The following is a 222,261-nucleotide window of genomic DNA, read 5'->3' as shown; positions in this document are numbered from 1 at the left end:
GTGTAGTTGCGGGCCGCCGGCCCGCAACTCGCTCACCGCAAAAACGTGGGCGAAAAAAGCCGGACGCTCCTTCGCTTCGCTCGGTCGCGTCCGGTACTCACACGGGGACCACTAACGCAGAGTGCGCAGATCGAATCCACGGTCGCGAACCGCGCGCCTGCGGCGCGCGGATGATTTGTGCCTACTGGTAATCCACGTCGCCTTCGCCCTCGCCGATCCACGCCCCGCGGTCCGGTTCCCGCGATTCGAGCGGGTCGATGTCCTTGTACCAGGGGACGTTCTTGAGGTCCTCCTTGTTGTAGGCGAACTCGTCTTTGGTGTCGGCGACGAACTCGAAGTTCTGGGTCAGGATGATCGCGTCGGTCGGGCAGACCTCCTCACACAGCCGGCAGTAGATGCACTGCCCGATGTGGAGGTTGTACTGCTCGCCGTTGCGCTGCTCGTCGGTGACGATCTGGATCGTGTCGTTCGGGCAGACGTTCTCGCACTGCCGACACCAGATACACCGCTCCTGGCTGAACTTGTGGACCCCCCTGAACCGCGGGGAGACCTCCGGCTCGTCTTCCGGGTACTCGACGGTGAACGTCTTGCCGTCGAGTGCGTGTTTCATCGTCGTTGCCATCGATTTCAGTATCCCTATCATGATGTCCTCCTTATGCGATCGCTCCCACGATCACCGCAGTCAGCACCAGATTGGCGAAGGAGAGCACGAGCATCCCCTTCCAGCCGATCTGGATGAGCTGGTCGATCCGTACCCGGGGCAGCGCCGACCGCGCCCACTGGGTGAACAGGAACACCGCCCAGATCTTGATCAGGAACCACACGAAGCCTGGCAGCAGCGGTCCCGCGGGGCCACCGAGGAACAGCGTCGTCGCGATGGCGCCGCCGAGGAAGATGTGGACGAACTCCCCCAGGTAGACGAGCACGAAGTAGACCGAGGAGTACTCGGTCTGGTAGCCGGCGACGATCTCCGTCGGCGCCTCCGGGATGTCGAAGGGGTTGCGCCCGACCTCCGCGAGGTTCGCGATCATGAAGAGAACGAACGCGAAGGGGTTGACGAAGGCGAACCACGAGGGGATCGTGATGGGGCCGAGCGTGAAGAGTGCGCTCTGCTGGGCGGCGACGATCTCCGACATCTGGAGCGTGCCGGTGAAGATGACCACCGACGCGCCCGTCAGCACGAGCGGGATCTCGTAGGCGAGATTCTGTGCGACCGCGCGCAGCCCGCCCAGAAACGAGTACTTGTTGTTCGACGCGTAGCCGGCCATCAACAGCCCCAGCGACGCCATCGACGCGACCGCGAAGACGAAGGCGAGCCCGATGTCGGGGTCGGCGAGCTGGAGCCCGCTCCCCATCGGGATGACCGCAAAGCCCAGAAGCGCCGAAGAGGCGATCAGAAGCGGCGCGAAGTCCCAGGCCGGGCGGTCGACGCCCTCCGGCACCACGAGCTCCTTCGCGAGCAGTCGGACGGCGTCGGCGACGATGATCAACAGTCCCGCGGGGCCAACGCGGTTGACCGCGATCCGGTCGGTGAACTTCGCGGTGATCTTCCGTTTCGCCCACGGGCCCGCGACCGCGGTGTTCGCGAGCATGATCGTCCCGATGAGCGCGGCGCCGATGAACGCCGCGAGCACCTCGCCGGCGAGGCCGCCGATGGGCAACAGCCCGTTGATCGTCTCCGGCAGCGTCATCTATCCACCTCACCCAGCACGATATCGAGGCTGCCCAGCGCGGCGATCATGTCGGGGATGTACTCCCCTTCGGACATCACCGGCAGCGTCTGGAGATTGCAAAAGCAGGGGCTGCGGATCTTGAACCGGGCGGGCTTGTCGGTCCCGTCCGAGCGCATGTAGATCCCCAGCTCCCCCTTCGCGGCCTCGACGGCCCGGTAGATCTCCGTGTCGGGGTCGGGCTTGAGCGTGCGGGGGACGTTGGACTGGATCTCGCGTTCGTCCTCGGGCCAGTCCTCGAGCAGGTCGACACACTGCTCGATGATCCGGGCCGACTCCTCCATCTCCCGGAGCCGCACCGAGGCCCGCGCGAAGTTGTCACAGCCGTCGTCGGTGACGACGTTCCAGTCGAGCTGGTCGTAGTAGCCGTAGGGGTCGTCCCGGCGCAGGTCGTAGTCGATCCCCGACCCGCGCGCCACTGGCCCGGTCGCGCCGTAGGATTTCGCCTCCTCCGGCGGGAGAATGCCCGTGTCGACCACGCGCATCTGGAACAGCTCGTTGGAGGTGAGGAGGTTGTGATACTCCTCGAGCCGGGAGGGCCACTCGTCGAGGAAATCGCGCACCATCTCGAAGTACTCCTCGCGGGGCTCGGGCAGGTCCCAGGCCACCCCGCCCAGCCGGAGGTAGTTGAACATCAGCCGCTGACCGGTGAGCTCCTCCAGCAGGTTCTGGAGGACCTCGCGGTCCCGGATGGCGTACATGAAGATGGCCGTGAAGTCGCCGTAGATGTCCAGCGCGAAGGTGCCGATCGCCAGCAGGTGGGCGGCGATCCGGCACATCTCCGCGGACATCGTCCGGATGACCTGGGCGTACTCCGGAACGTCGAGGTCCGCCAGGTCCTCGGCGGCGCGGGCGTAGGCCCACTCGTTGAGGATGCCGGCCGAGATGTAGTCCCACCGGTCGGGGTAGGGCATGATCTGGTGGCGGTAGGTCGACTGCTGGCACATCTGCTCCTCGCAGCGGTGGAGATAGCCCACGTCCGGGTCGACGTCGGCGACCTGCTCGCCGTCGAGCGTCGTCTTGATGTGGAGCACGCCGTGGGTGGCGGGGTGGTGGGGTCCGATGTTGATGAACATCGTGTCCGACTCCTCGGGCACCTCCGTCCGCTCCTCGACGGGGTTGGCGTGCTCGCGCAGCGGGACGATCTGTGGCTTGTCCTGGTTGTAGTCCTGGGAGAGGGGGTGGCCCTGCCAGGTCTCGGGCAGGAGGATCCGCCGGGGGTCGGGGTGACCCTCGTAATCGACCCCGACGAGGTCGAAAGCCTCCCGTTCCTGCCAGTTGGCGGTGTCGAACACGCCCGCGGCGGACTCGCTCGTCGGGTCGTCGCGGGTCGTCGGCACCACCACGGACAGCTCCTGGGTCGGGTCGTCGTACTTCTTGAGGTGGTAGATCGACTCGTAGCGGTCCTGGTAATCCTGTGCGGTGACACAGGAGAGGTGGTCGAAGCCCGCCTCCTGTTTCAGCGTCGAGAGGGTGTCCTCGACCTCGTCCGGTCGGACGACGAACCCCTCGGCGTTGACGTGTTCCTCCCGGTCGAGCACGCGCTCGCCGAGCAGGTCCGCGAGCTCGTCGTAGTCGAGGTCGCCCTCGGCCGTTACCCCCGCGTCCGGTTGCTGTGGTTCTTCGAGACTCATGTTATGGCGAGTTGGCCCAGTTGTACCGCATCACGAGGTCGTCCTCGTCGACCTGGTCGGCCAGCTTGGTCACCAGCTCGTCCTGCTCCAGGTCCCCGAACTGCTCCAGCTCGTACGGCTTGACCGTCACCGGCGCGGTCTCGCCGTTGGCGATCCGCTCCTGGAGTTTGGCGATCCCGTAGATCAGCGCCTCGGGGCGGGGCGGACAGCCGGGAACGTGGATGTCGACCGGGATGACCTCCTCGACGCCCTTGATGACGTTGTACCCCTCCTGGAACGGGCCACCCGAGATGGTACACGAGCCCATCGAGACGACGAACTTGGGCTCGGGCATCTGGTCGTAGACCCGCTTCATCCGGGGGGCGAACTTCGAGACGATCGTCCCGGGGACGATGATCACGTCGGCCTGCCGCGGCGACGCGCGGGGGACGCCCGCACCGAAGCGGTCGAGGTCGTGTTTGACCGCGTAGGTGTGCATCATCTCGATGGAACAGCAGGCGATCCCGAAGAGCAGCATGAACATCGAGGACCCCCGAACCCAGTTCATGAACTTGTCGAACTTGGTGAGGATGAAGGGGGTCGACCCGAAGGCCTCCCGGAGCTTCGAGTTGAAGCGGCTGTCGACGCCCTCGCCCATCCGTGCCTCCTGTGTGCTCTGTGCCTGGTCCAGCGTGTCGTGGAGTTCGTTTTTGCTCATGATCCCTCGGTCCGTTCGATGCGCTGGTCGTCAGCCCGCTCGCTGCGGACCCACTCGACAGCGCCGTTGCGCCACGCCCACGCGAGCCCGACGACGAGGATCCCGATAAACGCGAGCATCGGGACCAGCGCCCTGAACAGCCCCGCCTGACTCACGGCGTCGCTGTAGATGACTGTCCACGGGAAGATCAGGACGGTCTCGATGTCGAAGACGACGAACAGCAGGGCGACCATGTAGTACTGGATGTTGAACTTGATCGACCTGCTGGAGCCCGTCGGGATCTCGCCGCTCTCGTAGGTAGCGCGCTTCCCCTGTTCCGGGACGCTCGGCCGCAACAGCCACGATATCAGCATCATACTCAGCGGGATGATGATGGCGACTGCGGCGAGTGCCCCGATGGCGATCCATGCGTTTGTCATACCGGTGGCTCCTATCGTCCGCTTCTTTGGAGTGCCCCCATATAAGGATTCATTTCCGCCCCGTAGAACGACCGACGGCGCACAAAAAGGTCGACCCGGCCGGCCGGAACTGGCCGGGTGTCCACCCGTGCGAGGGTGCTCGCCGGGCCGAGCGGGCCGCGAGCGCGGTGTCTCGGGCCGGGCGCGCGGCCAGCACCCCACCACGACCGCACCGACGGTGTCCGCTCACCCGTCCCGTTCGCGAAAGCCCGGCGTCCCGAGTTCGTGCAGGTCCCGCGAGACCGTTCCCACGCCCTCGCGCAGCCCCTCGTGATACGCCACGAGCCGCTCGCGCAGCTCCTCGTGCTCGCGCGCGAGGACCTGGACGGCCGACAGCGCCGCGTTGAACGACTTCCCCGCGTCGACCGCGACCAGCGGCGCCCCCTGTGGCATCCCGATCACCGAGTCGACGGACTTCTCCTGGACCGGGACGCCGACGACGGGCAGCGGGTAGGCGATGGAGGCGGTCATGTTCGGCAGGTCCGCCGACTTCCCTCCGGCACCGGCGATTATGACGTCGAGCCCGCGGGCCTCGGCCGTCTCCGCGTAGGCGTACATCAGGTCCGGCGTCCGGTGGGCCGAGACCACGAACGTCTCGAAGGTGAAGCGTGCCTCCGGCGGGTCCCCGTAGTCGGTCTGCTCCGCGAAGCCGAGGTGCTCGGTCAGCACGTCGTAGGCACCGGGCCTACCCTCCTCGGAGCCGGCCATCACGTCCAGGTCCGAGTCCGAACCCATGATGACGCCTATCTCGGGCGTCCCGGCGTCCGGGCGGTCCATCGCCGCCTGCTCGTGGAGCTGGTCGACCAGCGACTGCACGGCGTCGGTCATGCACGACGGTGGGGCGGTCGCGCCCGTAAGCGTTCCCCCGTCTCTCCCCGAAAACATATCCTTCGGGGTCGTAACCGTGCGCGTATGAGTGCAGGCCCTCCAGCCGACGAGAGTGACGGGGACCCGCCGGCCGGCGAGCGAGCGGAGTGGGACCCGCAGTTCCCGTGGGAGCGGGCCGGCGGGTGGCTGAGAGCGACCGACCGGGGGCGGTTCGTGGCCTACAGCGTGGCGCTGTTCGCCCTTCTCGTCCTCGCGTTCGGTCTCCCGGGCGCGCTCCAGTCCGTGCTCGGGGAGACTCGCGGGTTCGCGGAGGGGCCGACGGTCGCCCTCTCGCCGACGCAGGTCGCCCTCAACGCCCTGTTCGAGGTCGTCGTGCTGTCGCCGGTGGTGGCGACGCTCGCGGGGGTCGTGGCAGCCCTCCGCCTGGACGGGCCGTCGCTGTCCGTGGGCGCGACGGGCGGCGCCGGCGCCGCCGCAGGCTTCGGCGTCCCCCTCGTGGCGCTGCTCGTCCTGCGCGCGCTCACCGGCGCCCCCCTCGACCCGCGGAACTTCGGCGGCATCGGCGTCCTGTACCCGCTCACGGTGGGCGTCGGGGCGGTCCTGGGTGGCGCCGGCGCCGCGTACCTCACGAACCGGCTCGTCCCGTAGCCCGGGCTACGCCTCGAAGGTCAGCCCGTCCCGGACTGTCCGCACGGCCTCCAGCAGCGCCGTCGGGTCGCTGTCCCCGCCGGCCGCGGGGAGCGTGAGGTGACCCATCTTCCGGAGCCGGTAGACCTCCCGCTTGCCGTACCAGTGCAGCGCGAGCCGCTGGCGGGCGAGCGCGTCGTCGACCCCCCGGAGCGTCGCGGGCTGGCGCTCGTCCACGTCGCCCAGAACGTTCGCGCTGGCGGTTGGGACGCGGCGCTCGGTCGTCCCCAGCGGCCGGCCGGTGACGGCGCGGACGTGTTGCTCGAACTGGGAGGTGTGACAGCCCTCGATAGTCCAGTGCCCGGAGTTGTGTGGCCGGGGCGCGATCTCGTTGAGCAGCACCTCCCCGTCGGCCGTCTCGAAGAGTTCGATCCCGTAGACGCCCCGCCCCTCCATGACGTCGAGGACGTCCCGGGCGACCTCGCGGGCGCGCTCCCGGACCTGCTCGGAGGCGCGAGCGGGCGAGACGGTCTCCCGGAGGATCTCCTCGCGGTGGACCGTCTCGGTGACGGGGAAGGTGTCGCGCTCCCCCTCGCCGAGACAGCCCATGACCGCCAGCTCGCGCTCGAAGTCGACGAACGCCTCGACCATCGCCGGGCCGTCGATGGCCTCGAACGCCTCGGCGACCCCCCCGGGGGATTCGACGGGGACGTTCCCCCGGCCGTCGTAGCCGCCCTCGCGTGCCTTGAGCATCGCCGGGTACCCCAGGTCGTCGAGGGCCTCGCGGAGCTCCGTCTCGGTGTCGACCGCCCGGAACTCCGGGACCGGGACGCCGGCCTCCTGCAGGCGGCGCTTCTGGACGAGCTTGTCCTGAATGACCCGCAGCGTGTCGGGGGCGGGGTGGACCGGCGTCCCCGTCGCCTCGGACACCCGCTCCATGGCGTCGGGGTCCGCGAGTTCGATCTCGAAGGTGAGGTAGTCCGCGCGCTCGGCGAGCTCGCGGATGGCCGCCTCGTCGTCGAAGTCGCCGACGACCTGGTCGCGGACGACCGGCGTGGCCGGGCAGTCCGGCGTCGGGTCCGACACCACGACCTCGACGCCGAGCGGGCCGGCCGCCTCCCCGAGCATCCGTCCGAGCTGTCCGCCGCCGACCACACCCAGGACGGGCCCGGGCGACCCCAGTGACATACCGCCCGGTTCCGGACCGACCCGCTTAAGCGTCACGCGTCGGGACCAGGTGCGGTGAGTCGGGAGGCTACTGCTCGACCCGTTCCCGGAGTTCGTCCAGTTCTGCCTGGAGTCTGTCGATGGCGTCAGTGGCCTCCTGTCTGGCGTCCTCGCTCATCTCCGATGTCGTGGTTCGCAGCGTCTCGAGGCCGGCTTCGAGCTCGTCGATCGTCTCGTTCGCTTCGTCGCGAACCCCTTCGCTCAGCCCCTTCGACCCCTCGATGGTCTCGTCCAGCTCCGCTTTCGTTTGGCGCTGTAGGCTGTCGAGCTGGCTATCCAGCGCGTCGATCGAGCTTTGCACGTCGGTCCGGAGTTGCTCGCCGGTCTCCTGTGATGCGTCGATCGCCTCGTTGACTGCCTGACGAACGCGGTCGAGGCCCTGTTCGAGTCGCTGGAATACGTCCGTTTCTTTACTCATGGTATGAATTTCTCTCTCAGAAACAATAAGTCGACCGGCCCCTGCGACTTGCTCGGGCCGGGCTGCCTTCCCGGCGTCCGAGTGGGCGTCCGGGTCGTTTAGGAGGCTCTGAACCCCCCGGGCGCCCGGCCGTCGGCACTCACTCCTGCCAGTCCTCGTGGACGAGGACGGTGACCTCCGAGCCGTAGGCGCGGATCCGGTAGACCGAGCGCTCGTACTGGGCGGCGAAGTCGGCGTCGAGGTCGTCGAGTTGCCCCTCCTTGGCGAGGACCATCGGCGGCGGGCCGTTCTCGCCGGTCAGCAGTTCGGCGGTCGACGTCGGGTTCACCACGTCGGGCTGCTGGGTCTCGCAGGTGACCGTCGCCTCGGCGGAGACCATGTACCAGTTCAGCGGGAGCGTCTCCGGCCAGTTCGTACAGATGGGGCGGAAGGCGAGCGGGTAGCGGTCCTCGCCGGCCTCCCGGACGAAGGAGTTCTCCGCCGCCTCGCTGTAGACCACCAGGTCGGGACCGTCCCCGTTCCCGGCGGCGACGGCCGCGAGCCGGTCGGCCACCGGGCCCAGGTCGTCGGCCGGCTGGGCGTACTGGACGAGGACGTTCTCCCGCTCGGTCGGCTCCCCGTAGACCGAGCCGAGGCCGACGGCACCCACCTGCAGCGTCGTCAGGAGGAGCAGTCCGGCGACCACCCCCGTGACCACGGTGTCACGGTCGGCGTAGAACCGCCCCCCGCGGACGACGAGCCCGGCCGAGACCAGCAGGACCGCGAGCGCGCCGACGTGTAGCCAGGTCGCGTCGAGGACCGGGTTCGCCGGCGGGACGGGGATCCCGGCCGCGAAGAGCCTCACGACCCCGTAGGCGAAGACGAGCGCCGGCCCGGCGAACAGCGCGGCGCTGACCGGGTCGCCGCGGGGCGCCGCCGCCCTCCCCCACCGGTAGACCCTCGCGACCCCGACCGCGGCCGGTACCGAGAGCGGGACGACGGTGTGGACGACGATCCACGCCCCGAAGACGTCGGTCCCCAGGGGGTAGCCGACGATCGATGCCAGCCCGGCGTAGCCGGCGAGCATCACGATGTTGCGCGAGCGGGGGCTGGCGTACCGTTCGTACAGGAAGCCGAACAGCGCGAAAACGCCGACCGCGGTCGCGTTGAGCAGGATCACCTCCAGGTACTGGCCAAAGAAGGAGGCGAAGGTGTCGAGAAACGAATCGCTGCCGGCGGCCGCTCCCCGGCCGAACCAGCTGACGTACTCCCACCCGGCGTAGGAGAGCACGTCGACGGCGTAGCCCGGGAACGCGAGCGGCCGGCCGAGGGCCTCCCACAGCCCCGTCCCCACGGTGACCTGGCCCGGCGGCACCTCGCCGAGGTAGATGCCCGCGAGCCCGTCACCGCGGGGGGCGAAGAGGAAGACGACGACCGCGACAAAGACGAGCGCGGCGCCGGCGAAGTGGGCGGCGGTGCGGAGATACCGCCGGGCGCTCGCACGCGGGGTCCGCAGCCGCGAGCGAAGCGCCGACGCCCCGTCCAGCGGCACCAGCAGGAGGCCGACGATGAGGTGTCCCAGCCGGCCGACCCGGGAGTTCCGGACCCGCTCCAGTCCGGTGCGGTAGGTGTGCGGGCGGTGGAGGCCGACGTCGAGGAGCAACGCGGCGGCGCCGACCCAGGTCAGCACGTAGATGACGGCGTTCTCCTTGGAGGCGAAGCCCAGCGCAGCGAGCGCCCCGAAGGCGTAGAGATACCGGACCCTGCGGGTGTCGTAGTAGCGGACCAGCACCCCCAGCCCCGCGAACATGAAGGTCGCCACCAAGATGTCGCTGCGCATGAACCGCGAGTAGTACAGCACCACGGAGTTGGCGGCGAGAAAGAGGGCCATCGCCACCACCTCGTCGCGGTCGAGGTGCTCGCGGAAGAGGTAGGCCGTCGCCGGGAGGGCGGCGCCGACGAGCGCGACCGGCAGCCGGACCGCGAAGTCGGTCGCGCCAAGCGCCGAGACGAGCACCTGGTCGACGTGCTGGACCAGCGGGCCGTGGACGATGGGGCGGTAGGCGAAGTGGCCGAACTCGTCGTAGTGGACGACCCAGTGGGCGACGCGGGCCTCGTCCCAGTGGGCCGTCCGGGCGCCGAGGAAGACCAGCCGTGCGAGGGCGGCGAGGACGACGGCGGCGACGATGACCTGCCACAGCTTCACCCGGCCGGCCGCCGTCAGCACGCGCTCAAGGGCGTGGGCCGACTCGTCGGCCGGGGGAACTTCGGACGGCGTCTCGTCTCCCGCGGTGTCGGTGGAGGGGTCCCCGTCGGAGGCGGGGGCGTCAGGGGCGGGCGCGTCGTCCTTGCGACGCTCCATACCCGCCCACGCGGGGCGGGTGGATAGAATCCTTGTGGTTTCAGCCGGGAGCGACAGGGGGTGGCGGGTCCGGGCGACGGACGAGCGGCTCGCGCAAACGGCAGGCCTTTTATCGCCCGGGACTGCCGGAGAGGTATGGTGCGCCTCGGACTGGTCGTCGCCGCGTACGACAAGAGCGGGGAGTCGGTCGTCGAGCGGATGGCCGAGCACGCCCGCGAGGCCGCGGCGGAGCGCGGCGCGACCCTCGCCGCGGAGCTCACGGTGCCGGGCTCCTACGACACGCCGCTGGCGGCCGACCGGCTGGCCCGCCGCGAGGACATCGACGCCGTCGTCGTCCTCGGCGCCGTCGTCACCGGCGACACCGACCACGACCAGGTGATCGCCGCGGCGGCCGCCCAGGGGCTGACCGACGTCAGTCTCGACCGCGACACGCCCGTCATGTGCGGGATCCTCGGGCCCGGCATGAGCCGGGCCGAGGCCGAAGAGCGGGTCCCCAAGGGCGGCGAGGTCGTCGAGAGCGCCATCGAGACCGTCGAGGAACTCGACCGCAGTCCCGTGGCCGAACCGGTATCCGACCACGATCCGACAGCCGACACCGACCACGACCCATGAACTTCGACTTCGCAGACCGCGTCGAGCGCGTATCGCCGAGTGCGACCCTCGCCATCAGCAACAAGGCGAGCGCACTCGAAGCAGAGGGCGTCGACGTCGTCGACCTCAGCGTCGGCGAACCCGACTTCGACACCCCACAGAACATCAAGGACGCCGCCGAGCGGGCCCTGGAGGACGGCAAGACCGGCTACACCACCTCCCAGGGGATCCCGCAGCTCCGGGAGGCCATCGCCGACAAGCTCGCCGGCGACGGGCTGGACTTCTACGGCCCCGAGAACGTGATGGTCACGCCGGGGGGCAAGCAGGCTCTCTACGAGGTCTTCCAGACCATCGTCGACGACGGCGACGAGGTGGTGCTGCTGGACCCGGCGTGGGTCTCCTACGAGGCGATGGCGAAACTCGCCGGCGGCCGGCTGACCCGGGTGGACACCGCCCAGTACGACTTCCGGCTCGAGGACGCGCTGGGCGACCTCACGGATGCGGTCACCGACGACACCGAGCTACTGGTCGTGAACTCCCCGGCGAACCCGACGGGCGCGGTCTACTCCGAGACCGCCCTCGAGGGCGTCCGCGACGTCGCCGTCAAACACGACGTGACTGTCATCTCCGACGAGATCTACAAGGAGATCACCTACGACGGCGCGGCCGCCACGAGTCTCGGGACCTTCGCCGGCATGCAGGACCGCACGGTGACGCTCAACGGCTTCTCGAAGGCCTACGCGATGACCGGCTGGCGGCTGGGCTACTTCGCGGCCCCCGAGGAGGTCGTCGACCAGGCCGGGAAGGTCCACAGCCACTCCGTCTCCTGTGCTGTCAACTTCGTCCAGCACGCCGGGGTCGAGGCCCTGGAGAACACCGACGACGCCGTCGTGGAGATGCGCGACGCCTTCGCCGAGCGGCGGGACATGCTCATCGACCTGCTCCGGAACCACGGCGTCACCGTCCCCGAGCCCCAGGGGGCCTTCTACATGATGCCCGCCGTCGCCGACGACGACCAGGCCTGGTGCGAGCAGGCCATCGAGGACGCCCACGTCGCCACCGTCCCCGGCAGCGCCTTCGGCTCGCCGGGCTACGCGCGGATCTCCTACGCCAACAGCAAGGACCGCCTGCGTGAGGCCGTCGCCCGGCTGGACGACGAGGGGCTGCTGTAGCCCTAACTGAGTTGGGAGTAGCGCTTTGTTGGCGGGACGGTTACCAGTTGTGAATGGCTCAATCCCGTCCCTCCTCGCTGACACACGACGAGAGCCGGCGCCGGCTGTACCGGATCATCGAGGACCCGGAGCTGTCGCTGGCCGAAAAGCGGGAGGGCGTGCTCGAACTCGGGACCGACTACCTCGGGGTGGACCTCGGGTTCGTCTCGTCGGTGGACCTCGTGGCCGGCACGTTCGAGGTGACGGCGAGCACCGACGACAGGGTCCTGCAGGAGGGCGCGAGCTTCCCGCTGTCGCGGACCTACTGCCGGAAGTGTATCGAGGCGGACTCGGCGCTTGCGGTCTCCGACGCGCTCGAGGAGGGGTGGAAGGAGGACCCGGCCTACGCCGAACACGGGCTGGGCTGTTATCTGGGGACGCCGCTGCGGGTCGACGGCGAGGTGGTCGGGACGCTGTGTTTCGCCGACGAGCGCACCCGTGAGCCGGCGTTTACCCCCACGGAGCGTGCGTTCGTCGAACTCGCCGCGCAGGTGTACGGCCGCGAGCGCGAGACCGCCGAGTACGAGCGGGAGCTGGAGCGCCGCGAGCGCGACCTCGACCGCCGCCAGCAGGCGCTGGAGCGCAGCGAGCGCAAGTACGAGTCCCTGGTCGAGGAGGCGCCGGACGCGGTCTTCCTCGCCGAGGCGGAGACCGGGACCATCGTCGAGGCCAACGAGGCCGCGGCGGAGCTGACCGGCTACACGGAGGGCGGGCTCGTCGGGCGGGGCATGGAGGTGTTCAACCCCGCCGAGGACCCGGCGTACTGGGAACAGTTCCAGCACTCCCTGGACGCCGACGGAAGTATCACCCGCCACGAGGACGGCACGCCGGTCCGGATCGAGCGGGCCGACGGGACGACGGTCCCCGTCGAGATAAGCGCCAGCTACCTCGAGCTGGACGGGCGGACCTACGTCCAGGGGATCGCCCGGGACATCAGCGACCGCCGCGAGCGCGAGGAGGAACTCCGCCTGAAAGACCGGGCCATCGACGCGGCGCCGGTCGGGGTCACCATCGCCGACGCCGGCGGCGACAACGGGCTCGTCTACGCCAACGGGCAGTTCCAGGAGATGACCGGCTACGGCTGGGACGAACTGGCGGGGGAGAACTGCCGGAAGCTCCAGGGCCCGGGGACCGACCGGACGCCGGTCGACGGGATCCGGGCGGCGCTCTCCGCCGAAGAGCCCGTCCACACGGAACTGCTGAACTACCGCAAGGACGGGACGCCGTTCTGGAACGAACTCCTGATCGCGCCTGTGGAAGACGGGCGCGGGGAGACCACCCACTTCGTCGGCTTCCAGCGCGACGTGACCGACCGCAAGCGCAAGGAGCGCCTGATCCAGGTGCTCAACCGCGTGTTGCGTCACAACCTCCGTAACGGAATGAGTGTCGTGCTCGCGCGCGCCCAGCACCTCCGCGAGGAACTCGACGGGGCGGCGGTCGACGGCGCCGCGGACCTCGATGCCATCACCGGCCGCGCGAAAAGTCTGGTCGAACTCGGCCGGAAGGCGAACACCATCAGCGGCGCCGTCGGGACCGAGGGCGAGGCCTCGGCGACCGACGTCGTCCCGGTCGTCGAGAGCGTCGCCAGCGAACTCCGCAGGGACCACCCCGACAGCGACGTGTCGGTGACCGCGCCCGGGAGCCAGCGGGTCGTCGCTCCGGGTGCGCTCCGGGCAGCGCTTTCCGAACTCGGCGACAACGCGGCCGAACACGCCGGACCGGGGGCGACCGTCGACATCGACGTCGACTCCGCCGGGGACGGGCGGGTCGCGGTCCGGGTCAGCGACGACGGTCCGGGGCTCCCGGCCGAGGAGCGGGAGATGCTCGAACGCGGGTTCGAGACGCCGCTGGAACACAGCAGCGGCCTCGGACTCTGGTTCGTCAACTGGGTCGTCACTGGCGCCGGCGGCGAGGTCAGCGCCCGCGTCGAGGACGGCACCACCGTCACCGTGATGCTCCGGGACGGGTCAGGGGACGGAGATAGCGACCGCAACGGCAGGCAGGCCGCCTTCGGGGAGTGAGCGGCGGTCTACTCGTCGAACGGCGAAGCGGGCTCGAGCCCGAGCTCCGTGACCCGCTCGCGGAGGAACTCCGCCCGCGGCCCCAGTTCCCCGGGCGCGTGGGCGTCGGTCCCGACCGTCACCCCGACATCGCGGTCCAAAAGCGCCTCGAGAAATTCCTCGGAGGGGTGGACCACGCCGATGTCCTGGAGCGCGCGCCCGGCGTTGAGTTCGGGAACCGTCCGGGAGTCGGCGAGGGCGTCGGCGACCCGGCGGTAGTGGTCGACCGTCGACCGCCCCCGGAGCGAGTCGGTCCGCTCGATCAGGTCGGGGTGGGCGGCGATGGCGAAGAGTTCCGACTCCACGAGGTCGACGAGCGCGTCGTAGTAGTCGTCGACGAAGGCCTCGAGTTCGCCCTCGTCCATGTCGGCGAACTCACCCTCCCACTGGACGAACGTGTCGTCGACGGAGTGGACGCTGCCGATAGCGTAGTCGAAGCCCGCCTCCGCGAGGAAGTCGGCGATCTCCTCCTCGCCGCGGGGGTCGTAGTCCATCTCGACGGCGTCGTAGACGTCGATGTCGCGGCCCTCGTCGAGGTACTCGATGGCCTCCCGGCGGCGCTCGTGGGTGGCGTCGAGGGTGAACCCAACCGTGTTCCGGGAGCGGCGCTGGCGTTCGCTGACCGGGAGCATGCAGTGGTCGGCGATGCCCACGCCGTCGAGCCCCGCCTCCTCGGCGGCGGCGGTCATCCGGAACAGGAAGGCGCCGTCGGAGTAGTTGGAGTGGACGTGGTAGTCCCGCATCAGTCGTCCCCCCGTTCGGTGGGCTGGGAGGCGGGCCGGTCACCGGAGTCGGCGTGGCCACGCTCCTGTAGCACGCGCTCGATGATCACGCCTGTCGAGAGGAGTTCTTCCTCGCCGGCCTCCCGACCGGACGCGCGGACGACCTCGCAGTCCAGCCCGCGGTCGGCGAGCGCCGCCGCGATGGCGTCCTCGTCGTGGTGCTGGTCGTGGCCGAGGACGATCACCGACGGGTCGATGTCGGCGATGGGGACGAAGTAGTCATCGGGATGGCCCAGCCGGGCCTCGTCGACGGCCCCCAGAGCACCGACCATCTCGACGCGCTGGCGGTCGGGGATCACGGGGGGTGTCTTGTGGGTGACGTTCTCCCCGCGGGCGACGATGACGTGTAGCTCGTCGGCCATGTCGGCGGCCTCCCGGAGGTAGTGGACGTGGCCGGGGTGGAGGATGTCGAAGGTCCCCTGGGCGACGGCGCGGTCGGTCATCGGCTCACCGCCCCCCGCGGGGGTCGACATCGAGGTCCTCCTCCCGGAGCTGCCGGTCGATGTCCGCCTGGGTGAAATCGAAGAACTCCTCCTCGGGGAGCGGGACGTCGAGCACCGGCAGGTCGACCGGCTGGCCCTCCCGGTCGTAGGCCTGCCAGTCGTCGGGGCCGTAGGGCGCTCCGAGGATGATGTGGACGCGGTTGCGCCCGAAGGTTCCGAGGTCGGCGTCGCTGGGCCGGAGCACCCCGTTGGGGTGGGAGTGGATCGAGCCCGCCGCGCGGGTGTCGTTCGGTACCATGTTCGTGTCGACAGTGGCGCTGACGGGGTTGGTCTCGGTGCCGGGGATGACCAGCACCTCCGTCAGCACGGTTCCCGACTCCTCCAGCCCGAGGTTCGAGGCGGCCTCGCCGCGGAGCAGCCCCATGTACTCGTCCGGGTGGGCGTCGCGGGCGGCCTCGCGGGCGAACTCGAGTGCCTCCTCGGCGATGCCGAGGACCTCACCCGAGCGAAACAGTCCCATGTTCCCCGCTGGGTGCGCGCTCCTTCTAAGCGTTCCGGAGTGTGCGGCACCGCTCCCGCCCGGGCCGGCGGGTCGGCCGGGAGTGGAGACCGAAGGGTAGAAACCCCGCTCGTTACGTCTAGCCGGTATGTCCCAAGCAGACGGCACCGGCGACGGTGCCACCGTCGTCTACGACCTCGCGTCGGGCTGTACCGTCTCCGACGTCGAGGAGGGAGCGCACTACCACGCGACCGTCAACGGCGTGGTCGACTACGGCGTCTTCGTCGACCTCTCCGAGGAAGTGTCCGGGCTCGTCCACGCCTCGAACCTCGTCGGCGACTACGAGGTCGGCGACGAACTCATCGTCGAACTGGCGACGATCCACGAGGACGGCGACCTGGGTTTCGAGGAGGTGCGGGTCACGGGCTACGAGACCCGCACCGTCGGCCGCGGCGACCGGCTGACGATGGCCGAACTCGAAGACGCGGTCGGCGGGGTCGGCCACATCGAGGGGCGGGTCGTCCAGGCCAAACAGACCGGCGGCCCCACCATCTTCCAGGTCCGCGACGAGACGGGGACCACGCCGTGTGCGGCCTTCGAGGAGGCCGGCGTGCGCGCCTACCCCGAGGTCGGTGTCGGCGACGTCGTCCGCGCGACCGGCGCGGTCGAGACCCGCGACGGCCACTCCCAGCTCGAGGTCGGCGACCTCGCCGTCCTGGAGGGGGCGGCCGCGGCCGACGTCGAGGACCGGCTCGAGGCCGCCACCGCCGAACTCGCTGCGCCGGCGGACGTCGACCCGCTGGTCGACTGGCCCGCGCTCGGCAAGCTCTACGACGACCTCCGGGAGGTCGCCCGCCTGCTCCGGGAGACCGTTCTCGAGGGACGGCCGATCCGGATGCGCCACCACGCCGACGGCGACGGCCTCTGTGCCAGCGCCCCCCTCCAGCACGCCCTGGAGCGGTTCATCGCCGAGACCCACGCCGACCCCGAGGCACCCCGGCACCTGCTCAAACGCCTGCCCAGCAAGGCGCCGTTCTACGAGATGGAGGACGTCACCCGCGACCTGAACTTCGCGCTGGAGGACCGCAAGCGCCACGGCCAGAAGCTGCCGCTCCTGTTGATGCTCGACAACGGCTCGACGGAGGAGGACACCCCGGCCTACCGGAATCTCGCCCACTACGACATCCCGGTCGTGGTCGTCGACCACCACCACCCCGACCCCGGGGCCGTCGAGGGACTCGTGGAGAAACACGTCAACCCCTACCTCCACGACGAGGACTACGCGGTGACCACGGGGATGCTCTGTGTGGAGCTGGCGCGGATGATCGCCCCCGAGATCACCGAGGACGTGCGCCACGTCCCCGCCGTCGCGGGGCTGGCCGACCGCTCGGAGGGGGAGGGGATGGCCGACTACCTCGACCTCGCCCGGGAGGCCGGCTACGACGAGGACCGCCTGCAGGACATCGGTGAGGCGCTCGATTACGCGACCTTCTGGCTGCGCTATGACGACGGTCGCGAACTGATCTACGACGTCCTCGACGTGAACTGCGACGACCCCGAGCGCCACGCCGACCTCGTCGACCTGCTCGCCGAGCGCGCCGAGCAGGACGTCGACACCCAGCTGGGCGTGGCGATGGAACACGTCACCCACGAGACCCTCGAGAACGGCGCCCACCTCTACCGGGTCGACGTGGAGGAACACGCACGCCGCTTTACCTACCCCGCGCCGGGCAAGACCACCGGCAAGGTCCACGACCGGAAGGTCGCCGAGACCGGCGACCCCGTCATCACGATCGGCTTCGGGCCGGACTTCGCGGTCCTCCGGAGCGACGGCGTCCGGCTCGACATCCCGGAGATGGTCGCCGAACTCAAAGAGGAGGTCGAGGGCGGCGGCGTCAGCGGCGGCGGCCACCTCGTCGTCGGCTCGATCAAGTTCGTGAAGGGGATGCGCGAGGAGGTCATCGAGGCGCTGGTCGGGAAGATGGCCGAGGCCGAACTCGACGAGGAACTCGGGAGTTCGGCAGCCGTTGCCGACGACTGAGTACTACGCGAACTCGATCCGGCGGGCCCGCCAGGCGGCGGCCAGGGCGGCAACCAGACACGCGACCGCGACGCCGGCCGGCAGCGTCCACCGGCCGCCCCGCCAGTCGGCCCGGAACACCCGCCGGAAGTACCGCGCGGGCTCCTCGCCCTCCAGGACGACTGCCACCTCCCGGTTCCGCCGCGCGGAGTAGTTGTTCCAGTTCAGGCTGCCGACCACGACGCGGTCGCCGTCGACGACCACCCCCTTGGCGTGGATCTTTTCGTAGCGGCCCCGCGGGGCCGCGACCCGTGCCTCGAGGTCCAGCCCCTCCTCGCGCGCCCGTCGGTTCAGGTAGGTGGTGATGTTGCGGTTGTCCTCGCGGACGTACCAGGCGCCGCTGAGCAGGACCCGCACCGTCGCGCCGCGGCGGGCAGCGTCGAGGGTGGCCCGCAGGAACGGCTGGCGGCGGCCGCCGACCGACACCTGCTCGACCCGGACGGATTCGGTGGCGTTCGCGACGAGGCCGACGACCGCCCGCTCGGCGTTGTCGGGCGCGACGAGTAGGCGCGCGCCCTCGACCCGGACCCGCCGCGGGTCGAACCGTCGCGGGTAGCTCCCGTTGGCCGGTGCGCCCCCGGCCGTGGTCGTCAGGTTCGGCTTCGCCTCCTGCCAGGGGACGGCGTCCTGCCAGCCGGCGTCGGCCCGGAAGGTGTCGACGAGCCCGCGCACGACGGCGGGCTGGCCGGTCACGACGCCCCACCCGCGGCTGCCGTGGCCGCCCGTGCCGGCGGCTTTCCAGTTCTCGGTCGTCACGAGCGCGTGGTCGTCGACGACGGCGTACTTCGCGTGGTGGAAGGCGTACCGGGCCCGCGGGCCGTCGAGCACGCGCACCTCCGCGCCCGCGGCGGCGAGGCGGTCCAGCCGGCGGGCCATCCGGGCGGACATCCCCCCGACCGGTCCGCCGTCGACGAGCACCCGGACGGTGACGTTCCGGCGGACGGCCGTAACCAGCGCCTCCGTCGCCGCCCGCGAGGAGAAGGTGTAGCCCGCGAGCAGCACCCGCCGGTCGGCCGCCCGGAGCCGGGAGACGGCGAGGGTCGGTGCGTCCGGCAACACGAACGCCCGCGCCCGGCCGGGGCCGGCGCCGACGACCGGGCGGTGCGTCGCGCCGAGCGGGCGCCACTCGCCGGACGCGTCGACCACCTCGGCCGCGGGGGCATTCGTGTACGAGAGGGTATCGACCGTCCGGTTGCCGCGCTGCAGCCGGAGCGTCTCGCCGGAATTCGAGAGCGCGAGCTCACCGGGGAGAGGGCGTGCGGACCGGCCGGTCAGGCGCTCGGTCGCGTTCGGAGCCGTCGAGAGGGTGACACGGCCGCTCGCGGTCCCGTTCAGCGCGACAGCGCCCTCGCCGTCGTCGAGACTGAAGCCGTCGAGGCCGGTTCCCGGCGGAACGGAGAGGACGACGAATTCCCCGCGGTCCCCGTCCGCGACGGGGTTCGGGTAGACCGCGTCGATCCCGGGAGTGGAAGGACCGTCTTCGGCGGACCGTGGACCGTCTTCAGGGGCCGGCGAGTCCGGTTCCGGTCCGTCGACGGTCGCGGCTACCGGATCCGCGGCTGCCGGCGGAGAGAGCCAGAGCCACGCGACCGCGAGGGCACAGACGGCCGCGGCCGCGAGCGCGAGGGTACGGACGGGGGGGACTGGCGGACGGCGCACGCGGGGTCTGGCCCCGCCTTCCGATAAAAGGGTACGCCCGAGGCGGAGACGAGGACCGGGAGAGTCAGACGCCGGCGGCCTTCTCGGCCTCGGCCTGGACGATGTAGGAGCGGTCGTCGGTGTACCCGGCGGCCACCTCGAGCGCGCGCTCGGTGCCGACCTGATTGAGCGCCCAGGCGGCGCTGGCCCGGACCTCGTCGGCGTCGTCGTCGGCGAGCACGTCCGCGAGCGGGTCGATGGCACGCGTGTCGCCGATCTGACCGAGAGCGCGGGCCGCCGCCGAGCGGATGTCGGCGCTGTCAGCGACGAGGCGGTCGGCGACCGCCTGGGTGGAATCGGTGTTTCCGATCGCGCCCAGCGCCCGCAGCGTCACGAGTTCGAGTTTGACGTCGCCACCGCCGAGGAAATCCTCCAGGGTCTCGCAGGCCCGCTCGTCGCCGATCCGGCCGAGAATGCGGACGGCCTGGTGGTCGCGGCGCTCGGCGCGCTCGTGGACCGCCTCGAAGGCCTCTTTCGGGGCGATGTGCTCGAGCGCGTCGAGGATGTTCTCCTCCATGAAGTCGGACTCGAAGGTCTCCAGCGCCAGCAGGATCGGCTCGACCTCGCCGGCCTTCTCGTAGAGTTTGACCGCGTTCCACTCCGGGGGGTAGTCCTTCCGGTTCTCCGGGTCGAGCACGTCGTAAAAGCCCTGCGCGTCGAGCTGTTCGCGGACGGTGAGGTCGCTCCAGACCTCCGCGGCCTCCAGGTCGGACTCGAGAGTCTCGGCGGCCTCCAGAAGCCCCTCGATGGTCTCCGCGTCCTCGTCGGGGTCCAGGTCCAGCCCGGCGACGGTCTCCCGGGCGGCGGCGAGGTCCTCGGCGACCTCCTCCGGGGTCTCCCCTTCGGCCGCGAGCTCCAGGCCCGCGGCCTCGTTCGCGGCCTCGAGGAAGGTCCCAACGGCAGCGACCGCCGCGTCCTCGCCGTCCTCGGTCCACTCCGAGCCGGTCAGCGTCCCCTCTGCGTCCTCGAGGATGGCCGTTACGTCCTCGAGGTAGGGGCCACGCGCTTCCTCCAGGTCGTCGCGGAGCTCCGACAGGCGCCCCTCGATGCGTTCTGCCGGGCTCTCTTCGTCCTCGTCGTCGGGCTCGGGGAGGTCGGCCTCCTCGAGTGCGGCCTCGACGGCGTCGAGTTGCTCCTCGACCGCGTCCAGGTCCGCCTCGGTCTCGGCCGCCTCCAGCGCCTCGGCAGCCTCGTCGAGCCGGGCGTCCATGGCGTCGGCGTCGAGCGCCGGCGTCTCGGCGTCCTCCCCGTCGGGCTCCGAGTCGTCGGCCCCGGCCTCGTCGGTGTCCTCGCTCATACGTCCATCTGCGACAGGTCCGGGTGTAAGCGTTACTGTTCGGGATCGAGGCGCCTTTTACCGCTCGGCCCGACTTTAGGGTATGAAGCGACGGACCCTCCTGGCAAGCCTCGGAGGCGCCGCAAGCGCCGGGCTCGCGGGGTGTCTCGGCGGGTCGGAGGCACTCGCCGACAACGAGATCGGGATGTCCACCCGGGCGTTCAAGCCGATGAGCAAGACCGTCGAGACCGGGACGACGGTGCGCTGGCGCAACACCGACCGCGGGGTGCACACGGTCACTGCCTACGGGGACGACATTCCCGAAGAGGCCGAGTACTTTGCCACGGGCGGGTTCGACTCCGAGCAGGCGGCCAAGAACGCGTGGTACAACAGCACGGACGGCGGACTCGACCCCGAGGAGACCTTCGAGTACACCTTCGAGGTCCCCGGCGAGTACGACTACTACTGCATCCCCCACGAGGCCGCCGGGATGGTCGGGACGGTCGTCGTCGAATGAGCTGTCGCTGTGGGACGGCTGTCGGTCGTAGCAGCTGTCCGGGGAGCTACCGGTCGGCCTCGGCCAGCCAGCGGACCACCTCGTCGTAGGACATCTCCCGGTCCAGCCCGTCGTGTTCGAGCATCGCCTCGTGGAGCCGCTCGAGGGTACGCTCGCTGAGGTCGACGGTTACGCTCGCCTCGCTCACCGTCTCCAGGTCGACGGCGCAGTCGGCGTCGGCCGTGATGTCCACCGCCGCGTCGGTTCCCCGGCCGAGGAGATTGACCACCTCCCGGTCCTCGTCGTACCGGACGTACGACCGTTCGACGAGCTCCGGGATGTGTCGCCGGCTGAGTTCGCGCTCGATTGCCTCGAGCTCCTCCTCCGGGGCGGCCACGGAGCCGTCGTGCTCCTGGGCCGCCACCGCCGTGGCGATGTCGCGGACCGACATCGATACGTGGCGCTGCAGCTGTCGCAGCGCTATCTCCTGATACGGGTGCGGACAGTCCCGCGGTGCGTGTGGGTCGCCTGGCATGTGTACTCCCCCTTCGCCCGGCACGGTCGCCCCGCCGGGCACGCAGGCTATCATACGACCGGATACTCAAAATACCCCGCCCTAGGTACCTAGGTCCGGGCGTCCGAAGACAGCGGTTCCCTCGACGAGCGCGCCGACCAGCCGGCCGTGAGCCTTCCGGACGTGCTGGTGGAGGGTCGGCGCGGAGACCTCCAGCGCGTCAGCGAGGTCCTCGGCGGTGGTGCCGCGTGGCCAGTCGTAGTAGCCGGCGTGGTAGGCGGCGCTGACGACCTCCTGCTGGCGGTCGGTAAGACGGTCCCAGACCCGGGGTTCGTCGGCCCGAACGGAGAGCTGCTCGCCGGTTCCGTCGCGCTCGCGGTCGCGCTTGGAGACGACCTCGAAGGCAGGGCAGGTCGCGGTGACGGCGTCGGCGACGGTGGCGGTATCGGCCCCGTGGGCGAAGTCGGCGACGACCGTCGTCCCCGCCGGCGAGAACCGGCCGCGGCGGACTGCTCCCCCGTGGTCGATGAGCACGGCGAAGGGGCACCTGCCGGTGTGACGACACTGGACGCGGTCGGCCTCCCCGTTCCCGAGTGCGCGCGCGAACTCGACGCCGTCGACCCCCGCGAGCGCCTCCGCGACGGCCTCGCCGTCTGCTCCCTCGACCCCCAGGTGAAACAGCGACGTCTCCTCGCCGACGCGGGCGATGTCCTTCAGCTCGAGAGTGCACTCCTGAGCCGTGGCCACCTGCGCGAAGGGCGTGGTCGGCGGCGTCTCGTCGAACCGGAGTTCGACCGTCCGGTCGCCCCGGAGCAGCCGGCGGTTCTCGATGGCGGTGACCGCCTGGCCGACCCGCCGGCCGAGCCCCGAGAGGACCGACCGTTCCCGGTCGGTGACGGCCTCGGGGTCGGCGTGCTCGACGGCCAGCACCCCGTGTGTGGTCGACCGGTAGGTCAGCGGGACGACCACGACCGACCGGCGCCGGGCGTCCCCGTCGGCGTCCGCAGCCGCGTCTCCGTTCTCCCCCCCGCCGCCCGTGCCGGCCTCCCCGGCGTGGTCGACGACCTGTGTCTCGCCCGTCCGGACCGCCCGGGCGACCGGGTCCTCGCCGTCGGGAGTCGAATCGACCCAGTCATCGGGTAGGCCCGCGGCCGCCCGCGGGCGCTGCCGCCTCCCGTCGGCGTGTGCGTCGCCGACCCAGGCCCCGGTGTAGGCCGCCGACTCCGCCAGGCGCTCGCAGAGCTCGGACTCCAGCTGTGCCCGGGTCGCGGCCCCGGTCAGCGTCTCGGTCAGCGGCTGGACGCTCGCCACGACCGTCTCCAGGCGCGCCAGCTTGTCCCGCTCGCGCCGGAGCTGGCGCTGGCGCTCCATCCGCTCGGTGATGTCGCGCGCGACCGCCATCCCGGCGACGACCTCGCCGGCCTCGTCGCGGACCGGCAGGGTCCGGACGTGGTAGTGCAGGCCCCGGTAGCTCTGGTCGAAACTGTTCTCGACGCCCTCGAGCGCCTCGCGGTAGTAGTGGGCCAGCTCGTCGGCCACCCGGTCGGGGAGGAGGTCGTGAGGGGTCGCCCCCTCGAAATCCTCGGGTGCCGGGTCGAGCGGGTTCAGACCCGCGCCGCCGGCCAGCGTGTACCGCAGGTCCTCGTCGAACAGGAAGACCGCACCGTCCGGGAAGTTGTTCACGAGCGTCTCGTACCGGCTGTTGGCCCGCTCGAGCTCGCGCTCCCGTTCCTTCCGGTCGGTGACGTCGCGGGTCACGCCGTAGACGGCGACCGGGTCGCCGTCGTCGTCGGTCTCGACGCGCCCGCGGGCGGCGTGCCAGCGGACCTCGCCGCCGCGCTCGACGCGGAACTCAGTCCCGTACTCCCCCGCCGTCGCGGTCGCCTCGGCGACCGCTCCCCGGACTGTGTCGCGGTCCTCGGGGTGGACCTGTGCGATGAAATCCTGAAAGGTCCCGACAGCGTCACCGTACAGTCCCGCGGAATCGGGGTAGTAGGTGACCTCGTCGGTCCCGACATCGCGGTTCCAGACGACCGCGTCGGTCGCCTCCAGAGCGAGCTCCATCCGGTCGCGCACCGCCCGGAGTTCCGTCTCGCGCTCCACCCGGTCGGTGACGTCACGGAAGATGTTGAGCGTGCTCCCGTCGTCGGCGAAGCGGACGATCCGGGCCTCGAAGACCCGCGGTTCCTCGAATGGCGCCTCGACCTCGAACTCGTGTTCGGTCTGTCGGCCTTCGCCAGCCGCGAGGTCGCTGTAGACCCCCTGCCACTCCTCGACTGTCTCGCGGGAGACGGCCCCCTCCTCCACCAGCACCGACGGCAACGCGCCGACAATCGTCTCGCGGTCCAGGTCCGTCGCCTCGAGGAACGCGTCGTTGACGAGCGTGAAGCGCCCGTCGCCCCCGACGGCGAACATCGGGTCGGTGGCCGCGTTGACCAGCGTCTCGTACCGTTCGAGCTCCCGCTCGCGGACCTTCCGGTCGGTGACGTCGCGGGCCACGCCGGCGATGCCGTCGAAGGCTCCCTCCCGTCCACGCAGCACCGAGAAGTGAAAGGAGACGTCGAGGAGGCTCCCGTCACGGTGCTTGCAGGTCGCGTCGACCGTGAGACTCCCCAGGTCGGGGTTCTCCCGGAGCCGGTCGACCACCTCCCGCGCGCGCTCGAACTCCCCCGAGACCGAGAAGGTCCGGGCGTGTTCGCCGACCAGCTCCGCCGGCTCGTAGCCCAGCATCGCCGCGAAGGAGTCGTTACAGAAGTCGATGGTTCCGGTCTCGTCGAGGGTGTACAGCCCGTCCTGAGCCCCCTCGACCAGCGACTCGAAGGTCCCCAGCCGGTCGACCAGGTCGACGTGTCCGGTCACCTCCCTGACCACCTCCAGCCGGCGCCGTTCGGCGAGCCCGTCCGGCCTGTGTGTCTCCAGCCGGTAGTGGCGGGTCTCCCCGTCGACGGGGAAGCTGAGATACCGGGCGAGTCCGCTCGCCTCGCGCTCGACGTACCGCCGTGCGCCGGGGATACCCCCGACGGCGGCCGCCAGCCGTTCGTCGAAGCCGCCCGCCCCGTCACCGGCGTCGCCGCCGTTACCGTCGCCACCGTCGCTGCCCCCGGCAGCCTCGCTGGTGGCGTCGCTCTCGGCTTCGGGGGTAGGTCCCTCGGCCGCGTCGGAACCCGGGAGGACCGTCCCGAGGGGCGCACTCGCCCACTCGACGGTCCCGTCCGGGGCGACGAGGTAGTACGCGGACGCGTCCCCGAGCGGCCCGTCCGTGCGGTCGAGGGCCGGCGCGAGCGCACTGTCTCCCGGGTCGGCGCCGGTCACGAGGCTGCGGACGCGCTCGCAGTAGAACCGGCGTCTCGACTCGTCGCCACCCTTCTCGACGACCGTGTCCGCGGCCTCGAGCAGCGGGCTCGGAACCCCGCCGAGGTCGTCCACGTAGAGCGCGACCGGGGCGCGGTGTGCCACCAGCCGGTCGGGGTCGACGCCGCTCGCTCCGTCGACCAGCAGACAGTCGGCGTCGGGCTCCTCGTCGGGGTCACCGGCGACGACCTCGACCGGCCGGTCGAGGACGGACCGGAGCGTCTCCACGACCCCGTCGGCGTCGGCCGGCCCGACGCGGAGCAGCGTCAGTTCGGCCGCGGTGGCAGGGCGAGCACTCTCGCTCATCCCCGCTCACCCTCCGGCGTCCGCCGGACGGGCGCCAGGGGTGGCGGCGTCGCTCCGTGCCTACAGAAAGCTCGTGGTCGGCGTACAGACAGGGTCGCGTGAACGGTAACCATACCCCCGGCTGTCGGCGCCGGGGCTTGAATGTGGCGGGTAGCCGTGGCCTACTCCTCGACGTCGACGCTGGTCTCCTCCTCGGCAGCGACCTCCTCCGGCCGGGCCTCGAGCGTCGCCTTCGCCACCTCGACGCGGCGCAGCGGGTAGACCGTCTTCGCCTCGTTGTAGATGGCCGAGGACAGCCGTCCCTCGACGATGCTGTCGAGCAGGTCCTCGAAGGTGCGCTCGGCGCCGGCCTCCTCGACGAGGTCGATCATCGTCCGGCGGATCGCCTTCTTCTGGGAGGCGTCGGCCTGCTTTGTCGTGAGCGCGACGGGCTGGACCTGGACGCGGTAGTCGTCGGTCGTCAGCACCGTGATGTAGGCCTCGACCTTCGAGGAGCCCCGCCGCACCAGGCTGCGCAGGTAGTCCCGGGTGAGTTCGTGTTTGACGAACTCCGTGTAGGCGCTGTCGCTGGCCACCTCCGTGATCTTGAACTCCAGTTTGGTGTTGTTCTCGCTGGCGTCGTTGCGGATGTCGCCGAGGGTGGTCTCGATGGTCCGCCCGAGCACCTTGTCCGGCTCGTCCGCGACTGTCTCGCCGAGCTCGGCCCGGTCGAACTGCTCCGGGGCGAGCACGTCGTACCACTGCTTCTGTTGCTGCTGTCGGGATACTGATCGTTCGCTCATGTGTCGTGTGGGTTCGTGTCCGCTGTCTCGGTCGTGTCTGTTGTCTCGGTGAGCTGTGCTGCCGTCCGGAGGTTCACCACGTAGTCGTCGACGGTGGCCCGCAGGCCGCCCGTACGCTCCCGTTCGACCGTCGTCACGACCGTCCCGTCCTCGACGGCAGTGTGGATCCGGTCGGTGTTGTCCGGCCGGACCGCTCGCGCGATGGCGGTGGCCGCGGCCTCGCTGCCGTGCTCGGTGCGGAGTTCGACCCGTCTCATAGCGCCTCCCTGAACGCGACGGCGAACTCGGTCGTGTCAGCCCGGAACCGCGCCCGGGCTGCCCGCGGCGTGCCGGCCGCGGTCCCGCCGACGGCCTCCGCCGCCGCCGCGGTGACGCGGCCGGCGTCGACCCCGTCGGCCGCGTGTGCCGCCGCCCGGCCGTCCGCGACCGCGAGGACGACCGGTTCGGGCGACCTGAACTCCGCGAGCAGGCGGGCGACGGTCCCCAGCGGCGGGTCGTGGTCGGGGTCGCCGGGCTCGCACTGCGCGACGAACACCCCGTCGTACCGGGCTGTCGTCGCCGCCACGAGCGTCGCGTGTGCCCGCCGGCCGTGGACGCGCCACGCCTCGATGGCGGCCTCGCGGTCGCCCGCGCCGGCCGCCAGCGCGACGCCTAGCCCCGGCCGCGTCCGGGCGAGCGCGTCGAGTACGTCCGCGTAGCCGCCGGCAGTCCGGAAGGGGCCGCCGGCGTGGGGGCGCAACAGGCGTTCGACCGCCGTCGCGCCCCTGGGTGTCGACTCCTCTGCGACCGCGAGCGCGACGAGCGATGCGCGCTTGCGCCGTGTGTCCTCATCGGTCCCGCTGTCGGCGGCGTCGAGGACGGCGGCTGCGGCCTCCCGGTCGCCCGAGAAGGAGCCGTGGGCGAGTGCCGTGTGTGCCAGCCCGTCGACCGGGTCGGCCGTCGGCACCGCCAGCCCGGGACGTCGCTCGGTGTCGGCGGCCTCGAGAGGGACGCCGCCCGGTTCTGCGCCGGCGGCGACCGTCCCTGCGAGCGCGAGCCACGGGTCCGCCCCGCCCAGCGCGTCGGCGACCGCGAAGGCGAGCCGGCTGACCGGGGCGTCGGTCACGGCGACGTCGCCGGTCTCGAGCCCGAGTCCGACCGTGCAGTCGGCTCCGGTCGCCCGCTCGGCGTCGGCCGGGAAGGCGGCGACGGTGGCCTGGTACGGCCCCTCGACCGCGCGAGCGAGCAGGCCCGCAGCCGCCAGCGCGTCGCCCGTGGGTGCGGCGACCAGCCGGAGGAAGTCAGCGCCCCGGAGCCGCGCAGCGACGTCGCTGGCGGCGGGGGCGGACGCATCCGGCCGGTCGGTCGTCGACATGTGGCTCCTTACAGGATGTCCTTGGCGGTGTCGTAGCTGTAGGTGAACTCCTCGTCGACCTCGTCGCCGCGGTAGTAGTCGACCAGGCGGCGGATCTTCGACTCGGTGTTCTGGAGCGCGCGCTTGTTCTGGTGGTCGGTCGGGTTCTCGTCCATGTGCTCGCGCAGGCGGACGGCCCGCTCCATCAGATTGCGCAGGTCCTCGGGGTACTCGGGGTCGGCGTCGTGCTCCTCGAGGATCTCGGTGAGTTTCTTGTCGGTCGCGAGCTTGACGTCGGGGACGGGCGTGCCGTCGACCCCTTCGTCGCGGAGTTTCAGCCCGATCTCCGAGGGGCTGTGTCCCTGCTCGGCCAGTTCGACGACGCGCTCCTCGACTGCGTCGGCGTCGACGTCGCTCCACTCCGGCGGGTCGTCTGCCGCGGGCCGGTCGGACCCGGAGGAACCGCGGCGTCGTGAGTGCATTCGTGCCATGGTTGGGTTGGAACTACGGACCGCTGGCGTTGCGCCTGGTGGCGCGGACACCACCGCAATCCCAAGCTCCGCGAGGCGGTGAAGCCGCCTCGGTCAAAACGAACGGCGGAGCCGTGAGCTGCCCAAGCGGACAGCGTGTCAGATTTGCGGCCGTGTGTTCCCACCGGAGACTGTCGACTCGCGGTGAAAACAGTTTCCATCCGCGAGAGGCGCACCGAAAGCGGGTCGCTGGCACTCGTATTGGCCAGAATAGGTAGTCTTAGCGGCTTTCCAGTCTGTTTTCGTATTTGATGCTGTGGCCACACGATTTATGTTCTGATACCAAGTAGTCACACCGAATGCGGAGTTTACCAGCCGGATCCGGCGCACGCGAGGGGGGGCGCGGGCAGTCGTCGGTCATCGGCGTGGTGCTCATCCTCGCGCTGGTCATCGCGAGCATGACCGTCATCGCGACCGTCGGCGGGCTCGCGCTGCTGGACACCGAGGACGAGCTCTCGGTCTCGCGGGCGGAGAAGGTGATGACCCAGTTCGACTCCCAGAGTGCGCTGGTCGCGCTGGGCGAGACCAACGCCCGCCAGACACAGCTCGCCTCGGGCAACGCCGGCGAGTACACCCTCGACGAGGACGCCGGCTGGATGCGGATCTCGATCAGGAATACGAGCGCGAACGCGACGGGCGAGCCGACGAAGATACTAAACAGCAGTTCGCTGGGCGCAATGGTCTACGAGACTGATGGGGTCCGGATCGCATACCAGGGCGGCGGCGTCTGGAAGAAGGGCGAGGGCGAAGCGGTCATGGTATCGCCGCCGGAGTTCCACTACCGGGGCCAGACGCTCACGCTACCGGTAGTCAACGTGACCGGCGACGACCAGGTGAGCGGAAAGGTGAACGTCCGACAGGGAGGGATCTCGCAGGAATATCCGAACGAGACGTTCGTCAATCCCGTTCCGGCGGAGCGGGAAGTCGTCGTGACGGTCAAAAGTGAGTACTACCGTGGCTGGGGCACGTACTTCGAACGGCGGACGGACGGCAACGTCAGCTACGACGACGCGAACCAGACGGCAGCGATCACGCTGACGGTCCCGATCGAGGAGAGTTTCGATAACGCGGTCGCAACGACCGACAACAACGGTATAAACATGAGCGGCAATTCGCAGATCGATGGACCGACCGAGACGGGCGTCAGTAACCCCTCGGCAAGCGGTCGCATCGAGACGCGGATCGATACTTACGATGACGGCGCGTGCGGAACGTTCAGCAACTGCACGAAGCTCGTTGACGGAAACGCGAGCACCATCGACAACGGGGTCAAGTACGTCGACGGCGACATCTCGTTCGGGAGTAGTACAGTCTTCGACACCTACGACGGCGACATCGACATCGTCGTCAACGGAAGCGTTACGTTCGACGGAAGTGGTGGACCAGGCACCGAAGACCACGAAATCAATGCGAGCGGGGACGTAACTATCTACGCCAAGGGCGACTTGAACATCAACGGGAATGCAGGAGTCAACACCAACGGCAGCCCAAGCGACCTACTCACCCTTCTGCACTCTGATGCCGACATTGCTGCTGCGTCGGGGACACCGCAGTATACTGGGGCGATCTACGCGCCGAACAGTAAATTCGAGATCAACGGCGGTGGCGCCTGCGGAGCAAGCGGAGGCGGCCCACCGGAGGGGGTCGGTCCACCGGAGAACGGCGGTCCGCCGGGCGAGGAAGATGGTAGCGAAGATGACGACGATGATAGCGGCAACAGCAAGTGTGACGGGAATGTCGTCGGTCCTGTGGTTGTCGAAAAAGCAGACCTCCAGGGTAATGCGAAAATCAAGTACGACGGAAATGTCGATTTCCGCGTGAAGTTCGAGGAGCCGGCGGCGATCACGTACCTACACGTCTCCGAAACGAAAATAACGGTCAGTGACGGTTAGCGCGTCAGCGAGACGGATATCTTGGTCTTCGCCAGCGAGAAGACGTCTGGACTTCCTCCGGGGATGCTCGGGTCGTCCGGGTCTCCTGCAGGGAGCAACTGACAGTGGACGGTACTGTTTCCCGGGTCCGTGATAGGGCAGGCAACCTGTTGCCGACTACTCAAAGCGGTCTGCCACGCACGCCAGTGTGTCGAAGTCACGTTGACCCAGATGTCATCGTACGTGGTGTTCCGTTCGAGCAGGCGACGGTTCTGAGGTTGAGTCGTCGCACGGACAAGCGCGGTCGAACCCGACACGGCAGTGGTCCCCTGTGACCTCACCTGCGGAAACGTAAGCAGAACCCGGTCCGTGGTGGTGACAAACGGTGGTTCGCGCAACACCGCACCTGAGCCGTTAGGACCCGACAACGAGAAGACCGCACCGCTGTCGTAGACGAGTCGCCGGTCGCCCCCACCACGGTAGATGACGGAGTTGGTATACAGCGGCGAGGCCCTTTCCCGGTCACTCCCGTTATACCAACTCACGTTGAACCGTGTCGTTTCCTGTGCGACCAGCTGTGCGCTGCCGAGCTGGATCTCCGTGCTCCGGCTGGGCGCGCCCTCGCGGTAAATGTCTCCCATGTTGTCCGCGAGCAGGTCGAACGCGCGCTTTGCGTTCTCGATCTGCTCGGCCTCGCGGGCGTCCTGAAGCACCGATACCCCGCTGACCGAGACGACCCCGACCGTCGTGATCACGAGGCTGATGACCAGCACGTAGCCGACCACCTCGCTGACGCTGCGGTCGTCGGCGGCGAGCGAACGGTTACGAGTCATCGAGTCTAATTTCCTCCGTATCGGAATCGTAGACCACCGCCACCGAGCCGCTCCCGACCGTCGAGTCGGCGAGGTCTGTTCGGTTCGATATCGGGATCGAGACCGAGACGTCCGCCCCGTCGGCGGTCAACACCAGCGTCGGTTCCTGTGCGGCCTCGAGTTCGACCTGGTAGCGCTCACCGACCGCGGCAGTAGGGATAGAACGGTTGATCCGGGCAGTCGTTACGCCGTCGCCGGCGGCGGCCATCCGGTCGACGCGCTCGACGTCGGCCGCGAGTCGCTGGCCGACCACGGAGAGTTCGTTCCGGACGACGCTCTCCTGTTCGCCCTCGACGAAGTTCCCGCCGGCGATCAACAGCCCCGTCACGAGCACCGCCGAGATGGCGATCGCCAGCACGTAGTTCAGGGTGATCGAGGCCGCCCGCTCGTCCTCAATCATCGGGCTCACCCGGCGCGACCCGGATATCGGTCTCGTAGACGAGATTTGCCGTCCGGTAGGTGTACTCGACGGTCGCCGAGTAGAGGACGTTTTCTTGAGTGGGGGCATCCCCGATGTCCGAGGTTGTGTCGACGGTGAGGGAGTAGGTTCCCCTGATGTCGCCGCTATTGTCAAACTGAATGTCGTACGTTTCGAATCCGTCGGTTCCACCGCTGACGTTCCGCGCGAACACGAGCGCATCGCAGGGTTCCCCCGCGAAGAGCCCGGCAGTAACATTGATTTTGAGGTCTTCAGAGGATGGTTCGGGTGCCGTACAGGTCGTTGAGAAGCTGTCGGGGCCGTCGGTGTACGTGACTGTGAGGTTGAGCGTACTGCTCTCCTCAGCGAGTGCGAGTCGCCACGTGTCGTCCGACGACGTGTCCGTGAGGTTAACCGTGAACGGATCGTCGTCGGGGTCGTCTAGCTCGTCGGTATCGCTGACATAGATGTCGAACTGTCGTGCGTTATCCACGCTCTCGGCAACAGTCCAATTACCCGTACCGCTGGTGTTCGTGAAGTCTCCAGCAGTATCTTGAAACACCCGCTTCCCGTCGGTCTCCCCCACGTACGCATAGTCGACAGCACGACCGGCCACCGACTGCTGGTAGGCGGACGCGTTGCTGAGGTCCCGCACCGCGGCGCTGAATTCAGTTTCTATCTTACTCCTGTCGTCGCTGTAGTTCGCATTCGCGTGTTCCAGCAGGTCCCCGACCATCTGCTCGGCCTGCTGGCGCTGCTGCAAGGCGTCGCCACCCCCGGCGGTGTCGCCGCGGGTGGCGAGATTCTGGGTGAAGATGGCCCCGTTGATGACCACCGAGAGGGCGACGAACGCGACCGCGAGCGCGAAGGCAGTCACCAGGATGATCTGGGCGCGGTCCCTGTCAGGGCTGGTCTCGCTGCCGGTCCCGGGACTGCCGGGAGGGCTCAGACCCGCCACACGACCACCTCCACGCGAACGACGTTATACAGATCCGAATCGTAGGTGTCGGGGATGTAGAAGTCGGTGTTGTCGTCACCGATCCGGGCGTTGCTGTCCGGCTTGCCCTGAGCAGTGTAGAGGTGGTCGCTGTCGTCAAGCACCGTCGTCCACGATGCCGAGACCGCATTGTCGGAGGGGACTCCGTTGTAGATGAACCGCTGTGTGTCGGTCCCGCTTTGCGTTCTGTACTCGAAGTTGACGTTGTAGGCGATGCCCTGGGAGGTGAACGTCCGGTTCAGCATCTGCGCGAAGGTGACATTCGGGCGCGTCCCCTCGTAATAGCGGTTGTCGCCGTCCGTACCGTGGAATCTTCCGTTCTCACCCACATCCGGGTTCCAGTACAGCACCGCCGGCTTGAGTGTCCCGTTCTCGGCGGCCGCCGCGAGCAGTCCCTGTGCGCGCTCCTGTTGCTGGTTCTCGATGTGCTGGCTGGAGGTGCTCGCCGAGAGGGGCGTCACGGCCGTCGACTGCAGCGCGAAGAGCACGCTCGTCAACAGCAGGAGTGCGCCGATGACCGCCTCCAGGGTGTGGGCCTGCCCGCGGTCGCCGCCACCGGCGGATTCACGGGGCGGGAGTCGGCGCATCTACCACACCTCTACGACCAGGATGGCGTCCCGGCCGGCCAGCGAGACCGCCCGCCGGGCGGTGATGGTCGAGTCCTCGCCCGTCGGGTCGGGGCCGGCGGCGAGGGCGACGTCGCCGGTCCCGGTGTCACAGTCCGACAGCGCGACCAGCCGGCGGTCGTCCTCGTCCCAGCACAGCGTCCCCGGCGTGTCCGTGTCGGTGGGCGGGCCGGTGACGTTGCCAACGACGGTGACGTTGAGACTCTTCCTGTCCGGGACGCCGACCCGGTCGTTCAGCGAGTCGTTCTCGTAAGCGCAGTCGGCGGGGACGGAGCCGCCGTTCAGCGAGTCGAAGAAGGCCCGCGTGCAGAAGGTGTCCAGCACGTAGGGGTCGGCCGGCGAACCCAGCAGGTCAGCCGAGAGTTCGTCGGCCACCCGGTTCGTCGTGACGGTGTCGTCCTGCGGGTTCCCCGTGAAGGGGGTGACCGCACTGGAGACAAAGAGGAAGACGAACCCGACGACGCCGACGAAGATGACGGCACCGACGGCGAAGTCGAGGGTGGTCTGTCCTCTCATAGCTGGCTCGGCGGGTGCGGACACCGGTGATACCTCGCGTGTGGGCAGGACACGGCGGACAGTCCGTTCGGTGGAGAGTCGGGAAAGACGTACTTATCGGTTACGGCGGGGTTATCAGCGCGAATACTGGCGTCTGCGGCGAAGCGCGCGGTCCGCCACGCGAGCCGGTAAGCCGTTCCAAACCGGTCCGGCCGCGCCGGCGGCGGTCAGGCGCGGCGCTCGAACAGCTCGCGGACGGTCTCCTCGACGCCCCGCTCGGGCGCCCAGCCGAGTCGCTCGCGAGCGCGGGTCGTGTCGACGGGGAAGTCGCTGACCAGCGTCTCCCCGCCGCCGCGGGGGTTCTCGACCAGTTCGACCGACGGGTCGTAGCCGTGTTCGACCGCCACGTCGCGGACCAGTTCGGCGATGGACTCGACGCTCGGGTCCTCGTCGCTGGCGACCTCGTACTTCTCGACGCCGGTCTCGCCGGCCTCGAGCTGGTCGAGCAGGCGCTCGCCGGCGTGAACGTACGACCGCGCAACGTCCTCGACGTGGATGAAGTTACGCGACTGGGTGCCCGGCTCGTAGACCGTCAGCGTCTCGCCCGCGAGCGCGCGCTCGACGAAGAAGTTGATCACCGTCCCCTTCGAGACGCGCTGGCTGCCGACCTCGTGGTCGCCGTAGAGGTTGGAGATCATCAGCAGGTGCGCGGGGAAGGCGCCAGCCGCGAAGTCCTCGATGGCGCGCTCGCTGAGCAGCTTGGTCCGGCCGTACCAGTTCATCGGGTCCCGCGGATGGTCGACGGTGATCGGGAACTCGTGGGGGTCGCCGAGGACGGCCATGCTGAAGGGAAAGACCATGGCCGCCCCGGTCTGCCGGCAGTGATAGGCGACGTCGTTGGTCGCCTGGACGTTGACCTCGTGGGCGCGCCCGGGGTTGTCCTCGCAGTCGTCGACGCCGCTCACTGCCGCGAGATGCATCACGATGTCGGCGCCCGCGAGGGCGTCGGTCAGGTCCCCGCGCTGGCGGATGTCGACGTACTCGACGTCGACGTCGCCGACCCGGCGGACGGTCCCCCGGTAGAAGTTGTCCAGCGCGGTCACCTCCCACTCCGGATGGGTCTCCTGCAACTGGGCGACCACGCGGCTGCCGATGTAGCCCGCCGCGCCGGTGACGGCGACGCGGACCGGTGATTCCGTGGACTCGGTCATATGCTCCCGGTCGGCACGGGCATACTAACACCCCGCGATTTGCCGACCGACGCGGAACGGTTTCCGTGAACTGTGACAGCGAAACGGATATTGGGTACAAACACCCATACGCAACTATGAGCAAGAACATCTCCATCTCCGACGAGGTGTACCGGAAGCTGAAACAGGAAAAAGGTGACCGCAGTTTCAGCGAGGTCATCGAAGACCGGATCGAGAGCGGTGGAACACTCGCCGACGTGGCCGGTCAGGGTATCTTCGACGCTGACACGTACGAGCGGATGAAAGACGATATCGGGGAACTGAGCGAGGGAACGGTAGAGCGAGTCGAGGATGAAACTCGTTGACACCTCGGTCGTCGTCGACATCGACCGGGGGGAGGCCGGTCGACGGGTCGAAACGCTCGACGACGAGGGGAGACACGCTATCAGTACGGTCACACTCACAGAGCTCCGTCTCGGAGTGAACAGGCAGTACGACCACGGCAGTGAGAGATATCGGGAGGCGACCGAGGACCTCGAGCGACTTCTCTCGCGGTTCGAACTCGTCGACGTGGACAGAGCGGTCGCGACGACGGCGGCAGACATCATTGCTGACCTTCAGGAACGGGGTCTGCCGCTCGACAACCTCCACGATATCTACATTGCGGCGACGGCACGAACCCGGCAGTTGGCCGTACTGACCGCGAATACGGACCACTTCGAGCGGATCGGAGATGTGAACGTTGTCGACTGGACGGCGTACTGACCGACGAGTAGCAGTCAGTCGCCTTTCCTGAACCGCTCGGCCAGGTCCCGGACGCCCGCCTCCAGCGTCCACTCGGGGGCGAAGCCGGTCTCCCCGAGCCGGTCGAAGTCGACGTGGTACGAGGGGCCCGGGTGTTCGTCCTCCAGGTAGGTGATGTCGACATCCCCGACGGCCTCGCGGACGACGTCGGCCACCTCCGAGATGCGGTAGTTTTGCCCGTTGGCACCGACGTTGTAGACCCGCTGTTGCCAGTCGTCGGGGTTGCGGAGGGCGTGGGCGTAGGCGCGGGCGGCGTCGGCCACGTGGATGAAGGGGCGCCAGTTCGAGCCGTCGCCGTAGACCGTCAGCGGCCGGCCGGTCAGCGCCCGGAAGACGAAGTAGTTGACCACGAGGTTGAACCGCACCCCCGGCGCGTAGCCGTAGTTGGTGCTCATCCGGAGGGCGGTGCCGGACATGCCGTGCTCCTCGCAGTACTCCGCGAGCACCTCCTCGGCGCGCAGTTTCGACTCGGCGTAGGGGTTGATCGGGTCCGGGTCGACGGTCTCGTCCAGGTCGGTGCTGACTGCCCGGCCGTAGACGTTACACGAGGAGGCGAAGACGACGTGCTCGACATCCAGTTTGCCCGCCGCCCGGAGCACGTTCTCGGTGCCCTCGAGGTTGGTCGCGAAGGTCTCCTCGCGGCGGTCGTGGGTGCTCGCCGCGCCGGTGATGGCCGCCAGGTGGACCACCCGGTCGACCCCCCGCATCGCGCTCTCGACGTCGCCGTACTCCCGGACGTCCGCGCGGTGGAAGTCCAGGTCGCCGTTCAGCAAGTCAAGGAAGGCCCGCGGCGACCCCGAGGAGAGGTCGTCCAGCGCGACGACGCGGTCGACGTCGGGGGCGTCCTGCAGGCACCCGAGCAGGCGGCTGCCGATGTACCCGCAGGCCCCGGTGACCAGGACGTCCATCCTACTCCGTGTCCTCCAGCACGCCCGGCAGGAACCGGTCCTCGTGGGCCGCGATGGTGTCGGCGTACCGGGTGAGCGTCCCGAAGATGTCCTCGACGCCCTCCTCGAAGGTCTGGGCCTGGCCGCCGACCACGTCGAGATAGCGGTCGTTTTCGATCTCCATCTTGTGGGTCTCGTCCTCGTCGCGGGGGTTCTCGAAGTGCTCGACCGCCACGTCCAGGCCGTGGTCGGCACCGACCTCGGCGATGGTCTCGGCTACCTCGACGATGCTGATGGCGCGGGTGACCTGGTTGTAGACCGTCAGGTCCTCGGGCCGCTCCGCCGGGTCGGCGAGGGCGAGCCGCGCCAGCCCCTCGACGGCGTCTTCGAGGCCGATGAAGGGCTTGCGCTGCTCGCCCTTGCCGTACACTGTCACGGGGTAGCCGGCGACGGCCTGGGCACAGAAGCGGTGGGCGACCGTCCCGAAGTAGTAGTCGAAGTCAAAGCGGGTCTTCAGGCGGTCGTCCGCGCGGGTCTCCTCGGTCTCGGTGCCGTAGGTGATGGCGGTCCGGACGTCCGAGATGGGCAGGTCGAACTGCCCCGCGGCGAGCCGGAGGTTGGCGGCGTCGTGGCTCTTCGACTGGTGGTACCACGACCCCCCCATCGCCGGGAAGGGGATCTCGTCGCGCTCGCCCCGGTGCTCCATCGTCGCGCCGCCCTCGGGGATCGGGAACTCGGGGGCGCCGTAGACGCCCGTGGTGGTGGTCTCGATGAAGTGGGTGTCCGTCAGGTCGTGCTCGTGCAGGCCGAAGACGAGGTTTCGGGTGGCCTGCATGTTGTTGTGCTGGGTGTAGTTGGCCCGCTCGCCGTTGATCTGGGAGTAAGGCGCGGAGGGCTGGGCGGCGGCGTGGACGACCGCCGTCGGGTCGTGGACCTCGAGCAGTTCGTCGACGAACGCGCGGTCGGCCAGGTCCCCCTCGACCGCCGAGAGGTTCGAGAGCCCGTGGACCTCGCGGGCCGCGGCCAGCCGCTCCTCCAGGTTCGCGACGGGGGTGGCGCTCGTGGCGCCGACCTCGGCGACCCACTCGCGGCGGGCGCCGTTATCGACGATGAGGACGCGCTGGTCGGTTCGACCGGCGATACGCAGGGCGGTCGGCCACCCGATGTAGCCGTCGCCGCCAGTGACGATGATAGCCATAGTTACTCACTCGGCGAGTAAACGGCCACCGATAAGTGTCTTTGGGGATCGGCCCGGCAGTAGTCCGGCGTGAAGCGAGCGAGCGGAACCGGCAGGGAGCTCAACGCAGCGCGTACTGCTCGCTGCCGACGTAGTTCAGGAGGCCGCCGCCGGCGACGGCGCTCAGGTCCGACAGCCAGAACGGCAGCGCGAACAGGTGCAACCCCGTCATGAGCGTCCCGATGTAGACGACGTACCCGACGGCGTAGACCCCGAGGTACCGGCCAAAGCGCCGGAGGAGGTCCCCGGGGCGCCCGAAGGTCACCAGCCAGTTCAGCAGGAACGTCCAGCCGATGGTCGCGAGGAAGGCGACGGTTCCCGCCACCAGCGGCGCCGTCGGGCCCGCGAGCCACAGGAACAGCGCGACGTTGAGCACCGCGCCCGTGAGCCCGACCGCGCCGAATTCGACGACCCGAACCGCGCGCTCGGCCGGACACAGCCGCGTGACACCGAGCGTCCGCAGGGCCGCCGCGAGCGTCGTCTCGAGTCTTGCAAGTAGCTGTGTGGACATGAGTGGGTCCGGACAAGGAGCGGTCCGTGTGTCGGGATCCGGCGGCTCGAGGCTGAAAAACCCGGCGGCTGCAGGGTCCGCGGCGAGGGGGAACGGGGCGGAGTCGCCAGCAGTGTCGGGGGCGAACCCAGCGGATCAGAACTCGCCCAGGGAAGCCTGGTCGCGGGCGGCCAGGACGTCCCGGCTGGTCTGCCAGCTCTCCCGGGCGCAGGCCGGCAGGGAGCCGTGTTCGTCGACGTAGCTCCGGAGGAAGGCGCGGGTGGTCGGGTCGCTGGGGTAGCCGCTGCCGACGTCGCCGTACGCCGCAGTCAGGTCGGCGACGTAGGCCTCGCGGGCGGACTTGGCGACGATGCTCGCCGCGCCCACGATGGCGTGGGCCTCGTCGGCGCCGTGCTCGGCACGGACGGCGGGCGGGGCCCGGTTCTCCACGCGGCGCTCGAACCGGACGGCGTTGGTGTCGCCGGCGTCGACGACCGTCTCGTCGTCGGGCGCGGCCGCGTCCGCGAGCGCCTCCGCGTGGGCGGCGACGGTCAGTTCGTTCATGTCCGTGTCGGGGTCGTCGATCCGCTCGACGGTGACCTCGGCGACGGCGACCGTGTCGGCAGCCTCCCGGATCGCACTGGCCAGCCGTTCGCGGCGCTGGGCGGGGATCCCCTTCGAGTCGCCGACACCCTCGGGAAGGTCGGCAGGGTCGGCCCGGACCGCCGCCGCGAACATCGAGCCCAGTACCGGCCCCTTCCCGGCCTCGTCGACGCCGACGCGCATGACTGGCGGTCAGGCGCGGGCGAAAAAAGCCTTGCGAGCGGGCGTCTGCCGGCCGGCTGCCGGCCGTCAGACGGCACGGCTGTCCGGCCGGCTCGCCCCCTCCGCTCAGACGAAAAACGCCTCGTCCTCGAAGGGTTCGTCCTCGCCCTCGACGGCGAGCACGTCCAGCGCGGTCACGGTCACCTCGATGCCCAGCAGGGTGGCGAGGCTTGGTTCGGTCCGGCCCTCGTCGCCGTGGGCGAGTTCCTTCACGTACAGCCCTCCTTCGCCGTGGACCTCGAGGGTCGCACCGTGCCCGCCCGCGTCGAGGTCGCCGTCGATGGCGTAGACTTCCCGCGTCCGGGTCTTGGAGGCACGCCGGTGGTCGACGCGCTGGGGGGTGTCCTGGCTGATGGTCGCGCCGTCGAGGTCCCGGAGCGCCCCCTCGAAGCTGGCGCGGTCAACGGGGACGTCGAAGGTCACCTCCAGCCGGTAGGTCTTGCTCGCGGGGTGTTCCTTGACGCGCTCGACCATCCGGTGAGTCGCGAGCCGGAGCCCCTCGACCTCCACCTTCCCGTCGGCGAAGTCATTAATATCGGCCTCGAGTTTTTCGGTGTCCACATCCCGGCGTCGGGGTTCGTCGACCTCGATGACGAAGGGGCGTCCGGTACCGAGCATCAGCGCGTCGACGTCCTCGCGGCCCGCGCCGTGGAAGGTGGCGTCGGCCCCGTCCATGGCCTCCCGGACGACCGGCGCCGTCAGCTGTTCGACGCTCTCGTCGTAGCGGTAGCCCGTCCCGTCACAGCCCGGACAGACTTCGTCGCGCTGGCGGCCGGTGCCGTTACAGTCCCGGCAGGGCCACTCGGTCTGCGGGATGTCCCGCTCGAGTTTGCGGTAGCGGCCGTAGACGAAGGCGGAGTTGACCTGGACCTCGACCTCGTCGGTCGCGAGGTCGCAGGTGAGCATGACGTGGGGACGCTCGAAGTCCACTTCCGTGTCCGTCTCGGCACCGAAGCGCTTGCCGACCTCGCGGTTGAACTCCGATTTGAGGAGTTCGCCGGCTTCGGGGTCCAGGCCGACGTCCTCCCGGAGGAGGCGGTCGTTCTCCTCGACCAGCGGCGGGACGCGAGCGCCCACCTGGTAGGTGTCGAAGTCGTAACCCTGGACCGCTGCGGCGGCGGTCTCGGCCCACCAGTCGTAGCGCTCGCACTCGCCCTCGCAGACCCAGCACTCCTCGTCGGGGTCGAAGTCGGCGTCGTCAGCGAGCGCGACGGCGACCCGGAGCCCCCGGCCCCGCTCGCGGTTGGTGAGCCCGAAACTCCGGTCGGCGACCAGCCGGCCCAGGCAGGGGTCACAGACCGGCCCTGTCGCCAGCGCGTCGCGTGCGACCGACAGTACGTCCATACCGTCGGTGGGTGCGGGCCGGACAACACCCTTTCGAAGGCAGCGCCCGGTTCGAGAAGGAGTGGGCAGCTAAGCGAGTTCGATTGTGACCATCTCGAAAGCCCCTGCCGTCTCGGCTCCCGGGACTCGCTGCGCTCCTCGGCCTTCGGCCTGCGGTGCTTACTTTGTCCGGGTTCGCCGAGACGGCAGCCCCTTTCAGTCCCACCCGCACCGGCCGGTTGGCCAGCCGTCGGAGGTGGGCTTTTGAGGTGTCCTCGACTGGTGTGGGTTCCATCCTCTTCTCATCTGAGCAATACCGCTCGAGACAGCCAGCCCCCGACAGCCACCAACGCTTATTGACGCTGCCGGTGAATGTCGCGTATGCTCCACAGCCAGGGCCCGCTTCTCACACTCGACGTCGAGGACCGCTCGACAGCCGAGACCGACATCGAGGACGAACAGCGCCGCTACATCGGCGGCCGGGGGCTGGGGACCCGGCTGGCCCACGAGCGGGTCCCCTTCGACGCCGACCCGCTGGGGGCCGACAACCGGCTGTACTTCACGACGGGGCCGCTGCAGGTCTCGAACATGAGCTTCACCGGCCGGATGAGCTGCACCGGCGTCTCGCCGCTGACCGACGGCCTGCTCTCCTCGAACGCCGGGGGGTTCATGTCGCGGCACTTCGCCGGCACGGGTTACGGCGCGGTCGAGGTCGCGGGCGCGAGCGACGACCTCCTCGCGGTGCACGTCCGCGACGACGGCGTCACCTTCGAGGAAGTCCCCGACCTCGCCGGCGCCACGGTACCGGAAACCACCGCCTACCTCGAAGAGGAACACGACATCAGTCCGGACCAGACCGCCGTGGTGGGGCCGGCCGGCGAGAACGAGGTGCGCTTTGCATCCATCATGACCACCGAGGACCGCGCGTTCGGCCGGGGCGGGCTGGGCGCGGCGCTGGGCGCGAAGGGGGTAAAGGCGCTGACCTTTGGAGGGGACTCCGCCCCGGAGATCGAGGTCTCGGCGACCCAGCAGGACATCCATCGGGAGGCCGCCACCGACGACCACATCATGAAACGGCAGGGGACGGTGTCGGTGATGGACCTGGCAAACGAGATGAACGGCCTCCCGACCCGCTACTTCGCCGACCAGCAGTTCGAGGGCGTCGAGGGGATCAACGGCGCGGCCGTCGAGTCCAAGAAGTACAAGAAGGGGACCTGCTCGGCGTGTGCCTTCGCCTGCAAGCTGCCGACCAGAGACGAGGAGGCCGGCGTCGAGACCGAGGGGCCGGAGTTCGAGGTGGCGATGGCCTTCGGCTCCAACTCCGGGGTCGACGACATCGTCGAGGTGATGAAGTCCAACGAGCAGTGTGACAACTACGGGCTGGACTCCATCTCCGCCGGCAACACGGTCGCGGCCTACCTCGCCAGCGAAGACGAGTTCGGCAACGACGAGCTGGTCCACGACCTCGTGGAGAAGATCGCCCGCCGGGAGGGGGTCGGCGACCTGCTCGCGGAAGGGATCGACCGCGCCCACGAGGAACTCGGCGTCGAGAACTGGTCGGTCAAGGGGATGGACTTCGCGGCCCACGAGGGCCGGGTACTCAACGGCCAGGGGCTCTCCTATGCGGTCTCGAACCGCGGCGCCGACCACATGTACGCGACCTTCTACTCCGTGGAGTACCCACTGGTGCCTGCCGACCAGGCGCTGGACCCGGAGGGCACCCTCGGGAAGGCCGAGCGGCTGGCCCACCGCGAGAACCTGATGGCGCTGAACGACTCCGGCGTCGTCTGCAAGTTCTCCCGGGATTACATGAGTCCGGAGCGCTACGCCGACCTCTTCGAGGCCGACTTCGAGGACCTGCTCGACGTGGGCCGGCGCACCGTCACCCTGGAGCGACACTTCAACAACCAGCGCGGCTTCGACCGCGCCGAGGACCAGGGCCTGCCCTACGACCTGCCCGACTTCGAGCAGGCACTCGACGAGTACTACGACCAGCGGGGCTGGGAGGACGGCGTCGTTCCCGATGCTGCACTGCCCGACGACGTGAGCGCAAGCAGCGGGAGCCAGGCGGCCGGCGACTGACGGAGCCCGACCGGTCGCTGGCGGCCTGCTACCGGTAACTGTCCGCCCTGCCCAACCGACGCCAGCGAACCGACCCGTTTTTGCACCCGGGGAGCACCGCCCTGCACATGGAGTGGCTGGTCGCGCTGGTCGTCGGCCTCGTGCAGGGGTTGCTGGAGTGGGTTCCCGTCTCCAGCGAGGGCGCTGTCGCGCTCGCGCTCACCGCGCTCGACGCCGCCCCCGACACCGCGACCCGCTTCGCGCTGGTGTTGCACACCGGCACCGCGCTGGCGGCGACGGTCTACTACCGGGGGACGCTCCTCGACCTGCTCCGGCGGCTCCCCGGGTGGCGTCCCGGGTCGGCGTGGACCGAGACCGCCGACCTCTCCTTCTACGTGCTGGCGACGCTCGCCTCCGGAGTGACCGGGGGTGCGGGCTACGCAGTCCTGCGGGAGGTGACAGACGCCGTCGCCGGAGGTGCCTTCGTCGCGCTCATCGGCGCCCTGCTGTTGGGGACTGGCGTCCTGATGTACACCGCCGAGTCCCGCTCCCGGGAGTTCCGCGAGCGGCCGGGGCCGCTCGACGCGGTGCTCGTCGGGGCGCTGCAGGGGCTCGCGGTCCTGCCAGGCGTCTCTCGGTCGGGGACGACCGTGAGCGCGCTCCTGTTGCGTGGCCACGACGGCCCCGACTCCCTGGAGCTGTCCTTCGTGCTCTCGATCCCCGCCGCGATGGGGGCAGGCGCCATCGCCGTCGCCGACACCGGGTTCGCGGTCGCGCCCGCGAACGCGGCGCTGGCGCTCGCGGTCAGTGCGGTCGTCGGCTACCTCACCGTGGACGCACTGACGCGGCTGGTCGCGCGGGTCGCCTTCTGGCGGGTCTGCATCGGATTCGGCGCGCTCGCGGTGGTCGGCGGCGGCCTGCTGATCGTCTGAGTGGTAGGTTATCTAATTCTGACTATTTCTGTGACAATAGCCCGCAAGCAAGTAGATGCAACATTTGATGCAACTGTGGTGTTTATGATCCCTTCGGGTACATAGCTGCCCGTTGCAATGCACGCTCGACGAGCGACAGCGGCGCAGGGGGGAACGCCGTGAGACGCCGACAGCTCCTCACGGCGCTCGGGGTGGCCGCGATGCCGACCGTGGCCGGCTGTTCGAGCCCGTCGAGTACCCCCACGGACAGCGCGACAGAGACACAGACCGAAACGGAAACCGAGACCATGCAACCGACGGCGACCCCACAGCAGCAGGCGGATGGACCGATCGACCCGCGGTTTGGCTACATCGGCACCGGCGACGACTCGCCGCCGGTGGAGCCGGACCACACGGTCGAACTCCTGATCCGGGAACGCGAGAACGTCCCGATCCCGGAGTTCTACTTCGAGCCGGCCGGGCTGGCCGTCGACGTCGGTGACACCGTCCGGTTCAACCTCGCGACGCCACACCACAACGTCAACGCCTACCACCCGGCCTTCGGCTACACCCAGCGGGTACCCGAGGATGCCCCGCCCTACTCCTCGCCGATCCTCGGCGTCGGCGAGTACTGGATGTACACCTTCCGGACCGAGGGCGTCCACAACATCATGTGCGCGCCCCACGAGCTGTTCGGGATGGTCGGCAGCATCGTCGTCGGGTCGGCGACCGGCCCGGCCGCGAACCCCGTCGGCGAGGCACCCGCGCCCACGGAGGCGTCCCGCCCGCCGGAGTTCACCGCCGGGCTCGTGCTCAGCGACCCCGCCATGGCTCCCGAGAACATCGTCGACCAGGGGAGCGTCTCCTGGGACGACCTCGCACCCGAGAGCAAGCGGCCCCTGCTCAGGCCCGTCGAGCAGGGCTGACGGTCGCTCGGCCGTCCGGCAGCCGCCGGGTTTCATCCTCGACCGTCCGGCGGCCGTCGCGATGCGGGCGTCCCGGAACCGGGACAGCCGAAACCGACTTATCCCTCGCCCAACAACTGTGGTATGCACCGCCAGGGTGCGCTGTGGGGGCGCCTTGCCGTCTCCCGCCGTTTTATAATAGGATCTTACCCACCAGAAGCATCGACCGTCGAGATATGTGCGGGCCGTAATGGGATAGTACGGTCGCATAAGGCCCTGCTACGGCCGTGAACGGTCCTCGTGGCTTATATCAACCCCGCTCATAGCGACTGTTGCCGCCTTCCGGGCGGCCACCCCCTCACCCGTGCCTCTGCCCTTTGGGGACGACTGGAACACCGGACACCGGACCCCACATCGCTCGTCTTTCGCTTATACCGAGCGCGTCGAGCGGCCGCGCCGTCACCGGACCGCGTGACGCCGGCGGGGTTCCCAGGAGCGACCGTCCCCAGTACTGCGATCCCCAGAAGCTTGATACCGGCAGACCGACACGTCTGAGTATGAGCGTTCGGACGGCGGTCGTGCTGGCGGCCGGCGAGGGAACGCGGCTCCGCCCGCTGACGCGGAACCGCCCCAAGCCGATGCTGCCGGCGGCGAACCGCCCCATCCTCGAACACGTCTGTGACGCCCTGATCGACGCCGGGGTCGACCGGCTGGTCTTCGTCGTCGGCTACCGCCGCGAGCGCGTCCAGGAACACTTCGGACCCTCCTACCGCGGAGTCCCCATCGAGTACGTCGTCCAGGACAAACAGCTGGGCAGCGGGCACGCCCTCCTGCAGGCCCGGGAGGCCGTCGACGGGGCCCTGCTGGTCGTCAACGGCGACCGGCTGATCGCCGCCGAGTCGGTCGCCGCGGTCCGGGACGCCTTCGCCGAGGACGACGCCCGCGCGGCGCTGGCGGTCATCGAGCGCGCCGACGCGAGCCAGTACGGCGCGGTCCGGCTGCGGGGCCGGGACATCGAGGAGATCGTCGAGAAGCCCGACAGCGACGCGTTCCGGCTGATCAACGCCGGGATATACGCCTTCGACGCCTCGGTGTTCGAGGCCATCGAGGCCACCCCGCGGGAGGACGGCGAACTCGCCCTGACCGACACCATCGCCCGGCTGGTCGACGGCGAGCGGGTCCGCGGGGTGCGGACCGGGGGGCTGTGGGTCGACGCCACCTACCCCTGGGACCTGCTCGAAGTGGCGAGCGAGGTGCTCGCGCGCGGCCGGGTGTCCGGCCCCGACCGGACCGACGGCGGCCTCGAGCGCGCGGGGAGTGTCCAGGAGCGCGCCGACGGCGTCTGGGTCGACCCGAGCGCGCGGGTCGCGGAGGCGGCGACGCTGCGGCCCCCGGTCGTGGTCGGGCCGGACTGCGAACTCGCGGCGGGCGCGGTCGTCGGCCCGGACGTCGCGCTGGGCCGGAACGTCACCGTCGGCGCGAACGCCACCGTCGAGCGCGCAGTCCTCGATGCCGACACCCGGGTCGGGGCGGGGTCGACGCTGCTCGACGCGGTCACCGGCCAGAGCGTCCGGCTCGGTGCCGTCACGGCCATCCCCGGGGGACCGGGTGACGTCCGCGTCGGCCGCGAGGTTCACGAGGACCAGCGGCTGGGCGCGGTGCTGGCCGACCGGGTACGGGCGCGCGGTGGCGTGAGTTTCGCGCCGGGGACGCTGGTGGGGCCGGAGGCGACCGTCGGCACGGGCGCCCACGTCGACGGGACCGTCCCCGGCGGCGCGGAGGTGGTCCGCTGATGTGCGGGATCATCGGCTGTGTCGGCCGGGAGGACACGCTGGACACGCTGGTCCACGGCCTGAGCAAGCTGGAGTACCGCGGCTACGACTCCGCCGGCGTCGCACTCTCCGAGGCGGGTGACGACGAGGCCGACGGGAGCGCCGAGAGCGAGGGGAGCCTCGACGTCGTCAAGTGCGCGGGGAAGATCGACGACCTCCGGACCGCCTTGGAGGGCCGGGAGACGTCGGGGCCGGTTGGCGTGGGCCACACCCGCTGGAGCACCCACGGACCGCCGACCGACGCCAACGCCCACCCCCACGTCGACTGCACGGGGCAGGTCGCGGTCGTCCACAACGGGATCATCGAGAACTACCAGGCCCTGCGGGACGAGCTCTCGACGGCCGGCCACGAGTTCCGGTCGGATACGGACACCGAGGTCGTCCCCCACCTCGTCGAGGCGGGGCTGCGCGAGGGACTCGACATGGAGGAAGCGGTCCGGGAGGCTATCGCCCGCCTGGAGGGGAGCTACGCCATCGCAGTGGTCGTCGCGGGCGAGGAGACCGTCTTCGCCGCCCGCAACGACTCGCCGCTCGTGTTGGGGGTCGACGACGACGCCACCTACCTGGCGAGTGACGTCCCCGCCTTCCGTGATTTCACCGACCGCGTCGTCTACCTGGCCGACGGGGAGTTCGCCCGGCTGGACGCCGCGGGCTGGACAGTCACCGACGCCGCGGGCGAGGTCGTCGACAAGGACGTCGAGACGGTCGACTGGGACCCCGAGGAGACCGGCAAGAGCGGCTACGACCACTTCATGCTCAAGGAGATCCACGAGCAACCGCGGGCGCTCCGGCAGTGTCTCCGCGGCCGGGTCGACGAACTCGGCGGCGCCGTGGACATCGGGGACCTGGGCGACCTCTCGCCGACCGGCGTCCAGTTCGTCGCCGCCGGCACCTCCTACCACGCCGCGCTGTACGCCGCCCGCCTGTTCAGGGAGGCCGGCGTGCCCGCCCAGGCCTTCCTCGCCAGCGAGTACGCCACCGGCGTCCCGCCGATCGGGGACGCGCTCGTGGTGGGGGTGACCCAGAGCGGCGAGACCGCCGACACCCTCTCGGCGATGCGGGAGGCCAGCCGCCGCGGCGCGCGCACGCTCGCCGTGACCAACACCGTCGGCTCGACCGCCGCCCGCGAGGCCGACCACACGCTGTACATCCGGGCCGGCCCGGAGATCGGGGTGGCGGCGACCAAGACCTTCGCCTCCCAGCTGGCGGCGCTGAACCTGCTCTCGCTGGCGACCGCCGAGTCCGGCGGCCGGGACGTGGTGGCCGCGCTCCGGGACCTGCCCGGGGACGTCCAGACGCTGCTGGACGACTCCGGCGCGGCGGAGGTCGCCGCCGAGTTCGTCGACGCCGGCGCCTACTTCTTCATCGGCCGGGGGTACCACTACCCGGTCGCGCTCGAGGGCGCGCTGAAGATGAAGGAGATCACCTACAAACACGCAGAGGGCTTCGCCGCGGGCGAGCTCAAACACGGCCCGCTGGCGCTTGTGACCGAGGACACGCCCGTCTTCGCGGTCGTCACCGGCGACGACGAACTCGCCACCAAGACCGTCGGCAACGTCAAGGAGGTCGAGGCCCGCGACGCCCCCGTCGTCGCCGTGACCGACGGCCAGAGCGACGTGGAACGGTACGCCGACCACGTCCTCGAACTCCCCGAGACCCACCGCCGGGCCGCGAGTGTGCTCGCGAACGTCCAGCTGCAGCTGGTCTCGTATCACGTCGCGAACGAACTCGGGCGGTCGATCGACAAGCCCCGCAATCTCGCGAAGAGTGTGACCGTGGAGTGAGCGGCCGCGAAGGCTGAGACGAGCACGCTGCGACAGGTCGTAGAAACGTTTACTAAGTTTCGAGAGAAACCTATGGATATGCCGACAGCGGTCAAGGTGGAGGAAGGTGCGAAGTCCCGTCTCGAGGAGCTCCAGGCGGAGATCCGGCTACGAACGGGACGGAAGGTGACACAGCAGGAGCTGCTCACACGGCTCATCGACGATGCATACGAGTCCCGCGACGCAGTCATCGACTCGTTCAGGGAATCGATGGTGCCTCTCTCGGAGGATGAGAAGGAGGCAATGCGTCGTGGGCGGTTTGCGTCCGGTACCGAGACTGACGAAGAAGATATCGACGATATCCTGTACGGATGACTGTTCTGGTCGACACGGGCGTACTCTATGCCGACCACGACACCGACGCGGCGAGACACGGGGCTGCGAGCGATGCACTCGACGTAGTCTACGACGGACAACTCGGCCTTCCGTACGTGAGCGACTACATCTACGATGAGGCAGTCACACTGACGCTCACGCGCAGTGAGTCGTTCGGGGCGGCGAAGCGGCTTGGCGAGCGGCTCCGCGGTGCCGACCCGTACCCACAGACTTTCGAGTTGCTCCGGGTGTCGGCCGCTGCCTTCGCCGACGCTGTCGATGTCTTCGAGCAGTACGACGACCAGCGGTTGAGTTTTACCGACGCAACGAGCATAGCGCTCGCCCGTCGCCGTGGGGTCGACCAGATACTGAGCTTTGACGACGATTTTGACGGGCTCATTTCCCGGGTTCCCCCAGCGGAGCTTTGAGGAGAGCCGGAGAGGAGAGTTTGTCCGGGGCACAGCTATTAGGAGCCGACATGCCGTAAGGAGCGTATGGGCCGGCTACGCGCACTCGGCTACAGCGGTGCGGTCTCGCTCGCAGTGTTCGTCTACCTCGCGCTGCCGACGCTGCGGGAGCTGTACGGCCCGGTCGTGAACGTCCCCATCTACGCGCTGGTCGCGCTCGTGGCCGGCGGGGCCACGTGGGCGGTGCTGACCGACTCCGGGGAGTCGCGGGAGCGCCGGCCGGCGGTCGACGTGGGTGGCGATGGGGAGGAGAGCGAGGACGTCGATGAGGAGCTGGCCCGGCTTCGCGAGGACCTGTAGGACGTGACGTGTCGGCAGGTCTTAGTGGGTGGTCAATCGAGAGGGTGTTATGCCGGTCATCGACGAGAATGGCGACCTCTTCGGCGTCGTCAACGCCGTCGACGCACTCGCGGTCGCCCTCGTGGTCCTCGTGCTCGCTGGCGGCGTCGTGGTCCTGACAGGGGCCAGTGGGGGCGCCGACAGTGGCACGCTCACCCAGTCAGTCACAGTCCAGACAACCGTCGATGTCCCCACTGAGGTCGCAGCACTGGAGACGGGGCCCGTCGCGAACGAGCAAGTCGCGGCTATCGAGCGCGTCGAACGGGTGGGCACGGCCGAGAACGCGAGCAGCGGCAACGCGACCTACGAACTTGACGTCCAGCTCGTGGTCGGGGCGACCGAAGACGGCGTGACGACGTTCGCGGGCGAGCGGCTGTTCATCGGCCGGTCAGTGACACTGGACCTGGAAACCGTCACTGTCTCAGGCGTCGTGACGGCCGCCCGCGAGCCCGAGCGCGTGGAGTCGGTCCCGACGCCAACACCGACGCCCACGCCTGAGCCGACGACGGCGGCACCATCGACGAAGACACCCACGCGAACAGCCACACCACCCACACAGACGACTACACCTGAGCCGACGACGACCCGGGTCGTGACCGTCGAGACGACCGTCGATGCCGGGAAAGTCGACACAATCACCGAGGGTCCGGTCATGGGCCGCGACATCGTCGCCGTCCACGACCGGGCGGTCGTTTCTGAGACCGAGACGACAACTACTCTCCGTCTGCAGGTCGAACTCGAAGTCGTCGAGGAGGACGGGACAGTGTACTTCCGAGGGGTCGCCGTCGAACCCGGAACGCGGCTTCGACTCGACCTCGGTGAAGCGAGGATCGCGGGGACGGTGATCGCCCTCTGAACCGAGCCCGCGATCCCAGGTTGACCCGGGTTACCGGTCGTTTCGGAATATCTCGACCAATCTTCCGTCGGTGAAACTCCCCTCGGACGCGGAACCGACCATCGGCTCGCCCCGAAGCGAGGATATCCGTTGGGAAAGCGTGAAAAGACAAGTACGTGATTGGAGTATAATAACAAACCACAAGCGTGAGTCAGTCTCAATCGTGAGCCGCGGAGACTCCACCACAGTTCAGAGATCACCGGAGGGGAATGCCACGTGTTAAACGAGGAGCCTTCCAGTCCATGGGCTTACTGAGAGTCTCGAGAGCCGGTCTCGGGCTGGGATTCGGAATCTTGGTCCGAAGTCGACGGCGCATCCGGTGGCTCCGGTGGAGCGAGCGCACGCCCGAACGCCTGCCCTATCCGAGTGGCCGCGAGCGCGCTCGCGACTCCTGCAGCTCTGTCAGCGAGCCGACGTAGTCCTGAAGCGCGGTAGGAACGACCGAGCGGAACCGCTATGCGGTCGAGGACTGCGATGAGCGGGCCGACGGTGTAGGTCTCGCGTAAGTCGATGACGATGACGTCTGGGTCCGGCTCCTTCGTGAGCCAGCGGTACAGGAAAGAGTGACGCCCCCAGCGTTTGAGCGTCCGAAGAGCCTGAGTAGTGCGGGCATGAGCGGCAGCACGGCTCAGAATAGAAGGAGCCGCGAGAGTCCGTGACGTGTCAGCGGCCGCCGCGAGGGTGGTCCGGAGCCGCGACTCGGCAAGTGCCGTCCGGAATCGGCGACGGATACTCGCGAGAGAGGAGTCCGAGGTAGACATGGCTCAGCGCATCTCGATGACAGTCCCGCTCACGATAGTCGTCCCCAGGTCGAGCTGAACCTGCCGACCGACGTAGAGACGGTCCTCGGCGAAGGTCGGTAGCCCATCGGCGTTCTCGGTGACGGCGAGAGTGACTGTCAGCCGGAGGCGGTCGTTCCCGCCGCCGGAGGCGATAGCCTTGTTCTCGACGGCGACGATATCGCTGGTCTCGACCGAGCCTTCCTCAATAGCGTCAATGACATAACCCGGTTGCTGGCCGACGTCGACGACGACGGTTCTGGTCGGTGTCTCGTCGCTGCTCCCGCCGCCAGTCAGGAGCGCCACGCCGGCGACGACGACCGCGAGGACGAACAGCACGACGAGCGCGTCGATGATGTTGACCGTCCCGAACAGCCGCCCCTCGTCGTCGATGATCGGCATCTCTCGTCCGGGGAGTGCGGGGGGACCCGTATAGTGGTTGTGTTACGTCTGGCACGCGACTGCGCGTCTGCTGTCCGAGTCCTGGAGACGCGTGCAGGGGGGGGGGCGGCAGGAGGACGTAATCCCTATAACCTGGGTGAGCGAGACTGTGGTCGTGAAGCTGCGCACGCGGGTGCTGCTCGCGGTCGCGCTGGTCGGGCTGGTGTTCGCGATGGGCGTCCACTACGACAGCGCCGACGAGGAGCACTGGCCGTACCCCGACGCCGACCGGCTGGCCGCCGAGTACGACCGGTACGTCGGCGAGCGGGCGCTCCTGTTCGGCACCGTCGAGTCGGTCGCCGACGGAACCGCACGCCTGAGTGTGGAGCACGCGACCGGGTCGTTCCCGCTGACGGTCCGGGCGTTCGACGCGGACGTCGAACCGGGAGGGGTGGTGCAGGTGCTCGGCCAGCTAGAATCCGACCGGACGATGACCGCCGAGGCGGTCGCGGTCGTCAACCCCTCGGGGTCATCGCTGGTCTACAAGTACGGCACCTCGCTGGTCGGGGCGGCGCTGGTGCTGGTCGTGTTCTTCCGGTACTGGCGAGTCGACTGGGGGTCGCTCACACTGGAGGCCCGCGAGGATGGCTGACCTGCTGACGCACGTACTGGCTGCCTACGTGCTGTTGACCGTGGCCGGGTGGCGGGTCGGGTGGCTGGAGCCGCGGTGGGTCGTCGTCGGGATGGGCGGGGCTGCGATCCCGGACCTCGTGAAAGTCGAGCGACTGGTCGACGAGGGCGTGGTCCAGTCGGCGCTGGGGGTTCCCTTCGAGTACGACCCGGTCAGCTCGCTGGCCGGCGTGCTGGTGGTCGCAGGCGCGACCACGCTATTCTTCGGGCAGGCACGCCGGCGGGTGTACGGGCTGCTCGTGGCCGGCGGGCTCTCGTCGCTGGTGCTCGACGGGCTGCGGGTGTACGTCGACGGCTCCTCGAGTTTCTGGCTGTACCCGCTCTGGTGGCGCCCGCCGACGCCGAATCTGTACGTGACCGCGGACGCGCGCGTGGCCGTGGTCGCGGTGGCAGTGAGTATCGGTGTGTTTGTCGTGGACAGATACGTCGTGGCGGACTGACGACACGCGCAGCTACTCCCCCGGGAGAGCGCAGTGTGCCGGCCGCCACGGGCCCCGTCGGTTCCGGCCGGTAAACTGCCGCCCGCAGGGTGAGCCGTGCCGTCGCGGTCACGCGGGGGACCGGCTCCGTCACGGGAAGATGCTCTCGGGCAGGTACGCCGTCACCGTCCAGTTCGGTTCGTCGACGACCTCGCTTATCTTCAGGTCCACCGCCGCCGAGCAGAGGATGTACGCCTCCCCGCGGGTCAGGTCGCGGTGGTCGTGGATGTGGTCGATCATGTGCCGGGTGGCCTTCTTCGTCGCCTCCATCAGGTCGTCGTCGATGCCCGTCGTCGCGTACATCGGCTCGTCCTCGCCGGTGGGAGTGAAGGGCCCGGAGGTCTCCAGTTGGGGTTGCTCGATGTCCATGTCCGTCCGGACGTCAAAGCGGGCGGTGACGAACATCGGCGCCTCGATGCCGGTCACGCAGACCTCGCCGTCGCCCTGCGAGGCGTGACAGTCGCCGGTCGAGAACAGCGCCCCCTCGTTTTTCACCGGGAAGTAGACCGTCGACCCCGCGGTCATGTGTTTGACGTCCATGTTCCCGCCGACGTCACGCGGCGGGAGCGTGTCGTGCTCGCCGTCTTCCGCGGGCGCGACGCCGGCGATCCCCGGGAACATGTCCAGGGGCACCTCGATCCCGTTGACGAAGTGAGCCACACCGTCCGCCAGGTCCCAGACGTGGAGGCCGGCGTCGGGAAAGTCCTCGGGGAGCAGCCCCAGTCCCATCTCGCCGGGCATGAACCCGGTAAAGCCCCAGCCCTTGTGCTCGAAGTCGAGCAACTCGACCGCGAGCACGTCGCCGGGGTCGGCGCCCTCGACCGCGACCGGCCCGGTCAGCGGGTGCACCGGGTCGAAACTCGCCGCCGCGAGGTCCTCGGCCGTCGAGTCCGGTCCGACCTGGCCGTCGAGCGCGTCCCGGCACTCGAAGCGGACGACCTCGCCGGGCTCGACAGTGAGAAGCGGGTCGAGGCTGTTGTCCCAGACGTGGTGGACGTTCTCGTCGGCGTCGCTCAGCTCGTGGTCGACCGTGTAGGTGTTCGACGACATGCCGCCCGAACTTTGTGCTACAGTGATATGAAAGTGTAGGCGCCAGTAGTTCGAACCAGTGTGTGGCAGGGGAGGCTGGACGAAAAAAGACCAAAATTATACAGGATTGTGGCCGGAACCGGGATGCCGTATGTTTACGCTTGGCATCGATATCGGGGGGACCTTCACCGACTTCACGCTGGTCGACCAGCGGGAGGGGGAGGTCACCATCGACAAAGAGCCGACAACGCCGGAGAACCCCGCCGAGGGGGCGCTGACCGGCACCCGTCGCATTCTCGACGAGAACGGAGTGGAGTTCGGCGACCTCGGGACGGTGATCCACGGAACGACACTCGTCTCGAATACTCTCATCGAAGGAACCGGAGCGACCACGGGACTTCTCACGACGGAGGGGGTCCGTGACGTGCTGAAGCTGCGGCGCGGGTCGCGCTACGACATGTTCGACTGGGGGATGGCGTACCCCGACCCGCTCGTCCCCCGCCAGCGCCGGCTCGAGCTCGACGAGCGGCTGAACGACGACGGCGAGGTCGTCGAGCCCCTCGACCGGCGGGAGGTCCGCGAACGGGCACGGGAACTCGTCGAGGACCACGGCGTGGACTCGGTCGCGGTCTCGCTGCTCCACGCCTACGAGTCCCCACAGCACGAGCAGCTCGTCGCCGAGGTTCTCGAGGAGGAGTATCCGGAGCTGAACGTATCACTCTCCTCGGAGGTCGTCCCCGTCATCAGGGAGTACGAACGCACGTCGACGACGGCGATCAACGCGTACGTCGCGCCCGTCGTCGAGGAGTACCTCGACTTCCTGCGGACCGAACTCCGCGACGAGGGGTTCACCGGCGAAGTGTACATGATGACCTCGTCGGGGGGGATCGTCGACGTCAGTACCGCGAAGGCGGAGCCGATCCGGCTCGTCGAATCCGGGCCCGCTGCCGGAGTTCTCGCCTCCCGCATCTTCGGCCAGGACCACGGCAACGACGACGTCTTCTCGTTCGACATGGGCGGGACCACCGCGAAGGGGTCGATCATCGAGGACGCCGACGTCCGGATGAAATACCGGACGGACGTGGCCCGCGAACACCGGTTCAAGGAGGGCAGCGGGTACGACCTCGTGTCGCCGCTGATCGACCTGACCGAGATCGGCGCGGGCGGTGGCTCTATCGCGTCGGTCAACGACGTCGGCCTCGTCGAAGTCGGTCCCGAGTCGGCCGGCTCGGACCCCGGGCCGGTCTGTTACAACCAGGGCGGCGAGCGACCGACAGTCACCGACGCGTCGCTGCTGCTCGGCTATCTCAACCCCGAGACCTTCTACGGTGGGCGAATGGACCTGGCGACGGAGCAGACCCGCTCGGTCTTCGAGGCGGAACTGGCGGACCCGCTTGACGTCTCGGTCACCGAGGCCGCGTGGCAGGTGTTCGAGGTCGTCAACGAGAACATGGTCACGGCGTTCCGGGAGTACGCCGCCTCGCGCGGGATCGACACGCGCGGCCTCTCGATGACCGCGCTCGGGGGAGCCGGGCCCGCACACGCGTTCAGAGTCGCCCGCAAGCTCGACATCGAGGACGTCGTCTGTCCGTACGGGGCGGGAGTCGGTTCCTCGATCGGACTGACCGAAGCCCCGCGCATGTACGAGGCGAGCGCGACCAGCCAGGCCGTCCTGTCGACGCTGTCGGCGGAGGACTTCCAGCGCCAGTTCGAGCCGCTGTACGAGGAAGCCGCCGACGTTCTCGCCCGTGCGGACATCCAGCCGGCCGAGGCGGACGTCCACCTCAGCCTCGACATGCGCCACGTCGACCAGGGACACGAGATCAAGGTCCCGCTCGACGGCCACGCCATCGAGGACGTGACCACCGAGGCCGTCAGGGAGGCGTTCGAACGGGCCTACCGCGAGACGTTCAACCGGGAAACACTCGACTTCCCGGTCGAGGTGCTCACCTACCGGCTCGAACTCAGCGAGGCCGACCACGACGCGGAGGCAGCGGAGTTCGCGGCTCCGGCGGGCGACGTCGAGGACCCCGACCCCCGCGAGGTGTACTTCGGTTCCGGGGTCGGCCGCGTCGAGACCGACGCCTACCGGTGGGAGAACCTGGAGGCCGGCCGGACGCTCGAGGGGCCGCTCGTCGTCGAGGCCGACCAGACGACCGTCGTCGCCGACCCCGAATCGACTGTGGAAGTGGCCGACAACTACGACATCACGATCACCCTACAATGACCGAGACACACGACTCGAGTTCCCGGGAGGTCGGCGGACTCGAGACGAAGGTGCTGTGGAACCGGCTCCAGGCAACCGCGGACGAGATGTACGACGCGGCCGAGCGACTCGCCTTCTCTTTCTCCATCCGGGAGGGGGCAGACGCCTCGACTGCAGTCATGACCGCAGAGGGGGACGCGATCGGCCTCTCGGACCAGTCGGTGCCCGTCCTTTCCGGGGCGCTGTCCCGGACGACCAAGATCATCCTCGACGAGTACTTCCCGCCCGAGACGCTGGAACCCGGCGACACGATCATCACCAACGACCCGTGGGTCGGCGGCGGTCACCTCTCCGATTTCGTCGTTCTCAACCCCGTCTTCCACGGCGGCGACCTCGCGGGGATCGTCGGCGCCCTCGGGCACACGGACGACGTCGGCGGCAACCGCGGCGGCTGGTCGACCGACGCCGAGCAGGTCTACGAGGAGGGGATCCTCGTCCCGCCGACGAAACTCTACGAGGCCGGCACACGGAACGAGGCGATCGACGAGATCATCCGGAGTAACGTCCGGATCCCCCACCAGGCACTCGGCGACCTCGAGGCGCTGCGGTCGGGGAACACGCTGGGCGAGGAACGCCTCCGGGAGACGGTCGAGGACTACGACCGCGAGACCTTCGACCGGGTGGCAGCGGAGGTCATCGACCGCTCGGAGCGCGCGCTCCGTGACGAACTCGCGGCGCTGCCGGACGGTACCTACGAGAACAGTAAGGAGTTCGAGGTCGCGGACCACGAGATCACGATCCAGGTGGCCGTGACCGTCGACGGCGACGAACTCGTCGTCGACTTCGCCGGGACTTCCGACCAGATCGACGCCGGGATCAACTGCCCGTTCGGTAACATCGTCTCGGTCACCGAGTACATCGTCAAGTGCATGCTCGTGCCGGACCTGCCGAACGCGGAGGGCTTTTTCCACCCGATCGAGGTGACGGCGCCCGAGGGCTCCATCCTCAACTGCGACCGGCCCAAGGCCACGATGGGTCGTCACATCACCTACTCGCGTGCCGAGGACGTCCTGATCCACGCGCTCGGGCAGGTCATCCCCGAGGAGGCGCTCTCGGAGATGGCCGGGATCCAGCTCGCGCCGTTCTCGGGCGAGGACGAGACCGGCCAGGAGTTCGTCGCCATCGGCGGGACCGCGGGCGGCATGCCCCCCGGCGCGGACCACGACGGGATCCCGGGCGTCTACTTCCCGTACAACGGCCAGAGCACCCCGATCGAGATGTTCGAACGCTACAGCCCGCTCCGGTGGGAGGAGACGGCGCTGGTCCCGGACACGGAAGGGGCCGGCGAGTACCGCTCCGGGCCGGCGACGCGCACGTCCTACTCCAACCCGACGGACCGGCCAGCCTACTTCGCGCTCACGTCGGGCCGGGCGGACCGCGACCCCGCGGGGTTCCGCGGCGGGCAGCACGGCAAGCGCGCGACCGTCGAATCCTCCGTCGACGACAAGGAGGTGCCCCCGAACGGGCCCGGCGTGCTGGCGCCGGGCGAGACGCTGACGCTCGTGTCGGCGACGCCCGGCGGCTACGGGGACCCCGGGAACCGCGACCCCGAGCGCGTCGCGGCCGACCTCGAGAAGGGGATCATAAGCGAGGAACGCGCCCGCGACGTGTACGGGTACGACCCCGAGACGGAGGCCGAGTAGCGGCATGGAGTTCGGTGGGTTCACCGCGACCGACACGGTCAGCGAGGCGGTCGAGTACGCACGCTCGCTGGAGGCGTGGGGATGGGACGCGCTGTGGGCGATCGACTCCCAGCAGCTCTACACGGACCTCTACGTCACCCTCACCGCGTGCGCGGAGGCGACGGACGACCTGACGCTCGCGCCCGGGATCACGAACCCGAAAAGCCGCCACCCCTCGGTGACGGCCAACGCGGTCGCCTCGCTCGACCAGGTCGCCGGCGGGCGCGTCCTGCTGGGGATCGGCGCCGGCGACAGCGGTGTCTACTCGGTCGGGAAAGAGCCCGCCGACGTCGACCAACTCCACGAGTCCGCCGCGAAGATCCAGCGGCTGCTCCGGGGCGAGGAAATCGAGTTCAACGGCGAGCCGTTCCAGCTCGCGCCGCGACGGCGCGACGTCGACGTGTACGTGGCCGCGGAGGGGCCGGTGACGCTGCGCATGGCCGGTCAGGTCGCCGACGGCGTCATCTTCGGCGGTGGGCCGAAGCCGGCGGTCGTGGAGGAGCTCGGGCTGGCGAACATCCGCGAGGGTGCCGCCAGAAGCGGCCGCTCGCTCGACGACATCGAGATAGTCACGCTCACCCCCACCTGCGTCGCCGACACGCGGGCCCGGGCGGTCGAGAAACTGAAGCCGGTCATCGAGCCGATCGCGTACCACAACTTCACCTTCTCTGTCGAGGAGGCGCCACAGGAGATCCGGGACGACCTCGAGACGCTCGTCCGGCGCCACGACATGCAGGAACACGGCGACGAGGAGGCCGACGCGCTGGCGGAGATCGGCGACGGGGTCTGGGAGTATCTGGGTGACCGGTTCGCGGTCGCGGGGCCGCCCGACCGGTGTCGGGACCGGTTGCAGCGGCTTCGGGACCTCGGCGTCGACCACGCGATGTGTCTGTTCCCGCCGGACCCCCACGAGGAGACCGAACGCTTCCACAGGACGGTGCTCGAACCCGGCGAGCTCGGGCCGTAAGCGGTCGCCCCGGGCGTCTCGTCGCGGGCGTCCCGTCGCCCCCGGACCGAGCAGCCCGGGGACGGGAGTGGGTCCGTGACAGTCGCTCCCGGCTCGGCGGTGTGCCGCGTGGCATCCGCATATGCGAGTGGCAGTATCCGCGTGTAGAGGGCGGGCCTCCGTCAGTCGTCGACTTCGGTCTTGACGACAGTCACCGGTCTGGCGGTCAGCCGGAGGACGCGGTCGGTCACGCTGCCCAGCAGGGAGCGGTACTCCTCCGCCCGTCGCTTCGTCCCGAGGACGACCAGGTCCACGTCGCGTTCCTCGGCGTAGTCGACGATCGTCTCGGCGGGCTGGCCGGTCTCCATGGCGTCGACGAACTCGACGCCGGCGTCGGCCGCATCGCTCCCGACCCGCGAGAGCGTCTCCTCCCCGCGTTCCGCCAGGCCGTGTTCCGGCCCCTCGGCCTCGTCGACGTACTCGTCGCCACTGTAGGCGGTCACGACGTCCTCGTCGACGACGTAGAGGGCGTGGAGAGTGGCGCCGGTGGCCTCCGCGAGCGCGAGCGCGTGGGATTCCGCCTCCTCGGAGGCGACTGTGCCGTCCGTCGAGAGCAGGATCCGGTCGTACATCGGGTCGGATTTCGATGGAAGCGTGGATAAAGCTGTTCTCCGGCGCCGGGCCGCGATGATGCGGTGTTTGTTGCCGGTACGTGCGTTGGGGTTACGGCGACCTCAGACGTGGGGCAGTCGGAGTGTCCGTGGCGAAACGACGGGGAGCGTTCGGTGGGCCCGGCTCGCGACGCGTCGCTGATAGACGTAAATGTCGCTTTATAAGGAGGGTGTTTATTCCCGAAGCGATTACCCACTCGCAGTGACTTCAGAGCGCCTGACACGGCGGACGATGCTTCGAGCGAGCGGTGCGACAGTTGCCGGTCTGTCTGCCGGGTTGGCGGGCTGTCTCGGTTCGTCCAGCGCGAGCCCGGATTCGCTCACGCTCGGAACGCTCAACGTGTTCCCGATGATGCAGTACTTCGTCATCGACCGGCAGGGATGGTACGACGACCTGGGGCCGGCCGTCGAGGTGAAGACGTTCGGCGGCGGGCCACCGCTGGTCCAGGCGTACGCCTCCGGGGACCTGGACCTGGCCTACGTCGGCATCAGTCCGGGGATGGTCGCGGTCGCGAACGGCGTCCGGTCGAAGGTCGTCGCCGCGAACGTCGTCGAGCCGAACGTGATGGTCGGCAGCGCCGAGTGGCGACGGTACTGGAACCGACACGGTTCCGACGCCTTCGAGCGGTTCCGCCAGGACAAGGGCCGGAAGCCGCGGTTCGCGACGCTGCCCGCGGGGTCGACGCCGGACGTGTTCCTGCGGTTCTGGCTCACCGAGCGGCTCGGGCTCGACCTCGACGTCGTCGAGATCGCCGGCCAAAGCCCGAGCGCCCTCCAGTCGACGCTCGCCTCGGGCCAGGCCGACGCCGGCAGCGCCATCGAGCCGATCCCGACACAGCTCCAGACCAATCCGGAGAGTGACATGGAGCCGTTCCTGTACGCGGACGAGATCATGCCGGGACAGCCGGGAGCGGTCCTCCAGCCGTCGCAGTCGCTGGTGGACGACCAACCCGACCTGGTCCGAGAGCTCGTGGACGTCCACGTCCGCGCGACCGAGTTCATCCACGAGAACCGCGAGGAAGCAGCGAGAATGGCGAGCGAGGTGGTCGGGACCGACGTGCTCCCCGAAGCGGTCGCTCTCCGGGCGATCAACTCGCCGGCGTCGAACTTCATCTCCAACCCCCACCGGATCGTGGATAAGTCGCTCGTGTACAACGACTTCCACCAGCAACTCGGGTCGGTGGACAGGGACCTCACGGAGAGCGACGTGTTCGACCACTCCTTCTACGAACAGGTGAGTGATGGCGAGTAGCACGGACACCGAAACCGACACCGACGTCGGCGGACTGGGGTACCCGGCCAGCGGCCGATTTGGCTTGGAGGACTGGCGCACGCTCGCCCTGCAACTCGGGGCGCTCGCCGCGTTCGTCTTCGTCTGGTGGGGGGCCGCGCTGCTCACGCCGCGCACGTTGCTTCCCCGCCCGCCGGCCGTCGCCGCCGTCCTGGTCTCGGACCTCGCCTCCGGGCTGGTGTTCGAGCTCACGGTCCAGAGTCTGCGCCACTACATCCCGGGGTTGTTCGTCGGGTCTGCACTCGGGATGGCCGTCGGTATCACCGTCGGGTGGTCGAAGACCGCCGAAAACACGGTCGGCACCGTCGCGAGCGTCCTCCGCCCGGTGCCGCCGCTGGCGTGGATCCCCTTCGCCATCATCTGGTTCGGGCTCAACGACCAGGGAGCAGCCTTCATCATCGCCATCGTCGCGTTCTGGATCAACTACTACAACGCCGAAGGGGGCGTCAACAGCGTCGACGACCAGTTGCTCGAGGTGGCGCAGTCGCTCGGCACCAAATCCGACCTCGGGCTCGTGCGAAAGGTCGTCGTTCCATCGGCGATGCCGGAACTGTTCACCGGGTTCCGCACCGCGGCCGGCCAGGCGTGGATGGTCGTGGTCGCCGCCGAACTGCTCGGCGTCCCCGGCATCGGACAGCACCTGTGGGACGCTGCGAACTTCCTGCGGATGGAGGTCGTGATCGCCTACATGCTCGTGATCGGCGTCCTGTTCCTGCTCTCGGACCGTGCGATCAAGACTGTCGAGCGCCGGGCGCTCGCGTGGCGGTGACCGACCGTGAGTGAGATGTCATCATCCGACGACGGGACAGCCGGGTCGGACTTCGACGGCCCACAGGTCGCCGTCGACAGCGTGTCCAAGACCTACCGGAGCGAGAGCGGGCCGGTCGAGGCGCTCAGCGACATCTCCTTCGACGTCGAGCGTGGCGCCTTCGTCTCTATTGTCGGCCCGTCCGGCTCGGGGAAGTCGACCTGTTTCCGGATTATCGCCGGCCTGGAGTCGGCAACGTCGGGGGAAGCGCGCGTCGATGGGTCCCCGGTCACCGGACCGGGACCCGACCGCGGGATGGTCTTTCAGGACGACGCGCTGTTCCCGTGGCGGACCGTCGCGGGAAACGTCAGGTACGGCCTCGAGGAGGTGGGGGCGCCTGCCGGCACGAGCAAACGGGACCGGGTCGAGTACTGTCTCGACCTCGTGGGGCTTGCCGAGAAGGCCGATGCGTATCCGCGCGAGCTGTCGGGCGGGCAGCGCCAGCGCGTCGGCATCGCACGCGCGCTCGCAGTCGACCCGCCGATCCTCCTCATGGACGAACCGTTCGCCTCGGTCGACGCACGGACGAAGACGACGCTCCACAGCGAACTGCTCGACATCTGGAGCGAGACCCGAAAGACCGTCCTGTTCGTCACACACGACATCGAGGAAGCGGTCTACCTCTCGGACCGGGTCGTCGTCCTCTCCGAGGGACCCGGGACTGTCCTGGACGAGGTCACCGTCGACATCGCCCGGCCGCGCGACCGGACCGCGGATGCTTTCACTGACGTGAAGGCCGAGATACTCGGGTACTTCGAGTAGCTGTCCTCGGGCCCCGGCGTGTCGGTCCGGGGCTGGGAAACTGGTGCCGTCTCCGCGTCCGAGTCCCCGATCCCGAGGTCGCCGTTTCTCGGATAGTACAGGACAGCAACGACTCAGTGCCGGTCACCCCGGGTCGTCACCCGGAACGCGCCTCGAACGTCTGCAGGGTCTTCGCGTAGTTGTCAGAAGCACAGTACCACCCCTGTCGATCATCGCATCAACCACGGTCCGTGTGTCGCCGACGCCGATCGCCCGCTGCTTCACGAGCCTCAGGAGAAGCTTTGAGAGGAGATGACCGCCGCCCTCGACGGTGCCCGGCCCGGGTGGGACGAGTTGAACGGTCTTACTCGTCGGACTCAGTATCGCCAGACAGGGCGCGGTATGCGAGATAGCCGATACCGGTCAGCGCACTCAACGCGCCAAACCCGGGACTGCCTCCCCCGGCGGTACTCGCCGCCTCGTCGCTGGACCTGCTCCGGGTCGACGGCACGCTCGTACTGTCGGCTGTTTCGGCTGCCGTTTCGGTGACAGTGGCCTCGTCACGGGGAAACGGAGTAGGGCTCGACCCGGCAGTGGTGGTCTTCCCATCGGGCGTCTGGCCGTCCAGCCCTGGAGGGCCCAGCGGGTTCTCGGATGTCTGGCTGTCCAGCCCTGGAGGGCCCAGCGGGTTCTCGGGTGTCTGGCTGTCCGAACCTGGCGGGTCGAACGGGCCCTCGCTGTCGTCCGGGTCGGGGATGGTTACCGTCATCGTCCTGTGGACCGCGTTCACGTTCTCGCCAGTGGCGCGCACCCCGACGGCGTAGACACCTCCCGCACGAGCGCTCGCCGTCGTGTCGACTGTTTCCGACTTGTCCGGCTCGAGGCTGCCCAGGCGAAGGCGGTCCTCGGCCGCAGTCACGCCATCGGGCGGATGAAACGAGAGCGTGACCCCGGTCGCGGTCCGGTCGCCGGCGTTCGTGACTGTGGTCGAGACGGAAACGGTCCCGGGAGCGGTGTCAGCGTCCCCGATAGAGACTCCCCGGATCGCGAGGCTCGGCGGAACCGTAGATGCACCGATCACCTCGTCGGCGTCCGCCGAGGAAGATTCCGCAGCCCGTTCGGCGAGCACCAGTTCCTCGATGGCTGCCTCGGCCGTTGCAACCGTCTCCTCGAGCTGGCCGTTGTCCCGGAGAGCCTCGTGTGACTCTGCGAGCGTCGATACCGTGAGCAAGACGATCGACCTGGTGATGCGCGTGCCACCGCCAACCCGGACCGCATCGCTCAACGCAGTGGCATCCGCGACGGAGTGTGATTCCGCGCTGGCTAACAGCGTACGGGCTCTGGTTGCCCGGCCCACGTCGTCCTCGCGTCGGTTCGCGTACTCGGCTTGTAGTTCGTCTCCGAGCGCCTGTGCCTCGTCAAACGCCCCCTCCGAGACCGCGGCCGAGAGCGCGTCGAGCAACTGGAGGATGCGGTCGCTCACACAACACCACCCCACCGCCGCTCGGCTGCGTCGAGGCGGTCGGTGATCCTGTCGACATCCGGCACCGCGGCAGCGATGTCGTCCAGCCCGACCGGGTCGCCCCGTGTGACGCCGACAACTCCACGGGCGTTGGCGGTCATCATCAGCCGGATCGAAAGTTCACCGACGAAGGTCCCGATCAGTCGAACAGTCGCCACAGCGAGTCCCGCCTTCGCCAGAAGCGTCGAGAGCGTCCCGACGACCCGCCAGAGCGGGGCGCCATCTTCAGCGGCGCTGAACAGGTCGTACACGTTCGTCGCGATGCCGAGGAAGTCCAGCCGGTTTTCCAGTTCCGTGAGAAACGTGTCGGTCGTCGCCGCGATGCGGTCGACCTGACGACGCGCTTGCGTCGTTGCCGTCCGGGCACCGGCGAGAGTCCCTGCCAGCCCCTGAGACTCGACTGTCTCGGCGCTCAGCTCGGCGTCGAGATGGGACAGACTCCGCTCGGCGTTCGTCAGTTCGTCGAGGAGCCCCGTCGACAGTCCGTAGGTTGGGTCGCCGGTCCCGAGTAGCGACATCCCGTCACCGGTTTCGATCGTCTGCTGGAGCGACAGGTTGGACACAGTCGCCGCGACCGAGTCGGACAGGGCGTCGGTGAACTCGTCGGGACCGTCGAACCGTCCCTCCGCGAGACCCGAGTACACCTGCTGTGCGGTGTCCCTGATCTCTGCCAGCACCCCGGACTGCCGGGCAGCGGAGAAGACCACCGAGACCAGTTCCCCGAGCACCTCATCGATATCGTCGATGACCAGCCTGTCTGCCGGGCCAAGGTTACTGTACGCTGAATCGTCGAGGAGGCGTTTGATACTCATCGTCATCATCAGAAGCGAGACACCCAGCTGTATCCCGAAGCTGGTCGTCCGGACGGCGATCTGCTCCCCGTTTATTGTCTCGGCTTCGCCAGTTTTCTCGAGCAGTCTGAGCGTCACCCGTTCGCCGAGTTCGTGGCGCCGGATCGCCTCCTTCGGGACGTCCACGTCGGTGAAGGTTCCGGCACGGACCTCCTCGCGAAAGGTAGCGAGCATCCGCTCGACGTCGTCTGCTTCCGAGAAGTGGATGGCAGCGCTATCTATCTCGCGTGCGACCCCGCGCTTCCGCTCGATTGCCGGTTCGAGTGCGTCAAGTCGGCGTTCTTCCGAGGATTCGGTCGAGAACTTGGCCGCCCACGCACCACCGGTTTCGTCGCTGTCGTAGTTGTTGTCGGCATTGGAGAACACGGATTTGAAGCCGGCCACGAGAACGTCGCCTCCGCTGTCACGCAAGGCGTCGTTGATCCCGCGGGACTGGTCGTTCGGGTACACGTTACTCCAAGAAACCTCGCCCTGGGCGTCAATTTCGAGCAGCCACGGTCTGACTGGCAGACCGAGCAGGGAACAACAGACCACGTACCGGTCGCTGTCGAGCCGGACGATGCTGGTGGGAACAGCCTCCGAACTGGGACGCCCAGCAACGGCGGGGTCGTAGCTTTGCTGCCACGCCCTTCGTCCGGCACCGGTTATCGCTGTGAGGACCGGCGTTCCCCCGTAGGTCTCGGGGTCACCGGAGACCGAACTCGCGAGATACCGGTGCTGGTCGCTCTCGGTGAGTGCAATGTCGTACACGTCGTGCGAGCCGGACAGACTATGTGACCACTGTGTGTCCCCGCGCTCGTCGAGTTTGACGACGACCGGGGTGGAGTTCTCGCCCCCGTCGGACCGGTACCCGATGAGAACGTACGTGCCGTCGGCTTCCCGGCGTATTTTGCTGACCTGGCTCAAGTCAGCGAAGGTTTGCTCTGCCTCGAACTCGCCGCCGGAGGAGAACCTGAGTACCGTGCCGGTTCGTTCGCCCTCTTCGGACTGGCGGAGTCCGGTCACGACGAAGACGCCGCCGTTTGGGGCGGGTTCGACGGATACGCGTCTGACATCCCGGTACGTCCCGTGAGTCCGGTTCCACCTGATCGACCCGTCGTCGTCGAACCCGACCAGAGAGAGTCCCATACTGTCCTCCGAATACGACCGGCCAGCGGCGATGAAGGCACCGTCCTCTCCCGGCGTGGGAACGGCAGAGAAAAGCTGCGCGTCATCGATGGTCCGTCGAGCGCGTATCTCCCCTCGTGGCGTGAGGACAGCGATGAGACCGTTCGGTCGGTTTTCGTCTCTCTCCTGGGCCCACCCGACGACCGCAGAACGTTGCGTATCGGCGTCGTATGCGACCCCGTACGCTGACCCGGTGTTCCGGTCCGGCGGCCGTATCTCGCGTGTCCAATCGAGGACGAACGGGTCAGATTGTGCAGCCCGGACGGCACCCACGCTGGAGAGTGCGCCACCCGCCACCACCCCCGCACCGATCGTCTTCAGAAGCGACCGGCGATAGATTACCCCCTCATGTCGCATGACCTGCCATTGCGAGTTACTTTGTATATATATGCCGGTTGTACAGAGCGGTATTCGAGGCCTAATTCCTCAGGTGTCGGGTACGTTACCCGGAGGACCAGCCCCCGGTGGCCGCATCCACTCGTCCCCCGCGGCTCTTCGCCCCGAGCGCGTCGTCGAAAAGGCCCGTCTGCTCAGGGAGGCGATGGTCGACGAAGAGAGATCAGCACTCCTGAAGCGGAGGCTCGAGGGCGGCGAGTGCCGCACGGAGTTCGACGACGAGCTACCGGATTGTGCCGACATCAATGGCGTCGAGATCGGGCTCGTCGAACTCAAGCGCTTTCGCAACGGCTTCAGGAAGCTCCGGGCGCGGTGCCGATTCGTGCCGTTCGATTTTCTCGGTTTTGCGCGTGTTTTCGTAGAGGGCGCGGGCAACCGGGAGCCCACGGAGATACTTGTAGTCGTGGAAAACCCCGACGCCTCACTCGGTGAACCCGTAGAACTGTGCCGGGAGATCACGTTTTGTCTCGCTCGGTTCGCACGTATAGCGTGTGAGGAACTCGGCAAGCAGTGTCGCTTCGTACGTGTTGGCCAGCCGCACTCCGTCATTTCGTTCCACGAGGTGTTCGTCCTCAAGATCACTGACGACCTCCGATGTCCAACTTTGACTCTTGTCGATCGCATCGGCTAACTCGCCAACGGCGTGGGAGCGGTCACTTAAACAGTCGACAACTCGTAGTGCTGCTTCCCTCAGTAATTCCGAGTCTACTGATGTGTTTAAAAAGATATTGGTGAGATTGGAATCGCTGTGTGCCCTACTTCGCCATGCCTGTGATTATCATACCCTGACCAATTTTAATACAATTGCCACGATATCCCATATTGACGTCCGAAACAACCCACGTAAACGGAGAGTTCCCCAGCATGGTCAATACTCGCCTCAAACCGCGGCGTGCTCGTTCTCGCTTAGCCACGGGCCGCGTGTTTGGCGAGTACCTACACGCCCAGCGCGCGGAGAGACTGGTCGGCATTCGCTGGGACTGCGTCGACCTCAATTACGAGAGTTCGACGCAATCCGGCGATCGCCGGACCCTCTCACCCGCATAACCCGACCCCCACGCGGACTACCCGTCAGGGGCTGGGGAACACGGGATTGTCGCCTGTCTTCATCCAGTAGCTCATCCGCTCCCAAGCGTCACGCGAGAGTGCTGGATAAGGCTCGCGGCAGTTTGGTCTGCGTTCGTTCCTGATAGTGGAACGAACGGGCGGTTTCGTGCGCGCTGAGCGCACTAGGAGCCGCTGGTACGCACCCCCGCAGCGTTAGCTGCGGCTACGTCGAGCCCCGGAGTCTCCGCTGGCGAGGGACGCCGGACTTTGGATCCGGAGGTCGCCGGTTCGATTCCGGCCGGGGCGACTGCATGCCGACGTGTTGTAATCCGGCGATCATACGGTCCTGTCACGGCCGTGATCCGGGTTCAAATCCCGGCGTCGGCGTGGATGCGTGGCGTGGCCACGTGGGGATACCCATCGAGGTAGGCACACTCCGCTGGGTCGATCTTCCCGGATCGGTCCAGCGGTGACGGGCCCAGCAGGGTCTGCAACCTACATGGCCCGGTGTGGTATTCCCGAGATTCTTCGAAGTAAGCCCCCGTGAAGAGACGTGCAATCGCGACTGCTCGGTCGCGGTTGCACAGTCGGAACCAGTCGCACAGATAGACAACCAACTGCCGAAAGCTCGGCAGTCCTCGTGAGCCGATAGTCCAGCGGACGACGATCTGTGCTTTGGGCGCACAGGACCGAAGTTCGAATCCTCACGGCGACATTTCTCCCCGTGGTCTAGCGGCGACGACACCTCTTTGTAGAGGAGGAGACGCACGTTCGAGTCGTGCCGGGGAGACTGCGGGACGGTGGAAGAGCCAGGCATTCACACTCTTGCCGAGTTTTCACCGGAGATCCGGTGCGACGGTGAGAGTTCCTTCGTCTCAACTTTAATGAGAACACGCAGGTTCGAATCCTGCCCGTCCCTCTGGCCGATGATCCCATCCGGGTGAGGCCAGCGCTCCAGTGGAGTAGGGGCCAAACTCACGACCCTCTCACGGTCGAGCCCCCGGTTCAAATCCGGGTTGGAGCATCCTCCCACGGTCCGACTTCTCCGGCCTCATTTTACCAGGAGATGGACGGCGCTGGGAGTGTGAGGTATTCCATGAGCATCATTCGATTCCAAGAAGAGTTCGACCACGTTGAAACGCCAACGAAGGGATCGCCGGTGTACGTGTACTGTACTGGCCCCGGTTGTCAGTACGTCATCGGCAAGTGGGATCAGTCCACTGAGAGACCTGCAAACCCTGCGGAATGGGACGGACGGGTGATGATACCCGCCCGGACCGTCACGGAGCTCGTGTGTCGGTTACTCCAGCGGGCAGACTACTACGACGTGGAAAGCATTCAGGACGCACTGGAGTCATATCACACCGACTGGATGGATGGCTTGTAAGATCGTAGACGCACCCGCAACCGAGTGTTTCGAGCGGCTACTTCGGGATAGGGTAGTGGTAGCCCGCGAGGTCCATATCCCCGATATCTAGGTTTGACTCCTGGTCCCGCAGTGGGGGGCAGTCCAGTGGAGTGGACACGCCGTTGACATCGGCGAGACCGCAGGTCCGAATCCTGCTCCGCCAACCAGTGGGCCCGGAGCCTATGAGGACAGGCAAGCGGCTTTTAACCGCAGGATAGCGGGTTCGAATCCCGTCGGGCCCTTCGGAATCGCTCCGCGATTCCTCGTTCCGAACGTAGGTTGCAAACACGTCGTGTTTGCTCACTCTCGTCGGGCCCTCTCGATGCCTGGGAGACCCTTCTGGTGGGGGTGCCGGGCTGTTACCCCGGTCGCGGGAGGTTCGAGTCCTTCCCCAGGCGCTCGGAACCAATTGCAACGATGCTCCCGGAGTCTCCGTTGGCGAGGGACGCCAGTTTTTCAAACTGGAGGCCAGGGGTTCGATTCCCCTCGGGAGCACTCGGGGACTGGCAGTGGATAGTTCCTCTCTGCGTCGCACCATCGAGGTGCAGACGTGAGCCTGTGATGCTATCACCGTCAGTTCCCCCAGCGTGTGGTCGTCGAGGCGGGGCGTTCCTTCAGCCCGCAAGGCACACCGGGAGTCATAGCCCGTCGCACCGCCAGTTTCCCGACCGCACGTGGCGGCCGTCGAGTCGGGGCGTTCCTTCGCCAGGAACTCGCAGGTTCAAATCCTGTCGGTGGCACCGTCCATCGATAATATCCCGGACAAAGAGAGCACGAGGGTGCTCTCGACACCGGTCCCGCCCCGACAGTTTTCCGGTCGCCATCACTCATCTCGTGGCCGTCGAGTTGGAGTCATCCTTCGCCTCAGGAGCCGGAAGTCCGGGTTCGAATCCCGGCGGTGGAATCCCACTGTTCCACCGTAGTGTAACCAGGTAGCACGCTGTTCCGGCTCCAGCGGTTTCCCGGCCACGTCTTTGTCTCCGTAGCTCAGGCAGGACAGAGCACCGGCCTTCGAAGCCGAGTGTCGCACGTTCGAATCGTGCCGGAGACGTTCGCTGCTTGCACTACCTGTGAGCAGCACCGGTATCGGAGTCGCCTGTTGCGGCTCCGAGTGATAGCATGGAATTCAACAAGCCAAAGCAAACGGTCGCAGAGGCGACGCGCACCACCAACTACGAGGGTGGAGAAGCGTTCGAGCCTGCCGACCCACGACTCGCACTGTACAAGCGCACGATCAACCAGCTGCTGGAGGGCTCGTTCTACGAGTCCGACGACGAACAGTTAGCTGCCGTCGTCCGGCGGTTCGACGCCGCAGCTGCCGACAATTCGGAGTTCGTCCTGCAGCTCGCGGCGTACGCACGGCAGGATCTCTACCTACGTGACATTCCGCAGGTACTGCTCGTGCTTGCAGCGAACGACGACCGATTCAAAGACAACTCTGACAGGTCGCTCATCCGCGAGTGGGCGCCAGCGATCATCCGGCGGATGGACGAGACCGCGACCGCACTCGCAGTCCATGACCAGTTGTTCGGTGGTACGGCCCCGTGGCCGCTCCGGCGCGGCATCGAAGACGCGCTCGTCACGATGGCGGATGCGTATGCCCTCGGAAAGTACGAGCTGTCGCGGCGCGAGGTAACGCTGTACGACGTGTTCAACCGTGTCCATCCCGAGCCGATCGACGACGACCAAGAGGTGCTATTCGAGCGGTTCATGCGCGGTGATCTGGACGACTATCCCGACGTCGAACCGTTACCGTCGCCCAACACGTGGGAGACGGTTATCTCCGAGCACGGCAACACCCGGGAGGCATGGGAGACGCTCATCGAAGACGACGAGTACACGCTGCCGATCTTCGCGTCAATCCGGAACCTCCGGAACATGCTCGAAGCCGGCGTCGACGAGGATATTGTTGTAGGGCACCTCGACCTGGAAGCAGTCCGGTACGCGCCGCTGTACCCGTTCCGGTATTACCAGGCGTACACCGCGCTTCAGGAATCGGATGTACAGGCACCGATGGTCGAGCGATGGCTGGAGGACGCGATCGACGTCGCTGTCGGGAAGGTGCCTGACGGCCTCGGGCAGACGTTCGTCGCCGTGGATCTCTCGGGATCAATGGATCAGCCGCTGTCACGGAACAGTACACTCCGACTGAAGGAAGTCGGCGCGCTGTTCGGCGCGATCCTGGCCGAACAAGGTGCACGGGTCGGTGGGTTCGGTGACAATTTCCGGACCGTGTCGATGCACCCTGAGACACCGGTGCTGCAGCGCCAACAGACAGTACTCGGTATCGATGAGGAGGTCGGGGATTCTACGAACGGCTGGAAGGCACTGGAATTCCTTCGGGAACGAAAGACAACTGTCGAGCGGATCGTCATCTTCACGGACATGCAGATTTGGGACAGCACACCCTTCGTCGCCCGTGACGACCGAACGGTCAAAGCAGAATTCGACGCCTACCGCGATGCAGTCGCGTCAGAGACCGCATTGTATCTCGTAGATCTTGCGTCCTATGGCGATCTCGTTACGCCAGAAGGCTACGAGAACGTCTACAACGTCTCTGGCTGGTCGGAGAACGTCCTGACGTTCATCGAGCACGCTGAGGACCCGATGCAGGTTATCGATGAAATTGAAGCGGTTGAGCCAGCGTGACATTCTCCGTCCCGTGAGCGGCGCGGTTCTCTCGCTAAATCAAGATAGTGCCGTCCGTTTCTCTTTCTCCAATATGCGTGAGTGGTGTAGTCCGGAATCACGCGGTCGTGCCAAGACCGAGACGGACGTTCGAATCGTCCCTCGCGCACTCGGAGCAGAGCTCGTGGGATCAGCCCGCGTGACGCTCCCCACCAGAGGTGACACGATGGTACTCACCAACGACGACGATCCCGTAGCGACGACGACTGCTGTCGTGACGATCCGCATTCCGTGCGGGGCAGAGGGTGACCTCGTTACCGACGCCGAGAAGCGCCTCTCGCAAGCCACAGGTACCGCCGAGGTCACAATCGACGAGTTGTACAGCATCGAGCCGAAGCTCTCGGCGACGGTTGTTACCGTCGGCGCGACCATGGAATTCGATCTTCCACTGACCGATACCGAGGCCCGGGAGCGCCTCGCTGTTGTTCCGGGTCTCGGGTCGATCGATCACATCCGGTGAGGTGTCTTCGGGCAGAAGGGTGATTCGACCAATCGCCGTGTTGGAGCCCCCACCGATTATGTACGTCTCGCCAGTAGCTACGGATATGAACCAGCAGTGGGCAGAGTTTTCGGCGGCTCTTGAATCGAGTGAGCCGGACCGTGTCAACGAGGTGATCGACGATATCAAAGAGATGAGCATAGAGGAACGGAGCGAGCTTTTCGACGTGTGCTTCGAGGAGTTGACTTGGCTGTATACAGCGACTGCTGACGGGTATGTCCGCCAGTCCGTCGTCCGCGTCGCGGACCAGCTCGTACCGGGGATTGTGGCGGTGGCTGCCCTCAATAACGAGGACCGGTCGATAGGCGCAGAGGAGGCGGGCATTCGAAACCAGACTGACGCCCTCTGTGGGTTCCTGCTGGAGGCCATCACCGACGGCGACGGACGCGTCAGGCAGTCGGCCAAGCGAGCCCTCAAAGACGTCTTTCGAACGTACGATTCGCTCAACGACGAGGACACTGTTGAGGCACTCGCACGCGAATTAGAGAGTATGGCAGACGAGCATTCGGGAAAACAGCGGGAGCATCTCCTCGAAGCCAAAGAGGACGCCGAATTCGCACTTCAGTCGTCGCTCGGGCGGGTCATCAACGAATTCCACGAGGAGTTCGGGGAGTCGCTACGGTCTGAGGAGTGAGGGGTGCAACCCGGACCTCTCTTCGGCGGGAAGGTTGAGAGTATGTAATATGCTATACGCCAGTTATGATTCAGGGCGGGGCATCGTCTCGATCTCGCGGATACGCGCGGTTTTTTCGACGGCCTGGTACTGGCGTTGCCAGGCATCCTCCGGAAACAGGCCGTTCCGGTCGAATAAGTCACGCGCCGCGTCGGTAAGTTCGTAGAACTTGTACGGGTAGTCCCGGAGTCGGTTGCCGGCCTCGAAGGCCCGTTCCTGGACGACGCCGACATCTACCAGCTCCTGTAAGTGTCGGCGGATCGCGTCCTCACTGAGCGGTGGGTTCATGTAGTCGAGTTCCTCAACGCTCGGCATCCCCTCGGGGTGCCCAACGATGTCCGCGAGGATATCGGCGCGCTTCTTGTCTGTCGCCTTTTGCAACGCGCGCCACGCATCAAGCCCCTCAGTCCCGCCGGTCCCCGCCTTGCTAGATACGTCCCCATCGTCTATCTCCGGCTTCATATTATCCCCTTCGCGGGTCAGCATCATAAACTATTCGCAGCTCAGCACAGGTAGTACCACAACTAATTCCACAGTGGTTAGACTGAGACACCACAATTGATATACTCAGCGGTACCATGCCAATTCGATGCGTAGCGGCGACGGTCTGTTCGAGCGAGGTGGTGGTGACGAGATTCCGGATGAAGATGAGATTCTGGAGGGGCTGACAGAGATTCAGCTCACACCGAGTGAGCACCAGCGCGTCAAAGACATTCTCAACGGTGACCTACTGGATGACCTCAAGAGTCACGAGCGGCGGTATCTAGTGGCCGGTGCGGGTGGTGATACGGGTGCCGCCTCGCGGCGGCAACTCGTCTACGAACGCCTCGACGGGCGGACGGGTCCACCGGCCGTCGCCGCACAACTCGAGGATTTCGGGCTCCCACCCGAGGAGATCCGGCTGTGGACCCGCGTCTTCGACATTCTCTGTGGGATGGCTACCCATATCGTCGCGGTGGTCGAAGACTTCGACGGCGGCTACGTCTGGGAACTTGGCCTGCTGTTCGCACCATTGTACCGGGAGAAGGCGTGGGTGCTGAAACGTCGCTACCCGGACGATGACACTGAACGCGAAAAATACGATAACGGGATGGGTGCCTCTCACGTCGAACTCCTCCTTACAGGTTCACAGGCCTACGAATGGGTCGACACTGACGATTTGCGCGATGTCGTTGACGAAATCCCCTAACCTGCCCTCCCAGCGAAAGAATGGTCAAAACTCCGGATGGGTAGCTCAGATCCGACAAGCGACCAGCTGACGGTTTCACCGGGTGTGATGGCGGATCCAAACACGGCGATATCGCCCGCAAGTAGCGTTGTATGGGAGGATAGCGCCCCGATCTAGGCCAGGGCCAGCGAGACGAGTGGAACAGTGACAGACGCGGAAAACCGCCAGACTGCGTCCAGATGCCAGCAACTCCAGATGACATCAGCGTATCGAATAGAGGGAGGGGCACGCGTCCGAGCGAATCCAAACACGGTCGCCGTCTTGCGATTTCCGGTTAGAAGGGGAGCGGCCAGCGAAGTAAAGACATCACCGCGGTTGCCGAACCAGCCGAAATCACCGCCCAGCGGCGTGCATTCGCCGGGTCATCGACACCACTGTCGCACCCCACCTGGGTACCTAGCTCCGATTCCAAACTCCGAATTCCCACTACTTGCGGGCGCTACTGCCGTGTTTGGATCGCAGACGGCTATCGCTACGGCCCGGGGAGCCCCGCTCGACGGCGCTCAACCGATTACCCCGAGTTTGGATCTTCATCTACCAATTCCCGGAGCTTCTCGACTGAGTAAATATCCGTCAGGCCGGGCTCGTCGAACTTGAACTGGGGAAGGGGCGTCGTCTGTGCGTAGGTTTTCCCCAACCGAGGGTCACCCTCCACGGGGTCGTACAGCGCATCCACGAGGTTGTGGCCATCGGCCTGGGTCATGACGACCCAGATGGCCTCCGCAACGTCACAGGCAGCCATCTTGTCGAAGTCTTCCAGGACGGCCCGACGGTGGTCGTGATTCAAACGCTCGACCTCGACAGCGACCACGACCTCGCCATCCGCGTCAACGCCAGCGATATCGAGGCGGCGCTTGGTCCCGTCAACCGTCACCTCGTGATAGGGTGAGACTTCTGTGACGGGGGAGTCTCCGTCCTCGACGTAGGCTCGCTGGAGGTGGCGTTCACCGAGAGCGATGCCCAGAACGTGCTCGCTGGATTCCTCGAGGTCACCCGCGCCGTGACCGTATTCGACACCCTCCCGATAGGACTCACCGATGACCTCACGGCCATCGGGCGCCACCGAATATAGGCGGTGGGGATGGTCCGAATCGTGGCGCAGTAATCCCGAATCGACGAGTTCGTCGACAGCGGCAGTGTCGATGCCGACGTACTCCTGGAGACGGATCATGCTGTCCCAGACGATGTCGTACTCGTAGGGGTCGTAACGACGCTGCTGGGCGTTGTAGACGGCCTGGAGGAAAAGCAGTTGACGGAGGTGCCACTCGCTGGCCTGGACCTCCTCCGGTGTGAGTTTCAGGTTGAATCGACAGATCGGGATATCGTCGGGGTCGACTCCAGCCAGGTCGTGACAGCAGTTGACCGCGTCGGCGATGCCCTCGACCGTTGGGTCGTAGCGATTGTTACAGCGCCCACACCGCAGCGCGTGCGGGCCCTCATCGTAGCTGATCGGGTCCGGAAGACGCTCGGTGTACGGGAGGAGTGAATCGAGACGCGGGTGGGCAGCACCTCCGGCCGCATCGGTATCGGCATCCGTATCCGCATTTGAGGAGGCCTCCGCGGCCGAGTTGTCGGCGTCCCCGTCCACGCCACCGGACATGAACGCGCTGGCCTCGACCTCGGGTTCGCCGTCGGTCTCGCCGAAATCGGTGCCGAGGTCGTTGTGAGCGGTACCGTGCTGGTTGCGCGTGTACTCACGGACAGCTTCGGCGGCACGGTCGAGGCGCAACTCGGTTGCCCGGGAAAGCGGGGCTGCGCTGGCCGGGTGGCCACGCGGGGCGGGGAGCGAACGCCCGAGGAAGGGACGGGGCGTCGCCTCGCCGAAACCTGCACCCGGCCGGACGAGCCACTCACCGCGACGCATCGCACCCAAGCGACGGCGGACCTCTGGGACGCGCATCGTATCCGTAGCGAGGACGTCGGCCAGACCATCGGCCGTGCTGACGTTGCCGACCACCCAGGTTGCCGTCTCGTTGAGGAGTTCGCGATAGGTGTCGTCCTCGGGATCCGCGGATTCCAGCTGGGCGGGATACTGGACGCCGAGTGCGAGCGAGAGCCCGAACGAACGCCCCTGGGCGAGCAGCGTCCCCACGATGGACGTCGCGGCGACGTCCTTGGCGTCGTCGAGATAGAGATTCACCTGTGGAGGGGAAGCAGTGGTCGCCGTCGCCTCAGAGCGCGCTCGCAGTGCCGTCCACAGCGAGGAGAGAATGCCCAGAGTGAGCGCCTGTTTGGCCTGGGCTTCCATCCCCCCGAAGTCGAAAAGCACCACTTTGTTCTCATCAACCAGGTCGCCGAACGCTAACCGGCCGGCATCGTCGTCTTCGTCAGTCGTCTCGAACAACGGAGCGACTCGGGCGTCAGTCGCGATCGTCTCGAGGCGGTTACTGGCCCCGCTCATCACCCGACGGAACATTTTCGGGTCGCCATCCAGCAACGCATCGAAGTACGACGTGAGTTCCGGGTCGGTGACTGGTGGCGGCATCTCGCGTTGCCGCGTGCGTTGCAGGGCATCGCCAAGGTCGTCCAGGGAGACAGTCACCTCGCCGTGGACCGGGTCGTACAGTGCCCGCAGGTGATTGCGAACCGCTTTGGCGGACTCCTGGGCCTCGGCGTAGCTGTCGGCGTGCATCAGACTGGCGAGGACCTCCTCGAAGTGGCCGGCCAGCCGCGACCGGACTTCCTCGAGCGGGAGCCCGGCTTCCAGTAATGGTGTCCCGTCCAGCACCGAGAGCGCTGGCAGTGTCTCGGTCAGGTCGAAATAGAGAACATCCTCTAAGTCACCGTAGGCCGCGTAGTGCGCTCGCAGGTAATTCTGAGCCATCCCGTCGCCCTTGTAGTCGAAGAGAATCTCCGGGCCATCGGTCGCGGGCACGTTCGAGAGCATCGCCGTCAGCATCTGAACGGATTTCCCCGAGCCCGTGTCACCCGTGACGACCGTGTGTCTGGACTGCAGGTCGGGCGGGAGACAGAGTGGGTCACCGGTGGGACGGCGGTCGTCAGTGAGGGGCATACAGAGCAACTGTCCGGGTGGCTCGTAGCGACTCAGTTGAGTCGGCGGCGGGAGGGTGAGCGCGGTGCGCTCGGTCGGGCGGATAGCGAGTGCCCGCTGACCGGTGCTGGTCAGGCCCGCGCCATCGAGCAGACAGAATCCCGGCAGTTCTGTGGGGTCGACGACGAGGCCGGGGCTACCGGTAAGTCCCGGGCGGAGCCTGGTGAATCGTTGGTCGTAGGTCGGACTCGGGCACTCGCGGGCACAGAGGCGCTCGTAGACGGTCTGGCCGGCACCGTCGTCAGTGTCGGAGTCCTTGGCCACATCGCGAACGATCCCCTGTACGGCGTGTGTCGGCCCGCTCAGCGCCTCCAGTACAGTGGCAAGTTCGTGGGCAGTGTGATTCGCGTCGGCCGGGTCATCCCGGGTAAGGATAGCCGCGCGGGCAGCGACGCACAGCGAGCGCGTGGGGTTCCGGCGCTGGATGCTGGCGATGCGCCGTTTGTCGGACTCGGGTGGGTCGTAGGTCCGGGTGCCCTCGGGATCCCGGGGTGCGACGGCTTCGAGGATGCGGTCGCCTCTCGTTGCCTGCCCCGTCTGGAGGTCCTGAATGTACGTGTCGGCAGCTGTCGTCCAATTTGGGTGGGCCCGACAGACGACCTGGAAGAGTGCCGGCGTAGACGCGGCACAGAGCGTCTCGACGAGTGTCGCGAGTGGGTTGGTGTGATCCTCAGTATTGGTAGTGGCTGTACTGCGGCGCTGGTGGTCGGTGGTGTCGGTGGCGCGACCGCGGAAGGTCTCGGCAGGCGTGAGGCCGGTCTGCCAGTCGCGTGTGCGCTCGGTCTTACCGACGTAGGTGACACCGGCGACAGCGGGAGTCGTGTCGGGGAGAGGATGGTCAGCGGGTGGTGTCTCTGTGATCGTGTCTGGACCAGTACTACGACTGGGTGAGCACTGTGCTTCGAGCCGGCGGGGATGTGTCTCGATGCGCTTCAGTTCGTAGCTCGTCGGGAAGGCCCGTCGGAGAATCCGCTCGACAGCATCGAGGCTCTTCGGGTTACCTGTCCCGACGAGATACCGGACGCTGGTGTCCTCGCGGCCATCGGCGACCAGCAGCCACTCAACAACCGGGTCGTCCGTGTCGCCGAACAGTCGCTCCCGGACGCCGGTGGAGCGGGCGTTCCGAAGGTGGCTCTGGAGCTGTTCCATCGCCCGGACGGCAGCCGATGGATCGACGGCGGCCTCCGAGGGCCGGACCTCGATGTAAGGCCGGTCTTCGAAGCTCGCGTCGGTATTGTCGACCGTGTCCGGGAGAAGCGCATCCGCGGGAGCCTCTACAGGGTCGGCAGCGTTCGGTGTCTCGTCGGGGTTGGCTGGTCGGTTGTCTGTCTTCCCGGGGAGCAGTTGTGAGACGCGCGGGCGCTTCACGGCCGCTCACTCGACGTGTCCGTCAGAGTCTGCTCGGCAGCGAGGCGTCGTTTGAAAGCCGAGTCGGGATGGCTGGGTGGGGCGTGGGCAACACTGCCTGTCGTCGGGCGACCGGTCTGCATACAGACTTCTCCTCTCGGTGGGAGGTCAAATACGCTCTGGCCGGTACCGGGTAACGAGGTGATTCGACACCAGGAGACACGTCAACCGGTACACGACAAATTGGCAGGAAGAAATCAGGAGTAACACCGAGAGTTCGAGCGCCTTGTTTTACTCTCGGAGATCGTTGACGTAGCCCGAGACACATTCACCCGGACAGCGGTGGTGTTACTCAGAGATCGATTCAAGCTTCTGTACGATCTTCGTGTAGATCTCGAGCGCACAGTACCATCCCTCGTCGATCATCGCATCGATGATAGTTCGTGCATCGTCACCACCAATTGCGCCTTGTTTCGTCCACTTCATGACGAGAAAGGCTGTACCCCGAGTAGTGAGTTCCTCAGCGGCAGCAACATCACGCCCATAGGTCTCGTCCATCACGGCAGTCCCGTCGTGGGCGTCGGCATAAGCCAGGACAGCGACGTCAGCATCACTGAGATTGGTGTTCCCCTGGAGACGCGAATACAGTGGCGTTGTCTCCGCTGCGACGACCTCGAAGCAGTCCGCGTCGACTTGACGCTCAATCCGACGAGCGTCCGGGTAACCTTCTTCGAGACCGGTAGCGACGACTTCATCGTATACACGTTCGGGGATGGCACATGACGCCTCGAGGTGAGCGACAAGTCCGAGTCGCTGGATTTTCGCGAGATAAATGAGCGGTGTCGCGTCGAAGACCCACATTCACAGCGCCTCAAGGTCGGCGTTGAGGTGGTCGTCTGCAACCCAGGTGATATTCCGCTCTTTCGCGAGTTGGGCGAAGTCCCAGACGGACATCCCAGCCAGCTCAGCCGCCTTGCTGAACGTGATCGAGCCAGCCGCAAGCTTGTCGAGGGCCTGTTCGCGGCGCCATTCGTCGAGCCCCTCTGAAAGAAGTTTGCGAACAGCCGTGCTCCGGTCGAGATTTTCCTCCTCGAGATACGCTTCGAGTTCAGCCTCTAACTCGTCGGGCACGCGTGCCGAGATCGTTCCCATACTGTGTACATTGTATGCAACGCATACAAGCCTGTCGACGCCTCGACCGATGTCTACGGTGTCCAACAACGACCGTAGCCCCTACTCGCTCCAGAGGGTGGCGATTCGGTCTTCGATGTCTTCGAGGGCAAGCGCAACGACGTCACGGTGGTCGTCTGGCCACGATGCGTCCTGGCCGGGCGTCGGGGCAGTGGGCGGGGGATGGAAGTGATCCCGTGTGTTGTGCGGATTCGGGTGCCGGTCCCATCGGCACTCCCAGGCGTGGTCCGCGTGCTGCTCTCGGTAGTGAAGTTTGAAGTCGTCGTTCCTGTACCAGCGAACCGTCGACGAGGCACAGTCGACGGTTGCTGGATAATACGATGGGGCAAAGACGACGCGGAGTTCCAGATGACCGCTTGTATCCGTGACAGTCGCTCGAGAGACCTGCCTCGTCGCTTGGAACCGCGTCTGGAGGAATTCGAGGATTGGGCGAGATGGGGGCAGGGCTCCCTCCATCGCCTGTCGGTGGCACCATCGAGCGGGCTACCCGGATGCCTGTTCGCGCTCGTCACCCATGCGTTGCTGGCGGGCGCGCTCGTAACGGTCACGTTCCTCGCGGGCGGTCGCCCAGTCGGCGAGGTCGCTGTACACGTCGTCGATGGTCCGCTCATCGCTGCCCTCCGCGGTGGCGACGGCGTCGACTGCGGCCGGTGACGCGGCGTCGTACGTCGACTCGTATTCGGTGATGCGCGTCGTCAACTCACGAACGCGATCCTGCAGGTCCTCGACGGAATGGTCGGCTGCCAGCTGGTTGATGCGTCGCCACTCGAAATACGCGTCGTTCCGTTCGTAGGTGGCCGGATGGCCATCGTGTCTGGTGACGATCCCCAGGTCCTCGAACCAGCCAAGGTACTTCCGGGCGGTCTTGGGGTCACAGTCGGTGATGTCGGCGATCGCGCTCGCCGTCGTCGGCTCGCGGATCTGCAGGATAGTGCCATAGATACGTTGTTCGGCGTCGTCGCTGGCGAACGCGTCCTCGAATGAGGGTGGCCCATCGCCAGCATCTATCTCAGACATACTTTGGATTGCGGGGTAAAAGATATAATTCTTACTTCGAGGAATAGTTTCTTGTCTAGCGCAAGTGTTGTGTACCGGCTGGTTGGCTTCAAGCGGGCATCAATCCATAGGCAACTACGTACAACAGCAGATATAAAAAGGAGTATTTTTGGGAGTTCTCGGCTTGATAGCGGCTAAGCACCTCGGATTCGTAGCCTGATGTGCGATGGCTACGGATCAGACGCCGACGGTCGGTGACGAAACCGTCGCCGGCCAGAGCGCGGTGGTCGCCAGCCCATCCGACGCGCTTCCTACGGCTACACTCGTGGGTTTCCGCGCTGCCACCGCTATGAAGGAAGTGTCGACCAGACTGTCTTTCCAGCAGAGAGCGAACACTCGACAGACGAGTAGTAGCCCTGGCCTGTTTGTCTGACCTCATCAACACCAAGGTCACGCCGGAGCTGCATCCCTCTCTACGGCCCCTCGAAGCGGAAGTCGGATATCGATTTCGTCGTAAGGGACGACAGGTCGCTTCGCGCGTCCTTCGTTGAGGAACTCCACGACACCGTACTCTTCGAGCCGTTCCAGATTCTCCGACACCTGCTTAATGTCCCGATCTACGAGACGGGCGGCCTCGCGGATGCTTGCGGGCTCTTCTTGCGCTATTGCTTGGAGTAGGTCGATCGCACGTGGCGTGAAGACCTGGGCGAGCTGGTCGGTTGTCTCAAAGCTCAGGCGACGAGGTGAGTCCTCGTCGCGGGTGTTATCACCGAGCGCTTGCTCGAACGCGTCAGAAGTGCGCTGCTTGACAGCGCCGATCGATTCAACGGTCACGATGAGCGTGTTCTGCGTCATAGTTTTCTGTTTTCCTGTGGTGGCTCCCTCTTAGTCCCGGAACTGTTCGATCTCGTCCCAGAACCGCTCTTGGACGGCATCGTAGCCAGGGAATTCGTAGTCTTCGTCAATCCCATTAGGCGTGTGTCGCTCGTGCACGCCGTGAGAGTTGTCGTACCGAATTAGCGTCTTCCCGCCTTCAGTACCGTAATGAAGACGGTACTTGACGCCGTCCGGAAACTTCTCTGAATCCGGCACAGCCAGCACGCGGACACGGAGAGCGGTACCATCCTCAAAGCGCCGTTCCGTATCTTCCAACACGCGCACGTCCTCATCGGGTGCCATCGACAACTGATGTTACCCACCACATCATAATGAGTGTTGTGGTGTGTAACATCATATGTGGCAGAGAGCGATTGGTGAGATTCCGCCGAAACGTCTATCGGTAAGACAGGAGTATTACGTTCATATGTCTGAAGCGGCTACGGACGACGACGGCGAGAACGACATCGCCACGGTCAACTTCAAAGTCACCGAGTCGTTCCTCAAACAGATCGACGACACGTGGCAGGGACGCGGGTTCAACAGTCGAAGCGAATTCATCCGGTACACGCTTCGGGACGCCGTCGAGTTCCCAACGTTCGACCGCGACGAACTCGTCGCCCTGCTTGAAGCCGAGGAAGACGTCCGTGAAGGGCGAACGACGAGTGCCGAAGAGGCCCGCGAGCGGTTCGGCACGAGCGATGAGTGACGACGGGTGGACGTGGGAACTCTCCTCGACAGCCGAAGACGACCTCGACGGACTGTCCCCCGCCAACCAAGACCGGATACTCGACAAGCTCGACGAAATCGTCTCCTCGCCGTGGCGCGACCCGCCGGACTATAATTCTTACTTCGAAGAATAGTTTCTTGTCTAGCGCAGGTGTTGTGTACCGACTGGTTGGCTTCGAGAGGGGTACCAAGTCATAGCGGGCCGAAACCCGTATCCCTGGAGTGAACTACCCCGCCCTACTCAGCAACGCTTCGCGTTGCTTCCTTGAGGGCGGGGCTTCCTGCTTCTACGACGCGACTTGCATCCACGACGATGGACGATGAATCGCCACCGTCAGTAGACACAGCGGTCGCAGCCTCCACAGGCGTTAACGAATCGCTCTGCGATTCGTTCGCACACCAGAAATCTTCAATTTCTGGGGACGTTGCTTCGGAGTGAACCACTCCTAGTTTGTCGAGTCCCCTGTTGAGGACGTTGAGAGCCGCGTTCCAATCTCTATCAAGTTCGAACCCACACGTCGGGCACGAATGCTCGCGCGCCCACAACGGCTTGCGCGCTTCAACGCCACACGACGCGCATTCCTTGGTCGTCCCGCGCGGGTCAACCTGCACGACGTGACATCCGTTCTTCTCACCGTGATGTTCGAGAATCGTGATGAAGTCGCGCCAGCCAACCTCGGCCTTGTTCCGCGCGTTCTCCGAGGATTCGAGCATCCCTTTCACGTTGAGGTTTTCGACGAACACGGCGTCGTACTCCGTGGTGTAGAAGTGCGCGAGTTTGTGCTTGAAGTCGTGCTTCTTGTTCGACATCTGCGCGTGAACCTTCGCTACACATCGTCGTTGTTTCTCCCAGTTGTTCGACTCATATTCCTTCCGCGAGAGCGAGCGTTGCTCGCGTTCGAGCCGTTCTCGCTCGTCGGACAAGTCAAGTCTCCCGACGGAACGTCCATCCGAGTCGTGGATGAAGCTAACGGCGTCCGTCTCTAACTCGAGTTGATCGGCAATCGTCGCTGCCTTCCACGCACGATCGTCATTCTTGTCGAGGAACATCACGATCCGCTCGGTGTCATTCCGTTCCTCGAATTCGTCGGCGTCAGCGTTCTCGAACTCCTCGATATCGATAGTACCGCTCGACATAGACTAGTGTTGGGGCTGTTGGAAAATAGTTGTTTGATTGTTTGTTGCTGTGGACTGGGGCATTTCCGTACAATGTTAAGTCACGCCCCGCGCGCCTTGCCACCCTCCGCGTGCGCACCTCGTTCGGAAAAGGAGATAGGGGTAGTTCACTCCGGGTGGCCGAGCTCCCCACGTCGTTCGCGATGCATGATCCCACCAGCGAACCGGCGAAGTTTCGAGACAAGTTCGCCTTCGTTCTCGTAGGTTTCGACCCGCAGATCCCATCTGACTGGCGCCGACCGGATCATCGCACTCGTCACGTCATCTTCGTGGACGAAAAGCAACCGTTCGCCGTGTGTGTCCGCGATATTTTCGAGGATGCTGCCGGCTTCTTCTCCGACGCCAAAGTTGTGCCCGAGAAAGGGGACAACGAACGCGGTTGCATTGCTACACCGTGCGTACTTGATACTCTGTGTCACGGCATCCACATCGTCTGTATCGATATCAACGTCCAGCGCAAGAAACGCGTTCACTCCTGGCTCGGTGCGAAGCTTGCCTTGGATCCGTCGCAAGAGTGCTTTCGCGGCATTCACGTCATCTTTATTCTTGAACAGCTGGCGTAATGGACCGGGTAAATCCTCAACATCGATCCCACGACGTTCCTCCTCACTGAGCACATAATTGAGATTGAACGACTTGTACGGCCCCATCAGGTAGAACAGAAACCGGTCATATTTCACGTGCCCGAGCCGGTCGGCGATCCTCTCGCGTGTGATGCCAGTTGTCATAGGCAGCTATAGTTGACAGTAGTATATAAAAAATGGTATTTTTGAGACTTCTCGGCTTGATAACGACTAAGCATCTCGGACTCGTAGTTTGACGTACGATGGCGACGGATCACACGCGGACAGTCGGTGACGATGCCCCAGACGATCCGGCAGACTTGCTGCCCAAAGAGAGCGTTCTCAGCCTCGATGAGTACCTCGCAATGCACGCCGCTGTCGGGCACCGGACCCGCTACGAGGTCCTCTACCGACTCGTCCACAGCGGCGAGCTGAGCCCGAAAGAACTTGAGAACGCGATCGGGATCGACGACAGCACACTCCACTACCACCTCAACGAGCTCGTCGATGTCGGCCTCATCGAGAAGCGCCAGCGGACAGAGCGCGGACAGGACGGGCTGTACACCTATTACCGGGCGACAGTGTTCGGGGAAGTGGTGCTCACCGACGGTGTCGATGAGCTAATCCGCGGTGAGCAATCCTTCGAAGCGTTGTACGACAGTACAAGCGGGCGAACTAGCGAGAGAGAGTAGCCGCGTCACCCGACAGCTGTTGCCGCAAGTGGTGAACTCACGGTTGTAAACTACCCCACCCTACTCCCTCAGCGCATACGCACCTCGGTCCTTGAGGGAGGGGCTTTGATGTGGACTCCCGGCACTCAGTCGCCAGCAATAGGCCGGTGACTCTCGCCGTTCAACGTCCCACCATTCACACGCACGTCTACTGGTGCGTCTCCGCTCCCCGACGTGGGCGAGGACCGGAGTCTATGTGTTCGCTTCCGGGCGTACCGTAGCCCGATGTTCTTCGCGCCGTTGTAGTCCGCGTTCACCTCATACCCGCACTTCTGGCACTCGAAGCGTTCGCCGTGGCGGTTGTCCTCGTGCGTGAACCCACAGTCCGTCCGAGAACAGCGTTGGGACGTGTGGGCAGGTTCAACTTGCTCCACGGAGATACTCCGTTCAGGTGCTTTATAGGAGACGTACTCGAACAGGCGTCGGAACGCCCATATGTGGTGCCAGTTCGCGTGTGGAAGTCGCTCGCGTATGTCGGTCAAGTCCTCGAACGCGATTACGTCGCAGTCGTGTTCGACGGCTTCCGTGACGAGTTCGTTGGCGACGGTGTGGATGTACTGTTTGCACCATGCTTCTTCGCGTTTGCCGAGTCGAAGCAAGGCGTTATGAGACGCTTGTGTCCCGCACTGTTGCATCTCACCTCGTCGTTTTTCGAACTCGCGGCACCAGTGATCGTAGTCGTCTCCTTGCCAGAAGCGTCCTGTTGAGGAGACGGCAAGGCTGGTGACGCCGAGGTCGATACCGAGGACCGTCTGGTCGGGGTGCCCGGTATCTGCCGACCCCTCTGCGTCGTCGCCGTCCGACTCACACCGCCGCGTCGAGATGTGAAGGTAAAACTCGTCGGTTGCTGCGTCGTATCGAAGCGTACTCTCACGGAACTCGTAGTCTTCGGAGAGTACGTACTGTTCGTATGGTGTTGGACTGTCTGCCGGGAGAACGAACGAGGGTTCGACCCGGCCTTCAACGGTTGCCAGCGACACCTTGTTGCGGAAGAATGTCGCGCTCCGCGTGTCGTAGTCCAGCGTTTCGGCGGTGAACGTGGGACAAGAGACGCGCTGTCCCTTCTTCCAGCGGCCGACACACGCTTTGACGGCTTCGACGGCGCGGCGAATCGCGGCTTGGACGAGTTGTGCCTGTAGGTCCGTCTCCTCTCGAAGTTCGGGGTAGAGCGCGTCTCGAACCTGCCGTTTGTTGGTCTTGCACTCGGTGTAGGAGGTGTTGGACCAGCAGTAGTCGGCGGTTCGCTTCGCGCAGTACAGGTATTGGTCAGCGGTTCGGTGGAGTGCGTCGCGTTGCTCGTCGGAAACAGCGAGTTTCACGACGGCGGTTCGACGCACGTCCATGACTTCAGAGAAGTGGCGACGGTACTTACACGTTCGGGAGTCGGTCGGTCGTAGTATGCCGGTTGTGTCGTGCCATGTCGGCTTCCTCTCCGGCCTACTCGCTCCCTCCGCTACGCTTCGGTCGCTCCTTGAGGCCGGAGGCTCCACCTTGAATTACCTAAAATTTAGGCGCTAATGCCCCGTCCTCAAGGAGCAACGCAGGGAGCGAAGCGACCGAGTAGCGCAGTAGGACGGGGATACAGCGCCGTCATCGTCTCACATACACTCCGCAACGACCGGCCCACAGGCCAACCGGCACGTTTATCAATCCCGACAATGTATCTACATCGTACATGGAACGGTTCACAATCAACGGCCACGAAGTTGTGGACGGCGACGTGAAAGCCACCGGCAACGGCGCTCACGTCTACGTCCCGAAACGCTGGCGTGGTGCGGACGTGAAAGTCGTCCGTACTTCTGACCCCGACGACGAATAGATGAACTACAACTACAGGTATCGGCTAAACCCGTCTGACAACCTCCGCGAGCGATTAGCGTGGACTGTCGATACCTGTAGGCAGGTCTACAACCATTTCCTCCACCGCCTCAACCGCCACGACGACACTTCATCGTACTCCGAGCAGAAGCGCCTGCCGGACCTGAAAAACTGGTGGACCGACCTGCGAGACGTTCACTCGAAGGTGTTGCAGAAAGTCGTCCAGCGGTTGTACGACAACCTCTCGACACTCAAAGGCCGGAAGCAGAACGGCTACAGCGTCGGGGAGTTGAAGTGGAAAGCACCGGGAGAGTACCAATCGTTCACCTACAGTCAGTCCGGCTTCAAACTCAAAAACACGAGTGGTCGGACTCGACTCTGGCTCTCGAAGATTGGTGACATTCCCATCACGTTCCACCGCGACCTGCCCGACGACGCCACCATCAAGACCGTCACGGTCAAACGCGAACCCACCGGCAACTGGTACGCCATCCTCGGCGTCGAAACGCCCAACGACCCACCCGAGAAGCCCGACGAAGTGACTGACGCAGTTGGCATCGACGTTGGTATCCTGAAATACGTCCACGATAGCGACGGGACCGCTGTCGAGTCGCCGGACTTCTCCGAGGAACGCGAGCGGTTGGAACGCGCTCAACGTAATCTCTCGCGGAAGGAACACGGCTCGAACAACTGGGAGGAACAACGCAAGACGGTCGCTCGACGCCACGCCGACCTGAAGCGCAAGCGACGTGACTTCCTGCACAAACTCTCGGCGTACTACGCCCGTGAGTACGACCTTGTGGCGGTCGAGGACTTGGACGCGAAGGGACTGGTCGAACTTCCGGGCAACTCTCGGAACCGCGCCGGGGCCTCATGGGGGACGTTCCTGCGAATGCTCGAATACAAGTGTGAGCGGGAAGGAACGCACTTCGTCGCCGTGGACCCCCGAGGCACGACCAAAGGGTGCGCGTCATGTGGCGTCGAGACGGACAAACCGTTGTGGGTACGCGAGCATTCGTGTCCGTCGTGTGGGTTTGAGGCGGACAGAGACGCGAATGCGTCGTGGAACATTCTTTCTCGCGGTCTCGAACAGGTAGGGACGGGCTGTCCCGAATCAACGCCTGTGGAGACTGCGCTCCCTACGGACACCGATTCGGTGTCTGCAAAGCGCGTCGTGGAAGCAGGAAGCCCCACCCTCAAGGAGCGAACCGCGTCAGCGGTGAGCGAGTAGGGTGGGGAGGAAGTCACGCTGAACCACGCTACAGGCGGAGCAGACCGAGTGGCTCGGGGTCGTTCGAAAATCGAAGATTTTCGTGATGACGAGAGACCGTCGGTCTCTCGAACCACTTGACCCGAGGCGATCCACCTAACGGCCCGCCCCGCGCGCTGCCTCCAGCCGTTGCGGCACTCGGCACCGACCGTTCCGGGCGGGCTTCCGCTCCAGTAGGTGCGGGTCCTGCCGGGCATCCGGTTTGCCGCCAGCGGGTAAGCGAGCCGGGACCTGCGCTCCAGTAGGTGCTCGGAACGCGGGCACGCTTACTCCGCTGGCCGTTTGCGCCGGGCGGAGCCCGGCAGACGCACTCCGTTCGTCTGCCGGGCCCTGCCTCGCTTCGCTCGGCAGGGCGGCGCGCGGTGCTGGTTGGTGGGTCTCTCGAGTGCGCTCTCGCTCGCGCCCGGGAGGCGCTCGCGAAGGCGCGAGCGAGAGCGCGGAGACGAGTCTGTCGGTCGATGTCGTCGGAAAACCGCGATGTAGCAGCATCGCGGTGGTGGCGCGTGCGCGCCTTCGGAATCAGGCAGATTCCAATGTCTAGTAACAACACACGTGGCAAGGTCGTTTCGGTTGACGAACAGGCGTTCGAACAAGTGGGACGTGCGGCGGTCGATGCGGATGGGATGGCGGTTGTCGAGGAGACGCCGGCGTTCGAGGCGGGGGTCGAACAGGAGGTCCAGGCAAAGGTGGATGCGAATCACCCGGACGGGATCGCGGACACGAGCGAGGCACGGATTCACGGCGTCACCCTCGAACAGGAAGAGCGTATCAGGGCACGGGAGGCTGAATTGGAGCGGATCAGTGCACAGGCCGAACTGGGGACACAGGAGGGACGTGAGCAGCGGACACGGGCGGTGGCAGCGCGGGGGAGCGTCAGGCGGCGGACAAAGTTCCAGAAGCGGGCGGCAAGCGTGGACCCGTGGGCAGACCCGGAGCGCGAGGACCCCCGGGCGGGGCTCACCCAGAGGGAACTGGCGGCGGTGAACAGGCAGTCGATGCGGCTGGCGGAACGACTGGATGGCTGGTCGCGGGCAGCCATCGGACGGCGGCTGGGTGAAGCCGTGGCTGACAGACAGGAGTTGTCGAGTGCGGTCATCGAGGTGTTCGAGGCCCTGGAGACAGCCCCAGGGCAGGTGGTTCCCATCGGGAAGCTCGAGGACGTCAATCGCAAAGAGGTGAGCATCGAAGGTCAAATAGAGGTGCTCTGGGACAGTGACTCACCAGCCATCGCTCAAGTTGGCCTCATCGCGGACGAGAGTGGGCAAACCAAGGTGACGATTTGGGAGAAATCGAATGCCCCGTGGATCGAAGAAGGCGAACAGGTGCGCATCCACGGAGCGGCGAGAAATTGGTACGAAGGGCGCGTCTCACTAGCCGTCACTGGGTGGTCGACCCTGCATTTCCCGGAGCGCGGTCACCGGTGGGAATAGCCAGTCGTCGCAGCCCTCTTTTTTGCTACATGCCGGACCGACCCAGACCCCACCGCCCCACCCTCCGCTCCGTGCTCGCTACGCTGCGCGCGCAGCCACGACCTTGGGTGTCGGTCTGACATTTATAATAGAAAACGGGAGAAGGTGTGCGCGACCGGGCGTGTTTGTCTGACCCCTGGAGGGGTGCGGGCGCACCAGCACTCGGAGTTACGCATGGAAATCGAAGGAGACTACACATGCGACACCTGCGGGGAATCGTTCGAGACGAACGTTGGGAGCGCAGGCCATGTAGCAGGTCACAAGCAGTCAATCTCACCAGACCAAATAAAACCAGATTCACCTACGGCTCAGGACGCGGGGCTGACTCGTAGCGCTCGATTTCGGTAGTCTTCTCGACCCGGTCGTAGATATCCTGAAGCGTCCCCTCAGCGCGCAGGAGCTTGTGCTCCTGGAGGAATCGACGCCCCTCCTCGCTGATCCCATAGAACGTGTACGGCAGATCGTTCTGCCGGTGGCCCTCGGGGAGTTCGACCTTCTCGACAATACCGGCGTCAACGAGGCGCTGCAAATGCTGGCGGATCGTCGTTTGACTCCGGCTCGGATTGACATAGTCCAGTTCCTTCAGCGTCGGCAATCCGGACGGGTGCCCGAGAATGTCCTGGACGAGCGAAAACCGAGTCTCCTGAGTGACGACGTTGAGTCGCTCGCGGACGGTGTCAAGATCGCTCGTGGCCTCATCAGGGGTACTCATCGGCTTATCTTCGTGGCGGCCAGGGGAAAGTGTTTCATCCAAATACGAATTGGTCTAAAGCGGTACGCTGACCGTTTCGGTTGACGCATTCAAATTAGTGGAAAAGAATCCCATCACATGAGCGAGAATTCGATTACTGTCGAAGATATTGCCGAGCGTGCCGAGGCGCACCTCCACGAGACCTCGCTCACCCCTGAGGAGTACGAGGCGCTGAAGCAGAGTGTCGCCGAACTATCTTGAGAGAATCCCGCCGTTCACGGCGGGCGATGACATCTCACGGGATGGGAGCGCCTGTGACAGCGCCGCGACCCCCACCGAGTAGAGCCAACCACGGCAGATGACGCTCGGAGAGGTCGGGTCGGAACCCTCTGCCGGCAGTTAGCCGGTATTCCCATGCAGGGAAGCCGCGCCGTTTACGGCGCGGAGGATGTCACGTCGCGGCCTTCGAGGTTCCAACCCGCACTCGGAGGAAACCGGTGGCACACCGGGGAACGCTCGGTTCCACGCCCCAATTTCGTTGGTTAAGCCTGCTCGTCTCCGTCGTCCGTGGCAGTCGCAAGGCTAAAGCAGACCAATGTGTATACTCTATGTAGGAAACGCAGGTATGAGTGCCATAAAACAATCGCAAAATATACGCCAGGGCCTCTCGACTCGAGAAAGTCGACTCCTTGCACGACTCGCTGGCGCGGGTCACCAGATCATCTCCATCGACGACATCGAGACGACGCTGGAGGTCCCCCCAAACACCGCCCGCGAGATTGCCTCCCGGCTCACCGAGAAGGGCTGGCTCGACCGGCTCTTCCCGGGCACATATCTCATCATTCCACTCACTGCCGGCGGGGCAGCCGTGTACACAACCCACGAGTACCTCATCGCGGCCCACGTCGCCGAGCCGATGTATATCGGCTACTACAGCGCCCTCAGCCACCACGGGCTGACTGAACAGGTCCCCCGGACAGTGTACGTCGTCACGCCGACCCGAGCGCAAAGCCGAGAGATCCACGGCGTCCCGTACCGCGTCACGACAATCACCGAGCGGAAATTCTTCGGCTTTGAGCCGACATCGATCGAGGGCACGACCGTGCAGATCAGCGACCTGGAGAAGACGCTGGTCGACTGTGCGGACCACCCCGAGTTCTGTGGTGGCCTTCGGGAACTCGCACCCGCGATGCGCACCGCCGACGAACGGGGTTGCGACTGGGTCACTGTCGGCGAGTACCTCAAACGCCTCGATAACGGCGCTGCGACCAAACGGATCGTCTACCTCGCCGAACAGCTCGGCATCGACCTCCCCGCCCGCAAGGAACTCGTCGCCTCGTTCACAAGTGGCTACTCGCTGCTGGACCCCACGCGGCCCGACACCGGATCGACCGACAGCACGTATCGCCTCCGGATCAACGTCGAACCAGCCATGCTGGAGCCGACGGAGTCCTGATCGCGGTGATCAGTCAGGACCGGCTCCGGATTCTCGCTCGCGAGCTGGGCGTTCGGCAAGGATACGCCGAAAAGAACTACGTCAATTCGTGGCTCCTCTGGGGCATCTTCACGAGCGACTACGGGGACAACCTCCTGTTCAAAGGCGGAACCGCGCTGTCCAAACTGTATTTCCCGCAGTCGTGGCGATTCTCGGAGGACCTCGACTTTGGCGTCGAAGGGGAGTACCAGGGGTCCAAACAAGAGCTCCGAACGGTCCTCGATGCGATTGCCGACCGCTCTGGCATCGAATTCGAGATTCGAGAGCACCACGAATCCCAGCAGGACCACTACCCGACCCACTATGTCGACATCAGCATTCAGTACCGGGCCGTCCTCAACCACCCCAACACGACCAGCATCGACGTGATGGTCGACGAGCACGTCTCTTTCGACCCTGTTCAGCGCACTCACGCGTACGAAGACGTGCCCGAATTCGACCTTCAGGCGTACAGCGTCGAGGAGATCTTCGCCGAAAAGCTCCGAGCGCTCTACCAGCGCGGAGCCGCCCGTGACTACTATGACCTCTATCAGCTGCTCGAAACCGATTCGGTCAACATCAACTTTGCCGACGTGGGGCCCGCCTTCGACGCGAAGTGCAAACACGATGGGCTCACCGGTGATCTGAACGACGGACTCCCAGACGAGCAACAAGAGACGATCCGCTACCAGTGGGAGACCACGCTGCCGGATCTGACCGGTGATCCGCCGGCGTTCGAGATGGTCTGGGAACAGTTGGACACGGCGATCTCCCAACAGGGATCGTCGTAGGCAACGGCCGATATCGGTATAGGTGACCGATAGGTTCACATCCGGGTTTCTGGCAATTAACCAACAATTCTGGAGATCTGGCCGACAAGTTGGTTAAGTTTTTGAGCGCCCGCTGAGGGCGGAGGCGCATTTCAGCCTCGCGGAATCAGCCCCCAGAGGGGCGGGGCTCACCAGCCCTGGATACCGATGCTCAATCCCACACACCCACTCTCAGGACTAGAATGGACGCCACGCATACTCAAACGCGCCCAGTACGAGGCGCTACAGTTCTCACTCATCGAAGGCGATATCCGCGTCCGAAATGCGAGCCACGCGGACCCAACAGCCCACGAGTACCGGATCCGTGTCACAGACGGCCAGCCTGTCGCCTGTACGTGTCCGTTCGATACCCGCTCGTCACACGCGTGCAAACACCGCGTCGGAGTCGCGATCCGGCCTTCGATCCTCCAGGCGGCTGTACTGATGCAGACACTCGGCGACACACGATCGCGCCTTGACCGAAGCTGACGTGGTGGCGATACTCGACTCACTGACAGTGCGGCGTCTCCGCAGTAGGGTTTCTCACCCCCAGAGGGGTGCGGGGCAGTCCACACGGGCGCCTCGTGCAACCAATGTCGTTTCGAGCACCATATGTGAACGGCTACGACGAATCGAGCGGGAAGACAATCACGGCAACGGAGTGCCCCGAGTGTCCGGGCGAGCTCGCGACCGAAGGCGGCGAGACTGCCTGTAGGGACTGTGGACTCGTCGTCGACCAGTACCGGATCGACCACGGCCCCGAGCGGCGTGGCTTCGACGACCCGGGCGAATCCACGGAGCGGACGGGCGCCCCACTCACGCTGGCCAGGCACGACCGCGGGCTCAGTACGACGATCGGTTACAAGCGCGACGGGAAGGGCAACAGCCTCTCCGGTGCGAAACGGCGTCGGGTCAATCGGTGGCGGCGCGAACACAAGCGAGGCATGTACCAGAGCAAGGCTGAGCGGAATCTCGCACACGCCTGCGGCGAGCTTTCGCGACTAACGAGCGCGCTCGACCTCCCGAACGCGAGCCGGGAGAAGGCTGCAGCCATTTACCGGGAGGCACAGGACAGGGATCTCATCCAAGGAAGAGCCATCGAAACCATGGCGGCGGGCAGCCTGTACGCGGCCTGTCGGGTGCGGGGTCATCCCCGGACGGCCGCAGAGGTCGCTGCGGTCGCTGCGTGCGACCGGGCCAAGGTCGAACTCGGCTACGGTGTCCTGAACAGAGAACTCGGTCTGGAGACAACGATCGTCAGGCCACAAGAGTACATCCCAGCACTGGCCTCACAGTGTGGGGTCGCTGACCGCGTCCAGCACCGGGCACTCGAGCTTGCACACCTCGCCGAGAGGACGGGCATCGCCAACGGGCGCGGCCCGACTGGCGTCGCGGCTGCCTGTCTGTATCTTGCCGGACGGGAATACGAGGCCGAGTACACCCAGGCTGAACTCGCCGAGGCGGCAGATGTCTCGACGGCGACGATCAGAGAGCGGTTCCGGGAACTTCGCGAGCAGTCCTCGTAGGCAGCTCAGATCCCCGGTTTGCTGTCGCTGTCGGAGAGAGTCAGGTGAATCGAGGGCATCGGTCAGTCTTCCCAGAATGCCGCAATCCGGTCGTCGAGTCTAGTTAGCACAGTGGTCAAAACGCTTCGCCAGTCGCTGGAATATTCTTCATCTACTCCGGGAGTGGCTGCATCTGGGGGCGGGTGGAAGTGCTCGCGTGTATTGTGGTCGTTCGGGTGTCGGTCCCATCGGCACTCCCACGAGCCGCCAGTTCCGTATTGTTCGGAGTAGTGAATGCTGAAATCGTCAGTTTCGAACCATCGGATCCGGAGATATGCCCGCTCCACACCGCTGGGGAAGTAGCCAAGATCGTAGTCAGCCACGACGGCACTCGGCGCGTACGGGGGGCGGGAGTGGACATCGCTGAAGTGCTCGCTCCGGACAAGATGGGCAGCGATCCGGTCAACGAGTGCTGCGTCAACCGGGCCTCGGCCAGTGGGAGTGCCCGGATCGTTAGACATCGACGAGGTCAGGCTTGTCCCCGAGAGAGGGATGGTCACGACGCGCCGCGTCAAGTACTCGGGCTCTTCGTTCGAGTGTTTCCCACTCGGAGAGTGCCTCCCAGGCTTCCTCAGTCGGTATCTCTTGACTTGCTTCGACGAGCGAGACAGAATTGGGGCTGTCCGTATCGAACTGTTCTCGATACGCCTCGATCTGCTCAAATGTGTCTGAAAGTGCGTCGACGATCTCTTCGTCGGTGTATTCCTGGCGGATACGCTCAACGCGTCGCCACTCGAAGTACGTGTCGTTGCGCTCGTATTGCACGGGGCGACCACCGTGACGTCTGACAAGCCCCATCTCGTCGAACCATTCAAGATAATCCCGTGCTGTTTCGGTATCACAATCGGCAAGCTCGGCGATTTCTGCGACTTTTGTTGGGTCCCGTATCCCCGTGATCACATCGAGGAGTCGTTCGCGGACAGGCCCCTCAGTGAAGAGCGCCCCGGGAGGCTCCAGTTCGTCAAGGTCAGGCGCCTGCTCATCGCCTGCATATGCGTCGTCGGGAATATCTGTGAGATCCATGTATGGTGGAGTCGTAGTATCAACTACGCTCTCCGGGCGATATAGTTCTGTTGTGTGCTGAGTTATTTCTGAATAGGCGATTCAGGATGCGGACCGTGCGACACGTTCAGCCGGGCTGAGGGTCTTCTGAGGGGTCTCTCTCGGCGACCGATGACGGGGCTGTGTCAGGGAGCTAGGTTCCGTCGTGGAGGTACTCGACCCGCTCAGCAATCCAGTCGAGAACGCCGAACAGCACACCACCGAGGGGTGAGTGCTGAGCAGCGCGTCCGGTCCAGTCTGGTCTCGTCTCCCGGGCAACGCCCGATGATCGCTGTCAGGGTGGGAGGTGGCGGTCGTAGACATTACGCCGGTGACCGACCGCCTCGACAACGAGGACATCGTTGTCCCGATCCCAAGTGATGAGCGCTCGGTAGTCGCCCGCTCGGAGTTTGTAGTACGGATACCCGGAAAGCGGGTCAAGTCGATGTTCCGTCCAATCCTTGGCCTCGGCGAGTTTCTTCAGGATGCGCTCACGGGTTTCCTGCTCGAGTTGTGCGAGATGCTCGTCTGCTTGCGGCGTAATCTCAACATCAGTCATGGCGGCCTACTCGTCGAGATCGACGTCGTAGTCCTCGGCGACGGCGTCCAGCGACCGGGTGTCGCCGCGCTCGCGCTGCTGGCGACTCACCCCCAGGTCCTCAAGTGTCTCCTCTGACAGCGTCGCGGGCGGGTTCACCCAGTCACGAAGTGCATCACGAATCGCCTCCGACTTGCTCGAGTAGCCACGGCGTTCCCACTCCTCGTCAAGCTGCTCAAGGAGCGCCTGTGGAACACGAACATTAATTTTCTCCATCCGGTCATTGCTCGCGTCCGTCTCGGTGCTCATAGTGTGTGATACACTGGTACTACAGAAAAGCCTTCCTCCCACTAGTGAACTACCCCACCCTGCTCGCTCACGGTTGACGCCGTTCGCTTCTTCAACTGAACTGCTCGACGTGGAAATGGCGTGGCAGTTGCCAGAACGATGATGAGGCGACACCACTGACCCTGTTGAGCCCTTCATTCGGTTAAGAATTTCCAGTAGCCTGGCAACCGTGCTGCCGTTCAGACTCACCCCGAAAGGGTGGACTGCCGTCGTTGTATGCATGTGCCAGCGTCAGACTGTATCCCGGACGCTCCGACTTGCGCAGCCACAGCCAACGACACGCCGACCGCCTCCGCAGTTTGTGGGCGCCCGCGAGGGGTGCGGGCGCACTCGTGCCCGTGAAACATCGATGAGTGATCCAGAACAAACCTGCGTCTTCGCAGGTGTCGACGGACGGACAGACACAGAACTGCCACAGTGGTTCGCACAGCGCGTCGAGCGCGACGAGGTGGTCTCCTTCGCGGAGGCGATCCGGAGCCTTCCACAAGCCACACAGACGACGGTGGCCTACCGAAATCCCTACACGGAAGAATGGGTCTCCACAGAGCGATTCAACGCCGTCGTCGAACCAGGGCGGCTTCGTGAACAGGGAGGTGAGGAGAGTCAGGCAGACCCGCTCTTTCACGTCCCCACGGACAGCTATTCGATTATCAACCCGATCGACGTCTACGGGCCGCTGGAAGAGGTGCTACGGGAGGCGACCATCGACGATACGGTCCTCGGTGAGGTTGCTTTCGGTGAGATACGGCAGTACCGTGGCGGGGGCGAGGTTCACATGGACCTGATGTTCGACGGGCTGTCGGTCGAACTCCCCGAGCGTGATTCACCGATCACGATGGGTGTCACGTCGGGATACGACTTCTTCGGCGGACATGCGGTCTATGTCGAGGGGTTCGCCCGTGATACCCGGTGTGCGAACTCCATCCGCCAGTTGACTGACCGGGAGACGGTCAAACACGTGGGCGACGTAGGTGACTTTGAGGGCTGGTGGGAGGAGCGTCTGAGTCAGCTGGGGCTGGTCGCCGACGACCTGCTGGCGTTCATCGAGGACGCGGGTGAGATCACGGTCACGTTCACCGACGTGCCCTTCGACGTCACGGAGTTCTACGAGCTGTTGGAGTTTCCCTCCTACCTCGCAGCGCAGGCCGCGAGCGATGCGCGCTCGAACGCGGCGGACCCCTTCGAGATCGACATGTGGACGCTGCATTCGGGCGCGACGTACGCACTGACTCACGTCTTCCGCGGGAAGGAGGGCTCGTCGTTGGACGGGTACGTCCGGACGGCGAATGACATTCTCTTCAATCCCGAGGCGACAGTCGAGTGCGTGGAGCAGACCTACGAGCAGCGGGCGGAGGCAGAGACTGGCAGGGAGGGACAGACCGGCATAGCGAGTCAGGCGGCACTGGCACAGATCGAGCGGGTCAGTCAGGATGTCCGGGCAAAGGCCGACCAGTTTGAGGAGCGCGAGGCAGCTCTTCGCGAGCGCTTCGCGCAGGTAGGCGAGTAGGAGGACTGTACCTGACTCGGTAGGATGGCCTTTCCAGCATTAGTGGTTTTTTCTCATATTGCAAGTAGTCGGTATTGATTCATTAGCTAATTAGCCAGTAGCGATTTGTATAGGTCCCAGTCTCTCTCAACCCGGAGTATGTCGCGACAACCCTCCGATGACGATGATGACGAGTCGCCCGCAGATAGCGAACAATCCTTGCCGTCACTCGACGACCAACTCACCGAGCTCTCTGAGAATCTTGCTCCGGGAGGCTCCGAACTGCTCGAAGAATTGGGGCCGTATTCGATCTATGAGAATGCGTCCTCCCGAATGATGACGATGCCTGTCGGCGCAGAGGGCTTTGGCCCTGTCTCCTGGGTGCAGCAATTCTACGTCGACGGCGAACAACCGATGCTCATCGTCCTCCCCTTGGATCGCTGAGAAGGGATTTTTGAGGAGCTCTGCTGAAAGGGACAATGTGTAGATCGACCGCTCGCCAGATCGAGTACAGGAGGCACGCGAACGCGAAGTAGAAGCCGAACTCACACTGCCACAGTTGCTGGCCCAGTAGTTGACTCACTTTTCATAAGAGATTTTTTCGCCCACAAACACACATCCACTGAGTTTGTTTCCGCGTTGACGCGAGTTACGTGACGTGCTCGATTGTAATCTCCGCGAGATTGTACTCGGACGGGGAGAAGTCGGCAAAGCCAGCGTCATTCGTGAGGAGGACCGGGTCGCGGTCGCGATGCTTGAACGTCAGTACCAGAATGGGGATATCCTTCGCTTGCAGGCCAGTAATTCGGGCGAGCAATTGAGTGTGAGTGGCCGAGCGGCGGTGATCGAGTAGGGCGTCGGCCCCATCCCGACTAGAGGGCGCCTCGATGAGGCCAGTCATGCGGGTGAGTCGGGTGAGAAATAGCGTTTTCATCTCGTCGCGCTGCTGGGGCGTCAGTCCCGGCGTCCGGTCAAACGCATCGAGCGCTTCCTGAACCATGTAGGCGTTGATTGCCGAAACGGTCTTACCGCGTTCGATCTCGTCGAGGAGGCGTTCAGCCCGGGCATTCGTGCTGAGAGTGCCAAACACCCAGAGATTGGTATCCAGCAGGATCACGCCTGCTCACTGTACTCGTCAGCAGTCGATTCGCGCGCTGTCTCGACGGCGTCTGCCAACTCGGCGTGGTCGACGTGCTGCTGGAGGTCAGCGAGTCGGGCGTGGAGGTCCTCGTCGGAGAGAGAATCCTGTTCGGCTTGCGCTAAGAACTGTTCGAGGCGAAGCGCCGAGATTGCGGGTTCGCGGTTCAAGTCCCTGAGGTGGCTGCGGACTGCTTCTTTGATGAACTCGCTTTTATTGGTGTAGACGCCGGTCTCCTCGAGGAACCGTTCAAGCTCGGTATCGAGTTCTTGGGGGAACTTCACGCTGACATTCGCGTACTTCATGGTAATACGATAGTACTACTGCAGCAAAAATGTATGGCTCAGGCTGGTTCTGGAGAGACTGCTCTTGGACCGCTCACACCATATGCATTGAGAGCGTCAGTCGCAACTTCGGCTGGCCCCAGAATCTTTCACGCTGCATATGTGTGCCACCGCATCGTACCCGGGAAAGCGTTCAGAGTCGCATTGCGATTCCGAGGCCGTTCCTTCGGAGTGTCTCACTCCCAGTTCCGAGAGTGGTAGCACAGCACTTACCATACCGTGCGGAGCGACCACCAGCTCACGGAAGTCTGGGTGACGGTGGGTCCCAGGAGGAAGATACAAGTCATTATCGCAATAATCATTATTTAGAGTATGACCTTCTACGACCGGGGAGACGAACTCGATGGGCTCGAAACGGCGTTCGAGTCACAGGGCCACGACCTCTACGTCGTCTACGGGCGACGTCGCGTCGGGAAAACCGAACTTACCAAGGAATTTTGTGGGGATCGGCCACATATCTACTTCCTGGCTGCCCAGGAGACTGAACACCGACAGCGCGAGAAGTTCGTCGAGAAAGTTGCCGAGTACTTCGACGACCGTGTTCCACGCATCGACGGCTGGGACGACGCCTTCGACTACCTCGGCGAAAAGCTCGCGACCGAACAACTCGTCGTCGCTATCGACGAATTTCCCTACCTAGTGGAGGAAAACGATTCGATTCCATCATATCTCCAATCATTCGTCGATAAGCAACTTCAGGGGACGGACTCGATCCTTATACTGTGTGGGTCCAGCGTGAGTACGATGGAATCCGAGGTGCTCGGTCACGAAAGCCCGTTGTACGGCCGTCGCACGGGACAGATCGATGTGCAGCCGTTTGCCTTCCAGCAGGCCCGTGACGTCATCGCATACGACCTTGAGGAAGCAATTCGGTCGTATGCCGTCACCGGTGGCACCCCGATGTATCTCACCCTCTTCGACTACGAACTCCCTCTCAAGAAGAACATCCAGGCACAGATTCTCTCGCCGACGGCCGTCCTCTACAACGAACCGGAGTTCCTGCTCCGCACTGAACTCCGGAGCCCCGCACGGTACATGAGTATTCTCGAGGCAATCGCAACGGGGCACACGACGCCCAACGAAATCTCGGGAGCGACCAGTATCGACGCCGGCCCGCTGTCGAAGTACCTTCAGACCCTTCGGCGCCTCCGGCTTATCGGCCGCGAGGTCCCCGTAACCGCGTCAGCCAAGCAATCCAAACGGTCGCGGTATCAAGTCGCCGACGAGTTCCTCCGATTTTGGTTTCGGTTCGTCGAACCCAATCGTTCCAGTATCGAAGAGGCGCCCGCTGTCGTCTACGAGGGAACGATCGAGCCGAACCTCCCCGACCACGTTGCAACGACGTTCGAGGATGTCTGTCAGGAGGCTATATGGGAAAAGATTCGACATGGCGAACTCGGGCCATATTCCGAGGTCGGGCGGTGGTGGTACGGGGAAGACGAGATCGACATCGTCGGGCTCGCCCCGGATGCTGACCGGATTCTGTTTGCTGAATGCAAGTGGACAAGTGAGCCAGTCGGTCACGCGCTCGTGTCACAGCTACGCGAGAAAGCTGAGCGGGTTCGTTGGGGACCAGACGCACGAGACGAAGAATTCGCGCTGTTCTCGAAGAGTGGATTCGTTGACGGACTGGCTGACGACGTAAGCGACAGCTGGTCACTGCTTGGACTGAACGAGATGGACGTCATCCTCTAGTTCGGGGTATGTTCTTTCTACAAGCGTGGCAGACCGAGTGCCTGGAGGTCGTACGGAAATCGGGGATTTCCGTGAGGACGAGAATCTCAGATTCTCGAACCACTTGACTCCGAGGCGGCTCACGAGGTTTCGAGCACTCTAGAGAACTCTAGATTTGCTAGCCGTTTATCGCAGGTGGTCAGGGTAGGGCAAGTGATGGCTAACGATGTGTTACGGTTGGTTCACCTGGAGACTATCGCAGCAAATGCGGTACGTATCCTCCAACAACACGCGCTAACGGTCGCGTTGGTCGGCACGCTTCTTGCCTTCAGTACGGATCCAGTCGCCGCGCAGTCAGGTGGATCCGGGCCGGGGACTGCGTTCTGTCAGACAGAAATGGCCGGGACGATCCAGAACCTCTTCACGATCATCCAGTTCGGCGGTCCGCTCGTCGGTGGGGTACTTGCGTTGGGTGCTACGGTCGCGATGCCCGTCGTGCGGCGGTCGGACCGCAAGAAGGACTTGCGGTCCGTCCAGATGCAGGGGTTGCTCTGGGGAGTGATCGTCGCCCCGCTCGGGACGGAGATCGTCCAGTTCATCCTCAACAACGTCGTCGTCGGAGGCACCAGCTGTGGGTTCTGAGGCACACAGGAAGTGGGGACCTGAACTCAGCTTGCTGCTCGTGGTCGGCGTCGTGGCTGTGCTGTTTGCTGCGACATTGGTCGGGACGACGGCCGCACATCCACCCAACAGTACCGACCACAACGTCTCCAACGAGAGTTTCCACGGGCTGTGGTCGAACGACGAGGACAAGGTCGGGAGCGATGCAACGATCCCCGACGGGTCGGACCGTGAACAACTCGCGACCGGGACAGACATCCCGTACGATTCCCCACCGGCAGCCGTCGAGAAATGGAATCGTGGCGACCATCGGGAGTTTCCCGGGACGGACGCCTCGGTGTCGATCCACCCACCGAATGCGACGCTAACTGACGAGCGCTTCATCAAGGACGCGTACGCGGATATCTTCGCCATCCAGCCGTCGACACGGGCTAGGATCTCTCCCAACAAGACGCCATTCTACGTCGCATCCAACGGGACGCTCCGCGGTGTCGTGGACTATCGGGTGGCGGTTCCGGAGACTAGTATTTCCGGTGACCGACAGACGGTGTGGTCACTGAGTGACCACCGTGTCGAGAGTACGATGCTCTTCGTTGATGGTGTCCCCGAGACACGAAACCAAGGCAACCACACACCAACACTCGCCTATGACCTGAGTAATAATACAGGCTCAGACCACCGACTGACACTCCGAGCAACGGTGTCAGCAGAGGTAGAGCGACGGATCAAGCGCTGTACTACTCGAAACGAGACTGGTGAGTGTGAAGACTGGGATACCACCTCAACAGAGATCATCACAGACCAGGCGACAGTCGCTGCCTCCCAACGAGTAACCGAATACGAATTGAAAGTCTCTGGATTCGTCGGACGGTATCCAAACGGGGACTTAGGTCTCGCCGTCTACAAGAACCAGCCCTGGCTTGGATTCCGCATTCCTGAGGGGGAAGTTCGCGGGGTCTGGCGGTTCTATTCAGCTCGTGATACGGAGTGGGATCAACTGGTCCACAGCAGGAGTGAGGGGAATCAAACGGCACACTCCCCAGCTCATCCACTCCAGCTCAACGCCTATCCAATTGAGACCGGCCCGACGGCTGTTCCGGTGCGCAACGTCACGATCCTCGGATCGTACGGCGAGACAGTCAGGCCACCCACACTGCCTGAAAACGTCCGATTGGATCTGATGGAAGAACCGTATACAGCTAGTTACGGGATCGCCGCCCGTGTAGCGACATCAAAACCGCTGGATGTCGTCCAGGCTGGTGGGCTGGTGCGCGGCGTAACAGTTACTCGGTCAACGGACGCATTCTCTCAAATCCCCATCCGCCAGAGCAACCTAACGCTGCAGGTTCTCAACGAGACAGAGGAGACGGTCACGGTTCGTGCCCATTTCCGGGACGGTCAGACAGGAACACCGATCGCGACCGTTCCGCGAAGCGGCTGGCTGGTCGTCAACGGCGAACGGGTGAACACCACCGTTACCGGCACCGTCACAGTAACGGTCAATAGACCGCTCGGTGGGGTCTCGGCGCGGTACGAGCCCGGAGATTGGTGGCTCGAATCAGTGGGCTACACCGCATCCACAGATACAGTCGTCCTGCAGGGCGGTGCGCTGGCGTTGATATCACGGCTCTTCGCCATACTCATCCCAGTCGTGCTGTTCCTGCTGGCGGTCTACCTCATCGACCGAATCACTAGCCGGAACATTTGGCCACCCTGGAGGGGGCTGTGAGGAGAGTTTTCCCACAACGGTGCAGACAAGGGGTCACTCGCGCCGTCATCGCGCTCGCTGGGACCGTCGCCGTCGTAGCCCAGCTTGCAGGGATAGGAGAGACACTCCACGGCGACCGTTTGCTCGTCCACAGTGGGCTCGGGGATATCATCACCGGCGCGATTCAAGAGGTGCTCCGGATCCTCTTCAGCCCGATCCGCAGCGTTATCGAAGAGCACGGTGATGCGGTCCTCCAGACGGTCGTCGGGACGCCCAATCCGGATGCCGTCTTTCGTGCCCCGACGAACGACGCGTGGCCAGCGATTTACGAGTACTACTGGCAGACGACGTTCCCGCTGAGCCTGACGCTGTTCGGGCTCGTTATCGGCGTCGTCATCTTCCTCGAGTCGACCAGCCACCTCTTCAGCGGGTACCACCGGTCGAAGCTGAAAAAGCGAGCCTTTGCCGGGCTGCTGGGGCTCCTGTCGTGGTGGTGGATCGCCGCGATCTCCCTGCGGTTCATGGACACCCTCGCGGGATTTCTCGTGCCCGCAGTCGCGGACATCACGGTCTTCCAGACGCTCTCGTTTTCGAGTATGGGCGTCCTCGGGACGGTCATCGCTCTGACGGCGAATTTCGTCCTGTTCATCCTCATCGGGTTGATCTATCTGGCTCGCCAGCTCACGCTGTATCTTTTCGTCCTGTTGATGCCGCTGTTGATCGTGTTCTGGATTCCGGGCATCGGCCCGTTCCGGCTGGCTTCGGGTTTCATGAAGAAGCTCGCGGGATTCTACGTCCCCTTTCTGTTCATGACGATTCCCGTGGCGCTACTGTTCCGGTTGGGCGACCTCCTCGGCACCAGTGTCGGGCCATCGGCCGGTGGATTCGGGGCGTGGCTGACCGCATTGATTATCCCGTTGCTGGCGGTCCTCTCGCCGTTCATCCTGTTCTGGCAGGCGGGGGCACTGTTCTTCATGGCCGACCGGACGTCCAGGTATATGTCCGCACAGCGTGCCCAGGGACGAGCCGCGGGCGGTCGCCAGCGAATCCAAACGGGACGCCAGGGCGGACAGAACTTCAGCCGAGGGCTACGGAACGAGCCAGCGGCGACAACAGGCGGCCAGTACGTCATCGACTCTGGCGATTCGCGGGCCCACGCGACCGGCCAGCGTCTTCGGTCGGCCGGCACGCGGGTCCGCAACGTGCTCGGTCCTGAGACGGGTGGGTCAGGGGGGGGTGGCAACGGGGGTGGCGGCAGCGTCGACAGTGGTAGTGACGATGGGAGCAACAGCGGTGCTGGGAGCGATGGAGTTCGCCAGCGTAGCCGTGATCCACTACGCGACCCCCGGACCGAGCCGTCTCGCAAGTCGACCGACAGCGATGATTCGCAGTCTGATACCCGATGAGTAGCACACAAGACCCATCCAAGCGGGTGCCGAAAGCGCTGGGGACCGACACACAACTGCTCGGGACGTACTCACTGACCGACCTAGCCGTCGCGGGGATACCTGGGGCACTGGTAATCCTGGTGACGCAGGTACTCGTGCCGCCCTCGCTGACGGTCGCTGGGATTGCCGTCTCGTCACTGACTATCCCACTCGCGGCCATTGCAATCGCCGTCGGCGCAGTCTTCGTCTACCTCACGCCAGGCTACGTCACGAGCCTGGAGTGGCTACGTATGTTCGTGGGCTATCACCGCAGCCAGACCGAACTGGCCCACGAGGACGCCAAGGCATACACGAAGGTCGAGCGGCTGTACCCCGAACACGAGGCCATCGAGCGGACCGATGGGACCGTCGTCGGTGCCGTCCAGGTATCGCCGCCGACGATGGCGCTTGCGACCGACGAAGAGTGGCGCCAGACGAGCGAGGCGTTCGCCGACTTCGTCAACACGACTCTGGAGTTCCCCATCGAGATCTTCTCGACGACGCAATCGTTTCCCACCGAAGAGTACGTCGGGCGCTACGAGGAGCGGTTGGGCGACCCCGACGTGGTCGGGAACGCACAGTTGCAGGGGCTCATCAGCGAGTACGTGGCGTGGTACGAACAGGAGCTGGCCGACCGGCAGATGACCATCCGGGATCACTACGTTCTGGTCCCAGTGAGTCCAGACGAGGTGCGTTACGAGCGGGCGAGTCTGCTCGACCGCCTCACCGGAGTGCCAGTGCTTGGGTTCGTCGTCGACATCTGGACGGCGCCCACGGCTGCCGAGGAACGGGCCGCGATGCTGGCGGAGTTGACTGACCGACGCGAGCGCGTCGCTCAGGGCGTACGCAACATCCAGGGCTGTGGCACACAGCGCGTTCCCGCGACAGCCCTCGCACAACTCGTCGCCGAGTACTGGACTGGGACTGACCTCGTCTATGGGACGCCAGACGACGTCCTCCGCACGACTTCAATGATTCAATGATTCGGGACTTACTCCCCGGGAGGGGCACGACCGAGAATGGTACAGACCCGGAAGACCCTGATTCGAGCGCGGAACACGAGGATGAGGATAATGTACAGGGGGAGTCCGGGGACAGAGGGGCAGCGTCGACAGACGCGACGCTGAACGTCGACTACGAAGCGACCGGGACATCACTCGGTGAGGTTCCCGACATCCACAAGACGATCGTCTCGCCCTCGGGGCTCACAGAGCAAGCCAGTGCGGTCCAGACCGAGGGTGGCTGGGCACAGACCGTCTGGGTCGGGGAGTTCCCTGACGCGCCTGCTGATGGCTTTCTGGAGCCACTGTATGCTGCGGCGGAGACACGAGAGACGGACATCAGCATCCACATCGACCCGCGGGACACGCAGGCGACGCTGAACTCCCTCGAGAACAAGATCGAGGACTTGGAGGCCGACAACGAGTACCTCCAGGAGAAACACCGGGCGAGTGCCCGGGGTGTCCAGCGCGACCTCGAGGACCACCAGGAGATGTACGACGTCCTCCGGAACACTGCGATGCAAGCCTTCGACGTCTCGATGTATCTGACTGTCCGCGGCGATACGAAAGAGGAGCTTGCCACCGATGCCGTGGCCACGACCGGGCGCCAGGCACCGACCAACCTGACACCGATCGTTCCGCGGCTGGCACAGTTGCAGGCCTTTACAGCCGCGAGTCCGGTGGCGTGTGACGAGTGTACCGAGACACTCAACAGTCAGACGCCGATGCTCGGTGGGGCCGTAGGTGCGATGTTTCCCTTCGTGGCTGGAGCCTTCGCCGAGCCCGGTATCGAGTACGGGACCTACGCGTTGAACGCGAGTCCACTCATCCTCGACCGCTTCGAGCGGGACACGGGGTACTGTGCGATGGTTATCGGGCGCCTGGGTGCGGGGAAGTCGTTCGCGACGAAATTGCGGTTATTGCGCCGAGCGATGTTCGACGAGGAGACGCTCATCATCATGCTCGACCCGATGCGGGGGTTCGCGAGCGTGGCCGAAGCGCTCGGTGCCGAGCGTGTCACCGTCGGTGGCCGCCGGGGATTGAATCCTCTGGAGATCCAGCCGACACCCGAGGACGTGCTCGGAGCGGTGAAGGACATCGACCCGTGGGGCGAGCAGATCACCTGGGTGATGACCTTCTTCGGGACGTTTTTCGACCACGTGGCAGACCACTCTCTCGGCGAGCGCAGTCAGACGCTGCGGCGGGCTGTGCAAGAAGCGTATGACTCTCGCGGGATCACCCGCGACCCGTCGACGCATGGTCGGGAATCGCCGACCATCCAGGACGTGATTGCTGTGCTGGAGGGAATGGCCGACGAGCCGGAATCCTATGGCTACGTCACTGACGGCGAGCAGACGGCTGTCCGGCGGGATGCCCAATCGTTGCTGAAGGATTTGCGGCCGTCCTTCCGTGAGGATGGTGAGTTGGCCAACCTCGCGAAACAATCCGAGTTCGAGCTCTCCTCAAAAGCCCTCTACCTGGACTTGCATCAAGAGGAGGGTGCCCAGGGGCGGGCGGAGACGAGTCTCATGATGCAGGTGTTGTTCAACAGTGTCTACGAGCGCGCCAAACAGACCGAGAAGAAGGTCGTCTTCTGTATTGACGAAGCCCACTATCTGATGAACGACGCCGTCTCGCTGGACTTCCTGGAGACGGCCGTCCGGCACAGCCGGCATTTCGAGTTGAGTCTGGAGTTCATCACCCAGACCGGTGGGGAATTCACGCTGACGCCGGAAGCACAGACGATCGCCAATCTCTGTTCGGTGACGGTGTTGCATCGGGTCAACGAGGAGGGCGAGAAAATTGGCCAGTGGTTCGACCTGAACGACCGGCAAGTGGATTGGGTGAAGACAGCGAAGCCCGGCAAGGAAGAGGAGGGGTACTCAGAGGCGTTGGTCGGGATCGACCAGGAGGGGTGGTTCCCGGTGAGAGTTCGGGCGAGTGATGCCGAGGCGCGAGTAATCGACGGGCAGGGTCAGAATCGGGCAGGGGCGTCTTCGGAGGCATTGGATGGTGGGAAGGACGAGGAGTCGACTGACAGCCTTGATCAGGGAAGCAGACGGAACGGAGCCGCGACTGGCTCGCGTAGAGTGAACCGCAGACGGTAGTGACGGTGTACCGCGGGGGTGGGGGACACACACCTCGGGCCGAGTGAAAGCTCTGAAAGGTCGCTCTACACGGTGTTGGATGGCTCTAAGCTGCATTTATAACCCAAATTTGGCCACTGAGACACCCCAGATACCGAGTGAAAGTGGAGGAGGCCAACTTCCCCACAGACGAGCAAACGACCTGGATTAATGCCGAGCTTCCATGCTCTCGGGGAGCAGTTCGTCGCTTCGCGATTTCGTCAACTACCGGGGGCGAGTTGGGGAGGCCTCGCAGATCCCTACTCTTCACCCCGATTCTGTGTGCACTCGTGGGCGTGGATACGCTCGGGAAGACCTGCACACCCACAGACGGGACACTCCATGAGTGGCGTTGGGGTCTCGATATCGACGAGTTCGAGGATCGCCTGGAAATGCCGGGATGCATCCGGGTCGACAGCCCGGGTCAGCCCCGCGGCTGCATGTTGAGCGATGCGCTCGTCGGCGCTCATCAGTGGTCCTCCGGGAAATCCTTCGCTCCCGTAATGTAGCACTGTGCACACGGGAACGCGCCTGGGAGGGCTGCACACTCGTCACACGATGCTTCCGCAGCGATGCGCTTTTGTCCGCTGGATTGCGTACCTGACATTGGTCTTCCTTGGATCAGAAGACCAGCCTGCGTGATCCTACCACGCGGGCACTTTCCCGATGGAAGCGCTCCTGAGAGACTGGGCTTCTGTATATTGTCCCACGAAGGCCACATACTTAGTATTGTCCTTCGAAGGCCAAATTCATAAGTATCGAGGAGCCGAAACGGGTCCTAACACATGCCCCGCACACCAGAGACGACACCAGACGATGTCCTCGCCGTCTTCGAGGAGAGCGAGGATCTTGTTTTGACTGCCAGTGAAATTGGAGAGCTACTCGATGTTTCACGTCGAACCGCACTCAGGAAACTCGAAACCTTGGAGGAGCAGGACAGGGTCAAGCGGAAAGACGTCGGGGCCCGAGCGGTCGTCTGGTGGGTCGTCGGAGACACCTGAAACCACCGTTTCCGCTGCTATTGGACTTCCTGATTTCCCGGCCAAGACGCCCTCGTGGACAAGATAGCTTCGGAAACAGTGGGGTGTGGAGTGGCGGTCTTGCCGACGAGAGTGTCGAACTGAGCAGCCCTCGCTTGGAGCGCATCTCGTCTCCCACCCGTGGACGAAAAGAGAGTACAGTTCGTCTGTTCACCTCCAGTGCGTGAGGTGGCTTCTGTGCAGAGTGAGGGAGAGTACATTTCGTCTGTTGACCCAGGCACGCAACGCCGCTCGTTGTTCGAACGAGAGAGAGTACAGTTCGTCTGTTCACCTCCAGTGCGTGAGGTGGCTTCTGTGCAGAGTGAGGGAGAGTACATTTCGTCTGTTGACCCAGGCACGCAACGCCGCTCGTTGTTTGAACGAGAGAGAGTACAGTTCGTCTGTTACCCCAGTCGGTGAGAGGCCTGTGACTCCAACGACAGTCGGTGTACTTCGTCTGCATCACCGAACCGGCGATCGAACGAGCCTGAGAAAAAGAGAGGACATTTCGTCTGTCGAGCCGCCATAGACGGACCGCTCTCGGTTGTGTCGTACCAGAATCCGAACACAGATGCTCACGAGGAGAGGAGATTTCGTCTGTCCGCAATCTGAATACGACCTAGAGACGGGCTCTACTCGGAGTTATTGGCAACGTCTTCGAACGGCGAATAACAAACGAAACAGACGTACTGGCCAGCCGCGACAGATCCGATTCGGAATATCAGAAATACATAAAGAGAGTGGTAATTGAGCGGAATGCCAACGGAACGTAACGAATCGGAATACACAGACATTAATCGTCGCGTTTATCATAAGCCGTAGACGTAAAGGTTCAGAAGGAACCTATTTCAGCGAATGACAACTGTAGTGCTTGGACTGGACGGGGCGGCTTTCGAGTTGATACAGGAGTGGACTGATTCCGGACACTTACCAAATCTGCGGAGGCTTATTTCGGAAGGTGCAGCGATGGACATGCAAAGCTGGCTTCCACCAGTGACCTGTCCAAACTGGCGGTGTTATGCCAGTGGAATCAATCCCGGAAAGCTCGGGGTATTCTGGTGGGAGCGAGTCAACAGAGAGGAACATTCTATCGAGTCAATTAATTCGTCCGAACAGTTCGACGGCGGCGAGTACTGGGACCTGCTTGACGGAAAGGTATCCATTATAAACTTCCCAACAGGATCGCCGCCTTCCAAGGTGAACGGAGAGTTCATCGCTGGAGGTCCGGGCAGCGAACAGTCGGGATACACGCATCCTACGGAGCTAGAGGATCAACTCCGCATCAATTATGACTACCAAGTACACCCCGAACTGTTATCACAATTATCAAAATACGATCAAAAAAACGGCTGTATCGACGAGATTAACCGCCTGATCAAGCAGCGGTTCCAGGTGCTTGAGGATCGACTTAAATCTGGCGAGTATACCCTGATCCACGCAACGGTATTCTACATTAATGTTCTGCATCATTTCTACTGGGACCGTGAGGTTGTCCGCAGCGCATGGGAGATAATTGATGAACATATCGGGACACTGCTGGACAACGAAGAACTGGACCACTTATTCGTAATGTCGGACCACGGATCTAACCGGATCGAAATCGAATTTAACATCAACACATGGCTCGAAGAAGAGGGATACTTAGTTCGACAGACAGGGGCGAGTGACGTGATGAAGCGACTCGGGATAACCCGAGACCGTATCCGTCCTCTTTTGAATCGGTTCCGTATTGAGTGGCTGTTACGGCGGATCGTCCCGTCTGAGGTTCAAGACCTCTTGCCGGATTCTGAGGGGCGGGTCAAGCGAAGTGCTAAGGGGCAGCTGATCGACTGGGGAGAATCTACTGCAATAGCTAGCGGACAGGGACCGCTGTATGTAATCGCGGATTCTCCATCGAAACGACAAAGTGTGCAAGAGGATCTCATTGAGAAACTCGATAGGCTTCGAGATCCCCAGGGGAATCTCGTGATTAAACAGGCACTGCAGGCCGAGTCCGTCTACAAAGGACCCTACACCAGCGATGGGCCGGACATTCTATTGAACCAATCTACAAACGTCCATATTAACGGTGGTATCGGCGTAGATCAGGTGTTCGGAAGGCCCAAGACATGGACAGGTGAAAACAAAGATACAGGACTATTTATTGCATATGGGCCAGAAATCAACCCAGAAGTAGAACTTGATGACCTCCGTATAACCGACCTCGCACCGACATTGTTGAAATTTCACGACGCGTCAATTCCTAAAGCCATGGATGGCAAGCCACGACATGAACTCTTCTCCGAGGAGGCAGAAATGCATTCACGCAAGTCACGAGTCAAGGACATCAAGTGGGTTGAAGCAGACACTGGAACCACCCGCAACACCAACGGGGCCGTCTACAAAAGATTGTCCGACCTCGGATACGTTAATGAATGAGTGACGAATCGTCTGGTGCGCTGGTCGTGTCACTCGACACTGAGCTAGTATGGGGCATGTTTGACACAGGGCCAGTGGATCCGGTACGATACGCCGGAACGCGGAGTGTCATCCGTAACCTTCTCGATCTCTTCGACCGGTATCAGATTCCTGTTACGTGGGCTCTTGTAACACATCTCCTGATAGACTGCCGTGGTTCGGAGCCAAACGAGCAGTCATACTCGGACTCCTGCGAACGAGACAATCGGAACGTTGCCCTCCCGTGTCAACAAGAGATGGATCCGGAGTTGTGGTACGAGCCACGGGTTCTCAATTGGCTCGAAAACGCGAGGATGGACCATGACATCGGCTCACACACACACACGCATCTGGTTTTCAGTGAATCGACGCGGGAAGATGCTCGTGTTGATATAGAGCAGTCGATGGCTGTAGCAAAGCGATATAATATCGACCTGTCATCATTCGTCTACCCGCGAAACGAAATTGATCATCAAGATCTGCTCAGTGATGTCGGATTTGAGGTGTACAGAGGCATCAACAGCCGCTGGCACGAGAGATTGCAGATGCCAACGACACTGCGAAAGGGCGCACGGTTTGCCGAAGAAACAATACAATGGACACCTCCAACGGTCCTCCCGCGTACGGAATCAGGATTGGTCGAAGTGCCTGGATCACAGGTATTCAGACCGTATCATGGTGGGTGGCAATATACTCCGGTACATTCTCAGCGCACCCGGGCAATTGCCGGGCTTAACCGGGCGGCCCAAACGGGACGAATCTTTCACCTCTGGTTCCACCCGTTCAATTTCGCTCGTAACTCTGGGCAGCTCTTGAACGCGCTCGAAGCGACCCTCGCTCACGCAGAGCACTTGAGAGATGATGACCGTCTCGACGTCCTCACGATGCGGCAAGTGGCTGAAGCGTACAGAAACGGACGGTGGGAAAGACAGGCGAGTCTATGACACGTGTGCTCCACCTCATTACCAGATTCCTCGACGGTGGTGCCGAAACCACCGTTGAACATCAGATAGAGGGCTTGCTTGAGACTGGCTCCGATTACGAACTGCACCTGGGGGTCGGTCGCGAGCATGATGCAGAGAGAATGAGGGTGATGGAGGAAATGGGCGTCCAGACTCATGTCTTCGATCACATCAGACATTATTCGTTAGTTCATACTATTCCAGCGGTCGTGCAGGTTGCTCAGTTCCTACGAGAACAACAAGTGGACCTACTCCACACCCACAGTACGGAAGCAGGCGTGATCGGCCGGTGGGCGTCACTACTTGCCAGAACACCGGTCACTATTCATGAGATACACGGAGATCCCATCGCCGCCGATCGTCAAACCTTGTTGAACGCGTTCATCTGGATTGTGGAACGACTGTCCGCTCCGTTGGCAACAACGCTCATCGTGAAGTCAGAACGAATCCAGGAGTTGTTCTTAAGAAGGGGGATCGGTACACAGGATCAATACGAGTTGATCTACCACGGCGTAAACATTGAGGAATTCAGTACTGCGTCGCCGGCACCGCTTCCCGAATCCACTAGCCAACTACGACTGTTGTTTGTCGGTCGGCTACAGAGTGGTAAAGGGCTGTTTGATCTTCTCAATTCCTTCGAAATGTTGGTAGGCCGGTATGACGTTGACCTACTGATCGCCGGAGACGGGCCTCTGGCACCTGATCTCAAGCGAGAGGTCAAGCGGAAGAGCATGGATGCCACAATCCATTTTCTTGGCTATCGCGACGACGTACCGCGTCTGCTGGCGGCGGCAGACGTGCTTGTACTACCGTCTTATAGAGAAGGTACGCCACGCGTGATTTCGGAAGCGCTCATCTCCGGCGTTCCGGTCGTCTCTACTCGGGTTGCGGGGATACCAGAGCAAGTTACGGATGGTGAGTCTGGTTTCCTTATTAAACCCGGGGACGTGGACGGTTTAGTTGGGGCGCTCGACAAGTTACTCGGATCGCCAGAGTTGCGCCACCAGATGGCGCGCAGCTGTCGATCCGAGGCGACGCGATTCACGATCGATCGCGAAAAAAAAGAAATTGTCCGACTCTACGAACGACTACTCGCATAAGAGCGGAAAAGAATCGATTATTGACAAAACACTACGCATCACGACCGGACCAAAGAGGGGACCACTTCTCCGGAATTAGATGATAGACGAAAGCATCTCCTGGAATCGTTTTCTGGTGAACTGGCGCAAGTGTTCTTTTGTCTCCTGATCGTCAGGATGTCTGCCTGAAAGAGCTCTTTTTAGAGTCGATACGCAATCTGAGGTGGTATTAAATCGGAATTTAGAATCGGGGACGACTTCACGTTGCCCACCAGAGTCATGTACGACAGGAATACAGCCGTGGTTGAGTCCCTCAACCGTTGCAATACCAAAGCGCTCATTTTGCATCGTGTGAAAAAAGATCCCGCTGCGGTCGAGGATATCGTACAGATCCCTGTCTGAGATGTCAGTTAGCAAATTCACATTATCCAGCGCATGGTCTGAGATGTATTGTTCGCAGCGTTCGTAATATGACTCCGAAGATACGGACCCAACGATCCTGAAGCGGGTTTCGGGAAAACGACTGGCTATACGGAGTTGGAACAGTTGACGTTTGTTCGGATGGAAGGACCCAACCGAGACCACGCCATCTCCCATAAATCCTGAAAATTTGACCGATTCAATAGCTGGTGGGTACAAGACACGAGCACTAGATGAATCAAACGCTTGCCTAATATGCTGTAGCGTGTACTCTGAGTTGGCGAACACCTCCCCCTGAGGTCTCGGAGTTCCCAGGCGAGATAGTACCCTCATAGGAGCAGAGGCGAATTTATATAGTAGCTTCTTCCGCCGCGGGTCAATCAGTGGGTTTCGAGAGTTAGGAAAGTGGATGTAATGGATGTATCTAGGCTCTTCCGGTAGAAACCGAACACAGTTGTTTGAATTGAACACGAGATCATATTTCGAGAGGGAATTCCGAACGACCAGGTTCAGGAAAGGTTGTTGATAAATCGTCCCTGGAATACTTGAGCCGCGGTGAATTATCGTATTCAGATTCGCCTGGTTTAGGTCATAATGAGTTAAAAAGCGACGGATCTTATCGGTTTTGCTTAGGGTATGGATATCCACAGAGCGTGCATGATCAGTCAGCAAGTCAAGAGTTGCCGCGAGGACCTTGCTACGACCGCCGATGCCAACCGAATTCTGGAGTATCGCTATGTACATTAAATGCTATCGGACTGAGACCATCCCAATCAGGCGAAATACCACGGCGATCCTGTCGCGCCTGATACAAAATTCGTTCATTCGAGATAGCCAAGCTCCTTAAGACGATCCTCGGGAACGGTGAAAGATTCGTTCCCGTCTACTGGGGTGCGTGATTCTTCAATTTCATTCAGGTACCCTACGGCCGCTTCCTTGTCGAAACTGGGTGTTCCGTACACCCGATCATGTGCGAGGTAAGCAGAGAGGTATTCAATAAGGTTCCGTCTTGCGTACTGGCGCCAAGGCAATCGGAGCAGTCGCTTCATCGCAAGTAAGAGCTGTTTCGTATTCCCTGACTCACAAAATACGTAGCCCCCGTTAGAATCCCAGGCTCCAGTTGCTCCAAACCGCACCGTCGTGGATGAGAGCTTCTTTGTACTCTTATGAAAAGTCACTCCGTGTTCGGCGGGGGGCTGCTGTGTTAGGTTGCGACCCGCCATCGGGATTACGGACTCAACGTCAGATCCAAGAAAATCGAGAATCGTCGGTGCGAGATCAACGTGTCGAACCACCCTCTTCCGAACGATTTCTGTGGTTATCTCTGGATGCATGAACACAGCAGGGACGTAGACGTGGTTAGGGTGAATGGGTAGTGAGTGTGCCAACATCCCCTTTTCACCGAGGAGTTCGCCATGATCACTCACGTAGATCACCAACGTATCCTCCAACAGACCACGCTCCCGTAGGAGTTCAACGCGATTGAAGAACCAATCAACATCCTCGGCTACTGCCTCATCATACTCGCGTTTGAATTGTGACCTATCGGCTTGGCCCCGTGACTCAAAATATTCTTTCGCAGTCAGGTCGCGATTGTATGGGGCGTGTCCCCCTGGACCGCGTTCAAGAACAAAAAAGGGCTGGTCGACTTGCTCAAGCGCTTCCGGTCCGGATAGTGTCGTATCGAGAGTGTCGACTATCGGGCTTTTCGAGTCGCCTGAGTCAAATCTAACGTTGTTAATCGTATTTAGAAACCGCGTTTCCACATCATCCATTTGGAGAAGATTAACCACTTCCTCGGAAATTCGGTCGCCGAAATCTTCCACTCTGTGCTGAGGAAGATAGGTTCCGGATACAATGCTCGCTATGCTTGTGGGTGAGTGAATCCCAGACGCGATTGATTTGACTGCAAGGCCAGCATTCAACAAGTCATCAGGCATGGAGTCCCACCGTACAGCGTCACCGATGTAGAGATAGACGCTATTAACCTGCTTACCACGTAAATCCGCGATGGGCATAGATTTGAGTGCGTTTGGTCCGGATTTCAGTGTTGTGGTTTTTGAAGTGAGGCACGTCGCGATTATCATTCTGGATTGATAAGCTTGACATGAGCCAGTAGCAACAAATACAACAGATTGTTGATTGGAATTGCAGTACGGAGGCACTAGTCTGCGCTATTGGACTTGCGGGAACCGTTGGTCTCACTTTTTGACAGTTTATTCAAGATTTTAGAGCCAAAATTCAGATGTTTCAGCCGGCAAGATCTTTGCCGGGTGGAGCGCACACCGTGGGGCTGGCGGTACAACACTTTTGATATATGTTATTTAATTTATAATTCGGAAGGAGAGGGCTTGGTCACATCCGCTTCCCCCGATTCGGTCTCACGATTAGAATGGCGCTATCCTGCTGCTGTTTTCAGATTCAATGTTAGACGCCGGAATGTTTCAGTGTATATCGAGGATTCCACCCTATTATAAGCCTCCGGTGAATCACGCATAGTAAGATGGACGCAAGGGGATTTATTTTGAAGAGCAGAACACCGTCAAATTATCTCCTGCCCATGGCGATTTTTGCGATCCCCTTTGGGTCCATATCCGTTGAAACTGGCTTGGCGAACCTTTCGGCCCCCAACATACTAATAGTACTCACGTTCGTGGCTTTCGGTTGTGTTGAATATCGAAGAAAATCGATAGGATTGACAAAGCCACAGGTCGCCGTCATAGCGCTTTTAATTTTGCTTTTATTCCAACAAAGTGTTAGTACGCTCATCCACTCTGGTTCCCCCCGGCGGGTAGTGACTTTCGGAGGATATCTTCTATTCACGATCGCAATCTTTCTGTACGTTGATTCTGAACGAGACTTGCACTCGCTGCTACACGCAGCGTTCCTGTCGGCGGTGTTAATCAGCATCCTTACGATAATTCATATTGTTGTTTTATATCCAAACGGCTTCCCTTTCGGTGATAAATATAGGGGAGCGCGGGCCGTTGCCGGGATCACTATCCCGTTCCAGAGGTCTTTGGGCGTTGATATGACATATGGAGCGTTTGGGATGTATGTGATGGTGGCCACGCCGTACTATGCCTACATTGGGCTCAAAAAAAGAGCCAAAGGCTGTCTGCTCGGTGTCGCTACGGTGCTATTTGCCGTTTTGTTAAGCCAATCAAGAAGCACATGGGCAGTTGCAGGGGTGGCGACAGCGATCGTTATTCTAGGCTACCTGATCAGAAGGCGCAAAGCGTATTTTAGGGAGATGGGAATCGCAGCAGGTGTGATCGGCATTTTTTTAAGTCCTTTGGTAGTACAAATCTTGATTAAAATCCGACCTGACACATTTTTCTCTAGGATTTCCCAATATCGCAGCGGTGTAGAGATTGCCAAGTCGTTCCCGGTTTTCGGAGTGGGTTTCGGGAACCTCAGACAATTCTATCAAGGCCCCCACGACATTCATAATGGATTCGTGAACTTGACCGCGCGAACCGGAATTCCATCACTCCTGCTGGTTTTGGGAATTTGGGTAATCGTATTGATGTTTCTCCTGCGAGGGATGCATGTATCAGACAAAAGGTATGCGATCGCCATTGCTTTATTTGCCAGTATCTGTGCGGTCTTCGTCGAATCCAATTTCCAACCTGGATTCACGAAGACTACGTGGGTTGTTCTGGCACTCGCTCTCTCAACGGATCAATTGCAATCAAATCAGACGCAAAACTCAATGCCGACTAGTGGATAGGTTTGGTCCGGGGAATTACACAATACAGACTGAGAATTCGGAGAGACAGTCTGATATCTTGAAACTTGTTCATAAAAGTGAGGGAGGATTAGTCTAAAGCCCTCCGGTATCCTTCGTATAGTTGTTCCGCTGCATGGTCCCAAGTTCGTTGCCTCTCCTGTTTAGCATTCGTTGTAATGGTTTCATAAAGCTCCTCATCCGAGAACAGGCAATTGATTGCTTCCGCGGCTGAGGACGCCGTCCGGCTGACAAGCAAGCCAGTTTTTTCATCATCAATGATTTCGGGAATTCCACCTGCTGAAGTGGCGACCACTGGAGTCCCGATCTCTTGAGCCTCCAGTACAACCCGAGGAATTCCTTCTGACTCCGAGAGAAGGGCCAGCACATCGGCGGCGGCAAGGTGATTCAGCGTTTCACGGTGGTCAAGGCGGCCCGCAATCGTGACACACTCTTTAATCACCCTCTCATTACAGGACCGTCGTAGATTCTCCATCTCTGGGCCATCTCCAATAAGGGTCAACCGCGCACTGACACCTTGTTCATGTAGGTGTTCAAGAGTGTCGAGTAACAAGAACACGCCTTTCTCTTCTCTTATTGAGCCAACATGGATGAGATGCAACATATCATTCCCTTTCCGACCAGTTGATTCATAGTTGCTGACATACTCTGGATTAACGACTGGAAGCCTGATGATCCGTCTCTCTGGGATACCGTTTTTAATAAGTATACTGTCAATGTTTGGTGCACAACTGAACCAGACCGGTGTGGGTCCCAGCTTGATTAGCCACGGGCGGAATGCTTCGTCTCGGCAATCGTTGATCAGTGGAACTCTGGAAACGGCAGCGACGGCTGACAGAGCGAGTACTGAGAATGAGGAGGCATGGGCGTGAATGATTTGGATAGATTCTGTTGTGACCAAGTACAGGCAGACGATAGCCAAAACAAACATTTCAAGGACGACCCGGAGATACCGCGGAAGCAGATCCGTTCTAGGTAGAAGTCGATAGATGGTAACATTATCTTCTTCCTGGATAATTGTCTCCCCCTTCTCATATTTCGTGACTACGAAGAATCGTATTTGTTCGTCAGTGGTACGGACTATGTTAGAATAGAAGACGGCAGCACCACCCCGTGAGGGAGGGTATTTCGGCGTGAACAAAAGTACCCTCTCCACCTGTCGGTCATTATCAGTATTCATATATGCAATTTCGGCTTCTTATTATTAAAATACATACTTTAATCTGACCCCAACACCTGGAGTACATTTTTGATTTTTGTCTCCCAGGACACTTATATGCGCTTGTTTTTGTGCACTCGTATTATATTATTTATTAGGATGACATACCGCGGTGTACAGATTTATCCGGGACAGCTTTCCACCTGCTTTCTTGAATTTTCCTTCGGTAATGAGTTGCGGGATGCTGTCACTAGTAAACCTGGGTTCGGAAGAGGAGTAGGTGATCTCGAAGCCAGAATCTACGAGTAGCTGTTCAATTTCGGATGTGCTGAAATGATGAGGGTGGGGTGTGTCAATTAACCTCAAGTTCTGTCTGATGAATCCGGGAAGGTCAAACGTGTTTACTACTAAGAGAAATCGGCCTTTGTCTTTGATAACATTCGCGATTTCCTGCAGCACTGCTCGTGGCTTCTGAGTATGATCTAGCACATTGTTTGATATAACTGTGTCAAAACTGGCCTCGGGAAATGGCAGGGCTTCACCAGCGCCTGTGATATTGGACGCTCGGCTCCCAGTCAAGTCAATATCACTAATTGCGTACAAGGGATCAACAGCGACCTGTATGCGAGGTTGTTCCACCGTATGGATTATGCCAGTCCCGGCTCCAACGGCCAAGACGGACTCATCTTCAATCGACTCAATCGTACTATTCCAGAATTCCTTGAAATACGCTTCAGCGTGGTGTGGATCACGGAAACCAGAATGGTGAGTCTCGTGATTTGCCTCTGCTTGTTGTGCCTTCGCCCACCGAGGAGTGTCAACCATAGTGTGGAAACCAGCCACTGGGTATTAAACCTCATCGGGTCTGTTTCCGAAAGTTCTCATAAAAGGAGTCAGGTTTGTGTCTGGGGTCAAGCTTGGCGTAGACGAAATTCGGGCCTAACTTCTCTTGTGCAAGTAACTGTTCGAATTCGGTAGGTGTTGCATCATCTACGGGAATCCGCTCTATGAGAACGGGCGTGCGCGGGTCAAAACAGCGGATCTCGCCGGGGAGGAATCCGGTTGTGGAACTTATTGACCTGAAGCCAGCTTCCTTGGCGATGCTAATTGCAGTCTGAGAAATGTGGTCTTCTTGCCCGTATGGATAAGCGAAGTGATCAACAGGCGTTTCAAGTTCCCGCTCAAGCTCATTCTTGCAACCGATGATTTCATCAACGAGATTGTCACAACTCAGCTCAGAGAGGTCGGGATGAGTCCGAGTATGCGCACCAATCTCATGATTCTCTGCAAGTACTCTGGCTTGCCGCCAACTCATATAATCTGAGGTTCCAAGCCACTGTGTTGTTAAAAAGAACACTCCACTGAGGCCCTTCGAATCCAAAATCCGTGCAGCGTTTTTTACCTGCGTTTCGTCCCCGTCGTCAAAAGTGAATACTACCGAAGACTCAGGAAACCCGTCAGAAACGAGTTCGGAGAGTGTACGGACGGTGTACTCGGACTCTTCCACCAACTTCACGTGGGATTCAAACCGATCAACGCTAATCGAAAACGGGCGGTCCGGGTTGCCAACAGCATGATAGTTGAGAACAAGCGGACCACTTCGAAGGAACGGTGAAACAAGTGGACTCACAGCCGACATGATTCGCTTTGCCATCTGCTTGGTTCGAGTCACAAATATCCAAGTTTTCTGAGGTGCTCCTCGGTAGCGTTGTCGTATTCTGGAGCGGTTTCACCGAGATTAACACCCTCTTCGTGTATATTTTTCAAATCGTTCTTGATTCGTACGATGTCATCGGGGTCGTTACCGGTCACCACAGGATATCGGCTACCGTCGTAATCTACACGGGTACCGTCTCTTATCCCGGTGATGCGGTAATTGAGTGATCCTGGTCCTGCGGTGTGTTTCCCGTTTTCATCCGGTGGCACTGGTCGCACCCCAAATTGGTCGTCATATACGAATTCGGTGAGGGATAGCTGTGACCTGGATTGAGTTAGCAGATTCGTGCCACGGAACCCACCGGTATCACGGCCAAGGGCAGCTAGCGTGGTCTTCGGTAACGACCTGAGATTCACTGTTTCATTTCGCACCTGGCCGTTGCTTTCGGGAGAGAAAACAAGGAGGGGGACGTGAATCCTCCGATCTTCAAATTCAGTATCCCGCCTAAATCCGTGACCGTGGTCTGCAGTGACTATTACCAACGTGTCGCGTTCAAGCATATCTCTAACGAGTGGCGCGACTTTACGATCGAGGTCCCAAACTGCCGCTTTATATAATGCATACATGTCCTCAGCTGTGTATTCAGTGTCTGACTGGTATTTTTCGTATACCTCTCTCCCTCGGACCCCGATAGGTAACTCATCACGTGACCAGTCTGGCGCGAATCTCGCCACAGCCTCATCACTAGCAGTCAACGGAGGATGTACGTCCATGTAATTAGCTACGGCAAACGCATCATCATCGCTGTCAACAACCGAGTCATACAGGTACTCGTTGATGTCATTAGCATAGTTTCCGGCTGCTCCCCAGTGATCACGAGTCTTGTACTGGATTCCATTGAGTAGTGACCTAATTGGTGTGCCGTTCGCTATGAGGAAGTCAAAGTACTTTTTTATTCCATTTTTATTCAGGTCGAACTCCATCGGATTTGTTCCAGCAGAAAATGTTGGGCTCCAAATCCCGAGACGTTCGGTATCATCAAATTCCTCATCAAGACCATTAAATAGGAATTGATTTGACGATATCAGATGGGTGTAGTGAGATTCAGAGAGTTCCGAAACAATAGTCGGGCCGTTGAAATCGAAGTACGGATGAGCTTCGTGCATCCCGGTTTTCGAAGGCAACTCGCTGGTAAAAAATGACCCGTGAGATGACGGACTCGTTGGGCCGGGCGCATACGCTCTCGCAAAGATTTTAGCATTGTCACCAGCCAATTCAGCAAGTCTAGGCATGGTATTCGGACCGTCTTTATGAAACGGTGTTGCTTCGAAAGAAAGTGAGTCAAAAATCATCCAGACGACGTCCATGTTTTTAGTCATATTATCTTGTACGGTGGCCTAGCGTGACATGGGTGAAGCCAACGGTTGGCAGATCGGAATGAACAATTGGAAGTGGATAAATATCTGGCTATCATCTCAAGATGGGTGGTCAGGTCTGGTACAGATGATCATAACGTTTTCCATCTTATTGATGTCATCGGTAGTAACCGCTCTAGCTCCTTTTTTATCCCCCCTATGATAGGCTATTGGTTTGCACTCGTAATCATTGGATTTCAGTATTGACAATATTTCCTGGATACTCCCCCCATACGAGCGGATTTTCGGCGGATGAAGTTCGAGAAACAATTTTTTCGGATATCCTGCTTCAAATACCGCCTTAGATCCTTTCAGCGCGTTATATTCAAAACCTTCTATATCTATTTTCATAATGTCAGGGTATGCATTATTTTTAGTGTATTCGTCCAAACTAATGGTTTCGACAGAACAGGTTTGTACCGTGTTCTCATCTTTATTGATCGATGCAAACCCTACATCGCCTGAGTAACCCAGTTTCTCACCGGTCACATGAGAAATAGCTTTGTGGTTGAGAATCGCATCAGTGCCGTTTCTGGCGAGACTTTTTTGAATCGCATTTAAGTACTGAGAATCAAGCTCAAATGCGTGTACCTTCCCCTCTTTACATATTTCACTCGCGAAAATTGTATAATAGCCTACCAGTGCGCCGATATCATAAAAAACAGTATCCGGCCCAAGCGAATCTATCAATTCTTTCGTTATCTCTGGTTCGTGTAATGTTCCGTCTAAATATCTCGGATAAAACCAGTCTTTAGAAACGAGGGTAGTCGTGTCGAATATTACATTGGTGCTGTTACATTCTAATTCCAAGCTGTCTTTCCTCTCAGCCTTTTTGATTTTCAGATAACGCTCTATTCGATTATCTAATTTCTTTATCAAAGCACGAGTACCATCATTCCTCTGAACCTGATAGGCGGATGAGATTAGTTCTGAAAGAGAACTAGCCATCGTATCACGTGTTCTTTAGTAGGATAAGGTCCGGCATCACTGTTCCGGTCTTCCATACGGATGGGGACCAAATTGAGTAAAATTATAATCATATATGCTGTGGTTAATGTTACTTGATTGGTATATTATGGACGAGTAGTAGAGTCATGATGCATGAGAGGATTAGGTTAGTCAGTATCGAGCCGAAGCAGTTGCGACAGCAACTGCGAGGGTGACCGGCGCGAAAGCAGCCAGGCAACTGAGCGTTGCACTTCTCGACAATGCAGGCTTCACTTTCTATGAAATCAAAGAGTCACCGGTGTTCCTGCACGAACTGGCTACAATTGGCTGGAGGAGTCGCCGAGCGGGAGATGACTCCACTCAGCGACGCTCTCGAGCCCGGTCACCCATCACAGCCACCCGCTGAACAATAAAAAGAACTAACGGCGAAGCGTGCAGCGTCGCCGGCAGATACCACCTGCGACAATCCAACCTGGTCACTCACGCTTGTTCGCCCACGCATCGTCACCCATGGTTGCGTGTTCATATGCGCATGTTTACCGTCTCAATGGCCGGGCTGTCCCGCCAGACAGCCAACTGTATCACTACAGATCCGATCCCGCAAATAAAACATCCAACTGTAGTCAATTAAGAAACCGACGCTGAAGGCAGCCGACAATACGATTGGGGTAATTGAGCTTCCTACGAAAGTGGTTACAACGGCTCAGAAACCGGCGAGGTTCTGGAGGATTCCTAATAGAAACTGCGGTTTCGCGCGGACGAGAAGCAATCAGTATGCTCGGTGCCATCACTGACGCTGGCAAGCACTTTGCCGTGCTGACGCCCAGCTCATTCGCTACCGGGGTCAGGAGCACTCCCTACGAGTATTCCGCACCGCTTCGGTGAGAAGTTCTTGATCTTCTTAGACAACGCACCGTATTTCATCACAAGGGATCTCAAGAAGCAGGCCGCCTCCGACAACCTGCTTGTTGAATACCCATCCTCCTATGCACCCGAAGTATCCAACAGAGTCTGTTGGCGCCAGGCGAAAGCAGCGCGAAAGAGCTATTATTCAATATTGTTGACAATACGGAACACCTCCTCACAGCAATGAACCCGAAACTCACGGCGGCAGAGGTGTATCACTGCTTATACTAATCTCTGTGACGCACTGTCTAGTTCTGGATGACCTCAGCTGGCGTTGTTCCATCAAGCGCTTGGTTTGGTCGTTCGTGGTTGTAGTGGTATCTGAAGCGTCGTAACCATTGTTTCGCCCTGGATTGACTGTCCCTCCAGAAGGCGTGAAGGCGGTCGATTCGCATGGTCACAGTTTGGAACCACTTTTCGATGTGGTTCCGCATTCGATAGTCAAGCCGACCGCTCAAATCGTGACGTGACAGGGCAGTCAAATAGCCACCAGCATCGACGAGAAACACTGAATCGGCAACATCGTGTTTCTCGGTGAGTCGATGCAGGAACGCCGCCGCGGGGTCAGTCCCGGGGTGGCTGAGTGCGTCGACTTCGAGCAGTAGTTTTGACTCGATGTCGACAGCGGCGTAGAGCCACTTCTTTTCGCCGCCAACCTCGATCTGTTTCTCGTCGACCGCGACCCGCGACGGCGTCGCCGTCGGCGGGTCGCTCTGTGCTTCAGACAGTGTATGCACCCAATTCCAGACCGCACCGTGAGAGCGGTCGACACCCAACAATTCTAAGATTGCCACCGTCTCCCTGATCAACAGCCCCAACGAGTGGAGACGCACCCCAAATCGCCGGGCGGGTGTCGGCGTGCGCTCGTTCTCCCAAACGTCTTGACTGTCCTCATCTAACGTCTCGCTGAGGAGGTCTACGAGTTGCATGGACACTTCTCGCTACGGCCTCCTCGCTTCTCAAACTCTCTCAACTAGACAGTGCCCCCTGTGAGTTAATGTTAGTCATCTGGTCCCTAAGTTTTGGAATTCAGAAGAGGACATAACACACGCGCACTCACATAGCAAAACGGTTTTGTTGTCAGGTACTAAATCTACGCAATCAGTAGCAGTACTATTGTCTATGTCTGATTTTACTTTGGAACCGGTGATAATCCTGACAACTGTGAGACCAAATCCCTCAACAGGGAGCCGTCCTGAAAAACTCGCATATCGATGTTCTAAACTGATTGAAGCAGGGTATCGGCCTATCGTGGTAAGTCACGCATTGTCGTACCATAGTGAGCGGGTAGCGATCGGTGGTGGTGAGGTACAATACCATGGGCCCAAAATAAGAAAGGATTATGGCCGACCAGACTCAGCTATAGACGAAGATAGACCAGGTAACAGGTCAACGCTCACGGATAGCCTTTCGTCCGTTGCGGGCCTTATCGACAAACTTTCACCAATCGATCCGATATTAAAATTCGCTCCTACGACCTATCATAAATTAAAGAAAATTCTCAAATCAGAAAACCCGTCAGCCTTAGTTACACAAACGTACCCCTTCACAACCAACGTATTGGGTTATGTTTTGTCTAAGGAGATTGAAACCCTATCATGGATAATAGAGTATCGAGACCCTTGGCTGAATAATCCGATCTATTTTCCCGAAGGGCCTAATACTATAAATAAGATTTTAGAGAAGCGTTGTATCAACCAATGTGACAGGCTTACGTACTACGAGGGGTTACAAATCCCCGAAAGTTACTTTGAGGATAAATATCCCGAACTGAAGTCAAAAATCACTAGCTTAGGATACATGGGATTTGATGAAAAAAAGGCAAAATATACAGAACCGAAACAATTCAGTAAATTTACTCTTACGTACGCTGGAACGCTTCACACTGAAGGATATGATATCAGTTCCTTTCTTAAGGGCCTATCAGAATTTATTGTTGGGAATAATATTTCTTCTGACTCATTTCAAGTCATATTCTTGGGAGATTCCCCCCGGAGTAGGGAGCACAAACAAATCTTAGACGATTATATCGTGTCCCCAGGTTGGGTAGAAGTCAGCGAAGCTCTATCTTATGTAATGGGATCCGACTTTGCTATATACCTCAATGCAACCCGTCCAAGGGATCAATACAACATATCGCAAAAGATGTGGGACTACGTCGGCTGCCAGACTCCAATTTTCTGCCTAAGTCGGCCAGGATGGGCTAGTTACGAGTTTGTGAATAGCAAGGGAATCGGGATCTGTGTCGACCTTGAGAACAAAAGTAGCATAGTGCAAGGACTCAGCGAGGCGTACAAAACTGACGGTCTCCAAGTGCCGGATAGTCTTGCTCAAGAGTTCACAAGGGCCCAAAGCGAGGGTAGGTTCGTGGAAGCACTGGGCGAGGCGATTAATCGAAGAGAGCGGGTTCATGAATAACTTTATAGGTAATTCAGACTACATCTGTGCCGGCAGTACTATCCGTCAATTCGTGTTTGAGTTTTATCTCTACGTGTTATATGGAAAGCTGAGGCATCGCTCACCGCGGGTTTCACCAGCATGTCTGAACCCAATTAAGGATAAATAGACATCGTAGACGAATATTCAGTTACTCTGTGACTGAATATTGTATAGTTCAGCGTACTGGCCATCAGTTTCAATGAGTTCTTCATGACGGCCAGCCTCAATTATTTTTCCATCATCGACAGTATAAATTCGATCTGCATTCATGACTGTGGACAGCCGATGGGCAATTCCGACAATTGCGTAATCTCGGTCCATGTTTTCGATAGATTTCTGCACATCTTTCTCAAGACCCGAATCAAGATCACTCGTCGCTTCGTCAAGAACCAGTACATCAGCCTCTTTCAGCAATGCTCGTGCCAAGGCCACACGTTGTCGTTGACCGCCAGACAAACGTACCCCATCGTCGCCTAGTTGGGTGTCGTAGCCATCGGGCAGATCCTGGGAAAATTCATCAACATGTGCAATACGTGCTGCCTCATCCAATTCGTCCCGCGACACATCCCGATTTCCGATGGTGAGGTTATATCGGAGGGTGTCGTTGAAAATAAACGGATTTTGCCGGACAACCGCAATCTGGGACCGCCACTCGTTAATATCCATCTCGTGTATCGAGCGAGCGTTCGCTCGAATGTTCCCCGTATCTGGCTCGTACAGGCGCGTTAGTAGTGACACAATGGTTGATTTCCCTGCACCAGACGGACCCACGAAACCGATAAAATCACCTTTTTCGAACTTGAACGAAATGCCCGCCAGAGCCTCGTCATCCTGTCCTTGGTACGAGAATCGCACATCGTCAAACTCGACCGACTCCACCGATTCGGGAACCGGTTCTCGATCCACGTCTAGTTCTTGATTCCGCTCAAGTTCGTCAATGAACTGCTGTGTCCGGACCAAGTGCGGGAGGGTATTTTCGATTTGGTATAACTTCGAGTTGAGAGCACTCGCTTTCGGACCGAGTCTGAACATCGCGAACAGGAAAACACCGAGCGACCCCAGTGACATGTTCATGAAAGCTATAGCCAAGTAGATCAAAGCAAATACCGAGATTGCTGTAAGAAGGCTATAAAAACTCTTGATTGCCTCTTGGTTCCGACGGAGTTTGATACTTGATTTAGCGAACTGACCAACTGCATCCAAAAAGTCACTAAAGAGTTCGCTCTGCAGTCCGAACAGTTTGGTATCCCGGATACCCTGAGTGCCAGCCTGGGCGGCCTCCTGAACTCGCTCATTCGCGTCGGCCACCCGGTCACCGATATCATATCCTGGTTCCAGAACGTACCGAAACACGACCGAAAGCCCACCGAGGAACACGGCAGTGAATAGGGTCAGCAATGGCGCGATCACGAATGCGATCACGAGATACATGAGACTCAGCAAAAACTGTTCAAGAAAAACAACGACATGCCGGATGACCCGTCCCGCGTACTCGGCCTGTGTCACGATCGCATTCAGAATGTCATCTGATCCTTCGTGGTCGAAGTACTCAATGCACGCATCAAGAGCATTGTCGAATGATCGGGTCTGTAGATCCCGCATGTAGTTGAATGCGAGCGACTCACGAAGCCATCGCACGATAAATGTTAACGTCCAGCGGACAGCCAGCACCAGACTCACCCCGACCACAACCGACCCCAGTGTAAAAGGGATACCTAACGTCTGGTAGACTGCCACAAACATACCCAGCACGCCATCGGCCTCGGCCGCGGGATCACTGGAAGATTGGACGATCTCAACGATCGGCAGGATGAAGCTCAGCCCAACTGCTTCCAACGCAGCCGCAAATACTCCCGCCCCAACAATCGCCGCAGTGAACGCCGGACGGTACCGGGCCACCCGAACCAGTGCCCGGAGTTGTTCCCGACGGTCAGTCACTCCCCCATCGCTCATTGTTCGTGTGATTTTACTGCCGACATATATCAGCGTTGGTCTGTTGGGCTCCAGTAAATCGCTACATGGAGGAGGGTTTCACAGCTTGACGCACTGTTTGATGTTGTAAATGAGGTACAGCCTCACCGAACTCACGGTACTATTCACGGGCTCAAACGGCGGGAGTGATTACCGCAATAGCGGAATACCCAGAAGGTCTATTCTCATTCCCTCACAAAGCGTCTTCAAAAGAACGTATCCGGGCTAATTTCGATAAGGGAACGGTGGTCTGAGTGTACTCGGCGTGTTTTGCCGCCGATTGACCGCAGTCCCAAACGCTCTCATAGAAAGAGCTCGTCGGATTGGCCAGAAAATGAACGTAGTCTGTCGATGTGGCATCGTTCAGATAGCTAGGCTGGATGTGTCGAAATTTTCCAAGCAGCATGTGGATGAGCCAGACGTACCCCTGCCCCGGACGGTGGCAGCGGGTTCAAAAAGTAGGCACATATCGCGTTGATTCTGTTCCACGTCGAGCTAGAATAAAGTCTCCATCAGACTCAGGACTACCTCGACGAGATATCCAGTGTACTCGCCGTGTTTGAGTTCAACAAGCCGCCGCACTACAGTTTCGTCCGTCGACTGGAACAAGAATACCGGATGTGTAAATCCCGCCTCCCGCTCTGTGCCTCGGCGGATAGGCGGGCTAGAATGTAAAGCAGCATTGGTGAAATCGGCTTCGAGCGTGATCAAACGAGCTATCACTGCCGTGATCACGCGAACTGGTCCTTGTAATCGCTGAAGACGACCGTCTTAATCGACGTGAACTCGTTAGTGATCAAGGAAGTAGATTATGACATCCAGAAGACATGTCGTGACGGATCAAATTTCAGCTGCCGACATTTGCGCCACGATACTATACTCAAATCGGATCACAGCACACCGGTCGGTGCCGTACTGCCAAGCAAGAGGGTCGTTACTCGGAACTCCGCGACCGGATAGTCGCCACCACGTCGCCCAATACCTGCCAGACCTGCCGGATCACGATCTTAACATCGAACCAGAATGACTGCTTGCGAATGTACTCCAGATCGTAGCGTAGCTTCCGGTCGGGCTCGTGGCCGGTCGCGTCGTTGATCTGTGCTAGGCCCGTCAGCCCAGGCTTGACGAACCACCGGCTGGGCCAATCCTCAACACCGCGTTCAATGTCCGCATCCAACTCCGGCCGCTCGGGACGTGGGCCGACCACGCTCATGTCACCCATCAGAATAGACCACAGTTGGGGGATCTCGTCAAGGTGCGTCCGTCGTAACACTTTTCCCACCCGCGTCACCCGCGGGTCAACGCCACCAGCGTCCTCTTCAGACAACTTCACACCAGTCTCGGACTCCGCATCCGGCACCATACTCCGAAATTTGGAGATAGTAAACGTATCCCCGAACTCCGCGGTTCGCTCCTGGCTGTACAACACCGGCCCCGGTGAGTCAAGTTTGAGCGCGACGGCGATAACCGCAATCACCGGCGAGAGCACGAGTAGCCCACCGCCCGCGAACGCCACGTCGAAAGCTCGCTTAGCGACGTGGTCAAGCCAGTCCCACGGCTCCAGGTCGATTTCGACCAGTTCCTCGCTGTCCTTGATCCCCTGTGTCAAGACGTGATTCGCGTGCGCCCGATGCGCCAGCACTGACACGCCGTACTCGTGGCAGGTATCCAGCGCGCCGAAGAACTCCGCACGGTCGGACTCCGCGAAGGCCACGAGTACCGTGTCGACGTCCTCCTCGACGAGCACCTCCTCCAGCCGCGACAGACCGCCCAGTCGCGACATCTCGCCGAAGGCACTCGTCTGCTCCAGCCGCCCCCCGTCAGCCATCCCGCGGGAGGGCGCCCCCTCACGCTGATAGGGACTCGGCGGCGCGACGTAGCCGATGACGGGCAGGTCGGTCGCCTCAAGCAGGTCCCGCATCGCCTCGGTGTCGTCGCCGACCAGCACCGCCCGGGACTGCTGGGAGGGGCGGCGCCGGATTGCGACCATCCAGACCGGCAACAGGGCGGACAGTGCCGCGGCAGTCAGCAGGAGCGTACTCCGCGGGAGCCGGAACGTGTAGTCAAAGTAACCGAGCGCGGCCATCCCCAACAGCGCAACGCCGAGGCGCTTCTCCGTGAGAAAGATGGTATCGAGAGTCCGTCGGGGCTGGGGTTTGAACAGAGGCCAGACGGTCACGAACACGGCCGCCAGCATCGTCAACAGCGCGAAGGTGAGTTCCCCGTTCGAGAGGACGGTCGGCGCGGGCCGACCGAGGAAAGGGACCATCGCGAAGGCGTCTTGGATGGCCGGATAGTTCGCCACCGTCACGGCGACGGCGGTCAGCACGACCGCCCCCGAAACGCTAGCGAACCGGTACCGCCACCCGGAGGTCATTCGTTCCCTCAAACTGAACGACCGAGTATAAGTCCTGTGTCATACTCACAGCCAGTTGTATTCCAACGAAAAGACGATTCAATCCAGCAAATAGACCAGTCTGGCCTTCCAGCTCCATCCGTTTAAACCACTCGTGCCGGGTGGGGCTGAAAGAGACGTTCACAGCGGTTCCGGATCCTCAGAACCGCACCGCGATTCTGATGGCTGCGGAAGACATCCGCATCTTCCGAATACGCTGGGTTCGGGAGATCGGCGCTCTCCCGAGCAGCCGGGGTGTTCTTACTACTCTCAGGCTACCCGATCCCAAGGCCCCTTCATCAAAAAAACACGAGATTCACGCCAACGCGTCCACGACGGCGCCGGCGACGGGCAACACGTAGTTTCCGAGAAAGCCGAAGTAGTCCAGCCCGGTGAGCAACAGGAAGGCAGTCCCTGTCGCGGCGGCGAAGCCGAGCGCGGCCGCCGCGGGCGTCTGGAGCCGTTCATCGGCAAGATACGCGAGAAGCGCCACGAAGAGGAGCACGGCCGCGAGGATCCCTACCAGTGCGTGGGTCTGCGCGGCCTCCGCGACCGAGAGCCCCCGAACAGCCACGTAGACGACGAACAACTGGGTTCCAACGAGCACCCCCGCGGCATAGGTCCACAGTATCGGACCGAGGGCAATATCGACGATCCGCCTGACGGGCCCCATCCGGGCAACCAGGTAGAGCGCAAGCGGGTAGACCGGCAGGACGTACCGGGCGTTGATCTGGACCTGCAGCGGCAGTCGGTCGAGGTAGATGACCGCGAGCGCGAGACACATCCCGACGGCCAGGCCGTCCGTGGCGGTCACGCCGCGCAGGCGCTCCAGTGAGCCGTTTGCCACGCAGCTCCCGCCGGCAGCAACCGCGCCGCCGAGCGCGCCGAGCAGCGGCATCGACTCCAGAACAGCGAGGTTGATCCCGCGGAACTGCGGGTTACCGCCGATGGCCTCGCCGCTGCTGCGGACGAACGCGTGGTAGAGGGTTTGCGTGTCGCCGACCGCGGACAGCCCGTCCGTCACGATCCCGAGAACGAACGAGAAGACGTAGGCGGCAGCCGTCACGAGGAAGAAATCGGAGACGAAGCCGGTGACGGTGCCGACGAGGCCGTCGATGAATCCGGTGCCACCTCCACCGCTTCTGCCGGTACCACTCCCCCTGCCACCACCGCCCCCTCCGCTTCCACCACCAGCCGCACCGTCACCGCCGAGGTCGGCGGCCAGCCCCTGGGAGTAGAGGCCGCGCGGCGGCTCGACCGGACTCCCGGCCACCAGCAGATTCGTCACGAAGAAGGGCACCATCGCGAGTCCGAACACCACACCCAGGAAGGCGAGCGTCCGGCGGTCGTTCGCGGGCGCGGTCGGCAGGTCGAAGGCCGCCACCGCGAGGAACACGAACAGCCCCTCGGCGGCGTGCACCCACGTGATCAGCGCGATACAGGCGTACATCAGCGCGCGGCGTTCGGGCACCGCGCCGACCAGCGGCCACGACCGCCCGCTCGGCTCCCGGCTGCGCGCGAACAGATAGAGGACGGCCACACACAGCGTCGCCACCAAGACGTGTCGCTTCGGAATCGTCGCCCAGAACCCCACCGGCGAGACGACAACTACCGCTGCGCCCGCCAACACGCCAAGCCGACGGTTATGCTGCCAGGCCAGCAACCGATACAACAGCACCGTACCCAGTCCAGCCGCCAGCAGCGTCGAAATCTGGAGGGCGATCAGCGGTAGCGACGGGTCAAGAAACTGCCTGAGCAACGTGAGATTGACAAGAAAGGAGACACCCACGACGGCCGCCCCGCCCAGCCGCGCGAGTCGCTCGCGGCCGTACACACGCCCGAGTACAAGAATGAGACCAAGCAGCGCCAGGTGCCACAGCGCCGTCAGCGCAAGGTGGAGGTTCGCGACCGCAGTGACCCCCTGCAGTAGCCACAACACAGGAAGCGAGAGCGCGAGCTGGCCGTAGTTGCGTCCGTACACGAGCCCGTCCTGGACGACCGTCCCCGGCGCGTCGAAGTAGTTGCCCGTCGCGGGTTCGACCCACAGCTGTCCCTCGCTCATCGCCGACAGCGTCTCGATCAGCGTGAGGTTGTCGGTGATGAACACGTCCGCTCGCCAGTACAGCCCCGCAAAGCATACCACCCCCAGAAAGACCGCCAGCCCGACCCGGTCCCCAAAGACCAGGTCGCGGACCCGCACCGCACGCGCTCGCCACCGGGTGCTGTCACGCCAGCGTACGCCCCCGAATTCGTGTCCGCCTTCACGCTCCCCCTCGGCGGCCATCAGCCTTCACCGCCGGCCTGCCCGGCGTCGACTCGCGTCCCGTTCAGCACCGCGTCCCCGGGGACGACCAGCGTCTCCCGTTCCTGCCCGTCGGCGAGCACGCGGTACTGGCCGGGGTGGGCGACGCGTGTGGCGAAGTAGCCGTTCGTCACGCTCGTCTCGCGGGCGTAGGCGAACTCCCAGCCCGGCACGCGGACGTCGGTCACGAGCGTCGCCGTCGTCACGTTCGCCTCTATTTCCCCGGTCACGTTCGCGCCCGGAACGGCGGCGAAGGCACGCGTCTCACCGGCGCGCGCGACGGCCCGGTAGTGGGCCAGCCCCGAGGCGCCCTCGCCGTAGCTCATCAGCCGGTCGTGGACCGAACCCTCCGACCAGTTGCCCGCGGGGTCGGCGACGACGAAGCCGACTCTTCCGGGTGGGGCCGACCCCGGTTCGGCGTTGAGGATCTGTGGATACTGCTGGCGGGCGTAGCCGAATGATTGCGATTCCCCGCTGACGAAGTAGTTGTAGACGCGGTTGCGCCCCCACTGGCTCAGCACGTAACTCTCGGAGTCCGAGAGATTCTGGCCGGCGGCGTAGGCGTCGATCTCGGTTGCGGTCTCGTACGTCTCATCGGTGATCGTCAGCTGGCCGGTCTTGATGGGCACCTGCATCAGCCCGAGCCCACAGAGCAGGAGCCCGAGCACCAGCAATGACGCGAAGGCCCGGCCGTCGGGCCACGAGAAATCAACGAGCGACTCGTTATCCCCGGGTCGGCGTCCACCGTCGGCCTGCGCACGAGCGCCCCCGGCCTCGCGGAACGGCGCCGGCCGGTTCGCCAGGTCGACCCGCTCGGCGATGTGGACGAAGCCAAGCGCCGCGAAGACCGCGAGCGGGATGGAGGTCTCCCCACCGAACCGGATCGAAAAGAAGCTCAAGCCAAGCAGTATCCAGGCGTAGGCGGCCGGAGCGGCCCAGTGCCGGTCCCCACCAGCAAGCGCCCGGGTGGCCCACGCGAGGTAGGCGACGCCGACCACGAGCAGGAGCCCGAACAGCAACAGCCAGCCCGCGCCCTCGCCGAACAGCGGCGCGGTTTCGACGATATCGCGGGGCGCGACGATCCGCTGGACGCCGCTCGACGCCTCGGCCCAGAAGTCTGGCAGCCCGTAGCGCACCCCCAGCAGCCCGGCGACGGCCACAGCGACGTACCCCCCGGCGACGACGCGCCAGGAGAGGCCCGTCCGGGCGGCGGCTGTTCCGAGGACGACCACCACGGCAACACCCCCGAAGAGCAACGGCGGCGCCGCGGTGACCACGTCGGTGTGCCAGTTGAACGTCTCGTGGGCGCCCACGGTCAGCAGGCTCGCCAGCCCGAGCCCCACGAGCAGCGGCAGGCCCCACAGCAGCGGGTCCCGCTCCAGTCGGACATCGACGAGAACGAGCGCCGCGGCGGCCACCGCGATGGGCGCGATGAGCAGCGGTCCCGCTTCCCAGGACAGTACCTGCGCGGCGACCGCAACGCCCAACCCACCAGCTGCGAGCCACGTCCCGGCGTCGCGCCAGGAGTCGGTCCGGGCGAGCACGCTGTGCAACGCTAGCAACGCGAGCGCCAGCCAGATGAAGTCGAAGGCGTGGTGGTCGGCAAAGCCGAGACTCGTCCGGTAGCCATGTCCAGGGAGGGTCGCGAGCATCACGACCGCGGCCAGCCCCACCCGACGGTCCCGGGTGACTCGCGTCGTCACCAGGTACAGCGCCGCGCCTGCGATGACCGCGGAGACGACGGGATACCATGCGAGCACCCAGCCCGCGGCGGTCACCGACCCGCCTAGCAGTGCGCTCGCCGCCCACAGCGTCGTCACCATCAGCGGCTCCCCCTTCGCGACCACGCCCGGCAACGCCGAGGGCGAGAGGTCGCCGCCCCCGGCCAGCAGCTGCTCGACCCAGTACCGGTAGTAGTAGGGGTCGTTCCCCGAGAGCACCACCTGGTCGCGGAACACGCTGGGGAAGGCAAAGACAGTCCGCGTCAGCGCGAGAAAGAGCAGGACGCCCCCCAGCGTGAGGAGGAGCCGACGGTCGACCGCGAGGGTTGGGAGCGAGAGGTCGACGTCAGGGCTGCTGACAGCCGGCGAGCTCGTATCTCCGTTCCCGGTAGCCCCGTCAATCGCATCTGCGGGTTCGCTGCGGTCGAGGGTTGCCCGGACGGCCTCGGGGTCGGCCAGCCGGTACTCCCCGTCGACTTTCTCGACGATGCCGCGGCCGACGAGTTCGCCGAACGGGCCGGATTCGACGGGGATGTCCTCGAACGTCCAGGTGTCCAGTTCCGCATCCACGTCGAGTAGTGACGCCAGCGGGTCCGCCAGGTCCGGCCGTTCGTCCAGGAGGGCGGCGACCCGCTCGGCGTCGCTCATGTAGGGTTTCATCTCCGTCCGGCGCATAAACCCATCGGGCCGGGTCCGTATCGGGCACGGGGAAACACCGGGTACTGAGCGGAAAACCCAGAGTGACGGTCGGTGGATGCAAGCCGTTGCGTAAGGAATTCTTACACAGGAGTACCCGATGAGTGCCGATGATCCTGAAATAACCACCGTGACATCGAAGGGACAGATCACGATCCCCAGCCGGTTGCGCGAGCAGTTCGGGCTCGAACAGGGGACGAAGTTGATGCTCGTGCCGACCGACTACGGACTCGTCTTGAAGAAACTCGACCTGCCGTCCGTCGAAGAGTTCCAACGGCGGGTCGAGAAGCGAGCCGAGAGGGTGGATCTCTCGATGGAGGAGGTCAACGAATTGGTCCACGAGGCGCGAGGCTCCGATGGATGAAGGCGGTTCTCGATACGAACGTACTCATCTCCGCCGTTATTGCGACCGGCGTCCCACACGAAATCGTTGTCAAGGAATTAGAGGGTAAGTATCAGATCATTGTCTCCGTCGCGACACTGACCGAGTTTCACGAGACACTCCTCAAACATCCCGAGCGGTTCGATATGGACGAAAACGAAGTCCAACAGGAAGTGAGCGACAGGTCTATGAGTACCACGCGAGTACCACGACATATGAGCACGGACACGAATGACGACGGAGAGATGGTAAAGCTCAACGTGAAGGTCCCGAAGGGCCTTCTCGAGGAGATCGACGAACTCGCAGAGGAACTGGAGTACACGAACCGCTCGGAGTTCATTCGTGAGGTCCTGCGTGACACTACGGAGCCGATTCTGACGCCCGGTGCGCAGGAGGGTGTCTCCGAGGGCTACGCGGACATGGCGGCGGGGCGAACGATGTCCACGGACGAGGCCCGGGAGCGCCTCGGTATCGACGAAAACTGAGGGCTTAAGCGTGGCTCACGAGGTCGCGCTGACTGAAACGTTGGTCGAAACGCTGGAGCAGTTCGAAACCGAGGACGCCGAACGGATCATCAACAAGCTGGAAGACATCAGTGACTTCCCGGATCACTTTCTCGACCGGCTGAAGAACCATCCTGGCTACAAGCTTCGCGTCGGCGACTTCCGCGTGCTGATCGACTGGGACAAGGACAACGAGACGATATACGCGATTGACGCATTCAAGCGGAAGAAAGAGTACCGCGAACTTGGGAAGTACCGGGAGGTCTGGGAATCCTGGCGAGACGAGTAAATTGAAACTACCCGCCAACGGATGCCACTGTCCGGGTCCGCTCTCACCTCGCAGCACCCCGCACTCGCTCGTCAAGCGCGTGCAACTACGACCATGGAATCGGAATTCGGTAGTGTGCGGCGACGGCGAGCAGGGCGGTCAATATATTTTAGTCGAAGAAAGAAATATTTGTGCTGTTCTCGTTGGTGGGTATGTGGTGGACAACCCTCGCCGCGACGGCCCACCCCCGTTCGAGAGACCGTTCGAAGGCGAGAACACGGTACAACGCGTGTACGGGGCGGTGCTACACGCCCGGGAGCCGATGACGGCCGCTGAAATTGCTGAACGAGCCGATTGCTCGGAAGAATCCGCGCGGACGCATTTGTCCTTCTACACCGACCTCGGCATTGTCATCCGGCACGAGGGGCGACCGGTCAGGTACGAACGCAACGACGACTACTTCGAGTGGCGGCGGGTGAACGAGCTGGTACAGGAACACACTGTCGAGGAGTTGCAGCGCCGCGTGTCGGAGCTGACCGACCGGATCGAGGCGTACCGCGACGACTATGGCGCCGATTCACCCGCGAAGGTCGATGTGCTCGAGTTCGATGCGGAGCAGGTTGACGATATATACGTGGACCTCGGGGACTGGGCCACCGCCATCGAGGAGCGTCGCCTCCACGAACGAGCCCGTCAAAAGGCCGCTGGAGCGACGGCCCCGTCGCACAGCTAAGGATGGCACCGGCGGATAGCGGCTTGGTTGGGGACGGGTCGATGGCGTCCAGTTATGGACTTATGAGCCGTCAGACGAATCATCAAGTATGACGGAATCGGAGCCAGCGGAACTCCCGCCGCTGAATGAGGAAACACCGCCGCTCGACGCGCCAGTCGCGGTAGAGTGGTGGTTCGAGTTCGAGGAGGACGGACAGCCACGCCTCGACACGTTCCACGGCTTCCACGACGCAGAAAAGATTGCTGACAGGGAGCCACCGACAGTTCCTGACGGCGAGATCGTGACAAGAGGGGGAATGCCGGTAGAGTCTGACAATGACCGTGAGAACGAGACGGCGGGATCTCGCCATCTGTTCCTCACACACCACGAGGCGCTTGAACGCGGCATCGATCCGTGTATCGAATGTTTCCCGGCGTACGCAACGGACCGTCGACTCGAAAGAGAACGGGGCGATAACGGGATCCTCGGCGAACCGGGTGTCGAAGGAGTCGTGTTCGCGTTATCGACTCGCCACGACCTGGATTCAGAGTGGAAGATCGATTCAGTGCATGAGTCGTATACGTCGTTGTTGTACCGGGCACGCGCGGTCCGCGCACACGTCGGCTCGGCCGCTGGGCGGCTTCGCATCTCGTATATGCCGATTCGGCGGGCTGCGTATGCCTCGTTCAGCGAGGCGATAGAGGCAGAGCCGTTCATGGCGCACGTTTCCGACCTCAGAACGATACAGCCTGAAGAACTCTCGGCGGTTCGTGAACAGGTCGGCGACGAGGTCCTTCAGGCACAGGTCGAACACGAACACCGGTTCTCCGAGACAGGGAATACGAAGCCTTCGGTCATCCACAGAGCGGATGCTCCGCAGTGCGGGTACGAACGTGGAACCCATCCGCTGGGCGGTGAGGAAGACGAGGAACTCCGGGAGATGCTTGATGAAGAGCGACAGACCGTTTCTGACGTTATTGAACGTGGGAACGTCGTCGAGTTCTGCGCGTCCTGCTTCCCGGAACTTGCGGCGTGGACTAGTGATTCTGACACCGGTTAGTCCACAAGCTCCAAGAAGCGAACACAGCCCAGCCTTGTTAAATGGTATCATACTTCTAACCGCCGTACCGTTTATCAACTCGACGGAGTGGGTAACTGTACGGTGCCCCAGAGATTGACGTGACCCGAGATTGGAGGAACGATGAAGGTCTATCCGAAAATACCACGCTACGATCACCCGGTCGTCGACAAGTCGCTATTCGGGGCTGATGACCTCACGCTCCTCGAGAAGTTCGACGGGAGTGGGTTCCGATTCACGCTGTACGACGACCGGTACCCGGAGGTCTACCCTGAGCAGGTCGAATCTGCCGCGGACGGCGATGGCAGTCTCGTGTTTGGGACTCGCAAGGCGATCAGGGGCTCACATCGGGATAATCTCGAAGCGATCGACGGTGCGCTCCACCGGGCGGTTCGCTGTCTTCGCGATGGGATCGAGACGGCGGGTCTCCGTGAATACCATGACGACTACGATTCACCGTTGGTCGTCTATGCGGAGAATCTCGTCTACTCCACACTCGATTACGGGTACACCGAGCGCGAACTACCGGCACTCGTCGGGTTCGACGTGCTCCCGTATACAGCAATCGAGACGATGACGCCACCGGAGAACCCGTACGAGGAGACGTTCGACGGGTTCCTCCCGCTGGAAACAGCGTGGGAGATCTTCGAACGGATCCGTCTCGAGGACGCCCCGACGAAGGCCTCGTTCGTCCCTGCGAAGATCCTCGATACGCCCAGCGACGGCCTCGATCCGGAGTCGTACACCTTCCCGTCGTCGTCACTGGCATCCGAGGTGACGGTTGAGGGTGTCGTCGCGCGAAGTGACGAATACGCTCGTCGCGCCAAGCTCGTCCGCGAGGAGTTCGAGGAGTTGAACCGCGAACAGTTCGGCCGCCGTCCCGAGAACGCCGAGTCGGGTGCCGAGTACGTGGTTGCGTGCTACTGTACGCCGGCGCGGATCCGGAAACAGATCCGGACGATGGTCATCGAGGAAGACCGTGAGTTTGGCCTCCATCTGAACGACGACCTGTATCCCCGAGTTGTCGAAGACATGTGGGCCGAGAACTGGCCGGAACTGATGACTCTCGATGTGTCGTTCACCCCTGCGGACGTGTATCCGTTAGTGGCCAAACGGTGTATCACCGAACTGCGGAAGATGCAGACGAACGCCGAACTGAACGAGACGGATCCGACGACGGTCTGGGAACATCTGTCGTGAACTACCCCTGCCTACTCACTCGCGGCGTAGCCGCTCGTTCCTTGAGGCAGGGGCTTCCTGCTTCCACGACGCGCTTTGCAGGAACCGGGGTGGTTCCCGCAGGGAGCGCAGTCTCCACAGGCGTTTCTTCGGAGTGCCCCACTCCTAGGTCGGTAAGTCCGCGAGAAAGGATGTTCCACGCTGCGTTTACGTCTCTATCCGCCTCGAAGCCACAGGCCGGACAGGAGTGGTCACGTACCCACAGCGGTTTGTCGGTTTCGACGCCGCACTGAGCGCACTCTTTGGTGGTTCCGTCGGGGTCAACTTCCACGAAGTGCGTCCCTTCGCGTTCGCACTTGTATTCGAGCATACTCGCGAACGTGTTCCACGCCGCCGACGCCGTGTTGCGACTGTTTCGCAGTGAGTCGAGCATCCCTTTCACGTTGAGATCTTCGACGGCCACCAGTTCGTACTCCCGAGCGTAGTAGTTCGAGAGTTTGTGCAGGAAATCACGCCGCTTGCGCTTGATGTCGAGATAGCACTCAGCAACACGCCGACGTTGGTTCTCCCAGTTGTTCGACCCATGCTCTTTCCGGGAGAGTTTCCGTTGCTCTCGTTCGAGCCTGTCGCGTTCTTCCGAGAGGTCGAGTGATTCGACCGCTGTGCCGTCTGTATCGTGGGTATACTTCAGAATGCCCACGTCAATCCCGACCATCTCGTCAGTGTCAATATTCTCCAGCGGTGGCTTGGCTGGCGGTTCTGTGTCCATCTCGATACCGAAGATAGCGAACCACTCGCCAGTTTTCTCCTTTTTGAGTGTGACTTCCTTGACCGTGGCGTCGTCCGGCAGCGGTCGGTGAAGTTCGATGTGGATGTCTGCGAGTTTCGACAGCGACAACACAGTCTGCCCACTCTTCTTGTCGAGTTCGAAGCCAGACTGGTTGTACGTGAAACTCCGAAACTCCCGCGGTGACTTCCACCGAAGTCCACCAACCTTGTAGCCCTGTTCTTTGAGCTTTCCGAGAGCTTTGATGTTCTTGGCGAGCCGCATGACGGTGGGCTGAAGCACCTTCGAGTATACGTCGGTAAGTGGGTCCCACCAGTCTTTGAGGTCGGGGAGCTCGTCACGGATTTTGCGGACACGCTGGTTGACGGTGCCCTCGTCTTCGGGAATCTGGTTGAAACGGTACAGGGCGTGGTTGTAGAGTTGTCTACAGGTATCGCGGTGGTAGTCAAGCGTCTCGCGCTGGTCTTCTGTCGGCTTGAGGCGATACCTGTAGTTGTAGTTCATCGGTTACTCGTCAGGCTCAGAGATCCTGACGATTTTCACGTCTGCGCCACGCCACCGTTTTGGGACGAGGACGTGTGCGCCATTGCCGGTGGCTTTTACCTCGCCCTCGATGACTTCGTGGCCTTTGATTTCGTACCTATCCATCACCCCGTGTTTAAACTTTGTTTCAACATAAGTGTATCGGTGCGTTGGCCTGTGGGCTGGGAATAGAATAGTGAGCCTTGTTTAGACGCATCTGGAAGAGTCGATTAGTAGCTGTGCCTGTTGAACAGAACCAGTCCGGGAGTACTTCTGAACCGAACTTCGGTGCTTGGATACTGGCCGTAGAAGACGATTTGCACCGCGTCTAAACAAGGCCGAATAGTGTATTGACGATGATGTCGGCGGTGTATCCCCTCCCTACTGCGCTACTCGGCCTTCGGCCTGCGTTGCTCCTTGAGGAAGGGGGCTTACCGCCTGCATTCAGCTAACAGTTCCGGTGCAGTCACTCCCACTCGCATCCGGGCGACAGATCGCTCGAGCGTTGCGACCATGTCGTATCAGTCGCGTAGCCCATATCGAACTCCCCTCACGATCCGGGGAGAGCATCTCGACATCGGTGAGGTATCGACTGGGGTCGGAACATCTCGCCTCACGGAGAGAGCAGGGATTTCGCCTGGACTCTTCCGGAACAGTCAGTGAATGTCGATACTCTGATGAGTGATATCGTCAAGCCGCTTCTCTTCTTCCTCAATCAATGCCTCCGGCGACGGGATCTCATCCGCGTCTTTGTTTAATACATTTAGGACCTCGTCCGCTTGGAACTCCCGGTAGCGCTCCTTCTGCGTCCGCTCTCGGAGAACTCCGTCAGTTTCCAGAACGGATATCGCTTGATTCGCTGCCGGATACGACATATCGATCATGTCCGACGCACGATTAACGGTGAATACGGGCTCGGTGAAGATAGCCCCAAGAAGAGCCTTGACAGACGGGCGAGCATCGGCGTACGTCGCCTGGTATTGCTTGTGAAGGTGAAGGAGGAGTTTCGCCCGGCTGAACGCCTCGTTTGCTTGCTCTTTGATCCCCGTGAGGAAGAACAGGATCCAGTCGTTCCACGCTCCCTCCTCGCTAACCGCCAAGAGCCGGTCCGTGTATTCGTCCCGGTTCCGGCGAATGTAGGAACTGAGGTAGAACAGCGGATGGAGCAAGATGCCCGATGCCATCAGCAACAGCACAATAAGTAGACGACCGACGCGGCCGTTCCCGTCGACGAACGGATGGATTGTTTCGATCTGGTAATGTAAAATCCCGATATCGATCAGGTCGGGATACGCCCCCTCAGACTGCATATATTCCTCAAAGTTCCCCATTCTCGACGCGGCGATCTCGGGTTTCGGCGGAACGAAGCGGATTCGGGTTCCGATACCGGTCGATTCATCAATCCACGCGTAGTTCGGTCGAAATTCGCCCGGAAGCGGGTCTTCTTCGTCAGTCCGGCCCTGTTCCATCAGTTCGCTGTGTAGGTCCTGTAGCAACTCATTCGAGAGGGCCTCTCGGGACCGTCCGCGTTCTGACAGCTGTTTCGCCGCCTCCCTCAGAGCAGATGCATAATTCCGCGCTTCGCGGACATCCTTCGAATCCTCCCCTTGCTTATACATATCTGAAACCGTGACGCGGGTCCCCTCAACCTGTGAAGACTGTTCGGCCTCCTTATAGACGAAAAGGCCGAAGACAGCCTGGGGATTCTCGATCTCACTCCAGAAGCCATCGAGTCGACCAAGTGAGTGCATCGCACGGCCGTAGGCCTGAATGACGTCATCGGAGAGCTCAATCTCCGGCGGTAACTCGTCCGGCTTGTAAAACTTGGAAAAGGGAACGCCAGTACTCGAATCGACCGGCCGGTATACCCCCGGCGCAGGCGTATCGATGAGGTACCCGTCTTTCATTATCTATCTGTTCCCCCGATCTAAGTAAAAAGTTATCCAATATCGTTTTCCTAGACGGCTCAGATCGTCTCTGAGTAAATGGTTGTCACAGGTTAGTTTGTCCAGACACGCCGAACTGCATCTGAGGTAATTCCTTCTGCCGAGAGCTTCCTTAGCTGCCCTGGATCAGGTCAATAAAGTGAATAGAACCGGGGCGTTCAATTAGTGGGGCCTTGGATCGGAGGAACGATGGCCTGGTCAGGACTCGACCGGACGGTCCGGACGCGGTTGGCGCGCACCCGGGTGTACTACGGGTGGGTCGTCGTCGCCGGCTGTTTCATCGGCGCGATGATCACCTTCGGGACGATGTACTCCTTCAGCGTCTTCTTCGGGTTTATCGCCGACGCGTTCCAGCGCAGTCAAAGCGGCACCGCGCTCGTCCTCTCGTTACAAACGGTCGTCACCTTCGGTGGCGCGGCCGGCCTCGGGTTCGTCATCGACCGCTACGGCACCCGGCGGCTCTTTGCCCTCGCCGCGCTCGTGGTCGGCGCCGGGCTCGTCGGCGTGAGCCAGGCGCCAACCTTTCTGGGCGTGGTCCTCGCCTACGGCGTGGTGACGGCGGCGGGACTGGGCGTCGTGTACGTGGTCTCCTACGCTACGATCCCCCGGTGGTTCGAGCGGCGCCGCGGCTTCGCGACGGCCGTCGCGACCTCGGGCGCCGGGGTGGGGATCGTCGTCGGGCCGCCGCTGGCGTCGGCCTTGATCGACCGGTTTGGCTGGCAGGAGGCCTATCTGGGCCTGGCCGTCCTCGTGGTGGCGCTGCTCTTGCTCGTCGCCTTCCTCATCGACGACAACCCGGCCGCGATGGACTTAGATACCGGCCGCGAGTTCCCCACCGAGACCCCCACCACGGACTCGACGGGCTCCTGGCGCGCCCAGCTCGACGATGTCGCCGCGATCGCCACGTCCCGCGCCTTCGCGCTGGCCTTCCTCGGGTACATGCTCATCGGGATTCCGATCAGCATCCCGGCCGCGCACATGGTGGAGTTCGCGACGAGCGCGGGCATCGGTCGGCAGGCCGGCGTACTGGCGGTGAGCGTCCTCGGCGGGATGAACGTGGCCGGCAAGTTCCTCGTGGGCCCGGCCGCCGACCGGGTCGGGATCCCACCCGCGCTGGCGGCCTGTAGCGCGTTCATCGGCGCCGGCAGCATCGGAATGGCCCTCGCACAGACGTCAACAGTCCTGCTCGCCGTGACCGTCGTCTTCGGGCTTGGCTACGGCGGCGCGATCGCTCTCCTCTCACCCATGCTGGCGGACCTCTTCGGTACCGAGAACCTCAACGCCCTGTTCGGGTTGACCGGGATCACCTTCGCGATCGCGGGCTCACTCGCCCCCTATCTCGCCGGCGTCGGGTTCGACATGTTCGGCACGTACACGCTCGTCTTTCTGACGGCCGGCGCGATGGGTTTCCTCGCCAGCGGCGTGCTCCTCGTCTCCCACCGACTCGCATCGACCGCCTGAGGAGGAGCGTCCCGGGGGGTAGAGTCCACGCTGTCTCTCAGCGGTGACGGCGCGGAAACCCACCCCGTAGGGGTGGGAGACTGTCGAGCTGACGTCGGGAGACGTACTGGAGTCGGAAAAATCGTCAGTCTGTGGTTCGCCCTCCAGCGACGAGCCGCGACGCCCGTTTCGTCCACTACTCCGAGCCCGCGGTCGCCTCACCGCTCCCGCCCTCGCTGGCGTCGACCGCGTCCTCCCCCCGTAACAGGCCCTCGGCTTTCTCGCGGTCTTCGGGGTAGCCGACGTCGACGCGCCAGCCGTCCATCCGGATGGCGTCGATGGTCCGGCCGCTCTGGATCAGCAGGTCGACCGCCTCCGAGAGTTCGTACTCGCCGCGATTGGAGGGCTGGACGAGGTGACAGGCGTGAAAGATGGCGGGCGTGAAGGTGTAGAAGCCAGTCATCACCAGATTCGAGGGCGGGTCCTCGGGCTTCTCGACCACGTCGGTGATCTCCCCGTAGTCGTTCGTGTCGCAGACGCCGTAGCGGCTGGCGTCCTCCCAGGGCACTTCCTCGACGAGGAAGGCTGCGTCGGCGCGGTCCTCGCGCTGGCGCCGGACCACGTCCTCAAGGTTGGCGTCGAAGATGTTGTCCCCGAGCATGAGCATGAAGTCGTCGTCGACGTGTTCCTCGGCGGTCAACAGGGCGTGGGCCAGCCCGTCCTGCTCGCGCTGGTGGGTGTAGGTGATCGGCATCCCTGCGAACTCGTCGCCGTAATGCGAGATGATCGCCTCCTTCATGTAGCCGACCACCACCACGAGTTCGTCCGCACCCAGCGCCGCCATCTGCTCGAAACAGTGCGTCAGGATGGGCTTGCCGTCGACCTCGACCATCCCTTTCGGCTTGTCCTCGGTCAGCGGCCGCAGCCGGGTTCCTTCCCCAGCGGCGAGCACGACAGCTTTCATAGCCCTCTGTTGTGAGCCGGCATTCAAAACTGTTCGCAGGTTGTGGCGCGGTCACTCTGTGGTAGCCACCGCATGTCCCCGTCACTCCGGAGACCGCTCTACCCCTCGCCTGCCGGGTGGTGGGTGAGGAACTCGCCACCGGCCATCTCGTCGTGGTCGTAGGTCTCGTAGTAGACGTGCCACTCGCGGAGCCGGCCGTCGTGCATCGTCCAGAATTCGGCACCGAACCCTTCACCGCGGGTGCCCTCGGCGTCGACCCACGAATCCCGCCATTCGACGGTGATCGTGTCCCCGCTGGCAGCCCGGAGCGACTTCTGGATGTCGAACTCCGGCAGGTCGGCGATGGCCTCCGCGTGGTGCTCCCGGACGTCCTCGTGGGTCTCCCACAGTTGCTTTCCGTCCCAGTAGACGAGGATTTCCGGGTCGAACAGGTCCATGATCCGGTCGGCGTCCTGTGCCTGGTACGCTGCCTCCGCTTCTCTGACGAGTGCTTCTGGGTCCATTGTTGTGTGTTCCATCGGTATCGCTCGGTTGTCGTGTCGACATCCGGGACACCCCGTCCCAGCGACCGCCTGCGCGGGGTCCGGAAGGACGTCCGCCGTCCCCTTCGGAAAACAGTATGTTAAATGCTCGCACGGATGTCGGATGTTCGTCGGCGGTGGACGATGTGCACTCCGTATTCGACACGGGCCTGTGGAGTGAGATTCCGGCTTCCCGACGCGGGGCAACTCGAGCCGACCAGCCACGGCAGCCCGGCGCGAGCTGCTTCCGGACCGACGCAGCAACCGAATACTCAAACCCGAGGGAGGGATAGTACGGGTAATGAACGTCAGCATCGTCGGCAGCGGCTACGTCGGGACGACAGTCGCGGCCTGCTTCGCGGACCTCGGCCACGAGGTCGTCAACGTCGACATCGACGAGGACGTCGTCGACGCGATCAACGGCGGTGAGGCCCCGATCCACGAGGCCGGCCTCTCCGAGCGTATCGCCGCCCACGGCGGCGACCGCCTCCGCGCGACCACCGACTACGGTGCCGTCCGCGAGACCGACGTCACCTTCCTCGCACTTCCCACACCCTCGAATGCGGACGGCAGTATCGACCTCTCGATTATGCAGGCCGGCGCCGAGTCCCTCGGGACAGCGCTGGCCGACAAGGACGGCGACCACCTCGTCGTCGTCAAGAGCACCGTCGTCCCGGGGTCGACCGAGGAGGAGATCGGACCGCGTATCGAGGCCGGCGGTGACCTGACCGCCGGCGAGGACTTCGATATCGCGATGAACCCGGAATTTCTTCGGGAGGGGACTGCCGTGGAGGACTTCCTCAATCCGGACAAGGTCGTCTTCGGCGCCAACAACGAAAGAGCCTACGCGACCATTCAGACGGTCTACGAACCCCTCATCGAAGCTGCCGACGGCGGGGTACCGGTCGTCGAGACGGGCGTCCGCGAGGCCGAGATGATCAAGTACGCCAACAACGCCTTCCTGGCCGCGAAGGTCAGCCTCATCAACGACATCGGCAACGTCTGCAAGGAGTTCGGCGTCGACGCCTACGAGGTGGCCGAGGCCATCGGCCTCGACGACCGGATCGGCGAGCAGTTCCTCCGGAGTGGGGTGGGATTCGGGGGGAGCTGCTTTCCGAAGGACGTCTCCGCGATCGTCGCCGCAGCACACGACGCGGGCTACACACCACAGATGCTCGAAGCCGCTCTCACAGTGAACGATCTCCAACCGGAACGCCTGCTGGACCTGCTCGACGGCCACGCCGACGTTGCGGGCGAGCGCGTCGCCGTCCTCGGCCTGTCGTTCAAGCCCGGGACCGACGACGTGCGCAACTCCAGAGCCATCCCGGTCATCGAGGGGCTCCGAGAGCGCGGCGCCGAGGTCGTCGCCTACGACCCCGTCGCAACGGAGGAGATGCGCGAGCACTTCCCCGACATCGCGTACGCCGACAGCGGAGCCGACGCGCTGAAGGGTGCACACGGCGCGGTCGTCGTCACCGATTGGGACGAGTTCGCGGCACTCGATTCGGAGTTCGACGCGATGGACGAGCCGGTCGTCGTCGACGGTCGCCGCGTCGTCGAACGCCGCGACGACATCACCTACGAAGGCCTGACGTGGTGAGGGCGGAGATGTCGGGGGAGTGTTGGCCATGAGCGGACACCATGACGGGTAGGACGCAAGGTCTTTGACTCAGAGGTCCCAATCGCCTTGTAATGAGCCGGAAGCGCGACGAACACGGCCAGTTCACCGAACAGGTGACGCTCGCGGACGTGCTCGCCGTGTTCGAGACAGTAGACGGGCCAGTCGTCACGTCCGGCGATGTCGCATCGGTGACGGGCTGTTCCAGCGACTCGGCTCGCCGGAAGCTCGACGCGTTGCACGAGCAGGGGCGAGTCGGCCGTCGAGAGACTGCCGGCCGGGTCGTCTACTGGCGGCGTGACACTGCCGAGCCGAACCCCGTCGACCCGGGCGACCCGATTTTCACCGACCGTCCGTCGTTCGCATCGGGAACAGGCGACCTCTCGACCCGGGTCGACGAACTCCTGTACGGCGAATCGTGACGCATCCACGGCCGCTGTTCGTCGACACGAATGCGTTCGTCGCACTCTTCGACGAAGACGACGACTACCACGCTCCCGCGAACAGCGTGATGGACCGGATCCGGGACGGTGACCTCGACTACGGTCCGGTGTTCACCAGCCGGTACGTACTCGCCGAGACCGCGACGGTACTTCTATACGGCATCGGACACCGCGAAGCCGTCGAAGCACTTACTACGATCCGTGAGTCGTCGACGGTCAATGTGCTGGAGGTAACCGAGCAGATCTTCGCCCGGACTGTCGAGCAGTTTGCTGCGTACAGCGACCAAGAGATCTCGTTCGTCGACCACCTCAATGCCGTATGCGGGGAGGAATTCGATATCGAGCACATCTTCGCGTTCGAGGAAGATTTCCGGACGCTCGGGATGACTCGCGTCCCGGTCGATACCGGAGAGGCGTAGCCACCCTCGCACGTGCGAACGACGAGCAGCGCAACGCAGACCGACCAGTGGAGGCACCGGAACCGGTCAGACGGCAGTACTCGTCTCTTGCCGCCCGGTCAGCTCGTCGGGGACGAGTCGGTAGAACTCGAAGGGGACGTCCCTGGCGGGCCGGCCGAAGATGTCCACCAGCGGGATGTGGACCTGCTGGAGTCCCTCAAGCGACTCCAGCGCGGCCGATTCCTCCGTGGTCGCCTCCAGCCGTCCCTTCGCGACGACGCTCCGCCAGTTCTCCGCCGTGTCCTCCCGCCCGTAGCTCACGAACGTGACCGGCCGGTCGGCCAGCTCGCCCTTTCCGCTGTCGGGGCCGACCGCCAGCCGGAAGTAGAAGGTCGTCCCCTCGGCGTCGTAACCGTAGGAGATCGGGATGGCGTGTGGGGGACCCTCCCCGCTCGCGAGCGAGAGGACGCCGGTGCCGCCGGCCCCGAGAAACGCGTCGCGCTCCTCGGCGGTCATCTCCGTCGGTGAGGTGTCGGACATACTGGAGGTAGGATCCGGAGGGAGAAAAAGCCGCCCCCGACCGCCCGGGTCAGAGTCAGCGTCCGGGCGCAGGTCCGGCTCCGGGCCCGAGTCGGGGTCAGGACTCGCCGGTCCCGGGCGCCCGGACGGTCAACACGGGGACGCCAGCGGTCCGGACGACTTTCTCGGTGACGCTGCCCAGCAGGTATCGGGCGATGCCCGTCCGGCCGTGAGTTCCCATCGCGACCAGGTCCACATCGTTGTCGTCGACGTAGTCCAGCACCTCGCGGTAGGGATAGCCGTATCTGACGGCCGTCTCGACGTCCGTGACGCCGGCGGCGGTGGCGCGCTCGGCCACCCGCTCGACGGCCGCCTGGGCCGCATCCCCCAGGGCGTCGGCGAGCATCTCGGAGCGGACATCGAGCCCCAGCGACATCGGCTCGACCACCGCGAGGGCGTGCAGCCGGGCGCCGTACGTGTCGGCGACGTCGGCCCCGACGTCGACCGCGGCCTCGGCCTGCTCGCTCCCGTCGGTCGGCACCAGCACTTCCGAGAACTGGGTGTCGGCCCCGTCCGACCCCGGGACAGTCAACACCGGGACATCGGAGAGCCGGACGACCTTCTCGGTGACGCTGCCGAGCAGGTAGCGCTCGACGCCCGTCCGGCCGTGGGTCCCCATCGCGACCAGGTCCACCCCGTTCTCGTCGGCGTAGTCCAGCACCTCCCGGTGGGGGATCCCGACCCGGACGGCGGTCTCGGCGGTGACCCCCGCGTCCGCGAGGTCATCGCGGATCGCCGCGACGGTCTCCTCGGCCGCGGCCTCGACGCTCTCGCGGTGGGGCATGTCGTCGAACGGGCGGGAGTCGACGACGCTCAGGACGTAGACCCTCGCTCCGTACCGCGACGCGAGCTCGGCGGCGTACTCCACGGCCGCCGCCGCACAGTCGCTTCCGTCGGTCGGCACCAGAATGTCCTCGAACATCGTGTGGGGACGGTTCTCCCGAAGAACGCAAAGAAGTACGGGCGTGGCAAGGGTCGCGTTTCGTGACCGTTCGGCCCGTTTCGTCGTTCAAGCCCCCGTCGCTGCTCAGCTACGAATCCTCGCGGGTCCCCTCCCAGCCGCCGGCGTCGACCAGCTCGAAGAGCTTGCCCCAGTTCTCGTCGTCGTCGGCTTCCGGAAGCTGGTCGCGGAGCTGCTGGAAGTCGGATTCGGGGACGACCGACGCCACCAGGTCCATGACTACCTGGGCGTGGTAGGCCGCGTCCGAGCGGTCGATCCCCTCGGTCTCGGCCACGCGGGAGACGAACTCCGCCCAGTCGAAGCGCTGGCCGTGCTCCCGGACCGCGCCCGTGAGGTACCACCGCACCTCCATCGGGAGCGAGGCCCCGAGGTCCTCGGCGTTGCCCTCCGGGATCCGACGGCCCAGCGCCATCAGCGTCGCCCGGACGGCCCGGACCGTCTCGCCGGTCCCCGGGAGTTCGAGTCTGTGCTGGACGGTGCCGGTGAATTCGTCGAAATTCATCGTTCCCTTCGAGCTACACGTTCGTCCCTCATAACGACTGGCTCGAGGGGCTGCGGAAACGGTGAAGGGGGTGGCCCCGAAACGCCCACTCATGTACGACCGCATCGTGCTCGCTGTCGACGGGAGCGAGGAGGCGACCCACGCCGCGCGGCGCGGCCTGGAACTCGCCCGGGAGTTCGACGCCGCCGTCGACGCCCTCTACGTCGTCGAACGGGGCTGGCTCGGGTTCGCGTCCTCGGACCGGCAGAAACGCCGCCTCCGGGAGCGAGGCGAGGCGGCGCTCGCGGCAGTCGAGGAGGTGGCCGCCGAGGTCGGCCACGCCGTCTCGACCGAGCTGGCCGAGGGCGACCCCGCGACCCGGGTCGACGAGTACGCCACCCGGCAGGGAGCCGACCTAGTCGTCGTCGGCCGGCAGGGGAGAACCGGGCTCGGCAGGCGGCTGCTCGGGGGCGTCACCGAGCGGCTGCTCCGCCGGAGCGACGTGCCCGTGTTCGTCGTCCCCGGCGAGGCGCGCGGGTCTGGCGAAGACGGGGAGGAAGCCGGCTGGGCGCGGGTGCTCGTCACGACCGACGGGAGCGAGAACGCTGCGGCGGCGACCCCCCACGGGGTCGCGCTCGCGCGCACCGGCGGCGCGGAGCTGCACGTCCTGAACGTCGTCGACCCGCTGACTGCGGGTGGCCCCTTCGACGTCGGCGGGCTCGACCGGGAGTTTCTCGACCGGCTCCAGGCGCGCGGACAGGAGGCCGTCGACGGCGTGGCCGAGACGGCCGGGGGCCTCGCCCCCGAGCTGCCGGTTCACTCCACCGTCGAGCGCGCGCCCGCCAGGGGCGGGGCGGCCGCCGGCGTCCGCGAGTACGTCGCGGCGAACGATATCGACGTGGTGGTGATGGCCTCCCGCGGGCGGTCGGCACTCCGGCGCGGGCTGCTCGGGAGCGTCGCCTCGAGCGTCCTCCGGACGGTCGACGTGCCGGTCCTCGTGGTCGCTCCCGGGGGCTGACTCCCGTCTCCGAGTCCCGGGCCGGGGGTTATATGTCTCGACAGTGAAAGCGAGACAGGAGACGCCACAGTGGGAGCGGACAATCCGGCAACCGAGACGCCACACAGCGAACCGGCCGAGGCGGTCCTGGCGGCACACGACACCAGCCCCGAGGGCCTCTCCCCGGAGGAGGCACGGCGCCGGCTCGCCGAGCACGGCGAGAACGAGGTCGCGGAGGCCGACGAGCGCACGCCGCTTTCCATCTTCCTGGCGCAGTTCGACAGCGTCCTCATCTGGGTGTTGCTGGCCGCGGCCGCCCTCTCGGTCTGGGCCGGCCACGCCGTCGACGCCGTCCTGATCGCCGTCATCGTGCTCGCAAACGGCGTGTTCGGCTTCGTGCAGGACTACCGCGCCGAGCAGAGTCTCGAGGCGCTGCGGGAGCTGACAGCGCCGACCGCGACCGTCCGCCGGGGCGAGGAACCCGTCGAGACCGACGCGACCGAACTCGTCCCCGGGGACGTGCTCGAACTCGGCAGCGGCGACGTCGTCCCCGCGGACGCGCGGCTGGTCACCGAGACCGACCTCGAGGTCGACGAGGCGGCGCTGACCGGCGAGAGCGTCCCCGTCTCGAAGGGGCCGGAACCGGTCCCCGCCGACGCCCCGGTCGCCGAGCACGGTAGCATGGTCTACAAGGGGACCAACGTCACCCGGGGCAACGCCGTCGCGGTCGTCACCGCGACCGGGATGGACACCGAGGTCGGCGCCATCGCCCGGGAGCTGGCTGCCACCGACGAGACCCGGACGCCGCTGCAGGGGGAGCTCGACCAGCTGGGTCGCCGTCTCGGGCTCGGCGTGGTCGTGCTGGCGGCACTGGTCATCCCGCTGCTGTTGCTCCGCGGGACCGCACCGGTCGAGGCCGGCCTGACCGCGGTATCGCTGGCGGTCGCCGCGGTGCCCGAGGGGTTGCCGGCCGTGGTGACGCTGACGCTCGCGCTCGGGGTTCGGGTGATGGCCGACGAGAACGCGCTCGTGCGCCGGCTGCCCGCGGTCGAGGCGCTGGGGTCCGTCGACGTCATCTGCACCGACAAGACCGGGACGCTCACCGAGGGACAGATGGCGGTCAGCCGGGTCTGGGTCGCGGACGCGGTCCACGACCTCGGCGGAAGTCGCGCCGACGGGGGTACTCCGGATGGTGCGGGGACGGAGGGCGCCGCGGACGGGTCGGCACGGACGGTCCCGGAGGGTGAGGCGGACGCGGACCGGATCGACCGCCTGCTGCGGGCCGGCGCGCTGTGCAACGACGCCACCCTCGAGGACGGTGACCCGACCGAGCGGGCGCTGGTCGCGGCCGCCGACGACCGGGGGATCGACGTCGACGCCCTGCGCGAGGAGAACCCCCGGACTGACGAGGTTCCCTTCTCCTCGGAGACAAAGTGGATGGGCACCGTCCACGACGACGTCGGCTACGTCAAGGGAGCGCCGGAGGTCGTGCTCGGGAAGTGCAGCGAGGTGCTCACCGCCGACGGGCCGGAACCGCTCACCGACGAGGTCACGGAGCGCGTCCGCGAGCGGGTCGGGACCTTCGCCGACGACGCCCTCCGTGTGCTCGCGGTGGCCTACGCCGAGGACGGGGACGTCGAGGGTGAGCTGGTCTTTCTGGGACTGGTGGGGATGATCGACCCACCCCGGGAGGAGGTCGCCGAGGCGCTCGCGGCCACCGAGCGGGCAGGCATCGCGGTGAAGATGGTGACGGGCGACAACGTCCGGACCGCGGCCGCGGTCGCCGGCGAACTCGGGATGGGCCAGAAGGTCATGGAGGGCAGGGAGGTCGAGGAGGCCAGCGACGAGGAGCTGGCGGAGGCTGTCGAGTCCGTCGACGTCTTCGCCCGCACCTCGCCCGAGCACAAGGTGCGGATCCTGCGGGCGCTGCAGGACAACGGCCACGTCGTCGCGATGACGGGCGACGGCGTCAACGACGCTCCGGCGCTGAAAAACGCCGACATCGGCGTCGCGATGGGCGTCCGGGGCACCGACGTCGCCAAGCAGGCAAGCGACGTGGTCCTGCTCGACGACAACTACGCCACCATCGAGCGGGCCGTCGAGCGCGGGCGGGCCATCTTCGACAACGTCTGGAAGTTCGTCGCCTATCTGCTCAGCGCGAACGTCGCTGAGGTGGCGATCGTCTTCCTGGCCTCGCTGTTCGGGTATCTCGTGCTCCCGGCGGTCCAGCTTCTGTGGATCAACCTGCTGACCGACGGGCTCCCCGCGCTGGCGCTCGGCGCGGACCCACAGAGCGGCGACGTGATGGAGCGCCCACCACGGGACCCCGACAGCGGGATCATCGGCGGCCAGATGCTCGGGTTCATCGGCGGCGCCGGGACCGTCTCGGTCGCGGTCATGCTGGGGCTGATGTTCTACGCCCTCGGCGGCGCGGCCGCCATCACCCCCTACGCGATGACGATGGTGTTCACCGGCTTCGTCGTCATCGAGTTCGCCAAGCTGTACGTCATCCGGTGGTTCCGCGAGACGCCGACGCTGTCGAACCGCTGGCTCGCGCTCGCGGTCGGCTCCTCGGCGCTCCTCCAGCTGGCGGTGCTGTACACCCCGCTCTCGACCTACTTCGGGACCGTCCCGCTCGGGCTGGCCGACTGGGGCGTCCTCGGTGCCGTCGTCGCCCTCGCGCTCCCCGGCTACGTCGTGGTCGCCGCCGCAATCAAGCGGTATCTCCCCGCCGACACCGCCGAAACCGACCTACCCCCGCAGGGACGGCCCGACCCAGACCAGTAGCCCGGCCACGACGGAGCCGGCGAGAACCGCGCCCCCACCCAGTATCAACAGCCGGCTCGCGCCCGGAAACCGCCCGGCTGCGCCCAGAAACACCCGGACGTCCAGCGCGACCACCAGGACCGCACCGACGACATCGAAGACGAGGTCGGCGGCGGTGTCGCGCCAGCCGTAGTGGACCAGCACCGGCTCGACGCCGTAGCGCTCGCCGACCGCCCGGGCGAGTATCTCGACGAGCTCCCAGAGAACCCCGGCACCGAAGGTGAGCGCGACCGTCACCGCGGCGACCGTCACCGGGTCGGCGGAGAGCCCCAGCGTCGGCAGCGCGACGAGCGCGGCGGCGTAGACCAGCGCCGCGACCAGCGCGGCGGAGAGGGTGTGGGTCAGGTGGTCCCACCACCACACCGAGTCGTAGGGACCGAGCATGCCCACCGAGTGAAACAGTCCCGCAGCCGCGAGCCACAGCGGCAGCTCCGGACCGAGCGCGACGGGACGGCCCAGCCACGCGAGCGTCGTCGGGAGCACCGCCAGCGCGAACGACCCCAGCGCGTTGACCGTCGCGGCGACGTTGCCTCGCCGGACCGCGACGGCCAGGACCGCGAGGATCCCCGCCTGGAGCAAAACCACGAGCGCGGTCGCCGGTGCAGTCGGCATACTCCAAGCGCTCGGCGCCGGCCCGTAAGATTACTCCCCGGCGTCCGCGGAGTCGACCTTCGAGCGGTCCCACCCGGACGCCCGACCCGGGTCGGCGCCCCGGGCACCCGGGGAGCCGGCGGCGTTCCGGGCGGCGTCGGGACCGGGGCCGTTCCCCCGGCCCTCCCGGTAGCGGTCGGGGACGCGGGCGAGCAGGCGCGGCGGGAGCCACTCGGCGAGGGTGCCGACGAGCGCGGTGGCGACGGCGGGCAGGAGTCGCCGGACGGCCGCGTAGACGGCCGCGACGCCCGCGGTCGCGGCCACGAGCAGGGAGAGCGCGTCACCGGTCACCGAAAACAGCGGGGCGGCGAGCGCCACCGAGAGCAGGAGGTCGCCGGGCGAACCGTCGTAGCGGACCCAGCGCCGCGGGGCGAGCCACCGGTCGCGGTAGTGGTCGTAGACGGCGCGCTCGGAGGTTCCCTCCCAGGGCCGAAGCTCCAGCCCGCCCCCGAGGACGTCGGTCAGGCTGTGCAGGGCTGCTCCGGCGAGGACGAGCGCGACCCCGACACTCGCAGGGGAGGGGAACAGGGCAGCGACCACCAGCGCGGGGACGGCCAGCGCGGGGTAGTACACCGGGAAGTGCAGCGACTTCCGGTGGCCGGCATAGAGGTCCAGGTCCGGCACCACACCACCCAGGAAGCCGGCGAGAAGCGCCGTCCCGGCCAGCTCCGGGACCGCCAGCGCCACCGGGAGCGCAAGCGCCATGCCCGCGAGAGCGTGAGTCGGGAGCATCATCGTGTCGGAATCAAAGGAACACAATATAATGAGAGTGTCGGTGGCTGGCGGCAGGCGACCGCCTGTGGCGACAGTCACGGGGCCGTCGTGGAATTCGGACTGGTCGGCGCGGGGCTCACGCACGTTTTTGTGTCGACCGTGACAATTGTGGGGTATGCCACCGGTCCGACGGCTCGTGGTCGACGTACTGAAGCCTCACGACCCGCCCCTGCTCGAGTTCACCGAGCAGGTGGCAGGCGCCGAGAGCGTCGCGGGGGTCACGTCCTCGCTGATCGAACTGGACCAGGAGGTCCAGAACGTGAAGCTGACACTGGAGGGCGAGGACGTCGACTTCGAGGCTATCGAGGCGACGGTCGAGAACCTCGGCGGGACCGTCCACTCCGTCGACCAGGTCGCCTGCGGGGAGTACACCGTCGACGACCTCCCGACGTTACAGGACCCCTGAGGCCGTGTCCTCGCTCCGACAGCGCCTCGTGGGTCTGCTGGGCAAGCGGGACGTGCTCGCGATCTCGCGGCGCTACTTCATCTCGAACGGCTTCGACGGGACGCTGACCAGCATCGGGATCGTCGTCGGCGCGGTCCTCTCGGGCGTGCCAGACGGGGCGACCGTCATCAAGGTCGGGCTGGGCGCCGCCGTGGGGCTGGGCACCTCGGCGGTCTGGAGCGTCTGGGAGATCGAGCGCGCCGAGACGCGGGCGGAGATCCGGCGGATCGAGCGGGCGATGCTGACGGACCTGGACGACACCCGCGTCCAGCGCCAGCAAAGCGGCGCCCGGCTGGTCCACGCGACCGCCAGCGGGCTCGGCCCGCTCATCGGCATTCTCGTCCCGCTGTCGCCGTTCGTGTTCGAGGGGACGGCCGTCACGATGGTCGAGGCCGCCCTCGTCGCCGTCGCGCTCGGCGTCGGCGTGCTGGGCATCTTCGGCGCCTACATGGGCTCGATCTCCGGGCAGCGGTGGTATGTCGCCGCCGCGCGGATGGGGCTGGCCGGCCTGGTCGTCGCCCTCATCAACGTCTTCCTCCCGGGGTGAGACTCACGGACGGCCCGGGCACGCGCTCCCCACGGACGGCTCAAGCACGCGGCTCGCCGCGGACGGACGCGGACACGCTCAGACCGGTACCCGGCGCTACCGCTCGGTCGCCGGGGGCGCGACGCCGAGCCGGCCCTCGGCGAAGGCGGCGAAGTCGTTCGCGAACGCCGTCACCTCCTCCCAGTCGGTGTACTCGTAGTCCCGAGAGGTGTCGGTGTCGCCGGTCGCACCCTTCGCGATGCGTTTCATCACCAGCCGGGTGAGAAAGCCGTACTCCGAGTACCGAAGCGCGCCGCCGAACAGCCCCACGCGGTCGGGGTGCCAGCCGGTCGACTCGACGAGCGAGTCGACGTAGCCGGCCGCCTCGGCCCGGCGCTCCTCGTCGTCGGCCGCCGAGGACAGCGACAGCTGGAAGAAGCCGGTCGGCCGGGCGGCGAGCGCCTCCAGATTCTCGGTGATGAAATCGGTGACGGCGGGCCGGTGGGCGCCGACGTGGATCGACGACCCGGCGAGCACCGCGTCGAACGCCGCCACGTCGAGGTCCGCGGGCGGGTCGTCGGCGTCGACGACAGTCGGGTCGTGGCCGCGGTCGGACAGCGCGGCCGCGAGGCGCTCGGCGACCTTGGCGGTCTGTCCCTCTCCGGTTCCGTAGCAGACGAGCACGGAGGCCATGGGCCGGGTGTCCTCGCCGGCGGTGAAAGCCCTTCCGGGCAAGGGAGGGTCGAACGGCGCGTTCGAGGCGCGGACACCCGCGGGACCCGGCCGCGGGTCACTCCTCGCGGTCGCCGGCCTCGCTCTCGGCGGTCCGGGTCACGTCGACGTGGTAGTGTTCGAGGATGTCCCGGCCCAGCAACAGGGGGTAGTCCATGTGTCCGCGGTCCTCGACGCTGGCCGTCACGGTGTGCTGGGTACCACCGACGCCGACGACGACGTCGACCACCGGGCGGGCCTTTCCGGTCTTGAGGCTGCCCGAGCGCACCCGGATGATGTCCTTGATCGGGCCGGTGCCGATCTCGGCGGCCAGCTGTGCGTCGATACTGGTGCGGGTCGCGCCGGTGTCCGACTTGGCGAGGATGGTTCTGGTGTCGCGGGAGCCGCTGACGACCACCTCCTCGGTGTAGCCGATGACGCTGGGTTCGGTGGGCCGTTCCCGTGGCTCGCGGGGGGCACAGGTCGGCATCGAGTCGTCGAGCGCCGTCGACAGCTCCTGTACCCGATTCTCCTCGACACTGGCACCCCCGCGCTCGATGGCCATCGCGGCGATGTGTGGCGCGGGGCTGGTCCCGGTCGCCCGGAACAGGCCCCGGAAGCCCGCGGTCGGGTTCGTCTCCAGCACCGTCCAGCCGTCGACGGTCTCGATGAGGTCGACGCCGGCGTAGTCCAGCCCGACGACCTCGGCCGCGCGGACCGCGACCTCCGTGGCCTGTGCCGGGAGATCCGCGGTCGCATCCTCGACCTCGCCGCCCAGCGAGACGTTGGTCCGCCACTCCCCTTCGGGGGCGTACCGGTACATCGCCCCGACGACCGAGCCGTCGACGACGTACACCCGGGCGTCGCGGGGACGCCCGCCCTCGGGTGTGTCGACGAACCGCTGGATGAACGCCTGCCTGTCGCCGACGCGGGGGTTGACCGGGTCGTCCAGGTCGACCTGCCAGGCGCCGCCACCGTGGGTCCCGATGGCCGTCTTGTAGACCGCCCGCTCGCCGAAGTGCTCGCGGGCCTGGTTGAGCCGGCCGGCCGCGAGCGCCAGCAGGGCATCGGGGACCGGCAGCCCCGCCTCCGCCAGCGCCGCCGCGGTGGCGAACTTGTGTATCGCCGTCGTCACCGCGCCCGGCGGGTTCAGGAGCGGCCGGACGCGGTCGAACAGCGCCGCCAGGCCCAGGTCCTCCGCGGGGTGGGTGCTCGTCGACAGCAGCAGTCGGTTGACCACCACGTCGGCGTCGGGTTCGACCGTCAGCGTCCCGTCCTCGACGCTGACGGCGGTGTTCGCGGGGCGGTACCAGACGGTGTCGTGGCCCAGCGCCTCGACGGCGTTCAGGATGGCCTTGCTCTCCTTGCTGCTGTGGAGGCCGAGGACGCCGACGGTGACGGGTGACATGTGCATCCCTCTCGCCCCAGCGGCCGATAACTGTGGCGGGCGCCGCCAGATGTATACCGCGATCCGACCAGAAGCGAGTATGACTGGCGCGGAGACGTTCACCTACAGCGGCGGGCGAGTCGACCCCGGCGAGCGCCAGAACCTCCGGTACACCGTCACCCAGACGTATCTCGGGGACCCGGTCAAGATGCCCGTCACCGTGGTCAACGGGACCGAGCCCGGCCCGACGGCGTTTCTCTCGGCGGCCGCACACGGCGACGAACTCAACGGCATCGAGGTGGTCCGGGAGGTGGCCTACGACTGGGACCTGGAGGGGCTCCGGGGGACGCTCGTCTGTCTCCCCGTGTTGAACGTCCCGGGCTTTCTGGCCCAGCAGCGCTACCTCCCGATCTACGACCGGGACCTGAACCGGTCGTTTCCCGGCACTCCGGAGGGGACGAGCGCGAAGCGGATGGCCCACAACATCTTCCACAACTTCGTCGCTCCCTGTGACTTCGGCATCGACTTCCACACCTCGACCCGGGGGCGCTCGAACATGCTCCACGTGCGGGCGGACATGGACGACCCGACCGGGACCCGGGTCGCGAACGCCTTCGCCTCGAACGTCGTCATCGACAAGGCCGCCCCCTCGGGGGCGCTGCGGCGGGCCGCGACCGACGCCGGGACGCCGACGGTCACAGTCGAGATGGGCGAGGCCCACCGGTTCCAGCGTGACGTCATCGACTCGGCGCTCGCGGGGGTCCGGAGCGTGTTCGCGGAGTTCGAGATGCTCGAGGCCGCGACGGTGGCGTGGCCGGGGTGGCGGGCGGTCGTCGCCGGGACGGCCGAGAAGACCTGGGTCCGGGCCGAGGCCGGCGGGCTGGTCGACATGCACGCCGACCGGGGCGGGCTCGTCTACGAGGGCGAGCCTATCGCCACGATCGCCGACCCGTTCAAGACCGACGACACCGTCGTCGAGGCGCCCTTCACCGGCCTGCTGGTGGGCGTCCTCGAGAACCCCCTGGTCTACCCCGGGAATCCGCTCTGTCACCTGGTCCGCGTCGGCGACCGGACCCGGAAGGCGATCGAACGCGCCGCCGACTGACGCTGCCGGCTGTACGTCTGTCAAGAAGCTCGCCGCCCCGGGCGGCGCATATCTTCACGGAGTTACAGCCGGCAGTATGAGCCCGCTAGGCAGTCGCTAACTTTGAGCGGGTGGCGCCTACGCCGGGTGTGTACGAGACCATTCTCGTGGGGACAGACGGCAGCGCGTCCGCGAACCGGGCCGTCGTTCACGCGCTCGAACAGGCAGAACAGACCGGTGCGACCCTCCACGCGCTGTTCGTGGTCGACACCGACAAGTACGGCGAACCGGCGCTGAGCAGCGCGGAGATCCTCACTACCGAGGCCGAGGACTGGGGCCAGGAACAGCTCGCGGAGGTCACCGAACGGGCCACCGGCCTGGACGTCGAAGTCGTCACCCGGTGCTGTCACGGGGTGCCACACGAGGAGCTCATCGGCTACGCCGACGAGGTCGACGCCGACCTCGTGGTGCTGGGGTACCAGGGCCAGTCACACGCCGACGGCGACCAGCTCGGCAGCGTCACCGACCGCGTCGTCCGCAACGTCGGCCGGCCGGTGCTGGTGGTCTGACCCGCCATGTCGGACCCGCTGCCCGGTGGCGGCGACACTGCCGGCCGGGGATCGACACCGCCCACCCGCTCGGGGACGGCAAGGGCTGCGACCGGGGGGTGTCCCCCGTGACCGGCGGGGCATACGAGATCACCCCGATGGCGGAACAGGCAGTCCGGGAGTTTCTCGCGAGCCACAGCGTCGGGGTGCTGGGGCTCGCGACCGACGGCGCGCCGAGCCTGCGGCCGATGTCGTTCTGGTTCGACGGCGAGGAGCACCTCTACATGCTCTACGTCCTCGGGTCGGACAGCCGGAAGGCCGCGCTGAGCGACCGGGACGAGCCGGCCAGGTTTCTGGTCTACAGCGCCGAGACCCCCTTCAGCTGGCGCAGCGTGCTGGTGACCGGACAGCTCCGGGAGGTTCCCGGGGAGGAGGCCGATTCCGTCCGGGAGTCCCTGGAGGAGGTGTGGCGCCCGGAGGCGTTCCGGGCGGTCGTCGAGCGCGGCGAGACCGCCGTCTACGAACTCGCGGTCGAGGACTGGAGCGGGCTGGAGTCCAGCGGGCTCCCGCCAGGGTTCGAGCCCGCCGACGAGGGGGCGTAACCGGCTACCGGGGCGGGCCGTCCCCTGGAATTCAGAGGTTGCCCATCCGCCGTTTCGCGCCCTCAGAAGGCCGTCCAGCCGCCGTCGACCGGGATGTTCGCGCCGGTGATGTAGGAGGCGCCATCGGAGGCGAGAAACGACGCCAGCGGGGCGATCTCCTCGGGCGCGGCCGCCCGGTCCATCGGCGTCCGGGTCTTGAGGAACTCGTAGAACCGGTCGCTCTCGAGCAGGTCCTCGGTCATCGGGGTGTGGACGAATCCCGGACAGATCCCGTTGACCCGGACGCCCTTCGGGGCGAGGTCGACCGCGAGTTGCTGGGTGAGGTTCACGACGCCACCCTTGGACGCCGAGTAGGAGGTCGCACCCTTCCCCCCGCGCAGCCCGTAGATGGATTCGACGTTGATGATGCACCCCTCGGTGTCGAGCAGGTGTGGTAGCGCGGCCTTCGCGCCGTGCATCACGCCGTCGAGATTCGTCGCGATCACGTTGTGCCACTCCTCGAGACTCATCTCCTCGAGGCTCGTCTCGCTGCCGACGCCCGCGTTGTTCACCATGACATCCAGCCGACCGGCGTCGTCGACGGCGCCGTCGACCAGCGCCTGGACCTCATCGAACTCCCGGACGTCACACTGCACGAACTCGCAGCCGAGTTCGTCGGCGGTCTCCGCGCCGACGTCCTCGCGCCGGCCACAGACCACCACCTCCGCGCCCTGGTCGAGAAACTCCGCCGCGATCGCCTTGCCGATGCCCGTGGTGCCGCCCGTGACGACGGCAACTGTGTCGGAGAGCATGGAAGGGCTTCACGTCGCGGGTATAAAATTGGGATGTTGACATAAGCGGGCGAAACGGCCACAGCGGGCGTGAAACGACGCGAAACGACGGATCAGGTCGGGCCGACCCGTGACCGGCAGACGGGGGAGAGAGCGGCCGCGGGAAACGGGTGTTCGCGCCGGGCGGCGGGCAGCGGGGTTTATGCCCGTCCTCGGCCCTGGAGAGGGGTATGGCTGGCCAGTCACGGACCGTCTCCCGGCGCGACTTCCTGACCGGCGCGGGAGCGGCAGCGCTCTCGGCAGGAGCCACGGGGGCCGCAGGTGCACAGCAGACCCGCACCATCGAGATGACCGACAGTCTGGTCTTCAACCCCGACGACACCACGGTCCCACCGGGCACGACCGTCGTCTGGGAGAACGTCGGCGGGATCGGACACTCGGTCACCGCTTACGAGGAAGATATCCCGGCGGACGCGGAGTACTTCGCCTCCGGCGGGTTCGACGACGAGGGAACCGCGCGCAACAGCTACGCCGCAGGCGACCCCGACAGCGGCGACGTCGGCGGCGGCGCCACCTTCGAGCACACCTTCGAGGTCGAGGGGGAGTACGGCTACTTCTGTGTCCCCCACGAGTCGGCAGGGATGGTCGCTTCCCTCACCGTGGGGACCGACGGAGGGAACGGCGACGGCGGCGACGGCGGCGGGGAGCCGCGGGAGCTGCCGGAGCTCGCCGTGACCGTCGCCGTGTTCGCGGGCGCGGCGTTCCTGGCGGTGCTCGTGCTCGCGTACGTCTTCCTGAAGTACCAGGGCGACTACGGCCCCGGGGGGGAGCAGTGACCGACAACCGCACGCGGGTGCTGGTCCCGGTCAACTACTCGGAGCTGTCCGAGAAGGCGCTCAGGACGGCCCTCGAGCTGCACCCGGACGCGGACCTCACGGCGTTGCACGTCATCGATTTCCGGACCAGCGACCTGGGGCCCGGCGGGTGGGGGAGCGCGCCCGGCGCCTTCGACGAGTGGCTCGAGGACGCCCGCGAGCACGCCGAGAAACTCCTCGCCGATGCGGAGGAAGTCGCGGCGGAGTACGACGCCGAGATCGAGACCGACGAGGTCGTCGGCGAGGACGCGAGCAGCATCCTCGAGTACGCCGAGGAGGGCGACTTCGACCTGATCGTCATCGGGGGCCACAGCCGGTCGCTGCCCGCGCGGATCCTGCTCGGCGGGGTCTCGGAGACAGTCGTCCGGCGCGCCAGGATCCCCGTGCTGGTCGTCCGGTGAACCCCCGAACGGGGCGTCAGGCGTCCTCGAAGAGACCGAACAGCCGGTCACGGTTCAGGTAGCCGAGCACCGAGGCCGCGAGCACGAGCGCGGCCAGCACGGCGGCCGTTCCGACCTGTCCGGTCCCCGCGAGGTCGCCGACGGCGTTCGCCAGCAGGAAGCCGGGCAACCGGCCGACGACGGCGAGGCCGACGAGCTGGTACAGGGGCACCCGGGTGAGCCCGCCGGCGAAACAGAGCACGTCGTCGGGGAGCCCGGGGATCAGAAAGCACACGAACAGCACCGACCGGGCGTACTCCTCCCCGACGGCGTCGAACCGGGCCAGGGCGTCCTCGTGGACGACCCGCTCGACGTACGCGCGCCCGAACCGCCGGGACAGCCAGAAGGCGGCGATGCTGCCGAGCGTGACCCCGACCATGTTGTAGAGGGTGCCCCACCAGACGCCGAACAGATAACCTGCGGCGACGGCGAGCAACTGCCCCGGGATGGGGGCGAGGACGACCTGGGCCGCCTGCAGGACGACGAGCACCGCCGGCGCCCAGATGCCGTAGCCGGCGACGAAGGCCCGCAGCGCCGGGCCGTCGGTCAGGACCGCGAGCCGGTCCCGGAGGAGCAGGGCCCCGCCCCCGAGGAGGACGGCGGCAACGGCCAGGTGAAGTGCTACCCGGCGCCGCTGCCGGGGGGACTCGAACACGCGGAGCCCCTCGACGCGGCTGCGCAGGCGCTCGAGGCGGCTGCCCATACGCCAGTGTCCGGGGGTGGGCTTATTGAGTGTGTGGTCGTACCACGAGACATGACACGCGAACCCGCGTTCGAGGTCAGAGAGACCGGCGACGTGCCTCCCGGAGAGACCCTGCTCGTCGGCACGGCCGGGCTCGGCGTTGCGGGACTGACGGCGACCGACTACCTCGTCAACCACGTCGAGACCACCCAGGTGGGCCACATCCGCACCCACAATCTCCCCGACATCACCCCGTTCAGCGACGGACGGCCCCGCCGACCGGCCAGGCTCTACAGCACCGCCGAGTCCGACGTGACCGTCCTCATCACCGAGCTGTTTCTCCCCGTCACCGTCTCGGACCTCTGGGCCGAGGCGGTGCTGGAGTGGGCGGCAAAGCGCGGCGTCACAGAGATCACGGCCCTCCACGGCGCCCCCTTCCCCCACCAGCCTCACGAGCACGCCGTCTACCACGTCGCCACCGACGGCTACCGGGAGCGTCACTTCGACGGCGAGGGGGGCGCGGACATCGAGCCCCTCGCCGGCGGGTTCTTCGACGGCATCATCGGCGAGTTGCTCAGCCGGAGCCTCGAGGACGAGGGGCCACCGACGGGCGTGCTGGTGACGCCCACTCACCTCCCCGGCCCGGACTTCGACGCCGCGATCCGGCTGCTCGACGCACTCGAGACGGTCCACGGAGTCGAGACCGACGAGACCGAGCTGCGGGGTCGCGCCGACGAGATGGAGCAGTACTACGAGGAACTCGCGGGCCGGATGCAGGCGCTCCGGGAGGAGCCGACGGCCGACGACTACCCGAACGACCGGATGTACATGTAGCCGCGACGGCTCAGGGGCTTCCGCTCTCTCCGTCTCGGCGGCCGTCCGCGATCACCGACTCCAGCAGCCGGAGCGCCTCGTCGTCGGTGAGCCGCCCCGAGGTCACGGAGGCGTACACCACCTCGGGGGCGATCTCTGCCGGGACGACGACCGCCCCGTCGGACGCCCGGCCGGCCCCACGGCGAGGGGCCCCTCCGGAGGCCGTCCGGTCGTCACCTCGTCCCGCGTCGCAGTCGACGTGTCGGGCGGCGAACTCCCGGCGGCGCTCCCACTCGAACCCCTCGAGCGCGTGGAGCCACTTGTTGATCGTCGACTTGGCGACGTCCATCCGGTCCGCGAGGTCGGCCTGCGAGGCCCCGGGATCCTCACAGACCAGCCGGAGGGTCTCGCGGGTCCGTTCGGGGATCTCCGGCGCTCTGTCCGTGTCGCCGTTCTCGCGCCCGTTTCCGCGCGCCCGCCGCGCCTGCTCGGCTCCAGGCGCCCGCTCGGCCCCGGGCGCGTGGTCGTCTCCGAGCGCGCTGTCGACCGCGTTCGCGGCATCCGTGGCCCCGCTCGCGCCGGAAGAGCCCGGACTGTCGGCTGCCGAGTCGTCGTCCTCGGGGGAGGGAGTATCTCCGTCGGCAACGTGGCCGTCGGCCGCGGGTGGCTCGTCGACCCCCGGCTGGTCGGCGGGGTCGCCGTACTCCGCGAGGGTCTTCTCGACCAGTTCGACCGACGCACCGCTCACCTCGTCGGCGAGCGCCTCGAGGGAGGCGTCCGGCTGGCGTTTCGCGGCGTCGAGGACCTGCTTGTGGACGACGGCCCGCGGCGTGTTCGGAGGGTCGGGTCCCGCGCTCATCGACCCGGAGTCGGCCGCCGGCGGGCAAAGTTATACGACAGTTAGTCTCGGTACGGTGGCGTTTCCGCGGCCGAACACGCGTTCGCCCGGGCCGCGGAGACCGTTTCCCGCGCCCGAACGGTGAGCGGTCGCCCGGGCGGCCGACAGCCCCGGTCACTCCAGATATCCCATCGCTTCCTCGTCGGAGACCTGCGGGAACGACTCGTAGAACTGGCCGACTGCGCCGAAGTGTGGCGGCGTTTCGACGCAGACGACCTCGTCCGCCTCCTCGCGGAGCCGTTCGACGGTGTCGGGCGGACCGACCGGGACGGCGACGACGACCCGTGCGGCGCCGGCGTCCCGGACCTGCCGGACACAGGCCCGAACCGTCGCGCCGGTCGCGAGCCCGTCGTCGACGACGGCGACCACCTTCCCCGCCAGGTCGGGCGCGGGGCGGTCCCCGCGGTAGCGGGCGAGCTTCCGTGCGGCGGCCTCGCGTTCGCGCTCGGTGGCCTGCTCGACGTAGGACTCGTCGACGCCCAGGTCGGCGACGTATCCGTCGTTGAGCCACACCGTCCCGTCGGCGGCGACGGCGCCGACGGCCAGTTCCGGGTTCCCCGGCGCCGGGAGTTTCCGGGCCACCACCACGTCGAGTGGCACCCCGAGGGCGTCGGCGACGGCGCGTCCCACGGGAAGCCCACCCCGCGGGACCGCCAGCACCACGTCGGGCTCGATGTCGTGGCCCTCGAGCAACTCCGCCACCTGTCGGCCGGCATCGCGTCGGTCGCGGAACATCGCTACCGGACACCCCGGCGGGGTGCCCGCGACCGCCCGGGGGCGCCACCCGGGGCGGGAGCCGGTTCGGAACCCGAAGTCGGACGGGTCGAAGCGTCGACCATCGGACCAGGTTCGGAGCGTGACCGCATATAGTCCCCGACCGTTGAACGTGCCGGGAGACGGGCCGACGGACGGTAACGTCGTGCTACCGGCGGCGTCGGGGGCGGTACTGGCTGTTCCCCGGAGTCCCAGGGAACCCCCGGGCTTATCACGGGGCTATCCGTCACACCGTCGCATGGTACTCGAGGACACGGTCATCGCGGGGGTCGGCGAGACGGCGAAGAGCCGTCCCAGCGAGCGCAACGACCAGCCCTACCACACGCTCGAGGAGTACTTCTGGAGGGCCGCGAGGGAGACGCTCGCGGACGCCGGCCTGGCATTCACCGAGATCGACGGGCTCGGCGTCGCGCGGCCCTCCGTCGAGACCCCGTACCGCTATCCGATGATGCTCGCCGAGACGCTTGGCTTCGAGGACCTGGCCTGGGTCACCGTCACGGACCACTGCGGGGGCCAGGCCGTCCCGCTGGTGACACAGGCGGCCCAGGCCATCGAGTCCGGCGTCGTCGACTCCATCCTGTGTCTCGGCGCCGGCACGCCCAAACACCCGGAGAAGGGCTCGGGCGAGGTCTTCCCGCGGGACCCGCGGGGGTTCGACCGGGAGTACGTCGCTCCCTTCGGGATGCAGGGGGCGAACGCCCTGCTCGCACTCGCCCAGCAGCGGTACACCCACGAGTACGGTCCTGTCCGGGACCAGCTCGCCGAGGTCTACGTCACCCAGCGCGACCACGCGACGCGGAATCCGCTGGCGTACTTCGACGAGCCGGTCACCGCCGAGGAGTACAAGAACTCGGAGCCCATCGCGGACCCGATCCGGCTGTTCGACTGTGTCGTCCCGGTCAACGCCGGCTTCGGCGTCCTGCTCGCCTCGACCGACCTGGCGGGCGAGTTGGACGTCGATCCCGTCTCGATCCGGGGCTTCGGGCACAGCTACAACCCCGAAGTGGCCCAACAACGGACCTTTTACGGGATGGGGATCGAGGCGGCCGCCGAGCGCGCCTACGGGATGGCCGGGCTGGGGCCCGGGGAGATGGACTTCCTGCAGCTCTACGACGACTATCCCATCGTCGAGCTCTTCCAGCTCGAGGAACTCGGATACGCGGCCCGCGGCGAGGGCGCGGACTTCGTCGCCGAAACCGACCTCTCGTACGCCGGCGACCTCCCGCTCAACACCGGCGGCGGCCAGCTGTGTGTCGGCCAGGCCGGCGTCGGCGGGGCCGCCTTCGTGCAGGTGGTCGAGGCCGTCCGCCAGCTCCGCGGCGAGGGCGGCCGGCGGCAGGTCCCCGGCGCCGAGCGGGGGCTTGTCACCGGCGTCGGCGCCGGCCAGTACGGCAAGAACCTGACGGCCCACTCCGTAGGGATCCTCGAACGGGGGTGGCCGGCGTGACGGCCGACCGCCCGCTCCCCGACCGCGACGCTACAGTCGACGCTCAGTTCTGGGCGGCGGCGAGCGAGGGGCGGCTGCTCGTCCAGGAGTGTCCCGACTGCGAGAACCGGCAGTTCTTCCCGCGGGAGTGGTGTCACTTCTGTGGCTCCGAGGCCGTCGAGTGGGTCGAGAGCGAGGGGTCCGGTCACGTCCACACCTACACCGTGATCCGGCGCGCGACGGAACTCCCGGCGTTCGCCGAGGACGTTCCGTACGTCGTGGCGTACGTCGAACTCGACGAGGGGGTGCGGGTCTGTTCGAACGTGGTCGGCTGTGCGCCGGCGGCGGTCGAAATCGGCCTGCCCGTCGAGGTGGCCTTCGACCGCGTCACCGAGGACCTCGCGCTCCCGAAGTTCCGGCCCTCCGAGGAGGAGTGAGGTGGGCGAGGGACCGACAGGACCGGAGCCGGGCGATTCATGCCCTCTCGGCGTTCACCGGAGAGCATGCGACAGTTCGTCTACGTCGGCCACGAGGCACCCGCCACGGTGGACTTTTCGCTCGACGACCTCACCGGCGCGGGCCGCATGGACCTGCTCGCGCGGTCCATAACTGCGGCGCTGTTGCTCTCTCACGACATCCGGGCAGACACCCGCGTTCACCTGGTGCTGGGCGAGACGTTCACCGTCACCTTCGACGGCGCGACCCTCCAGGGGCTCAATCCCGACGAGCGCTCGACGGCCGCGCGGGTCCGGGCGGCGCTGGCCGAGCGCGAGGAAGCGATCGGACAGATCCCCGTCGAAGTGTCGCCGGGCGTCTCGCTGGTCCGCCGGGGATTCGAGGGAACCGTCGAGGCCGCGAGCGCGAACGGGACCGTCGTCCACCTCCAGACGGACGGCGAGCCCGCCCCTGCGGTGGCGCCGCCGGCGGACCCCGTGTTCGTCCTCTCGGACCACCGCGAGTTCACCGAGGAAGAGCGAGAGCTCCTCGAGGCCGTCGCCGACCACCGTATCAGCCTCGGGCCACACCCGCTACACGCCGACCACGCGACCGTGCTGGCACACAGCTGGGTCGACACCGAGGGGTTCGACACCGACCGTTACTGAAGCAACTCGAAGCGGTCGAGGTACTCGCGGACGTACTCGTGGAGGTCCTCGCGTGGCTCCCGGAGGACCTCGTACTCGCCGTGCTGAGCGTCGAGTTCGACCGGCTGGTCGGCAGGCTCTGGGACCACCCGGTAGACGACCGGGATCGTGTGTCGGCTCTCGACCCCCGCGACCGACGTCTCCTCCCAGAAGTGCTCGCTCACGCCGAGTCGCTCGGCGACGCGAACCTCGAGACCGAGTTCCTCGCGGGCGATTCGCCGGGGAGCGTCGTCGAGCCGTTCGCCCTTGTAGAGGCGGCCGCCGGGCCAGAAGAGCCGACCCTTCGCGGGCTCGTTCTGCCGGCGGGCCAGCAGTACGCCGCCGTCGTACGCCACGACGAGGTCGACACACGGTTGTGGCATGTGCCGGAGACAGGTGGCGAAGTCCGGTTCGGGGATGTGAGCGTCCTGAACGTCCATACGACACCCTGTCGCGGGCCCGCAATGAAGCCGGCGTTCGGGCGTTCCGGAAGGCTTACCTTTCGGCCACGACTGCCTCCGTGTGCTGTTGCGGGCCGGTGGGGTAGCTTGGTATCCTTCGGCCTTCGGGTGGCCGTAACCGCAGTTCGAATCTGCGCCGGCCCATCAAGCTTCTCGCGGCGCTCACTGGCGAGCGCCGCGTGTGCGCGACGCCGCGCAGATTCGGACCCTGCAAGACGTAGCGCGAGCGGAGCGAGCGACCGTCTTGCTCCGGTTCGATATCTGCGCCGGCCCACTACATATTTATACTTTTTCCGGGATTAGTTGCAACTTTCAACCGAAAACGGGGTGTACAGCGTGAGTTCTTCAAAATCTCAAGAGCGCTCCATCTGCGACTTCTGCGGTGACTACATCGATGAGCTGTATCAGCAGTGTCCGCGACCGAAAGCCCCCCTTCCGTACCCCATCCCGCGGGAGTACGGTCCAGGAGCCCTCGGGGTGAGGTAGCGGGGAGAAGGAGCGTCGGGGGCCTCAAAGTACCGGCTTGTATACCAAGGGTGCGCCCCGCTGGCCGACCGTCCAAACAGGTATTGCCGTCGGACGGCCAGACGTGAGCAGGAGCATGCTTCGGATCGACCACGCGACCCTGGCGGCGAGTTCGCTCGACCGGCTCGAGGACGCCTTCGCCGCGGTCGGCTTGCCGACGGAGTACGGCGGGATGCACTCGAACGGCGTCACGGAGATGTCCCTGCTTGGCTTCCCGGACGGGTCGTACGTCGAGTGCATCTCGACCGCCGAGCCGGACGTCGAGTCGCCGCTGTGGGACGCGCACATCCGCAACGACGGCGGCCCCTGCGCGTGGGCGGTCCGGGCCGGAGACCTCCCAGCGGAGGCAACCCGGCTCCGCGACGCCGGCATCGCTGTCGACGGACCCGAACCGATGGCCCGCGAGCGCCCCGACGGGGTCGAGCTGGCGTGGGAACTCGCGATGCTGGGCGAGGGCGAGCCGGGGGCGACGCTGCCGTTTCTCATCGCCGACGAGACGCCCCGGGAGTGGCGCGTCTCGCCGACCCCTGCGGCGGCCGAGAGCGAACTGACCGGCATCGAGCGGGTCGTCCTCGGCGTCCCCGACGCCGACCGCGTGGCCGAGCAGTTCCGCCGGGCGTTTCCCGACCTGCCCGAGCCGGTCCGGGAGGCAGGCGAACCGTTCGAGGCGACGCTGGTCCGGTTCCCCGGCGCTCCACCGGTCCTGGCCGAGCCGGCGGCGGGGTCGGGGCTCGCCGACCGGCTCGAGCGGTTCGGCCCCTCGCCCTGTGGCCTGCTGCTCGGGACGACGGACGTCGAGCAGTCGGCCGAGCGGTTCGGACTCGACGCCCGGGTCTCGTGGGAGGGCCGTGAGGTCGGATGGCCGACCGGGCCAGAGGGGCCGCTCTCGGAAGTCGGCATCGTCGAGGCCACAGCAAACTCGCGGTAGTACAGGAGCCTTCTCGGCGGCGCGGCTGCCGACCAGATGCGGGGCGCCAGAGTGGGGCGGCCGTCGGACGGGCGCGGGGCGCCAGAGAGCCGTGACTGTGGCCCCCGCCTCGGACTCCACGGCGACTGCAGTCCTACCCGAAGTGGTCGTGCCGTTCGACGACGTCGGCGAAGGCGACGTTCTGTCGGACGTCGGTGATCTCGATGGTCACGCGCTCGCCCTGGTCGGTCTCGGGAACGACGACGACGAAGCCGCGCTCGACGCGAGTGATGCCGTCACCCTGGTCGCCGATGGCGTCGATCTCGACCTCCCGTCGGTCGCCCTCGTCGACAGGCGGCTCCGGTTCGTGGCGGTCCCCGCCCGGACCGGTAGCGGTGTCCGCCGTTGACGGGTCGGGAGACGAGCCGTCTGACAGAAGCGCCACCCGGTAGGTGCCCCCCTCGCTGAGCGCTCCCACGTCGAGTTCCCGCTCGGGGACCTCGACGACGTACGAATCCTCTCGTTCCTCTACGTGACCGGAGAACAGACAGAGCAGTCGGTCGGAAATCTCCATGTGGTGTGCCTCTGACGGACCCTACGGCGGGTCCCCACTTGGGTCTAGCGTCCGGGAACCGCTACGCCCGGCGCCCGACCTGAGTCGGCAGGTGGACGGACGACCAGTCAGTGGAGTTCGACACCGGCAGCCTCGACGAGCGCCTCCAGCTCCGCGCGCGGGAGCCGCACGTCCCCGATCCGGAACTTCCCGGACCCGGGCCCGTGACAGTCCGACCCACCCGTGTGGAGCAGGCCGTGCTCGTCGGCCAGGTTGGCCGCCTCGTCGACGGTGAGTGCGGGGTCGGGCCCGTAGGGATACCGGACCTCGAGGGCGTCGAGACCGGCCTCCGTGAGCGGGGTGAGCGCCGCCGGGACGTCGAGGCCGTTCATCCGGCCGGGGTGCGCCAGCGAGACGAGCCCGCCGGCGTCGTGGAGCGCTTCGATGATCCGCTCGTGGGACACCCGCTCCATCGGGACGTACGCCTTCCCCTCGGCTCCGAGATACTCCTCGAAGGCCCCCCCGACGGAGTCGACGACGCCCTCGGCGATGAGCCGCTGGGCGAAGTGCGGGCGACCGAGCATCCCCGGCGCCGAGTCGGCGAGTTGCTCGTAGTCGAAGCGGTGGTCAGTGAGTTCTGTGAGCCGGGCGGCGAGCGTGCGGTTGCGCTCGGTGCGGTACTCGCGTGCCCGCACGAGGACTTTCTTGAGGGCGGGGGTGTCGGGGTCGACGAAGTAGCCCAGCAACTCGACCTTCTCGCCGTCGAGGTCGGCCCGGACCTCCACGCCGGTGATGACGGTGACGTCGTCGTGGTGGGTGACGCGGTCGGTGAGGCTGTCGGCGATGCAGTCGTGGTCTGTGATGGCGATGACGGGGAGGTCGCGGTCGCGTGCCTGCTCGACGCGCTCGGCGACGGTGCTGGTCCCGTCGGAGGCGACGGTGTGGGTGTGGAGGTCGGCGAGTCCGTTACTCAAAATCATACCTTATGTCGTACAATCCATTGGATAGTCCTTTCGAGGAGAGAAATAGGAAAAATCAAACCCGTGCGAGTAATTAGCTCGGTAAAGTTACGTAGTCGATTGAACTACGCCTACGAGAATATGAGTAAACCAAACATTTTACTTCTGATTTTAGACAGCGTCCGTGCGAAAAATGTCGGGGCATATGGCTATCATCGCGAAACGACCCCATTTTTATCGGAGTATGCGACACGGGCGTCATTATATCAACAGGCACGGTCTCCCGGTATCCACAGCGTCGCCAGCCATGCGAGCCTCTGGACAGGCACCCATGTCGAGGGTCATCAAATTGTGCAGCATGAAGATGAAATAAAACCGAACACCACAATCTGGGAAGAATTATCCAAGGAAGGATACGAAACTGGAATTTTCACCACAAATCCTGTGGTCGCACACGCATCAAATCTCTCTGAACAATTTGACAAGCGTGTAACCGATGAGTTCGTTGATACTGAAAGGAAACTATTCTCGGACGCCCATGGGCCAGCAGATGTCGCCAAACATGAAGGTGTTATTGGGAATCTTAAACGATGTCTACATGACGAGCACCCCACACATGCGTTTCTGAATAACGTTCACCACTTTGTTCTTCAGCAACGGAGCGGGTTCACTGAATCAGTAGAGTCGTCAGAGGTAGTCAAGGCTTTTCAACAATGGAGGACGAACGGTTCGGGGCCTTGGGCAGCATGTATCAATCTAATGGACGCTCATTTCCCATACGAACCCACAGAGGAATATAACCAGTGGGGGGGTGAAGAGTTAGTTGCTCTTCATCAGAATCTAGACGGCCCACCGGTAACTGAATTTATTTCCGGTCGTCCGTGGTGGCAACTTGAGGCGTTTGAGCATCTTTACGATGGTACCATTCTTCAGCTGGATTCATATGTAGAGAAAATCATTTCATTTCTAAAGAATATAGATGAACATGACGACACTCTGGTGGTAATCACGAGCGATCACGGTGAGGGGTTCGGAGAAGTGAGTCGATTGACTAACCGGACGAAAATGGTCACTCATAGCTGGGGTATTCATGAAGTTCTGACTCACGTTCCGCTTGTTGTAAAATATCCAGACCAGAATAGCAGCCAAGTCATTAGTCAGCCCGCCAGCCTTGTTGCCTTTCCCAAGACTGTTCGAGCGGCAGTTGAACGTGGTACCGATTATGATTCGTTCGTTCCAGAAGGCCCCGTTATAACATTTACAACGCGGTTACGACAAGGAGATGATGAGTTATTTGACGATAGCAAAGAAAACGCAGATGATTACTATGGGCCGTGGCGGGCAGTCTACACGCAAGCAGGCAAGACGCTGTACAAGTACATTGAGCGTCGGGGAGACTATACATCAGTTTGTTTAAATCAAAATGATGAAGAAATGGAAGGAAAAAAGATCAAGAAAAAGATAGAGGAAGCGAGTAGTTCGGTAAGAGAAAAGGAAAATGTGAAGAAAAAAGAAGCTTCGGATACCGTTCCGGAAGTTGAACAGAGGCTATCGGAATTGGGATATTTATAAATGTGAGTGGTTATTTACGACTGTTTTCTATAATCAACAAAATTGTGCATTCATTTTGAAATTTTTTCCAATATTGGCCGATGATTGTACTAACATAAAAGCTCTGGACCCTGTTAGTGGGTAATGAACCGTTTGATTTTCTTCGCTCCCTCATACCCAGACTTGCCGGTGAGTGCAACTAACAAATATATCCAGAAGACCCGCTCAAGAGGGTATCGCCGAACAGCAGTCAACAGATAGCGGCGAGCTTCCGAGAACCGTCCGAGACGTAGCGCGTTGTATCCGCCAACCCGGAAAGCGGCCCACGCACGCATCTTCTGTTCGAACAGCCGACCGAATTCAGATGCGAGTGGGCGATACTTTTCAAGAAAACGAGGATAGGTTTGTTCGACCAAAGTGTCGAAGTCGTCACTTATCTGGTCGTGTTCGTCAGATTGATAAACAATTGTTAACGGTTCAGGGACTGCCACGAATTCCCACTCGGTCGACAGACGGATCCACCACTCTAAGTCCTGCCAGCTGGGGAAGGTCACATCGGGATAACCGACATCTTCGATCGCATTTCGGCGGACAAGAACTCTCGAGTACGAGCCCACGACGTTTCGGCACAGTAAGGTTCGTGTGATGTCACCGGAAAGCTCCGGGGTGTGCTTACGCATGGTTTCATCGTGTTCGTTCACCACGCGCATTCCAGTGTAGGCAACGCCGGCATCCTCACCCCACTCACGAATCGCGTCAACCTGCGCTTGGATCTTCCGTTCATCCCATCTGTCGTCGTCGTCAAGAAATGCGATGAATTCGCCTTCGGCAGCTTCGATACCAGTACATCTCGCCGCGGCTGCCCCTCTATTTTCGTCGTGGCGAAGACATTGGACGCGCTTGAAGCGGCCGAGATCAAGCTCCTCAATTCGCGGTTCGACAGGCTCTGGAGAGCAGTCGTCAACGACGATGAGTTCGATCCGGTCGTATGTCTGGGCCTCTACTGTCTCGACTGCATCCCGTAACCGGTCCGGTCGGTCGTAGCTTGGGATGACAACGCTAACCAGTGGGGTGTTCATGGAGCGCTACTCCTGGTAGCCCAGGTCCCGCAGTTGCTGTCGAACCTCTTCGTCCATTTCGACCTCCTGTAGCTCCTCGTTCGTTTCGTCGATGTCGTCTGCGTGTGCCTCAATTTTCTCGCGAAACTCCGTAACTACTGCTTGATTGTCAGCGGCAACGTTCGAGACCTCCTGTGGGTCTTGAGTGAGACGATACAGCTCTTCGTGGTTACCGTCCTTCGTTTCGCGGCGAATGAATTTCCACTCGTGGTCTCGGTAGGAGTAGCGACATTCGCCATCTCCTTGGCCATCGGGTGACCAATCTCCCAGAACCGATTCACGAGGCCACGTCCCTTCGTGGTGCCGCTGGAGGTCGTATCCGAAGAACCGGTCCGGGATCTCGAGGTCAGCTGCTCCGACCAGCGAAGGAGCCACGTCAAGCAGACCGGCCATGTTGTGATACTGGCCAGTATTATCGCCATCATGCAAAATAAGCGGTACGTGGAGGACTTCGTCGTAGAACGTCGCGTGGTGTGAGAACCGGCCGTGTTCGCGGAACTCCTCTCCGTGGTCGGAGGTAAATGCGAACACGTAATCGTCGAGTTCTTTATCAGCAGCTTCAAGCAAACGAGAGACTTGTGAGTCCGTGAATCTGATTTCAGCGTCGTACAGGTCAATGATATCACTCAATTCTGAATCGGTCACTTCCTCCGGACGTTCGATGAACTTCCGGCGGAGTTGGATGGCACGCCGCTCGCTGATCGGCTCGTCCCGGAAGGCCTTCTGGTGTTCTGCTGGGGGGAGGTAGGGATGGTGAACGTCCATGTAGTGAACCCACAGGAAAGTCGGCTGGTCAGTATCCTGACGGAGCCATGTGATCGCTCTGTCGGTGATTTCGTCGGCATCGACGTACGCCGAGCCGATGTTAGCACCGGCGTGCCTCTCGGCGGTGTCAAACGCCGAGGCAAGCGTCTGATACACGATTCCCTCGTCGTCAAGGTGGTTTTTCACCCACTGCCGGAGACGAGCAAAAGTCCCGGGGTCGGTCATCGAGTCGAAAACGTGGTCGAATCCACGTCCGTATCCGAACTCCGGGTTGAGATAGGCATTCGAGTGGAAGCCAGCCGTCCGATAGCCGGCATCGGAGAACACCTCCGAGATGAGTGTGCGGCTCTCGGAGAGACGCTCGTAACCGCCGTACATGAGCGGGTACGACGAGGTGAGAATGGTCGGGAACGACGGACGGGTAGAACAGGCGTGTGCGAATGCGTTGGTGTATACCGCCGAGTCGTCGGCGCGAGAATCGAGAGCCGGGGTCGTATCCCGGTCGTATCCATAACAGCCCACGTGGTCAGCTCGAAGGGAATCCACAGTGACCAGGAGGACATCTTTCATGTGCCAGAGTGGCTGGAGTGGATATTTGACGGTTGTGATATGACCGGTGCCCGGCACCAGTAGCCCAGCCAGTCGGTCAGTCAACCACCTCGCGCAGCACCTGCTCGTAATCGTCGGCGACGCTTCCCCAGTCGAACTGGGAGACGTACTGCTGGAGCGCGGCGCCGTCGGTCCGTTCGGCCGCCCGTGAGATGTTATCCGCGATGGCTCGCGGATCGGCGTCGGAGTATGTAACGAGGCCACCGAACCGGCTTCGTGCTCGGCCAGAGAGAACCACCGGTGGCAGTCCTGCTGCACCGTATTCGAGTACTTTCAGCGTATACGGGTCATCAACGAGTGAGAGCCCGACATCTGCTTGATGGAGATAGCCAGGGACAGTCTCGTGTGGCACCGTACCGGGGAACACAACCGACGGGTCGTTCTCCGCGCGCTTCCTCACCGAATCGTGGAGTGAGCCGGTGCCGAGGACGAGAAGTGACCAGTCCGAAAGGTGGTCGACGCTCGCCAGCAGCGGTTCGATGTTGTAGAGCGGTTCCAAGCCACCCACGTAGACCGCAACGTTGTCGGCCAAGTCGTACTCCGAGAGGGCCTCCCGTACGTCGGAGAGGATATCTGGGTCGGGGGTTGCGAACCGGTCGTAATCGACACCGAGTGTGGTCTTCGTACACTCGGTTCGTCGGCACACCCGCTCTCGTTCTTCTTCGTAGACATACAGTGTATGTGAACTCAGCCGGAAGGCAATGTTTTCGAGACGGCGGACGGGGATGGCCGATAAACGCGAGTGGGTTGTGACGAACTGTGCGATCGGGTCAACGTGGTCGACAACGAGCGGACAGTCAAGGTGGTAGCGAAGAGTGCTTCCAGCGAGCGCACCGGCACGGGTTGTCCCGACGATTGCGTCGTAGTCCCACTGATCTCGGACAGTCTGGACCACAGTCCGTGTTGTCGTCCCGCGAATCGTCACCCGAATACCCCGGTGGCGGAGGTGTGCTGCGATCCGCTCGCGGCCGACGCTGATGTCATCCGGTTTATCGGGCGCCAACCAAAGTACCCGCATCAATCTCCCACCACCGGTACTGGCATATCCAGCGAGTTCACAGTCCGGTGAAGGGTTCGAGTAGCGCGGTTAGAAAGATTGTGGTGCTAAAGTAGCACAAACACAACGCTCAATTACGGTGCGCGAGACCGACGTACTACACGCGGTCGTGGTGGCCGTGTAGCTTGACCCATGAGGATCGGACAGACTTCCATCGTCAACTTTCTCTCCGAGATCGCCACCACGGCGCTCGGGTTCTTTGCGACGCTGTACGTCGCCCGCGCGCTCGGCTCGCAGGGTGACGACGTACTCGGCGTCTATTTCGTCATCGTAGCTGTGGTTATCTGGCTTCGGGTGGTCGGCAATCTCGGACTCCAGACGGCGGTCAAAAAGCGGCTCAGCGAGGGTGTCGAGCAGGAGAAGTATCTGGTCGCCGGAGTCCTCCTGCAGGGAGTCCTCTTTCTCGTCCTCGCGGTTGTCCTGCTCGCCGCGGAGCCGCTACTCTCGGGATATCTCCGCGGCGTGCCGGTGGTCGTCGTCGTCGGCCTGCTGTTCGCGACCGGGGCGTTCAAGTTCGTCGCCGCAGCCCTCGACGGACTCGACCTGGTTCACGTCTCCTCCGTCCTGACGCCACTCGAACGCACCGTTCGAAGCCTGATCCAGATCGGCGCGATCTTCCTCGGATTCGCGCTGACCGGATTGTTCGCCGGCTACGCGGCCGGAGCAGTCGTGGCCGCACTCGCGGGCACGCTGTACGTCTCCCCGTCAGTCAGCCTCCCGTCCCGGGAACACCTGGTCGACCTTCTCTCCTACGCGCGCTACGCCTGGCTGACGTCGCTCAGCGGGCGGGCCTTCGCGTCGATGGACACGCTCGTTCTCGGGCTGTTCGTCGCCGACGGCCTGATCGGCGTCTACGAGGTGAGCTGGAACCTCGCATCAGTGCTTGCCGTCTTCGGAGCATCGATCGCACGGTCGATGTTTCCCGCGATCAGCGAGCTGTCGAGCGAGGCGCGCCGGGACGAAGTGGCGGGGCTCGTCACCGACTCGATACGCTTTGCCGGGCTGTTGCTCGTGCCGGGACTGGTCGGGGCTGCCATCCTCCAGGGGGAGGTACTGCGCATCTACGGCCCGGAGTTCACCAAAGGAGGAGTGGTACTCGTCGTCCTCGTCGCGGCCCGGCTGGTGTACGTCTACCTGCAACAGTTCGTGAACGCGCTGAACGCCATCAACCGACCGGACCTTGCATTCCGCGTCCAAGGCGTATTCTTCGCGTCCAACCTCGGACTGAACGTCCTGCTCGTGGCACTGTACGGCTGGGTCGGCGCCGCCGTGGCCACTGCTACGTCCGCCCTCGTCGGCCTGGCGGCTGGTTACACCGCAATCAGGTCGGTCCTCGCGGTCGAGATGCCGACCGCCGAGCTGGCCCGACAGGCGGGCGCAGCGGCCCTGATGGGGGGAGTCGTGCTCGCCGGAAAGGCGGCGCTTCCGCGGACGCTCCCGGTCGCGCTCGGACTCGTCGCCCTCGGCGCAGCCGTCTACGGGCTCGTCATCGTCGGGATTTCTCCAGCACTGCGTGGCGTCATCCGCGACAATCTTCCACGCGTCGGGTAGCCGCGGGCGGTGTCAGTGCGTCGCCCTTTTTATTCTTCTCACACCGATCCCAGGCAATGGGTGACCGTGCCTGGAAAACACTCGCCGAGTCGACTGCCTACTCCTGCCCCGGCTTCGACATCGTCCGCGAGGACGTCCGCCTCCCCGGCGGCACCGAGACCGACTTCGACTACCTCTCCGAGCAGGAGAGCGTCGTCATCCTCCCGTTCTCCTCCGACGAGAAGGTCGTACTGGTCGAGGAGTGGCGCCACGCGGTCAAGCGGGTCAACCGCGGACTCCCGGCAGGGACGACTGAACCCGAGGAGGATCCGGAGCGGGCGGCAGCCCGCGAACTCCGCGAGGAGACGGGCTACGAGGCCGACGCGCTCGCTCACCTGACCACCGTCGAGCCGGCGAACGGCTTCTCGGACGCCGTCTTCCACTACTACGTTGCCCGCAGCTGTGAGCCGACCGCCGAGCAGGACCTCGACGACGACGAGACCATCGACGTCACGACTGCGACGCTCGAGGACCTGCTCGACCGGGCCCGCGAGGGTGGCCTCCGCGACGGCCGGACGGCCTTCGGCGTCTGCTACTACGCGCTGTTCGAGCGCGATGGCACCTCGGGGACGTAGCCGGCGAGCGGGAGAAAGCACTTACCGCTCGGCTCGGTCGAATCCCCTCGTAGCCCGCCCGAAGCGCCCCACCAACAACGACCGTCCAGCCGATGTCACTGCCCCCAGCCACGACTCAAGCCGGCCGCAGCCTCAGGCGGAGTATCAGGTGGCTCCACGCGACACTCGCCCGTCGGCTCGGGGTCGACCCGCGGGCGCTGGCGGCGTTCCGCATCGGACTCGGGGTCGTACTCCTCGGGGACCTGCTCCTGCGCTCGCGGAATCTGGTCGCCTTCTATACGGACAGGGGAATCTTGCCGCGGTCGCTGCTCGAGGCGAAACGACCCGTCATCAGCCAGCTCTCCGTCCACGCACTCTCCGGGGACGTCCTGCTTCAGGCGGGGCTCTTTCTGGTCGCCGGGATCTGCGCACTGGCGCTGCTCGTCGGCTACCGGACCCGGCTAGCAGTGCTGGTGTCCTGGCTGTTGCTGGTCTCCCTGCACGCCCGCAATCCCCTGGTGCTCAACGGCGGCGACTCGCTGTTGCGCCGGCTCCTCTTCTGGGGTGTCTTCCTCCCGCTCGGCTCGCGGTGGTCGCTGGACACACTCGCCGGACGGGTCCGGGGTCGCGCCCGTTCGGGCATTGGTGCGCGGGAACGCGTTGCGGGCGTCGCCACCGCCGGATTGCTGATACAGGTCGTGCTCGTCTACGCGACGAACGCCGGCTTCAAGCTGGGGAGCGAGCGCTGGCTGGATGGGGGAGCGCTGGCCCACGTCTTCCGGCTCGACGAGTTCACGACGCCCCTGGGGGCGGCGCTCGCGGATCTCCCGGCGCTGCTCGGCGTCCTCGAGGTCGTCTGGCTCGGCCTGCTCGTCGCCTCAGTCGGGCTCGTCGCGACGACCGGCCGGCGCCGGGCCGTCCTCGCCGGCCTGTTCGTCGGCGCCCACCTCGGGATGGCCGCAACCATGCGCCTCGGCGTCTTCCCGTTCGTCTCCGTGGTCGCGTTGCTCCCCTTCCTCCCGTCCGGGGTCTGGGACCGGGTGTCCGCGGCGGCCGCGACAGTGCGGGCGTCGTCGGTCATCGGCCGGCTCCCGTCCTGGCTGTCGCTCCCGAAAGGCGAGGGAGAACGCGACGGCGGCCGCGACGAGCCGCGGGGCGAGCTGGCCGGGCGCTGGCAACGGGTCCGGGCCCGGAGTCGAAAGGCGGGGCAGGCCGCGGGCGTCGTCCTCGTCGTCGGGCTGCTGGTCTGGAACGCCGCCGCCGTCGGTCTGGTCGAGGCGCCCGACGGGGTGCCGGGGAATCTCGACCCCGCAGAGGACAGCTGGGACATGTTCGCCGCCCCGCCGACGCGGGACGTCCTGGTTCTCGCGCCGGCGATGACAGACGACGGCGGGCAGGTGGACGCGCTTCACGGCGGCGCCGTCCGCTGGGTGCCGCCGCCGGACGGCGCGGCCTGGTACCCCACCAACCGGTGGCGCAAGTACCTCCGCTCGGTCTGGGCGACCGACGACCCCGCCGTGCTCCACGGTGTCGCGGACGGACTCTGTCACCGCTGGAGTCGAGCCCACGATAGCCACGTCGAGACCGTCTCACTGTACGCCGTCCTCGAACCGACAAAGCTTGACGGCGACGGACCCGTTCGACGGGAGCGGCTCGTGAGCCACTCCTGTCGCGGGTGAGCGTGGCAGCCCGGGGGAAACGGCGGCGAGGTCAGCGACGGGGGATCAGTCGCCGGGCTGGGACTGCCCGGAGTCGACAGTCACGCCGAGTGCCTCGCCGAGGTCGTACTCCCGGCCGGTGAGCACGTAGACCACGTCGTCGACGACAGTCAGCACTTCGGGGACGCGCTGGACGATCAGCCAGAGGAGCCCGACGAGGACGACCACCGACAGGCTCTGGGAGACGATCCGGTCGGCGACGATGTAGGAGACCATCACGGTGTTCTCCAGCGCGAAGAGGGAGCTGATGGCTCCGGGGAAGACCTGGAGCAGTTGCTCGCCCATGCTGACGGAGATGAAGACGTTCCGGGCGATGTTGAGCACGTAAATGATTGGGAGCGTGATCGCAAGCGCCTGGAACTTCCGGTTCAGTGGGGCGTCGACGGCCGCCACCAGCCCGGCGATGATCGCCATGCTGCCGATGCCCGTGCACGCGATCAGGATGGTGTGGGTCAGGGGCTCGCCGCCGACGTAGTAGACGAAGGTGCTCTCGTAGGGGTGGCTCTTCTCGGCGATCCGCAGCCCGTCGACGTAGAAGCCGTCGGCGACCTGCGGGGTGACGCCGACGAGGTTCAGGACGAACCCGGTCTGGTCGGTGACCGTCTCGATGAGGGTCTGCCGGACGACCGGGATAGCGACGAGCGGCATATAAAAGAGCCCCATCAGGGCGACGGCCCGCGAGAGGGTAAACAGCGAGTCACGCCCGCGGGCGAGCAGGTAGCCGACGTAGACCGAGAGCGGGATGCCAGCGACGACGCCGATGCCCTCGACGACGCTCTTCTGGTCGATGGCGAAGTAGTGGACCATCGAGAGCCAGTACGCGGCGATCAGGACCCACGACCCGACGTAGACCCACCGCGCGTACTCGCGGTCGTACCGCTCCAGGGCGACGCCGGCGAGAAAGACCCCCACGACGAGCCAGCCCAGCGGCCCCGAGACCGTGTGAGCCGCCTCGAGGGCGCCCAGGAGCGAGTCGAGCATCTGTTCGGAGTTGGTCGGAGGCGAGTATATGTCTTATGTGACGGTCGGGAGCGGGCGATATGGTACGCCTCGGCGTAGCCGGGCCCAACACGAGCCGACAGGGGACGGAGACGGCCCCCAGGGTGCCTACAGCCACTCACGGCCGACGAGGTTCAGCTGGCTTAGCGTCGGTTCGTCGTACAACTCGACGACTCGATGGACCGTCTCGGCGACTTCGGTAGCCGACCAGCCGTCGTCGGAGAAGAAGAGCACGCCCCAGTAGTCCGACTCGTCGTGGTGTTGCTCGAAGTCGTCGTCGTACGTGACGATCAGCGCCCCGTGCTCCAGGGAGTAGTCAGCGAGCGCCCGGTCCGAGTCACCCGGCTCAAGCGTGTCATGAAAGGCGACGTGTTCGACGCAGTGTCCGTAGTCGTCGAGTCTGTGGTAGACCTCGTGGTCGACGTGCTCATCAAGCAACAGCAGGACCGACATTACCCGTCGTCGGGTGGACTGATAGTCGTCCGTTCGCGTGCTGCCTCCGTGGCCTCCTCGCGCTGGCGCTCGACAGCAGCCATCTCTTCGGGGTGGTCGTGGTAGTAGGCCAGCGCGTGATACACGTCCGCGAGGTCGAGGTCGAGCCGTTCGGCGACCGTTTCGGGGCGGAGCCCACGGTCGTGAACCCGCGCGTAGATGTGCCGGACGCTGACGCGGCTCCCCTTGATGTGAGGCTCGTCGTGAACCTCGCGGACGATCCGGGCGGGCTGCTGTGCCATTCACTCGGAGGTATACACCCGACTGTATTGAATGGAACGGCCCTCACGACGCTGGTGTTCAGATCAGCGCGGGTTTGCTGCGGACACCTCGAAATCCCCCCGGCATCTCGTCTCTCAAGGTCACGCTCGGCTCCGCCTCGCGTGACACTCGCTGTCGTTCGAAAGACCGCAGACCGGTCTTTCGGATCACGGTGTCTGCTCACGGGCCTCCGGCCCGTTCGCACGGGCCGAGGCGCCGGTGGCGCCTCGCGGCTTGCGTCGTCCGGGTTCACCGAGCATGAGGTCGGCCCCGCCGACCTCGTCATGCCACGACGGCGAAGCCGTCGCGCGTCCGGGAGCTTTCGAGGTGTCTCTAACCGAATCGCTCTAATCTGAACACTATCCCTGGGAGCCGTCCGAAGGCTTATCACCGAGATCCGACTGTGATCTGGTATGGCAAGCACGTCACGCGACCGAAAACGCGAGGGTGTGGAGTTCATCCACGAAGACGACGGGAGCGTGACTGCCCGCGACCTCGAAACCGGGCTCGCCAGAGGCGGAGAGACGCGTGCGGAAGCGCTGGCACAACTGGCCGAGGTGCTCCGGCTCGAAGCCGGGGGTGGTGAGCCGGTCGACGACCCCGACGAGTTTCTCGACGAGGAGATGGATATCGACGTCGGGGACCTCGGGGAGCACGACGAGCTACCGGGATTTCTACGGTAATGGATGGTCAGGAAGACGTTCTCGGGCCGTGAGATAGTCAAAGTACTCCGGAGCTTCGGTTACGTGCCGGTTGCCCGCGAGGGGAGCCACGTGCGACTTCGGTACGAACACCCGGAGACTGGAGAGGTGCGTAACGTCGATGTCCCACAGCATAGAGAAATAAAGATAGGAACCCTCCGCTCGATCGCAGACCAGTGTGGCGCAGACGACTTCGAAGCCTGGTGTGAGTGGGTCGACGAACACGCCTGAAAACTGTCGACCGCTGCTTCTCTACTGAAACACGACAGGTGGTGCGAGGAAGCGGCGACAGTATTACACAGTGGGTGCAGAGGGGTTCGGCATTGTCACCGAGATTGTTGCCGTCAATACCATCACTCTGTGTATATATCTGCACGATGAAAGGGAACCCTCTCGCCGCAAGACCTGACGGTCGCTGTGGCCGTCCGTTCGACACGGACCTCTCTGTCGTTGACCGTGGATTCAAGCCAATCTACGGCGTGATGCAGGTCACACGACCCCGCCGAGCCGCTTACCGATCCCTCGTGTCGATTCGCGCATAGCCCGTCGTCTCCACGTCTCCGTTGTTACCCGATAGCAGGAGTGCACAGACACGATCGACCGGCACGTCGCACTCGCGGCGCTGTCGCTACCCGGCGAGCACGCGAAAGAAAGGCGAACGTCGAAGGGACCGACCGCGGTGGTCGGTTAGTTAGTTAGGCGCGACGGCGCAGTGCCAGGAACGCGGCACCGAGCAGCGCGACGATGGCTGCAGTCACACCGAAGCCGGGCGAACCGGCACCGTCGGTGGTCGTGTCAGCCGGCTCGTCGGGCGTGTCCGTCTCGGTCGGCTCGTCCGGCGTGTCCGGCGTGTCCGTCTCAGTCGGCTCGTCCGGCGTGTCCGGCGTGTCCGTCTCAGTCGGCTCGTCCGGCGTGTCCGTCTCAGTCGGCTGAGCCTGGCCGGCCGTGATGGTGGCCGAGCTCACGAAGTTGTCACCGGGGTACGGAGCGTCGACGGCACCGCCGTCGAACTCGTACTCCTGGTTGTTGTTCGTGTCCTGGTGGGCCATCGCGACCAGCGTGGTCTCGCCCTGCGGCAGCTGCTCGCTCAGCGAGATGGCGATGTTGGTCCGGTCGGTGTTCTCAGCGATGTAGTCGCTGTTGCCGATGACCGGGCCGCCAGGACCGCCCTGGTGGATGGCGATGAAGCCACCGTCAGACAGGTTGACGTTCTGCACGACAACCGTCTGGGTGCCAGTGGCGACGACTTCCTGGTCCTCGAAGGTCAGGGTGTTGACGACGGGTTCGCCCTCAACAACACCTGTGTCCGTGTCGGTGCTGAGAGTCCGACCTTCGTAAGTGACCTCAATGTCGAAGTTCGTTCCTTCGACAGCGTCGGCGAAGGTGTCACCGAAGTCAGCACTCCACGTGCCGTCGGTCTGGACTGTCGCGGTCGACGTGTTGATGAACTGGCTCGGCTCGTTGCGCTGGGAACTGACCTGGATGTCCAGTTCAGCACCCGGTGCAACGGTGGACGTGCCAGTGATGGTCACACCGTCCTGAGCCTGGACCTCCAGGGTGTCAGGACCGTCGATCGTGGCTTCCTCGTCGACGATGTCGAACTGCGCGCTCGCAGTCTCATTCTCGAACTCGTCGTCCTCATTCGGAGCGACGAGACCGTAGTTGTTCGTGTCCTGGTTAGCCGGAAGGATGTTGAATTCGAGGTTGTAGTCGTCCTCCTCCTCCAGCGCGTTGCTGAGGGCGCCATCATCGTTGTCGATGACGACGTAGTAGGTGTCGTTCGCCGTGTCGGCGACGACCTGGTCAACGACCGGTTCGACGTTAACGACGTCAGCGTCCTGGTTCGGGCCAGGGTCAACCTCGACAGCCTCGATCACAATCTGGTCGTCTGGCAGGTTCAGGGCGGTGGGGTCAGTGAGGTCTGGAACGCTAAATCCGCCCTCGCCAGCAGAGCCTGCGTGGATGCCAGCGAACTTGCCCAGGTCGTTGTTCGCGCCAGTCGCGTTCACTGCACCCTCAAGACCCTGAGCGCTGATCGCGGCGATCAGGTGGTCGTTCTCAGCGATATTCGAAGCCGGCGTGATGGCGGAGCCGACGTTATCCTGGATGTACGCCAGGTCAACGTCGTCCTGGGGATCAACCGAATCCGGGGCAGTCAGAAGACTGATCCCGGTCTCGGAACTCTCGCGTTCGGAGATCCGAACGGTTGCCAGGGAATCCGCGCTGGGGTTCGGCGGTCCGTCCTCACCGCTACCGACGGCGACCTCGTAGGTCCCCGCTTCGATGATGTCATCCTGGCCATCGATATCCGACGTGGTAACTTTGAGGTCGCGGACCTCGTCGTCACTGTCTGCGACGGTGAAGACGCTGCTGGGGTTAGCGTTGAATCCGCTAAGTGTGCCAGCATTGTAGGTGTTCCACTTGAGCGTCACGACACCGTCTTCGTCCTCTTCGTCATCCACACCGTCTTCGACGGTCATGCTGACGTTGTAACCAACGCCATCAGACCCGATGGTGATGTTAGCGGTATTCTGACCGGTAACCTCGATCGGGATCTCAACGATGTCACCGCGCTGGTCACCTTCGATCTCACCGAAGGAGGCGTCAGCGTCGGGCGCAGCAACCACGGAGATAGTATCCGTGCTGGCAGTCACACCGGTAGCGAGGTCGGTCACCTCGACGGTGTAGTCACCAGTGTCCTGCGAACCGAACGTGAAGTCGGTCTCCAGCTCGGCACCGATCTCGGTTTCGGTGTCCGCAACGACGTCGTCATCCTCGTCGAGGAGCTCGATGAGAATGTCACGGTTGGAAGAGTCGGACGAGACAGTGCCAGTGATGTCCTCGTCGTCGAAGAATTCGCTCTCGTCAGACGTGGCGGTGAGGCCGAGGTCACGCAGCCGGAACTGTAAGTCGTCGCCACCACCAAGGTTGCTGACGTTGTACACTTCGAGCGCGCGGTCGGTGGTGTCGAACAGCGCCACCTCACTGTTGACCCCGGTGGACGGCTGCGCGAACACGCTGTCACTCTCGACCGTGACCTGGTTGCTGGTGCCAGGAGCATTGTCGAAGAGTGCAATCGTTGTTCCCTCGAACTGGTTGCTTGAGCTTGGCGAGCCCGTAGCCACGTTCAGCGACGCACCGGCGAAGCGGACATCAACGGTGTCAGAAGCCGTAGCCGAACTGTCGCCCGCGGCAGCGACGTCGTACGTGACGTTTTCGACGCGCGGGAAGACACCGTTATCTGCCAAGTTATTGTCCGCAGCGTACTGTGCCATGTCGATTTCTACTTGCCCGCCGGTGGCCGTGATATAACTCTGGCCAACGGTGACCTCGTCCAGGCCCGCAACGCCAACCTGGAAGTCACCATTTACGTTCACGTCACCTTCGAAGGCAAGTTCGATTACACCGTCATCGTTTGTGGGATCCTGGTAATGGATCGGATCCTTCACCAGGTCCTGATTCGCTGCCGCAGCTGTCCCGGCAAACGCGATGAAACCAACGAAGACGCTGGTTACCATGATCGCGGCCAGGAACAGGCCACGGAGCTTGTCTCTTGTATTGTTTCCTGTCATAGTTTGTATCGTTAGCCGGCGATAGACGCTTTCCGCCCGCGACACTGCAGCGGCGGGCAACCGGTCGGCGTGGGTGTACTCGCTTCTATCACCATGGGCAGGGGTACAACGGAAAGGTACGGTGGATGTATTAAATGCTTTGTGGTTAGATAGGATGTGGGACACACACTCACACGCGCCCTATCCGCCGATCCCGGGCGATTCGGGCGCTCTCCGGCCACGGGCGCGTTTTCGACCCGCGGAGTATGCCACGCGTCTGACACCCTGGGTATATGTTTTGTGTCCGTGGCGGGGATAGTGGTGGTGGTCAGCGACTCATAGTGACTGCTGTATGTCATTTCGGCATCGACCGCCCGACTGCGGGCGGTCGAACCGGTAAACAGTTACAGCAATCACTATCAGTCGTCACCGGGTTTGTACGCACCCGGGCGTTTCTCAATGTTGTAGATCCACAGCAATCGCTCGCTCTGGTCGGCCTCGCAGCCGAGACGAAACGCACCGATCCGGAGCTTCGAGTGGGGCGCTCCTGTGAGTGGCTCCAGGTAGTCGCCCGGATCCCGCCACTGGTCGTTCACGATCTCGTCGAGCTTCGAGACGATCCGCTCTTGCTCGTGTGGTTGTAGCTTCTCGTATTCGCGCTCCGCGGGGGCGGTGAACCGCCAGTCCCACTCGCCGTCACTCGGGCTCATTCGCGTCGTCGTTCAGGCGTGCCCGGATTTCGTCGCTAGTGTAAGTCTGCCCCTCCCCTGTCCGGCGCTGGTGCTCGCTCGCGGCGATATCCTTCCACCCTGCACGGGAGAACCCGGGGTGCTTCACCGCGTCTCGAAGTGCCCACCGGATAAACTCGCTCCGGGACGGGAAATCCTCTGCACGCCAGGTAGCGTCAAGGTCATCGAGAAATCCTTTGGGGACCTTCAGCGTAAGCGTGGTCATCTCGGGGTCATCATTTGCCCCCGCGTCGGCGTCAGACATACCTGGGTATTACCCTGGTGTTATCATAAACGTTATCGAATAAACCGTAATGCAGGGGTCTACGACTCGAGGACCGGGGACAGATTATTACCTCCGTCGGCCCGCATTCTAGCAACGATGGCGTCTGCCGGAAGCGAACCGGCCGACGAACTGGCGACCGCAGTCGGGCGATACGTACTCGGTGAACTCTCGCTCGGGCGAGCAGCCGAAGCGGTCGGCCTGTCTCGCTGGGAGTTCGAGGAGGTACTGGAGGAAGCCGGATTCACCGCGCTGTACGGTCCCCGCACCGACGAGGACCTGCAGCGGGAGGTCGACGCTGCCCGCGACCTGGGCGAGTAGATGGCGTCTCTCGGGCACATCCCCGGATCCGAGCGATGACGGACCACCCACCGGCGTGGATCCGCTGGCCGTACGCGCGCATTCGGCGCGAACTGGAAACCGAACAGGGGCAGGTCCGTCGGTTCGTCGCACAGCTCGAGTACGACATCGAGGCGACGCCGACCGGGCAGAATGCCCCCGACTGGCGGACGGTCGCGCGTTTCGACGACGACATCACGGGTGAACAGTCCCACGACGTTCGCGACGAAGGACTCCATCTGGATATCTACCGAGATGGCGAGAAACACCAGGTCAGGACTGGATTTCCGCCAGTCCCTCTAAACCGAGCATTTCGCTACTCAGAGGACTACCTCACACAGAACGCAGACCGGCTACTCACACAGTTCGAACGGTGGCACGGCCTACACGGGCCGTGGCGCACTCAGTCCTCGGAATAGTATTCGTCAGCGTCGTGTACTTCGAGGTCGTCGAGGTCCGGAAATTCCATGTCCTCGGTGAACTCGAACTCCTCGACAGGACGGCCAGTTTCCTCGGCGAGGAGTTCAGCGGCGGTCTTCTCTTCCCGGTTTTCGAGCGACATGGACTGTAGTCGTCCATACATCCCCAGCGCACAAACGCGTTTTGGTGGGTGGCTAGAGCTTCACAAATACCAGTCATGATCGAAGCCGACGACGTTACGCGCCGGGTCATGGAATTGCAGCACCGTCTCCCCCACTCAACGTTTATTCAGCCCCGGAGCGAACCCGTCGGGAATGACGCCACAGACAGAGGGACTCCGATACGAGACCGACGGCACCACCGCGTACGTCACCTTCGACCGCCCGGAGAAACACAACTCCCTGACGCCAGAGATGATGCAGGCAGGGGCGCGTGCCATCCACGACGCCGACGGGGACGACGAGGTCCGGGCCATCGTCGTGACCGGCGCCGGCGAGGAGGCCTTCTGTACCGGCGCCGACCTGGAGGAGACGATCCCGGAGGCCACCGGCCCCGACCCCGACATCGAGCCCGACGAGGACGACCTCTTTCTGCGCCACGACCTCGTCCGCACACCGGTCATCGCCGCGGTCAACGGGCTCTGTGTCGCCGGCGGGATGGAGTTCCTCCAGGCGACGGACATCCGGGTCGCCGCGGAGAGCGCCCGCTTCGGCCTGCAGGAGCCCCGGTGGGGCATCGCACCCATCGCCGGCTCGCACGTCCGGCTGCCCCGACAGATCCCCTACTGCCGGGCCATGGAATTTCTCCTCACCGGGGACCTGTTCCCGGCCGCCCACGCACTCGATGCCGGGCTGGTCAACGAGGTCGTCCCCGACGAGGAGGTGCTGGAGCGCGCGGAGGCAGTGGCGGAGAGCATCGCCGAGAACAGCCCCGAGGCGGTCCAGCGGATCAAGGAGACGGTCCACCGGTGTGCCGGCCGCCGGCCCGACGACGCGTTCCGTCTGGAGACCCAGCTCGGGAAAGAGACGTTCGCGTCCGCGCACGCGGACGAGGGTGTGCAGGCGTTCAGGGAGGGGCGGGAGCCGTCGTTCCGGCGGTGAGTGCGGGCCGGAGGGGACTGAAATCCACCCCCACATCTAAGTCGCGCGGGGGAGCCATTCGAGCAACCAGAGTGTGTGAACGATGACCACGGACATCGACTGGGAGACGGAGCCGGTCCCGAACCTCAGCAGCTTCGACACGTACGAGCAGGCTCGCGAGGGCTTCGAGTGGGAGATCCCCGAGACGTACAACATCGGCGTCGACGTGACGAGACACGCGGACGACCGCGGGCGCGTGGCGCTGTTCACCGAGTCGGCAGCGGGAGAGCGCGACCAGTTCACCTTCTGGCAGCTTGAGCGGCGGTCGAACGAACTCGCGAACGCGCTCCGGGCACGGGGGGTCGAGCGCGGCGACCGGGTCGCCGTCGTCGCCCCCCAGCGCGTCGAGACGGCGCTGGCCCACGTCGCGGCCTACAAGCTGGGGGCGGTAGCGGTCCCGCTCTCGGTTCTTTATGGTCCGGACGCCCTCGAGTTCCGGCTGGCCGACAGCGACACGACGGCCGTCGTCGCGGACCCGGACGTCTTCGGCGCGGTCGGCGAGGCCGTCGAGACCGTCGAGTCGGTCGAGCACGTCGTCGGGATAGGCGCTGACCCGGAGGTCCCGGACCACGCCGTCGGCGAGCGCTTTGCCGACCTGCGCGGGTCCCGGCAGTTCGACCCGGTGGAGACCGCCCCCGACGACCCGGCGGTGCTCGTCTACACGAGCGGGACGACCGGCCGGCCGAAAGGCGTCCTCCAGGGCCACCAGTACCTCCTGGGACACCTGCCCTGCGTCCAGATGGCCCTGGAGTTCCCGTGGCACGACGCCGACCCGGTGCTGTACACGCCGGCCGACTGGGCGTGGGTCGGGGGGCTCTACGACGTGTTGCTACCCGCGTGGCACTACGGGGTGCCAGCGGTCGGCTACCGGTCGGAGGAGTTCGACCCCGAGGCGACCTTCGAGCTGATCGAGCGCTACGGCGTCACGTACCCGCTGTTGACGCCGACGATGCTGAAGACGATGGCCCAGGCCGACCCCTCCGAGTACGACTTCGGGCACGTGGTCGCCATCGCCACCGGCGGCGAGCCGGTTCCGTCGGAACTGCACGACTGGGTGGCCGGAGTCTTCGACGCGCCGCTGAACGAACTCTACGGCCAGACCGAGGCCAATCTGGTCGTCTCGAACTGCTCGCAGTGGTTCGACCCGGAGCCGGGGAGCATGGGCAAGCCGGTACCGGGTCATACGGTCGACATCGTCGACGAGAGCGGCGAACCGTTACCGTCCGGGGAGGTCGGCGCTATCGCCGTCGAGCGCCCGGACCCGGTCATGTTCGAGGAGTACTGGAACGCGCCGGAGCTGACTGCCGAGTCATTCCTCGGCGATGACGGCCGGTGGATGGACACCGACGACATCGGCTCCAGGGACGAGGACGGGCGGTTCTGGTTCACGGCCCGGGACGACGACGTGATCATCACCAGCGGCTACCGCGTCGGCCCGGCCGAGGTCGAGGACGCGCTGCTCGAACACGAGGCCGTCGCGAACGCGGCCGTGGTCGGTGTTGATCACGAGACCCGCGGCAAGGTCGTCAAGGCGTTCGTCGTCGTGACCCCCGGCGCCGAACCGAGCGACGAACTCGCAGAGGACATCCAGGGGTACGTCCGCGAGAACCTCGCGAAGTACCAGTACCCCAGGATAGTCGAGTTCGTCGACGAGCTGCCGAAGACCACGACCGGGAAGATCCAGCGGTACAAGCTCCGCGAGCAGGAGTAGCGCTGCCCGGCGGTTGCGAGTACTCAGAACGTCACTGCGGGGTGTATTCCTCCAGTGTGATCCGTTCGGAGAAGTCGTCGTAGTCCGAGTCAGTAGAGACGATAGCATCCTCCCCCGAATTGACGAGGTGGAGCGCGTCGAGTGGCGTGAACCCCTCGTCTTCGACGTAGCTGGCGGCGGCGAGAACCGACTCCACGTCCCCCCGCACCTCGACGAGTTCCTTCGCGCTCGCGACGACCCGGAGGACATCCCACCCCTCGCGGTAGGCGACGAGCATCAACTCGACCAGCGTATCCCTGGCAGTCCACAGGTCGTCGTGGTCCTCGTACACCCGTTCGGCAGCGTCGGCAAGCCAGTCCTCCTCTTTGACCAGTGCGAGCAGGAAATCAGCCTCGACGTACGGCATGTCACCGACCGGCCTCCTCCAGCGCCTCCGCGAGCGCACCACCGGTCAACTCCTCGACGGACTTGTCGGAGTCCCGGACCTCCTCGCGGAGCGCCTCGAGCGGGTCGTCAGGCTGCGGGACGAGCACCAGCCGGTCGCCGCGGTCGATGAGCTCGAACTCCTCGCCGAACTTCTCGCGGAGCTCTTTCGGCAGGTAGATCCGACCATCCCGAGCGGTGATCCGCATACTCGACGTTGTGGTGAAGGACACATGAGCGTTTCCGTAATTCTGTGATTTTTCCAAAAATCGTAGAATAAGACATCAGCCGAGACGTGTTGGCATCGGCCGGGGGAAAGCGACCCCGCACGGCAGGAGTCATTCCACGGAACACAACCCTTACCGCCGCCGCAAGCACAGGGGGACCAATGCGAGACGTCTTCGAGGTGCGCCGGTACGACGGCGCCGGCCGGCTGGGCGAACTCGAGGTTCCCCGGGCGGGCGTGACCGTCGAGACCCCCGCGCTCCTGCCGGTGGTCAACCCCCACGTCCAGACGGTCCCCCCGCGGCGGTTGGCCGAGGACTTCGGCGCGGAGATCCTCATCACCAACAGCTACGTCCTCCACGGCAGCGAGGACCTGCGCGAGCCCGCTCTCGAGCGGGGCCTGCACGACCTGCTCGATTTCCCGGGAGCGGTCATGACCGACTCGGGCTCCTTCCAGCTCGCCGAATACGGCGAGATCGACGTCACGACCGAGGAGATCGTCCAGTTCCAGCACGACGTGGGTTCGGACATCGGGACGCCAGTCGACATCCCCACGCCGCCCGACGCCGACCGCGAGCAGGCGTCCCGGGAGCAAGCGAGCACCCAGGAGCGCATCGAGCGTGCCGCCGGGATGGACGTCGGCGACATGCTACTGACGGGGCCGGTCCAGGGGGGAACCTACCCCGAGATCCGCGAACGCGCAGCCAGGGAGGCCGCCGACAGCGGTGCCGACGTCTTTCCGGTCGGTGCCGTCGTCCCCCTGCTCAATGACTACCGCTACGGCGACGTCGTGGAGGCCGTCGTCGCCGCGAAACGGGGGCTCCCCGAATCCGCGCCGGTCCACCTCTTCGGCGCCGGCCACCCGATGACCTTCGCGCTCGCGGCGGCACTCGGCTGTGACCTCTTCGACTCCGCCGCGTACGCGCTGTACGCCCGCGACGACCGCTATCTCACCGTCCGCGGCACCGACCGCCTCGACGACCTGGAGTACTTTCCCTGCGCGTGTCCCGCCTGCGGGGAGTGGACGCCCGCCGAGCTGCGCGACCGGCCCGAGCGCGAGCGCGGCGAGGTGCTCGCCGAGCACAACATCCACGTCTCCTTCGCCGAGATGCGCCGCGTGAAGGGCGCCATCCGCGAGGGGAACCTCCTCGAACTCGTCGAGGCGCGTGCCCGCGGGCACCCGACCCTGCTCGATGGATACCGGGCGCTACTCGAACACGGGGAGTTCCTCGAGGCGACTGACCCCGTCTCGAAGGGGACGTTCTTCCACCTCTCCGCCGAGAGCGCCAGCCGCCCCGAAGTGCAGCGCCACCACGACCGGCTCGCCCGGCTGGAGGTCGGCGACGAGGTGGTCGTGGGCGGCCGGTCCGGCGACGACGGCGACGGCGGGGAGAGCGAGCGGTGGCTCTGCCGTCCCCCCTTCGGCCCGCTGCCGCCGGCGCTGAAAGACGCCTACCCGCTGACCGCCGAGGTGCCCGAGCGGCTGGAGCCCCAGGCCTACGAGGCCGCCGCCGAGGGGGTCCGCCGGCTGGCCGAGGCCAACCCCGGCACGACGGTCCGGGTGGTCCACGGCGGGTGGCCGCAGTCGGCGCTCGAGCGGTTGCCGGACGGTGTGAGCGTGGAGCGCCGGGAGACAAGTCGATCCACAGCGGAGCGCGAGGAGGGCGACGAATGACCGACTACTTCGAGGTCCACGACCGGGACGGCGCGGCCCGGCTGGGGGAACTCCGGCTGGCCGACCCGGTGACCACGCCCGGCCTCGTGGACGAAGTCCTCGCAGACGCCGGCAGCGAGTGGACTGCCGACCGCGAGGTACCAGAGGGTGACGAGGGTTCGCTGACGGTGCTTCCCCACCGCGCACTCCCGGGCGGCACGCCCGAGGAAGTCCAGTCGGCCTTCGCCGGCGAATATCCCGACGTCGACTACCCCAGCGCTGCGGTCGTCAGCCCCGCGACCGCCGCCGACCACGGAGCCGACGCCTACGTCCTCTCGACTGGTCAGTCCATCGCGGGTCACGCCGAAGCGTTCGTCGACGCCATCGTGGGGACCCGCGACGCCATCCCCGCCGACAGCGCTCTCTACCTCCCGGGCGTGGCGACCCCCGGCAACGTCGCCACGCTCGCCTATGCGGGTGTGGACCTCGTGGATACCGACCGGGCGGTCGTGAAGGGTACCCGGGGGAAGTACCTCACCGCCGACGGCGAGCACTTCCTCGAGGACCTGACCGAACTCCCCTGTGCCTGCCCGGCCTGCCAGGGCCCCTGCGCGGACTTCGACCGCGAGGACTGTGTCGCCCACAACGAGTACGCCCTCCGGGCAGCCCTGGCGACCGTCCGCGAGCGCATCAGGCGGGGCCGCCTGCGCGACTACGTCGAGGGGCAGGCCCGCCACGAGCAGTGGCACACCGCGGTCTTCCGCCGGCTCGACCGCCAGTACGGCTACCTCGAGCAGCGCACCCCCGTTATCCGGCGTGCGGAGATCACCGCCGCAAGCGACGACACCCTCCGTCGGGTGGAGATCCAGCGCTTCGCCCGGCGGGTCACCGACCGCTACCGCTGTCGCTTTGACAACCCGCTCGTGCTCGTCCCCTGCTCGGCGCATAAACCCTACAGCGACTCCCAGAGCCACGGCCAGTTCCACGATGCCGTCCAGTTCCGCGCCCACACCGTCTCGATGACCTCCCCCATCGGCGTCGTCCCCCAGGAACTCGAACTCACCTACCCCGCCCAGCACTACGACTCCGTGGTGACAGGGGACTGGTCCGCAACGGAAGTCGAGTTCGTGAGCGACGTGCTGGCTGCCTACCTCCGGGGAAACGACTACCCGCGGATGATCGCTCACGTCCCGGAGGACTACCGGCCAATCTGCGAGCGCGTCGAGGACGGCCTCGGCGTCGAGTTCGAGTACACCGTCGCCGACCACCCGACGACCACGGACTCCCTTGCGAACCTCGCGAGCGCGCTCGCGGGGGAAGACAAGTACCGCAAGCGCGAGCGCCAGCACAACACCCTCCGGGCGGTCGCGGACTACCAGTTCGGCCGCGGCGCCGGCGACGCGCTCTTCGGGGACATCCAGGTCAAAGCGCGCTACCCGAAACTGAAGGCCCACCACCCCGACGGCGAGCAACTGGCGGCGCTCGTCCCCAACTACGGCGTGCTCTCGCTGACGCTCGCCGGCGCGCGCCGGTGGGTCGACAGCGACGCGCCCACGAAACGCGTCGAGATCGACGACTTCGTTCCCCACGGCTCGGTGCTCGCGCCGGGCGTCGTCGACGCCAGCGAGGCGATCCGGGTCGGCGACGAGGTCGTGGTCGAGGGGCCGAGCGCCTTCGCGGTCGGCCGGGCGGAGATGCACGGCCGGGAGATGGCCGAGAGCACGAGGGGGATCGCCGCGAACGTCCGTCACGTCAAGGAGCGATAGTCGTCAATACGTCTCGACCGTAGTCCCGAGCCGTTCGAAGTCGTCGACGTTCCGCGTGAGCACCGGCTCGTCGACAACATCCGCAGTCGCGGCGATGATGACGTCACCGTCGTCGACCGGGGTGCCATCGTTTGCCAGGCGACCGGACAGGCGGCCGGCCTTCCGCATGACGGCAGTGTCGGCCGGATGGACTGGCTTCGATTCCAGAACGGTCTCTACCCGCTCGCGTTCGTCGGGGGAGTCACTCGCTCGGGCGACGCCGTAGTACAGTTCGAACAGCGTCATCGACGAGAGCCGCTGCTGGACGAGGTCGTGCTCCAGCTCGCGAGCCTTGTCGACAGCCCCGTCGTCGCCGTTCATCAGGTCGATCAGGAAGGTCGTGTCGAGTAGCACGTCACGACCCCAGCTCCTCAGCACGCTCTTCGAGGCCCCGCTGGCGTCGCTCGCGGCGCTCGGCGACCGCGTCCCGGAGCGCGTCTGCCTCCTCGTCGCTCAGAATACCGGCGAGGTCCAGCAGCGAGCGCTCGCCCGCCAGCCGGAGCACAACGTCGGAGAACGTCTCGTCCTCGCGTTTGTGTGCCGCCAGACGCTCGTAAGCTTCCTCGGAGAGGCGAACGCTCTTGGACATGTGCATACGGTTGTATGCAGACAGGCAAATGACTTTTCCCGCCGGCTGACAGCGAAGCCGACTTACGCACAGCCCCGCTGTCTTCTGCCAATGAGCAAGCCCAGTCCCGAGGTCTACGAGCAGGGACGCGGGATGGACGCCCACAACCGGGCGATGCGCGAAATCCGGGCCCGGAAGGACGAGAGCCACGACCCGACCGAGCCAACCCGCGTCTGGCTGGACGAAGACAACACCCCCGACGGCGTCTACGACTCGCTGACGATCATCCTCAACACCGGCGGCTGCCGGTGGGCCCGCGCCGGCGGCTGCACGATGTGTGGCTACGTCGCCGAGTCCGTCGAGGGCGGCAGCGTCTCCCACGAGGACCTCATGACCCAGGTCGAGAAGTGCCTCGACCACGAGGACGAACACGCAGACGAACCCGCCGGGCAGGTCAAGATCTACACCTCCGGCTCCTTCCTCGACGAGCGGGAGGTCGGGGCGGAGACCCGCCAGGCCATCGTCGAGACCTTCGCCGACCGCGACCGGATCGTCGTCGAGTCGCTGCCCGACTTCATCGACGCGGAGAAGGTCGCCGACTTCACCGACCGCGGGCTCGCGACGGACGTCGCGGTGGGCCTGGAGACCGCGACCGACCGCGTCCGGCAGGACTGCGTCAACAAGTACTTCGAGTTCGCGGAGTTCGAGCGCGCCGCCGCCGACGTCGCCGACGCCGGCGCGGGCGTGAAGGCCTACCTCCTCATGAAGCCGCCCTTCCTCTCGGAGGCCGAGGCGGTCGCGGACATGAAATCGTCCATCGGACGGTGTGCCGGCGTCGAGGGCTGTCACACCGTTTCGATGAACCCCTGTAACGTGCAGCGACACACGATGGTCGAGGACCTCTTTCACGCCGACGGCTACCGGCCACCGTGGCTCTGGTCGGTCTGCGAAGTCCTAGAGGACACCGCCGACGAGGACGTCCTCGTGGTCTCTGACCCCGTCGGCCACGGCTCGGACCGCGGCCCGCACAACTGCCGGGAGTGCGACGACCGCGTCCAGCGCGCAATCAAGGACTTCGACCTCCGGCAGGACCCCTCCGTCTTCGAGCAGGTCTCCTGCCCCTGTGAGCGCACGTGGGAAGAGGTCATGGACCGCGAGCGCAGTTACTCGATGCCGCTGGCGCGCTGAGAGCGGGGCCGGCCCGAGACGGCCCTGGACTGGGAGGCGACGAGGGACGTGATGAGATAGCAAGACATACAGCGCCGCCGTCTGCCAGTTTTACTTTCACTCCGGCTGGCTCGGGTATTAGTGACCCTGCCGTCTACGTGCTGGCAGGGCCAGGAGCCCTCGGGCGCACGCCCGACTGTCACACCTCCATGGCCTCGTTCCCCATCCTATTCCCCTTTCGACGCTCCCGAGCGGTGCCGCCGGCTCACCGCTGGAGGCGTTCGAGCCACCGGCCCAGCCGGCCGGCGCTGCCGGTCACCACCCGGTCGGAGTTGAAGACGTACACTGCGAGCCCGATGGCCGCCAGCGCGAAGACCGCCTCGTAGGCGATCCCCGCGAGCACGAGCCCGCTGTCCCCGAACATCAGCTGTTTCGGGGCCATCACCGGGTGCGTGAAGGGGATAGCAAAGAGCAGCGCCTGCAGCGGGAGCGAGAGCGTCGAGAAGTCGGCGAACATGGTGGCGAAGGCGGGCGCGATCGCGAGGATCGACAGCGGGAAGAGGAGGATCTGTGCGCCCTGGCGGTCGCCGGCGAAGACCCCGAGCACGAGCGCGAGCGCCAGCGCGCCCACGACGGCGAAGAAAATGGCCGCGCCGACGACGAGATACTCCGCGGCGCCGAGGCTGAATTCGGCCGGCAGGGCGCTGGCGCCGCCGGTGAGGCCGGACTGGTACTCGAAGAGGGCGACCGTGAACACGCCCGCGGCGAGCAGGCCGACGGTCGCGCTCCCGACGAGCTTGGCGGCGACGATCGTCCGCCGCGCGACCGGCATCGTCAGCAGCGTCTCCAGGGTCTTGTTCTCCTTCTCGATACCCATGGAGTTGATCACCATCTGCCCGGAGAAGACGATGACCAGCATGATCACGACGGGGATGAAGATGAACTGCGAGGTGAAGGCACTCGAGAGGACGCTCGGGGGCTGGGCCACCTGCTGACCCTTGACCAGCGTGAGGTAGGAGGGATCGACGGGGTCGAGCTGGGCGTCCGTGGCGCCGGTAGCCGTCTTCGTGATCCGCTCGGCTGCGACGCCGAGCAGCCCGTCGACCTGCCCGGAGGAGGCGATCCCGGTCAGCGAGACGCTGTCGACGACCGTCCTGACCTGGACCCCGCCCTGTTCGCCGGCGGCGATCCGCTCGCTGAACCCGCCGGGAACGACGACCAGCGCCGTCCCGCCGGCGGCCCGGGTCCGTTCCATGGCCTCGGCCGCGGAGACGTTCGCTCCGTGGTAGACCACCTCCGCCCCCTGGCTGTAGGTCTCGTTGACGATGGCCCCGTACTCGCCGGTGTCGTTGACGACGACGCCGACCGAGGGTTGCCCCGAGGTCGCCTCGTCGATCCCGCCGAAGCCCTGCCCGAGTGCGACAAAGAGGATGGGAACGAGCAGGATCGGGAGAACGTAGCGGGGCCGGAGCAGCTCGCGGACCTCCTTCCAGGTCAGCCGCAGGAACTGCCTCATGCCGTTACCTCCAGGAAGGCGTCCTCAAGGTTCTCCGTCCCCGTCCGGGCGACAAGCTCCTCGGGGGTCCCCGTGGCGACGACCTCCCCCTCGTCAAGCAGGCCGACCCGGTCACAGAGGTACTCCACCTCCAGCATGTTGTGCGAGGAGAGGACGACGCTGCGCTCGGCGCCGGGGTAGGATTTGATCGTGTCCCGGACCTGTCGGGCGTTGCGCACGTCCAGCCCCGAGGTGGGCTCGTCGAGGATCGCCAGGTCGGGCTCGGTCATCAGCGCCGCCGCGATCAGCAGCTTCCGGGTCATCCCCTTGCTGTACTCGCTGGTCTTGTCGTCGACCCGCTCGCCGAGGTCGGCCATCTCGACGCCCGCCTCCACGAGCGGGTCGGGGTCATCGGCGTAGAAGGAGGCGACGAAGTTCAGGTAGCCGCGGCCGGTGAGATTTTCATAGGCGCCGGCCTCCTCGGGCAGGTACCGGAGTGCCTCCCGGACGGCGTTCGGTTCCTCGTCGCGGTCGGCGCCTCCGACGGTGACGGTCCCGCTGTCGGCGTTCAGAAGCGTCGCCACGGTCCGGAGCGTGGTTGACTTGCCCGCACCGTTGGGGCCGACGAGCCCGAAGATCTCGCCGGGCGCTACCTCGAAGGTGACGTCCCGGAGCGCCTGGACGTCGCCGTAGGACTTGCGAAGGGACTGCACTGACAGGGCGGCCTCAGTCATACTCGTCCGGCGGGTCGAGCCGTACCGTCATATAAACAACCGCAGGTTTGCTGCGCCTGCAAATCCGCCGGGGGACAGGTGGTTCGGGGGGCTGACGCAGCGGGTCGGTCAGTCCGCGAAGGCCGCGAGCACGCCCCGTCCGTCGGTGGCGCCGACGTCGGGGAGCGTGACCCGCTCGGGGTGGGGCATCATCACCGCGACGTGCTCCCGGTCGCCGGTGAGTCCGGCGACGTTGTGTTTCGAGCCGTTCGGGTTGGCGTCGTCGGTCACCTCGCCGGACGCGTCGCAGTACCGGAAGAGCACGCGGTTCTCGTCCTCGAGGTCGGCCAGCCGGTCGTCGTCGACCTCGAAGCGGCCCTCGCCGTGGGCGATGGGCAGCTCGAGCACCTCCCCCTCGTCGTAGGCACGGGTCCAGGGCGTGTCGGCGTTCTCGACCCGGACGTGGACGCGCTCACACTGGAAGCGGGCGCTGGCGTTGGTGGTGAAGGCGCCGGGCACGAAGCTGGCCTCACAGCCGATCTGGGCGCCGTTGCAGACACCCAGCACCGGGACCCCGTCCTCGGCGGCTGCCCGGACCTCCTCCATGACAGGCGAGCGGGCCGCCATCGCCCCCGCCCGGAGGTAGTCGCCGTAGGAGAATCCGCCGGGGAGCACCACGCCGTCGGTGTCTCCGGGCAGGCCGTCCTCGTGCCAGACCAGGCCGGCGTCGACGCCGAGCGACTCGAGCGCCTGGACGGTATCGCGGTCGCAGTTCGAGCCGCCGAACTGGACGACGGCGACCGTCACAGTGACCACCTCGTGTGGGAACCGACGGTCGCCGCCGGAGGAGCAACAGTCATGTCTCGCGTTCGGCGACCGCGACCTCGTAGTCGTGGATGGTCGGGTTGGCGAGCAGCCGCTCGGTCATCTCGGTGACCCGCTGCTCCGCGCTGGAGCGGTCCGCGGCGTCGAGGTCGACCTCGAACTGGTCGGCCGAGCGCAGGTCCTCGAGTTCGAAGCCGAGCCGCTCCAGCGAGCGCTGGGTGGTCTCGGCCTCGGGGTCGAGCACCCCCCGCTTGAGCCGGACGGTGACGGTGGCGGTGTAGGCGGTCATCGGTTCGTACCGGGCCGGCGCCGTCGAAAACGCTTGCGGTTCCCCGGCCCGGTCGTCCCGCCTCTGCAACCCCGTGCGACGGCGCGCCGACCACTGGCCTCCCTGTCCACGAGGGGAGGGCCAGCCGGGCGACCCCCGGGGCTGTCCCGTGCCACACCGCCAGCCGCCGGCCCGGAAACGAACGTTTTTGTCCGGCGACGGTCAGCTATCTGGCAACGATGACCGACATGGGGTGGCGGCCGTGACGAGCGAGTTCACCGAGATCACCGTCGTCGGCGAGGACGACACGGGACTCATCGCCGAGGTGACGACGCTGCTGTTCGAGCGGTCGATCAACATCGAGGACCTGGACCAGGCCGTCCGGGAGGGCGTCTTCCGGATGACGATGCACGTCGACACCGGCGAGATGGTCTGCACCCAGGAGAAACTCCGGGAGGACCTCGCCGAACTCGGCGACGAGCTGGGCGTCGACGTGCAGGTCCGCTTCCCCGCGGACCGGGAGACCAGCCGCCTCGCGGTGCTCGTCACCAAGGAGTCACACTGCCTGGAGGCCATCTTCGAGGCCTGGGCCTCCGGAGACCTGGACGCCGAGGTCAGCGTCGTCATCGGCAACCACCCCGACCTCCAGCCGCTCGCCGAGAAGTACGACGTCCCCTTCCACGACATCGGCGACGAGAAGGGGACCCCCGACGAGGCGGAGTTGCTCGACCTGCTCGCCGAGTACGAGGTCGACCTCGTGGTGCTGGCGCGGTACATGCGCATCCTCAGCCCGGACGTGGTCTTCCGCTACGAGAACCGGATCATCAACGTCCACCCCTCGCTTTTGCCCTCGTTCCCGGGCGCCGAGGCGTACCTCCAGGCCCTGGAGGAAGGGGTCCGGATCGCCGGCGTTACCGCCCACTACGTGACGACGGACTTAGACCAGGGGCCGATCATCACCCAGCGCGCCTTTAATGTCCCCCAGGACCCCGAGGTCGACGCGGAGGACCTCCGGCGCATCGGCCAGCCCCTCGAAGCGGATGCCCTGCTCGAGGCCATCGACCTCCACCTCGACGACGAGGTGACGGTCCACCGCGGGCGCACGCGGCTGCGTGACCCCGAGGACAGCGACGCGCAGCTCGGCGCGCCCGAGGAACTCGACAAGCTGGTCCCCGACCGCCCCGTCGACGGCCTGGGCGAGGTCGTCGCCGAGCAGGAGAGTCCCGAAGCCGACGACTGAGGCGAGGTCAGGACTCCCGGTCGCCGTCGTCGACCGTCGTGCTCTCCTCCGGCCGGCCCCCGTCCTCCGCCCCCAGCAGCGCGCCGATCCGGGTGGGAAGGTCGGCGCCGTCGCCGTCGGTCGGAGCTCCGTTCGCGTCCGTATCAGGCGGGGTCGCGTCCGCGTCGAGCGGGTCCGCGTCCTGACTCCCGTCGTCGGTCGCCGGGTCCGTCGGGTCCGCCGGCGGCTCGAACGTGTACCGGTAGCCGTCGTCGATGACGTGGTACGCGTCGCCGTCGGGCGCTTCGAGGACGGCGCTGTCCGTGTCGATCGCGAGGTCGACCAGGTCGGCGAGCGTCGGCGCCTCGCCGGCCGGGAGCCGCTCGGCCTCCGGCGGGAGCCGGACGGTCGTGACCCACTCGTCGTAGTCGGCGCGGTGGGTGCGGTAGTCCAGCCACGCCCGCTCCCGGCCGGTCAGTCCGAGCCGACCCAGGACGGCCAGCGCCCCGATCCCCGCCAGCCCGGCGCCGCCGCCGACCAGCAACAGCGGCCCGCCGGCCTCCCGGAGCGGGCCGGGGTCGTTGGGGACGGGCACCGTTTCCGTCTCGGTGAACGTCTGCGAGACCGGCTCGGTCCGGACGCGGTAGACGCCGCCGTCATCGTCGATGGAGAGCGTCAGCCGGAGCTGCCGGGGGCGAGCGTCCCCCGCCTGCCTGGTCGCGACGGCCGTCGTGATGACCAGCACGCGGGGCTGCCCGGGGGAGTCGAGCCGCTCGCTGACGTTGCGCGCCCGCTGGAGCGCACGCGTCACGTTTGTCCGGAACGGGAGCCGGAGGCGCTCGCCGGGCGCGAGGGTGACCCTGGTGGCTCCGAGCGCGGTCCGGTTCTCCCAGTAGACCGTCGACCGCTCGGCGGGTCCGCCCGCATCGACGCTCCTGACCGTCACCGAGCGGTTGACGCGGACCTCGACCGGTGTGTCGGCGCCGGTCGCGGCCAGCGAGAGGTTCCCCCGGAGGACCGGCATCACCCGCTCGAAGTAGACCGAGCGGTTCGAGACCCGCTCGCCGGGGTCGAACGCGGTGCCGTTGGCCGCGCCGGTCACGGTGGCGCCGTGAGACAGCGAGCCCGAGAGCGTCCACTCGGACTCGGGTCGCTCCTCGAGGTGGGTGCCCGGCGCGGCGTAGGCGCCGTAGGTCAGCCACCCCCCGAGCAGGAGACACGCGAGCAAGGCGGCGACGGCGAACCCGCGGTTGCGGTCCAGCACTGCCCTGAGTCTGAGTTTCGATGTCATGGTTTGAGTCGGGTGAGCGCGCGCCGGAGGGCCGAGGGACCGTCCCGGGTGGTGGTGCGAACGCGGCCGCGCCCGACCAGCGAGACCCCCAGAACGTAGAACGGCACACCGAGCAGGGCGTCGATGGCGAGGACCGGCGCCCAGGGGTGCAGGCCGTGGAGGTCGTGGATGACCGAGCGCGGCAACAGGGCGAGATACCGGTGCTCGGCGACGAAGCGCCGGTAGAGCCCCGTCTCCGGCGGGGCCTGGAGGGTCACCGTCGCGTTCTCGCGGTCGCCGCCCTCGAGGTACGTCTCGCGTGGCTGCACCGTCACCCCCTCGCTGGCCGGTTCGAGATAGACTACTGTCGGGAGGACGCCCCCGTTGCCAACGGGATGTGTCGTCGTCTCCGACTCCCCCATCGGGATCACGCGGGCACCCTCCGAGTCGAACTCGGCACTGACGACCTCGTACTCCTGGGTGCCCGCCGGAAGCGCCATGCTGGCGGTCGCGACGAGCACGACCAGCGCGGCGAGACCCGCGACGGCGAGCCGGGCGCTGTGGCCCGTTTCCCGGGCCGTCTCGCGGCGCTCCCGGCCGGCCTGGCCGCCGCGCCACGCCCCGACCGCGTACCAGACGAGCGAGAGGACGAAGAGAAGGTAGGCAAGCCCCCGGACGCCGAGAAACGAGGAGAACCCCGTGACTCGGGCCAGCGTGCCCTGTACCCCACGAACTGCGCCAGTGGCTGCGGAGACGGCGGTTCCGAGGTGGGGGAGAGCGACGACATCGCCGTCGACCTGGAGGGCGACGGCGACGACCTGTGCGCGCTTGACCGGCGGCTCGTCGCCGGCCTGGTCGCGAACGGGGTTGGCGTCGCCCCTGGTGATGAACCCCTCGTCCGTGACGCCGACGACCCGGTGGGTGACCAGTCCACCGCCGTTGAGCTGTTCGGCCCGGAAGGTCACGACGTCGCCGACCCCGACCCCCCCGACGAGCGCCGGCGGGAGCGCCACGAAGCCGTCGCCGGGAGCCAGGCCGGGCTGCATGCTGCCCGTCTCGACGAATCCCAGTAGCAGCGGCTGGCCGAACAGCGCGCCGACGGCGACCGTCGCGGCGACGGCGACGACGGCGACTCCCCCTACCCGCGCACCGATGCTGCGCACCCCCATCTGCCGACCGGGGCTTGCGCGTCGGGTGTTACAAGTACTCGGTGGCTACGGTGCAACAAAAATTGGAGTAAACGGCGACTACGCGGCCCGTGTCGCCGGGACCGACACGTCGAACGCGTCAGGCGTTCGAGTCCGTCCCGTCGGCAGTGAACGACAGCGTGTCGGGGTCGCTGAACCCGTTCGGGTCCCCGCTGTTTGGACCGGAAGCGAGCAGGACGATGATGTTGATCTCGACCTCTTCACCAGCACCGAGCGTGATCGAGCCGCCGTCATCCAGCCGGACCGGACTCCCGCTGGACGGCTGGGCGAAGATCTGGAGGGTGTCCTCGTAGCCGCCGTTCCAGTCCGGGGAGTCGTCGATCAGCAGCTCGAACTCCTCGCCGGTCGTGTTCTGCACCCGGAAGACGTCGTCCAGCCGGGTGTCCATGTTGGGGTTCAGGCGGTCGATCGTGACCGTCAGCTGGCTCACACCCTGCCCGCCTTCCCAGCCTCCGCTGACCGCTTCAGTGGAGGCGTACTGACTGGTCGGTCTCAGCTTCAGGTACGCGTTCTGGTCACTGGCGACGTCGAGCGTCATCGACCGGTCGCCGTTCATGTACGCACCTTCGAACGCGCTCGTGCCGATCGTCGCTGCGGTCCCTGCCGAGAGGGCCCCGAGGCCCACGAGGAATTTGCGTCGTTTCATTGTTGTCTCCTGTCGCACGCCCGCCGGCGACGCCACGTCGACAGACGACCGGTCCCGGGGCGGGCGTGCTTGTCCACACCCAGCCCTGCCACCCCCATTGTATCAAGCAAGCTGAAGGTGATTCAGGGGCGGGCGGAAAACCGCCGCCCGGCATCAGGCTCCGACAGAAACCGAGTAGCCGGCTGTTTCCGGCCCGTAGTCAGCTGGTAACGAGTTGTTAGTCGCCCTGTATCTAAGCAGAACGCAATCGAATGATATACGCAACCAATGATTGACAATCGGGGGAGTACGTCGAGTCTGGCGTGGGGGCGTCGACTCGGAAACGGGGGATGCTGGCGACCCGGGGACCCATGAGCGCGACGGGGGTGGGTCGGAAATCGGAGGGCGAGGGCCCGGCGATTCCCGACGAGCAGCGCAGCTGGCGCGACGAGGCCTTCGACCTGTTGAGCAATCACCGCCGTCGGTTCGCACTCCGGCACCTCCAGCGAAACGGCGAGCGGGCGGAACTGGGCGAGCTGGCCGAGCGGGTGGCGGCCTGGGAGAACGGGACGAGCGTGCGGGAGGTCTCGGCCGACGAGCGAAAGCGCGTGTACACCTCCCTCCAGCAGGTGCACCTCCCGCGGATGGACGAGACCGGCATCGTCGAGTTCGACGACCGGGCCGGCGTCGTCACGCTCGGGCCGGCCGCCGAGGACCTGGACCTCTACCTGGAGGTCGTCGAGGGCCGGGACGTCCCCTGGAGCCAGTACTACCTCCTCCTGGGCACGGCCAACGCGGGCGTGCTCGGCGCAGGCTACGCCGGGCTCCCCTTCTTCGGGAGCGTCCCCGACATCGCTCTCGGCGTGTTCGTCCTGACGACGTTTCTCGTCTCCGCGCTCGTCCACGCCTACTACGGCCGGACGGAGATGCGCCTCGGCACCAGTAGCAGCCCTCCGGAGGTGGAGCGATGAACCGGTTGCGGAGGCTCGGCGTCGTCGCCATCGCCACCCTGGTCCTCCTCACGACGGGCACCGGCGGGGTCGCGACGATCTCCGGCGACCGCTCAGTCGAACTGGCGGTCGCCGACGAGGGCGAAGCGTACGTCGGCGCCGAGCCCGCCGAGCCGACAGTCGGCGCCGGCCCTCCCGAGGACGTGGTCGTCCTGACACTCACGAACCGGTTCGAGCAACCCCTGACTGTCGACGTCACTGTGCGGGGGGACGGTCCGACCCCACCGGTCCTACAGGGGTACGACGCCCCGGACCATCTCGGCACGGGGGAGGCAGCGGCTGTGACTGCGACGGTCAACTGTGACGCCTCGCCCGGCACCGACACCGAAACGTGGACCGTCGGTGTCAGTGCCACCGGTGACGACGTCAGCGTCGACACCACCCGGACGGTCACCGTCGCCTGCACGGGCGGGGGCAAGGGATGACCGCGGACGGGCCGGTACCTCAGAGGTCCCGCACGGACGCGACGGCCTCGTCGATGGTCGGCGCGTCGAAGACCTCCCGGCCGACGTAGGCGTTCGTGCCTGCGCAGTAGAGGTCGCGGGCGACGCCGAGGACGTGGTTCTCCAGCGGGTCGGGCGCGCGGTCACACAGCCCCTTCCAGTCGGCGACGCCGCGCCGGTCGGCCTCCGCTTTGGCCGCGCCCACGGCCTCGACCCACCCCGGCTGGGTCCGCTTGTGGTACTGCCGGAGCACCTCCTTGGAGACCTGCTGGCCGTCGTAGGAAAAGCGGTTCTCGTCGAAGGTGCCGACGACGTCAGCGACCAGCAGGTCGCCGTCGTGGTAGACACACTCGATCTTCCCGTCCTGGTGGACGAACCCGGTCTCCGCGGCGCGCTCGGTCACGACGCGGTTGACCTCGCGGGCCAGCGCCTCGAGTTCCGCGAGCTCTGCGGCGCCCGCGATCCGGTCGGCCTCGGCGGGGTCGAGATACCGGTCCTGCTCCTCGTACTTCGTGGAGAACTCCACGACCGCCTCCGGCAGGTCCACTGCCCCCTCGGGCCACGCCCCGTGGTCGAGACCGTGCTCGCCCGGTTCCGTCCGCGAGCGCAACGACGACCCGGCCCCCACGCGGTTCCGGAAGACAACCTCCAGGGGGACGACGTAGTTCGACCCCGCAGCCTCGTGGTAGGCGTCGTAGTCGTACCCCTCGCGCTCGTCGAAGGGAAGGTCAGGGACCTGCGCCAGGTCGATGGCCATCTCGCGTGGTGCGACCCCGTGGTCCAGGGCCGTGTCGACATCTAGCGGCTCGCCATCTATGACGACTCCCCGGTAGTGGGTCGGGATGCCCGCCGCCTCCAGCAACTCGAAGTTGAACGCCCCCATCGTGCACAGCGAGGCGCCCTTGTCGGGGATCTCGTCGGGCATCTTCCCCCAGTCGAAGACGCTGTAGTCGTCGGTGAACCGGAAGCTCCCGCGGCCGAGGGCCTCCGGGGTGGCGGGCTCCTCGACGCGAAAGTCCTTGACGCTGGTCATACCCCCAGGTCGCCCGTCCGGACAAGAAACGTTCCGGTCTCTCTCTGATGGCGTGGTTGGGCGGGTAATTCTGAGAGCGAGACTGCCCAGAACAGCAAGAAAGCCGCCCCCCCTTTCAACCCCGCCCGACCTGGATAGTCGGGCCGGGCGCGCGCTGTCGCGGCTCCGGCCGCGACGAGCACCGTGCGAGGGATGAGCGACTGAGCGAAGCGAAGGAGCGAATCGGCTGGGGAGGCACGTGGCGTCGGGCGGGACTGAAAGGGGCGAGGCGTTCGACGACGGCGGCTGACGCAAGCACCGCAGGCCGGAGGCCGAGGAGCGCAGCGAGGCCCCCGAGTCGAACGTCCCGGGGCTTTCATGGAGGTCCGGGAGTACGCGAGGGGCAACCTCCCGACCCCGAGTCGAACGTCCCGGGGCTTTCATGCTGTGTAGAGTGGAGCGCGGCGTCTACCTCAGCCCACTACCGATAGAAAGAGTGGCTCCACTTCGGTCGACTCAGCCCTCGAAAAAGTCGAGCAGTCGGTCCGTCACCGCCCGCGCGGACTCGACGTGGGCGAGGTGGCGACCCTCGACGGCGAGACACTCCCCGCGGGGCAGATCCGCGGCGAGTTCCCGGGCGGCGGCCTCGGGGACGACCGGGTCGTCGACCCCCCGGAAAACGAGCGTCGGCGCGGTCACCTCGTACAGCGACACTCCGGCAAAGTCCAGCCAGGCCGCGGCCTGCGCCTCGAACCCCCCGCTATCGGCGTCGTCCGCGGCACGCCACTCACACATGCGGTCGAGGACCTCGGGGTTCGATTCCCGGAAGGCCGGCGAGAGCGCACCCTCCAGGGATGAGCGGCAGGCGTCCCCGTCGCCGGGCGGGGCGTACAGAGCCCGCAGCGCCGCCTCGTCGACGGCCTCGCCGGTCGGAGCGGTCCCGAACAGCGCGAGGCGGCGGCTGCGGTCGTACTCGTGGGCGTGGGCGAGCGCGACCGCCCCGCCCAGCCCGGCGCCGACGAGGTGGACACCCGCGAGGCCCGCGTCGGCGAGCACCGCCTCCAGGTCCGCAGCAAGCGTCGCCACGTCGTAGGGCCCCGCCGGCGCGTCCGACCGGCCGGTGCCGCGGTGGTCGTAGACGACGGTCTCGTGAGGGCCCGTAACGCGCGATTGAAAGCTCCACTGCCAGGCGCCGTAGCCGGCGTCGCCGACGAAGGCGACGGGCTCGCGGTCGCCGTGGCCCGCTCCCCGCACCTCGTAGTAGAGTTCGACGCCGTCGCGGACTGTGCGCGGCATTCAGGCGTTCAGCTTCCGCTTGAGGATGTCGGGCGCCTCCCCGAGCGCCTCCTCGAGCGCGTCGGCGTCGGGACCGCCGCCCTGCGCGAAGTCGGGCGGGCCGCCGCCGCCGCCGCCGACCCGGGCAGCGAGTTCGCCAACGACCTCGCCGGCGTCGACGCCGACGCCGTCCGGGACCGCGACGACGAACTGCGCGCCATCAACCGCAGAACCCAGCACCGCGACTGTTCCCTCTTCGACCAGGGCGTTGGCGGTCGCGCGGAGTTCGTCCATGTCGCCGTCCAGGCGCTGGACGACGGCAGTGGTGCCTCCGAGGTCCACCTCCTCGCCGGCGTCCCCGCCGCTCGCGCGGGCGTCCGCCAGGTCCTCCTTGAGCTGTTCGATGCGCTTGCCCCGCTCTTTCCACTCCTCGAAGAAGCGGCGGGCGGTCCCGGGCACCTCCGCCGGGCTGACGTCGAGCACCTCCGCAGCCTCGTAGAGGGCGTTCTCGGTCTCCTGGGTGGCCTCGATCGCGGCCTCGCCGGCCGCGTAGGTCAGCCGGACCACGCCGTCCTGAACGCGCTCGGTCCCCAGCAGCTTGATCGCGCCGATGTCGCCGGTCCGGGAGACGTGCGTGCCGCCACAGGCCTGGGTGTCGGCGTCGACGGAGATGAGCCGGACCTCTTCGCCGGCGGGGATCCCGCCCTGGTAGATGTCGAAGCCGTACCGCTCCTCGGCCTCGTTGCGCTCGAGCCACTCCTGGGTGACCGCCGTGTTCTCCCGCACCACCTCGTTGGCGACGCGTTCGATGGCCTCGACCTCCTCGCGGGAGACCGACCGGTAGTGCTCGACGTCGAGCCGGGCGCTGTCGGTGTGTTTCTGCGCGCCGGCCTGGCGGATGTGCTCGCCGAGCACCTGCCGGGCGGCGTGGCCGACGATGTGGGTCGCGGTGTGGTGTTGCATCAGCCGGCGGCGCCGGTCGCCGTCGACCTGCCCGCGGACGAACTCCCCCTTGCCGGGGTCGCCGTCACACCGGTGGAGGATGACCCCCTCCTCGACCTGAACGTCGGTGACGTCGACGGTCACGTCGCCGTCCTGGGTGGCCAGCGTCCCGTGGTCGGCGGGCTGGCCACCCCCCTCCGGGTAGAACATCGTCTGGTCCAGGACGACATCGTAGACCGTCTCTCCCACGTCGACCTCACTGTCGTCCTCGTCCTCGCCGCTCTCGACCTCACGCTCGAAGACGTCCAGCACGACCGCCTCGAAGGAGGTCCGTTCCTGGTCCTCGTAGTAGAGCTGGTCGGTCTCCGGGAGGTCGGAGACGTCGACCGCCTCGCCCGCGCCCGCGTCGGCCTCGGCCTCGCCGCCACCGTGGCGACCGGCCACCTGCGAGTAGAAGTCGTCTGGCACGTCCACGTCGACGCCGTGGTCGGCGGCGATCTCCGCGACCATCTCCGGCTGGATGCCGTGAGAGTCGTACAGCTCCACCAGCTCCTCGGTCGGGATCGTGCCGCCCTGGCGGGCGTACTCCTCGGCGAGGCTCTCGACGCGTCTGGTCCCGCGCTCGAGGGTCTCGCGGTACTTTTCGAGTTCGGTCCGGACGACGTCCCGGACGGTGTCGCGGTTCTCGTAGCCCAGCCGCTCGGCCTGCATGTCCACCAGCTCGTCCAGCGGGGCGTCCACGCCGACGGTGTCCGCGAGGCGTTTGGTCCGGCGGAGCACCATCCGCGCCAGGTAGCCCGTCCCGACGTTCGAGGGGACGATCCCGTCACCCAGCATGTAGGCGAGCGTCCGGGAGTGGTCGGCGATGGCGTAGACCTGCTCCAGGGGCTCGACGAGCCCGCGCAGCTCCCCGACGTCGACGCCGAGTTCGTCGGCGATCTCCCCGCGTGCGGCCTCCACGTCGTCGACGTCGTCGATGTCCAGCTGGCCGGAGAGGCGGGCGGCGTCGTTGACGAGCGCCTCCTCGTCGGCCGAGTAGTCGAGGCCGGCGTTCTCCCGGAGGAAGTCGAGCATCTCGGGGTAGACGGCCTCGTAGACGGTGGGGGTCCCCTGGCTCATCCAGGTCCACCGTTCCAGCCCGTAGCCGGTGTCGATCACCCGGCGGTCCATCCGGCTGTACGTGTTGCCGTCTTTCATCTCGTAGTCGCCGTCGGGGTCCTGCTCGAACTGCATGAACACGAGGGTGGCCAGCTCCAGACCTCTGTAGATCACCTCGAAGGCCGGCCCGGCGTTGCCCCCGCCGACCCACGGGTCCTCGATGAACGTGACCTCCTCGATGTCGGCGCCGAGCTCCTCGAGCAGGCCGACGCAGTACTCCACGCACTCCTCTTTCCAGTATATCTCGCCCTCGTAGGCGTAGCCGGCGCCCTCCTCGGCGTTGAACGCGTGGTGGCCCATCATCTCGAAGGCCATCGTGTGGCGGCCGGTCTTGCCGACGTTGTCGATGTCCTGCATCCGGATACACGGTTGCGAGACCGCCAGCGGGTTCGCCGGCGGGGGCGACCGCCCGGAGGTGACGTGGGGCTGGAAGTCGTAGATCGACGCCTGAGTCAGCAGGACGTCGTCGCGCCAGCGGTTGGCGGCGACGGGGTAGGGGTCGATCCGCCCGTGGCCGCGCTCCTCGAAAAAGGACAGAAAGGCCTCCCGCATCTCCTCCAGGGTGAGCTCCTCCGCGAAGCCCGGCTCGTCGATGAAGCTGTACTGCTCGCAGGGGGGCTCCCCGCAGGTCTCGCGGCCCCCGTCGCGGGTCCAGAAGTGGTCCCCACACGACACACACTCCCGGCGCTGGAAGCCGTGCTCCGCGAAGTAGTCCAGTCGGTACTCCTCCTCGAGGTCGCTCATTCGTTGCCCTACTCTGGCTCAGGAATCCGTATAACAGTTCCGAAGGCCGTGGATCCGCGTCGCGTGCCGGGGGACTACTCCTCGAGCGCCAGCGACGCCAGAAGCGCCTCGAGCTGGATGCGCTCGTTCGCTCCCTCGGTGATCCGGTAGTCGGCCTCGCCGATGCGTTCGAGCACCCGCACCGCGGCCTCGTCGCCCAGGTCGTACTCCCAGACCGAGCGGTGGAGCTGGTCGATGATGTCCCCGCCGGCGATCCCCTCCTCGGTGAGCAACTCGTCCAGCCGCGCCCGCGCGGCCGTGAACTCCCCATCGAGTGCGAGCGTGACCATCTCGCGGATCTCCTCTGGCCGGGCGGTGCTGGTGACCGCGAACACGGCCTCCTCGTCGACCAGTTCGCCCGTCACCGCGGCGGCCTGGAGCCCGTTGATGGCCTTGCGCATGTCGCCGTCGGCGGCGTACACGAGGGCGTCGACGCCGTCGTCGGTCACCTCGATGCCCTCGGTGTCGGCCACCTTCCGGACCTGCGCCGCGACGGCCTCGTCGGGCAGCGGCGAGAACCGGAACACCGCACACCGCGACTGGATCGGGTCGATGATCTGCGAGGAGTAGTTACACGAGAGAATGAAGCGGACGTTGTTCGAGAACTGCTCCATCGTCCGGCGGAGTGCTGCCTGGGCGTCGGAGGTGAGGGCGTCGGCCTCGTCGAGGAAGATGATCCGGTAGTCCGCGCCGCCGAAGGAGGTACGGGCGAAAGATTTGATCCGGTCGCGGACCACGTCGATGCCGCGCTCGTCGGAGGCGTTGAGCTCGAGGAAATGGTCCGACCAGTCCTCGCCGTAGAGTTCCTTGGCGATCGCCATCGCGGCGGTTGTCTTGCCGACGCCCGCCGGGCCAGAAAATAACATATGTGATAATTCATTTTTATTAACATAGCTCTGGAGCCGTTCGGTGATCGTTTCCTGGCCCACGATCTCGGCGAGCCGCTGTGGGCGGTACTTCTCCAGCCAGATCTCCTCGCGCCCCCCGCTGTCGGCGTCGGCCTCGGCCTCGCTCATACCCACGGGGTGGCTCGGGGCGGGCATAAACCCCGCGAGACCGAGGCCAGACACCTGTCCGCGGCGGGGGCAGCGCGGGGGCCTAAGGGGACGCGACACGCTGAAGCCGCTCCGCTGCCGAGCAGCGGGTATGCCAACCGTCGCCGTCGACTTTGCGGGCGAGGGGGTCCGGGAGGTCGAGGGGGAGACCTACGCCGACCTGCTCGCCCCCTTCGAAGTGAGCCGCCAGGAGGTGGCCGTGCTGGTCGACGGCAACCCCGTCCCGACCGACGTCGCCGTCCCCGAGGACGTCGACACCGTGCAGGTCGTCCGTCTCGTCGAGGGCGGGTAGAGGGGAGTGCGGACGACCGCGAAGGGGTTTTTTCCACCGCAGCCGTTCAGTCAGATATGGCCGTGTTCCTCCCGGCACTCCCGACCCCGCCGGCGGCCGGTGAGTCGCCGTGACGGCCGTCCGCGAGGCGACCGTCGCGGACCTCCCGGACGTGCTCAACGTCGTCGACGGCGCCGCTCTCCGGGTCGACGTCGACAGCCTGCGCGAGCGCATCGCCAGCGGGGACGTGCTCGTGGCCGTCGAGGAGGGCCGGGTGCTGGGGACGCTCGTCCTCGACGGCGACCGTATCGCCGCGGTCGCGGTGCGGCGGGGCCGCCGCGACCAGGGGATCGGGACCGCGCTGGTCGAGGCCGCCGCCGACCGCCGCGACCGGCTGGTCGCGGAGTTCGACGCCCGCGTCCGGCCGTTCTGGGAATCGCTGGGGTTCGACATCGAGCCCGCCGACGAGCCCGACCGGTACCGCGGGGTCCTGCGCGCCGGGACCGGGTAGCCCTACACGTGGGGGGCGACGAGGTCCCGGCCGGCAGCCAGGAGCTCCTCGACCCGTTCCTGACTCGTGGCCTCGGCGTAGACACGCATCTTCGGCTCGGTCCCGGACGGTCGGACCAGCAGCCAGGTCCCGTCCGCGAGCGCGACTTTGAACCCGTCGACCGTGTTGACCTCCTCGACGGGCGTCCCGGCCACCTCGTCGCCGATGCCCTCCTCCAGCGCGTCCAGGATCCCCGGCTTGCGGTCGTCGGGGCAGTCGACGCTGACGCGGTCCTGGTGGACCTCGCCGTGGGTCTCGAACAGGTCGTCGACGCGCGCGTCGAGCGGGCGTTCGCTCGCGGCGGCGGCCACGAGCAGCGCGAGGAGGACGCCGTCCTTGTTGCGGAGGTGGGCGGTGACGCCGAAGCCGCCGCTCTCCTCGCCGCCGGCGAGCGCATCGTGCTCGGCCATCGCCTCGGCGACCCACTTGAAGCCGACCGCCGTCTCGTGGACGGCCTGGCCGTGGGCCGCGGCGACTCGGTCCACCAGGCTAGAGGTCGAGACCGTCCGGACGACGTCGCCGGCGTCGTCCTCCAGCAGGAACTCGTAGAGGACCGCCAGGAGGACGTTCGGGTCGAGAAATCCGCGTTCGGGGGTGACGATACCCAGCCGGTCGGCGTCGCCGTCGTTGACGACTCCGAGGCCCGCTTCCCCGGAGGTGACCCGCCCGACCAGCTGCTCGGTCCGCTCGGGGACCGGCTCCGGTGCGCTGCCGCCGAAGTCGGGGTCGCGGTCACACCGCAGGCGGGTGACGTCGGCGCCCGCCCGTGAGAGCAGGCGGTCGGTCACGCCGCGCCCGCTGCCGTGCATCGCGTCGTAGACCACCGACAGCCCCGACAGATCCGCCCCGGCAAAGTCCAGGGCGTGCTCGACGTAGGGGCCGACCATGTCGACGTCGGTGGCGGTGCCGGCCTCGCCCTCCGGGACCGTCGGCGGGTCGTCGGCGACGGCGCCCAGCCGGCGCTCGATGTCCTCGGTGACCGCCGGCAGGGCGGGCGCGCCGTCCGTAGGAATGAACTTCACGCCATTGTACTCGGGGGGGTTGTGCGAGGCCGTTATCACGAGGCCGCCGGCACACTCTCGTGTGACGGTCCAAGCCAGCGTCGGCGTCGGGCAGTCGCGGTCGGAGAGCCGGACGTCCCGGCCGGCCGCCGTCAGCACGTCGGCCAGCGCCTCGGCGAATTCCCGGGAGCGCTCGCGGGCGTCGTAGCCGACGGCGACTGGCCCCGCCCTGTCCCCGTCGTCGAGGTGGGCGGCGACCGCCCGGCCGACCAGCCGGACGCGGGGCAGCGTGAACTCCTCGCGGGTGGCCCGCCAGCCGTCCGTCCCGAAGCTGACCGCGTCGGCGTCGTCCATACTCGCTGCTGGGCGGGGACGCCACTAAAAGACTGCCAAGCGGGAGAAATCCCGTCCGGTTGAAGGCGACACTATCTGGGGTCAGACTTGGCGCGCACGCTCCCGTGCGACTTCGGCGATGCCGGCGTTCGCCGAGCAGCTCGGGCATGCGTGGATCCGCCCGTACTCGTCGGCGAACACCCGTGCGAATCGGTCCGAGACGTGCGCACCGCAGTGGTTACATTCTGGCATCATCCGGTGCCGGCATCCTTCGCCAGCGATCGATCACACGCGGCCACGGGACATATCCTGAGTGCCAACACTGTTAGGCACGAATCCTGGCCTCTGAGCCGCCTCGGGGACGCCGCTGCGTCGCTCGCGCATGGCGTCGAACCGGCCGGCCTCGCTGGTGACGTACCCGGCGAGCCGTGCCTCCACAGCCGCCGGGCTCAACTCCCCACCTGCGACGGCGTCGGGGCTGTCATGCATGTCGGGACTACGGAGCCGGATCCCTCTTATGTGTCGGGTCCAGCCGGCCGGGAAGCGGCCGAACACCCCGTCACAGGCGCCGAGAGCGGCGATAAACGGGAAAGCTTATAACCCGTCCTCGGGAAACGGGCTCCTGTATGGCAGACCTAATCGTCAAAGCCGCCGTGAAGGAAACGCTCGACGACATGAACGTCGCCTCCGACTTCTACGATGCCCTCGACGACGAGGTCGAGGAGCTGCTCGAGGACGCTGCGGACCGCGCACAGGCCAACGACCGCAAGACCGTCCAGCCCCGCGACCTGTAAGCTGGACGCCCCGCGTTCTCGATTTTCTCCCCCCACGCCTTCAGCGTCGGCTGCGTTCACAGCCGGGCGTCAGCCGCTCAGCACCCACGCTTCGGACGCACTTTTAAGTCGCTGGCGCCGCCATCGGTGCCATGGCACGTCAGCACATGACGTACGACTACGTCGTCGTCGGTGCCGGGTCGGCGGGCTGTGTACTCGCAAACCGGCTCTCCGAGGGGAGTTCGGTGCTCCTGCTCGAGGCCGGCAAGCCCGACGACGACCGCGAGGTCAGCATGCCGGCGGGCTTTGCGACGCTGGCCGAAGAGGAAAACAGCGAGCGGGACTGGAACTACGACACCGAACCCCAGGCGGAGATGAACGGCCGGGAGCTGTACTGGCCCCGCGGGAAGACCCTGGGCGGGTCGAGTTCGATCAACGCGATGATCTACATCCGCGGCCACCCCCACGACTACGACACCTGGGCCGAGCGGGGCAACGAGGGCTGGGGCTACGAGGACGTCCTGCCGTACTTCAAGCGGGCGGAGACGCTCGATTCCCCCCGCGGGGACCCCGGCTACCACGGTACCGAGGGGCCGCTGAACGTCACCGACCCGCAGGACCCCCGGCCGCTGGCCGAGCGCTTCGTCGACGCGGCCGTCGAGGCCGGCCTCCCGCCCAACGGCGATTTCAATGGCGAGCAACAGGAGGGCGCGGGGCTGTACCACGTCACCCAGAAAGGAGGAAAACGGTGCAGCGCGGCCGACGCCTACCTCAAGCCCGTCCTCGACCGGTCGACGCTGACCGCCGAGACGGGCGCCCAGGTCACCGAAATCACCTTCGACGGCGACCGCGCGACCGGCGTCGTCTACGAGCAGGACGGGAAACGACGGGAGGCGACCGCCGACTCGGAGGTGATCCTGAGCGCCGGCGCGGTCAACTCCCCGCAACTGCTCATGCTCTCGGGCGTGGGGCCGGCCGACCACCTCGCCGAGCACGGGGTCGAGGTGACCGCCGACGTTCCGGGCGTCGGCAAGAACCTCCAGGACCACCTCTTCGCCTTTACGATCCACGAGACCACCGAGACCGACACCCTCGACGAGGCCGAAAGTCTCGTCAACCTCATCAAGTACATGCTGTTCAAGTCGGGGCCGCTGACGACGAACGTCGCCGAGTCCGGCGGGTTCACCTACGTCGACGACGGGGAGCCGGCGCCGGACCTGCAGTTTCACTTCTGTCCGGGCTTTCTGATGAACCACGGGAAGGACAACCCCGACGAGGGCCACGGCGTCTCGCTGGGCGCGACCCAGGTCCGCCCGGAGAGCCGCGGGGAGATACGGCTCCGGTCGGCCGACCCCTTCGACGACCCCGCCATCGACCCCAACTACCTCGACGAGGAGAAGGACCTGGAGGTGCTCGTCGAGGGCGTCAAGCGCGCCCGCGAGATCTTCGACACGGAGGCCTTCGCGGACGTGCTGGGACGGGAGGTCTGGCCCGGCGAGGGAGTCCAGACCGACGAGGGGATCATCGAGCACATCCGCGAGACCGCCCACACGGTCTACCACCCCGTGGGCACCTGCAAGATGGGCGACGACGACATGGCCGTCGTCGACGACCGGCTGCGGGTCCACGGCGTCGAGGGGCTGCGCGTGGTCGACGCCTCCGTGATGCCGACCATCTCCTCGGGCAACACCAACGCCCCGACGATCATGGTCGCGGAGAAGGCCGCCGACCTTGTCCGCGGCGAGACCGAACCGACCGCCGAGCCGGTGGCCGCCGACGACGACTGAACGCTCCCGGATTCACTGTTACTCCGTCCCGGGAGTGTGGACCGTCACGCCATCCCCGTCCCCAACGTGTATCTCGTCGGCCATGCCGACGAACAGACCGTGTTCGACCACGCCCGGAACGGCCGACAGCGCCCGGGAGCGACCTGCGGGGTCGTCGACCGCCCCGAAGTCACAGTCGAGCACGAGATGGCCCTCGTCGGTGACCACGGGGCCGTCCTTGCGCTCGGCACGGCGCAGGTCGGGCTCGCCGCCCTGCTCGCGGACGGCGTCGGCGACGGGCCGACGGGCGTCGGGCAGGACGGCCAGGGGGACCGGGTGGTCGAGCGCGTCGGCCAGCTTCGAGGGGTCGACGACCACCAGCAGGCGGTCGGAAGCGGCGTCGACCAGCTTCTCGCGGGTGTGGGCCGCGCCCCCGCCCTTGACGAGGTGGCCGCCGGCGACCTGGTCGGCCCCGTCGATGGCGAGGTCGGGCGTGGCCTCCGAGAGCGTCGTCAGCGGGATGCCGGCCTCGCTGGCGCGCTCGCGGGCCTGGAATGAGGTGGGGATCCCCTCGATGTCCAGGCCGGCGTCGACACGCCGGCCGAGCTTCCGGATCGCGTGGGCTGCGGTGCTTCCGGTGCCGAGTCCCACGACCATCCCGTCCTCGACGGCCTCTGCCGCGGACTCACCCGCCCGGCGTTTGGCCGCCTCGCTGCCACCACCCTTCATACCCGCCCCTGCTCGCGTGAGGGTGTAAAGCGTTCGGGGTATCAGTACGTCTCCACGTTGAGGCCGTCGATGCGTTCGAAGTGGTCGTGGTTGCGGGTGAGGACTGGCTCGTCGGCCAGCAGCGCCGTCGCACCGATTATACAGTCCTCCCGGTCGATGGTTTCGCCCCGGGACGCGAGTTCCCCGGAGAGCGTCCCTGCCTTCCGCATCACCGTCTCGTCGGCGGCGACGGCGTGTCGGGTGTCGAGCACGTCGAGTATCTTCCGTTGGCGTTCCTCCGGGACAGCCAACTGAGGGACGGCCTCGTAGAGTTCGAGAACCGTGACCGAGGCGACCTTCTCCGGGCGGTTCTCCCGTTCCAGACGCTCGAGATACCGGAGGGCGTCGGGTTCGTCGTGCAGGACGTCGACGATGAACGACGTGTCCTCGATCATTCCCCGCTCCGCAGGTCCGTGTCGAGGCGCTCGCGGCGCTCGCGGGAGCGGTCCCGTCCAGCCTCGACGATGTCCTCGAGTTCCTCCGCCTCCTCGTCGGAGAGAATGCCGGCCACTTCCGTCCACGAGCGCTCGCCCGCGAGCCGCTTGACGACGTCCGAGAAGGACTCGCCCTCCCGCTTGTGAGCCCTGAGCCGCTCGTAGGCTTCCTCGTCGAGTGAGATCGTTTTCGTCGCCATTTCAATACACAGTGGTGTGTGTACATACATAAATTCGAGGCAGAACTGGTGCCCGCGGTGCGGGCCGGCCGGGTGGATGACGAGGCCCGCGACGGGTGCGAAACGGTGAATACCGTCGCGCCCGGCCGGCCGGGTATGGACGCGGCTCTGGGTCCGCCCGCGAAGATGCGCGAGCGCCGCGAGGAGCTCACGCCGATGATGGCCCAGTACTTCGAACTCTGCGAACAGTACGACGACGCCCTCCTCCTCTTCCAGGTCGGGGACTTCTACGAGGCCTTCTGCGAGGCCGCCGAGACCGTCGCTCGGACCTGCGAGGTGACCCTCACGAAGCGGGAGGACAACACCGGCCAGTACCCGATGGCGGGCGTCCCCATCGACAACGCGGAGTCCTACATCGAGGACCTGCTCGAGGCGGGCTATCGGGTCGCGGTCGCCGACCAGGTCCAGGAGCCCGCCCAGGCCAGCGGGGTCGTCGACCGGGCGGTCACCCGCGTGGTCACGCCGGGGACGCTCACCGAGGCGGAACTCCTGGAGGGCGAGGACAACAACTACGTCGCCGCGGTCGCCGCCGGGGGCGAGCACGCCCTCGCGGTGCTCGACGTCTCGACGGGCGACTTCTACGCGACCAGTGCCCGCGACCCTGACCTGGTTGCGGACGAACTCGGCCGGTTCGAGCCCGCGGAGGCCATCGTCGGTCCCGACGCCTCGCCTGACCTGCTGAGCGAGGACTGCGTGGTCAGCCCCTACGACCCGACGGCCTTCGAGGCCGACAGCGCCCGCGGGACCCTCGAAGCCTACTTCGGCGCCCCCGGCCGGCTGCTGGGCAACGAGACCGAACTCCGGGCCTGCGGCGCGCTCCTGTCGTATGCGGAGTACGCCCGCGGGGCCGGGGAGCGGCTGGAGTATCTGAACCACCTCACCCGGTACGACCCCCGGGAGTACATGCTGCTGGACGCGGTCGCGCTCGACAGTCTGGAACTCTTCGACCGCCGGACCGTCCGCGGCCGGGACGACCTCTCGCTGGTGGAGGTGCTGGACGAGACCGCCAGCGCCCTGGGCCGGCGCCGGCTCACCGACTGGCTGCGCCGCCCGCTGGTCGACCCCGACCGGATCGCCGCCCGCCACGACGCCGTCGGCGAACTCCGGGGGGCGGTCGAGCACCGCGAGCGCCTGCACGACCTGCTCCGGGAGGTCTACGACGTCGAGCGGCTGGTCTCCCGTGTCGGCCGCTCGCGGGCGACCGCGCGGGACCTGCGCTCGCTGAAGGAGACGCTCGACGTGGTGCCCGACGTGCGGGAGACACTCCGAAACTGTGAGGCTGACCTGCTCGTCGAGTTGCGGGAGCGGCTCGCGGACCTCTCGGACGTCCGGGGGCTCATCGGCGAGGCCGTCCGGGAGGACCCCGACCGCGAACTCACCGAGGGCGGGATAATCAAGCCCGGGTACGACGACCGGCTGGCCGAGTTGCGGGAGACCGAACGCGAGGGGAAGGCGTGGATCGACGACCTGCAGGCCCGCGAGCGCGAGCGGACGGGCATCGACTCACTGAAGGTCGGTCACAACGCCGTCCACGGCTACTACATCGAGGTGACCGACGCCAACCTCGACAGCGTCCCCGACGAGTACGAGCGCCGCCAGACGCTGAAAAACGCCGAGCGCTACTACACGCCGGAGCTCAAGGAGCGGGAAGACGAGATCCTGGGCGCCGAGAGCCGCGCCGACGACCTGGAGTACGAGCTGTTCAGCGAAGTGCGCGGCGAGGTCGCCGACGCGGCCGAGCGCCTCCAGACGGTCGCGGACGCGCTCGCGCGGCTGGACGCGCTGGTCTCCTTCGCGACCGTCGCCGCCGAGTACGGCTACTGCCGGCCGACCGTGGTCGATGGCGACCCCCACCTCGACGTCGAGGACGGGCGCCACCCGGTCGTCGAGCGCACCGAGGACGACTTCGTCCCCAACGACCTCCACCTCGATGGCGAGCACCGCGTCGCGGTCGTCACCGGCCCCAACATGAGCGGGAAATCGACCTACATGCGCCAGGCCGCCCTCATCGCGATCCTCGCCCAGGCGGGCAGCTTCGTCCCCGCGAGCGACGCCCACCTCTCGGTGCTCGACCGGGTCTTTACCAGGGTTGGCGCCAGCGACGACATCGCCGGCGGCCGGTCGACGTTCATGGTCGAGATGACCGAACTCGCCGACATCCTCCAGGGTGCGACCGAGCACTCGCTGGTCCTGCTCGACGAGGTCGGACGGGGCACGAGCACCGCCGACGGCCTCGCCATCGCGCAGGCGGTCACCGAGCACCTCCACGACGAGGTGGGGGCGCTCACGCTGTTCGCGACCCATCACCACGACCTCACGGCGGTCGCCGACGAGCTCCCGGGCGTGTTCAACCTCCACTTCCGGACCAGCCAGGACGGGGGCGAGGTGGTCTTCGAGCACGCCGTCGAGCCCGGCGCGGCCGCCGCCTCCTACGGCGTCGAGGTGGCGGGCACCGCCGGCGTGCCCGGGACGGTCGTCGACCGCGCCGCCGACCTGCTCGGCGAGTCCGGTTCCGGGAGCGAGTCCGCCACCGGGGACGAGTCCGTCGCAACCGCGACCAACGGCCACGGTTCTGGCATCAGTGGCGCGGAGGGGACAGCGGACGGCAGCGACGTCCCGAGGGCGGTCCGCGAGCGGCTCGCGGACCTGGACGTCGGGAACACCACACCACTGGAGGCGCTGAACGTGCTGGCCGAGCTGAAGGAAGAACTGGAGTAGTCAGGGCTCCAGCGAGACGAACTCCAGCCCCCGCTCGGCCAGCAGGCTGCGGGCCCGGTCGGTCACCGAGGGGGCGACGAGCACACCCCGGACGGTCGCGTCGGCGTGCAGGTCCCGCTGGAGGGCGTCGACGTAGCGGTTGAGCTGGCTCACCGCGTCCGGGCCGACCCGGCGGCGTTTGAGTTCCAGTACGACCCGGTTCCCGTCGGCGTCGACGCCGAAGACGTCGACCGCACCCGCCGGAGTCTCCCGCTCGGTCGCCCGTGGTTCGAAGCCCGCCTCCACGAGGTCGGGGTCGGCGAGGATCCGCTCTTTGAGGTCGGCCTCGGTGCCCGACAGCGAGAGGTCCTCGGGGTCCGAGCCGTCGTAGGCGGCGGCGTGGGCGACGTCCTCGAACTCGACGAGCAGGGTCTCGGCGGGCGTCTCCCGCTCGCTGCGGACGACCAGCCCCTCCTCGACGGCGACGCTGTGGGCACAGCCAGGGGGCTGCCAGTTCACCGGCTTTTGCCCCTCGTCGGTGTGGACCAGCGCGGTCCCGTCGGGCTTGAGCACCACCAGCCGGTCGCCCGGGCCGAGCGTGCTCGCCGCCCGGCCGTCGTACTCGACGGTACAGCGGCCGAAGACGACGACCGTCGCCTCCCGGTCCAGCGCCGCCGCTGCGAGGTCGCGGGCGGACTCCGCGTCGGGCGCGACTCTGCTCTCGACCCCTGTCACGTCCCGCGGTAGGACGGGCGCCCACAAAAGCCTGCAGACTCGGGACCGGCCCGGGTGGGTCGTGGCCGTCCCGGGAGGGGAACGCGGCGGCACGACGAACGCGGGTCACTCCGGCGGCGGCACGCCGTCCAGCGTCTCCCGGCCGGCGAGAGCTCCACGGAGCACCAGCGGGACGGCGGCGAGCGGGAGCCGACCAGCACTGACCGCGTCTCCGACTCGCCCTTTCAGCTCACGCCAGTCGTGCCGGAGTTTGCGGGCGTCGGCCAGCGACCGGACCCGGGCGAGCGCGCCGGCGTCCGGGTCCGCGTCCAGCCCCGCAGCCGGGAGCCCGAACCACAGCGGAAGGTAGACGCTGGCCCGGTCGCCGTCCTCGAGATAGACCGCCGACAGCCTGAGGCAGTCGAGGTCCGCGAGCCACGCCGACCTGGGAACGGCCCGCCGGGACGGCTCCCAGCCGGCGACCCGGCGTGGCGGCTGGCCGGCCTCCAGGACGGCCGACAGGGCCGCCTCGCTCCCGCCCCACTGCGCCCGGAAGCAGTCCCCGCGACCGTCCGGACGCCGCCGGACGAGGAGGGCCGGCTCAGCCACGCGGGTCACCCGTGAGTCCCATCGGGCGGTCTGGTCCCGCCACCGGACAAAAACCTCCGGCCGTGTCGACCCGTGTCTGCGCCCTGGCGGACCGGTCCGCACGCCGCTCCTCTCCGGAGAAGTGACAAAAATTCTAAGTTACTCGTGGCCGTACATTCGCATATGTCCGGGGGATGGGTCTACGGAGCCATCTTCGTGCTCGCGCTGCTGCACCTGCTGGCGCTGGCCTACGCCTACCGGAACCGTCCGGGTGCTGGCGGGGACGGGGACGCTTCCGGCAGCGACGCGTCGGCCGCCGGTGGGCCGGAAGACCACGTCCGCGGGGAGGACGTGGAGTGCCCGGAGTGTGGCGCCGTCAACGCCCGCGGCTACCGGTTCTGCCGGCGCTGCGTGGGCGAGCTCCCCGGACGGATGGGTTTCCTCGAGCGGTCCTCGCAAGCGGAGGGTCGGCGGACGCTGTGAGGGTGCCCGAGCCCGCACGCTTATAGTTGCCCCGGCCCCGTCGTGGTGTGTATGGAGTACGCGCTGGCCATCGAGAACGCCCCGGAGTCGGTCCCGGCCGGGACCGGAGTCCTGCTCGTGCACCCGAGCACGGCACAGACCGACCGGATCGACACCGATTTCCTGAAGACCGACACCGACCACCTGCTGGTGGTCTCGACCCGGACGACGGCGCGCGAGGTCGAACAGAAGCTCGAACACTACGAGGTCGACGAGGACAGCGCCACCATCCTCGACGCCATCTCCGTCGAGCGCGGCTACACCCGCCGCCAGAGCGACCGCGTCCAGTACGTCTCCGCCCCCGACAACCTCGACGCCATCGTCGACCGGGTCGAGGCGTTTCTCGACTCCCACGAGGGGAAACTCCGGGTCAGCGTCGACTCGATCACCGAGATGGTCTACTACGCCGACGAAAAGCGAGCCATCGCAGCCGTCGAGGACCTGCTCGAACTGCTCGCGGAGTACGACGCCGTCGGCCTCTTTCATCTCGCCCGCGGGGTCCACGAGGACGACACCGTCGCCTCCTTCAGCGAACTGTTCGACGGCGTCGTCGAACTCGACGAGGACGGCGCCGTGACCGCCCGGTTCTGAGCGCCAGCGCGGGCGGCTGCCGACCCCCCGCGGTCGCCTCGGCACCGCCGTTTTCCGTTTGCGGCTCCTTCCGGCCCTCATGTCCGACCCCGATGCCGAGACGGTCCGCGCAGTCGAGGTCCCGGCTCCCGGCGAGCCCTTCGAGGTCGTCGAGCGCAGCCTGCCCGAGCCCGGCCCCGGCCAGGTCCGCGTCGCCGTCGAGGCCTGCGGCGTCTGTCACAGCGACGCCAACGCCAAGGAGGGAACCCACCCGGACCTCTCGTACCCGCGGGTCCCCGGGCACGAGGTCGTCGGCCGGGTCGAGGCCGTCGGCCCCGGAGTCGACGCCTGGGAGGAGGGCGACCGCGTCGGAGCGGGCTGGCACGCCGGCCACTGCTTCACCTGCGAACCCTGCCGGCGCGGCGAGTTCCAGCAGTGTGCCAACGCCGAGATCCACGGCGTGACCGTCGACGGCGGCTACGCCGAGGCGACGCTCGTCAACAGCGCGGTGCTCGCGGCCGTTCCCGAAGAACTCGACGCTGCCGAC

Annotated in this window: 218 protein-coding genes, 11 tRNA genes and 4 pseudogenes (1 of these 233 running past the window's edge); 115 read left to right on the top strand and 118 right to left on the bottom strand. The window is 65.0% G+C overall.

Annotated elements, in window-relative coordinates; translation table 11 throughout:
* Positions 1-181: 181 nt before the first annotated feature.
* The 6 genes from GN153_RS17230 to GN153_RS17205 form a co-directional block, all read right to left on the bottom strand.
* Entirely contained in the window at positions 182-643 is a 462-nt protein-coding gene (locus GN153_RS17230; RefSeq protein WP_159904959.1) for a NuoI/complex I 23 kDa subunit family protein, read from the bottom strand.
* Positions 644-653: 10 nt separating this feature from the next.
* Entirely contained in the window at positions 654-1,691 is a 1,038-nt protein-coding gene (locus GN153_RS17225; protein WP_159904958.1) for a complex I subunit 1/NuoH family protein, read from the bottom strand.
* On the bottom strand, positions 1,688-3,364 hold the full coding sequence (locus GN153_RS17220; RefSeq protein ID WP_159904957.1) for an NADH-quinone oxidoreductase subunit D: 1,677 nt from the start codon (positions 3,362-3,364) through the stop codon (positions 1,688-1,690). Before GN153_RS17220 ends, GN153_RS17225 begins: the two co-directional genes overlap by 4 nt.
* Before the next feature lies 1 nt (position 3,365).
* The gene (locus tag GN153_RS17215) at positions 3,366-4,061 is read right to left on the bottom strand and encodes an NADH-quinone oxidoreductase subunit B (protein ID WP_159904956.1); all 696 of its coding nucleotides are present in this window, start codon (positions 4,059-4,061) and stop codon (positions 3,366-3,368) included.
* Complete coding sequence (locus GN153_RS17210) at positions 4,058-4,480, bottom strand: NADH-quinone oxidoreductase subunit A (RefSeq protein WP_159904955.1); 423 nt, start codon at positions 4,478-4,480, stop codon at positions 4,058-4,060. The genes GN153_RS17215 and GN153_RS17210 overlap by 4 nt, the downstream gene beginning before the upstream one ends.
* A gap of 225 nt (positions 4,481-4,705) precedes the next feature.
* Positions 4,706-5,347 (bottom strand): AIR carboxylase family protein, encoded by a 642-nt coding sequence (locus GN153_RS17205; RefSeq protein WP_159904953.1) that lies wholly within the window; start codon positions 5,345-5,347, stop codon positions 4,706-4,708.
* A gap of 84 nt (positions 5,348-5,431) precedes the next feature.
* Here GN153_RS17205 and GN153_RS17200 point away from each other — a divergent pair, with 84 nt between their 5' ends.
* Complete coding sequence (locus tag GN153_RS17200; protein ID WP_159904951.1) at positions 5,432-5,995, top strand: hypothetical protein; 564 nt, start codon at positions 5,432-5,434, stop codon at positions 5,993-5,995.
* 6 nt (positions 5,996-6,001) lie between these two features.
* Here the strand turns inward: GN153_RS17200 and GN153_RS17195 are convergent, their stop codons facing one another.
* From GN153_RS17195 to GN153_RS17185, 3 genes are all read right to left on the bottom strand, one after another.
* The gene (locus GN153_RS17195) at positions 6,002-7,162 is read right to left on the bottom strand and encodes a 5-(carboxyamino)imidazole ribonucleotide synthase (protein WP_159904949.1); all 1,161 of its coding nucleotides are present in this window, start codon (positions 7,160-7,162) and stop codon (positions 6,002-6,004) included.
* Between the two features lie 67 nt (positions 7,163-7,229).
* Positions 7,230-7,619, bottom strand: a complete 390-nt coding sequence (locus tag GN153_RS17190; protein ID WP_159904947.1) for a hypothetical protein — start codon at positions 7,617-7,619, stop codon at positions 7,230-7,232.
* 139 nt (positions 7,620-7,758) lie between these two features.
* On the bottom strand, positions 7,759-9,960 hold the full coding sequence (locus GN153_RS17185) for a flippase activity-associated protein Agl23 (protein ID WP_159904945.1): 2,202 nt from the start codon (positions 9,958-9,960) through the stop codon (positions 7,759-7,761).
* 135 nt (positions 9,961-10,095) lie between these two features.
* Between GN153_RS17185 and ribH the strand changes: the two are divergent.
* From ribH to GN153_RS17170, 3 genes and pseudogenes are all read left to right on the top strand, one after another.
* Positions 10,096-10,506: pseudogene (gene ribH, locus GN153_RS17180) on the top strand (6,7-dimethyl-8-ribityllumazine synthase); the annotation flags it as partial.
* A 62-nt stretch (positions 10,507-10,568) separates the two neighbouring features.
* Positions 10,569-11,723 (top strand): pyridoxal phosphate-dependent aminotransferase, encoded by a 1,155-nt coding sequence (locus GN153_RS17175; protein ID WP_159904941.1) that lies wholly within the window; start codon positions 10,569-10,571, stop codon positions 11,721-11,723.
* Between the two features lie 53 nt (positions 11,724-11,776).
* Positions 11,777-13,783 (top strand): PAS domain S-box protein, encoded by a 2,007-nt coding sequence (locus tag GN153_RS17170; protein WP_159904939.1) that lies wholly within the window; start codon positions 11,777-11,779, stop codon positions 13,781-13,783.
* Positions 13,784-13,791: 8 nt separating this feature from the next.
* Here GN153_RS17170 and GN153_RS17165 read toward each other — a convergent pair whose 3' ends face one another.
* Genes GN153_RS17165 through GN153_RS17155 form a run of 3 tightly spaced genes read right to left on the bottom strand, consistent with a single transcriptional unit; the run spans position 13,792 to position 15,567 of the window.
* Positions 13,792-14,565, bottom strand: coding sequence for a PHP domain-containing protein (locus GN153_RS17165; RefSeq protein WP_159904937.1), 774 nt, complete (start codon positions 14,563-14,565; stop codon positions 13,792-13,794).
* Positions 14,565-15,047: an adenylyltransferase/cytidyltransferase family protein gene (locus GN153_RS17160; RefSeq protein WP_159905083.1), complete on the bottom strand. Its 483-nt coding sequence runs from the start codon at positions 15,045-15,047 to the stop codon at positions 14,565-14,567. Before GN153_RS17160 ends, GN153_RS17165 begins: the two co-directional genes overlap by 1 nt.
* A gap of 4 nt (positions 15,048-15,051) precedes the next feature.
* Complete coding sequence (locus tag GN153_RS17155; RefSeq protein ID WP_159904935.1) at positions 15,052-15,567, bottom strand: Mov34/MPN/PAD-1 family protein; 516 nt, start codon at positions 15,565-15,567, stop codon at positions 15,052-15,054.
* Between the two features lie 127 nt (positions 15,568-15,694).
* Between GN153_RS17155 and GN153_RS17150 the strand changes: the two genes are divergently transcribed.
* The gene (locus GN153_RS17150; RefSeq protein WP_159904933.1) at positions 15,695-17,587 is read left to right on the top strand and encodes a DHH family phosphoesterase; all 1,893 of its coding nucleotides are present in this window, start codon (positions 15,695-15,697) and stop codon (positions 17,585-17,587) included.
* Between the two features lie 3 nt (positions 17,588-17,590).
* Here the strand turns inward: GN153_RS17150 and GN153_RS17145 are convergent, their stop codons facing one another.
* Both GN153_RS17145 and GN153_RS17140 read right to left on the bottom strand, forming a co-directional pair.
* Positions 17,591-19,285 carry a phospholipase D-like domain-containing protein gene (locus tag GN153_RS17145; RefSeq protein WP_159904931.1) on the bottom strand — a complete coding sequence of 565 codons (1,695 nt, stop codon included), beginning with the start codon at positions 19,283-19,285 and terminating at the stop codon, positions 17,591-17,593.
* Between the two features lie 64 nt (positions 19,286-19,349).
* Positions 19,350-20,621 carry a HEAT repeat domain-containing protein gene (locus GN153_RS17140; RefSeq protein WP_159904929.1) on the bottom strand — a complete coding sequence of 424 codons (1,272 nt, stop codon included), beginning with the start codon at positions 20,619-20,621 and terminating at the stop codon, positions 19,350-19,352.
* Between the two features lie 82 nt (positions 20,622-20,703).
* Between GN153_RS17140 and GN153_RS17135 the strand changes: the two genes are divergently transcribed.
* The gene (locus GN153_RS17135) at positions 20,704-21,117 is read left to right on the top strand and encodes a plastocyanin/azurin family copper-binding protein (RefSeq protein WP_159904927.1); all 414 of its coding nucleotides are present in this window, start codon (positions 20,704-20,706) and stop codon (positions 21,115-21,117) included.
* Between the two features lie 46 nt (positions 21,118-21,163).
* Here the strand turns inward: GN153_RS17135 and GN153_RS17130 are convergent, their stop codons facing one another.
* From GN153_RS17130 to GN153_RS17105, 6 genes are all read right to left on the bottom strand, one after another.
* Positions 21,164-21,631: a DUF7344 domain-containing protein gene (locus tag GN153_RS17130; protein ID WP_159904925.1), complete on the bottom strand. Its 468-nt coding sequence runs from the start codon at positions 21,629-21,631 to the stop codon at positions 21,164-21,166.
* A gap of 81 nt (positions 21,632-21,712) precedes the next feature.
* Entirely contained in the window at positions 21,713-25,267 is a 3,555-nt protein-coding gene (locus GN153_RS17125; RefSeq protein WP_159904923.1) for a PAS domain S-box protein, read from the bottom strand.
* A gap of 161 nt (positions 25,268-25,428) precedes the next feature.
* Complete coding sequence (locus GN153_RS17120) at positions 25,429-26,049, bottom strand: 30S ribosomal protein S3ae (protein ID WP_159904921.1); 621 nt, start codon at positions 26,047-26,049, stop codon at positions 25,429-25,431.
* The gene (locus GN153_RS17115; protein ID WP_159904919.1) at positions 26,046-26,306 is read right to left on the bottom strand and encodes a KEOPS complex subunit Pcc1; all 261 of its coding nucleotides are present in this window, start codon (positions 26,304-26,306) and stop codon (positions 26,046-26,048) included. The genes GN153_RS17120 and GN153_RS17115 overlap by 4 nt, the downstream gene beginning before the upstream one ends.
* Positions 26,303-27,403, bottom strand: coding sequence for a hypothetical protein (locus tag GN153_RS17110; RefSeq protein WP_159904917.1), 1,101 nt, complete (start codon positions 27,401-27,403; stop codon positions 26,303-26,305). Before GN153_RS17110 ends, GN153_RS17115 begins: the two co-directional genes overlap by 4 nt.
* Before the next feature lie 8 nt (positions 27,404-27,411).
* Positions 27,412-27,873, bottom strand: a complete 462-nt coding sequence (locus tag GN153_RS17105) for a 30S ribosomal protein S15 (protein WP_159904916.1) — start codon at positions 27,871-27,873, stop codon at positions 27,412-27,414.
* Between the two features lie 338 nt (positions 27,874-28,211).
* Here GN153_RS17105 and GN153_RS17100 point away from each other — a divergent pair, with 338 nt between their 5' ends.
* Positions 28,212-29,804, top strand: coding sequence for a DUF7289 family protein (locus GN153_RS17100; RefSeq protein WP_159904915.1), 1,593 nt, complete (start codon positions 28,212-28,214; stop codon positions 29,802-29,804).
* On the opposite strand, the gene GN153_RS17095 is transcribed toward GN153_RS17100, so the two are convergent.
* The 6 genes from GN153_RS17095 to GN153_RS17070 all read right to left on the bottom strand — a co-directional run bounded on the left by GN153_RS17095 (position 29,801) and on the right by GN153_RS17070 (position 34,402).
* Positions 29,801-30,616: a DUF7289 family protein gene (locus GN153_RS17095; RefSeq protein WP_159904914.1), complete on the bottom strand. Its 816-nt coding sequence runs from the start codon at positions 30,614-30,616 to the stop codon at positions 29,801-29,803. The two genes, GN153_RS17100 and GN153_RS17095, sit on opposite strands and share 4 nt — an antisense overlap.
* A complete protein-coding gene (locus GN153_RS17090; RefSeq protein WP_159904913.1) occupies positions 30,606-31,055 on the bottom strand; it encodes a DUF7266 family protein in 450 nt (149 codons plus the stop codon). Before GN153_RS17090 ends, GN153_RS17095 begins: the two co-directional genes overlap by 11 nt.
* Complete coding sequence (locus tag GN153_RS17085; protein ID WP_159904912.1) at positions 31,048-32,031, bottom strand: DUF7261 family protein; 984 nt, start codon at positions 32,029-32,031, stop codon at positions 31,048-31,050. Before GN153_RS17085 ends, GN153_RS17090 begins: the two co-directional genes overlap by 8 nt.
* On the bottom strand, positions 32,019-32,657 hold the full coding sequence (locus GN153_RS17080; RefSeq protein ID WP_159904911.1) for a DUF7288 family protein: 639 nt from the start codon (positions 32,655-32,657) through the stop codon (positions 32,019-32,021). Before GN153_RS17080 ends, GN153_RS17085 begins: the two co-directional genes overlap by 13 nt.
* A complete protein-coding gene (locus GN153_RS17075) occupies positions 32,658-33,212 on the bottom strand; it encodes a DUF7287 family protein (protein ID WP_159904910.1) in 555 nt (184 codons plus the stop codon).
* Between the two features lie 206 nt (positions 33,213-33,418).
* Positions 33,419-34,402 carry an NAD-dependent epimerase/dehydratase family protein gene (locus GN153_RS17070; RefSeq protein ID WP_159904908.1) on the bottom strand — a complete coding sequence of 328 codons (984 nt, stop codon included), beginning with the start codon at positions 34,400-34,402 and terminating at the stop codon, positions 33,419-33,421.
* A gap of 116 nt (positions 34,403-34,518) precedes the next feature.
* On the opposite strand from GN153_RS17070, the gene GN153_RS17065 reads away from it, so the two are divergent.
* Together GN153_RS17065 and GN153_RS17060 are read left to right on the top strand one after the other, a co-directional pair.
* On the top strand, positions 34,519-34,746 hold the full coding sequence (locus GN153_RS17065) for an antitoxin VapB family protein (RefSeq protein WP_159904906.1): 228 nt from the start codon (positions 34,519-34,521) through the stop codon (positions 34,744-34,746).
* Positions 34,733-35,146 (top strand): type II toxin-antitoxin system VapC family toxin, encoded by a 414-nt coding sequence (locus GN153_RS17060; protein ID WP_159904904.1) that lies wholly within the window; start codon positions 34,733-34,735, stop codon positions 35,144-35,146. Before GN153_RS17065 ends, GN153_RS17060 begins: the two co-directional genes overlap by 14 nt.
* A 14-nt stretch (positions 35,147-35,160) precedes the next feature.
* On the opposite strand, the gene GN153_RS17055 is transcribed toward GN153_RS17060, so the two are convergent.
* The 5 genes from GN153_RS17055 to GN153_RS17035 form a co-directional block, all read right to left on the bottom strand.
* Positions 35,161-36,093: an NAD-dependent epimerase/dehydratase family protein gene (locus GN153_RS17055; RefSeq protein WP_159904902.1), complete on the bottom strand. Its 933-nt coding sequence runs from the start codon at positions 36,091-36,093 to the stop codon at positions 35,161-35,163.
* 1 nt (position 36,094) lies between these two features.
* Positions 36,095-37,270: an NAD-dependent epimerase/dehydratase family protein gene (locus GN153_RS17050; RefSeq protein WP_159904900.1), complete on the bottom strand. Its 1,176-nt coding sequence runs from the start codon at positions 37,268-37,270 to the stop codon at positions 36,095-36,097.
* Between the two features lie 100 nt (positions 37,271-37,370).
* Complete coding sequence (locus tag GN153_RS17045; protein ID WP_159904898.1) at positions 37,371-37,820, bottom strand: GtrA family protein; 450 nt, start codon at positions 37,818-37,820, stop codon at positions 37,371-37,373.
* Between the two features lie 135 nt (positions 37,821-37,955).
* Positions 37,956-38,585 (bottom strand): ribonuclease HII, encoded by a 630-nt coding sequence (gene rnhB / locus GN153_RS17040; RefSeq protein WP_159904897.1) that lies wholly within the window; start codon positions 38,583-38,585, stop codon positions 37,956-37,958.
* Between the two features lie 105 nt (positions 38,586-38,690).
* Positions 38,691-39,968 carry a tRNA pseudouridine(54/55) synthase Pus10 gene (locus GN153_RS17035; RefSeq protein WP_159904896.1) on the bottom strand — a complete coding sequence of 426 codons (1,278 nt, stop codon included), beginning with the start codon at positions 39,966-39,968 and terminating at the stop codon, positions 38,691-38,693.
* 360 nt (positions 39,969-40,328) lie between these two features.
* On the opposite strand from GN153_RS17035, the gene GN153_RS17030 reads away from it, so the two are divergent.
* The 9 genes from GN153_RS17030 (at position 40,329) to GN153_RS16990 (ending at position 49,456) form a co-directional block, all read left to right on the top strand.
* Complete coding sequence (locus GN153_RS17030; RefSeq protein ID WP_159904895.1) at positions 40,329-42,029, top strand: aldehyde ferredoxin oxidoreductase C-terminal domain-containing protein; 1,701 nt, start codon at positions 40,329-40,331, stop codon at positions 42,027-42,029.
* A gap of 107 nt (positions 42,030-42,136) precedes the next feature.
* Entirely contained in the window at positions 42,137-42,940 is an 804-nt protein-coding gene (locus tag GN153_RS17025) for an undecaprenyl-diphosphate phosphatase (protein WP_159904894.1), read from the top strand.
* Positions 42,941-43,098: 158 nt separating this feature from the next.
* Positions 43,099-43,845: a cupredoxin domain-containing protein gene (locus tag GN153_RS17020; protein ID WP_201287941.1), complete on the top strand. Its 747-nt coding sequence runs from the start codon at positions 43,099-43,101 to the stop codon at positions 43,843-43,845.
* 536 nt (positions 43,846-44,381) lie between these two features.
* Complete coding sequence (locus tag GN153_RS17015; RefSeq protein ID WP_159904893.1) at positions 44,382-45,617, top strand: sugar phosphate nucleotidyltransferase; 1,236 nt, start codon at positions 44,382-44,384, stop codon at positions 45,615-45,617.
* Positions 45,617-47,440, top strand: coding sequence for a glutamine--fructose-6-phosphate transaminase (isomerizing) (glmS, locus tag GN153_RS17010; RefSeq protein WP_159904892.1), 1,824 nt, complete (start codon positions 45,617-45,619; stop codon positions 47,438-47,440). The genes GN153_RS17015 and glmS overlap by 1 nt, the downstream gene beginning before the upstream one ends.
* A gap of 78 nt (positions 47,441-47,518) precedes the next feature.
* The gene (locus GN153_RS17005) at positions 47,519-47,794 is read left to right on the top strand and encodes a hypothetical protein (protein ID WP_159904891.1); all 276 of its coding nucleotides are present in this window, start codon (positions 47,519-47,521) and stop codon (positions 47,792-47,794) included.
* Entirely contained in the window at positions 47,791-48,222 is a 432-nt protein-coding gene (locus GN153_RS17000) for a type II toxin-antitoxin system VapC family toxin (RefSeq protein WP_159904890.1), read from the top strand. Before GN153_RS17005 ends, GN153_RS17000 begins: the two co-directional genes overlap by 4 nt.
* A gap of 66 nt (positions 48,223-48,288) precedes the next feature.
* On the top strand, positions 48,289-48,561 hold the full coding sequence (locus GN153_RS16995) for a hypothetical protein (protein ID WP_159904889.1): 273 nt from the start codon (positions 48,289-48,291) through the stop codon (positions 48,559-48,561).
* A 49-nt stretch (positions 48,562-48,610) separates the two neighbouring features.
* The gene (locus tag GN153_RS16990; protein ID WP_159904888.1) at positions 48,611-49,456 is read left to right on the top strand and encodes a DUF4330 family protein; all 846 of its coding nucleotides are present in this window, start codon (positions 48,611-48,613) and stop codon (positions 49,454-49,456) included.
* Between the two features lie 803 nt (positions 49,457-50,259).
* Here the strand turns inward: GN153_RS16990 and GN153_RS16980 are convergent.
* Complete coding sequence (locus GN153_RS16980; protein WP_159904884.1) at positions 50,260-50,676, bottom strand: DUF4330 family protein; 417 nt, start codon at positions 50,674-50,676, stop codon at positions 50,260-50,262.
* 154 nt (positions 50,677-50,830) lie between these two features.
* Between GN153_RS16980 and GN153_RS16975 the strand changes: the two genes are divergently transcribed.
* Positions 50,831-51,307, top strand: a complete 477-nt coding sequence (locus GN153_RS16975) for a hypothetical protein (protein ID WP_236544841.1) — start codon at positions 50,831-50,833, stop codon at positions 51,305-51,307.
* Complete coding sequence (locus GN153_RS16970) at positions 51,300-51,785, top strand: hypothetical protein (protein ID WP_159904882.1); 486 nt, start codon at positions 51,300-51,302, stop codon at positions 51,783-51,785. The genes GN153_RS16975 and GN153_RS16970 overlap by 8 nt, the downstream gene beginning before the upstream one ends.
* Positions 51,786-51,914: 129 nt before the next feature.
* Here the strand turns inward: GN153_RS16970 and GN153_RS16965 are convergent, their stop codons facing one another.
* On the bottom strand, positions 51,915-52,874 hold the full coding sequence (locus GN153_RS16965) for an acetamidase/formamidase family protein (protein WP_159904880.1): 960 nt from the start codon (positions 52,872-52,874) through the stop codon (positions 51,915-51,917).
* Positions 52,875-53,004: 130 nt separating this feature from the next.
* Here GN153_RS16965 and GN153_RS16960 point away from each other — a divergent pair, with 130 nt between their 5' ends.
* The 3 genes from GN153_RS16960 to GN153_RS16950 are packed head-to-tail and all read left to right on the top strand — an operon-like array spanning position 53,005 to position 57,768.
* Positions 53,005-55,080 carry a hydantoinase/oxoprolinase family protein gene (locus GN153_RS16960; protein ID WP_159904878.1) on the top strand — a complete coding sequence of 692 codons (2,076 nt, stop codon included), beginning with the start codon at positions 53,005-53,007 and terminating at the stop codon, positions 55,078-55,080.
* Positions 55,077-56,762, top strand: a complete 1,686-nt coding sequence (locus GN153_RS16955; protein WP_159904876.1) for a hydantoinase B/oxoprolinase family protein — start codon at positions 55,077-55,079, stop codon at positions 56,760-56,762. The genes GN153_RS16960 and GN153_RS16955 overlap by 4 nt, the downstream gene beginning before the upstream one ends.
* A 4-nt stretch (positions 56,763-56,766) precedes the next feature.
* Positions 56,767-57,768 (top strand): LLM class flavin-dependent oxidoreductase, encoded by a 1,002-nt coding sequence (locus GN153_RS16950; RefSeq protein ID WP_159904874.1) that lies wholly within the window; start codon positions 56,767-56,769, stop codon positions 57,766-57,768.
* A 161-nt stretch (positions 57,769-57,929) separates the two neighbouring features.
* On the opposite strand, the gene GN153_RS16945 is transcribed toward GN153_RS16950, so the two are convergent.
* Positions 57,930-58,379, bottom strand: a complete 450-nt coding sequence (locus GN153_RS16945) for a universal stress protein (RefSeq protein ID WP_159904872.1) — start codon at positions 58,377-58,379, stop codon at positions 57,930-57,932.
* A gap of 241 nt (positions 58,380-58,620) precedes the next feature.
* On the opposite strand from GN153_RS16945, the gene GN153_RS16940 reads away from it, so the two are divergent.
* The 3 genes from GN153_RS16940 to GN153_RS16930 are packed head-to-tail and all read left to right on the top strand — an operon-like array spanning position 58,621 to position 61,279.
* Entirely contained in the window at positions 58,621-59,670 is a 1,050-nt protein-coding gene (locus GN153_RS16940) for an ABC transporter substrate-binding protein (RefSeq protein ID WP_236544840.1), read from the top strand.
* Complete coding sequence (locus tag GN153_RS16935) at positions 59,660-60,478, top strand: ABC transporter permease (RefSeq protein WP_159904870.1); 819 nt, start codon at positions 59,660-59,662, stop codon at positions 60,476-60,478. Before GN153_RS16940 ends, GN153_RS16935 begins: the two co-directional genes overlap by 11 nt.
* 15 nt (positions 60,479-60,493) lie before the next feature.
* Entirely contained in the window at positions 60,494-61,279 is a 786-nt protein-coding gene (locus GN153_RS16930) for an ABC transporter ATP-binding protein (protein ID WP_159904868.1), read from the top strand.
* Positions 61,280-61,622: 343 nt separating this feature from the next.
* Here the strand turns inward: GN153_RS16930 and GN153_RS16925 are convergent, their stop codons facing one another.
* Together GN153_RS16925 and GN153_RS16920 are read right to left on the bottom strand one after the other, a co-directional pair.
* Positions 61,623-62,741 carry a hypothetical protein gene (locus GN153_RS16925; protein ID WP_159904866.1) on the bottom strand — a complete coding sequence of 373 codons (1,119 nt, stop codon included), beginning with the start codon at positions 62,739-62,741 and terminating at the stop codon, positions 61,623-61,625.
* Positions 62,738-64,759, bottom strand: a complete 2,022-nt coding sequence (locus GN153_RS16920) for a hypothetical protein (protein ID WP_159904864.1) — start codon at positions 64,757-64,759, stop codon at positions 62,738-62,740. Before GN153_RS16920 ends, GN153_RS16925 begins: the two co-directional genes overlap by 4 nt.
* A 580-nt stretch (positions 64,760-65,339) precedes the next feature.
* Here GN153_RS16920 and GN153_RS17900 point away from each other — a divergent pair.
* The 15 genes from GN153_RS17900 (at position 65,340) to GN153_RS16845 (ending at position 71,470) form a co-directional block, all read left to right on the top strand.
* The gene (locus GN153_RS17900; RefSeq protein ID WP_368372796.1) at positions 65,340-65,825 is read left to right on the top strand and encodes a hypothetical protein; all 486 of its coding nucleotides are present in this window, start codon (positions 65,340-65,342) and stop codon (positions 65,823-65,825) included.
* Positions 65,826-66,472: 647 nt separating this feature from the next.
* A tRNA-Gln gene (locus tag GN153_RS16910) sits at positions 66,473-66,548 on the top strand.
* A 6-nt stretch (positions 66,549-66,554) separates the two neighbouring features.
* Positions 66,555-66,628: transfer RNA gene (locus GN153_RS16905), tRNA-Asp, on the top strand.
* A gap of 407 nt (positions 66,629-67,035) precedes the next feature.
* A tRNA-Lys gene (locus GN153_RS16900) sits at positions 67,036-67,160 on the top strand.
* 32 nt (positions 67,161-67,192) lie between these two features.
* Positions 67,193-67,265 (top strand) — tRNA-Glu (locus GN153_RS16895).
* A gap of 72 nt (positions 67,266-67,337) precedes the next feature.
* A complete protein-coding gene (locus GN153_RS16890) occupies positions 67,338-67,628 on the top strand; it encodes a hypothetical protein (protein WP_159904862.1) in 291 nt (96 codons plus the stop codon).
* Positions 67,629-67,740: 112 nt separating this feature from the next.
* Positions 67,741-67,816, top strand: a tRNA-Val gene (locus GN153_RS16885).
* Between the two features lie 2 nt (positions 67,817-67,818).
* A tRNA-Lys gene (locus GN153_RS16880) sits at positions 67,819-67,891 on the top strand.
* An 82-nt stretch (positions 67,892-67,973) separates the two neighbouring features.
* Positions 67,974-68,047 (top strand) — tRNA-Asn (locus tag GN153_RS16875).
* Between the two features lie 21 nt (positions 68,048-68,068).
* Positions 68,069-68,144, top strand: a tRNA-Glu gene (locus GN153_RS16870).
* Positions 68,145-68,625: 481 nt separating this feature from the next.
* A tRNA-Arg gene (locus GN153_RS16865) sits at positions 68,626-68,700 on the top strand.
* A 68-nt stretch (positions 68,701-68,768) separates the two neighbouring features.
* Complete coding sequence (locus GN153_RS16860) at positions 68,769-70,298, top strand: TROVE domain-containing protein (protein ID WP_159904860.1); 1,530 nt, start codon at positions 68,769-68,771, stop codon at positions 70,296-70,298.
* A 75-nt stretch (positions 70,299-70,373) separates the two neighbouring features.
* Positions 70,374-70,446, top strand: a tRNA-Gly gene (locus tag GN153_RS16855).
* A gap of 57 nt (positions 70,447-70,503) precedes the next feature.
* Entirely contained in the window at positions 70,504-70,797 is a 294-nt protein-coding gene (locus GN153_RS16850) for a hypothetical protein (RefSeq protein WP_159904858.1), read from the top strand.
* A gap of 85 nt (positions 70,798-70,882) precedes the next feature.
* Complete coding sequence (locus GN153_RS16845) at positions 70,883-71,470, top strand: hypothetical protein (protein ID WP_159904856.1); 588 nt, start codon at positions 70,883-70,885, stop codon at positions 71,468-71,470.
* 63 nt (positions 71,471-71,533) lie between these two features.
* Here GN153_RS16845 and GN153_RS16840 read toward each other — a convergent pair whose 3' ends face one another.
* Positions 71,534-71,971: an ArsR family transcriptional regulator gene (locus GN153_RS16840; protein ID WP_159904854.1), complete on the bottom strand. Its 438-nt coding sequence runs from the start codon at positions 71,969-71,971 to the stop codon at positions 71,534-71,536.
* A 127-nt stretch (positions 71,972-72,098) separates the two neighbouring features.
* Between GN153_RS16840 and GN153_RS16835 the strand changes: the two genes are divergently transcribed.
* Positions 72,099-72,698, top strand: coding sequence for a hypothetical protein (locus GN153_RS16835; RefSeq protein ID WP_159904852.1), 600 nt, complete (start codon positions 72,099-72,101; stop codon positions 72,696-72,698).
* A 550-nt stretch (positions 72,699-73,248) separates the two neighbouring features.
* On the opposite strand, the gene GN153_RS16830 is transcribed toward GN153_RS16835, so the two are convergent.
* From GN153_RS16830 to GN153_RS16800, 7 genes and pseudogenes are all read right to left on the bottom strand, one after another.
* Positions 73,249-77,157, bottom strand: coding sequence for a type IV secretory system conjugative DNA transfer family protein (locus GN153_RS16830; protein ID WP_159904850.1), 3,909 nt, complete (start codon positions 77,155-77,157; stop codon positions 73,249-73,251).
* Positions 77,158-77,484: 327 nt separating this feature from the next.
* Entirely contained in the window at positions 77,485-77,997 is a 513-nt protein-coding gene (locus tag GN153_RS16825; protein WP_159904848.1) for a DUF3368 domain-containing protein, read from the bottom strand.
* On the bottom strand, positions 77,998-78,288 hold the full coding sequence (locus GN153_RS16820) for a UPF0175 family protein (RefSeq protein WP_159904846.1): 291 nt from the start codon (positions 78,286-78,288) through the stop codon (positions 77,998-78,000).
* An 81-nt stretch (positions 78,289-78,369) separates the two neighbouring features.
* Positions 78,370-78,802 (bottom strand): annotated as a pseudogene (locus tag GN153_RS16815) (hypothetical protein).
* An 8-nt stretch (positions 78,803-78,810) separates the two neighbouring features.
* Complete coding sequence (locus GN153_RS16810; protein WP_159904844.1) at positions 78,811-79,344, bottom strand: DUF7342 family protein; 534 nt, start codon at positions 79,342-79,344, stop codon at positions 78,811-78,813.
* A 429-nt stretch (positions 79,345-79,773) separates the two neighbouring features.
* The gene (locus GN153_RS16805; protein ID WP_159904842.1) at positions 79,774-80,178 is read right to left on the bottom strand and encodes an HVO_A0114 family putative DNA-binding protein; all 405 of its coding nucleotides are present in this window, start codon (positions 80,176-80,178) and stop codon (positions 79,774-79,776) included.
* A gap of 30 nt (positions 80,179-80,208) precedes the next feature.
* Positions 80,209-80,502 (bottom strand): toxin-antitoxin system TumE family protein, encoded by a 294-nt coding sequence (locus GN153_RS16800; RefSeq protein WP_159904840.1) that lies wholly within the window; start codon positions 80,500-80,502, stop codon positions 80,209-80,211.
* Positions 80,503-80,626: 124 nt separating this feature from the next.
* On the opposite strand from GN153_RS16800, the gene GN153_RS16795 reads away from it, so the two are divergent.
* The gene (locus tag GN153_RS16795) at positions 80,627-80,908 is read left to right on the top strand and encodes a ribbon-helix-helix domain-containing protein (RefSeq protein WP_159904838.1); all 282 of its coding nucleotides are present in this window, start codon (positions 80,627-80,629) and stop codon (positions 80,906-80,908) included.
* Positions 80,901-81,041 (top strand): annotated as a pseudogene (locus GN153_RS16790) (type II toxin-antitoxin system RelE family toxin); the annotation flags it as partial. The gene GN153_RS16795 and the pseudogene GN153_RS16790, both read left to right, overlap by 8 nt.
* Positions 81,042-81,165: 124 nt before the next feature.
* Here the strand turns inward: GN153_RS16790 and GN153_RS16785 are convergent.
* Positions 81,166-81,897 (bottom strand): annotated as a pseudogene (locus GN153_RS16785) (RNA-guided endonuclease InsQ/TnpB family protein); the annotation flags it as partial.
* Between the two features lie 314 nt (positions 81,898-82,211).
* Positions 82,212-82,832, bottom strand: coding sequence for a DUF7509 family protein (locus GN153_RS16780; RefSeq protein WP_159904836.1), 621 nt, complete (start codon positions 82,830-82,832; stop codon positions 82,212-82,214).
* 98 nt (positions 82,833-82,930) lie between these two features.
* On the opposite strand from GN153_RS16780, the gene GN153_RS16775 reads away from it, so the two are divergent.
* Complete coding sequence (locus GN153_RS16775; RefSeq protein ID WP_159904834.1) at positions 82,931-83,359, top strand: winged helix-turn-helix domain-containing protein; 429 nt, start codon at positions 82,931-82,933, stop codon at positions 83,357-83,359.
* 125 nt (positions 83,360-83,484) lie between these two features.
* Here GN153_RS16775 and GN153_RS16770 read toward each other — a convergent pair whose 3' ends face one another.
* Positions 83,485-84,741: an RNA-guided endonuclease InsQ/TnpB family protein gene (locus GN153_RS16770; protein WP_159904832.1), complete on the bottom strand. Its 1,257-nt coding sequence runs from the start codon at positions 84,739-84,741 to the stop codon at positions 83,485-83,487.
* 332 nt (positions 84,742-85,073) lie between these two features.
* On the opposite strand from GN153_RS16770, the gene GN153_RS16765 reads away from it, so the two are divergent.
* From GN153_RS16765 to GN153_RS16755, 3 genes are all read left to right on the top strand, one after another.
* Complete coding sequence (locus GN153_RS16765) at positions 85,074-85,217, top strand: DUF2080 family transposase-associated protein (RefSeq protein ID WP_159904830.1); 144 nt, start codon at positions 85,074-85,076, stop codon at positions 85,215-85,217.
* The gene (locus tag GN153_RS16760; RefSeq protein ID WP_201287939.1) at positions 85,218-86,447 is read left to right on the top strand and encodes an RNA-guided endonuclease InsQ/TnpB family protein; all 1,230 of its coding nucleotides are present in this window, start codon (positions 85,218-85,220) and stop codon (positions 86,445-86,447) included.
* Positions 86,448-87,019: 572 nt separating this feature from the next.
* A complete protein-coding gene (locus GN153_RS16755; RefSeq protein WP_159905075.1) occupies positions 87,020-87,916 on the top strand; it encodes a DNA-binding protein in 897 nt (298 codons plus the stop codon).
* A gap of 340 nt (positions 87,917-88,256) precedes the next feature.
* Here the strand turns inward: GN153_RS16755 and GN153_RS16750 are convergent, their stop codons facing one another.
* The gene (locus GN153_RS16750) at positions 88,257-88,667 is read right to left on the bottom strand and encodes a helix-turn-helix domain-containing protein (protein WP_159904829.1); all 411 of its coding nucleotides are present in this window, start codon (positions 88,665-88,667) and stop codon (positions 88,257-88,259) included.
* Positions 88,668-88,784: 117 nt separating this feature from the next.
* Here GN153_RS16750 and GN153_RS17840 point away from each other — a divergent pair, with 117 nt between their 5' ends.
* From GN153_RS17840 to GN153_RS16735, 4 genes are all read left to right on the top strand, one after another.
* On the top strand, positions 88,785-88,907 hold the full coding sequence (locus tag GN153_RS17840; RefSeq protein ID WP_268893133.1) for a hypothetical protein: 123 nt from the start codon (positions 88,785-88,787) through the stop codon (positions 88,905-88,907).
* A gap of 364 nt (positions 88,908-89,271) precedes the next feature.
* A complete protein-coding gene (locus GN153_RS16745) occupies positions 89,272-90,102 on the top strand; it encodes a type IV toxin-antitoxin system AbiEi family antitoxin domain-containing protein (RefSeq protein ID WP_159904828.1) in 831 nt (276 codons plus the stop codon).
* A gap of 5 nt (positions 90,103-90,107) precedes the next feature.
* Positions 90,108-90,911 carry a nucleotidyl transferase AbiEii/AbiGii toxin family protein gene (locus GN153_RS16740; RefSeq protein ID WP_159904827.1) on the top strand — a complete coding sequence of 268 codons (804 nt, stop codon included), beginning with the start codon at positions 90,108-90,110 and terminating at the stop codon, positions 90,909-90,911.
* A 632-nt stretch (positions 90,912-91,543) separates the two neighbouring features.
* Positions 91,544-92,455 carry a transcription initiation factor IIB gene (locus GN153_RS16735; protein WP_236544839.1) on the top strand — a complete coding sequence of 304 codons (912 nt, stop codon included), beginning with the start codon at positions 91,544-91,546 and terminating at the stop codon, positions 92,453-92,455.
* 62 nt (positions 92,456-92,517) lie between these two features.
* Here the strand turns inward: GN153_RS16735 and GN153_RS16730 are convergent, their stop codons facing one another.
* The 4 genes from GN153_RS16730 to GN153_RS16715 all read right to left on the bottom strand — a co-directional run bounded on the left by GN153_RS16730 (position 92,518) and on the right by GN153_RS16715 (position 94,382).
* Entirely contained in the window at positions 92,518-92,955 is a 438-nt protein-coding gene (locus tag GN153_RS16730; RefSeq protein WP_159904825.1) for a hypothetical protein, read from the bottom strand.
* Positions 92,948-93,517, bottom strand: a complete 570-nt coding sequence (locus GN153_RS16725) for a DUF7342 family protein (RefSeq protein WP_159904824.1) — start codon at positions 93,515-93,517, stop codon at positions 92,948-92,950. Before GN153_RS16725 ends, GN153_RS16730 begins: the two co-directional genes overlap by 8 nt.
* A 313-nt stretch (positions 93,518-93,830) precedes the next feature.
* Positions 93,831-94,094 (bottom strand): type II toxin-antitoxin system RelE family toxin, encoded by a 264-nt coding sequence (locus GN153_RS16720; RefSeq protein WP_159904823.1) that lies wholly within the window; start codon positions 94,092-94,094, stop codon positions 93,831-93,833.
* Between the two features lie 6 nt (positions 94,095-94,100).
* Positions 94,101-94,382, bottom strand: coding sequence for a ribbon-helix-helix domain-containing protein (locus GN153_RS16715; RefSeq protein ID WP_159904822.1), 282 nt, complete (start codon positions 94,380-94,382; stop codon positions 94,101-94,103).
* A 388-nt stretch (positions 94,383-94,770) separates the two neighbouring features.
* Between GN153_RS16715 and GN153_RS16710 the strand changes: the two genes are divergently transcribed.
* Entirely contained in the window at positions 94,771-95,928 is a 1,158-nt protein-coding gene (locus GN153_RS16710; protein ID WP_159904820.1) for a hypothetical protein, read from the top strand.
* A gap of 138 nt (positions 95,929-96,066) precedes the next feature.
* Positions 96,067-96,351 (top strand): hypothetical protein, encoded by a 285-nt coding sequence (locus GN153_RS16705; RefSeq protein WP_159904818.1) that lies wholly within the window; start codon positions 96,067-96,069, stop codon positions 96,349-96,351.
* Between the two features lie 205 nt (positions 96,352-96,556).
* Here the strand turns inward: GN153_RS16705 and GN153_RS16700 are convergent, their stop codons facing one another.
* Together GN153_RS16700 and GN153_RS16695 are read right to left on the bottom strand one after the other, a co-directional pair.
* Complete coding sequence (locus GN153_RS16700) at positions 96,557-97,024, bottom strand: hypothetical protein (RefSeq protein ID WP_159904816.1); 468 nt, start codon at positions 97,022-97,024, stop codon at positions 96,557-96,559.
* Positions 97,021-97,350 carry a ribbon-helix-helix domain-containing protein gene (locus GN153_RS16695; RefSeq protein WP_159904814.1) on the bottom strand — a complete coding sequence of 110 codons (330 nt, stop codon included), beginning with the start codon at positions 97,348-97,350 and terminating at the stop codon, positions 97,021-97,023. Before GN153_RS16695 ends, GN153_RS16700 begins: the two co-directional genes overlap by 4 nt.
* A gap of 351 nt (positions 97,351-97,701) precedes the next feature.
* On the opposite strand from GN153_RS16695, the gene GN153_RS16690 reads away from it, so the two are divergent.
* The 6 genes from GN153_RS16690 (at position 97,702) to GN153_RS16665 (ending at position 105,928) form a co-directional block, all read left to right on the top strand.
* Positions 97,702-99,084, top strand: coding sequence for an ATP-binding protein (locus GN153_RS16690; protein ID WP_159904812.1), 1,383 nt, complete (start codon positions 97,702-97,704; stop codon positions 99,082-99,084).
* Between the two features lie 375 nt (positions 99,085-99,459).
* Positions 99,460-99,705 carry a hypothetical protein gene (locus GN153_RS17730; protein WP_236544837.1) on the top strand — a complete coding sequence of 82 codons (246 nt, stop codon included), beginning with the start codon at positions 99,460-99,462 and terminating at the stop codon, positions 99,703-99,705.
* Entirely contained in the window at positions 99,695-101,413 is a 1,719-nt protein-coding gene (locus GN153_RS16680; RefSeq protein ID WP_236544836.1) for a hypothetical protein, read from the top strand. Before GN153_RS17730 ends, GN153_RS16680 begins: the two co-directional genes overlap by 11 nt.
* A complete protein-coding gene (locus GN153_RS16675) occupies positions 101,410-102,798 on the top strand; it encodes a hypothetical protein (RefSeq protein WP_236544835.1) in 1,389 nt (462 codons plus the stop codon). Before GN153_RS16680 ends, GN153_RS16675 begins: the two co-directional genes overlap by 4 nt.
* Positions 102,795-103,802, top strand: coding sequence for a hypothetical protein (locus GN153_RS16670; protein ID WP_159904808.1), 1,008 nt, complete (start codon positions 102,795-102,797; stop codon positions 103,800-103,802). The genes GN153_RS16675 and GN153_RS16670 overlap by 4 nt, the downstream gene beginning before the upstream one ends.
* A complete protein-coding gene (locus GN153_RS16665; RefSeq protein ID WP_159904806.1) occupies positions 103,799-105,928 on the top strand; it encodes a VirB4 family type IV secretion system protein in 2,130 nt (709 codons plus the stop codon). The genes GN153_RS16670 and GN153_RS16665 overlap by 4 nt, the downstream gene beginning before the upstream one ends.
* Positions 105,929-106,206: 278 nt before the next feature.
* On the opposite strand, the gene GN153_RS16660 is transcribed toward GN153_RS16665, so the two are convergent.
* Positions 106,207-106,416, bottom strand: a complete 210-nt coding sequence (locus GN153_RS16660; protein WP_159904804.1) for a hypothetical protein — start codon at positions 106,414-106,416, stop codon at positions 106,207-106,209.
* Between the two features lie 315 nt (positions 106,417-106,731).
* Here GN153_RS16660 and GN153_RS16655 point away from each other — a divergent pair, with 315 nt between their 5' ends.
* From GN153_RS16655 to GN153_RS16640, 4 genes are all read left to right on the top strand, one after another.
* Positions 106,732-106,947 carry an HTH domain-containing protein gene (locus GN153_RS16655; protein ID WP_159904802.1) on the top strand — a complete coding sequence of 72 codons (216 nt, stop codon included), beginning with the start codon at positions 106,732-106,734 and terminating at the stop codon, positions 106,945-106,947.
* An 873-nt stretch (positions 106,948-107,820) separates the two neighbouring features.
* Positions 107,821-109,383, top strand: a complete 1,563-nt coding sequence (locus tag GN153_RS16650) for an alkaline phosphatase family protein (protein ID WP_159904800.1) — start codon at positions 107,821-107,823, stop codon at positions 109,381-109,383.
* Positions 109,380-110,345 (top strand): polysaccharide deacetylase family protein, encoded by a 966-nt coding sequence (locus GN153_RS16645; protein WP_159904798.1) that lies wholly within the window; start codon positions 109,380-109,382, stop codon positions 110,343-110,345. The genes GN153_RS16650 and GN153_RS16645 overlap by 4 nt, the downstream gene beginning before the upstream one ends.
* A complete protein-coding gene (locus GN153_RS16640; RefSeq protein WP_159904796.1) occupies positions 110,342-111,463 on the top strand; it encodes a glycosyltransferase family 4 protein in 1,122 nt (373 codons plus the stop codon). Before GN153_RS16645 ends, GN153_RS16640 begins: the two co-directional genes overlap by 4 nt.
* A gap of 75 nt (positions 111,464-111,538) precedes the next feature.
* Here GN153_RS16640 and GN153_RS16635 read toward each other — a convergent pair whose 3' ends face one another.
* Both GN153_RS16635 and GN153_RS16630 read right to left on the bottom strand, forming a co-directional pair.
* A complete protein-coding gene (locus GN153_RS16635) occupies positions 111,539-112,039 on the bottom strand; it encodes a glycosyltransferase (protein ID WP_159904794.1) in 501 nt (166 codons plus the stop codon).
* A gap of 644 nt (positions 112,040-112,683) precedes the next feature.
* The gene (locus tag GN153_RS16630; RefSeq protein ID WP_159904792.1) at positions 112,684-113,880 is read right to left on the bottom strand and encodes a sulfatase-like hydrolase/transferase; all 1,197 of its coding nucleotides are present in this window, start codon (positions 113,878-113,880) and stop codon (positions 112,684-112,686) included.
* 485 nt (positions 113,881-114,365) lie between these two features.
* Here GN153_RS16630 and GN153_RS16625 point away from each other — a divergent pair, with 485 nt between their 5' ends.
* Positions 114,366-115,595 (top strand): O-antigen ligase family protein, encoded by a 1,230-nt coding sequence (locus GN153_RS16625; RefSeq protein WP_159904790.1) that lies wholly within the window; start codon positions 114,366-114,368, stop codon positions 115,593-115,595.
* Positions 115,596-115,683: 88 nt separating this feature from the next.
* Here the strand turns inward: GN153_RS16625 and GN153_RS16620 are convergent, their stop codons facing one another.
* The 6 genes from GN153_RS16620 to GN153_RS16595 all read right to left on the bottom strand — a co-directional run bounded on the left by GN153_RS16620 (position 115,684) and on the right by GN153_RS16595 (position 122,627).
* The gene (locus tag GN153_RS16620; protein WP_159904788.1) at positions 115,684-116,793 is read right to left on the bottom strand and encodes a glycosyltransferase family 4 protein; all 1,110 of its coding nucleotides are present in this window, start codon (positions 116,791-116,793) and stop codon (positions 115,684-115,686) included.
* 126 nt (positions 116,794-116,919) lie between these two features.
* Positions 116,920-117,597 (bottom strand): class I SAM-dependent methyltransferase, encoded by a 678-nt coding sequence (locus tag GN153_RS16615; protein ID WP_159904786.1) that lies wholly within the window; start codon positions 117,595-117,597, stop codon positions 116,920-116,922.
* 31 nt (positions 117,598-117,628) lie between these two features.
* Positions 117,629-118,279 (bottom strand): polysaccharide deacetylase family protein, encoded by a 651-nt coding sequence (locus tag GN153_RS16610; RefSeq protein WP_159904784.1) that lies wholly within the window; start codon positions 118,277-118,279, stop codon positions 117,629-117,631.
* 161 nt (positions 118,280-118,440) lie between these two features.
* Complete coding sequence (locus GN153_RS16605) at positions 118,441-119,796, bottom strand: sulfatase-like hydrolase/transferase (RefSeq protein WP_159904782.1); 1,356 nt, start codon at positions 119,794-119,796, stop codon at positions 118,441-118,443.
* Positions 119,797-119,904: 108 nt separating this feature from the next.
* Positions 119,905-120,792, bottom strand: coding sequence for an FkbM family methyltransferase (locus GN153_RS16600; protein WP_159904780.1), 888 nt, complete (start codon positions 120,790-120,792; stop codon positions 119,905-119,907).
* 1,154 nt (positions 120,793-121,946) lie between these two features.
* The gene (locus GN153_RS16595; RefSeq protein WP_159904778.1) at positions 121,947-122,627 is read right to left on the bottom strand and encodes an IS6 family transposase; all 681 of its coding nucleotides are present in this window, start codon (positions 122,625-122,627) and stop codon (positions 121,947-121,949) included.
* Between the two features lie 217 nt (positions 122,628-122,844).
* On the opposite strand from GN153_RS16595, the gene GN153_RS16590 reads away from it, so the two are divergent.
* Positions 122,845-124,116: a hypothetical protein gene (locus GN153_RS16590; protein ID WP_159904776.1), complete on the top strand. Its 1,272-nt coding sequence runs from the start codon at positions 122,845-122,847 to the stop codon at positions 124,114-124,116.
* A 165-nt stretch (positions 124,117-124,281) separates the two neighbouring features.
* Here the strand turns inward: GN153_RS16590 and GN153_RS16585 are convergent, their stop codons facing one another.
* The 4 genes from GN153_RS16585 to GN153_RS16570 all read right to left on the bottom strand — a co-directional run bounded on the left by GN153_RS16585 (position 124,282) and on the right by GN153_RS16570 (position 133,174).
* On the bottom strand, positions 124,282-126,090 hold the full coding sequence (locus tag GN153_RS16585) for an ABC transporter ATP-binding protein (protein WP_159904773.1): 1,809 nt from the start codon (positions 126,088-126,090) through the stop codon (positions 124,282-124,284).
* Positions 126,091-127,042: 952 nt separating this feature from the next.
* Complete coding sequence (locus tag GN153_RS16580; protein ID WP_159904771.1) at positions 127,043-128,485, bottom strand: sugar transferase; 1,443 nt, start codon at positions 128,483-128,485, stop codon at positions 127,043-127,045.
* 334 nt (positions 128,486-128,819) lie between these two features.
* Positions 128,820-130,703 (bottom strand): hypothetical protein, encoded by a 1,884-nt coding sequence (locus GN153_RS16575; RefSeq protein ID WP_159904769.1) that lies wholly within the window; start codon positions 130,701-130,703, stop codon positions 128,820-128,822.
* A gap of 83 nt (positions 130,704-130,786) precedes the next feature.
* Positions 130,787-133,174, bottom strand: a complete 2,388-nt coding sequence (locus GN153_RS16570) for an STT3 domain-containing protein (protein ID WP_159904767.1) — start codon at positions 133,172-133,174, stop codon at positions 130,787-130,789.
* A gap of 148 nt (positions 133,175-133,322) precedes the next feature.
* Between GN153_RS16570 and GN153_RS16565 the strand changes: the two genes are divergently transcribed.
* From GN153_RS16565 to GN153_RS16535, 6 genes are all read left to right on the top strand, one after another.
* Positions 133,323-133,586 (top strand): AbrB/MazE/SpoVT family DNA-binding domain-containing protein, encoded by a 264-nt coding sequence (locus GN153_RS16565; protein ID WP_159904765.1) that lies wholly within the window; start codon positions 133,323-133,325, stop codon positions 133,584-133,586.
* A gap of 233 nt (positions 133,587-133,819) precedes the next feature.
* Positions 133,820-134,089, top strand: a complete 270-nt coding sequence (locus tag GN153_RS17890) for a ribbon-helix-helix domain-containing protein (RefSeq protein ID WP_159905069.1) — start codon at positions 133,820-133,822, stop codon at positions 134,087-134,089.
* A gap of 10 nt (positions 134,090-134,099) precedes the next feature.
* A complete protein-coding gene (locus GN153_RS16550) occupies positions 134,100-134,396 on the top strand; it encodes a type II toxin-antitoxin system RelE family toxin (RefSeq protein ID WP_159904763.1) in 297 nt (98 codons plus the stop codon).
* A gap of 193 nt (positions 134,397-134,589) precedes the next feature.
* Positions 134,590-135,108, top strand: coding sequence for a DUF7342 family protein (locus tag GN153_RS16545; protein WP_159904761.1), 519 nt, complete (start codon positions 134,590-134,592; stop codon positions 135,106-135,108).
* A gap of 88 nt (positions 135,109-135,196) precedes the next feature.
* Complete coding sequence (locus GN153_RS16540; protein ID WP_159904759.1) at positions 135,197-136,147, top strand: hypothetical protein; 951 nt, start codon at positions 135,197-135,199, stop codon at positions 136,145-136,147.
* Between the two features lie 141 nt (positions 136,148-136,288).
* Positions 136,289-137,365 carry a hypothetical protein gene (locus GN153_RS16535; RefSeq protein ID WP_159904757.1) on the top strand — a complete coding sequence of 359 codons (1,077 nt, stop codon included), beginning with the start codon at positions 136,289-136,291 and terminating at the stop codon, positions 137,363-137,365.
* A gap of 1 nt (position 137,366) precedes the next feature.
* Here the strand turns inward: GN153_RS16535 and GN153_RS16530 are convergent, their stop codons facing one another.
* The 3 genes from GN153_RS16530 to GN153_RS16520 all read right to left on the bottom strand — a co-directional run bounded on the left by GN153_RS16530 (position 137,367) and on the right by GN153_RS16520 (position 140,560).
* Positions 137,367-138,635: an RNA-guided endonuclease InsQ/TnpB family protein gene (locus GN153_RS16530; RefSeq protein WP_159904755.1), complete on the bottom strand. Its 1,269-nt coding sequence runs from the start codon at positions 138,633-138,635 to the stop codon at positions 137,367-137,369.
* A 3-nt stretch (positions 138,636-138,638) separates the two neighbouring features.
* Positions 138,639-138,779, bottom strand: a complete 141-nt coding sequence (locus GN153_RS16525; protein ID WP_159904753.1) for a DUF2080 family transposase-associated protein — start codon at positions 138,777-138,779, stop codon at positions 138,639-138,641.
* A gap of 530 nt (positions 138,780-139,309) precedes the next feature.
* Entirely contained in the window at positions 139,310-140,560 is a 1,251-nt protein-coding gene (locus GN153_RS16520; RefSeq protein ID WP_159904751.1) for a Fic family protein, read from the bottom strand.
* 228 nt (positions 140,561-140,788) lie between these two features.
* Here GN153_RS16520 and GN153_RS16515 point away from each other — a divergent pair, with 228 nt between their 5' ends.
* On the top strand, positions 140,789-142,060 hold the full coding sequence (locus GN153_RS16515) for an MFS transporter (RefSeq protein ID WP_159904749.1): 1,272 nt from the start codon (positions 140,789-140,791) through the stop codon (positions 142,058-142,060).
* Positions 142,061-142,235: 175 nt separating this feature from the next.
* Here the strand turns inward: GN153_RS16515 and aglF are convergent, their stop codons facing one another.
* Both aglF and GN153_RS16505 read right to left on the bottom strand, forming a co-directional pair.
* The gene (gene aglF, locus GN153_RS16510; RefSeq protein ID WP_159904747.1) at positions 142,236-143,003 is read right to left on the bottom strand and encodes a UTP--glucose-1-phosphate uridylyltransferase AglF; all 768 of its coding nucleotides are present in this window, start codon (positions 143,001-143,003) and stop codon (positions 142,236-142,238) included.
* 98 nt (positions 143,004-143,101) lie between these two features.
* A complete protein-coding gene (locus GN153_RS16505; protein ID WP_159904745.1) occupies positions 143,102-143,521 on the bottom strand; it encodes a nuclear transport factor 2 family protein in 420 nt (139 codons plus the stop codon).
* A 304-nt stretch (positions 143,522-143,825) separates the two neighbouring features.
* On the opposite strand from GN153_RS16505, the gene aglM reads away from it, so the two are divergent.
* From aglM to GN153_RS16490, 3 genes are all read left to right on the top strand, one after another.
* Positions 143,826-145,124 carry a UDP-glucose 6-dehydrogenase AglM gene (gene aglM / locus GN153_RS16500; RefSeq protein WP_159904743.1) on the top strand — a complete coding sequence of 433 codons (1,299 nt, stop codon included), beginning with the start codon at positions 143,826-143,828 and terminating at the stop codon, positions 145,122-145,124.
* Between the two features lie 92 nt (positions 145,125-145,216).
* On the top strand, positions 145,217-145,564 hold the full coding sequence (locus tag GN153_RS16495; RefSeq protein ID WP_159904741.1) for a hypothetical protein: 348 nt from the start codon (positions 145,217-145,219) through the stop codon (positions 145,562-145,564).
* Complete coding sequence (locus GN153_RS16490; protein WP_159904739.1) at positions 145,561-146,004, top strand: type II toxin-antitoxin system VapC family toxin; 444 nt, start codon at positions 145,561-145,563, stop codon at positions 146,002-146,004. Before GN153_RS16495 ends, GN153_RS16490 begins: the two co-directional genes overlap by 4 nt.
* Before the next feature lie 66 nt (positions 146,005-146,070).
* Here the strand turns inward: GN153_RS16490 and GN153_RS16485 are convergent, their stop codons facing one another.
* From GN153_RS16485 to GN153_RS16475, 3 genes are all read right to left on the bottom strand, one after another.
* The gene (locus GN153_RS16485; protein WP_159904737.1) at positions 146,071-146,523 is read right to left on the bottom strand and encodes a pyridoxamine 5'-phosphate oxidase family protein; all 453 of its coding nucleotides are present in this window, start codon (positions 146,521-146,523) and stop codon (positions 146,071-146,073) included.
* A 97-nt stretch (positions 146,524-146,620) separates the two neighbouring features.
* Positions 146,621-147,484 carry a universal stress protein gene (locus GN153_RS16480; protein ID WP_159904735.1) on the bottom strand — a complete coding sequence of 288 codons (864 nt, stop codon included), beginning with the start codon at positions 147,482-147,484 and terminating at the stop codon, positions 146,621-146,623.
* A 109-nt stretch (positions 147,485-147,593) separates the two neighbouring features.
* A complete protein-coding gene (locus GN153_RS16475) occupies positions 147,594-148,025 on the bottom strand; it encodes a DUF2267 domain-containing protein (RefSeq protein ID WP_159904733.1) in 432 nt (143 codons plus the stop codon).
* 91 nt (positions 148,026-148,116) lie between these two features.
* Between GN153_RS16475 and GN153_RS16470 the strand changes: the two genes are divergently transcribed.
* Both GN153_RS16470 and GN153_RS16465 read left to right on the top strand, forming a co-directional pair.
* Complete coding sequence (locus tag GN153_RS16470) at positions 148,117-149,022, top strand: universal stress protein (protein ID WP_159904731.1); 906 nt, start codon at positions 148,117-148,119, stop codon at positions 149,020-149,022.
* Positions 149,023-149,091: 69 nt separating this feature from the next.
* On the top strand, positions 149,092-151,788 hold the full coding sequence (locus GN153_RS16465; RefSeq protein WP_159904729.1) for a cation-translocating P-type ATPase: 2,697 nt from the start codon (positions 149,092-149,094) through the stop codon (positions 151,786-151,788).
* Here the strand turns inward: GN153_RS16465 and GN153_RS16460 are convergent.
* Both GN153_RS16460 and GN153_RS16455 read right to left on the bottom strand, forming a co-directional pair.
* Positions 151,753-152,439: a hypothetical protein gene (locus tag GN153_RS16460; RefSeq protein ID WP_159904727.1), complete on the bottom strand. Its 687-nt coding sequence runs from the start codon at positions 152,437-152,439 to the stop codon at positions 151,753-151,755. The genes GN153_RS16465 and GN153_RS16460 overlap by 36 nt on opposite strands.
* 30 nt (positions 152,440-152,469) lie before the next feature.
* Positions 152,470-153,183: a metal-dependent hydrolase gene (locus tag GN153_RS16455; RefSeq protein ID WP_368372795.1), complete on the bottom strand. Its 714-nt coding sequence runs from the start codon at positions 153,181-153,183 to the stop codon at positions 152,470-152,472.
* A 184-nt stretch (positions 153,184-153,367) separates the two neighbouring features.
* Here GN153_RS16455 and GN153_RS16450 point away from each other — a divergent pair, with 184 nt between their 5' ends.
* Positions 153,368-153,658 (top strand): DUF211 domain-containing protein, encoded by a 291-nt coding sequence (locus GN153_RS16450; protein ID WP_159904725.1) that lies wholly within the window; start codon positions 153,368-153,370, stop codon positions 153,656-153,658.
* Between the two features lie 4 nt (positions 153,659-153,662).
* The gene (locus GN153_RS16445; protein WP_159904723.1) at positions 153,663-154,244 is read left to right on the top strand and encodes a VIT1/CCC1 transporter family protein; all 582 of its coding nucleotides are present in this window, start codon (positions 153,663-153,665) and stop codon (positions 154,242-154,244) included.
* A 96-nt stretch (positions 154,245-154,340) separates the two neighbouring features.
* On the opposite strand, the gene GN153_RS16440 is transcribed toward GN153_RS16445, so the two are convergent.
* Both GN153_RS16440 and GN153_RS16435 read right to left on the bottom strand, forming a co-directional pair.
* Positions 154,341-154,916: a flavodoxin domain-containing protein gene (locus GN153_RS16440; protein ID WP_159904721.1), complete on the bottom strand. Its 576-nt coding sequence runs from the start codon at positions 154,914-154,916 to the stop codon at positions 154,341-154,343.
* Positions 154,917-155,013: 97 nt separating this feature from the next.
* Positions 155,014-156,348, bottom strand: coding sequence for a RimK family alpha-L-glutamate ligase (locus tag GN153_RS16435; protein ID WP_394350947.1), 1,335 nt, complete (start codon positions 156,346-156,348; stop codon positions 155,014-155,016).
* 73 nt (positions 156,349-156,421) lie between these two features.
* Between GN153_RS16435 and GN153_RS16430 the strand changes: the two genes are divergently transcribed.
* From GN153_RS16430 to GN153_RS16420, 3 genes are all read left to right on the top strand, one after another.
* Positions 156,422-157,426, top strand: coding sequence for a succinylglutamate desuccinylase/aspartoacylase family protein (locus GN153_RS16430; protein ID WP_159904717.1), 1,005 nt, complete (start codon positions 156,422-156,424; stop codon positions 157,424-157,426).
* Between the two features lie 128 nt (positions 157,427-157,554).
* Positions 157,555-157,974 (top strand): universal stress protein, encoded by a 420-nt coding sequence (locus GN153_RS16425; protein ID WP_159904715.1) that lies wholly within the window; start codon positions 157,555-157,557, stop codon positions 157,972-157,974.
* A 137-nt stretch (positions 157,975-158,111) separates the two neighbouring features.
* Positions 158,112-158,555: a pyridoxamine 5'-phosphate oxidase family protein gene (locus tag GN153_RS16420; RefSeq protein ID WP_159904713.1), complete on the top strand. Its 444-nt coding sequence runs from the start codon at positions 158,112-158,114 to the stop codon at positions 158,553-158,555.
* Positions 158,556-158,617: 62 nt separating this feature from the next.
* On the opposite strand, the gene GN153_RS16415 is transcribed toward GN153_RS16420, so the two are convergent.
* The gene (locus GN153_RS16415) at positions 158,618-159,346 is read right to left on the bottom strand and encodes an SDR family NAD(P)-dependent oxidoreductase (RefSeq protein WP_159904711.1); all 729 of its coding nucleotides are present in this window, start codon (positions 159,344-159,346) and stop codon (positions 158,618-158,620) included.
* Positions 159,347-159,555: 209 nt separating this feature from the next.
* On the opposite strand from GN153_RS16415, the gene GN153_RS16410 reads away from it, so the two are divergent.
* Together GN153_RS16410 and GN153_RS16405 are read left to right on the top strand one after the other, a co-directional pair.
* A complete protein-coding gene (locus GN153_RS16410; protein WP_159904709.1) occupies positions 159,556-160,161 on the top strand; it encodes a plastocyanin/azurin family copper-binding protein in 606 nt (201 codons plus the stop codon).
* Positions 160,158-160,601 (top strand): universal stress protein, encoded by a 444-nt coding sequence (locus tag GN153_RS16405; RefSeq protein WP_159904707.1) that lies wholly within the window; start codon positions 160,158-160,160, stop codon positions 160,599-160,601. The genes GN153_RS16410 and GN153_RS16405 overlap by 4 nt, the downstream gene beginning before the upstream one ends.
* 16 nt (positions 160,602-160,617) lie before the next feature.
* Here GN153_RS16405 and GN153_RS16400 read toward each other — a convergent pair whose 3' ends face one another.
* Positions 160,618-161,343: a TVP38/TMEM64 family protein gene (locus GN153_RS16400; RefSeq protein ID WP_159904705.1), complete on the bottom strand. Its 726-nt coding sequence runs from the start codon at positions 161,341-161,343 to the stop codon at positions 160,618-160,620.
* 51 nt (positions 161,344-161,394) lie between these two features.
* On the opposite strand from GN153_RS16400, the gene GN153_RS16395 reads away from it, so the two are divergent.
* Positions 161,395-162,156: a proteasome assembly chaperone family protein gene (locus GN153_RS16395; RefSeq protein ID WP_159904703.1), complete on the top strand. Its 762-nt coding sequence runs from the start codon at positions 161,395-161,397 to the stop codon at positions 162,154-162,156.
* Positions 162,157-162,166: 10 nt separating this feature from the next.
* Here GN153_RS16395 and GN153_RS16390 read toward each other — a convergent pair whose 3' ends face one another.
* Positions 162,167-162,994, bottom strand: a complete 828-nt coding sequence (locus GN153_RS16390; protein WP_159904701.1) for a hypothetical protein — start codon at positions 162,992-162,994, stop codon at positions 162,167-162,169.
* Positions 162,995-163,147: 153 nt separating this feature from the next.
* Positions 163,148-163,768 (bottom strand): phosphoribosyltransferase, encoded by a 621-nt coding sequence (locus GN153_RS16385; RefSeq protein ID WP_159904699.1) that lies wholly within the window; start codon positions 163,766-163,768, stop codon positions 163,148-163,150.
* A 277-nt stretch (positions 163,769-164,045) separates the two neighbouring features.
* On the opposite strand from GN153_RS16385, the gene GN153_RS16380 reads away from it, so the two are divergent.
* The 3 genes from GN153_RS16380 to trmY all read left to right on the top strand — a co-directional run bounded on the left by GN153_RS16380 (position 164,046) and on the right by trmY (position 166,336).
* Positions 164,046-165,254 (top strand): thiolase family protein, encoded by a 1,209-nt coding sequence (locus GN153_RS16380; protein WP_159904697.1) that lies wholly within the window; start codon positions 164,046-164,048, stop codon positions 165,252-165,254.
* Positions 165,251-165,670 (top strand): Zn-ribbon domain-containing OB-fold protein, encoded by a 420-nt coding sequence (locus GN153_RS16375; protein WP_159904695.1) that lies wholly within the window; start codon positions 165,251-165,253, stop codon positions 165,668-165,670. The genes GN153_RS16380 and GN153_RS16375 overlap by 4 nt, the downstream gene beginning before the upstream one ends.
* A gap of 66 nt (positions 165,671-165,736) precedes the next feature.
* Positions 165,737-166,336 (top strand): tRNA (pseudouridine(54)-N(1))-methyltransferase TrmY, encoded by a 600-nt coding sequence (gene trmY, locus GN153_RS16370; protein WP_159904693.1) that lies wholly within the window; start codon positions 165,737-165,739, stop codon positions 166,334-166,336.
* Here the strand turns inward: trmY and GN153_RS16365 are convergent.
* Complete coding sequence (locus GN153_RS16365) at positions 166,330-166,794, bottom strand: NUDIX domain-containing protein (RefSeq protein WP_159904691.1); 465 nt, start codon at positions 166,792-166,794, stop codon at positions 166,330-166,332. The genes trmY and GN153_RS16365 overlap by 7 nt on opposite strands.
* Positions 166,795-166,886: 92 nt before the next feature.
* Here GN153_RS16365 and GN153_RS16360 point away from each other — a divergent pair.
* Together GN153_RS16360 and GN153_RS16355 are read left to right on the top strand one after the other, a co-directional pair.
* Positions 166,887-166,959 (top strand) — tRNA-Pro (locus tag GN153_RS16360).
* A 445-nt stretch (positions 166,960-167,404) separates the two neighbouring features.
* Positions 167,405-168,268 carry a VOC family protein gene (locus GN153_RS16355; protein ID WP_159904690.1) on the top strand — a complete coding sequence of 288 codons (864 nt, stop codon included), beginning with the start codon at positions 167,405-167,407 and terminating at the stop codon, positions 168,266-168,268.
* 133 nt (positions 168,269-168,401) lie between these two features.
* Here GN153_RS16355 and GN153_RS16350 read toward each other — a convergent pair whose 3' ends face one another.
* Both GN153_RS16350 and GN153_RS16345 read right to left on the bottom strand, forming a co-directional pair.
* On the bottom strand, positions 168,402-168,821 hold the full coding sequence (locus GN153_RS16350) for a TRAM domain-containing protein (RefSeq protein WP_159904689.1): 420 nt from the start codon (positions 168,819-168,821) through the stop codon (positions 168,402-168,404).
* 107 nt (positions 168,822-168,928) lie between these two features.
* Positions 168,929-169,780, bottom strand: coding sequence for a PHP domain-containing protein (locus tag GN153_RS16345; protein ID WP_159904688.1), 852 nt, complete (start codon positions 169,778-169,780; stop codon positions 168,929-168,931).
* 120 nt (positions 169,781-169,900) lie between these two features.
* On the opposite strand from GN153_RS16345, the gene GN153_RS16340 reads away from it, so the two are divergent.
* The gene (locus GN153_RS16340; protein ID WP_159904687.1) at positions 169,901-171,331 is read left to right on the top strand and encodes a sulfatase-like hydrolase/transferase; all 1,431 of its coding nucleotides are present in this window, start codon (positions 169,901-169,903) and stop codon (positions 171,329-171,331) included.
* 113 nt (positions 171,332-171,444) lie between these two features.
* Here the strand turns inward: GN153_RS16340 and GN153_RS16335 are convergent, their stop codons facing one another.
* The 3 genes from GN153_RS16335 to GN153_RS16325 all read right to left on the bottom strand — a co-directional run bounded on the left by GN153_RS16335 (position 171,445) and on the right by GN153_RS16325 (position 174,697).
* Entirely contained in the window at positions 171,445-172,389 is a 945-nt protein-coding gene (locus GN153_RS16335) for a glycosyltransferase family 2 protein (protein ID WP_159904686.1), read from the bottom strand.
* A 6-nt stretch (positions 172,390-172,395) separates the two neighbouring features.
* Positions 172,396-173,763 carry a sulfatase gene (locus GN153_RS16330; RefSeq protein ID WP_159904685.1) on the bottom strand — a complete coding sequence of 456 codons (1,368 nt, stop codon included), beginning with the start codon at positions 173,761-173,763 and terminating at the stop codon, positions 172,396-172,398.
* Positions 173,764-173,839: 76 nt separating this feature from the next.
* Positions 173,840-174,697: a glycosyltransferase gene (locus tag GN153_RS16325; RefSeq protein WP_236544832.1), complete on the bottom strand. Its 858-nt coding sequence runs from the start codon at positions 174,695-174,697 to the stop codon at positions 173,840-173,842.
* Positions 174,698-174,991: 294 nt separating this feature from the next.
* On the opposite strand from GN153_RS16325, the gene GN153_RS16320 reads away from it, so the two are divergent.
* The 3 genes from GN153_RS16320 to GN153_RS16310 all read left to right on the top strand — a co-directional run bounded on the left by GN153_RS16320 (position 174,992) and on the right by GN153_RS16310 (position 178,682).
* Positions 174,992-176,410 (top strand): oligosaccharide flippase family protein, encoded by a 1,419-nt coding sequence (locus GN153_RS16320; RefSeq protein WP_159904682.1) that lies wholly within the window; start codon positions 174,992-174,994, stop codon positions 176,408-176,410.
* Between the two features lie 56 nt (positions 176,411-176,466).
* The gene (locus GN153_RS16315) at positions 176,467-177,024 is read left to right on the top strand and encodes an NUDIX hydrolase (RefSeq protein ID WP_159904680.1); all 558 of its coding nucleotides are present in this window, start codon (positions 176,467-176,469) and stop codon (positions 177,022-177,024) included.
* A 92-nt stretch (positions 177,025-177,116) separates the two neighbouring features.
* Positions 177,117-178,682 (top strand): HTTM domain-containing protein, encoded by a 1,566-nt coding sequence (locus GN153_RS16310; protein WP_159904678.1) that lies wholly within the window; start codon positions 177,117-177,119, stop codon positions 178,680-178,682.
* Between the two features lie 45 nt (positions 178,683-178,727).
* On the opposite strand, the gene artA is transcribed toward GN153_RS16310, so the two are convergent.
* The 3 genes from artA to GN153_RS16295 form a co-directional block, all read right to left on the bottom strand.
* Positions 178,728-179,702, bottom strand: coding sequence for an archaeosortase A (gene artA, locus GN153_RS16305; RefSeq protein ID WP_159904676.1), 975 nt, complete (start codon positions 179,700-179,702; stop codon positions 178,728-178,730).
* Between the two features lie 126 nt (positions 179,703-179,828).
* Complete coding sequence (locus GN153_RS16300) at positions 179,829-180,173, bottom strand: DUF5615 family PIN-like protein (RefSeq protein ID WP_159904673.1); 345 nt, start codon at positions 180,171-180,173, stop codon at positions 179,829-179,831.
* Entirely contained in the window at positions 180,173-180,454 is a 282-nt protein-coding gene (locus GN153_RS16295; RefSeq protein WP_159904671.1) for a DUF433 domain-containing protein, read from the bottom strand. The genes GN153_RS16300 and GN153_RS16295 overlap by 1 nt, the downstream gene beginning before the upstream one ends.
* 432 nt (positions 180,455-180,886) lie before the next feature.
* Here GN153_RS16295 and GN153_RS16290 point away from each other — a divergent pair, with 432 nt between their 5' ends.
* Positions 180,887-181,156 (top strand): type II toxin-antitoxin system HicB family antitoxin, encoded by a 270-nt coding sequence (locus GN153_RS16290; protein WP_159904669.1) that lies wholly within the window; start codon positions 180,887-180,889, stop codon positions 181,154-181,156.
* A 3-nt stretch (positions 181,157-181,159) separates the two neighbouring features.
* Positions 181,160-181,405 carry a type II toxin-antitoxin system HicA family toxin gene (locus tag GN153_RS16285; RefSeq protein ID WP_159904667.1) on the top strand — a complete coding sequence of 82 codons (246 nt, stop codon included), beginning with the start codon at positions 181,160-181,162 and terminating at the stop codon, positions 181,403-181,405.
* Positions 181,406-181,869: 464 nt separating this feature from the next.
* Here the strand turns inward: GN153_RS16285 and GN153_RS16280 are convergent, their stop codons facing one another.
* The 3 genes from GN153_RS16280 to GN153_RS16270 all read right to left on the bottom strand — a co-directional run bounded on the left by GN153_RS16280 (position 181,870) and on the right by GN153_RS16270 (position 185,718).
* Positions 181,870-184,746: a DUF7282 domain-containing protein gene (locus GN153_RS16280; RefSeq protein ID WP_201287950.1), complete on the bottom strand. Its 2,877-nt coding sequence runs from the start codon at positions 184,744-184,746 to the stop codon at positions 181,870-181,872.
* 398 nt (positions 184,747-185,144) lie between these two features.
* A complete protein-coding gene (locus GN153_RS16275) occupies positions 185,145-185,435 on the bottom strand; it encodes a type II toxin-antitoxin system RelE family toxin (RefSeq protein WP_159904662.1) in 291 nt (96 codons plus the stop codon).
* Positions 185,422-185,718, bottom strand: a complete 297-nt coding sequence (locus GN153_RS16270; protein WP_159904660.1) for a ribbon-helix-helix domain-containing protein — start codon at positions 185,716-185,718, stop codon at positions 185,422-185,424. The genes GN153_RS16275 and GN153_RS16270 overlap by 14 nt, the downstream gene beginning before the upstream one ends.
* A 117-nt stretch (positions 185,719-185,835) precedes the next feature.
* On the opposite strand from GN153_RS16270, the gene GN153_RS16265 reads away from it, so the two are divergent.
* Both GN153_RS16265 and GN153_RS16260 read left to right on the top strand, forming a co-directional pair.
* On the top strand, positions 185,836-186,057 hold the full coding sequence (locus tag GN153_RS16265) for a UPF0175 family protein (RefSeq protein WP_159904658.1): 222 nt from the start codon (positions 185,836-185,838) through the stop codon (positions 186,055-186,057).
* A 35-nt stretch (positions 186,058-186,092) separates the two neighbouring features.
* Positions 186,093-186,494 carry a DUF7718 family protein gene (locus GN153_RS16260; RefSeq protein ID WP_159904656.1) on the top strand — a complete coding sequence of 134 codons (402 nt, stop codon included), beginning with the start codon at positions 186,093-186,095 and terminating at the stop codon, positions 186,492-186,494.
* Here the strand turns inward: GN153_RS16260 and GN153_RS16255 are convergent.
* Entirely contained in the window at positions 186,479-186,637 is a 159-nt protein-coding gene (locus GN153_RS16255) for a hypothetical protein (protein ID WP_236544831.1), read from the bottom strand. The genes GN153_RS16260 and GN153_RS16255 overlap by 16 nt on opposite strands.
* A gap of 172 nt (positions 186,638-186,809) precedes the next feature.
* Here GN153_RS16255 and GN153_RS16250 point away from each other — a divergent pair, with 172 nt between their 5' ends.
* Both GN153_RS16250 and GN153_RS16245 read left to right on the top strand, forming a co-directional pair.
* Positions 186,810-187,595, top strand: a complete 786-nt coding sequence (locus GN153_RS16250) for an enoyl-CoA hydratase/isomerase family protein (protein WP_159904652.1) — start codon at positions 186,810-186,812, stop codon at positions 187,593-187,595.
* Between the two features lie 82 nt (positions 187,596-187,677).
* On the top strand, positions 187,678-189,345 hold the full coding sequence (locus GN153_RS16245; protein ID WP_159904650.1) for an AMP-binding protein: 1,668 nt from the start codon (positions 187,678-187,680) through the stop codon (positions 189,343-189,345).
* Between the two features lie 31 nt (positions 189,346-189,376).
* On the opposite strand, the gene GN153_RS16240 is transcribed toward GN153_RS16245, so the two are convergent.
* Both GN153_RS16240 and GN153_RS16235 read right to left on the bottom strand, forming a co-directional pair.
* Positions 189,377-189,751, bottom strand: a complete 375-nt coding sequence (locus GN153_RS16240) for a hypothetical protein (protein ID WP_159904648.1) — start codon at positions 189,749-189,751, stop codon at positions 189,377-189,379.
* A 1-nt stretch (position 189,752) separates the two neighbouring features.
* Entirely contained in the window at positions 189,753-189,977 is a 225-nt protein-coding gene (locus GN153_RS16235; protein ID WP_159904646.1) for an AbrB/MazE/SpoVT family DNA-binding domain-containing protein, read from the bottom strand.
* Between the two features lie 179 nt (positions 189,978-190,156).
* On the opposite strand from GN153_RS16235, the gene tgtA reads away from it, so the two are divergent.
* Together tgtA and arcS are read left to right on the top strand one after the other, a co-directional pair.
* A complete protein-coding gene (gene tgtA / locus GN153_RS16230) occupies positions 190,157-191,668 on the top strand; it encodes a tRNA guanosine(15) transglycosylase TgtA (RefSeq protein WP_159904644.1) in 1,512 nt (503 codons plus the stop codon).
* Positions 191,665-193,413, top strand: coding sequence for an archaeosine synthase subunit alpha (arcS, locus tag GN153_RS16225; protein WP_159904642.1), 1,749 nt, complete (start codon positions 191,665-191,667; stop codon positions 193,411-193,413). The genes tgtA and arcS overlap by 4 nt, the downstream gene beginning before the upstream one ends.
* Positions 193,414-193,416: 3 nt before the next feature.
* Here arcS and GN153_RS16220 read toward each other — a convergent pair whose 3' ends face one another.
* Together GN153_RS16220 and GN153_RS16215 are read right to left on the bottom strand one after the other, a co-directional pair.
* A complete protein-coding gene (locus GN153_RS16220; protein ID WP_159904640.1) occupies positions 193,417-193,806 on the bottom strand; it encodes a type II toxin-antitoxin system VapC family toxin in 390 nt (129 codons plus the stop codon).
* A 1-nt stretch (position 193,807) separates the two neighbouring features.
* Positions 193,808-194,041, bottom strand: a complete 234-nt coding sequence (locus GN153_RS16215) for an antitoxin VapB family protein (protein WP_159904638.1) — start codon at positions 194,039-194,041, stop codon at positions 193,808-193,810.
* 90 nt (positions 194,042-194,131) lie between these two features.
* Here GN153_RS16215 and GN153_RS16210 point away from each other — a divergent pair, with 90 nt between their 5' ends.
* Positions 194,132-195,208 carry an archaeosine biosynthesis radical SAM protein RaSEA gene (locus tag GN153_RS16210; protein WP_159904636.1) on the top strand — a complete coding sequence of 359 codons (1,077 nt, stop codon included), beginning with the start codon at positions 194,132-194,134 and terminating at the stop codon, positions 195,206-195,208.
* Positions 195,209-195,452: 244 nt separating this feature from the next.
* Here the strand turns inward: GN153_RS16210 and GN153_RS16205 are convergent, their stop codons facing one another.
* The 4 genes from GN153_RS16205 to purS form a co-directional block, all read right to left on the bottom strand.
* The gene (locus GN153_RS16205) at positions 195,453-196,703 is read right to left on the bottom strand and encodes an ABC transporter permease (RefSeq protein ID WP_159904634.1); all 1,251 of its coding nucleotides are present in this window, start codon (positions 196,701-196,703) and stop codon (positions 195,453-195,455) included.
* A complete protein-coding gene (locus GN153_RS16200) occupies positions 196,700-197,416 on the bottom strand; it encodes an ABC transporter ATP-binding protein (protein ID WP_159904632.1) in 717 nt (238 codons plus the stop codon). The genes GN153_RS16205 and GN153_RS16200 overlap by 4 nt, the downstream gene beginning before the upstream one ends.
* Before the next feature lie 108 nt (positions 197,417-197,524).
* The gene (purQ, locus tag GN153_RS16195; protein WP_159904630.1) at positions 197,525-198,202 is read right to left on the bottom strand and encodes a phosphoribosylformylglycinamidine synthase I; all 678 of its coding nucleotides are present in this window, start codon (positions 198,200-198,202) and stop codon (positions 197,525-197,527) included.
* A gap of 49 nt (positions 198,203-198,251) precedes the next feature.
* Entirely contained in the window at positions 198,252-198,509 is a 258-nt protein-coding gene (purS, locus tag GN153_RS16190; RefSeq protein ID WP_159904628.1) for a phosphoribosylformylglycinamidine synthase subunit PurS, read from the bottom strand.
* A gap of 232 nt (positions 198,510-198,741) precedes the next feature.
* Here purS and GN153_RS16185 point away from each other — a divergent pair, with 232 nt between their 5' ends.
* On the top strand, positions 198,742-199,728 hold the full coding sequence (locus GN153_RS16185) for a formyltetrahydrofolate deformylase (RefSeq protein WP_159904626.1): 987 nt from the start codon (positions 198,742-198,744) through the stop codon (positions 199,726-199,728).
* Positions 199,729-199,735: 7 nt separating this feature from the next.
* Here GN153_RS16185 and GN153_RS16180 read toward each other — a convergent pair whose 3' ends face one another.
* From GN153_RS16180 to GN153_RS16170, 3 genes are all read right to left on the bottom strand, one after another.
* Positions 199,736-200,998 carry a DUF5305 family protein gene (locus GN153_RS16180; protein WP_159904624.1) on the bottom strand — a complete coding sequence of 421 codons (1,263 nt, stop codon included), beginning with the start codon at positions 200,996-200,998 and terminating at the stop codon, positions 199,736-199,738.
* A complete protein-coding gene (locus GN153_RS16175) occupies positions 200,995-202,146 on the bottom strand; it encodes a S26 family signal peptidase (RefSeq protein ID WP_159904622.1) in 1,152 nt (383 codons plus the stop codon). The genes GN153_RS16180 and GN153_RS16175 overlap by 4 nt, the downstream gene beginning before the upstream one ends.
* Before the next feature lie 118 nt (positions 202,147-202,264).
* Positions 202,265-202,831, bottom strand: a complete 567-nt coding sequence (locus GN153_RS16170; RefSeq protein ID WP_159904620.1) for a hypothetical protein — start codon at positions 202,829-202,831, stop codon at positions 202,265-202,267.
* 350 nt (positions 202,832-203,181) lie between these two features.
* On the opposite strand from GN153_RS16170, the gene GN153_RS16165 reads away from it, so the two are divergent.
* Together GN153_RS16165 and GN153_RS16160 are read left to right on the top strand one after the other, a co-directional pair.
* The gene (locus GN153_RS16165; RefSeq protein ID WP_201287936.1) at positions 203,182-203,781 is read left to right on the top strand and encodes a DUF7344 domain-containing protein; all 600 of its coding nucleotides are present in this window, start codon (positions 203,182-203,184) and stop codon (positions 203,779-203,781) included.
* Positions 203,778-204,245 (top strand): hypothetical protein, encoded by a 468-nt coding sequence (locus GN153_RS16160; RefSeq protein ID WP_159904618.1) that lies wholly within the window; start codon positions 203,778-203,780, stop codon positions 204,243-204,245. Before GN153_RS16165 ends, GN153_RS16160 begins: the two co-directional genes overlap by 4 nt.
* 19 nt (positions 204,246-204,264) lie before the next feature.
* Here the strand turns inward: GN153_RS16160 and GN153_RS16155 are convergent, their stop codons facing one another.
* The 4 genes from GN153_RS16155 to GN153_RS16140 all read right to left on the bottom strand — a co-directional run bounded on the left by GN153_RS16155 (position 204,265) and on the right by GN153_RS16140 (position 210,449).
* Positions 204,265-205,296, bottom strand: a complete 1,032-nt coding sequence (locus GN153_RS16155; RefSeq protein WP_159904616.1) for a phosphoribosylaminoimidazolesuccinocarboxamide synthase — start codon at positions 205,294-205,296, stop codon at positions 204,265-204,267.
* A 495-nt stretch (positions 205,297-205,791) separates the two neighbouring features.
* The gene (locus GN153_RS16150; protein ID WP_159904614.1) at positions 205,792-206,571 is read right to left on the bottom strand and encodes an alpha/beta fold hydrolase; all 780 of its coding nucleotides are present in this window, start codon (positions 206,569-206,571) and stop codon (positions 205,792-205,794) included.
* The gene (gene alaS, locus GN153_RS16145) at positions 206,572-209,394 is read right to left on the bottom strand and encodes an alanine--tRNA ligase (protein WP_159904612.1); all 2,823 of its coding nucleotides are present in this window, start codon (positions 209,392-209,394) and stop codon (positions 206,572-206,574) included. It lies immediately after the preceding gene.
* Between the two features lie 74 nt (positions 209,395-209,468).
* Entirely contained in the window at positions 209,469-210,449 is a 981-nt protein-coding gene (locus tag GN153_RS16140) for a replication factor C small subunit (protein WP_159904610.1), read from the bottom strand.
* A gap of 130 nt (positions 210,450-210,579) precedes the next feature.
* Here GN153_RS16140 and GN153_RS16135 point away from each other — a divergent pair, with 130 nt between their 5' ends.
* A complete protein-coding gene (locus GN153_RS16135; protein WP_159904608.1) occupies positions 210,580-210,780 on the top strand; it encodes a small archaeal modifier protein 2 in 201 nt (66 codons plus the stop codon).
* Between the two features lie 109 nt (positions 210,781-210,889).
* A complete protein-coding gene (locus GN153_RS16130; protein WP_159904606.1) occupies positions 210,890-211,270 on the top strand; it encodes a GNAT family N-acetyltransferase in 381 nt (126 codons plus the stop codon).
* 2 nt (positions 211,271-211,272) lie between these two features.
* Here GN153_RS16130 and GN153_RS16125 read toward each other — a convergent pair whose 3' ends face one another.
* Positions 211,273-212,664: a phosphoglucomutase/phosphomannomutase family protein gene (locus GN153_RS16125; RefSeq protein WP_159904604.1), complete on the bottom strand. Its 1,392-nt coding sequence runs from the start codon at positions 212,662-212,664 to the stop codon at positions 211,273-211,275.
* 81 nt (positions 212,665-212,745) lie between these two features.
* Complete coding sequence (locus GN153_RS17950) at positions 212,746-212,895, bottom strand: DUF7563 family protein (protein ID WP_449329035.1); 150 nt, start codon at positions 212,893-212,895, stop codon at positions 212,746-212,748.
* A gap of 374 nt (positions 212,896-213,269) precedes the next feature.
* Between GN153_RS17950 and GN153_RS16120 the strand changes: the two genes are divergently transcribed.
* A complete protein-coding gene (locus GN153_RS16120; RefSeq protein WP_159904602.1) occupies positions 213,270-213,437 on the top strand; it encodes a DUF1931 domain-containing protein in 168 nt (55 codons plus the stop codon).
* A 131-nt stretch (positions 213,438-213,568) separates the two neighbouring features.
* On the top strand, positions 213,569-215,203 hold the full coding sequence (locus GN153_RS16115) for a GMC family oxidoreductase (protein WP_201287935.1): 1,635 nt from the start codon (positions 213,569-213,571) through the stop codon (positions 215,201-215,203).
* Between the two features lie 18 nt (positions 215,204-215,221).
* Here GN153_RS16115 and rpiA read toward each other — a convergent pair whose 3' ends face one another.
* The 3 genes from rpiA to GN153_RS16100 are packed head-to-tail and all read right to left on the bottom strand — an operon-like array spanning position 215,222 to position 216,584.
* Complete coding sequence (gene rpiA, locus GN153_RS16110) at positions 215,222-215,911, bottom strand: ribose-5-phosphate isomerase RpiA (protein WP_159904600.1); 690 nt, start codon at positions 215,909-215,911, stop codon at positions 215,222-215,224.
* 41 nt (positions 215,912-215,952) lie between these two features.
* Positions 215,953-216,345 (bottom strand): PIN domain-containing protein, encoded by a 393-nt coding sequence (locus GN153_RS16105; protein ID WP_159904598.1) that lies wholly within the window; start codon positions 216,343-216,345, stop codon positions 215,953-215,955.
* Positions 216,342-216,584, bottom strand: a complete 243-nt coding sequence (locus GN153_RS16100; protein WP_159904596.1) for an antitoxin VapB family protein — start codon at positions 216,582-216,584, stop codon at positions 216,342-216,344. Before GN153_RS16100 ends, GN153_RS16105 begins: the two co-directional genes overlap by 4 nt.
* A gap of 135 nt (positions 216,585-216,719) precedes the next feature.
* On the opposite strand from GN153_RS16100, the gene mutS reads away from it, so the two are divergent.
* Positions 216,720-219,341, top strand: coding sequence for a DNA mismatch repair protein MutS (gene mutS / locus GN153_RS16095; RefSeq protein ID WP_159904594.1), 2,622 nt, complete (start codon positions 216,720-216,722; stop codon positions 219,339-219,341).
* Here mutS and nucS read toward each other — a convergent pair whose 3' ends face one another.
* Positions 219,342-220,055 (bottom strand): endonuclease NucS, encoded by a 714-nt coding sequence (nucS, locus tag GN153_RS16090; protein WP_159904591.1) that lies wholly within the window; start codon positions 220,053-220,055, stop codon positions 219,342-219,344.
* A gap of 105 nt (positions 220,056-220,160) precedes the next feature.
* Positions 220,161-220,643 (bottom strand): hypothetical protein, encoded by a 483-nt coding sequence (locus tag GN153_RS16085; protein WP_159904589.1) that lies wholly within the window; start codon positions 220,641-220,643, stop codon positions 220,161-220,163.
* Between the two features lie 162 nt (positions 220,644-220,805).
* Here GN153_RS16085 and GN153_RS16080 point away from each other — a divergent pair, with 162 nt between their 5' ends.
* The 3 genes from GN153_RS16080 to GN153_RS16070 form a co-directional block, all read left to right on the top strand.
* Positions 220,806-221,105 (top strand): DUF7577 domain-containing protein, encoded by a 300-nt coding sequence (locus GN153_RS16080; protein WP_159904587.1) that lies wholly within the window; start codon positions 220,806-220,808, stop codon positions 221,103-221,105.
* Positions 221,106-221,156: 51 nt separating this feature from the next.
* Positions 221,157-221,735 carry a DUF7090 family protein gene (locus tag GN153_RS16075; protein WP_159904585.1) on the top strand — a complete coding sequence of 193 codons (579 nt, stop codon included), beginning with the start codon at positions 221,157-221,159 and terminating at the stop codon, positions 221,733-221,735.
* Between the two features lie 79 nt (positions 221,736-221,814).
* Positions 221,815-222,261, top strand: the 5' portion of a protein-coding gene (locus GN153_RS16070) for an alcohol dehydrogenase (RefSeq protein ID WP_159904583.1). The gene runs 582 nt beyond the window's last position; the window shows 447 of its 1,029 coding nt (coding positions 1-447); the start codon lies at positions 221,815-221,817; its stop codon lies off the right edge, out of view.

Source organism: Salinirussus salinus (assembly GCF_009831455.1).
Lineage (GTDB): Archaea > Halobacteriota > Halobacteria > Halobacteriales > Haloarculaceae > Salinirussus > Salinirussus salinus.
This window is presented reverse-complemented; position numbering and strand designations above follow the sequence as displayed.

Excerpts from the sequence above, each read along its gene's own strand:
- GN153_RS17230 (WP_159904959.1), bottom strand. The coding sequence starts at position 643 with ATGATAGGGATACTGAAATCGATGGCAACGACGATGAAACACGCACTC.
- GN153_RS17225 (WP_159904958.1), bottom strand. The coding sequence starts at position 1,691 with ATGACGCTGCCGGAGACGATCAACGGGCTGTTGCCCATCGGCGGCCTC.
- GN153_RS17220 (WP_159904957.1), bottom strand. The coding sequence starts at position 3,364 with ATGAGTCTCGAAGAACCACAGCAACCGGACGCGGGGGTAACGGCCGAG.
- GN153_RS17215 (WP_159904956.1), bottom strand. The coding sequence starts at position 4,061 with ATGAGCAAAAACGAACTCCACGACACGCTGGACCAGGCACAGAGCACA.
- GN153_RS17210 (WP_159904955.1), bottom strand. The coding sequence starts at position 4,480 with ATGACAAACGCATGGATCGCCATCGGGGCACTCGCCGCAGTCGCCATC.
- GN153_RS17205 (WP_159904953.1), bottom strand. The coding sequence starts at position 5,347 with ATGACCGACGCCGTGCAGTCGCTGGTCGACCAGCTCCACGAGCAGGCG.
- GN153_RS17200 (WP_159904951.1), top strand. The coding sequence starts at position 5,432 with ATGAGTGCAGGCCCTCCAGCCGACGAGAGTGACGGGGACCCGCCGGCC.
- GN153_RS17195 (WP_159904949.1), bottom strand. The coding sequence starts at position 7,162 with ATGTCACTGGGGTCGCCCGGGCCCGTCCTGGGTGTGGTCGGCGGCGGA.
- GN153_RS17190 (WP_159904947.1), bottom strand. The coding sequence starts at position 7,619 with ATGAGTAAAGAAACGGACGTATTCCAGCGACTCGAACAGGGCCTCGAC.
- GN153_RS17185 (WP_159904945.1), bottom strand. The coding sequence starts at position 9,960 with ATGGAGCGTCGCAAGGACGACGCGCCCGCCCCTGACGCCCCCGCCTCC.
- GN153_RS17175 (WP_159904941.1), top strand. The coding sequence starts at position 10,569 with ATGAACTTCGACTTCGCAGACCGCGTCGAGCGCGTATCGCCGAGTGCG.
- GN153_RS17170 (WP_159904939.1), top strand. The coding sequence starts at position 11,777 with ATGGCTCAATCCCGTCCCTCCTCGCTGACACACGACGAGAGCCGGCGC.
- GN153_RS17165 (WP_159904937.1), bottom strand. The coding sequence starts at position 14,565 with ATGCGGGACTACCACGTCCACTCCAACTACTCCGACGGCGCCTTCCTG.
- GN153_RS17160 (WP_159905083.1), bottom strand. The coding sequence starts at position 15,047 with ATGACCGACCGCGCCGTCGCCCAGGGGACCTTCGACATCCTCCACCCC.
- GN153_RS17155 (WP_159904935.1), bottom strand. The coding sequence starts at position 15,567 with ATGGGACTGTTTCGCTCGGGTGAGGTCCTCGGCATCGCCGAGGAGGCA.
- GN153_RS17150 (WP_159904933.1), top strand. The coding sequence starts at position 15,695 with ATGTCCCAAGCAGACGGCACCGGCGACGGTGCCACCGTCGTCTACGAC.
- GN153_RS17140 (WP_159904929.1), bottom strand. The coding sequence starts at position 20,621 with ATGAGCGAGGACACCGACGAGGCCGGGGCCGACGACTCGGAGCCCGAC.
- GN153_RS17135 (WP_159904927.1), top strand. The coding sequence starts at position 20,704 with ATGAAGCGACGGACCCTCCTGGCAAGCCTCGGAGGCGCCGCAAGCGCC.
- GN153_RS17130 (WP_159904925.1), bottom strand. The coding sequence starts at position 21,631 with ATGCCAGGCGACCCACACGCACCGCGGGACTGTCCGCACCCGTATCAG.
- GN153_RS17125 (WP_159904923.1), bottom strand. The coding sequence starts at position 25,267 with ATGAGCGAGAGTGCTCGCCCTGCCACCGCGGCCGAACTGACGCTGCTC.
- GN153_RS17120 (WP_159904921.1), bottom strand. The coding sequence starts at position 26,049 with ATGAGCGAACGATCAGTATCCCGACAGCAGCAACAGAAGCAGTGGTAC.
- GN153_RS17115 (WP_159904919.1), bottom strand. The coding sequence starts at position 26,306 with ATGAGACGGGTCGAACTCCGCACCGAGCACGGCAGCGAGGCCGCGGCC.
- GN153_RS17110 (WP_159904917.1), bottom strand. The coding sequence starts at position 27,403 with ATGTCGACGACCGACCGGCCGGATGCGTCCGCCCCCGCCGCCAGCGAC.
- GN153_RS17105 (WP_159904916.1), bottom strand. The coding sequence starts at position 27,873 with ATGGCACGAATGCACTCACGACGCCGCGGTTCCTCCGGGTCCGACCGG.
- GN153_RS17100 (WP_159904915.1), top strand. The coding sequence starts at position 28,212 with ATGCGGAGTTTACCAGCCGGATCCGGCGCACGCGAGGGGGGGCGCGGG.
- GN153_RS17095 (WP_159904914.1), bottom strand. The coding sequence starts at position 30,616 with ATGACTCGTAACCGTTCGCTCGCCGCCGACGACCGCAGCGTCAGCGAG.
- GN153_RS17090 (WP_159904913.1), bottom strand. The coding sequence starts at position 31,055 with ATGATTGAGGACGAGCGGGCGGCCTCGATCACCCTGAACTACGTGCTG.
- GN153_RS17080 (WP_159904911.1), bottom strand. The coding sequence starts at position 32,657 with ATGCGCCGACTCCCGCCCCGTGAATCCGCCGGTGGCGGCGACCGCGGG.
- GN153_RS17075 (WP_159904910.1), bottom strand. The coding sequence starts at position 33,212 with ATGAGAGGACAGACCACCCTCGACTTCGCCGTCGGTGCCGTCATCTTC.
- GN153_RS17070 (WP_159904908.1), bottom strand. The coding sequence starts at position 34,402 with ATGACCGAGTCCACGGAATCACCGGTCCGCGTCGCCGTCACCGGCGCG.
- GN153_RS17065 (WP_159904906.1), top strand. The coding sequence starts at position 34,519 with ATGAGCAAGAACATCTCCATCTCCGACGAGGTGTACCGGAAGCTGAAA.
- GN153_RS17060 (WP_159904904.1), top strand. The coding sequence starts at position 34,733 with ATGAAACTCGTTGACACCTCGGTCGTCGTCGACATCGACCGGGGGGAG.
- GN153_RS17055 (WP_159904902.1), bottom strand. The coding sequence starts at position 36,093 with ATGGACGTCCTGGTCACCGGGGCCTGCGGGTACATCGGCAGCCGCCTG.
- GN153_RS17050 (WP_159904900.1), bottom strand. The coding sequence starts at position 37,270 with ATGGCTATCATCGTCACTGGCGGCGACGGCTACATCGGGTGGCCGACC.
- GN153_RS17045 (WP_159904898.1), bottom strand. The coding sequence starts at position 37,820 with ATGTCCACACAGCTACTTGCAAGACTCGAGACGACGCTCGCGGCGGCC.
- rnhB (WP_159904897.1), bottom strand. The coding sequence starts at position 38,585 with ATGCGCGTCGGCGTCGACGAGGCCGGGAAGGGGCCGGTACTGGGCTCG.
- GN153_RS17035 (WP_159904896.1), bottom strand. The coding sequence starts at position 39,968 with ATGGACGTACTGTCGGTCGCACGCGACGCGCTGGCGACAGGGCCGGTC.
- GN153_RS17030 (WP_159904895.1), top strand. The coding sequence starts at position 40,329 with ATGCTCCACAGCCAGGGCCCGCTTCTCACACTCGACGTCGAGGACCGC.
- GN153_RS17025 (WP_159904894.1), top strand. The coding sequence starts at position 42,137 with ATGGAGTGGCTGGTCGCGCTGGTCGTCGGCCTCGTGCAGGGGTTGCTG.
- GN153_RS17015 (WP_159904893.1), top strand. The coding sequence starts at position 44,382 with ATGAGCGTTCGGACGGCGGTCGTGCTGGCGGCCGGCGAGGGAACGCGG.
- glmS (WP_159904892.1), top strand. The coding sequence starts at position 45,617 with ATGTGCGGGATCATCGGCTGTGTCGGCCGGGAGGACACGCTGGACACG.
- GN153_RS17005 (WP_159904891.1), top strand. The coding sequence starts at position 47,519 with ATGCCGACAGCGGTCAAGGTGGAGGAAGGTGCGAAGTCCCGTCTCGAG.
- GN153_RS17000 (WP_159904890.1), top strand. The coding sequence starts at position 47,791 with ATGACTGTTCTGGTCGACACGGGCGTACTCTATGCCGACCACGACACC.
- GN153_RS16995 (WP_159904889.1), top strand. The coding sequence starts at position 48,289 with ATGGGCCGGCTACGCGCACTCGGCTACAGCGGTGCGGTCTCGCTCGCA.
- GN153_RS16990 (WP_159904888.1), top strand. The coding sequence starts at position 48,611 with ATGCCGGTCATCGACGAGAATGGCGACCTCTTCGGCGTCGTCAACGCC.
- GN153_RS16980 (WP_159904884.1), bottom strand. The coding sequence starts at position 50,676 with ATGCCGATCATCGACGACGAGGGGCGGCTGTTCGGGACGGTCAACATC.
- GN153_RS16970 (WP_159904882.1), top strand. The coding sequence starts at position 51,300 with ATGGCTGACCTGCTGACGCACGTACTGGCTGCCTACGTGCTGTTGACC.
- GN153_RS16965 (WP_159904880.1), bottom strand. The coding sequence starts at position 52,874 with ATGTCGTCGAACACCTACACGGTCGACCACGAGCTGAGCGACGCCGAC.
- GN153_RS16960 (WP_159904878.1), top strand. The coding sequence starts at position 53,005 with ATGTTTACGCTTGGCATCGATATCGGGGGGACCTTCACCGACTTCACG.
- GN153_RS16955 (WP_159904876.1), top strand. The coding sequence starts at position 55,077 with ATGACCGAGACACACGACTCGAGTTCCCGGGAGGTCGGCGGACTCGAG.
- GN153_RS16950 (WP_159904874.1), top strand. The coding sequence starts at position 56,767 with ATGGAGTTCGGTGGGTTCACCGCGACCGACACGGTCAGCGAGGCGGTC.
- GN153_RS16945 (WP_159904872.1), bottom strand. The coding sequence starts at position 58,379 with ATGTACGACCGGATCCTGCTCTCGACGGACGGCACAGTCGCCTCCGAG.
- GN153_RS16935 (WP_159904870.1), top strand. The coding sequence starts at position 59,660 with ATGGCGAGTAGCACGGACACCGAAACCGACACCGACGTCGGCGGACTG.
- GN153_RS16930 (WP_159904868.1), top strand. The coding sequence starts at position 60,494 with ATGTCATCATCCGACGACGGGACAGCCGGGTCGGACTTCGACGGCCCA.
- GN153_RS16920 (WP_159904864.1), bottom strand. The coding sequence starts at position 64,759 with ATGGGACTCTCTCTGGTCGGGTTCGACGACGACGGGTCGATCAGGTGG.
- GN153_RS17900 (WP_368372796.1), top strand. The coding sequence starts at position 65,340 with ATGGTCGACGAAGAGAGATCAGCACTCCTGAAGCGGAGGCTCGAGGGC.
- GN153_RS16890 (WP_159904862.1), top strand. The coding sequence starts at position 67,338 with ATGAGCATCATTCGATTCCAAGAAGAGTTCGACCACGTTGAAACGCCA.
- GN153_RS16860 (WP_159904860.1), top strand. The coding sequence starts at position 68,769 with ATGGAATTCAACAAGCCAAAGCAAACGGTCGCAGAGGCGACGCGCACC.
- GN153_RS16850 (WP_159904858.1), top strand. The coding sequence starts at position 70,504 with ATGGTACTCACCAACGACGACGATCCCGTAGCGACGACGACTGCTGTC.
- GN153_RS16845 (WP_159904856.1), top strand. The coding sequence starts at position 70,883 with ATGAACCAGCAGTGGGCAGAGTTTTCGGCGGCTCTTGAATCGAGTGAG.
- GN153_RS16840 (WP_159904854.1), bottom strand. The coding sequence starts at position 71,971 with ATGAAGCCGGAGATAGACGATGGGGACGTATCTAGCAAGGCGGGGACC.
- GN153_RS16835 (WP_159904852.1), top strand. The coding sequence starts at position 72,099 with ATGCGTAGCGGCGACGGTCTGTTCGAGCGAGGTGGTGGTGACGAGATT.
- GN153_RS16825 (WP_159904848.1), bottom strand. The coding sequence starts at position 77,997 with ATGTGGGTCTTCGACGCGACACCGCTCATTTATCTCGCGAAAATCCAG.
- GN153_RS16820 (WP_159904846.1), bottom strand. The coding sequence starts at position 78,288 with ATGGGAACGATCTCGGCACGCGTGCCCGACGAGTTAGAGGCTGAACTC.
- GN153_RS16810 (WP_159904844.1), bottom strand. The coding sequence starts at position 79,344 with ATGTCTGAGATAGATGCTGGCGATGGGCCACCCTCATTCGAGGACGCG.
- GN153_RS16805 (WP_159904842.1), bottom strand. The coding sequence starts at position 80,178 with ATGACGCAGAACACGCTCATCGTGACCGTTGAATCGATCGGCGCTGTC.
- GN153_RS16800 (WP_159904840.1), bottom strand. The coding sequence starts at position 80,502 with ATGGCACCCGATGAGGACGTGCGCGTGTTGGAAGATACGGAACGGCGC.
- GN153_RS16795 (WP_159904838.1), top strand. The coding sequence starts at position 80,627 with ATGTCTGAAGCGGCTACGGACGACGACGGCGAGAACGACATCGCCACG.
- GN153_RS16780 (WP_159904836.1), bottom strand. The coding sequence starts at position 82,832 with ATGACAACTGGCATCACACGCGAGAGGATCGCCGACCGGCTCGGGCAC.
- GN153_RS16775 (WP_159904834.1), top strand. The coding sequence starts at position 82,931 with ATGGCGACGGATCACACGCGGACAGTCGGTGACGATGCCCCAGACGAT.
- GN153_RS16770 (WP_159904832.1), bottom strand. The coding sequence starts at position 84,741 with ATGGACGTGCGTCGAACCGCCGTCGTGAAACTCGCTGTTTCCGACGAG.
- GN153_RS16765 (WP_159904830.1), top strand. The coding sequence starts at position 85,074 with ATGGAACGGTTCACAATCAACGGCCACGAAGTTGTGGACGGCGACGTG.
- GN153_RS16760 (WP_201287939.1), top strand. The coding sequence starts at position 85,218 with ATGAACTACAACTACAGGTATCGGCTAAACCCGTCTGACAACCTCCGC.
- GN153_RS16755 (WP_159905075.1), top strand. The coding sequence starts at position 87,020 with ATGTCTAGTAACAACACACGTGGCAAGGTCGTTTCGGTTGACGAACAG.
- GN153_RS16750 (WP_159904829.1), bottom strand. The coding sequence starts at position 88,667 with ATGAGTACCCCTGATGAGGCCACGAGCGATCTTGACACCGTCCGCGAG.
- GN153_RS17840 (WP_268893133.1), top strand. The coding sequence starts at position 88,785 with ATGAGCGAGAATTCGATTACTGTCGAAGATATTGCCGAGCGTGCCGAG.
- GN153_RS16745 (WP_159904828.1), top strand. The coding sequence starts at position 89,272 with ATGAGTGCCATAAAACAATCGCAAAATATACGCCAGGGCCTCTCGACT.
- GN153_RS16730 (WP_159904825.1), bottom strand. The coding sequence starts at position 92,955 with ATGTCTAACGATCCGGGCACTCCCACTGGCCGAGGCCCGGTTGACGCA.
- GN153_RS16725 (WP_159904824.1), bottom strand. The coding sequence starts at position 93,517 with ATGGATCTCACAGATATTCCCGACGACGCATATGCAGGCGATGAGCAG.
- GN153_RS16720 (WP_159904823.1), bottom strand. The coding sequence starts at position 94,094 with ATGACTGATGTTGAGATTACGCCGCAAGCAGACGAGCATCTCGCACAA.
- GN153_RS16715 (WP_159904822.1), bottom strand. The coding sequence starts at position 94,382 with ATGAGCACCGAGACGGACGCGAGCAATGACCGGATGGAGAAAATTAAT.
- GN153_RS16710 (WP_159904820.1), top strand. The coding sequence starts at position 94,771 with ATGAGTGATCCAGAACAAACCTGCGTCTTCGCAGGTGTCGACGGACGG.
- GN153_RS16705 (WP_159904818.1), top strand. The coding sequence starts at position 96,067 with ATGTCGCGACAACCCTCCGATGACGATGATGACGAGTCGCCCGCAGAT.
- GN153_RS16695 (WP_159904814.1), bottom strand. The coding sequence starts at position 97,350 with ATGAAGTACGCGAATGTCAGCGTGAAGTTCCCCCAAGAACTCGATACC.
- GN153_RS16690 (WP_159904812.1), top strand. The coding sequence starts at position 97,702 with ATGACCTTCTACGACCGGGGAGACGAACTCGATGGGCTCGAAACGGCG.
- GN153_RS17730 (WP_236544837.1), top strand. The coding sequence starts at position 99,460 with ATGGCCGGGACGATCCAGAACCTCTTCACGATCATCCAGTTCGGCGGT.
- GN153_RS16670 (WP_159904808.1), top strand. The coding sequence starts at position 102,795 with ATGAGTAGCACACAAGACCCATCCAAGCGGGTGCCGAAAGCGCTGGGG.
- GN153_RS16665 (WP_159904806.1), top strand. The coding sequence starts at position 103,799 with ATGATTCGGGACTTACTCCCCGGGAGGGGCACGACCGAGAATGGTACA.
- GN153_RS16660 (WP_159904804.1), bottom strand. The coding sequence starts at position 106,416 with ATGAGCGCCGACGAGCGCATCGCTCAACATGCAGCCGCGGGGCTGACC.
- GN153_RS16655 (WP_159904802.1), top strand. The coding sequence starts at position 106,732 with ATGCCCCGCACACCAGAGACGACACCAGACGATGTCCTCGCCGTCTTC.
- GN153_RS16650 (WP_159904800.1), top strand. The coding sequence starts at position 107,821 with ATGACAACTGTAGTGCTTGGACTGGACGGGGCGGCTTTCGAGTTGATA.
- GN153_RS16645 (WP_159904798.1), top strand. The coding sequence starts at position 109,380 with ATGAGTGACGAATCGTCTGGTGCGCTGGTCGTGTCACTCGACACTGAG.
- GN153_RS16640 (WP_159904796.1), top strand. The coding sequence starts at position 110,342 with ATGACACGTGTGCTCCACCTCATTACCAGATTCCTCGACGGTGGTGCC.
- GN153_RS16635 (WP_159904794.1), bottom strand. The coding sequence starts at position 112,039 with ATGGGAGATGGCGTGGTCTCGGTTGGGTCCTTCCATCCGAACAAACGT.
- GN153_RS16630 (WP_159904792.1), bottom strand. The coding sequence starts at position 113,880 with ATGCCCATCGCGGATTTACGTGGTAAGCAGGTTAATAGCGTCTATCTC.
- GN153_RS16625 (WP_159904790.1), top strand. The coding sequence starts at position 114,366 with ATGGACGCAAGGGGATTTATTTTGAAGAGCAGAACACCGTCAAATTAT.
- GN153_RS16620 (WP_159904788.1), bottom strand. The coding sequence starts at position 116,793 with ATGAATACTGATAATGACCGACAGGTGGAGAGGGTACTTTTGTTCACG.
- GN153_RS16615 (WP_159904786.1), bottom strand. The coding sequence starts at position 117,597 with ATGGTTGACACTCCTCGGTGGGCGAAGGCACAACAAGCAGAGGCAAAT.
- GN153_RS16605 (WP_159904782.1), bottom strand. The coding sequence starts at position 119,796 with ATGGACGTCGTCTGGATGATTTTTGACTCACTTTCTTTCGAAGCAACA.
- GN153_RS16600 (WP_159904780.1), bottom strand. The coding sequence starts at position 120,792 with ATGGCTAGTTCTCTTTCAGAACTAATCTCATCCGCCTATCAGGTTCAG.
- GN153_RS16595 (WP_159904778.1), bottom strand. The coding sequence starts at position 122,627 with ATGCAACTCGTAGACCTCCTCAGCGAGACGTTAGATGAGGACAGTCAA.
- GN153_RS16585 (WP_159904773.1), bottom strand. The coding sequence starts at position 126,090 with ATGAGCGATGGGGGAGTGACTGACCGTCGGGAACAACTCCGGGCACTG.
- GN153_RS16580 (WP_159904771.1), bottom strand. The coding sequence starts at position 128,485 with ATGACCTCCGGGTGGCGGTACCGGTTCGCTAGCGTTTCGGGGGCGGTC.
- GN153_RS16570 (WP_159904767.1), bottom strand. The coding sequence starts at position 133,174 with ATGAGCGACGCCGAGCGGGTCGCCGCCCTCCTGGACGAACGGCCGGAC.
- GN153_RS16565 (WP_159904765.1), top strand. The coding sequence starts at position 133,323 with ATGAGTGCCGATGATCCTGAAATAACCACCGTGACATCGAAGGGACAG.
- GN153_RS17890 (WP_159905069.1), top strand. The coding sequence starts at position 133,820 with ATGAGCACGGACACGAATGACGACGGAGAGATGGTAAAGCTCAACGTG.
- GN153_RS16540 (WP_159904759.1), top strand. The coding sequence starts at position 135,197 with ATGACGGAATCGGAGCCAGCGGAACTCCCGCCGCTGAATGAGGAAACA.
- GN153_RS16535 (WP_159904757.1), top strand. The coding sequence starts at position 136,289 with ATGAAGGTCTATCCGAAAATACCACGCTACGATCACCCGGTCGTCGAC.
- GN153_RS16530 (WP_159904755.1), bottom strand. The coding sequence starts at position 138,635 with ATGAACTACAACTACAGGTATCGCCTCAAGCCGACAGAAGACCAGCGC.
- GN153_RS16525 (WP_159904753.1), bottom strand. The coding sequence starts at position 138,779 with ATGGATAGGTACGAAATCAAAGGCCACGAAGTCATCGAGGGCGAGGTA.
- GN153_RS16520 (WP_159904751.1), bottom strand. The coding sequence starts at position 140,560 with ATGAAAGACGGGTACCTCATCGATACGCCTGCGCCGGGGGTATACCGG.
- GN153_RS16515 (WP_159904749.1), top strand. The coding sequence starts at position 140,789 with ATGGCCTGGTCAGGACTCGACCGGACGGTCCGGACGCGGTTGGCGCGC.
- aglF (WP_159904747.1), bottom strand. The coding sequence starts at position 143,003 with ATGAAAGCTGTCGTGCTCGCCGCTGGGGAAGGAACCCGGCTGCGGCCG.
- GN153_RS16505 (WP_159904745.1), bottom strand. The coding sequence starts at position 143,521 with ATGGAACACACAACAATGGACCCAGAAGCACTCGTCAGAGAAGCGGAG.
- aglM (WP_159904743.1), top strand. The coding sequence starts at position 143,826 with ATGAACGTCAGCATCGTCGGCAGCGGCTACGTCGGGACGACAGTCGCG.
- GN153_RS16495 (WP_159904741.1), top strand. The coding sequence starts at position 145,217 with ATGAGCCGGAAGCGCGACGAACACGGCCAGTTCACCGAACAGGTGACG.
- GN153_RS16485 (WP_159904737.1), bottom strand. The coding sequence starts at position 146,523 with ATGTCCGACACCTCACCGACGGAGATGACCGCCGAGGAGCGCGACGCG.
- GN153_RS16480 (WP_159904735.1), bottom strand. The coding sequence starts at position 147,484 with ATGTTCGAGGACATTCTGGTGCCGACCGACGGAAGCGACTGTGCGGCG.
- GN153_RS16475 (WP_159904733.1), bottom strand. The coding sequence starts at position 148,025 with ATGAATTTCGACGAATTCACCGGCACCGTCCAGCACAGACTCGAACTC.
- GN153_RS16470 (WP_159904731.1), top strand. The coding sequence starts at position 148,117 with ATGTACGACCGCATCGTGCTCGCTGTCGACGGGAGCGAGGAGGCGACC.
- GN153_RS16460 (WP_159904727.1), bottom strand. The coding sequence starts at position 152,439 with ATGCCGACTGCACCGGCGACCGCGCTCGTGGTTTTGCTCCAGGCGGGG.
- GN153_RS16455 (WP_368372795.1), bottom strand. The coding sequence starts at position 153,183 with ATGGCGCTTGCGCTCCCGGTGGCGCTGGCGGTCCCGGAGCTGGCCGGG.
- GN153_RS16450 (WP_159904725.1), top strand. The coding sequence starts at position 153,368 with ATGCCACCGGTCCGACGGCTCGTGGTCGACGTACTGAAGCCTCACGAC.
- GN153_RS16440 (WP_159904721.1), bottom strand. The coding sequence starts at position 154,916 with ATGGCCTCCGTGCTCGTCTGCTACGGAACCGGAGAGGGACAGACCGCC.
- GN153_RS16435 (WP_394350947.1), bottom strand. The coding sequence starts at position 156,348 with ATGCACATGTCACCCGTCACCGTCGGCGTCCTCGGCCTCCACAGCAGC.
- GN153_RS16430 (WP_159904717.1), top strand. The coding sequence starts at position 156,422 with ATGACTGGCGCGGAGACGTTCACCTACAGCGGCGGGCGAGTCGACCCC.
- GN153_RS16420 (WP_159904713.1), top strand. The coding sequence starts at position 158,112 with ATGGCGGAACAGGCAGTCCGGGAGTTTCTCGCGAGCCACAGCGTCGGG.
- GN153_RS16415 (WP_159904711.1), bottom strand. The coding sequence starts at position 159,346 with ATGCTCTCCGACACAGTTGCCGTCGTCACGGGCGGCACCACGGGCATC.
- GN153_RS16410 (WP_159904709.1), top strand. The coding sequence starts at position 159,556 with ATGGCTGGCCAGTCACGGACCGTCTCCCGGCGCGACTTCCTGACCGGC.
- GN153_RS16400 (WP_159904705.1), bottom strand. The coding sequence starts at position 161,343 with ATGGGCAGCCGCCTCGAGCGCCTGCGCAGCCGCGTCGAGGGGCTCCGC.
- GN153_RS16395 (WP_159904703.1), top strand. The coding sequence starts at position 161,395 with ATGACACGCGAACCCGCGTTCGAGGTCAGAGAGACCGGCGACGTGCCT.
- GN153_RS16390 (WP_159904701.1), bottom strand. The coding sequence starts at position 162,994 with ATGAGCGCGGGACCCGACCCTCCGAACACGCCGCGGGCCGTCGTCCAC.
- GN153_RS16385 (WP_159904699.1), bottom strand. The coding sequence starts at position 163,768 with ATGTTCCGCGACCGACGCGATGCCGGCCGACAGGTGGCGGAGTTGCTC.
- GN153_RS16380 (WP_159904697.1), top strand. The coding sequence starts at position 164,046 with ATGGTACTCGAGGACACGGTCATCGCGGGGGTCGGCGAGACGGCGAAG.
- trmY (WP_159904693.1), top strand. The coding sequence starts at position 165,737 with ATGCGACAGTTCGTCTACGTCGGCCACGAGGCACCCGCCACGGTGGAC.
- GN153_RS16365 (WP_159904691.1), bottom strand. The coding sequence starts at position 166,794 with ATGGACGTTCAGGACGCTCACATCCCCGAACCGGACTTCGCCACCTGT.
- GN153_RS16350 (WP_159904689.1), bottom strand. The coding sequence starts at position 168,821 with ATGGAGATTTCCGACCGACTGCTCTGTCTGTTCTCCGGTCACGTAGAG.
- GN153_RS16345 (WP_159904688.1), bottom strand. The coding sequence starts at position 169,780 with ATGATTTTGAGTAACGGACTCGCCGACCTCCACACCCACACCGTCGCC.
- GN153_RS16340 (WP_159904687.1), top strand. The coding sequence starts at position 169,901 with ATGAGTAAACCAAACATTTTACTTCTGATTTTAGACAGCGTCCGTGCG.
- GN153_RS16335 (WP_159904686.1), bottom strand. The coding sequence starts at position 172,389 with ATGAACACCCCACTGGTTAGCGTTGTCATCCCAAGCTACGACCGACCG.
- GN153_RS16330 (WP_159904685.1), bottom strand. The coding sequence starts at position 173,763 with ATGAAAGATGTCCTCCTGGTCACTGTGGATTCCCTTCGAGCTGACCAC.
- GN153_RS16320 (WP_159904682.1), top strand. The coding sequence starts at position 174,992 with ATGAGGATCGGACAGACTTCCATCGTCAACTTTCTCTCCGAGATCGCC.
- GN153_RS16315 (WP_159904680.1), top strand. The coding sequence starts at position 176,467 with ATGGGTGACCGTGCCTGGAAAACACTCGCCGAGTCGACTGCCTACTCC.
- GN153_RS16310 (WP_159904678.1), top strand. The coding sequence starts at position 177,117 with ATGTCACTGCCCCCAGCCACGACTCAAGCCGGCCGCAGCCTCAGGCGG.
- artA (WP_159904676.1), bottom strand. The coding sequence starts at position 179,702 with ATGCTCGACTCGCTCCTGGGCGCCCTCGAGGCGGCTCACACGGTCTCG.
- GN153_RS16300 (WP_159904673.1), bottom strand. The coding sequence starts at position 180,173 with ATGTCGGTCCTGCTGTTGCTTGATGAGCACGTCGACCACGAGGTCTAC.
- GN153_RS16295 (WP_159904671.1), bottom strand. The coding sequence starts at position 180,454 with ATGGCACAGCAGCCCGCCCGGATCGTCCGCGAGGTTCACGACGAGCCT.
- GN153_RS16290 (WP_159904669.1), top strand. The coding sequence starts at position 180,887 with ATGGCAAGCACGTCACGCGACCGAAAACGCGAGGGTGTGGAGTTCATC.
- GN153_RS16285 (WP_159904667.1), top strand. The coding sequence starts at position 181,160 with ATGGTCAGGAAGACGTTCTCGGGCCGTGAGATAGTCAAAGTACTCCGG.
- GN153_RS16280 (WP_201287950.1), bottom strand. The coding sequence starts at position 184,746 with ATGACAGGAAACAATACAAGAGACAAGCTCCGTGGCCTGTTCCTGGCC.
- GN153_RS16275 (WP_159904662.1), bottom strand. The coding sequence starts at position 185,435 with ATGAGCCCGAGTGACGGCGAGTGGGACTGGCGGTTCACCGCCCCCGCG.
- GN153_RS16270 (WP_159904660.1), bottom strand. The coding sequence starts at position 185,718 with ATGTCTGACGCCGACGCGGGGGCAAATGATGACCCCGAGATGACCACG.
- GN153_RS16265 (WP_159904658.1), top strand. The coding sequence starts at position 185,836 with ATGGCGTCTGCCGGAAGCGAACCGGCCGACGAACTGGCGACCGCAGTC.
- GN153_RS16260 (WP_159904656.1), top strand. The coding sequence starts at position 186,093 with ATGACGGACCACCCACCGGCGTGGATCCGCTGGCCGTACGCGCGCATT.
- GN153_RS16255 (WP_236544831.1), bottom strand. The coding sequence starts at position 186,637 with ATGTCGCTCGAAAACCGGGAAGAGAAGACCGCCGCTGAACTCCTCGCC.
- GN153_RS16250 (WP_159904652.1), top strand. The coding sequence starts at position 186,810 with ATGACGCCACAGACAGAGGGACTCCGATACGAGACCGACGGCACCACC.
- GN153_RS16245 (WP_159904650.1), top strand. The coding sequence starts at position 187,678 with ATGACCACGGACATCGACTGGGAGACGGAGCCGGTCCCGAACCTCAGC.
- GN153_RS16240 (WP_159904648.1), bottom strand. The coding sequence starts at position 189,751 with ATGCCGTACGTCGAGGCTGATTTCCTGCTCGCACTGGTCAAAGAGGAG.
- GN153_RS16235 (WP_159904646.1), bottom strand. The coding sequence starts at position 189,977 with ATGCGGATCACCGCTCGGGATGGTCGGATCTACCTGCCGAAAGAGCTC.
- tgtA (WP_159904644.1), top strand. The coding sequence starts at position 190,157 with ATGCGAGACGTCTTCGAGGTGCGCCGGTACGACGGCGCCGGCCGGCTG.
- arcS (WP_159904642.1), top strand. The coding sequence starts at position 191,665 with ATGACCGACTACTTCGAGGTCCACGACCGGGACGGCGCGGCCCGGCTG.
- GN153_RS16215 (WP_159904638.1), bottom strand. The coding sequence starts at position 194,041 with ATGTCCAAGAGCGTTCGCCTCTCCGAGGAAGCTTACGAGCGTCTGGCG.
- GN153_RS16210 (WP_159904636.1), top strand. The coding sequence starts at position 194,132 with ATGAGCAAGCCCAGTCCCGAGGTCTACGAGCAGGGACGCGGGATGGAC.
- GN153_RS16205 (WP_159904634.1), bottom strand. The coding sequence starts at position 196,703 with ATGAGGCAGTTCCTGCGGCTGACCTGGAAGGAGGTCCGCGAGCTGCTC.
- GN153_RS16200 (WP_159904632.1), bottom strand. The coding sequence starts at position 197,416 with ATGACTGAGGCCGCCCTGTCAGTGCAGTCCCTTCGCAAGTCCTACGGC.
- purS (WP_159904628.1), bottom strand. The coding sequence starts at position 198,509 with ATGACCGCCTACACCGCCACCGTCACCGTCCGGCTCAAGCGGGGGGTG.
- GN153_RS16180 (WP_159904624.1), bottom strand. The coding sequence starts at position 200,998 with ATGACATCGAAACTCAGACTCAGGGCAGTGCTGGACCGCAACCGCGGG.
- GN153_RS16175 (WP_159904622.1), bottom strand. The coding sequence starts at position 202,146 with ATGGGGGTGCGCAGCATCGGTGCGCGGGTAGGGGGAGTCGCCGTCGTC.
- GN153_RS16170 (WP_159904620.1), bottom strand. The coding sequence starts at position 202,831 with ATGAAACGACGCAAATTCCTCGTGGGCCTCGGGGCCCTCTCGGCAGGG.
- GN153_RS16165 (WP_201287936.1), top strand. The coding sequence starts at position 203,182 with ATGAGCGCGACGGGGGTGGGTCGGAAATCGGAGGGCGAGGGCCCGGCG.
- GN153_RS16160 (WP_159904618.1), top strand. The coding sequence starts at position 203,778 with ATGAACCGGTTGCGGAGGCTCGGCGTCGTCGCCATCGCCACCCTGGTC.
- GN153_RS16155 (WP_159904616.1), bottom strand. The coding sequence starts at position 205,296 with ATGACCAGCGTCAAGGACTTTCGCGTCGAGGAGCCCGCCACCCCGGAG.
- GN153_RS16150 (WP_159904614.1), bottom strand. The coding sequence starts at position 206,571 with ATGCCGCGCACAGTCCGCGACGGCGTCGAACTCTACTACGAGGTGCGG.
- alaS (WP_159904612.1), bottom strand. The coding sequence starts at position 209,394 with ATGAGCGACCTCGAGGAGGAGTACCGACTGGACTACTTCGCGGAGCAC.
- GN153_RS16140 (WP_159904610.1), bottom strand. The coding sequence starts at position 210,449 with ATGAGCGAGGCCGAGGCCGACGCCGACAGCGGGGGGCGCGAGGAGATC.
- GN153_RS16135 (WP_159904608.1), top strand. The coding sequence starts at position 210,580 with ATGCCAACCGTCGCCGTCGACTTTGCGGGCGAGGGGGTCCGGGAGGTC.
- GN153_RS16125 (WP_159904604.1), bottom strand. The coding sequence starts at position 212,664 with ATGGACGACGCCGACGCGGTCAGCTTCGGGACGGACGGCTGGCGGGCC.
- GN153_RS17950 (WP_449329035.1), bottom strand. The coding sequence starts at position 212,895 with ATGCCAGAATGTAACCACTGCGGTGCGCACGTCTCGGACCGATTCGCA.
- GN153_RS16120 (WP_159904602.1), top strand. The coding sequence starts at position 213,270 with ATGGCAGACCTAATCGTCAAAGCCGCCGTGAAGGAAACGCTCGACGAC.
- GN153_RS16115 (WP_201287935.1), top strand. The coding sequence starts at position 213,569 with ATGGCACGTCAGCACATGACGTACGACTACGTCGTCGTCGGTGCCGGG.
- rpiA (WP_159904600.1), bottom strand. The coding sequence starts at position 215,911 with ATGAAGGGTGGTGGCAGCGAGGCGGCCAAACGCCGGGCGGGTGAGTCC.
- GN153_RS16105 (WP_159904598.1), bottom strand. The coding sequence starts at position 216,345 with ATGATCGAGGACACGTCGTTCATCGTCGACGTCCTGCACGACGAACCC.
- GN153_RS16100 (WP_159904596.1), bottom strand. The coding sequence starts at position 216,584 with ATGGCGACGAAAACGATCTCACTCGACGAGGAAGCCTACGAGCGGCTC.
- mutS (WP_159904594.1), top strand. The coding sequence starts at position 216,720 with ATGGACGCGGCTCTGGGTCCGCCCGCGAAGATGCGCGAGCGCCGCGAG.
- GN153_RS16080 (WP_159904587.1), top strand. The coding sequence starts at position 220,806 with ATGTCCGGGGGATGGGTCTACGGAGCCATCTTCGTGCTCGCGCTGCTG.
- GN153_RS16075 (WP_159904585.1), top strand. The coding sequence starts at position 221,157 with ATGGAGTACGCGCTGGCCATCGAGAACGCCCCGGAGTCGGTCCCGGCC.